This is a genomic window from Mesorhizobium sp. KR1-2, assembly GCF_040045035.1.
GTDB lineage: Bacteria > Pseudomonadota > Alphaproteobacteria > Rhizobiales > Rhizobiaceae > Pseudaminobacter.
This window is the reverse complement of the sequence record NZ_JBDZDS010000002.1, coordinates 1-227,163: the sequence shown is the minus strand read 5'-3', so window position 1 is coordinate 227,163 and position 227,163 is coordinate 1. Positions and strand designations below refer to the sequence as shown.

The following is a 227,163-nucleotide window of genomic DNA, read 5'->3' as shown; positions in this document are numbered from 1 at the left end:
CCTCGGCAAAGAAGCTCGGCATTGCCGAGGAGAAGGCGGTGGTGACCGTCAACCTCCATGGCAATACCTCCGCCGCCTCCGTGCCGCTGGCGCTTTCGGCCGCGGTTGCCGATGGTCGTATCAAGAAGGGCGATCTGGTCCTGCTCGAGGCGATGGGCGGCGGCTTCACTTGGGGCGCTGTGCTTCTGCGCTGGTAATTGTTTCTGGCCACGGCCGGCCGGCGACATGCGCGCGCGGCCGGCTACTCCTTCCTGCCCGGTTTCGCAGCGGCCGGCCGCACAGGCAGCCGCGAAAACGATTCAAAATCAATTGGAAAGAGCTAAAGTTGGGTCCTTGACCTCGTCGGGCCAATTTTCTAACGTCTCGGCAATTGTCACCTTTTCCGATGTTCCGAGGATGGTTGCTGCTCGCATGGCAGGAAAGACACTTACACGCGCCGACCTAGCCGAAGCCGTGTACCGGAAGGTCGGCCTGTCCCGCACCGAATCCGCCCAGCTTGTCGAGGCTGTCCTCGACGAGATCTGTGAGGCGATCGTGCGCGGCGAGACGGTCAAGCTATCGTCCTTCGCCACGTTCCACGTCCGCGACAAGAACGAGCGCATCGGCCGCAATCCCAAGACGGGCGAGGAAGTGCCGATCCTGCCGCGCCGCGTCATGACCTTCAAGGCGTCCAACGTGCTCAAGAGCCGCATTCTGCACACCCACCAGAGCGGCAAGCAAAAGGCCGGCGACAAATAGCCATCCGCCCTGCGCGAAACCGCCCATGTGGTTGATAAGGGTGCCGGCGACTCCTGCCGGGCTTGAATGTTGGCCCACAAATCGCTGATATAAAGTACGAATCGGTTTTCGGGCGCGATCTCGACCTGCCGGGCTGGTTTGCCGTGGATCGCGTGTTCGACCGCGATCCGGAAGCCGCAAGCCGGGTTTTGAAAAGATCGTGGCCGAACAACAGGATAGGTCCGTTCCGCGAGCGGGGCGGGTCCTTTGAGGCGAAGCCGCGTCGCGAAACGATCAGCGGCTTGCGAACGAGGGTTGCGCCATGGAAAAGAGTCCCGACGCCTTCCGCACCATCAGCGAAGTCGCTGAAGACCTCGATCTGCCGCAGCACGTGCTGCGTTTCTGGGAAACGCGCTTCACCCAGATCAAGCCGATGAAGCGTGGTGGCGGTCGCCGCTACTACCGCCCGCAGGATGTCGAGCTGATCAAGGGCATCCGCCACATGCTCTACGACCAGGGCTACACCATCAAGGGCGTGCAGAAGCTGCTGCGCGAGAACGGCAACCAGTTCCTGGTCGCGGTCGGCAATGGCGACGTGGCGGCGGTGGAGGCCATCGCCCAGCGCAAGCAGGCCGAGGCCGCGCCGATGACATCGGCCGCGCAGCCGCGCCTGGACGAGGAGATGCTGGTCGGCGAGCCGCGCGCAAAACCCAGCCGGCGCTTTTTCGGCCTCGGCAAGGCCGATGACGAGGGGCCGGTGCAGTCGGGCAGCGGCAAGCTCTCGCGCGACAACCGCGCTCTGCTGCAGGAAGCGCTGTTCGATCTTCTCGAGTGCAAGCGCCTGCTCGATCAGGTGCGCTGACCGACGCGCCTTCCGGGCCGATAACCGGGATGCAGGGGCTGAAGCTCTCCGGCGTGCATCCAGCGGGCGAAGGGCGCTGCGCGCGCCCCCCGGGCGGCACTACTTGCCGCTCTCTTCTTCTTCGCTTTCCACTTCGGCTTCCGGCCGGTCGCTGCCCATGGCGACCTCCTCGTGCCATTCGCCCTCGGCGTCCTGGTAGGAGATGCCTTCGGTCTTGCCCGCAAGCCGCTGTTCGGAAGCCGCCGCCTGGGCGGCATTGAGCGCCGCCTCGTGGCTGGGAAACGTCTCGGAAAAGACGTCGCCGAGCTTGTAGGCCCAGCCGCCGTCGTGTTCCACGATCTGGTAGGTCACCTTGGTCATAGTCATGCTCCGTATTTCACGCCGGCATGCATGACAGAGGCGGGCTGACGCTACTTCTGGAGCCGCGCCATCAGCGAGCACGTATCCCAGCGGCCGCCGCCCATGCCCTGCACATCCTTGTAGAACTGGTCGATCAGCGCGGTGACGGGCAATGCCGCCCCGTTGCGGTCGGCCTCCTCGAGACAGATCTTGAGGTCCTTGCGCATCCAGTCGACGGCAAAGCCGAACTCGTATTTGCCGTCGCGCATCGCCTTGTGGCGGTTTTCCATCTGCCACGACCCGGCAGCGCCCTTGGAGATCACCTCGACCACCTTGTCGACGTCGAGCCCGGCGCGCTTGCCGAAGTTGATGCCTTCGGCCAGGCCCTGCACCAGGCCGGCGATGCAGATCTGGTTGATCATCTTGGTGAGCTGCCCGGCGCCCGACGGGCCCATCAGGCCCACCATGCGCGCATAGGCATCGATCACCGGCCGCGCCTTGTCGAACACGGCCTGCTCGCCGCCCACCATCACGGTCAGCACGCCATTCTCCGCGCCCGCCTGGCCGCCCGAGACCGGCGAGTCGAGGAAGGAGAAGCCGCACTTTTCCGCCGCTTCGGCCAGTTCGCGCGCCACCTCGGCCGAGGCCGTGGTGTTGTCGATGAAGACGGCGCCCTTCTTCATCGACTGGAAGGCGCCGTCCGGCCCCGTCGTCACGCTGCGCAGGTCTTCGTCATTGCCGACGCAGCAGAAGACGAAATCCTTGCCTTCGGCGGCCTCGCGCGGCGTCGGCGCATGGCTGCCGCCGTGTTCCGCCACCCATTTCTGCGCCTTGGCGGCGGTGCGGTTGTAGACGGTGACGTCGTGGCCGCCCCTGTTTTTCAGATGGGCAGCCATCGGATAGCCCATCACGCCAAGTCCCAGAAACGCCACCGATGCCATTCTCGATCCTCTCGTCAGGTCAGGTCTTGAGCATTTTGTAGCCAAGCGGAATCGCTTGGCGTCGCACAAATGCGTATAAAAAAATGAGATAGAGCGGAATAAGAGCATCCGTCAGGATGACCGCCGCTCTATCGTGTTTTCAGGTCTATGGCATGGGGCGGATTCGTCAAGGGAGCGTCTGTTGGCACAGGCGCCCAGCCGATGCCCCAATTTCGTTCGCGGTTTATGGATGCCGCTGATTGGCGCTCTCGCAGGTCGAGGTACTTTGCCCGACCTGCAAGTTTCGCTGCCTTCGGCAGAGGCTACGCTGCTAGCGTTTCAGATGCCGGGTGATCCGCCGTTCGATCCATTCCACGCCGTTGCGCAGGGTCTCCACCATCGACAGGTAGATCAGCGCCGCCCACAGATAGGTCTGGAAGTCGAAGGTGCGCGAATAGGCCCGGCGCGTCTCGCCCATCAGGTCGTAGACGGTGATGATCGCCACGATGGCCGAGCCCTTGATCATGAGGATGACCTCGTTGCCATAGGGGCGCAGCGCCACGATCAGTGCCTGCGGCAGGATGACCTTGCGCATGGTCTGGAACTTCGACAGGCCGAGCGCTGCTGCCGCTTCCCACTGGCCCTTCGACACGCTCTCGATCGCGCCGCGCAGGATCTCGGCCTGATAGGCGGCGGTGTTGAGCGAGAAGGCGAGCACGCCGCAGTACCAGGCCTCGCGGAAGAAGCTCCAAAGGCCTATCGCTTCCAGCTGCGGCCGGAAGGAGCCCAGGCCGTAATAGATCAGGAAGGTCTGCGCCAGGAGCGGCGTGCCGCGGAAGAAATAGACGTAGCCGTAGGAGAGCGCATTGAGGACACGGTTCTTCGACATTCGCGCGTAGGCGATCGGCAACGACAGCACCGAGCCGATCACCATCGACAGCGCCACCAGCGTCAACGTGACGCCGACGCCTTTCAGGTAGAGCGGCGCGTATTTCTCGAACAGCGCCGGGTTCCATGCGTTGAACAGGTAGAGCGCCAGGCCGATGCCGAGCAGAGCCCAGAGCGCGACCAGCGCCGTTCCGACCACGCGCTCACGCGGCCAGCCGCGCGCCGGCGGGGGCGGGCGGAGGACGGTTTCGGAGGCTTGCACGGTGGCGCTCATCGGTTCATCTCCTTCTTGCCGACGGCGCGTTCGATAGCACCGATGCCGAAGGAGGAGATGATGGCCAGCACCAGATAGATGAGGCAGGCGACGCCGAAGAACAGGAAGGCCTCCTTGGTGACGCGCGCGGCGATCTGCGATTGGCGCAGAATGTCCGACAGGCCGATAACCGACACAAGGGCGGTGTCCTTGAGCAGGGCCAGCCAGAGATTGGCAAGGCCCGGAAGCGCGATACGAATCAGCTGCGGTAGGATCACCAGACGCATGGTCTGGCCTTTGTTGAGGCCGATCGAGTAACCGCCCTCGTACTGGCCCACGGGGATGCCGCGGAAAGCGGAGAGGAACACCTCGCTCGCATAGGACGAAAACACCACGCCCAGTGCCACCATGCCGGCGACGAAGCTGTTGATCTCGACGGCAGTGCCGGGGCTGAACAGCTGTACCACCTGCTGGATGCCGAACTGGGCGCCGTAGAAGACGAGGAACAGCGTCAGCAGCTCGGGCAGGCCGCGAAAGATCGTGGTGTAGATGTTGCCGGCCAGCCGCAGCGACGGTTCCGTCGACTGCTTGGCCAGCGCCACGAGGAAGCCGATCAGCAGCCCGAGGGGCAGTGTGGCCAGCGCCAGCGACACGGTAACGAAGACACCGTAGGCGATGCTACGGCTCCAGCCGTCAGGCCCCCAGCTGAGAAGCGTCCAGAACGCGCTCTCCATGCGTGCTTTCTTTCGTCGAAAGTTCTGTTGGTTTGAGCTTCAATTGCGCAAACGGCGGGATTTTGTCCCGCCGTTCGGAATTCAGAGCGACAATGTCCTGGCGGGTTCAGCCGCCATATACGTCGAACTTGAAGTACTTGTCATTGATTTCCTTGTACTTGCCGTTGGCGCGGATCGCCGTGATCGCTGCGTTCAGCTTCTCGCGCAGTCCGTCCTCGCCCTTGCGCACCGCGATACCGGCGCCGTAGCCGTGGATCTCTTCCACCGGCGTGATCGTGCCGACCAGCTTGCAGCACTCGCCTTCCGGCGAATCCAGCCACTGCTGGACGACGACGATGTCGTCGTTCGCCGCGTCGAGGCGGCCGTTGGCGAGATCCAGTTGGTATTCCTGCGCCGTCGGATAGGGCTTTACGGTGCTGTCGGTGTAGGTCTGTTCCGAATAGTTGAAATGGATGGTCGAGCCCTGGACGCCGATGGTCTTGCCGGCGAGGTCTTCCTTGGTCACGCCCTTGATGTCGGTGTCCTTGGGCGCAACGATGGCCGGCGGCGTGTTGTAGTACTTGTTGGTGAAGTCGACCTTTTTCTTACGCTCATCGGTAATCGACATGGAGGCGATGATGGCGTCGAACTTGCCGGCCTGCAGGGCAGGGATGATGCCGTCCCAGTCCTGGGTCACGAATTCGCACTGCACCTTCATCTCGTCGCACAGCGCGCGGGCGATGTCGATGTCGAAGCCTTCGAGCTTGCCGTCGGCGGTCAGGTTGTTGAAGGGCGGGTAGGCGCCTTCGGTGCCGATCTTGAGCACCTTGTCTTCCGCTCGGGCCGCGCCGATCGCGAGTGCGATGGCCGAAGCCGCGAAGGCGATACGCATTGCTATACGCATAATGTTCCTCTCTGTTGTCTTCCGCTGCTTGCCGCAGCGTTGTCGGAGACCAGGTTAGCACTCCACTGGCGCGGATACTCCCACTCTTTTCGGCAAAAAAGCAACTGCAAAACCGCGGCGGAAACGCGACTTAGCGCAAACATATCCACATCTTGGCGGATGTTTTGGGATCACGCGCTCTTGTTTTTCGGAGCTGACGTTGGGTCAGCTTTTGACCAGGCCGGTGGTTTTTTCGATGAAATCGGCGATGGCTGGAATGTCGTCCAGGTCGAAGACGGGAATCGTTTCGCCGCTTATCGGGTGGTCGGCCGCTATGGCGACGATGTGCGGATCGTCGGCGGACAGCGGCGCGCCGTTCTTGGCTTCGCGGCGCCGCGCCTCGATCTTGAGGTGGTGCTCGCGCTTGTAGCCTTCCACCAGCACGAGGTCGCAGGGCGACAGGCGGGCCAGGATGGTTTCCAGCTTGGGTTCTTCCTCGTCGCGCAACTCGTGCATCAGCGCCCAGCGTGTGCCCGAGACGATCGCGACCTCGCCCGCGCCGGCCTGGCGGTGGCGAAAACTGTCGGTGCCTTCCTTGTCGATGTCGAAGGCGTGGTGCGCGTGCTTGACGGTGGAGACGCGCCAGCCGCGCGCGGTCAGCGTGGCCACGAGCCTCTCGGTCAGCGTGGTCTTGCCCGAGTTCTTCCAGCCGGTGATTCCGAATACGCGCTTTGTCACGTCGTCATGCCTGTCTGATCTTCGGCCCCGCGTCCGAAGCCGCGTGCCTGCTCCGTTACCAAGGGATGGGCGGTTTTTCGCCTTCCGTCCAGAGGCGTCGAATGCGCGCGGCGAAATTTCCCTCTGGCTGCTTGCCTGCGCTCACCACGCCTCGGCGGCGCGCGGCGCCGCGCGCATCACGTAGAGGGTGCAAAGCATGCCGGCCACCGACGACAACAGCATCAGCCAGAGCAACGGGTAGGGGCCGGTTTCGGGCGACAGCATCGCGCCGGACAGCACAGCCAGCGCCGCGCCGCCGCCAATCGTCAGCGCGCCGCCGAGCCCGGAAGCCGAGCCGGCGAGATGGGCGCTGACGCCGACGATGCCGGCATTGGCGTTCGGCAGCGTGACGCCGTTGCCGATGCCGATGAACAGCGTCGGCCCGAACAGCGATAGCGGGTGGTTGTAGCCGAGCAGGAACAGCAGGATCGACAGCACCATGCCGCCGATAATCACGACATTGCCGGAGAGCATCATCCGGTTGATGCCGACCATGGGCGAGAAACGCCCCGACAGGAAATTGCCGAGCATGTAGCCGACCGACACGATGGCGAAATAGACGCCGTATTGCGACGCCGTCAGGTGCAGCATCTCGGAAGCGATATAGGGGCCGCCGCCGAGGAAGGCGTAGAAGCCTCCCGAGGTGAAGACGGCTGTCAGCGTATAGCCCCAGAAGCGCTGCGAGCCGAGCAGCTCCGGATAGGCGCGGAACTGCGCAAGCAGGTTGGGCGAGCGCCCCCGGTTGGTCTCACCGAGGTCGAGCCAGACGATGGCGAAGGCGAACACGCCCACGGCGAGCATCAGCAGGAAGGTCGACTGCCAGCCATATAGCTCCTCGAGGAAGCCGCCGACGATCGGCCCGATCATCGGCGCCAGGCTCATGCCCATGGTGATGTAGCCGATCTTGCTGGCCGCCTGCGCCGCCTCGACCGTGTCGCGGACCACGGCACGGGCAAGCACCGCGCCGGCGGCCGAAAATGCCTGCAGCAGCCGGCAGCCGAGCAGGAATTCTATCGTCGGAGCATAGAGTGCGGCGACGGTGCCGGCGATGAAGATCGCAAAGCAGGCGAGCATCACCGGCCGGCGGCCGAAGCGGTCGGAGGCGGGCCCGATGAAGACCTGCAGCACCGCGGTCGCCGCCAGGTAGAGCGACACCACCAGCTGCACCACGGCGTAGTCGGCCTCGAAATGCCGCGCCATGCCCGGCAGCGAAGGCACGAAGATGTTCATGCACAGCGAGCTGGCCGCCGCCGCCGTCACCAGCGTCAGGATATGCGGCGCCGTTGCCCTGCTCAGAAATTTGCTTGCCATGCTTACATGCCGTCCGACGCCAGCGCCGGCTCGGCGCCTTGCGGAGCGCCGCGCCTGCCGGCCACGCGCTCGCGATAGAGCGTGTAGAGCCCGGAGCCGACGATGACCACGGCGCCGGTGATCATGGCCATGTCCGGCACGTCGCCGAACAGCAGATAACCGAGCACGATCGCCCAGATCAGCGAGGTGTAGCGGAACGGCGCGATGAAGGAGATCTCGCCGCTGCGCATCGACATGATCACGAAGTGATAGCCGAACAGCAGCAGCACGGCCGCCGCGCCGAGCAGCCCGAAACCTTCGGCCGTCATCGGCGTCCAGCCGCCGAGCGGCACCAGCAGGATCGCGCCGGTCAGCGTCACCACCGTCGAGGTGGCGACCGACACCAGCAGCGAAGGCACGTGCTGCGGCAGGTGCCTCGTGATCAGGTCGCGCATGGCCGAGAACGAAACGCTGAGCAGGGCCAGCAGCGCATAGGCGTTGAAACCCTCGAAGCCGGGACGCACGATGATGAGGACGCCGGTGAAGCCCACCGCGATCGCCGCCCAGCGGCGCCAGCCCACGCCTTCGCCGAAGAACAGCGCGGCGCCCATGGTCACGGCCAGCGGCAGGGCTTGGAGCACGGCCGAGACATTGGCGATCGGCATGTGCTGCAGCGCCATCAGGAAGAAGATCGTGGCGAGGAGTTCGCCCATCGCGCGCAGGGCCACCATCGGGTGAAATGCCAGGCGCAAGGAGCGCAGCGCGCCGTGGCGCCAGGCTAGTGTGACGATCAGGGCCGTGGCTATGGCGCCGCGCACCAGCATCACCTGACCCAGGTTCATTTCCGTGGAGGCGAGCTTGACGAGGGCGTCGTTGACGGTGAAGCCGGCCATCGACACCATCATGAACAACGCGCCGCGCAGATTTTCCGAAAGTGCCAAGGCTTTACCGATTCTTTTGCTGGCCCCTCAATGCATTAAGCGGGGCCGGGAAAGCAACGGCAAAGCACTGGGCCAGGGAAAGCCTGCCGCACGGCCGGCAGCCTCCCCCTGCTTTGCCGGTACAGGCGTCGACGTTCCAACCTCAGGCGAGGTTCTGCCGCGGTAACATGTGGAAATAGGGCTCCGCCTCCCTCAGCGCGCGGGCATAGGAGGGGCGCTGCTTGAGGCGCGAGAAATAGGCGGCGACGTTTTTGTGCGTGTCGCCGAAGGGCAGCACCTCGTTGGCGTAGAACAGCGACGGCGAGGCGGCGCAGTCGGCCATCGTGTAGGTCTCGCCCGTCGCCCATGTCCGCGAAGCCATGTCGGCCTCGATTATGTCATACGCCTTCCTCAGCGCGGCGCGCATCTGCTCCACGCCAAAGGGGTCATGCTGGCCGGCCGGACGCAACCGGTCGGCGACGATCCTTCCCATCGGCTCGTGCACATACTGGTCGTAAAAGCGGTCGGCGAGGCGCACCCGCAACGCAAGTTCGGGGTCTGTCGGCAAAAGCTCGACCGGGCCGGGATAATGGCGCGCCAGATATTCGATGATGATGGTCGATTCCGGCACGGTCCGGCCCCTGGCGTCGTCGCGCAGCACTGGCATCTTGCCGAGCGACCACAGCTTCCTGAATGCTGTTCGCGACGCCTCGTTGCCGAGGTCGACGATATTTGCCGTGAACGGAACGTCGTTCTCATAGAACGCGATCAGGGTCTTGTGGCAGTAGGATGATAGGGGGTGGAGATGAAGAGTGAGAGACATGCAAGCTCGCTTTGTTCCATCGCTTGTTGCGGATGCGGCGTATGATTGCACTTTGAAACTGGTTGCAGACTATGATCGCCGGTGCAATAATGCAATCGGTTTTTCGGAGACTTTTGATGAACGACATTCATCGCTCGGGATGCCCGATCAATCTGTCGCTGGAAGTGTTCGGCGACAAATGGAGCCTGCTGATCCTGCGTGACATGATCTTCGGCGGCCGGCGGCATTTTCGCGCGCTGCTGCTGCGCTCGGAGGAGGGCATTTCGTCCAACATCCTGGCCGACCGGCTGAAGATGCTGGTGGAGGAGGGCATGATCACCAAGGTCGACGACCCGTCGCACAAGCAGAAGGCGATCTACAGCCTCACCGAGAAGGCCATCGAGCTGCTGCCCATCATGGCGCATCTGGCCGCCTGGGGGCGCAAATGGCTGCCGGTCAGCGAGGAGCTTAGCATCCGCGCGCGCCTGCTGGAGGAGGGCGGACCGCAAATGTGGGAAAAATTCATGGCCGAGCTGCGGGTCGAGCAGCTCGGCGCGCCAGCGCAAGGTCCGGCCGGGCCGTCGGTGCGCGAGACGCTTCAGGCGGCTTATGAGGAGGTCGTGGCGCGGCTGGGGAGGGAGCAGGCAGGCGTCGCGGGGTGAAGTCTTTTTTGCCCCACCTCGTCATCCTCGGGCCGAAGCATGAGCGGTAGCGGCGTGCGAAGGTCCCGGGGGTCGATTCGCGCAACTCGCTGCTCTCCCTCCGCCGGGAGGACACTTGAAAAAAAGCCGCGGATCAAAGCTGTGCCGACTTCCTCGGGACAGTTTGCTGACGCCGAACCTGCCCCGGACTGCCGGCTGCGAGTCCGAGGCATGGGTCCCCGGAACCTCCGCATTTCGGTGCGCTCGTGCTCCGGCCCGAGGACGACGGGATGAAAGGCTGCGGCATCCCTTCAAAGGCATCTTCAGCAACCTTGAACAAGTTGAGATCAAGGTGCCCGCTAAGCCCTCACCGCCGGCGATTGGCCCCCACCTCGTCATCCTCGGTCCGAGGCACGAGCGCAGCGACGTGCGGACGTTCCGGGTTCCGCGGCGCTGGCGATTGGTACCGGCCGCCCCACCGCCGTCATCCTCGGGCCGGAGCACGAGCGAAAGCGAAGTGCGGAGGTTCCGGGGACCCATGCCGGTTGGCCAAAACTGCCGCTGCGGTGCAGAAAGAGCCTGTCGCATCATTCTGCGTGGATGAATTCGGCGGCCGCTTCGCGCCAACTCATTGAAAGCAAACCCCCGAAAGAAAATCGTCGGCTCGTTTATCCCCACGCTCCCCCGCTTCCCGCATAATCCTCGACATCGGCCTCACGGGAACACGGGTCATGAACCGGATGCACCGAACGCCCGGAGCCCTAACGGAGGGCCGGAGCGGACAAGAGCATCGAACGGGCGGTCGAAGGGCCGCAGACAAAACTTAGATGAGCGCGTCCGACGACCGCCCGTCTTCCCGTCCTCTCGAAAGGGAGCGTTCTTTGAAATGGCCAGACGGTGAGAAACCGGGCGTGGCGAGGATGAAACTTATCCGCCCGTCACGCTCATGTGGCGCGAGACGGCGGGCCGCTTGGTGCGGCGGTCGATGACGAAGTCGTGGCCCTTCGGCTTGCGGCCGATGGCCTCGTCGATGGCGTTGGAGACGAGCTCGTTGCCTTCCGAGGCGCGCAGCGGCGCGCGCAGGTCGGCGGCGTCCTCCTGGCCCAGGCACATATAGAGCGTGCCGGTACAGGTCAGCCTCACCCGGTTGCAGCTTTCGCAGAAATTGTGCGTCATCGGCGTGATGAAGCCCAGCCGGCCGCCGGTTTCGGCGACCTCGACATAGCGGGCCGGACCGCCGGTCTTGTAGGGGATGTCGGTGAGGGTGAACTGGCGCTCGAGGTCGGCCCGCAGCAGCGACAGCGGCAGATACTGGTCGGTACGATCCTCGTCGATCTCGCCCATCGGCATGGTCTCGATAACGGTCAGGTCCATGCCCCTGCCATGCGCCCAGCGCAGCATGTCAGGCAACTCGGCGTCGTTGAAGCCTTTCAGCGCCACGGCGTTGATCTTGACCTTCAGCCCGGCGGCCTGGGCGGCATCGATGCCCGCGAGAACCTTGTCGATATGACCCCAACGGGTGACGGCGTGGAATTTTTGCGCGTCGAGAGTGTCGAGCGAGACGTTGATGCGCTTCACGCCGCAATCGGCGAGCTCGGAGGCGAAGCGGGCCAGCTGCGAGCCGTTGGTGGTCAGCGTGATCTCGTCGAGCGCGCCGCTGTCGAGATGGCGCGAAAGCTGGCGCACCAGATGCATGATGTTCTTGCGCACCAGGGGCTCGCCGCCGGTGAGGCGCAGCTTCCTGACGCCCTTCTCGATGAAGACGGTGCACAGCCGGTCGAGTTCCTCCAAGGTTAGGAGGTCCTTCTTGGGCAGGAAGGTCATGTCCTCGGCCATGCAATAGGTGCAGCGGAAATCGCAGCGATCAGTGACCGAGACGCGCAGATAGGTGATCGTGCGGCCGAAGGGATCGATCATGTTCATGCGCCTGCGTTTCCTCCAACGAATGCCGGGCCGACGAATTGAATGTCGTATAGTCGGCGTCGTCATTCAAGATAGGCTATAACGCTCGCCCCTAACATTCCCAAGCCTATGGCTGCAATGCAGCTTTGGTGGAAGGCCGATTTGCCGCTTTGCGGATCGCCTGAAGGCGCGTAGGGAAGGGACAGGCATTCAAGAGGGTGGGACGATGACTGCGCCGAAGGAACTCAGGGTATCGAAGGATCGCAGGACGCTGACGGTCACGTTCCCCAATCATGCGCCGTTCGAGCTGTCGGCGGAACTGCTGAGAGTGCTGTCGCCCTCGGCCGAGGTCCAGGGTCATTCGCCCGAGCAGCGCGTGACAGTGCCCGGCAAGCGCAACGTGGCGATCCTGAAGATCGAGCCGATCGGCAACTATGCGGTGCGCATCACCTTTGACGACACGCACGACACCGGCATCTTCACCTGGGATTATTTGCACACGCTCGGCCACGAGAAGGATGAGCGTTGGAACGCCTATCTGGCCGAGCTGGAGGCCAAGGGCCTGTCGCGCGGTTGACGGGCCGGCGTCACCGGGGTGTCATGGAAATGAAATAGGCGCGGGGAGAAAAAGCGGAGGTTCGGGACATGTCCATCATCGCCACCGTCGAGGAGCTTGAAGCCCTCTATGGCATCCCCGGCGAGACGTCGCTGGTCAAGGAACTCGACCGCATCATTCCCGAATACGCTGCCTTCATCGAAGCCTCGCCCTTCGTGGCGCTCGCCACCAGCGGCCCGGAAGGGCTGGATTGCTCGCCGCGCGGCGATCTCGCCGGCTTCGTGCGTATCCATGATGAGCGCACCCTGATGATGCCCGACCGGCGCGGCAACAACCGCGCCGATTCGCTGAAGAACATAATCCGCGACGGGCGGGTAGGGCTCCTGTTCCTCGTGCCCGGCTCCGGCACCACTCTGCGGGTCAACGGCCGCGCGCACATCACGACCGATGCCGAGCTCTGCGCGTCCTTCACCGTCGAGGGCAAGCCGGCGCGCTCTGTGACGGTGGTTGCGGTCGAGGCGGTCTATTTCCAGTGCGCGCGAGCGATACACCGCTCCGAGTTGTGGAACCCGGAAAGGCATGTCGACCCCAAGACGCTGCCGACGCCGGGGCAGATCCTGGCTGTCACCAGCAAGGCGCGTGTCGATGGTGACGCCTATGACCGCGAATGGCCCGAGCGTGCCAAGGCAAGCATGTGGTGAGGCCGGCTATTCCGGCTTGAGCGCTTCGGCTACGCGGCGCATGTGGTCGCCGATCAGGTCGCACTCGGCGGGGGTGGACTGTGCCATCGCCTTCTCGATCAGTGCCATATGGACCTTCAGCGCTTCCATCAGCAGCGCTTCGCCCGTGGGCGTCAGCGACAGCCGCAGGATGCGCTTGTCCTTGCCATCACCTTCGCGGCGCAGCAGGTCCCGGTTCTCCAACTGCGGCAGGAGCATGGTGATGTTGGAACGGCCCACCAGCAGCTTGCGGGCAAGATCGTGCTGCGACATGCCGGGGTGGCGATAGAGGTTCATCAGGACGTCGAGCTGTGCGGGCTTCAGGTCCAGCGGCGCCAGCGCGGCGGCCAGGGAGCGCTCCACCGAATGGCAGGCGCGCGCCACCGCCACCCAGTTGCGGAAGCGCGGGTTGTCCCAGGGGAGCTCTTGTTTATTGTTCATGTTTGAACTATTGTGTTCATGATTGAACCGTTGTTCGGACCGCTAATATGGCACCAATTACGTTGAAGGTCATCCGGGGCATTTTTGGCGCGGCGGAGCTCGTTGCGCCGCGGCTCGGGGGGCGGGTCGGTTTCGAACTGTTCTGCCGAACGCCGAACCCGAAGGCGCTGAGCGAAGGCGAGCGCAAGGCGGTAGAGCGTGCCGCCGACCTGATGGCCGAAGCTCGGCACCACCGGCTGAAAGCGGGCGCGAACTGCGTGGCGGTTCATGAATTTCGCCCAGAGGGAGGGCGTCCGGCGGCCGGTACAGTACTGGTGGTCCACGGTTGGCGTTCGCGTACCGAATATATGCGCGCCCTGATCGAAGGTTGCCGTGCAGCCGGCTTCCGGGTCATTTCGCTCGACCTGCCTGGACATGGCGCCTCGTCCGGGCGGCGACTGAACCTGGTGAGCGCTGTGGCGGCTGTCCGGGCCGCCGGCGAGTGGTTCGGTCCCTTCGAGGCGGTCATCGGCCATTCCTTCGGCGGTGCAATTGCGGCCAACGCCGTGGCTGGCGCGGTGGATGGCATCGCGCCCCTTGAAACGCAGCGGCTGGTCATGATCGCGGCGCCGAACGCGCTTTCGGAGTGGTTCGAGAGCTTTCGGCGGCAGGTGAACCTCGGCAGGCGCTCAGCCACGGCGATTGACGATCGCATCAGGCGCTTGTCGGGCCATGGGCTAGCGCATTTCACCGGCGCCCAGCAGCTCACCCGGCTGCGGACGCCGACGCTGGTCGTGCACGCGCCGGACGATGCCGAGGTTTCGGCCGAGGATGCTCGCAAATTGGACGCTGCCGGCGATCATGTGCGCCTGGTCTGGGCCGATGGTCTCGGCCATCGGCGCATCCTGTCCGATCCAGGTGTCGTTCAGCAGGTGGTCGGCTTTGTCGCAAGGGTGCAGGAGCCGGCGCCGTTGCATTGAGGCGCGCGTTCAGCCCTTCTTTTTGGACATGACGACAGGCAGCCCGGCCTGCTTCCATGCCGTGAAACCGCCGAGGATATGTCTGACCGGCTTCAGCCCCATGTCCTGGGCCGTCTTGGTGGCGAGCGCGGACCGCCAGCCGCCGGCGCAAAAGAAGATGAAGCTCCTGCCGGACGAAAAGACCGGCTTGTGGTAGGGGCTGTCCGGATCGATCCAGAATTCGAGCATGCCGCGCGGGCAATGCTCCGCGCCCGGAATCTGGCCTTCTCGCTCCAGCTCGCGCGGATCGCGCAGATCGACGAAGACGGTGCCCGGATCGTCGAGAAGAGGGGCAGCCTGTTCAGGCGAGACGACTTCGATCTCGGCATTGGCTTCGTCGAGCAAGTCCTTGTAACCCTTTTTCATAATTGCCTCCGCCGCCGTCGTTGCCCTGATCCGGCGTATTCATTGCACGCCGATCGTCTCGCCGCCATCGAGATCGGCAGAGTGCCGCAGCTCGGTATCGCCACTCACGGTGATGTGAAGCCAGCCGGCAACAGTGGCCTCGAAATTCACCGCCTATTAACCAAATCGGTGTGAATCGACACGGTGGCGTCTTAGATCGGCCACAAGCGAACCGGTTTCCTTCTGCTGCGTTAAATCAGGGGACCGGACCGGATTTCCGACTGGAACGGGTGATCGATGACCTTATTCTCAAAACGGACTGCTCTTCTTCCCGCGACCCTTGCACTGGCGCTGGCGGCCCCGGCAGAGCAGGCTGCGGCACAGAGCTTGTTCGACGTGCTGTTTGGCGGCGCTCGCCCCCAGCGTATGATGCTGGAGGAATTTCCTCCGCCTCCGGGCTATGAAAGGGGCGGGCGCCCGATGCGCCGGTCCGGGCAGAGACCGGTCGAAGGCATGATCGAGAATCCCGTCGAAAAGCCGATCGAGAAGATTACCGGGCCGACCTATTACAATTACAAGGCCGATCCGCTCGTGCGGGTGGATTTCAGCTCCCTTCTTGCCGGCGTGCAGTCGGCCTCGTTGGACCCTTCGCTCGGCGGAGCCGGTTTCCGTGAAGGGATCGCGGGTTTGGACGGCTTCGATCTCTACGCGGAAAAGGACGTCGCCAAGGCGCTGGCCGACTACTACGCCTCCAATCCGGATTTTATCTGGGTTTCCGGTGCCGATGTGAACGCCCGGGCGAAGGAAGCGATGCGCGTGTTGGGCGAGGCCGACGGCTACGGGCTGGACGCCGGGGACTATGCCGTCAGCCTGCCGCCTATGGCCCTATCGCTGGACGACAGGCCTGCACGTGAACGCGAGCTGATGCGTTTCGAGATGACGCTCTCGGCCCGCGTGCTACGCTATATCCGTGACGCGCAAAACGGCCGGGTCGATCCGAACCGGATCTCCGGCTATCACGATTTCCCGGCGAAGCCCCTCAACATGGTCGGGGCACTTAGAATTCTGGGCCAGACAGGCGACGCGCGAGCCTACCTCCAATCGCGCCACCCCCAGAACCCCGAATTCCAGGCCCTGCGTGCCGAGCTTGAGACCCTGAAGGACAGCGCCGAGAACGCGATCGTCGTCGATCCCAAGCTTGTGCTGAAGCCGGGCCAGACCAGCGTCGAGCTGCCGAATCTTCTGCGGCTGATCGAGCGCGACCATGCCGAGTTGCTCGACGGGGAAAACGGCGAAGTGCTGAAGCGCTACAGCGACAGCGAGGTCTATGACGAAGAACTCGTACCGGTCTTCAAGGCTGTGCAGAAGAAGATCGGCTTGACGCCGGACGGCGTCGTTGGGCCCCACACCGTAGCCAAGCTTGCCGGGACGCCGAAGACCGACCGCCTGGAGAAGGTGGTGCTGGCGCTCGAACAGATGCGGTGGCTGCCCTCCGATCTCGGCAGTCCGCGTGTCTTCGTCAACCAGCCGGCCTTCACTGCGAGCTATATCGACGGGAACGAGGAAAAGCTGAAGATGCGCGTCATCATCGGCCGGCCCACGAACCAGACGAGCTTCTTCTACGACGAGATCGAACAGGTCGATTACAACCCCTATTGGGGTGTCCCGCAATCGATCATCGTCAATGAGATGCTTCCGCGCCTGCGAAGCGACCCAGGCTATCTCGACCGCTCCGGCTACGAGGTCACCGATGCCAAGGGGAACCGGATTCCGTCCGCGGCGATCGACTGGGGGCAGTACGGCGGGAAGGTTCCGTTCAACGTCCGCCAGTCACCGAGCGAAGCCAATGCACTGGGCGAATTGAAGATCCTCTTCCCCAACAAGCATGCGATCTACATGCACGACACGCCGCAGAAGAGCCTGTTCAGCCGCGATTCGCGCGCGTTCAGCCATGGCTGCATACGCCTCAACGATCCGCGCGGCATGGCGGCGGCGGTGCTTGGAACCAACGTCGAGCATGTTGCCAAGAAGCTGAAGCAGGGGCATTCGAGCGAGAAGGTGACGCGCAAGATCCCTGTCTACGTCGCCTATTTCACAGCCTGGCCTGAGTTGGACGGGAAGGTCGAGTATTTCAATGACGTCTACGATCGCGATTCGCATCTGAAGCTGGCGCTCGACAAGGTCGAGGCCCAGCGTACGCCGAGCATGTGAATTGGCGCCCCCGGCCGGCCTCCAAAGTCCGGCCGGAGCCAATGCCTTTGGAGACGCTGACTAGGGCCTGGGATGCCTGACGCGCCGAAATAGGCGGCCTAGCTCACATTGACATGATGCGGGAGGCGCGTCGATTTCTGATGCGGCTGCGGGGCGTCGTGATGATGAATGGTCCGCCCATCGTTGGGCGACCAGGCACGCAGTTTCGGTGCCACGAGAGTGACCGCTGCTGCGGCAAGCATGCAGATGACTATGACGCTGATTAGGACCCAATGATCGGGGACGTCGTTACGATCTTCACCCAACTCCGCCTGCTCCAAAGCGCTCCAGTATATCATCGAAATACTGAGGGTGAACGACAATAGCTTGCCTGCTGGCAACCAGCAATCGGCCTGTGGATGTTTGGGTTAGCATTTTATAGGCGGCCTAATGGCACGCCCTGGTGCCCTGCAGGCGAGATAGTCTAAAAACGTCTTGAGCGCCGTCGGAAATTGCGACGTAACTCTTCATCGGTGCTTCAGCAGTCGAAGACTTTTGTCGGTCTTCTGTCCGAAATGAGAACTTGGCGCGAGGAAAACCAAAGGGGGATGGTGGGCGATATTGGGATTGAACCAATGACCCCACCCGTGTGAAGGGTGTGCTCTCCCGCTGAGCTAATCGCCCGCTCTTTGCCCGAAGGCGAAGCGTGCCGCGATATAGGAGACGAGCACGCCCGAAGTCAAGCCACTGATTACGCTCTTGTTGCAGCTATGAGGCCTTCGGCTAGGGAAACCGTCAATTCGTCATAATGGGAAATGACGCGCGAGGGCTCGAATTCGCGCACATGCCGGTCGGTATAGCCGAAATCGACGGCCACGACCGGGATTCCGGCGGCCTTGGCGGTGTCGATGTCGGTTTGCGAATCGCCCACCATCACGGCCCTGTCGGGATCGCCGCCGGCCTGTGCGATGGTTTCCGTGAGATGGCGCGGGTCCGGCTTGCGGAAAGCGAAGGTGTCCGGGCCGGTTATGGCGGCGAAACGGCGGCTGATGTCGAGCGCATCGAGCAGTCGGTGCGCAAAATATTCGGTCTTGTTGGTGCAGACCGCCAGAAGGAAACCGGCGGCGGCGAAGCGGTCGAGCGCGGCGATCACGCCCGGATAGGGGCGGGAGCGGCCGGGCATGTTCTCACCGTAGTGGTCTAGGAAGAGCGTGTAGAGACGGTCGTGCTCCTCGACGGGCAGGGACTTTTGCCGCGCCGCATAGGCCCGCTCGATCATGACCCGGCCGCCATGACCGACGAAGCTGCGAAAACCTGTCGCGTCAGTGTGCGAAACGCCGCCGGCCGCGAGGCTGTGGTTCAGGCTGTCGAGCAGGTCCGGTGCCGTGTCGATCAAGGTTCCATCCAGGTCGAATACGATGATCGGGCGGCTCATGGCGTGTCCTCGCTTCCGTTTAAATATGGCGACTGAAGGCGATAGCCCGCGCGCTTCCGCAGCGCAAGCAAAGGTCATTGGGCCTGCGAGGCAGAAAACCTTTGCCGCAAGGCGCAAAAATGATAGGAGCGCCCGACGAAGCGAGACAGGCTGGGGCGACGATTGCGATGGATGCAAGAGCTTTGAAGATCGAGGCCGCCCGCGTGGCGCTCGGCCATGTCGAGGACGGCGCGCGGCTGGGAATCGGCACTGGATCGACGGCCGAGGAGTTCGTGCGTCTGCTGGCCGAGAAGGTCGCCGCCGGAATGAAGATCATCGGCGTGCCTACGTCGGAGCGGACGGCCGCACTGTGCCGCGAGCTTGGCGTGCCGCTGTCGACGCTTGACGAGACGCCGGAACTCGACCTGACCATCGATGGCGCCGACGAGATCGACCCGCAGCTTACATTGATCAAAGGCGGTGGCGGGGCGCTTCTGCGCGAGAAGATCGTCGCGGCGGCCTCCAAGCGGATGATCGTGATCGCCGACGATTCCAAGATGGTGGAGACGCTTGGCAGGTTTCCGCTGCCGATCGAGGTCAACAAGTTCGGCCTCAAGGCGACCGAGCTGGCAATCGCCGCCGTCGCCGAAGAACTTGGCCTTGCCGGCCCGCTGACATTGCGGATGACGAACGGCGCGCCGTTTGTTACAGACGGTGGACATTTCATTCTCGATGCATCTTTTGGCCGTATTCCAGATCCAAGAGCGCTATCCAATGGTCTTTTCGCCGTTCCGGGGGTTGTCGAACACGGTCTGTTCCTTGGTTTGGCGCAAGCTGCCGTCATTGCCGGCGCCGACGGTGTCAGAACGGTCCACGCGACCCGATAAAAAGGAGTTTTATCCCATCATGATTCTGGTCAACCGCGTTCGCCGTTTCTCCGCCGTGGTGGCGGCATCGGCCGTTCTTGCAGTCGCAGCCCCGGCATTCGCGCAGGATATCTCCGACGCGCATCTGAAGGCCGCGCGCGAGGCGGTTGCCGCAATCAGGGCCACCGACATGTACGACGGTATCCTGCCGCAGGCGGCGGCGGTGCTGAAGGCCGAGATGATCCAGAAGAACCCGGACCTTCAGGATGTCATCACCCAGACCGTCGACGACACGACGCTGAAACTGGCCGGACGCCGCGCGGACCTGGAAAAGGAATCAGCGCTCGCCTATGCGCGGGTGTTCTCCGTCGAGGATCTCAACGCGATCGCCGCGTTCTACAACTCCGCCGCCGGCAAGAAGCTGCTGCAGGACGGCGTGATCGTGACGCGCGAGGTTGGCAAGGCGGCCGACATCTGGCAGCGCGGCGTTGCGCGCGACCTTGCGGAGCAGGCGGCGACCACGCTCGAGGAACTGATCAAGGCCAAGGGACTGGTTCCGCCGCCGGCGCCGGAAACTGCCACGGACGGCGACGCCCCGAGCGCGAACTGAGCACGCCGAGCCTGCGTGATCTGCGTCGAACAGCCCGGCACTGCCGGGCTTTTCTTTTGGCGATTTGCCTCCTAACTGTGGCCTGCCCGCCAACGGAGATGGAATCATGACTGCATACGACTACGATCTTTTCGTCATCGGTGGCGGCTCCGGTGGTGTGCGTGCAGCGCGTGTGGCCGCTTCGCTGGGCAAGCGGGTGGCGATCGCCGAGGAATTCCGGTTCGGCGGCACCTGCGTGATCCGCGGCTGCGTGCCCAAGAAGCTCTATGTCTACGCCTCGCAGTTTCCCGAGCAGTTCGAGGATGCGGCCGGCTATGGCTGGACTGTGCCGGAAGCAAGCTTCGACTGGCGCAAGCTGGTCGAAAACAAGGAGCGCGAGATTTCGCGACTGGAAGGTCTCTACCAGAAGGGTGTCGCCGGCAATGGCGGCGAGATTTTCCACACCCGGGCAACGCTGGTCGACAGGCACACGATCCGGCTCGAGGGCGAGAACCGCACGGTAACCGCTGACCAGATCATGATCGCCACCGGCGGGCGGCCGAACCCGCACACGGCACTGCCGGGGCATGAATATTGCATTTTCTCCGACCAGGCCTTCGACCTGCCGGAACTGCCGAAATCCATCGTGATTGCGGGCGGCGGCTATATCGCGGTCGAGTTCGCCAACATTTTCCACGGCCTCGGCGTCGAGACGACCTTGATCTACCGCGGCAAGGAGATTCTGAGCCGCTTCGACATGGATTTGCGGCACATGCTGCATGAGACCATGGAGAAGAAGGGCATCCGGATCATGCTGCACACGGTCTTCGAAAAGGTCGAGAAGCGCGCCGACGGGCGCTTGGATACGCATGTCACCGGTGGCGAGGTGCTGACGGCCGATCAGATGATGCTCGCCATCGGTCGCATCCCGAATACCGAAAATCTCGGCCTGGAGAAGGTCGGCGTCGAGATGGGCAAGATGGGCGAGATCATCGTCGATGACTATTCGCGCACGAACATCGACAACATCTGGGCGATCGGCGATGTCACCAACCGCGTCCAGTTGACGCCCGTGGCCATCCACGAGGCGATGTGCTTCATCGAGACGGCGTTCAAGAACAATCCGACCAAGCCGGATCATGATTGCATAGCGACGGCGGTGTTCTCGCAGCCGGAAATCGGTACCGTGGGCCTGTCGGAAGACGAGGCGTCCAAGCGTTTTGCATATCTCGAAGTCTACCGAGCAACCTTCCGCCCGATGCGCCATACGCTCTCTGGGCGGCAGGAGAAGATGCTGATGAAGCTGGTCGTCGACGCCGATACCCGACGGGTGCTCGGCGCGCATGTGCTGGGCCCTGACGCCGGCGAAATGGCACAGCTGCTCGGCATTCCGCTGAAGGCGGGGCTGACCAAGGACGACTTCGATCGCACAATGGCAGTGCATCCGACTGCGGCGGAAGAGCTGGTCACGATGTACAAGCCTACCTATCTGATCAAGAACGGCCTTCGGGTCGAGTAGGCGCGCAACCCCGTTCGCTTCGGTCCAATTCCGGGGTAGAATAGAAATTGAGCTTCCGCTATAGGGGCCTGTTCCCGAAATGCGGGAGTTTTTCCGGGCGGTTTTCTGCCGCGAATATAGTATTGGGTGCAACGATGACGAATTGGTCTCCAAAGTCCTGGCGTAACAAGCCGATCCAGCAGGTTCCCGCCTATCCGGATCAGGCTGCGCTGTTTGATACCGAGGCCCGTCTTGCCACCTTTCCGCCGCTCGTTTTTGCAGGTGAAGCGCGCAAGCTGAAGAAGCAACTCGCCGCTGTCGCAAATGGCGAGGCGTTCCTGCTCCAGGGCGGCGACTGCGCAGAAAGCTTCGCCGAGCACGGCGCCGACAATATCCGCGACTTCTTCCGCGTCTTCCTGCAGATGTCGGTCGTGCTGACCTTTGCCGGCGCGCAGCCCGTGGTGAAGGTCGGTCGCATCGCCGGCCAGTTCGCCAAGCCGCGCTCCTCCGACAACGAGACCCGCGACGGCGTGACGCTTCCGAGCTATCGCGGCGACATCATCAACGGCATCGACTTCGACGAGAAGTCGCGCGTGCCGGATCCGGCGCGCCAGGAGATGGCCTACCGCCAGTCGGCTGCCACGCTCAACCTGCTGCGCGCTTTCGCCCAGGGCGGCTATGCCAGCTTGGAGAACGTCCACCGCTGGATGCTCGGCTTCGTCTCCGATAGCCCGCAGGGCGAGCGCTACGAGGCGCTTGCCAACCGCATCACCGAAACCATGAATTTCATGAGCGCGGTCGGCATCACTTCGGAAAATAATTTCGCGCTGCGCGAGACCGATTTCTACACCAGCCACGAGGCGCTGCTGCTCGGCTACGAAGAGGCGCTGACCCGCGTCGACTCCACTTCGGGCGACTGGTACGCCACCTCCGGCCATATGATCTGGATTGGCGACCGTACGCGTCAGCCCGACCATGCGCATATCGAATACTGCCGCGGCATCAAGAACCCGCTCGGCCTGAAGTGCGGTCCGTCGCTGACCCCGGATGGCCTGCTGGAACTGATCGATCTGCTGAACCCGGAGAACGAGCCGGGCCGTCTCACGCTCATCGCGCGCTTCGGTGCCGACAAGGTGGGCGAGCACCTGCCCAAGCTGGTACGTGCGGTGCAGAAGGAAGGCCGCAAGGTCGTCTGGTCCTGCGATCCGATGCACGGCAACACGGTTACCGCGGCCGGCTACAAGACGCGTCCGTTCGACCGCATCCTGCGCGAAGTGCAGGCCTTCTTCGATGTCCACGCGGCGGAAGGCACGCATGCAGGCGGCATCCATGTCGAAATGACCGGCAAGAACGTGACCGAGTGCACGGGCGGCGCACGCGCCATCCGCGACGAGGAACTGCAGGACCGCTATCACACCCATTGCGACCCGCGTCTCAACGCCGACCAGGCGATCGAGCTGGCTTTCCTGGTTTCGGAACTGCTCAAGAAGGGCACCGGCCGCGGTGAGAAAAAGGCCGTCAACGGCTGAACGGCCGACGGTCGTGATGAACTTGAAGAAGGGCGCCTTTGAGGCGCCCTTTTTGTTCATGGTGCTTTCCAGACGATGCTGCGCCTTGGCCTGCATGCGGCAGGCGCAGTCGGGTCACTCCTTGCGGTACAGCATCCAGTTCTTGCCTGCTCGTCCGGCAAGTTCCGAATATCTGGTGACGCGATTTCGGCCATCGACCTTCGAGCGATAGAGCGCACGGTCGGCTTTCGAATAGAGGTCGTCCGCGCACTCGGCTTCCGAGGCCATGCAGATGCCCATGGATAGCGTGATCGGTCCGTAGTCGACGCTCGGCTGTCCGCCGCAAAACGGCGTCTGCTCAATCAGGAGTCGGAGGCGATCGGCGATCTCGAACGTGGTCTGTTCGCTTGCGCCGCCGACGACCAGGGCGAACTCCTCGCCGCCGGTCCTGGCTACGAACATCCCCTTGCTGGCACTGCTCTGCAAAATATCGGCGATGATTTTCAGAATCTTGTCGCCGACCGGATGGCCGTGCCGATCATTGACCTCCTTGAAGCGGTCGATGTCAGCAAGAATGAGCGCCTTGAACAGAATGCCCTTATTGCCGTTGTAGATCGCTGCGATCTCCTTGTCGAAGGCGCGGCGATTCCAGATGTGGGTGAGGGGGTCGGTGTCAGCGAGCCGCTTGTATTCTTCGAGCTTGGACTTCACGCTCTCCAGCTCGGCAGATTTTTCGCTGAGCGTGTTTGCGATCTCCTTGCCATGGTCGATCGTGGAATTCGTGGCTACGGACATCGCGCCGGCGATCTTTTCCAGCAGTTCCTTGCTGACGAGTTCGCGGTTGCGGAGCCCGCTCGATGTCTGGTCGAGAATCTGTCCGTACTTTTCGATATGGCTTTGCTCCCGGCGAAGGATGCGGGCGATATCTTCGAGCTCCTGGGCGACGATCTCGCGTGCCTGTTCAACGATGCTCTGATCGTGGTTCTGCGCGAAGTACTTGCGACCGAGCTGGTCGAGCCGATCCTGGGTGGGGTAGCTGCCGAGTTCGATCAACTCGAGGCTCAGTCTGGGGTTGGACCCGGAAAGTGCTTCATAGAAAATCTCGTAATTGCGTGGCAGCGCCGTCACGTGCATCTGGCGCATTGTCGTGAGGACATCAGTCGCTAGATCGTTGCTAGGTTCGCCCGAGGCGACGACTGGCTGCATGCTTGCTCCACTTCCGCATTGGAGCCGAAGACGGCTCCTCTCCAATGTCAGGGGTCCTGACGATCAGAATCGATCAGGGGCGTGGATTTCCGCGAGTACACAAGAGAGCCCCCTCCGCAATTCTGCGATCTCTGTGCACGGTGAAGCTACAAGCATTCGAATAAAATTCTCTTAATTTCATCGACGATTGGGTTTTTCTTTATCGAAAATCGTCAATACTTTTTCTGCCCAAGGAACTCGCAAACAGAATGTAGAACGACGCAAAAGCGAAAGCTTTCGGCCCATCTTTGTGTCCACCTGCTCAGTTAGGAGTACACTCGGGAGAATTGGATGAGCGAACTCAAGGTGGGATCGTGTGGTTGCGGCGCGGTGCGTTTCAAGACGTCAGCTGCGCTGCGGGAGGTGATCTATTGCCATTGTTCGCAATGCCGCAAGCAGAGCGGACATTTCTATGCGGCCACGAATGTGAGCGAAGCGGAATTGGAGCTTGAGGGGACGGACTCGATCACCTGGTACCGGAGTTCGGACGTGGCGCGGCGTGGCTTTTGCCGCGTCTGTGGATCGGCCTTGTTCTGGAAGCACGACGGGCTCGATACGATTTCCGTGATGGCCGGCGCCTTCGACATGCCCTCCGGCCTGGCCGGCGGCAGCCATATCTTCGTGTCCGACAAGGGCGACTACTACAGCATCGACGATGGCTTGCCGCAGTTTCCCAGGTCGACACCGACGGTGGCGGTGGCCGACAGCTGAACAAGGCGGCACCGTCGCTGTTTTCTGAACGGTTCGTCGCGGGTCGGCTGGCTGCCGGGAAAGGGCGTTCCAACGTATATTGATGGGCAAGGAGAACGCTTATGGCCACCATGCCCACCTTGTTCGTTTCACACGGCGGTCCGGACATCGTCATCAAGGACACGCCTGCGCGGCACTATCTCGAGACGGTTTCGAACCTCGTCCCGCGACCCAAGGCGATCATGGTCATGTCGGCTCATTTCGAGACGCATGGGGTTACTGTCGTCACCGACCCAAAGCCGGAAATGATTTACGATTTCAGGGGCTTTCCGGCGGAACTCTATGAAATGGTCTATCCCGCACCCGGAGCACCCGCGCTGGCTGAAAGGGTGCTCTCGCTTCTGGAGGATGCGGGGCTTTCGCCGGCACGGATCGGAAAGCGCGGCTACGACCACGGCACCTGGACGCCTATGAAGCTGGCTTTTCCGGACGCCGACATACCTATCGTGCAAGTCTCGATTGACCCCAATCGCGACGCTGCCTGGCACTATGCCGTGGGAAATGCTCTCTCGCCGCTCCGCGAGGAGGGGGTGCTGCTGGTCGGTTCCGGCCACATCACCCACAATCTGCGCGCCTTCTTCTCGACGATGCGTCAGGGGATGGCGGTCGATCCCGAACTCCCGGGCAAGGTGAGGGCGTTTACGCAATGGTTCGCACAAAAGCTCGCTGCCAACGACACGCAGGCGCTGCTCGATTGGAAGAGGCAAGCCCCATTTCCGGCCGACAACCACCCGACCGACGAGCATCTGATGCCGATCTTTTTCGCTTATGGAGCCGCGGGCGCCAGCCCCAGAGCGGAACGGGTGCACGATTCGGTCGATCACGGCTTTTTCGCCAATGATTCGTATCTGTTCCACTAGGGATGTCTTGGGCTACATGATCCTTTTGCGACGAATCGCCGAGGGATCCGTGGAATGGAACGACTGATCAATGCCTTCCGCAATTCGGTGAGGGCGTTCGACCGCCTGATCCGGAACGAGACGGCCTTCCAGCAGGAGGTGATCCTTCTCATCGTCGCCATCCCCCTGGCGTTGTTCGTGGCCACGAGTTGGAGCGGCTATGCGCTGCTCATCGGGGCTATGCTGTTCCTGATCTTGGTCGAAGTGCTGAACACCGGTATCGAGGCGGCCTGCGATGCAGTATCGCGCGACTTCCACGTCGACATCCAGCTTGCCAAGGATTGCGGGTCGCTTGCGGTGCTGATCTCGATCATCATCGTTGCCGGCATATGGGGGCTCGCTCTGATCGAGCGGCTGACCGGCCTTCCGCTCTAGGTCAGCGGGGGGCGCGCGCGGCTCTCCTTAAGCTGATACCGTGCACGACATTGCCAGGGAGGTCGCCATGCTCGATTTTGCAAAGATCCGCGCCCGTGCGGCAAGCCGCAAGGGCGGCGAAGCCGTTCTTGCCTCGCTGTTGGGGCCGATGCCGGACAACGCCGCGCTGGCGAGCGTTCCCGACGACCGGATCCTGTCGACCATGGCCGAGCGGATATTCGCGGCCGGCTTCGTCTGGCGCGTGATCGAGCAGAAGTGGCCTGATTTCGAGGAGGCGTTCCTTGGCTTCGAGCCGAAGCGGCTGTTGTTCCAGCCCGACGATTTCTGGCATGACCTGACCTCCGACAAGCGCATCGTGCGCAATCCGCAGAAGATCAAGTCAGTGCGAGACAACGCTGCCTTCGTCGAGCGCGTGTCCCAAGACCATGGCGGATTCGGCAAGTTCCTGGCCGAATGGCCCGCTGACGACCAGGTCGGCCTGATGGCCTATCTGGGCAAGCACGGCAGCCGGCTTGGCGGCAACACCGGGCAGTATTTCCTTCGCTGGCTGGGATGGGACACTTTTATCCTGTCGCAGGACATGGTCCTGGCCCTGCGCGATGCCGGCCTGGAGATCGGCGACAATCCGACCTCCAAACGCGATCTGGCGCGCATCCAGGAGCAGGTCAACGCTTGGGCCGAGCAGACCAAGCTGCCCCGCAGTCACATCTCGCGCATTCTTGCCGTGTCGATCGGCGAAAACTACGACACGGAGATGCTCAAGGCCCGTGTCGGCGGCGACGAAGGCTGAGAAAAGCTGGGGTAGATGTTGCGCCCTGCATTTCCGCCTCGCCGCCAGATTTGCGTTGCGGCGTGGATAGCCTACGGCTAGACCTCAATGCCGACCAACAGCCGACCCGCCATGCTTCCTGAAACGCTCCGCATTGCCGTTGCCCAACTCAATCCGATCGTCGGCGACATAGCCGGCAATCTCGCCAAGGCCCGCGAGGCGAGGGCGGATGCCGCGCGGCAGGGCGCCGACCTTGTCCTTTTCACCGAGCTCTTCATCGCCGGCTACCCGCCCGAGGACCTGGTTCTGAAGCCAGCCTTCCTGGCTGCTTGCGAACGCGCGGTGGAGGAGTTCGCGGCCGAGACAGCCGACGGTGGTCCGGGCGTCATCATCGGCACGCCGCTGAAGCGCAAGAGCGGCATCCACAATTCCATCATCGTCGCCGACGGCGGCAAGATCCTTGCCGAGCGCTACAAGATCGATCTGCCGAACTATGGCGAGTTCGATGAGAAGCGCGTGTTTCAGGCGGGCCCGGATCTGCCTGGCCCAATCAATTTCCGCGGCGTCAGGCTGGGTATCCCGATCTGCGAGGACATCTGGGGCGATCTCGGCGTGTGCGAGACTCTGGCCGAGTCCGGAGCCGAGATCCTTCTGGTGCCCAACGGCTCGCCCTACTATCGCGGCAAGGTCGATGTGCGCCAGCAGGTCGTCATCAAGCAGGTGATCGAGACCGGCTTGCCGATGCTCTACGCCAACCAGCTTGGGGGGCAGGACGAGTTGGTCTTCGACGGCGCTTCCTTTGCGATCTCGGCTCAAAAGACGCTGGCCTTCCAGATGAGCCAGTTCGAGGAAGCCGTCGCTGTCACCCACTGGAGGCGCAACGGCGACGGCTGGGAGTGCGTCGACGGCCCGATGTCGAAGATCCCGGAGCGGGAAGAGGCGGACTACCGCGCCTGCATGCTGGGCCTGCGCGACTACGTCAACAAGAACGGTTTCAAGGATGTCGTGCTCGGCATGTCGGGCGGCATCGATTCGGCCATCTGCGCGGCCCTTGCAGTGGATGCGCTGGGCGAGGAGCGGCTGCGCGCGGTGATGTTGCCCTATCGCTACACTTCCAGAGAGTCGCTGAAGGATGCCGAGGATTGCGCCCGCGCCCTTGGTTGCCGCTACGACATCGTGCCGATCGCCGAGCCTGTCGAGGGCTTTTCGCATGCGTTGACGCAGATATTTGAAGGCACGCGCGAAGGTATCACCGAGGAGAACCTGCAGAGCCGCGCACGCGGAACGATCCTGATGGCGATCTCCAACAAGTTCGGCTCCATGGTTGTGACGACCGGCAACAAGTCGGAGATGTCGGTGGGGTATGCCACGCTTTATGGCGACATGAACGGCGGCTTCAACCCGATCAAGGACCTCTACAAGATGCAGGTCTACGCCTTGGCGCGCTGGCGCAACGGCACGGTTCCGCCGGGCGGGCTGGGACCGTCGGGGGAGGTGATCCCGGCGAACATCATCGACAAGGCGCCGTCGGCCGAATTGCGCGAGAACCAGACCGATCAGGATTCGCTGCCGCCTTATCCGGTGCTCGACGACATTCTGGAGTGCCTGGTCGAGAACGAGATGGGCGTGGACGAGATCGTCGCGCGCGGACACGATCGCGACCTGGTGCATCGTATCGAGCATCTGCTCTATGTCGCCGAATACAAGCGCAGGCAGGCTGCCCCGGGCGTTAAGATCACCAAGAAGAACTTTGGCCGCGATCGCCGCTATCCGATCACGAATCGATTCAGGGATCGCGGATAAGGCTTTGTTTTTCTGCGCCTTCGGTGTTGGAGTGAGCCATGGCGGCGTATGAGATCAGCTTCGACCCGGCGCGGATCGATCTTCGCGCCACCGGCGATATCCTGAAGTCGAGCTATTGGGGCAAAGGCCGCAGTGATGCGGGCTATGAGCGAGCCTTTGCCAATTCGCTTTGCGCCGGCGCCTATCTCGACGGCCGGCAGGTGGCCTTTGCGAGAGCGATCACCGACCGGACCTATTTCGGCTATCTGTGCGACATCATCGTCTCGCCCGAACATCGCGGGCAGGGGCTGGGGCAAAGGCTTGTCCAAGCCTTCATCGACCATCCCGAACTCGGCGGCGTCCTGCACTGGAGCCTGTCCACATCGGACGCGCACGGGGTCTACGAGAAGCTAGGTTTCGTAAAATCCTCCGACGGGCAGTATATGCGGCTGACTCGCGCACCATCGACCTCGTTTTGAAGTAGTCGTTGTGCATATGTTGCAGTTTTGCCGCATCGGTTGAGCCAGTCGGGCTTTTCCATTGCTGGCGGGTTGGCGAGCGCGATTGTCGCTTCTATAAACGGACTTCCGCGATTCCCTCTGGGAGGTCCGAATGACAGGATTTGACATCGTTATGCGAGGTTGCGAAGCCTGAGCTGACGACCGCCGAATGGATGCGCTTCCATTCGGGCATGCGTGGCTCTCGTCTTTCCAGCCTCGGTGCCGCCCGGATTATGCCGGCCGGCTGCCAAATTCGTCTCGTACCCCGCATTTGCCAGGCGGTTTTCCGTCTCGTCGCGGTTTTCAATATCTGACCTTTTTGGGATCGGGCCGCCTGTCGCGCCCGAATGAATCATGGCTCGTTTTCATATCGATTGGCGTGGCGGCGCTTTCCGCAGCGTTCTCGGTTTCACTTTTCGACATTGGCAGCGCCAGCCGATCCGGCTGACGGTCATTTCAGTTGCGTTCCTGATTTCGACCGTGGCGGACGTTCTGACCCCGCTCTATTCGGGCAGGCTGGTCGACGCGGTGGCTTCCGGCGCGGCCAGTGACGTCGTTTCGTGGAATGCCGCGCTTGCCGCATTCTTCATGCTGCTGGCACTGGCGCTCGGCGCGATCATCACGCGCTACATCGCCTTCATGGGGATCATCGACCTGACCCTCAACATGATGTCCGACATCGCCGCCGACGCGTTTCATCGCATCCAGCGCTTCTCCACCGATTGGCACGCAAACGCCTTCGCCGGCTCGACCGTGCGCAAAGTGACGCGCGGCATGTGGGCGCTCGACTTGCTGAACGACACGCTGTTGATCGCGCTGCTACCCTCGCTGATCATGCTGCTGGGTTCGACGCTGCTGCTCGGCTGGTACTGGCCGATGATGGGCGTGATAGTGGCGGTCGGTTCGATCTTCTACGTCGCGCTCACGGTGCTCTTGTCGCTGGGTTACGTCGCGCCGGCTGCCAGCCTTGCCAATCGCTGGGATACCCGGCTCGGTGGCGCGCTGGCCGATGCGGTGAGCTGCAACCCGGTGGTGAAGGCGTTCGGCGCCGAGGCGCGCGAGGATGCTCGCCTGTCCAAGGTCACGGCCAAATGGCACCACAGGACGGCGCGCACCTGGGCGCGCGGCACAATCAACGGAACGACGCAGGGCACCACGCTTCTGGTGCTGCGAGCGGCCGTGATTGGTTTCGCGCTGTTGCTGTGGTCGCACGGCAAGGCGAGCGCGGGCGACATTGCCTTCGTGCTGACTTCGTTCTTCGTGCTGCAGGGCTATCTGCGCGATGTGGGCGTGCACGTGCGCAACCTGCAGCGCTCGGTCAACGACATGGAGGAACTGGTCGCCATCCACGACCAGCCGCTGGGCATCGAGGACAAGCCTCACGCGAAGCCGATTTCGATCGGCGAGGGCCGCATTGATTTCGAGCGGGTCACCTTCCACTACGGCAGTCATCATACGCCGCTCTACAGTGATTTCTCCCTGTCTATCGCGGCGGGTGAACGGGTCGGGCTGGTCGGGCATTCCGGATCGGGCAAGACGACCTTCGTAAAACTCGTCCAGCGGCTCTACGACGTGAGCGGCGGGCGCATCCTGATCGACGGGCAGGACATCTCGCAGGTCCAGCAGGATTCCCTGCGCGCGCAGATCGCCATCGTGCAGCAGGAGCCCATCCTGTTCCATCGCTCGCTGGCCGAGAACATCGCCTATGCGCGCCCCGGCGCCACGCAGGCCGAGATCGAGGAGGCGGCAAGGCTTGCCAGCGCCCACGACTTCATCATGCGCCTGCCGAAAGGCTACGGCACCCTGGTGGGCGAGCGCGGCGTGAAGCTATCGGGCGGCGAACGCCAGCGCGTGGCGATTGCCCGTGCCTTCCTGGCGGATGCACCGATCCTGATCCTGGACGAGGCGACGTCGAGCCTGGATTCGGAATCCGAGGTGCTGATCCAGCAGGCCATGGAGCGGCTTATGGTGGGGCGCACCACGCTCGTCATTGCCCACCGGCTTTCGACGGTGCGCGCTCTGGACCGGCTTCTGGTGTTCGACCGCGGCCGGATCGCGGAAGAGGGCGACCACGACGCGCTGATCCGCCTGGAGGGCGGCATCTACCGCCGGCTGTTCGAGCGTCAGGCGCTGGAACTGACCAAGGGGCTGGTCTGATCAACATCAGGACCGTGCCGACGCGCGGTCCTGGCCTTGGCAGTGCTTCGCCAGCCTTGCCAAGGCCATATGCATCCGTTAACCGGTGCAAATGACCGTAACCGTTCGCTTCGCCCCGTCGCCGACGGGCCTCATCCATATCGGCAATGCGCGCACCGCGCTGTTCAACTGGCTGTTCGCCATGAAGAATGGCGGGCGCTTCATCCAGCGTTTCGACGATACCGACGTCGCGCGTTCCAAGCAGGAATATGCCGACGCCATTCTCTATGACCTGCACTGGTTGGGCATCTTCCCGGATGCCACCGAATACCAGTCGCGCCGTTTCGACCGCTACGATGCGGCGGTCGAGACGTTGAAGGCCGCAGGCCTGCTCTATCCCTGCTACGAAACCCAGGAAGAGCTGGAGCTGCGCCGCAAGATCCGCCTGTCGCGCAAGCTGCCGCCTGTCTATGGCCGCGAGGCGCTCAAGTTGACCGACGAGGAGCGCGAAGCGCTGGAGGCGGAGGGGCGCAAGCCGCACTGGCGCTTCCTGCTGCCCAACTTCACGACCGATCCGTTCGAGACCGAACGCACGGAAGTCCAATGGGGCGACCTCGTGCGCGGCGAGGAGACCGTAGATCTCGCTTCTCTGTCGGACCCGGTGCTGGTGCGCGAGGAGGGCACCTATCTCTACACGCTGCCCTCCGTGGTGGACGACATCGAGATGGGCGTCACGCACATCATCCGTGGCGACGACCATGTGACCAACACCGGCGTGCAGATCGCCCTGTTCAAGGCGCTAGGGGCCCAGCCGCCCGTGTTCGGCCACCACAACATGCTGACCACCAGCGATGGCGAGGGCCTGTCGAAGCGCACCGGCGCCCTGTCTATCTCGGGCCTGCGTGAATCGGGCATCGAGCCGATGGCCGTGGCTTCGCTGGCGGTGCTGATCGGCACATCGGAAAGCGTCGCCGCAGTGCCGACCATGGCGGAGCTGGCGTCCCGTTTCGACCCTGCCTCGACCTCGAAATCCGCCTCGAAATTCGACCCAGAAGAGCTCATCGTGCTCAACCGCGCGCTGCTTCACAACATGCCGTTTGCCCAGGCGCAGGACCGGTTGTCGGCGCTCGGCATATCGGGAGAGCAGGCTGAGGCGTTCTGGGTCGCGGTACGGGGCAATCTCGACCGGCTCGCGGATGCCGCCGGCTGGTGGCGCATCCTGCGGCAAGGGCCGGAACAGCCGGCCGAGCTGGCAGATGGCGATGCCGCCTTCGTGTCGCAGGCGCTCGATCTCCTGCCGGAAGAGCCTTGGGACCGCACGACCTGGAAGAGCTGGACGGACGCGGTGAAGGAAGCGACCGGCCGCAAGGGCAAGTCGCTGTTCATGCCGCTGCGGTTGGCTCTTACCGGACGTGCCGCCGGGCCGGAGCTCGCAGATTTATTGCCTCTTCTGGGGCGGGAAGGAACGTTGGCCCGACGACCCTGACCCTGCGGTCGGGGTCCGCGTCTTGGACGGGCGAGGGCGCATCGGCCGTGGCCGTCCTGGTCTCCGGCTGCTTGGTCTCTTCCACGCTCGCCGAAGGCTGGGATGCAGCCGGCGGCTCGGGCTTGACGATGGACGATGAGAACGTCGGGTCAGCCTCAGTGGAGACCGTCGCGGACGCTGCTTCGGCCGTTTCTTTCTGTGGCCTGTTTCCGGCGATGACCTCGAAATTCTTAGGGGCGTTGCAGCTGCAGCCTTCGGCGGCAGGCGCACTGGCGCTCCTGTAGCGGTACGCGGCCGGCAGCCCGGCATAGGGGGAGCCAGTCCTGGCCGAGATCATTTTGGCCGCCGCGCCGCTATCTTCGTCCTGGTAGAAGACCTGCATCTCGGCGTCCGGGCATGCTGCCTGGCAGTTCTTCTGGTCGCGGGCGAACTCGCGACGCGATGAGGCGGGCGACATCGGGAAATAATAGCCGTCGCAGGTCCTCACGCAGAAGGTGCGGTAGGTGCCGGCGAGGCGAGCAACGCCTTCGCCCGGATTGAGCACTCGTCGAATATTGCGCTCGCCCTCGGCATTGTCGTTGCTTGGCTCGTTCGCGTTCGCCTGGCTTAGAATTTGTTCGATCGTGCGGATCCGCTGATCGGCCGCCTCCACGGCCTGCGGCATTCGCCTGTCTTCGCGGCAGCCATTGGCGTCGAGCGCGTCGAGGATCTGTGCCGTAGACTTGGCGGGGCGCATGCTGGCCCGCTTCAGCAGCAGCGAGTCGAGATTGCTTTCCATCCTGGCCAGATTGCCGTTCAGCTTGCCGCAGTCCTCGGCGGTGCGACCCAGGATGGAAAAGCCGCAGCCGGCCGCGCTCAACCTGTTGCGGACGCGCACGATCTGTTCGCGCTGCCTGGCAATCGCTGTGTCGTATTTTTCGGTTCGGGCCACAGCCGCTCCGCCGGCGAGTTCAGCCTCAAGCTGACGACACAGGCGGGTGTCCGAAAGCGCTTGCGGTACCGTGGCGAGGAGCCCTGCAGACATGACGGAAAGAACCGCGATTGCATGCACGAACCCGTTAGACCCGCTCGTCATCTGTACCCCAAGAGCTTGCAAGGGCCGGCTGCCTGGACAGCCGGCCGAAATCCCTTTCGGACCTAGCGGCGGCAGGTTAACTGCGCATTTAGGATCTGCTTTTGCCTGTGGATAAGGACGCTGTCAGCCGTTGGCCGCCAGCGTCGCCTGGGCCTTGTGCCCAGCCTCCGCGACGGCGAGGGCGGTCATGTTGACCACGCCGCGCGACGTCACCGAGGGTGTCAGGATGTGGGCTGGCTGCGCCGTACCGAGCAGGATCGGGCCGACGTGGAGCGCGTCCATCATCTGCTTGACGGTGTTCAGGGTGATGTTCGCTGCGTCGAGGTTGGGGAACACGAGCAGGTTGGCTTCGCCCTTCAGCGTCGAATGCGGATAGACCCTTTGCCGCAACTGCTCGGAAAGAGCCGAATCGGCGTGCATCTCACCGTCGCATTGCAGGTCGGGGGCCAGCCGCTTCAGGATCTCGGCCGCCTCGCGCATCTTCAGCGCGCTCGGCGCGTCGCGCGAGCCGAAATTCGACAAGGACAGCAACGCCGCCTTTGGCTCGATGCCGAAGCGTCGGACTTCCTCCGCGGCAAGGATCGTCATTTCGGCGATCTGTTCCGCGGTCGGGTCGATGGTAACGTAGGTGTCGGTGAAGAAGGTGACGCCGCGGCTCGAGATGAGCATGGAAAGCGCTGAGAAATCATGGTCTCGGATGCCCTCCCGTGCACCGATAATGAGCCTCACGTGGCGCAGGTGACGGGCAAAACGTCCTTCGAGCCCGCAGATCATGGCGTCGGCTTCGCCGCGGCGCACCGCCAGGCCGGCAATCACGGTGCTTTCGGTGCGAACCATGGTGCGCGCCGCCTCCTGCGTGATGCCGCGCCGACCGCCGAGTTCGATCAGGAGTTCGACGTATTCGCGATAACGCGGGTCGTCCTCGGGATTGATCAGCTCGAAGTCGGTGCCGGGTCGAATCCTCAGGCCGTAACGGCGCAGGCGAACGTCCACGACATTGGGGCGGCCGATCAGGATCGGCTGGGCGATGCCTTCCTCCAGCACCACCTGTGCTGCGCGCAGCACACGCTCGTCTTCGCCATCGGCATAGATGACGCGCTTTGCACTGGAGGTCTTGGCTGAGGAAAATACCGGCTTCATGACGAGGCCGGAGCGGAAGACGAAGCGGTTCAGGCGGTCGATATAGGCCGGAAAATCGGCGATCGGGCGGGTGGCTACACCGCTTTCGCAGGCCGCCTTGGCCACGGCCGGGGCAATCCGCAGGATAAGACGCGGATCGAAGGGCGAGGGGATCAGGAAGTCCGGCCCGAAGGTCGGGGTTTCGCCCGAATAAGCCTTTGCGGCGACATCCGAGGGCTCTTCACGGGCCAGCGAGGCGATTGCGCGCACTGCCGCCAGCTTCATCTCCTCGTTGATGGCGCTCGCCCCGCAATCCAGCGCGCCTCGGAAGATGTAGGGGAAGCAGAGAACATTGTTGACCTGGTTCGGATAGTCCGAACGGCCGGTGCAGATCATGGCATCCGGGCGCGCGGCGCGTGCCGCTTCCGGCATGATTTCCGGCACCGGGTTTGCCAGCGCCAGAATCAGCGGCTTGTCGGCCATGTGCTGGAGCAGTTCCGGCCGCAGCACGCCCGCGGCCGAGAGGCCGAGGAAGACGTCGGTGCCGCCGATCACGTCGTCCAGCGTGCGGGCGTTGGTGTCCTTGACGTAAGGGTCCTTCCAGCGGTCCATCTCTTCGACGCGCCCCTTGTAGGCGACGCCGTAGCGGTCGGTGACCCAGATGTTCTCGACCTTGGCGCCGAGCGAGACCAGCAGGTTGAGGCAGGCCAGCGCTGCGGCACCCGCGCCGGAGGTGACGATCTTGACGTCCTCGATCTTCTTTCCGGCGAGCTCCAGCCCGTTGAGTACGGCAGCCGCAACGATGATGGCGGTGCCGTGCTGGTCGTCATGGAAGACGGGAATCTGCATCCGCGCCTTAAGGCGTTCCTCCACCTCGAAGCACTCGGGCGCCTTGATGTCTTCCAGATTGATGCCGCCGAAGGTCGGCTCAAGCGCCGAGATGGTCTCGACCATACGCTCGATTTCCGGCGCGTCGATTTCGATGTCGAAAACGTCGATGCCGGCGAACTTCTTGAACAGGACCGCCTTGCCTTCCATCACCGGCTTGGAAGCCAGCGGACCGATATTGCCGAGACCCAGAACCGCCGTTCCGTTCGAAATCACGGCGACCAGGTTCGCACGCGCCGTATAGTCGGCCGCAGTGGCAGGCTCGTCGCGGATCGCCAGGCAAGGAGCGGCCACGCCAGGTGAATAGGCAAGCGCCAGGTCGCGCTGGTTGCCGAGCGGCTTGGTCGCCTGGATCTCAAGCTTTCCAGCCACCGGATATTTGTGGAAGAACAGCGCCGCCTCATCGAGGTCGGAGCGTTTGGTGTTGCCTTTTTCCGTGTCCATTTCAGCCGCTTGCCTAGTCTTCGGTCGCTTCGACCGCTGTTTTACCACGCGATCCGGTCTTTTCGACATCATTGAGCGGTCAAAAAGGTTCGGGGATCGATAAATTTCCATGATTCCAATTGCTTGGAACCACTATTTCGTCAAATGAGTCCGATCTGTGGTCGTCGCCTCAGAAGGCGCTGACATAAAGGCCGCCGTCCACCGGAATGTTCTGGCCCGTGACGTAGCCCGCATGCACCGAGCACAGGAAGGCGCAGATCTGGCCGAACTCTTCGGGCGTGCCCAGGCGCTTGGCGGGAATGTCAGCGCTCAGGCGCTCCTTGCGTGCGCGTGCCGCTTCCGGCGTCTCGACCTCGCCGCTGCCGTGCGTGGTGCGCAGGCGATCGGTGTCGAGCTTGCCGGGCAACAGGTTGTTGATGGTAACGTTGCGGTTCGCGACCGTGCGCGCCACCCCGGCGAGGAAGGAAGTGAGCCCGGCGCGCGCGCCCGACGACACGTCCAGCCCTGGTATCGGCACATAAACCGACAGGGATGTGATGTTCACGATGCGACCGTAGCCGCGATCGGCCATACCTTCGATCACGGCCTGCACGAGTTCGATCGGGGTGATCATGTTGTTGGTCACGCCGTCGAGTATCTTCTGGCGGTCGAGTTCACGCAGCGGGCGCGGCGGCGGCCCGCCATTGTTGTTGACGAGGATGTCCGGTGCCGGCGCGGCCGCCAGCAGCGCCTTCTGCACGGCAGGATCGGCGACATCGCCAGCCACCTCGATGACGTCTACGCCGAAGCGGTCACGAATCTCACGTGCGGTGGCCGCGAGGGCTGTGCTGTCGCGACCGTTGACAACGAGGTTACAGCCGGCCTCCGCCAGCGCCATGGCGCAACCGCGCCCCAGCCCGCGACTCGATGCGCAGACGATGGCCCTCTTTCCCCGAATGCCGAGATCCATGATTTGCTTCTCCAGTTTGCAGGCCGCGACCCTAGCCTCCTTGGCGGAAACCGCAACCGTCATACGCCTGTTGCATGAAATCGTCATAGGCAACGCGACAGCAACGGAACAGAAGCTCATGCCCGGCGAAGCGCCACGCACATTCCGCACCCTGTTCATTTCCGACGTCCATCTCGGCTCCAAGCCTGCCAAGGCCGAGTTCTTGATCGACTTCCTGCGGCACCATGAGGCCGAGACGATCTACCTCGTCGGCGACATTGTCGACGGCTGGCGGCTGCGGCGATCCTGGCACTGGCCGCAGACCCACAACGACGTCGTCCAGACGCTGCTTCGCCAGGCGCGCAAGGGCACCAGGATCATCTACATTGCCGGAAACCATGACGAGTTTCTGCGCATGTTCCAGGGCGTCCATTTCGGCGGGATTGTCGTTGCCGACCGGGCGATCCACGAGGGTGCCGACGGCAAGCGTTATCTGGTCATCCATGGCGACCAGTTCGACATGGTCGTGCACAATGCGCGCTGGCTCGCCTATCTGGGCGACAAGGCCTACGATCTGGCGATCGTTGTCAACCGGGTCGTGTCGCGGCTGCGCCACTGGTTCGGCATGCCCTACTGGTCGTTCTCGTCTTGGGCCAAGGTCAAGGTCAAGAAGGCGGTCAATTTCATCGGCGCCTTCCAGGATGTGCTGGTCGAGGAGGCGCGCCGCTCCGACGTCAATGGCGTGATCTGCGGGCACATCCACCACGCGGTGATCGAGGATTTCGGCGACGTGCACTACATCAACACCGGCGACTGGGTGGAAAGCTGCACGGCGGTGGTCGAGCACTTCGACGGCGCGATGGAGATCATCTGCTGGCCGCACGTCCAGGCCAAGACCAATCAGCTCGAGAAGACATTCGTGCCGTCGGTCATCGAAGGCGGCGTCGTCGAGGCGGCCTGACAAACATCTATCAAGCCTGGAAAGCACATGAACCGGGGCGGCCTATAAGCCGATCGCGCGCACCCGCACGCGCGCCTAGTGCAACCGGTGGTGCGGTATGCACGAACGCTGGGCATCCTGGTTGCGCATGAGGGGCGGTGCCCCCCTTCGCCGTCGGCAGCAGGCCATGGACCAAGAACTTCCGAGCCATGCGCCGCTGACCCGGCGGTCGTGCCATGTTTGCCCGAGGCTGCCCCCATGGTATGGCTGCGGGCGGCGCGCTCCGCATCTTGGGCTGAGTCGCGCATTCCGGATCGCGCTTCCCATGCCATCATTGCCGCCGCTTTCACCCGACCAGCTCGTCAAGCCGCGCCATTTCGAACTGCGCATATCGCTGATCTTCCTGACGGTGTTCATTCCGCTCGGCGTGCACCTGCCGTATTTTCCGCTGTGGCTCGAGGCCAAGGGGTTCGCAGCCGAGCAGATCGCGATCATCCTTTCGGCGCCGATGTTCCTGCGCGTGGTCACCACGCCCTTCATCACGGCGATGGCCGACAAGGCGAAGGACCGCGCAAATGTGCTGATCTTTATGGTCGCGGCCGCGCTGCTGCTTTCGGCCGGCTACTATCTCGAGCCGAGCTATTCGATCGTGCTTGGCGTTTCTCTGGTGCTTGCGGTGTTCTGGACCCCGCAGACGCCCCTGACCGACTCGCTGGCGCTTTCGGGCGTGCGGCGCTTCGGTTCGGTCTATGCGCGGATGCGCATCTGGGGGTCGATTGCCTTCCTCGCCGCCAATCTTGCGGGCGGCGCGGTGCTTGGGATCTACGGCGCGGACGCCGTTCCGGTGATGATCTCGGCCGGTCTTGCCGCCACGCTGGCCATGTCGGTCCTGGCTCCGCGCCTGGGGCGGCCGCGGCGTGCCTCACCGCTGTCGGCTACGGAGTTGCAGGAGGAAGCGCCAAAGCTCCTCAACGCCTATTTCCTGTTTTTCGTGATCGGGGCCGGCATCATCATCGCCAGCCACGGCTTTCTCTACGGCTTTGTTTCCATCTACTGGAAGTCGATCGGAGTCAGCGACACGTTGGTCGGCCTGCTCTGGGCTTGGGCAGTGGTGGCGGAAGTCGCCATGTTCATGATCTTTACGCGCGTCTTCGGCGAAGTGCGCGCGCCCACCCTGATGGTCATGGCCGGGGTGGCTGCGATGCTCCGTTGGGGGGCCTATCCATTGATCTGGCCTTTGGGGGCAGGCGTTGCCGGTTTCTTCGTGGCGCAGACGCTGCACGCGTTCTCCACCGGCCTCATCCTGATCGGTGTGCAGAAGATGATCGCCGAAACCGTGGCCGAGGAGCGCATGGGCGCCGCGCAGGGCATTGCCTTCTTCGCCAACGGCTTCTCCATGGCGACCGTGACGCTATTTTCCGGCGCACTCTACGATCGGCTCGGCGTCGGCGGCTTCTTCGTCATGGTCGGGGTAGCGGCGCTTGGCCTTGTGTTCATCGGCCTTGCCGCCCGTTCAGCCTCGAGGCAGCGCACTCAGCCCCAAAGCGCCGCCTGAGGCGGTGACACCAGCGACCCTTCGTAGACGAGGCCGGGAGAGCGGTCGCGAGCGAGAAGCAGCGGCCCGTCGAGGTCGACGAAATCGGCGCCCTGCGCCAGTAGGATCGCAGGCGCCATCGCCAGGGACGTGCCGACCATGCAACCGACCATGATGGAAAAGCCGAGCTCGCGTGCGCGGTCGCGCAGGAGAAGGGCGGCGGTGAGCCCGCCGGTCTTGTCGAGCTTGATGTTGATGGCGTCGTAGAGGCCGACCAGCGTTTCCAGGTCTTCGACGCCATGCCCGCTCTCGTCGGCGCAGATCGGCACTGGATGCGGAATGTCGCGCAGGATGCCGTCCTTGCCAGCGGGGAGCGGCTGCTCGATCAGCGCGACGCCGAGGTCGACCGCCAGCGCCATGTTCTGCCGGACGTTCTCGTCGGTCCAACCTTCGTTAGCGTCGAGGATGATCCGGCTGTCCGGCGCTGCCTTTCGAACGGCCCGGATGCGCGCGATGTCGTCGTCGCTGCCGATCTTGACCTTCAGCAGCGGGCGCCAGGCATTTTCTGCGGCCTGTGCGGCCATGGCCTCCGGACTTGCCAGCGACAGCGTGAAGGCCGTCTCCAGCGGCCCGGGGCTCGCATCGGAGATGGCTCGCCATGCCGGCGTTCCTGAGAGCTTGGCTTCGAGGTCCCAAAGAGCGCAATCGACGGCGTTGCGTGCGGCCCCGGCCGTCATGGCATCCATCAACGACCGGCGGTCCATGCCGGCACTGATTCGGGGGGCGATTGCTTCGATCGCTTCACGAACGCCCTCCATCGTCTCGCCGTAGCGCTTGTAGGGCACGCATTCGCCGCGCCCGACGGCCGTTCCGTCGGAGATTTCGCAGACGATGACCTCCGCTTCGGTCTTCGATCCGCGTGAAATGGTGAAAGTGCCTGCGATTGGAAAGCGTTCGGCATTGACCGAAAGGACACGCGGCATATTTTTTCTCCGACTCCTTCGAAGCAACCGGGCCGACAAAGTGACAGACCCCTGATAACGGGATATGACAGGCTGTCATGTCGATCAATGCCGTCCAGAATGCGAACATCGCAGAGGAACGCCCCTTCATAGCAGAGGCGGAGCATGACGGCGCGCGCGTTTACGCGCTGTCGGGCATATGGACGACGCGTACTGTCGCCCAGGTCGACGCCGAAATGCGCGAGATCGAAACGCGTGGAGTGCGGGAACCTCTGATCCTCGACGTCGCCGGGATCGAAAAGATCGACACCGCCGGCGCCTGGCTTCTCGAGCGACTGATCACTGCTCTCCAGGCCCGCAACGCGGAGGTCAGGCTCGAAGGAGAAGGCGAGGAGATCAACATCCTGCTTGGCGCCGTGCGCGAAGCGTCGCGGCGGGGCGAAGAGGTGTCGCGTCCCAAGCCGCCCGGCTTCGTAATAGCAGCGCTCGAGGGGGTCGGGCGCACGGTCTATACGATTCGTGACGACTTTCTCGCTTCCATGAACATTCTGGGCTCCACCATACGTGGTGCGCAGATGAAGCTGGGTCGCGGCCACGCCGTCAACCTGGCCGCGATCTTCCATCAGATCGACCGAATGGGCGTCGGCGCTGTTCCGGTGGTGGTGCTGATGTCGGCCATCGTGGGCGGCATCGTGGCGCAACAGGGCGCCTACCAGCTTCGCTATTTCGGTGCCGACATTTTCGTGGTCGATCTGGTCGGCATCCTGATCCTGCGCGAACTCGGCGTGCTGATGACCGCGATCATGCTGGCAGGCCGTTCCGGCAGCGCCATCACGGCCGAGATCGGGTCGATGAAGATGCGCGAGGAGGTCGACGCGCTCAAGGTTATCGGTCTCAACCCTGTGGGGGTTCTGGTCTTTCCGCGACTTGTGGCGCTGGTAATCGCGCTTCCATGCCTGACGATCATCGCCAATTTTGCCGCTCTCGGCGGCGCCATCGTGATCTCGTGGTTTTATTCGAACATCACGCCCGCCGCCTTTCTCGACCGGTTGCGCGTCGGCATAAGCCTCAGCACGATCTTTTCCGGCCTGATCAAGGCGCCATTCATGGCCATGGTCATTGGCATTCTGGCTTCTGTCGAAGGGCTGAAAGTGGGCGGTAGCGCCGAGTCTCTCGGACGTCACGTGACGGCCTCGGTGGTGAAGGCAATCTTCGTCGTCATCATCATGGACGGCGCGTTTGCGATCTTCTTCGCCTCGATCGACTTCTGAGGCGGGCTATGGTTGGCGGAACCTCGATAGCTCAGATCAACGGCGATGCCCGCCAGCACGACGAAATCGTCCTGGAGGCGCACGGCGTCACAGTCGCTTTCGGCGACAACATCGTGCTCGAAAACCTGTCTCTGGATATTCAGCGCGGCGAGATTCTCGGTTTCGTCGGGGCGTCCGGCGCCGGCAAGTCGGTTCTGCTGCGGACCGTTCTCGGTCTGACCAAGAAACGCTCCGGCACGATCAGGCTGTTCGGCATCGATGTCGACAAGGCCAGCGAGGCCGAGCGTATGCGCCTGGACATGCGGCTCGGGGTTCTTTTCCAGCACGGCGCCTTGTTTTCCTCCTTGACTGTGCTGGAGAACGTTCAGGTTCCGATGCGCGAATATCTCGACCTGCCGAAAAGGTTGATGGACGAGCTTGCGCTGCTGAAGGTGGAGTTGGTCGGTCTTCCGCGCGATGCGGCCCAAAAGTTCCCATCGGAGCTCTCGGGCGGCATGATCAAGCGCGCCGCGCTGGCGCGTGCACTAGCGCTCGACCCGGATCTCGTCTTTCTCGACGAGCCGACTTCGGGGCTCGACCCGATAGGCGCCGCCGAGTTCGATGAGCTTGTGTCGAAGCTGCGGGACACGATGGGGTTGACTGTCTACATGGTGACGCACGATCTCGACAGTCTGTTTACTGTGTGTGACCGAATTGCCGTTCTCGGCAAGAAAAGAGTGCTTATCGAAGGCACGATCGAAAACATGCTTGCCAGCGAAGAGCCTTGGGTAAAGTCTTACTTCCGCGGCAAGCGTGCACGGCAGATAGATTTATCTGCCAGGGGATAGAATAAAAGTCGCGAATGGAAACCAGGGCCAACTACGTAATCGTCGGAATTTTCACGCTCCTTGCGATCCTTTCCGCTTTTGCCTTCGTCTACTGGACGGCGGCGATCGGCGAGAGGGGCGAGACGGCACTGCTGCGCGTGCGCATTCCGGGGTCGGCTTCCGGCCTTGGGCGCGGTAGTGCGGTGTTGTTCAACGGCGTCAAGGTCGGCGACGTGCGGCGCGTCTTCATCGATGTCCAGAACCCGAGCGTGGCGATCGCCGACACCGAGATCGACCGGTTGACGCCTATCACCAAGTCGACCCAGGCCGACATTGGCCTGACCGGCCTGACCGGCCAGGCCAATATCGAGCTCAAGGGCGGCAATCCCAACGAGGTGAACCTGTTCGACGAGGCCGAAGCGCAGGGCAAGGTCGCGGAGATAACGGCGAGTCCCTCCGCCGTATCCAACTTGCTGCAGAGCGCGCAGGATATTTTCAAACGCGCCGACGCCGTGCTGAGCCAACTTGAGGGGTTCATGCACGACGTTCGTGTCCCGCTCACCAACACCGTGTCCAATGTCGAGAAATTCTCCGATGCGCTCGGGCGCAATGCGGAAGGCGTCGACAAGTTCCTGGAAAACGTAGGCAAGCTTTCGGATGAACTGGGCAAGGTTTCCGGCAGGCTTGACAGCACTCTGGCGTCTGCCGAGGAGCTGCTGAAGTCCGTCGATAAGGAAAAAGTCGGGGAGATAGTCACCAACGTCCAGAAGTTCACACGGGACCTGAGCGAGAACAGCAAGGAATTCGACAAGATCATCGCCGGCGTCCAGAAGGCCGTCGGTTCCGTCAACGGTTTCGCCCAGCAGGGCAGCACTACGCTGACCAAGGTCGACGGCATCCTGGACAGCATCAATCCCGAGTCTGTGCGCACTTCGCTAGGCAATTTCGAGGCCGCCAGCCGCGATGCAAAGAGTGCGGCCAGCGATGTGGCCAAGGTCACGGAGAAGTTCAGGGACCGCTCCGGCGACATCGACCGCATGATCGGCGATGCAACCGAGTTTGCCCATCGCCTGAACTCGGCCTCGACTCGCATCGAGGGCATTCTGCTCAAGGTTGACCAGTTGCTTGGTTCGAACCAAACGGTTGGCTTGATGGCAGAAGCCAGCGAGACGTTGAAGGCGTTCCATCAGGTCGCCGACACGCTCAATGCCCGCCTAGGCACGATCCTGAACGGGGTGCAGCAGTTTACGGGACCTGGCCTGAAAGACGTGGAATCCTTTGTGCGTGACGGTCGCCGTGCGATAACGCGCATCGAGCAGGCGATCACCGATCTGGAGCGTAATCCGCAGCGCATCCTTACCGGTGGAGAGGGAACCGTTCGCGAATATGACGGACGGGCGCGGCGTTGACATTGGCGGACGCCCATTCGAAGAAGGCGTTCGTGGAGAGGGAAGACCGCCAGCTTTGCTGGAAGTTGGGATCTTGGGGACGGGATTTACGGTGAAGACGCTTCAATTGATGTCGGGGATTGCCGTTGTCGCGCTGTCACTGTCTGGCTGCGCCCTGTTTGGCAAATCGGAGCCTCTTGATACCTACGAATTGTCGGCGCCTTCGCCTGAGGCGAAGCCGACGAAGAGACGCATGCAGATCCTGATCGCCGAGCCTTCCGCGCTGAAGATCCTCGATGGCCAGAGCATCGTCATCAAGCGCACATCGGGCGTCATCGAATATCTGAAGGGGGCGCAGTGGGCGGATCGGCTGCCGCGCGTCGTGCAGGCGCGACTGGCCGAGACGTTCCAGCACTCGGGCGCCTTCTCCGGCGTCGGCTTGCCTGGCGAGGGGCTGGCGATCGACTACCAGGTCATCGCCGAGGTTCGCGCCTTCGAGGTTTATGTCGACGGCAGCCGCAGCGCCCAGGTCGAGCTTTTCGTGCGCCTGCTCAACGATCGCAATGGCGAGGTGAAGGCGTCGCGCAGCTTCCGGGCCAGTTCGCCGGTTTCCGGCAGCGGCAACGATGTCTACACGCGGGCGCTGGACCGGGCCTTCGGGCTTGCCGCGCTCGAAATCGTCAAGTGGACCGAAACGACGATCTGACCCGAGAGTTCGATGGGGAAGTTCCTGCGGAGGCGGGGCTTCGCTTGCGCAGCGCATCCGCTCGTCAGAGCGCTTTGCGGCCAATTCGAAGCTCTCTGATCGCCATACAGAAAAATTGCCGGGCAAAGAAAAAGGCGGGAAATTCCCGCCTTTTTTGTTTCCGGATGGTGGCCTGCCTTACCGCAGGCGCCCGCTGGCATGGGCCAACATCGTGTAGACCTTGCCCGTGTCGGAGGACAGGTAGGTCTGCGACATGACGTTGTCGTGGTCGTTGCGCGAGACGTCCTTCAGCAGCTTCTCGAAGTCGTCGCAGTAGCGGTCCACGGCGGCACGGAACTCGCCGTCGGCCTGGAACTTGCGACGGATCTCGTCGAAGGTCTGCTGGCCCTTGAGCGTGTAGAGGCGGCGCGTGAAGACGTCGCGTTCTCCGCGGCGATAGCGGTTCCACAGCTCGATCGAGGCGTCGTGGTCGATCGCGCGGGCGATGTCGACCGAAAGCGAGTTCAGCGATTCGACGACATGGGCCGGGGAGCGCGCGGGGGCGGCGGGGCGCGGCGCTTCCGCGGCCGGTCCCTTGCGCGCATTGTCCTCGCGGGACGCGCCGGTGAGCAGGTCGCGCACCCACCCGCCAGGCTGAGCACGGGTTGCGCCTTCGCGCGGCCGTGCATCGACATCGAGCGTACCGCGCAGCGCGAGATCGCCGGCCTGCGGCAGCTGAGGCGCCGGCTGCGGCGCGGCGCGGCGCGGCTCGGCGGCGCGGGGCTGGGGCGCGCGCTCCGCCACGTCCACGGTACGACCGGACTTGGCGACGATCTCGGACAGTTCCTTGAGAGCGTTGATCTGCTCGGTCACGGCACGGCGCATCGCGGTTGTCGACTGCTTTGCCTCTTCGGGCATGTCGAGCACGCCCTTCTTGAGTTCGGCGCGGGTCGCGTCGAGGTCGTTCTTGATGGAGCTTGCCGTGCGCCGCATGTCCTCGGTGGCGTCGGCGAAGCGCTTGGTGGCCGATTCAACGACCTCGGTGATCGCGTTGCGGATCTTGTCGGTGGAGGCGATGGTGCGGCCTTCGGCCTTTTCGAGCGCCTTGCCGACGAGATCCTCGAACGAGCGCATGATACGCTCCAGGTCTTCCGACTTCTTGACCAGACCGACCGCCAGATCGTCGAGCGAGGACTGACGCTCGAGCGTGTGCTCCAGATTGCTCTGGGCAGAGCCGAGCAGTTCCGACGCGCTCGTCAGAAGACGGCTGTGCTCGTCGAAGCGGGTGGCGATGGACGCCACTTCCTTCAGCGTGTTGGAGGACAGCTCGGTGAGGCGGGTCGTGTTCGAATCCACCAGGCGAGCCGAGCTTGCGAAGGTCTGCGCCGCCTTCTCGGTGGTCGCGGCGAAGCTTTGCGTGCTGCCGGCGAGACGCTCGTCGACATTGGCCAGGTTCGACGCCGCCTTTTCGATCAGGTCGTTGAGCTGCGAGCTGGAGGTCGAAAGCCGGCCGATCAGGTCGCTGACGCCCTCGGCGAGGGAGCTGCGCGCGCCTTCGACCGCAGACAGTGTCTCTGCAGTGCGGGTGGCCAGTGCATTGACCAGGGCCGCGTTTTCCGTACGCAGCCGCTCGGTCGCACGCTGCGTGGCCTGCTCAAGACCGCGCTGCAGCTCGTCGCCGCTTTCAGCGAAGCGGTCGACCAGCGGGCGGGCATTCTCGTCGAGGATCTTGGTGATCTCGGCGGAACGCTCGGCCAGCATAGCGTTCAGTTCGCGGGTGTTGGCGCCGATGGTGCGGGCTGCTTCGTTGGTGCTCTGGCCGATATGCTGGCTGACGGCGGTGAAGGTTTCCGCAATCGTGTTGGCGCGGGCGACAAGCTGGGTCTCGGCCTGCGAAACCTGCTCGCTGAGCTTTTGGCCGACGTTTTCGGCGCTGGAAGCAAGGCGGCCTTCCGCCCGCGCGACATGCTCGTCGACGCGAGCCGCAGCGGCGTCGATACCGGCGGCGAAGCGCTGGTCCGCGCCCGCGAGCGTGTCCTCGATCGCCTTGGCGCGCGCATCCAGTTCCGCCGAAGTCTGCTGGGCACGGGCAACCACACGCTGCTCGGTCTCGGATAGCGTGCTGGCAATGCCGGATACCTGCGAGCCGATGACCGACGCGCTGTCGGCAACACGGGCGGCGATGCGCTGATCGGCATTCTCGAAGACCTGGCCAATCTCGGCTGCACGTCCGGCAAGCGCCTCGGCGCTTTCGCTGACGCGTGCTGCGATGCGCTGATCGGCATTCTCGAAGACCTGACCGATCTCGGCTGCACGTCCGGCAAGCGCGTCGGCCGTTTCATTGGCGCGGGCCGCGAGCCGCTCGTCGGCCGCCTCGAAGTTGCGGACGATCTCGACGGCGCGTGCGCCCAGCGTGGTGGCGCCGTCGGCAATGCGCGAGACGAACTGCTGGTCGGCGGCATCGAAGATGCGGCCAAGCTCGGCGGCGCGGGCGGCAAGCGCCTCGGCCGATTCGCCGATGCGCTGGCTCAGGCGCTGATCGGCGCTCTCGAAGTTGCGCAGGATGTCGCCGGCGCGAACGGCCAGCGAGTTCGCGGTCTCGACCGCGCGGGCAACAAGCTTCTGGTCGGCGTCGTCAAAGGTGCGGACAAGGTCGCCGGCGCGTGCTGCGATCGCCTCTGCGGTCTGCTCGGCGTGCGCGATGAGCGTTCCGGAGGTTTCCTGGGCGCGGGCGGCCAGACGGCTGTCGGCCTGCTCGAAGGCGCGGGTGATGTCGTCGGCCCGAGCCAGCAGGGCGGCCGAGGTCTGTTCGGCGCGCTCCGCGATCTGGCGGTCGGCGTCGGTGAAGGCCCGGCCGGCTTCTTCGTTGAGCGCGGCGGTAACCTCCAGGACCTTCTCGCGCAGCGAGCCGGCCACGACGACGGCGCTGTTTTCGAGCACTGTCCGCACATTGTCGACGCCCAGCGTCAGCGCGCGCTCCATGGTGCTCGTGCGCTCTTCGATGACGCCCGTCTGGCGGCGGAAGGCGTCCTCGATCTTCTCGACGTCAGAGGCGAGGGCCTCGGAGATGTCGATGCGCTTGTCGGCGATGATCTGGATGTGCGTCGAGACGGCATCGTCGATGTCCCGGCGGGTCTCGGCGAGGCGCACCAGGTCGTCGTCAAGGGCGCGGGTAAGCATGTCGCGGCCCTCGGCGAGCTTGCCGATGTGGGCAGCAATGATGTCGTCGACGCCAGTGCGGCTCTCGGCGATCTTCTGCAGGTCGGCCTCGAGTGCCTGGGTGAGAGCGTTGCGGCCTTCGACCATCTTGGCGACCTGGCCGGCGACCAGTCCATCGACCTGCGAACGCGAGTCGGCCAGCTTCTGGAGATCGGCCTCCAGCGCGCGCCTCAGAATGTCGCGGCCCTCGGCCAGCTTCTCGACCTGGCCGGCGACCAGTCCGTCGATGCCGGAGCGGCTTTCGGCCAGCTTCTGCAGGTCTTCTTCCAGCGTGCGGGCCAGCATGGCGCGGCCTTCTTCCAGGCGCCGGTTCTGGCTGGCGATGAGGCCTTCGATGTTGGCGATGTCGGCTTCGAGTGCGCGGGTGAGCACGCTGCGGCTTTCGCCGACCTTCTCGGCCTGGCCGGCGACGAGACCGTCGATGCTGGCGACATCCGCCTCCAGCGCCCGCGACAGGATCTTGCGACCTTCGACAAGCTTGTCTGCCTGAGCGGCGATGAGGCCTTCGATGCTGGCGATGTCGGCTTCGAGCGCGCGGGTGAGTATGTCACGGCCGTGGGCGAGGCGCTCAACCTGGCCGGTGACGACGCCGTCGAGCGTGGTGTGGCTCTCGGCCAGCTTGTTGAGGTCCTCCTCGAGCGAGAGCGTCAGCATGCGCCGGCTCTCGTTGAACTTCTCCGCGTGGCTGTTGACCATGGCGTCGATGCTGGCCAGATCCTGCTCCAGCGCGCGCCGCAAGATGTTGCGGCCTTCAGCGAGCTTCTCGACCTGTCCGGCGACGAGTCCGTCTATGCTTGAGCGGCTTTCGGCCAGCTTGTTCAGGTCGTCCTCAAGCGCACGCGTCAGACGCTCGCGACCCTCGGTGAACCTTTCCACCTGGCTGGTGACCATGCCGTCGATCTCGGCGCGGCTCTGAGCCAGCTTATCGAGATCGGTTTCAAGGGCGCGCTTGAGGATGTCGCGGCCCTCGGCGAGCTTCTCGACCTGGCCGGCGACCAGCCCGTCGATGCTCGACCGGCTCTCGGCGAGCTTGTTGAGATCGGCCTCGAGGGCACGCGTGAGGATGTCACGGCCCTCGGCCAGCTTCTCGACCTGGCCCGCGACCAGCCCGTCGATGTCGGCGCGGCTATGGGCCAGCTTGTTGAGATCGGCCTCGAGGGCACGCTTGAGGATGTCACGGCCCTCGGCCAGCTTTTCGACCTGGCCGGCGACCAGCCCGTCGATGCTCGACCGGCTCTCGGCGAGCTTGTTCAGGTCGTCCTCGAGCGCGCGGGTCAGGCGCTCGCGGCCCTGCTCGAGCTTCTCGATCTGCCCGTCGACCAGATGGTCGATGGTGGAACGGCTGTCCGCGATCTTTTCGAGATCGGCTTCGAGAGCGCGCGAAAGGACGCCGCGGCCTTCGGCGATCTTCTCGACCTGGCTGGCCACGAGATTGTCGATCTCTGCCCGGCTGTCGGCGAGCTTGCCGAGGTCGGCTTCGAGGGCGCGCGAGAGGATGTTGCGACCTTCGCTGAGCTTGCCGACGTGGTTGGTGACCATGTCGTCGATGCCCGCGCGTGCCTGCGTGAGCTTGTCCGAATCTTCCGTCAGGGCGCGGGCGAGGTTGGCGCGGCTCTCGGCCAGCCGTTCCAGATGATCGCCGAGCGAGGCGTCGATGGTGGCGCGCGATTCGTTGATCTTGCGCAGATCCTCGTCGAGTGCCCGCGAGATCAGAGTGCGACCCTCGGCCAGCTTCAGCACCTGCAAGCTGACAGCCTCGTCGATGCCGGCGCGGCTTTCCTCGAACTTGGCGAGGTCCGCCTGCAGCGAGGAGGCGATGCGGTCGCTGGTTTCGGCGAACCGGCTGGCATGCACGTCGACGGCTTCGTCGATGCTCTGCCGCGCCTCGGCAAGCTTCTGCAGGTCGGCGTCGAAGGCGTTGGAGACGATGTGACGCGTCGATTCGAGACGGCCGGCGAAATCGCTGGCGCGGGCCTCCAGCATGGAGGAGGTCGACATGACCATGTCGGCCATTTCGGCACCGATCTTGGCGCGGCCCTGTTCGATCATGGCCGAGAGGTTCTGGTTGCCCTCGGTGAAGGTCGTGGCGATCTCGCGGGCGCGGTCGACAAGGGTCTCGTTGATCTGGCGCGCACGCGCCTCGAGCGCGGCGTTGAGCTTCTGGGTTCCGGTGTCGAGCGCTTCGGCGCGGGTCTGGAATTCGCTGATCAGCTCTTGGCCGCGTTCGGCCAAGGTGCGTTCAATGCCCTTCAGGCTCGTTTCGAAATCGGCATTGAGCGTGCGGGCGGCGCTGCCCAGCAGCGAGACCATGCCGGCGGTGCGGTCGTCCAGCAGCTCCGACAGCGAACGCGTCATGTCGTCCGTGCTCTGCGTGAGCTTGGCGATTCGGGTGTCGAGCAGGCTGGCGAAAGCTTCGCCCGATGTCGTGATGCGGTCGCCGATGGTGTCGAGGCGCTGGTCGATCGAATCGAAGATCGACGAGCCGCTCTCGTGAATCCGGTCGATCAGAGAGTCGCCGGAATTGGTGATCGTCATCGACAGCTTGGTCGAGGCATTGAGGATGTTCTGGCGGATGATGTCGCCAGCCGAATCGAGTTCGTCGCGCAGCGTTTCATGCGCGCCGCTGATCGAGGCACGCACGCGCTCGGCATGGGTGATGACTGCTTCGCGCTCGTTGCCGAGCCCGTCGACGAGCGAGCGGATGCGGGATTCATTCTCCGAATAGGAGCGCTCGATCTGGCTCACCTCGGTGTGGACCAGGGTTTCCAGCTCGACGGCGCGGGCGAGGGTGCGCTCGATGCCTTCGCCCATGGCCGCGACCTCACGCCGAACGGCCTGGCCAACCGTCATGACGCGATCCTGGGCCAGATTTTCCGGCTCGGCGAGGCGGAAGGCCACCTCGGTCATCGACTGCGCGGCCAGCCGCATGTCCTGCGCGCGCCGAATCATCAAGGCAAAGGCCCAGAAAAGGATGATCGGCATGAGCGTGGCCGCGCCGAGCAGGATCAGGTAGGGCTGCGCCAGGACCTGATCGATGGAACGGATTTCCAGGAGCCCAGGGTTGAAGAGCTTGTTGGCCAGCAGCACGCCGCCGCCGACCCACAGCAGCGAGAGGACCGCGACCACCCAGTAGACGCTGGAGGACGAGCGGCGGTTGATGCCATTCAGAAGCGTGCGATAGTCCCTCTGCTGGTCGTCATTGGCTGCGGCAAAGCTGGCAGGGCGTGCTGACTCGACCGGGCGCAGGTCGGCGGCAGGCTGCTGATTGGCGGGTTTGGGGGCTGCTTTCTGAGCGATCGCCGGCTGGGCGGCCGCCTTCTCGGCGCGGCTCTCGCGTGCCAGCTCGTCGGCGGCTTTGGAAATCTGCGCTTCCAGGTCTTCCATTGACGAGGCGATGTCGAGCTCGTCTGCGCCCGCGGCTAGGTCGAAGTCGAGCGCTTCCTCAAGTTCCTTGGCAACGTCGAGGTCGAAGTTTTTTGTTGTGGAGCTTTTTTTCGCCATGTCGCCGTTACCCTATACTCAATGCCGCGAGTTCGCCTAAGTGGGGGCTCATAGATGCTCGCTTGTGAGGCCTTTTATGGACTTTACGTATCGTACTGGCACAGTCGGGTAAAGGAAACTTGAATCGGGGTCGATACGTAAAACTTTAAACATAAGGTTAACGAAGCCAAGAATTTGGCGGTTTTGCGAGCTGATTCCAGGATTTGCGCATTACTTCGTTATCCACATGATTGAATGGTTTTGGCCGATCGCGCCGCTGCTCGGAGAAGGGTGAAATGGCACCGCAAAAAGACGATGCTGTGGCATTTTCGATGCCGGGCGGAGAGAGTTCGGGACCGATGTCGGCGCGTCCGGTCGATCTCATCCATCTCGGCCGGCAGACGATGGGCGACAGGGCCCTCGAGCAGGAGGTGTTGGACCTGTTCGTGCACCAGGCGTTGCAGGTGCGCGACCGCATCGGTGGGGCCGGCACACAGGAGCGTCTTGAGCTTGCGCATGCGCTCAAGGGCGCGGCTCGCGGCGTCGGCGCCTTTGCCATCGCCGATTGCGCGGTCGAGATCGAGAATCGGCCGCAGGACCAGCACGTGCTGGAGCGCCTGGCGACGCTGATCGACGAACTCAGGGATTTCGTCGCCGCCATCAGTCGCTAGTGGTTTTTACCACACCCATGCCAACTGCGTCATTTTGGGGCGTTTTTGCGCGGCAGTTGACTTGCGCGCCGGAGTGATTATCTCGGCGGTGTATTCGTTTCAGGGGCTGTAATGACCAAGCTTTCCTTCGTAGCCTTCGACGGCACTCGTTTCGACGTGGAGGCCGAGAACGGCTCGACCGTCATGGAGAACGCAATCCGCAATGCCGTACCAGGCATCGAGGCGGAGTGCGGCGGTGCCTGCGCCTGCGCCACTTGCCATGTCTATGTCGACGAGGAATGGACCAACGCCGTGGGCGAGCCGGAGGCCATGGAAGAGGACATGCTGGACTTCGCCTACGACGTGCGGCCAAATTCGCGGCTGTCGTGCCAGATCAAGGTCCGCGACGAACTCGACGGTCTTGTCGTGCGGGTTCCTGAACGGCAGGGATAACCGCTCGTCGCCCACGGCGCCGTTCGGCGATCTCTGTCGCGACGAGGGTGCGAACGGCGCATCGGGGGCAGGCCTATGCAAAGCAGCAAGACGGACGTTCTGATCATCGGCGCGGGGCCGGTTGCGCTCTTTGCTGTGTTCGAACTCGGACTGTTCGACATGAAATGCCGGCTCGTCGACATTCTCGACCGGCCGGGCGGGCAATGCGCCGAACTCTATCCAGAAAAGCCGATCTACGACATTCCGGCCTGGCCTTCGATCTCGGCGCAGCAGTTGGTCGATCAGCTGATGAAGCAGATCGAGCCCTTCAAGCCCGAATTCACCTTCAACTGTATGGTTTCGGGACTCGAGAATCTCGAGGATGGCAGTTTTCGGGCCATGACCGACACCGGCGAGGTCATCGAGGCGAAGGTCGTGGTGATCGCGGCCGGCGGCGGCGCCTTCCAGCCCAAGCGGCCGCCAATTCCGGGCATCGAGGCCTATGAGGGGACCAGCGTCTTCTATTCCGTGCGGCGGATGGAGGATTTTCGCGGGCACGATGTCGTCATCGTCGGCGGCGGCGACTCGGCTCTCGACTGGACATTGAACCTGCAGCCCGTCGCCAGGCGCATCACGCTCGTGCATCGTCGGCCGGAGTTTCGCGCCGCTCCCGACAGCGTCAACAAGATGCTGGCGATGAAGGAGCGGGGCGATCTGGATTTCCAGGTGGGGCAGATCACTGGATTGTCGGGCGAGGGCGGCCAGCTTTCGGGAGCGACGGTGAAAGGCCCGGAAGGGGAAGTCGAGATTGCATGCACGCGCATGCTGCCGTTCTTCGGCCTGACCATGAAGCTCGGTCCGATAGCCGAGTGGGGCCTAAATCTCCATGAGAATCAGATCCCGGTCGATACGGAGAAGTTTGAAACTTCGGTGCCGGGCATTTTCGCCATCGGCGACATCAACTGGTACCCGGGCAAGCTGAAGTTGATCCTGTCGGGTTTCCACGAGGCGGCGCTGATGACCCAGGCCGCAAAGAAGATCGTCAGCCCGAGCGAGCGCGTGGTGTTCCAGTACACCACCTCGTCTTCCAGCATCCACAAGAAGCTCGGGGTGCCGGACTAGGCCAGGATGCTCGGGGCCGGGCCCCGCCGGGGGCCGGTCAGCCGGGTATGCGTCCGGCCTGGATCCGCTGGAGCCTGTATTTCAGCAGCCTTGTCAGGCGGCTCTCGAAATTCTTGCCCTCGATCCTGTCGAACTCCGCCTGCGCTTCCTTGTGTCGGGTGAGCACCTTCTCCGTGACCGCCTTTGCCGTCTCGGCCGCAACCTCGCAGTTCTTCTGCCGGCCCATCGCCATCAATGCCTGCTCAAGCTCGCGCGCGTAATTCTTGGCGATCACCAGATGGCTTTCCTCATGGCGCTTGATATCGGCCGCGAGGGTGTCCCACACCAGCCTGACGTCTTTGTCCGCCTTGGCAGGGCGGCTCCATCTCGGAAGGATGACCTTGGCCGTCAGTGTGGTCTTGGCGTCGGCGACCTCACAAAAGCCCTTGCCCTGCGCGTATGCGATCTTGGTGGTGAATTGCATTTGCGTGGCGCCCGGGTGGCGGCTGTTCGAACGGCTCACATGCGGCCCGCGCCGCGAAAGCTCCGCTTCGATCTGCTCCAACGTGGTGCCGCCGATCGGGAAATAGCTGTATGTCTTCGAAACGCTGGCTGCCCCGGCGGGCATTGCCATGCAGGTGAACGTTGCGGCGGTCAGCAGGGCGCGTTTCATCATATATTGCCTCTTGAGATACCTTGCGTTACGGGCGTCTGACGCGCAACGGAAAATCGTCGCCCCGCAGCTAAGGTACAGATGCGGCGATTTCTTGTTGCTTCCGCATCATCGGCAATGAGCAACCGACAATGACCAGACAATGGCGATTGGCGCATGGGCGCTTTCTGGATATCGGCACCAAGGCGCTGGTGATGGGGATTCTCAACATCACGCCGGACAGTTTTTCCGATGGCGGACAGTTCGTCGACCCCAACCGCGCCATCGAGCAGGCGCGGCGGATGATCGCCGAAGGCGCCTCGATCATCGACGTCGGCGGCGAATCCACCCGGCCGGGCGCAACCCCGGTGACGCCCGAGGAAGAGCAGGCGCGCATCCTGCCGATCATCGCCGCGCTTGCCAGGTTCGGCGACACGCTGATTTCCGTCGACACCTACCGCGAGGAGACGGCCCGGTTGGCGGTCGCCGCCGGCGCGCATATCGTCAACGATGTCTGGGGGCTACAGCGCGAATCTAGCATCGCCCGCCTGGCGGCGGAGACGGGGGCAGGGCTAGTGGTCATGCACACGGGCCGCGAGCGCGAGAAAAACCCGGACGTCATCGCGGACCAGTTCGAGTTCCTGGAAAAGTCGCTGCGGATCGCACGAGAATCCGGCGTGGCTGACGAGCAGATATTGCTCGATCCCGGCTTCGGCTTTGCAAAGGATGCAGAGGAAAATCTGCAACTGATGACCCGGTTTTCCGAGCTTCATGCGCTCGGCTTCCCATGGCTCGTCGGCACGTCGCGCAAGCGCTTCGTGGGACACGTCTCCGGCAGAACTTCCGAGGCGCGCGATGCCGCCACGGCGGCGACCAGCGTGATCCTCAGGCTCAAGGGGGCATCCGTGTTTCGGGTTCACAATGTCGCAATCAATGCCGACGCGCTGGCGGTCGCGGATGCTATCCTCGCACGCGAGACATCCAAGCCGGGCTCGTGATCGTTGGGCCGGCCACTTACCATTTTCCAGCTATCGAGGTGACGCTTGTCCAACCCTAGCAGAGAGCGGGTCTATCTGAGCCTCGGGGGCAATCTCGACGATCCGGCAAAGACGATGGCGGCGGCGTTGCGCATGGTGGACGCCGATCCCCAGACGGAGGTCGTTTCCGTCTCGTCGCTCTACCGCACTCCGCCGTGGGGCAAGCTGGACCAGCCCGATTTTCTCAATTGCGCCGTGGAAATCTCCACCAGCCGTTCACCGCGCGAACTCCTCGAACTTTGCCTGGAAGCCGAACGCAAGCTCAAGCGTGTCCGCCAGGAGCGTTGGGGGCCGCGCCTCGTGGACATCGACATATTGGCCTTCGGGGAACGTGTGATCCACGAAACGGGCCTCGAAGTGCCGCATCCGCGGCTTTTCGAGCGCGCTTTCGTACTCGTGCCGCTGACCGAAATCGCCCCGGACTTCGCAATTGGGGGCGAAAGCGCTTCGGAACGCCTGCCGCTCGTCGACCGCGCCGGCATCGAAAAGCTGCCTTCGGGCCGGGAGTGGTGGAAGGCCTGACGCACTCAGCCGCGGGCAGTGTTGAGGCCGCCGCGGGCGTCCTCAGCCCGAAAAGCCGCCCGAATCGAGGTAGGCCTGCTCTTCAGGCGTCGTCTCCCGGCCCAGCATCGAATTGCGGTGCGGGAAGCGGCCGAAGCGCTGGATTATGTCACGGTGCTCTAGCGCGTACTGCATGTAGGACTCGTCGATCAGCCGCCGCGTGAGTTCCACCGAGAGGTACTGGTCCGACAGGTTTTCGGAATGCTCGAACGGCAGGTAAATGAAGGCTCGCAAGTCCGGGTCCACCTGCTCGTCATGCCCGGCTTCGATGGCTTTCGTCGCGAAATGCCGGGCAAGCTGATCGGTGGCATACATGTGTGCGGTCCCGCGAAAACAGTTTCGGGGGAACTGGTCGAGCAGGATCAGCAGGGCAAGCGAGCCTTCGGCATGCTCGGCCCAATGGTCGAGCTCGCGTCGTGCTGCGGCAAAATGCAGATGGCGGAAGCGGTCGTGAAATGCGGCGTCGAAGGCGTGATCCTTCTCGAACCAGCGGTCCGGCCCGGCGTCGAGCCAGAAGTCGACCACTTCGGCGGGACCGAGTTCAGTTGTCGTCATCCGTCCTCTCCTTCTTTCCTCACGGCTGATTTGCCAAGCACCTGTTCCGTTTCCTTGTCCATCGCGCGGCCAGGGCGCCGAGGCTGGGTCAGCGGGGCCGGCACCGGCATATTGCCCTTGAAAAAGCCTCGCCCGGCTTGCAGGCCGCCCACAAGCTGCGCATCGAGGCGTGCCGCATCGCGCTCACGCACATCCGCGATTGTGTCCGCGGCTTCTTCGCGGTCTACACCCAACTGCTCCAGCGTGGCTTGGCCGAATGCGAGCGCCGACTCAAAGGTCTCGCGCATCTGGTAGTCGACGCCAATCTGGATCAGGTCCATTGCGGTGCCGCGGTCGAAGGCGCGGGCCAACACCGTGACCAGCGGAAACTCGGCCTGCATCTGCTCGGCGATCTTGACTGCGGTCTGGCCCTTGTCGACGCAAATCAGCACGGCGCGCGCACGGCCCGCGCCGGCCGTTTGCAGGATGTCGAGCCGGGTACCGTCTCCGTAGTAGACCTTGAAGCCGAAGGTGGCGGCCGCCTTGATCATCTCGACGTCGTTGTCGATGATGGTGACGTCCACGCCCCGAAGCAGCAGCGGCTGGCTGGCGATCTGGCCAAAACGTCCGAAACCGATGACCAGGACCGAGCCGCTCAGATCTTCCGCGACATCGACGCCGTCGAGGCTCTGCTCGACTTCCGGGGTGAGATAGCGCAGGCCGACGAGGGCGAGCGGGGTGAGAACCATCGAGAGGATGACGATCGCGGTGAGGATAGCGTTCGCTTCGCCGTCGATGATGCCCACGGCCATTGCCGACGAATAGAGCACGAAGGCGAACTCGCCGCCCTGTGCCATGATCACCGCACGTTCCACCGCGATCTGCTGGCTAGCCCCGGTGATGCGCGCGACGAGATAGACGCCGGTCGCTTTGGCCATCATGTAAGCGAGCACATAGAAGGCGACCATCTGCCAGTTGTCGGCGACGATGCGAAGGTTGAGCGACATGCCCACGGCGAGGAAGAACAGTCCGAGCAGTATGCCGCGGAACGGCTCGATATCCGCCTCGAGCTGGTGTCGGAAGGTCGATTCGGACAGTAGCACGCCGGCCAGGAAAGCTCCCATGGCCATGGAGAGGCCGCTTAATTGCATGGCCAGCGCGGAGCCGAGCACGACCAGCAGCGCTGCCGCGGTCATGACTTCGCGGGCTTGCGAGTCAGCAAGGATGCGAAACAGCGGATTGAGCAGATAGCGCCCGGCGATGACGAGGCCAAGGATGGAGCCGATGCCGATGCCGATCTCCGTCAGCCTCGTCACCCAGCCCGTTTCCGCCTGCCCGGGTGCGACCGGCGCGAGGAACGCGACCAGTGCCAGCAGCGGCACGATCGTCAGATCCTCCATCAGCAGGATGGAGACGATGCGCTGGCCGCCGGGGGAGGAAATCTCTCCACGGTCTTCAAGGACCTGCATGACAACGGCCGTAGAGGTGAGCACGAAGCCCGCACCCGCCACGAAAGACTGCGCGACGGGAAATCCGGTCAGGAAGCCGACGCTGGTCAGCAGCAATGCGCATACGCTGACCTGGAGCACGCCGAGCCCGAAGATCTGCCTACGCATGCTCCAGAGCCGCGAGGGCTGCATCTCCAGGCCTATGATGAAAAGGAACATCACCACGCCCAATTGGGCGACTTTGAATATGGCAGCCGAGTCGTAGAAGATGCCCAGGCCGAAGGGGCCGATGGCCACGCCTGCAGCGAGGTAGCCGAGGATCGAACCCAGGCCGAGGCGCCTGAATATCGGGACGGCCGCCACACCGGCGGCAAGCAGCGCCACAACCTGAGGGAGTTCGCTGGAAGCCGCTGCGGCCATGCGTGATGTCCCGAATTTTCGAGCGCGACATGCGCTGGGCAATGAATGAGACAGGCAAGATAGGAGTTTGCGGCCCGCGCGAAAAGCCCGGATTAGCGGCAGATGCACCGCGGCGACCGGCGAAGGGGGTGTTGCCGGTGGTTTGTACATGCTGCCGTTGCAAAGCGGCATGGAGGCGGGCTAAGCCCAGCAGCGGCCGGCGGGCGCTTGAAACAAGCGGCGGATACGTTCCAGCCATTTTTCGAGGAGAGGTGAAGACGTGAAGAAATTTTCGCTGGTCGCGGCGCTTGCCGTGGCCCTGGCCGGATCCGCTTGTTCGAAGGCCCCGGAGTGCACCACCGAGACGCTGGCCAAGAAGGCGCAGGAGATGACGACCGCGCTTCAGGAGGTCGTAGCCAAGGACCCCGCCAAGGCCATGGGGCTGGTCGGCAAGGTGCAGCAGATCACCCAGAAATATCAGGATGCCAAGACCTCGTTGGACGCCTGCAGGGCCTATGACGAGCTGATTGCCGCGATCAAGGGCTGACGTCCCTCGCGCACGGTGGAAATGAAAAGGCCGGGCGCTGGGCCCGGCCGCTTCCCGCCGCGTGCCAAAGCTACTTGCGGGCGATGGCGCCAACGGCGCTATTGTCGACGCGCTTCAGGCTCATGCCGATTACCGGAACCAGTTCCTCGTCGACGCGCACCGAAACGGTCACGTTCATGGTGTTATCGTCGGGAATGCGCGCCTGCATCACGCCCTTGAGCTGGTTGCGGTTGAGCGCGAAAATGACCTTGTGCGCGTCAACGACGTTGCCCGAGACAATGTCCAGGCCCTTGCCGGCGGCGCCGTCCAGGAAGGTGCCCTTATACCCCTTGCTGCCACTGTGCTGCACTGTCGCCGACATCTTCTGGCTGAACACGCCGACCCGGCAGTCGCCATCCAGCGTCATGCCGACCTTGCCGTCGGGCGTCGAGCCGGTGAAGCTGCAGCTGAATTTGGTGCCCTTGTACTTGCCGGCAACGATTTCGCCCGGACCCACCCACTCGCCTTCGACACTCTCGAAGAACTTCTTGTCCCGCTCCGCGCCGCGAACGGCATCGGCCATGCTGGCGCTGGTGGTGGCGAGGGCCATTGCAGGCAGCAGGGGGAACAGGAACGCGCGTTTCATCAAGGGGTACCCAGCGACAAAGAAAGCATATTTACTATGTCCCCGGACCATGGACAAGATTGGTTAATGCTTCGTCACTCCGGGGGGCGTGAAACGCCCTGGGCTTAGGCTTCAGGCGCCGCTCGCTCAGGCTGCTTCCTTGTCGCGAACGAGGTCAGCGCCGACAGGAAATCACCCATCCCCGGACGGTTTACGGCGGTGAAGGGCAGGGGGCGAACCGTTTCCATGGCGGCGATGCCGATCCGGGCCGTCATCATGCCATTGACCACGCCCTCGCCAAGCTTGGCCGAAAGCCGCGCCGCTAGCCCATGGCCGACGATCTGCTGCACGAAACTGTCGCCCACCGCGATCGAACCGGTGACTGCCAGATGCGCCAGAACGCTGTTGGCCAGCCGGAAGAACCCGAGCGTGCCGGGGCGCCCGCCATAGAGCTCGGACAGGCGACGGACCAGGCGGCCGGCCTCGAAGACGACATAGGCGACATCGACCAGTGCGCGCGGGCTGATGGCCGTCACCAGCGAAACGCGCTTGGCCGCGTCGAGGATCAGGGTTTTGGCGCGTGCGTCGAGCGGGCTCAGAATCTCGGTTTCTGCCAGCCTGATCAGGTCGCGTCCATCGATGATGTCGTCGCGCAACTCGGCCAGCATGCGACGTCCGCCGGCGGTGTCCGGCTTGCCAGCGACAAAGGCGGCGAGCTCATCAACCACCGCGCGAGCGGCTTTCGGGTCGTCCCGGGCGATAGCGTCGACTGCACGGCGGCGCAGCTTCATCACCGAGGCCAGGCGAACCAGCGCCAGAAGCTCGCGCAGCAGGATCGCTGCCAGCGCGACGGCGCCGATCACCGCCACCCCGGCCGCCAGCCAGCCCAGCCATTCTGCGCGCTGGAAGAGGTCGCGAATGAGGCGGTCGGTCCACAGTCCGAGCGCAAGCGATACCAGCACGCCCAGCGCGCTCAGGAACACCGCGCCGAGCTTTGAATGACGCGGTGGTGCGGGCGCAGGCGGCGGCTCGCTGGCACTGATGTCTGGCTCGTCGAATATATCGACTTCGGCCGGTGTGACGATCGCAACCTCCGCCTTCATCGCGCGTGGCTTGCGCGGCGTTTCTTCGTGCGATCGCTTCGATGCCGACGGAGCGCTTTCCCTGGCCGGTTCTGGTGGCTCGATGCGGAAGGCTGCCGGTTTGCGCGGGGAAGTCATGCGAGGCGATCTCCGATCAGGAACTGCAGCGCGCGGTCGAGCCGGATATGCGGCAGCGACAGGGTAACGCCTTCGGCAGTTCGCTCGAGACGTGGCGGACGGAAACGCACGAAGCGAATGGAAGGATCCGCTTCGTCCTGGCGGTGATTGCTGTTTCCGATCTTGAATACAGATTCCGCTTTTGCCGGTAAGTCACCGGGAAATATGGCGGTTTCGGTTTTGCCGTCGAAAGTCTCTCCGGCGATCGTCTCCCCCTCGAGCGGAGTGCCGATGATGACCGGAAGCACTTCGCGGCCCTGCTTCACGGTACCCTCGCGGGTTGCCCGCACCGCCGCCATCGCCAGCACGTCGACGTCTGCGCCGGAGAGGTTGGCTCGCGCGGCCGCGCGCTCGGTCAACCGTCGCACGATTGCCTGCAGGCGGTCGTGGCTCTCGTGGTGAAGCTGGTCGGCCTTGGTGGCCGCCACCAGGATGCGGTCTATGCGCCGCGAAAAGAGATCGGTCAGGAGGTTGCCGCGCCCAGGCCGGAAACAGGCGAGAATCTCGGTGACGGCGCGCTCAAGATCGGCCATGGCGCCGGGGCCGGAATTCAGCGCCTGCATGGCGTCGATCAGCACGATCTGGCGATCGAGCTTGGCGATGTGCTCGCGGAAGAACGGCTTGATCACGTGGGTCTTGTAGGCCTCGTAGCGCCGTTCCATCATCGCATGGAGGGAGCCAGGGCGAGGGCGAGCCTCGCTTAGCCCAGGCAAAGGGGCGAAAGTCAGGGCCGGCGATCCATCCAGGTCTCCCGGCATCAGGAAACGTCCGGGTGGCAGCGTGGAGAGAGCCCGGTCGTCGAGCTTGCAGGCCTTGAGATAAGCCGCAAAGCTCTCGAACAACCCACGCGCCACCATCTCGTCGGCATCCGCATCAGGATCCACCGCTTGCGACGCCTTGCGCCAGGCTTCGGAGAGATCCGCGCGCACGGGCAAAGCAGCCATCTCGAACACGTCGTGCGAGAACTCGCGATAGGAGTTGCCCAGAAGAGGGAGGTCCAGCAGCCATTCGCCGGGATAGTCGACGATGTCGACGGAAAGTCTTCCGCTCGAAAACATGCGGTTCCAGCCGGATGCGGATTCATATTCGATTGTCAGCCGCAGTTCGGAGATGGCGCGGGTGGAGTCGGGCCAGACCCGGGCATTGATCAGCGCATCGACATGGTCCTCGTACTGGAAGCGTGGAACGGCGTCGTCGGGTTGTTCTTCCAGGAAGGCCTTGGAAATGCGCCCCGATTTCTGCGCCTCGAAGAGCGGCAGCCGTCCGCCATGGATGAGATTGTGCACGAAGGCGGAGATGAAGACGGTCTTGCCGGCGCGCGAGAGGCCGGTAACGCCAACGCGCAGTGATGGGGAGAATAGGTCGGTGGCCCGGCTGGTGAGTGTATCAAGCGCGATCCGCGCCTCGTCGGTGAAATTGGTCAGAGACGCCAATGGCTGCACCCCGCTCCGTGGATGCTTCCCGATATAGGCAATGAAATGCCGATTTGAAATGGTCGACGCCGCCGACTGGTCGCGCCGGAATACCCCGTCCCGTCGTCAGCTTTCCGGCGGGGTCAGTACGGCTTCGAGGTAGCCCTTGCCGGGGCTGGCCTCCGACAGGGCGCCCTGGAAGCGGATAACGGCGAGGCCAGACGTCGGAAATCCCGCATGAAGGGTTGCGCGTGCGAATTCTTCTCCCCTCGGTGCGAGCGCGACGGCGAGATCCTCCATCATGGGGTTGTGACCGATGACGAGCAGGGTCTCCACACTACCCACCCTTCGGATGATCGAGAGGTAGGTGGCGGCGTCGTTGCTGTACAGGTCGTCGTAAAAGAGGACGCGGCCGGTGTCCGCATTGCCGGCGATGCCTTCCAGCGTCTGGCGGGCGCGCACTGCGTTGGAACAAAGCGTGAGGTCGGGTACGTAGCCCTGGTCGCGCATGACGATCCCGGTCGCTTCGGCATCGACCACACCCGTCTCGTCGAGGGGGCGGTCAAAGTCGCGCATACCGGGCAGTGCCCAGCCTGCTTTGGCATGCCTGAGAAGAAAAAGCCTGCTCACAGCGCCCCCCCTCGTCTGGAATGGCTGCTTCCGCAAGCCGCACTGAGAGAGGGTTTAGTGGCGCGGACGCGATCGCGCAACATGGCCCAGGAAGTTAGACGACCCGTTGCGCCGGTGCAGTTCTAAATTTCTGTCATATTGCCGCGATATGAGCCCGCGCAGATTGCTCGGGCTGCAACTAACAATAGCGCGAGCATTGAGTCGATTGCGCTTGTGCGGTCATCGAACGGTGAATATATAGGCGCAAAAACCGGATAACGGAAAATCGGGTAATGGGGTGAGTCGAATGAACGATCTCGTTGATGCCGCTTACGTTCCCTCGGAAGACGAACCGTTTATGAATGAGCGGCAAAAGGCCTACTTCCGCCAAAAGCTCACCACCTGGAAGAGCGACATTCTCCGCGAAGCTCGCGAAACACTAGAAATACTTCAGCAGGAAAACGCCAACCATCCCGATCTCGCGGACCGGGCGTCCTCTGAAACGGATCGCGCCATCGAACTCCGGGCACGCGACAGGCAGCGCAAGCTGATCTCCAAGATCGACTCCGCACTCCAGCGCATCGACGAAGGCACCTACGGGTTCTGCGAGGAAACCGGAGAGCCCATCTCGCTCAAGCGGCTGGACGCGCGCCCGATTGCGACCCTGTCGATCGAGGCGCAGGAGCGCCACGAGCGCCGCGAGAAGGTCTACCGGGACGATTGAGGGCAGCGAAGCCCGACATCAAACCAGATATGAAAAAGGCGGCTTCGGCCGCCTTTTTCATATCTGAAATCCGTCTTGTGCGTGAAGCCCCGTCATGCCGAGAGCGCGTCCGCTGGCACGCGCGGCACCAAAGCACAACTGACGGATGAGGAGGCGTTAGGCGTCGAGGGTTACCGCTTCTGGCTCGAAAGCTCGCCAAGGAGTTTGGCCATCTCGTCGTCCAGGGATACCTCGGGTGCCTTGTCGTCCTGATCGCTGTCGCCGAACGCGACATCGAGCTCCTTGAGGAGCGATTCATCGATCTCGTCATGCTGCGGAGATGGCAGCGCAGGTTCCGGTGCGGGTGACGGCGCTTGCGGGGCCGGAGCCGAAACAATCGGCTCCGGCCGGACAGGTGCGGGAATCGGGGCGCTCAGGGGCAGGCGAGGTTCCGGCCTCGGGGCGGGAGCCGGGGCCGGGGCCGGTCGCGGCGGCATCGGCTGAGCGACGACGGGCGGTATCGGCGAATGGGTGGCGGCAGGCGCCGGCTGCGGCGCATAGGCCTGCATCGCGGGCTGCACGGGTGGCTGCGGTGCCGCAGTGGGCCTCTGCATCGGAGCGGGCTCCGGCGCGCGGGGCTGTGGCGCAGGCCGAGGCGTGGGCTGCTGATCGAGCGCGCGCGGACGGGGCGCCTGCTCATGGTTGCCCTCGCCGGCAAGCGAAGGACGGCGCTGCTGGGTCAGCCTGATGTCGCGTTCGATCACCAGGTCGGTCGGGCCGCCGATCAGGAGCAGGTGCTCGATGTCGTCGCGGCGTACCAGGATAAGGCGCCTGTGGCTGTCGACGGCGGTGGCGTCCATGACCGCCAGTCTCGTCTTGCGGTTGCGTCCGCCCGCGACGAAGGTTCCGAAGGTCAGGCTTCTGACCAGCTTGATGATGACCAGGACGATCACAAGCAGAATGAGCGCGGCGAACGTCCAGAGGAGCGCCGAAGTGTATCCAGGCCCAGCCACGTTATCCAACCATTCCATCGTATGAGTCCCCAGCCTCGTTATGTCGCCATGCGCGACAGTAGACCGCCGGACGTGATATTCGCAAGTTTCCCGTGGCGCTCATAGGCGCTGAAATGTGTCGCGCATGGCAGAGCCCGGTTTTTATCCGAGCTTTTTCAGGCTAGGCCCTATGCGCATTTGACAGAATGTGATTCAACGCTTCGGTGCATTGATACCGCAGAGCCGGGGAAAATTAGGCAAGAGACGCATGGCCAAGGAAACGCGCGGCGATTTTTATCCGGTCCCGATCGTCGACCAGAACACGCGTCCCGGCGCGATAGTGCGCCTTGTCATATTCATCGTGGTGCTCACGGTCGCCGCGATCGTGTTCGGCATTTTCCGCGAGCGCCTGGGGGATCCCTTCCTGCTCGGCATGCTCGGTGTGCTGGCGATGATCGGTGTGGCCTTCCTTTTTGCTTCCGCGATCGGCTTCGTTCAAATCGCGCCGCGCTCGACTACCGACGAATTGTCCAAGGCGTTCGTGGATTCGATGTCGCAGGGCCTTATCGTCACCGACACCAGGGGCAGGGTGGTCTACGCCAACCGCGCCTATGCCGAGATGACGGGAGCAACCACGGCCGCGGACGTGAAGACCGTGGAAGCGCTTCTGTCGGACATTCCCGAGGCGTCGCCCACCATCTATCGCGTCGCGTCGGGTTTGCGCGACGGGCAGGCCGGGGACGGCGAATTCCGCCTTCCGCAGGCCGTTCGGCCCGGCGCCGAGCCGGGCGCGCGCTGGTACCGGGTGCGGGGGCGCGCCTTCAACGTGCCGGGGCAACGGCAGCCGCTGCTGGCCTGGCAGCTGGCGGACATCTCCAAGGAGCGGGCGGAGCAGGAACGCTTCTTCCTGGACCTGCAGAAGGCCATCGATCATCTTGACCACGCACCCGCGGGTTTCTTCTCCGCCGACCAGGAAGGGCGTGTAACCTATATCAACGCGACGCTGGCCGAGTGGCTGGGTGTCGATCTCGCCAGCTTCACGCCGGGCGCGATAACCCTGCGCGAGATCATCGCCGGCGACGGCATGGCGCTGGTGCGCTCGGTCAAGGCGGATCCGGGCACGACCCGCAATGCCGTGATCGATCTCGATCTGGCAACGGCGACGGGCGAAGCGCTGCCCGTGCGCTTCATGCACCGCGTTTCGGCAAGCCGGGAAGGCGTGAGCGGTCCCAGCCGCACCATCGTGCTCAACCGGACGCAGGGCGAGGACGCGTCCGCCGAGCTGCGCGCGTCGGAAGTGCGCTTCACGCGCTTCTTCAACTCGACCCCGATGGCCATTGCCGGCGTCGACAAGGATGGCCGCATCCTGCGCACCAATGCGCCGTTTCTGTCCTTGTTCTCGACGGTGGTCGATCGTGACGCGGTCGATCGCCGCGTGCGACTGGACTCCGTCGTGCATGAACGGGACCGGCCGGCACTGGCCACGGCGCTGGAAAAGGCGCGGCAGCGGCAGGCGGACATCGCACCGATCGAGACGGTTCTGCCGAACAACGAGGAGCGCCATATCCGCGTCTACGTCAATGCAATCGCGGACGGAGCAGGCGAAGAGGGTGCCGAGGAAGCGGCGATCGTCTATGCGGTCGAGACCACCGAGCAGAAGGCGCTCGAAGGCCAGATGGCCCAGAGCCAGAAGATGCAGGCGGTGGGGCAGCTGGCGGGCGGCATCGCGCACGACTTCAACAACGTGCTGACGGCCATCATCATGTCCTCGGACCTGCTGCTGACCAATCACCGGCCGTCGGACCCCTCCTTCCCCGACATCATGAACATCAAGCAGAACGCCAATCGCGCCGCCTCGCTGGTGCGCCAGCTGTTGGCCTTCTCGCGCAAGCAGACGCTGCGGCCGGAGGTTCTCAATCTCACAGACGTGCTGGCCGATCTGCGCATGCTGCTGGCGCGCCTTGTGGGCAATTCGGTCTCGCTCAAGGTGGATCACGGCCGTGATCTGTGGCCGGTGAAGGCCGATGTCGGTCAATTCGAGCAGGTGATCGTCAATCTGACCGTCAACGCACGCGACGCCATGCCTAACGGCGGTGATCTGACCATCCGTACCAAGAGTGTCACGGCAGAGGAGTGCAAGGCCTTCGGCTATCGCGAACTCGTGCCGGCCGACTACGTGGTGGTCGAGGTGGAAGACAGCGGCACCGGCATCCCGCCGGACGTGCTGAAGAAGGTGTTCGAGCCGTTCTTCACCACCAAGGAGGTGGGCAAGGGCACTGGCCTCGGCCTCTCAATGGTGTACGGCATCGTCAAGCAGACAGGCGGCTTCATCTACTGCGATTCCGAAGTCGGCAAGGGCACTGTCTTCCGCATCTTCCTGCCGCGCCATATTGCCAGTGTCAGGCCTTTGCCGGAGGCCGCGGGCGTGCAGTCTGCGGCGGCAGAGGTCAACGGCGCAGTCGCGGCTCCCGCCGTCAAGGCCCCCGACGCTGCGCGCGACCTTTCCGGCTCGGCAACGGTTCTGCTCGTCGAGGACGAGGACGCGGTGCGCATGGGTGGCATGCGAGCGCTGACCTCGCGCGGCTATACGGTTCACGAGGCCTCGTCGGGCGTCGAGGCGCTCGAAGTCTATCGTGAGCTGGACGGCAAGGTGGACATCGTGGTGTCCGACGTGGTCATGCCGGAGATGGACGGGCCGACTTTGCTGGGCGAACTGCGCAAGCTGCAGCCGGACATCAAGTTCATCTTCGTGTCGGGCTATGCCGAGGATGCGTTTGCGCGCAACCTGCCTGCCGATGCGCAATTCGGCTTCCTGCCGAAGCCGTTCTCGCTGAAGCAGCTGGCGACCGTGGTCAAGGAAGTGCTCGAAAAATAGCACCGGCGGGTGCCGCGCCGATGCGGCGCGGCGATCCGAGGTCGGCCTTGCACAATGGCAGGGCGGCATCCTATTTATCGGGAAACGTTCAATCGCTGATTCTGCCGGCTGGCGCCGGAATCCCATCCTGACAAAGGGACTGTTTATGAAGAACCCCGTGGAAACCGCAATGAACCTCGTGCCGATGGTCGTCGAGCAGACCAATCGCGGCGAGCGCGCCTACGACATTTTCTCGCGGCTTCTCAAGGAGCGCATCATCTTCATCACCGGCCCGGTCGAGGATGGCATGGCGACGCTGGTTTGCGCGCAGCTACTCTTCCTCGAGGCGGAAAACCCGAAGAAGGAAATTTCGCTCTACATCAACTCGCCGGGTGGCGTTGTCACCAGCGGCATGGCGATCTACGACACCATGCAGTTCATCAAGCCGGCGGTTTCCACGCTGTGCATCGGCCAGGCGGCCTCCATGGGCTCGCTGCTGCTCTGCGCGGGCCACAAGGACATGCGCTTTGCCACGCCGAACGCCCGCATCATGGTGCACCAGCCTTCGGGCGGCTTCCAGGGGCAGGCTTCCGACATCGAGCGCCATGCCCAGGACATCATCAAGTTGAAGCGCCGGCTGAACGAGGTCTATGTCAAGCACACCGGCAAGGACTATGACACCATCGAGCGCACGCTCGATCGCGACCACTTCATGTCCGCTGATGAAGCAAAGGCCTTCGGTTTGATCGACAAGGTCATCACCTCCCGCGAGGCGATCGAAGCGCCCGAGGCAGTCCCGTCGAAGTGATGGATGGTGGCCAAAGCCGGGTATGACGCAGTTTTGACTCGGCTTGCGGCATTTCTGTCACAATTTACTGTTCCCTCGACGGGGGCTCCGGCCTACGTTAAAGCTATATTGAGTTTCGGCGGCTTAGCTTCCCGCAAAGGCGCCGTGATTTGGCTGTATCGCTTTTGCGGCCTGTTGGGCACGTGGAGGAGCGGTACGGATGCCAAGGCGTCGGCAGCGGGCGGATTTCCGCCACGAATTGTGTATGAGTTCAGCCAGAATACCGGCCGGGCAGCACTGAAAGGACTTGGAAAAGATGAGCAAGGTCAGCAACGGCGGCGACTCCAAGAACACGCTCTATTGCTCGTTCTGCGGCAAAAGCCAGCACGAGGTGCGCAAGCTGATCGCCGGTCCGACGGTGTTCATCTGCGACGAATGCGTCGAGCTCTGCATGGACATCATCCGCGAGGAGAACAAAACCTCGATGGTGAAGTCGCGCGAGGGTGTGCCCACGCCGCAGGAAATCCTCAAGGTGCTGGATGACTATGTTATCGGCCAGCCCTACGCGAAGCGCGTTCTGTCGGTTGCCGTGCACAACCACTACAAGCGCCTCGCGCATGCCTCCAAGAGCAACGACGTCGAACTGGCGAAGTCGAACATCCTGCTGATCGGCCCGACCGGCTGCGGCAAGACGCTGCTTGCGCAGACCCTTGCCCGTATCATCGACGTGCCCTTCACCATGGCCGATGCGACGACGCTGACCGAGGCGGGCTATGTCGGCGAGGATGTCGAGAACATCATTCTGAAGCTGCTGCAGTCGGCCGACTACAATGTCGAGCGTGCCCAGCGCGGCATCGTCTACATCGACGAGATCGACAAGATTTCGCGCAAGTCCGACAATCCGTCGATCACGCGTGACGTGTCGGGCGAGGGCGTGCAGCAGGCACTGCTGAAGATCATGGAAGGCACGGTCGCCTCTGTGCCACCTCAGGGTGGCAGGAAGCACCCGCAGCAGGAGTTCCTGCAGGTGGATACGGCCAACATCCTGTTCATCTGCGGTGGCGCCTTTGCGGGCCTCGACAAGATCATTTCCGACCGCGGTCGCAAGACCTCCATCGGCTTCGCTGCCACGGTGGCTTCGCCGGAGGATCGCCGCACCGGCGAGTTGTTCCGTCAGGTCGAGCCGGAGGATTTGCTGAAGTTCGGCCTGATCCCCGAGTTCGTCGGCCGTCTCCCGGTTCTGGCGACGCTGGAGGATCTCGACGAGCCTGCGCTGATCCAGATCCTGACCGAGCCTAAGAATGCTCTGGTCAAGCAGTATCAGCGCCTGTTCGAGATGGAGAATGTGGAGCTGACCTTCCACGAGAACGCTTTGTCGGCGATCGCCAAGCGTGCCATCGAGCGCAAGACCGGTGCTCGCGGCCTGCGCTCCATCATGGAAGCGATCTTGCTCGACACCATGTTCGAGCTCCCCGCCCTCGAGGGCGTGCAGGAAGTGGTGATCTCCGAGGAAGTGGTGACCGGCAGCGCCCGGCCGCTCTACATCTATTCGGAGCAAAAGGAAAAGAAGGGCAACGTCAGCGCGTGATTGCGCTCCCCGCCCAGACAACACAACGGCGCCGCGAGGCGCCGTTTCCTGTTGGAGCTGCCGCTCCGAAAGACGAATGCCTGTCCGCAGTCAATGAATGAGCACGGTTTCGTGCTTTACCCTTGATCTTTGTTTGCCGTGCATCCAACTAACGAACTGAAGGCCGTGGACTTATTCCGTGCTGAAGCCACTATGCAAACGGTGGTAGGCGGAACGGTACGCGGCCGTTAATATGAGATTCGCGGTTGGCCAAGGTGCGGCCGCGACATGAAAGGTTAGACAATGGCCAAAACAACCAGGTCTTCCGGCGACGGCGTCTACGCGGTTCTTCCACTGCGCGACATCGTTGTATTTCCGCACATGATCGTGCCGCTCTTCGTCGGGCGTGAAAAGTCGATCAAGGCGCTGGAAGAGGTCATGGGCGCAGAGAAGCAGATTTTGCTCGCGACCCAGATGAATGCAGCGGATGACGATCCCGAGCCGGATGCGATCTATACGGTCGGAACGCTCGCCAACGTATTGCAGCTTCTGAAGCTTCCGGACGGCACTGTGAAGGTGCTGGTCGAAGGCGCTTCGCGTGCGCAGATCACCGGCTTTACCGATCGCGCCGACTTCCACGAAGCCACGGCTACCGCGCTCTCCGAACCCGAAGAGGAGGAGATCGAGATCGAGGCGCTGGCGCGTTCGGTCATCGCGGACTTCGAGAACTATGTGAAGCTGAACAAGAAGATTTCGCCCGAGGTTGTCGGTGCGGCCAGCCAGATCGACGACTATTCCAAGCTCGCCGACACGGTCGCCTCGCATCTTGCGATCAAGATCCCTGAGAAGCAGGAGATGCTCGGCACGCTTTCCGTGCGCGAGCGGCTTGAAAAGGCCATGGGCTTCATGGAAGCCGAGATTTCCGTGCTGCAGGTGGAAAAGCGCATCCGCTCGCGCGTCAAGCGCCAGATGGAGAAGACGCAGCGCGAGTACTACCTCAACGAGCAGATGAAGGCGATCCAGAAGGAGCTCGGCGAGGGCGAGGACGGCCGCGACGAGGCCGCCGAGATCGAAGAGCGCATCAAGAAGACCAAGCTTTCCAAGGAGGCCCGCGAGAAGGCGGAGGCCGAGTTGAAGAAGCTGCGGTCGATGTCGCCGATGTCGGCCGAATCCACGGTCGTGCGCAACTATCTCGACTGGCTGCTGTCGATCCCTTGGGGCAAGAACTCCAAGGTCAAGCATGACCTGAAGCTCGCCCAGGAAGTGCTGGACCACGACCACTACGGTCTCGACAAGGTCAAGGACCGCATCGTCGAATATCTGGCCGTCCAGAGCCGGCAGAAGAAGTTGAAGGGGCCGATCCTGTGCCTCGTCGGCCCTCCCGGCGTGGGCAAGACCTCACTCGGCAAGTCGATCGCCAAGGCGACCGGGCGCGAGTTTGTGCGCATGGCGCTTGGCGGCGTGCGTGACGAGGCCGAGATCCGCGGTCACCGCAGGACCTATATCGGCTCGATGCCCGGCAAGGTCATCCAGTCGATGAAGAAGGCCAAGAAGTCCAACCCGCTCTTCTTGCTCGACGAGATCGACAAGATGGGCCAGGACTTCCGTGGCGATCCGTCTTCGGCGCTGCTTGAGGTTCTCGACCCGGAACAGAACTCCTCCTTCATGGATCACTACCTGGAGGTCGAGTACGATCTGTCGAGCGTCATGTTCGTGACGACCGCCAATACGCTGAACATCCCTGCGCCCCTGATGGACCGCATGGAGATCATCCGTATCGCCGGTTACACGGAAGACGAGAAGGTCGAGATCGCCAAGCGGCATCTGCTGTCCAAGGTGGTTCGCGATCATGCGCTGCAGCCGAAGGAGTTTTCGGTCAGCGAGGACGCCATTCGCGGGATCATCCAGACTTACACGCGAGAAGCCGGCGTTCGCAGCCTGGAGCGCGAGCTGATGAAGCTCGGGCGCAAGGCCGTGACCGAGATCATCCGGACCAAGAAGAAGTCGATCAAGGTCACGCCCGATAACCTCTCGGACTATCTCGGCGTGCCGCGCTTCCGCTTCGGCCAGGTCGAGGCGGACGATCAGGTCGGTGTCGTCACCGGTCTGGCGTGGACCGAGGTCGGCGGCGAGTTGCTGACGATCGAAGGCGTCATGATGCCCGGCAAGGGCAGGATGACCGTCACCGGCAATCTGCGCGACGTGATGAAGGAGTCGATTTCGGCTGCGGCATCTTATGTCCGCAGCAGGGCTATCGACTTCGGCATCGAGCCGCCGCTGTTCGACAAGCGTGACATTCACGTACACGTTCCGGAAGGCGCCACGCCCAAGGACGGCCCGTCGGCAGGCGTGGCCATGGCCACGGCAATCGTCTCGGTCCTGACCGGCATTCCGGTTCGGGCAGATGTGGCGATGACCGGCGAGATCACGCTGCGGGGCAGGGTCCTGCCCATCGGCGGCCTGAAGGAAAAGCTGCTCGCGGCTCTCCGCGGCGGCATCAAGAAGGTGCTGATCCCGGAAGAGAACGCCAAGGACTTGGCGGAGATTCCGGACAACGTGAAGAGCGGAATGGAGATCGTTCCGGTCAGCCGCGTCGGCGAGGTTCTGCGCCACGCCCTAGTGCGGATGCCCGAGCCGATCGAGTGGGTCGAGCCCGTGGAGGCCCCGGCTTCCAAGGCGGAAGCGGTGGACGAGGCAGGCAAGACGCTCGCTCATTGAGGCGCCCTTGGGGCAATTTTGACAAAGACAGGGAAAGCCGGGCCTTGCGCCCGGCTTTTTCGTTGAAAAACCGCAGAATTCCAAGGGATTTCGGACTTTCCGACTTGGTTGCGGCTGATGTTCTTCCTAAAGTTCCATCCTTGCCGGTTGAGTCTCATGTCCCGGTTTTCTCATGGAAGGAAATTTTTATGAACAAGAACGAATTGGTGTCTGCCGTCGCCGAAGCTGCGAAGCTCTCCAAGGGTGATGCGCAGTCCGCCGTCGAGGCGGTGTTTTCCGTCATCACCGGCGAATTGAAGAAGGGTGGCGACGTTCGTCTCGTCGGCTTCGGAAATTTCACCGTATCAAAGCGGGCCGCCTCGACCGGCCGCAACCCGCAGACCGGCGCGGAAGTTCAGATCCCCGCCCGCACCGTGCCCAAGTTCACGGCTGGCAAGGGTCTGAAGGACGCTGTGAACTAAGCTATCGGTCACGCCGAGTACCGAAAAGCCGGGCCGCAAGCCCGGCTTTTCAATTTTGCGGCCTTTGGCGTCGGCCCCCGAATTGCAGGTCGGGCCGTAGCGATTTTTGTCTCGGTTACCAGTAGCCGCTCGGGCAGGGGGCAACGTATCGGTAGCCGCGACTGTTGCGATAGAAGCACCGTCCGCGTTCGCTCGCTCTGCCGATGAGCGCTCCGGTCGTTGCGCCAATGGCGCCGCCAACGAGCGCGCCGCCGACATCATTCGACACCGCGCCGCCGATTACCGCGCCGCTGACGCCGCCGACGAACGCGCCTCTCTCGGTCTGGGTGCAGCCCGCGAGCGCTGCCATCGTAATCATCGCAATGACGGTGTTGCGCATTTTCATGCTCCCTCAAAAGTGATCAATGGACATCAACACCCCGGGAAGCCGATTTGTTCCGAGGATAGCTCCGCTTGGCCGGCTCAGTGCGGGGCTTGGTAAAGCTCGGCCGCAACCTTCTTCAACGCGCTTCGGCTATCGGGTCTGAAATACATCATGTGTCCCCCTTGCAGCACGTCCACGCGGATGGGCTTTGCGCCGCGAAGCGAAGGGAGTTGGCCCGCGAGATAGGCCGAGATCAAATAGGGGGTCACGAGGTCGGTGTAGCCGTTGACAATCAGCACGCTCATTGCCGGATTTAGCGAGCGTGCCTGCTGAAGGTCGTCCATCACGCCGGCGTAGCCTTGGCGGGTCGGGTTGATCCCAAAATCCCATTTGCTGCTGATTTCGCGGTTGAGAACGCGATAAGTCAGATCCGTGCGGAAGTTCAATTCGTCACGCACGTATCTGACGAAGGCAGATCCGAGTACCGGCACGCTGCGGTCAAGTACCGGGTCGGGGCCGACAAGTCCGGCACTGTTCGGAACGATATCTGCCGTTTCAATCGTGCCGTCATAGGGGCTGAGAACTTCGTCGTATTTGCGCGCGAACTCCTTGGCGAACAGCGCGGTCGGAATGCGCGCAAAATTTCGTTGGACGAGTTCGAGGGGCAGGCCGGTGATTTCAGCGACGCGCATGCTGGCCAGACGCCCGCCTTGCTCAAGTCCGCGGGAGAGCGCGACGAGATAGTCGCCGAGCGCGTAGCGCTCGACCTCGGCCAACTGTACCATGAAGGCGGAGCCGGTTATGCCTTCGCTGCGCAAGCGCACGGCCGCCAGCGAGGGAAGCTCAAGCGCCCAGTGAAGCGGTTGGAATTCGTCGGGACGAAGGAATGCGAACTCAAGCGCCGGCGAGATGAGCACGATCCCGCTCGGGCTGATGCCGACATCTTCCTGAAGCGTGTTGGCAAGTAGCGCGACGCGAAACCCGCCGTAGCTTTCGCCTGCAAGGAAGACCGGTGATCCGGTGCGGCCTTCCTGTGCAAGATAAAGCCGGATGAAGGCGCCCATCGCCGAGGCGTCCTGTTTGACGCCCCAAAAACTGTTCGCCTCCTGGCCAGGCGCTTCGCGGCTGTAGCCGGTTCCGACAGGGTCCACAAAAACAAGATCGGTCATGTCGAGCCAGGTGCTCGGATTGTCCAGCAATCTTTGCGGCGGGGGCAGGAAGCCGCCATCATCGGCCGTCGCCACGACGCGCGGACCGAGCGCGCCGAGATGGAGATATACGGAGGCCGCTCCCGGGCCGCCATTGAACACGAAGGTGATGGGGCGCTGGGTATCCGGTTCCCGGTTTGCCTCGGGGTGAAGTGCGTAAGCGACATAGAATATTTGAGCGGTGACCTCGCCCTTGCCGGACAGCAACGGCAGGGTGCCGGCCTTGGCCTGATAGTAAAGCGTGCGCCCTGCAGCCTTGATCAGGTGCTCGGAGGTCTGCGGGGGCGGGAGGAGCGACAAGATCCCTCCCGAGGGAGCCGGCCGCTCGGGCGCCGGCCGCTCGGCTGTCTCCGCCAGGGCCGATTGAATGCCGCCGATCAGCAGCAACAGAACAAGGGCGATCTCGTGCAGCCTGATGCGCATGTTCCCTCCAGAGCGGACGGCTTGCTCAAACAGCTACAATACCGATCGCTCGGCAAAGGTTGCAGGACCGTGGAGGCGGAACGAACTGCCTACCTGAAAGAACCCCAATTGAGGCTGGTGGCATCTCGGCCGCATCACCTCCGAGGATCAGCTTCTCAAGCCGGGCGCTTCTTGTCCTGTTCGCTCCACATACTCCGTGTAGCCGCCGCCGTAGGCGTGAATGCCCTCGGGCGTCAATTCCAGCACGCGGTTCGAGAGCGCTGCCAGGAAGTGTCGGTCGTGCGAGACGAACAGCATGGTGCCCTCATACTGCGACAGGGCAGTGATGAGCATCTCCTTGGTCGCCATGTCCAGGTGGTTGGTGGGCTCGTCCAGCACGAGCAGGTTCGGCGGATCGAACAGCATCTTCGCCATGACAAGCCGCGCCTTCTCGCCCCCTGACAGGACCCGGCACTTCTTTTCGATCTCGTCGCCGGAGAACCCGAAGCAGCCGGCAAGGGCGCGCAGCGGCGCCTGTCCTGCCTGCGGGAAGGAGTCTTCCAACGTCTGGAACACGGTGCGGTCGCCGTCCAGCAGATCCATGGCGTGCTGGGCGAAGTAGCCCATCTTCACGCTGGGACCGCGAGCGACCGTGCCAGTGTCCGGTTCGGCGGCGCCGGCTGCCAGCTTCAGCAGCGTCGACTTGCCCGCGCCGTTGACGCCCATGATGCACCAGCGCTCCTTGCGGCGGACCTGGAAATCCAGGCCCTCGTAGATGATCCGGCTGCCATAGCGCTTGTGCACGTTCTTCAGCGTGACCACGTCCTCGCCCGAACGGGGCGCCGGTTGAAACTCGAAGGTAATCGTCTGGCGGCGCTTGGGCGGCTCGACCTTGTCGATCTTCTCAAGCTTCTTCACGCGGCTTTGCACCTGCGCGGCGTGCGAGGCACGGGCCTTGAAACGCTCGATGAAGCTGATTTCCTTGGCCAGCATTGCCTGCTGGCGTTCGAACTGGGCCTGCTGCTGCTTGTCGGCGAGCGCCCGCTGCTGCTGGTAGAACTCGAAGTTGCCCGAATAGGCCGTCAGACTGCCGCCGTCGATTTCCACCACCTTGTTGACGATGCGGTTCATGAACTCGCGGTCGTGAGAAGTCATCAGCAGGGCACCTTCATAGCCCTTGAGGAACTCCTCCAGCCAGATCAGGCTCTCCAGATCGAGGTGGTTGCTCGGTTCGTCGAGCAGCAGGACGTCTGGGCGCATGAGCAGGATCCTGGCGAGCGCAACGCGCATCTTCCAGCCACCCGACAGGGCACCGACGTCACCGTCCATCATCTCCTGGCTGAAACCGAGACCGTCAAGCACTTCGCGGGCCCGCCCGTCCAGGGAATAGCCGTCCAGTTCCTCGAAGCGTGCCTGCACCTCGCCGTAGCGGGTGATGATGTCGTCCATCTCGTCGGCCCGCTCGGGATCGCCCATTGCGGTCTCCAGCTCGCTCATCTCGGCTATCAAGGCGCTGACGGGGCCGGCACCGTCCATGACCTCGGACACGACGCTGCGGCCGGACATTTCACCGACGTCCTGGCTGAAATAGCCGATGGTCACGCCGCGATCGACGGCCACCTGGCCCTCGTCGGGCTGCTCCTGACCGGTGATCATTCGAAAGAGCGTTGTCTTGCCGGCGCCGTTGGGACCGACGAGACCGACCTTCTCGCCCTTCTGCAGTGCTGCGGAGGCCTCGATAAACACGATCTGCTTACCGTTCTGCTTGCCGATGTTTTCGAGACGAATCATGCTTTTACGGGACCCAAGGGGATTTGTGGGGGCACTACGTCATAGGTTGCGCCCGCAGGGGAGTTCGCCCGTAAATCATTTGCCGCCGGACTACGCAAGCCCTGCCAGTGTCACAGGGCACATGCGTTGCGTAGCCGATTTGGGCGCGGCGCGCGTGGCCCGCGCCCTGAAAGTCTACTCAACCGAGCAATCTACCGGCGCCGCTTCTTTGCGCGCGGCACAGGTTCACCTGTGGGCGGGCTGGTCAGCTCTGCCTTTCGGGAATGCGCACGACGAGGCCGTCCAACTCGTCGCTTACCTTGAGCTGGCACGACAGGCGCGAATTTGGACCGGGCTCCCAGGCGAAGTCGAGCATGTCGGCTTCCATCGGCCCGGCCTCGCCGACAGCCTCCGCAAAGGCGGGATCGACATGGACGTGGCAGGTGGCGCAGGCGCAGGCGCCGCCGCATTCGGCTTCGATGCCAGGCACGGCGGCCTTTATCGCTGTCTCCATGACGGTCGCGCCGTTGGTGGCTTCGACCTCGAAGCGCTGCTCGTCATGGGTGATGTAGATGATGCGCGGCATTGATGGGCCTTTCGAATTCGATTTTGTGAGGTCGCGGCGGCAAGGCCGCGCGTGGGGTGGGGAGCCGGGCACGGAAGACGGCGCCAAGCTATGGTTGGGATAACAACGGTTTACTGAAGGCCGCAGGCGCGCAGGAAGAGGGCGGTCACCTCGTCCTCGGCGCGGACCATGTCGAGCTCCTCGTTGTCGCTCAGCTGCATGAAGCTGCGGATCTGGACCTCGAAGTCGGCATAGTGCTGCGTCACGGCCCAGATGTGCATCTGGAACAGCAGCGGATCGACGGGCCGAATGAGCCCCTGGTCGACCCAGGACTGGATCAGCTTCACCGCCTGCTGGGTTGAGGCCTGGTACTGCGCCCAGTGCCGGCTGAGGAACGGCGCGCCGTTGGCGATTTCCGTGGTGAACAGACGCGACGCCTTGGGATTCTTCTGCCCGTATTCCAGTTTCTTATGGATGTAGGCGCGGATGATCTGAGCGGGATCGTCGCTGGTCGAGGCACTGATGAACATCTCTTTCCATTCATCGAGAATGTAGACGAGAATGTCCTCGTAGAGCTTTTCCTTGCTGGAGATGTAATAGTGCAACTGCGGCTTGGTCAGGCCGGCGCGCTGGGCGATGGCCTGAGTGGAGGCGCCGACCAGGCCCTTGCTCGCAAACTCGTCGATCGCAGCATCCCTGATGGCCGCCAGAATGCGCCGGCGGCGATCGAGAACCTTCTCGCGCGCGCTCAGTTCGCCGTTTTCCGAAGTCTCAGCGTTATCGTGACTCATCGTCAGATCGTTTCCAGCGAGGGGCTGGTGAGCCCCTCGCTTTCTTGTTGTGATTACGGATTCAACTGCTTCTTGACGTCGAGGCCCACGCCCTTGTTGACGAAAGCGTCGGTTGCGACCTTGGAAATCTCGATCTTGTCGCCGGTCACGATGCCAGCCTTGACCGCCAGCTCGTAGAACTCCTTGACCCGATCCATGGAAATGGCGCCAATGCCCTTTTCCAGCGTGTCGCCGCTGTCGATCAGCTCCAGCTTCTTGAGCATCGCCAGCTCGCTGTCGAGCGTCTCTGCGCTCATGTCCGGGTTGTCCTTGAGGATCAGCTCATAGGCCTTGCTGTGATCGCCATAGAGGAAGTTGTTCCAGCCCACGATCGTCGCGTCGACAAAGCGCTGGACCATGTCCGGGTTGTTGTCGACCAGTTCCTGGCGCGTTTCGATCGTGTTGGCGTAGGTGCTGTAGCCGTGGTCGGCGAGGAGATAGGTCGTCACCTTGGCCCCCTCCTTTTCGGCATAGAGAGGCTCGGCGAAGGCGTAACCCTGCTGCACGGCCTTCTCGTCGCTGAGGAACTGGGCAAGGCTGTACCCGTAGGGGCGGACCTGCTCGTCCTTGAATCCGAACTCTTTCACTAGCCACAGCCAGAAGCTGTACTGGCTGTCCTTGGCCAGAAGGACTGTCGGCGCGTTGGTCAGGTCGTTGAAGTCCTTGTAGGCACCTTCATGCGCCATCAGCACCTGCGGGTCCTTCTGATAGAAGGCTGCAACCACCGTGGTCGGGATGTCGTTGGCGACGTTGTGGAAGGACAGCAGCAGGTTGCCGGTCAGCAGGAAGTCGAGCCGCCCGGCCGCCAGCATCGGCCGGTTGTTGACCTGCGGACCGCCCATCTCGATGGTGACGTCGAGGCCGTACTTCTCATAGGTGCCGTCGGCCAGAGCCTGATAGAAGCCGCCATGGCCGGCCTGCGCGAGCCAGTTGGTTCCCACAGTCACCTTGTCGCCAGCGTTCGCGAGCTGCGCCGACATGGCCAGCGAAAGAGCGGTGATCGCCGCTCCGAGCAAGTTCTTCATCTGAAATTTTCTCCCATTTGATTTCAGGTTCAGCCTTTGGCGACCATCTCGGCCGTCCAGCCTCGCGTCTTCCCCGGATTGAGGAGGCCGAAAGGATCTGCTTGTTTCTTGAAGTCGATCTGAACTGTGTCGATCTGCTTCATGCCGCCGTCCTCGATGGTGTAGGCGTGCGGATCGTAGATGTCGCAGCCGTCCAACTGCTCCAATTCGCGGATGACCCGGTAGGTGTCTTCGCGGCTGTGATAGCGAACCAGCGGCAGGCCGAAGATCTGCACCTCGCCTTCCAGCCTTGCCATCTCGTGGTGCATGTATTGCTCGTCGCCGTAGCGTTCCATCTGGCGCTTCACGACTTCGGGGTCGAAGGGGCGCGGATAGGCCACCTGCAGGTATGTCCAGCCGGGCTCTGCCTTCAGCGCCTGCAGCGTGGTGTGGTTCCAGCCGCATTCGTAAGCCGGCTGCAGACCCTTGGCGTGCAGCTCCTCCTTGGTCATGGCGAAGGAAACGCGGCCGCCGAATTCGGCAACCAGCGCTTCGAACTTGACCATGTCGTCCGGCGCGATCATCGCAAAAACCGCGTCGCGGTCCGATGGGAAGAGCTCGCCAAACTTGGTGTAGAAGCGGGCGAAGCGGCGGTCGACCGTCGTCAGCAGGTAGCAGTCGAGGCTGTCTTCCAGTGCCTTGAGGCCGAAGCGCAGCGTGGCGTCGTAGCTCTCGAACAGCGCTGCTGTGTGGACCCAGTCGGTCGACTTGGTGAGCCCGATTTCGAGCTCCATCACGATGCCGTTGGTGCCATAGGCATGCTGGACCTTCTGGATGTCGCGGCCGTGCAGCTCGATGATCTGTGGCTCTTCCTCCACTGTCATGACCTTGACCGAATAGATGTTGCCGTCGTCGCGCAGCATGCCGTGGCGCAGCGAGCCGATGCCGCCCGAGCCGCCGGTGAAGAAGCCGCCGATGGTGGCGATGCGGCGCGTGGAGGGATACATGAGAAGTTCCTGTCCGGTCTCACGCACTGCGTCGTCGAGGCGCGCGATGCGGGCGCCGGCTTCTACGCGCACCCTGCCGGGCTCGATGGAAAGCACCCTGTCGATCTTGGTCATGTCGAGGATGATGCCGCCTTCCAGCGGCACGCACTGGCCGTAATTGCCCGTCCCGCCGCCGCGCACGGTGATGGGGATGCGGAGCCGTGCGGCCGCGGCGGCTACGCGACGGACTTCGTCCTGATCCTTGGGGATCACCACCAGATCGCCGACGAAGTGGCCGATATCCTCGCTCAGGATAGGGCTGTACCAGAAATAGTCACGCGAGCGCAGTTCCACATGCTGGGGGTCGTCATAGACGCGGATGCCGTCGATTTCGGCGCGGAAGGCCGCCCAGTCATAGGCGCGCGTTGGCTTGGTCGCCACGTTCATGCGTTTCTCCAGTCTTGATTGCTTGCTGGCAGCGGCTCGCCGCCCCGGTAGACGATGCGCTGTGCCTGAGGCCGGCTGATCAGGTCGCCGAGGTCGTTCGCGGCGTGCCAGACGAAGTTGGCCGGCATGCCCTTCGCCACGGGCGTTGCGATGCTGCTTTCGCACCAGCGCGCCGGCAGAGTGGTGATGCTGTCGAGCCAGCCTTCCGGCTCGAGATGGCAGGCGGGAGCCGCCAGCCGCAGGACCGAAAGCGGGTCGTAGTCGCCATAGGGGTAGAAGCCGTCGCGCACGTTGTCGGAGCCGAGCATGACCGTCATGCCGGCCTTCCGCGCCTCCTTCAGCGGGGCGATGCCGCGCATGCGCGGAGAGCGCCCGGTCGCGCGGTCCTGCAGATATAGATTGGTCGTCGGCAGCGAAACCAGCGCCACGCCGGCCTTAGCACCCGCCGCAAGAATGCGCTCCAGCTCGTCGGCAGAGCGCAAAGTCAGTGAGCAGGCGTGGCCGCACAGCACCCGACCCGACATGCGATGGCGGTTGGTTGCCTCGATGATCAGCGAGAGGCCGTCGGCTTCCGGGTCGAGCCCTTCGTCGACATGGAAATCGAGGTCGAGATCATGGGCGCACGCGAGCGCGAACATCGTCTCGACTTTGGCCGCGAGGTCCGCGTTGCGATAGAAGAAGGCGCCGAAAACGGCCTTGTCCCGTTTCACGCGCGCGGCGATTGCTGCGCCAGCTTCCGGCACCATGTCGCCATGGATAAGCGCCGCCGGCTGGAGATCGATGCGGCCCTTCCACTCCTCCCGAAGCTCGACGAGCACGGGCCAGGCTTCGGGCACTTTGGGTGTTACCCAGTCGATATGCGTGCGCATCGCGCCGACGCCCTGGCGATAGGCGGCTTCCAGCGCAAGGCTTGCGCGCGCGCGGATATCGGCTGCCGTCCAGTTCGGCCGGTCCTGCTCCATCAGCGCGATGGCATCGAACAGGCACTCGACCCGGGCGTTCGCCTCCGCGCCGATGCGGGAGATAGTGTAGGTCTTGTCAAGGTGCACATGCACGTCGGCAAAGAGCGGCGTGACGACGCCGCCCATGGCATCGCGGGAGGGAACGAGCTCAGCGATCCGGTCGCCTGCGACGACAAGATCATAGCGACCCGGCTGGCCGGGTAGGCTCACACCGGACAGTCGCAAGGGCTGTCCCGGCGCAGTCGCGTGGTCGCGGATCATCTCGTTCCCCCCGGTCACGATCAGGACTCCCTACGGATTTCGCTTTCGTGCCAGCGGCCGAGAACGGCGCGCGACAGCCAGCTGGTCGCCAAGAAGATGAGGATGCCTAGCACCGACACCAGGAACAGCGCGGCGAACATGCGCGGGATCTCGTTGCGGAAGCTCGATTCCAGGATGCGCGAGGCAAGCCCAGTGCTCTGGCCGGCAGTGCCGGCGACGAATTCGGCAACGACCGCGCCGATCAGCGACAGACCGCCGGCGATCTTCAGCGCTGCCATGAAGTAGGGCAGGGCGCTGGGTGCCAGCAGATAGCGCAGGCGCTGCAGCGGCGTTGCCTGATAGAGCTTGAACAGATCGCGCAGATTATGGTCGGCGCTGCGCAGGCCGATCACCGTGTTCGACAGGATCGGGAAGAAGGCGACGATCCAGGCGCAGATCAGGAGCGCGGTGAAGGTGTCGCGCACATAGATGAGGATCAGCGGCGCGATCGCCACCACCGGCGTCACCTGCAGGATGACCGCGAAGGGAAAGAAGCTCATCTCGACCGTGCGCGACAGCGCAAAGATCATGCCCAGGATCACGCCGCCGGCAATGGCGCACATGAGCGACAGCATGGTCAACTTGATAGTGAATAGCATGGAGCTCATCAGCGACGGGCCGTCCTTGACGAGCGTTTCGGCGACCAGCGAGGGCGCAGGGATCAGGTAGTGCGGAACCTCGTAGTAGCGGACCAGGCCTTCCCAGACGAGAAGCGCGATGACGATCGCCAGGGTCGGCATGATGACGGCCTTGCGCCGCTCGATGCGGGCGCGGCGGTTCTGCTCTGAATTGAGGATGGGGGTCTCGGTGCTCATGGCCAAGCCTTCAATGATCGATGTCGTCGGTGCCGAGCGTCTCGTTCAGCGCGTCGGACACGATTTGGCAGCTGTCGGTGTATTCCTTGGTGGTGCGGAAGTTTTCCGCGCGCGGATAGGCGCCGGGGATGGTGATGTCGGCCACGACCCTGCCTGGCCGGGCAGCCATGACCACCACGCGGTTAGACAGGTAGACGGACTCGTAGACGCTGTGGGTGACGAAGATCACGGTCAGCCCATGATCCTGCCACAGCCGCAGCACGTCATTGTTGAGCTTGAAGCGCGTCATCTCGTCGAGCGCGGCAAACGGCTCATCCATCAGGAGCAGGCGCGGGCGGGTCGCCAGCGCGCGGGCGATGGAGACGCGCATCTTCATGCCGCCCGACAGTTCGCGCGGATAGGCCTTGGCGAACTTGCTCAAGCCCACCTGCGCCAGCACCTCCTCGATGCGCGGCGCGGCGTCCTTGCGCGACATGCCGCTCAGGCGCAGCGGCAGATAGACGTTTTCGAACACGGTCGCCCAGGGCATCAGCGTCGGCTCCTGGAAGACGAAGCCGATGTCGTGCGGGCCGCTGCCATTGCCGGGCGCGTGGCCGTTGACGCGGATCTTGCCTGCGGAGGTCTCGGACAGGCCGGCAATCATGCGCAGCGCCGTGCTCTTGCCGCAGCCCGAGGGGCCCAGGAAGCTGACGAATTGACCCTGCTCGATGGTCAGCGACATGTCGCTGATCGCGACAACGCCGGTGGCATACTGCTTGTAGACGCTTTCGATCTCGATCAGCGGTTGCGACGACACGGAGGTGTTGGCGGCCATGTTCATTCTCTCACCTCACCAGGCGGGGCTGTTGTCGAGCCAGGAGAGCGGCGCCCGTTCGACCTCGGCCAGGAGTTCGACAAGGCGGTCGGCGGCGTAATCGATGGTCTTGCACCCCTTCTCGGCGGTGGCCGCCAGGGCGTTGCCGGCCGCGCCGTACGGGTTCATGTCCTGCACCTGCCAGCCGGGCTTGGCGCCGCCGGCAAGAGAGATGTGCTTGAAGTCCCGGGCGAAGGTTTCGGTGAGGGTGGCGAAATTCTGCGCCTTGCTCATGTTGACCAGCTCGGGGTGCAATTCGAGCATCACCGAGGTTTCCATGTCGCCGGCGTGAATGCCGTGGCGCAGTTCATGCTCGCTGTAGACGCCTTCCGGCATGCCCTGGCCGAACCAGTTGACCGAGAACACCATCATGCCGTGCTTGATGCGCAGCTCGCGCGCGACGATGTCCATGGTGCTGATCTGGCCGCCATGGCTGTTGAGAAGAACGAGCTTTTTCACCCCGCTGGCGGCCACGCAGTCGCCGATTTCGCACCACATGGCGATCAGGGTCTGGGCCGAGAAGGTCAGCGTGCCGGGAAAGCGGCCGTGCTCGTTGCTCTTGCCGATCGGCAGCGCGGGCAGAAACAGCGCCTTGCTCGTTTCCGGCAGCCGCTCGATGGTTGCGGTGACGATGCCGCTGGCGATTGCCGCGTCGACCGAAAGCGGCAGGTGAGGGCCATGTTGCTCGGTCGCGCCAACCGGCAGAACCGCCACGATCTGCTCGCGGTCGAGCCGGGAAAACTCCTCGCTCGTATAGTCGGACCAATATCTCTTCAAGATTCCAATTCCTTCCTCTCGAACGGAGGCGCGCCGCGACGCCAGGTCCGCAAAGGCTGCTTCCGGAAGGAACTGAGCAAACCATCCGAAAGCGTTGCTGGTTCACCCTCAGGCGAGGGCGGCGAAATTTCTGGAAGGCGGGAATTACCCGGCAAAGGGCGAACTCGGCCAGCGTGCCGTGACGCGGTTTTCTGCTCGTGCCATCGCTTATCCCCCGATTTCGCCCGTTCCGAACGGCGATATGGGCAATACTACTAACCGATCTGACCGATCGGTCAAACTAATTGTTTAAATCCCATGGGAGATATGCAACAAAATTACCGGACCGTTCGAGTCGGGCAGCTTGGCGCGCAAGCGGCATTTTCATGTCACGTTCGATTCTGCAAGAGAGCCATTGCGGGCCGGTCGAGCATGTTTGTGGAGAGGGCATGGGCGAGAGGTGCATCATTGTCGGCGCGGGACACGCCGGCTCGCAGGCCGCGGTCAGCTTTCGTCAGGAAGGCTATGCGGGCAGGATCGTCCTGATCAACGACGAGACGGACCTTCCCTATCACAAGCCGCCGCTCTCCAAATCCTATCTCAAATCCCCAGCCTCGGGCGGCCTCGTGCTGCGTCCCGAAGCCGTCTATCGCGACAACTCCATCGAGCTGATGCTCGGCGCCCGCGTCGAGAAGATTCGCCTCGACGACCACAGGCTCGCGCTTGCCGACGGGAGGGAACTCGACTGGACACATCTCATTTTGGCTACAGGCGCACGCGCGCGGATTCCGGATCTGCCGGGCGTCGACCTCGACGGCGTCGTCACGCTGCGCAACATGGAGGATGCGCGCCGCATCCGCGAAATGATGCCCGAGGTCCAAAGGGTCGTCATCGTCGGCGGCGGCTTCATCGGCATGGAGATGGCGCATAGCTGCCTGGCGCTTGGCAAGGCGACGACACTGATCGAGGCCACCCCGCGCGTGTTGGCGCGATCGGTGGCGCCAATGGTTTCCGCCCATGTCGAGAAGCGGAGCCGGGCTGCCGGTATCGACATCTTCACCGGCGTCCAGCTTGCCGGCATCGAAGGCGAGGGTGGGCGCGTCGCGGCAGTGCGCACGGCCGATGGTCGCAAGTTCGAGGCCGACATGGTGGTTTTGGGCATCGGCGCGGTGCCCAATGTCGAACTCGCCGCGGAAGCCGGCCTGGTGGTCGATAACGGCATCGTAGTCGATGGCCACATGCGGACCTCGGCGCCGCATGTCTATGCCGTTGGTGATTGCGTAAGCTACGACCATCAACAGGTAGGCCGGCGCGTGCGGCTGGAATCGGTCCAGAACGCGACCGACCAGGCCAAGCATGTCGCGCGCTCCATCCTTGGACGGCCCGACGCTTACGCCGAAGTCGCATGGTTCTGGTCCGATCAGGGCGACATGAAGCTGCAGACAGCAGGCCTCTCGCTCGACGCCAACCACTGCGTGGTCTCCGGCAATCCGGACGAGAACGCCTTCTCGGTCTATCATTTTCAGGGCGCGCGCCTCGTGGCCGTGGACTCCATCAACCGCCCGGCCGATCACATGATCGCGCGCCGGCTGCTGGCGGCCGGGCTGAGCCCGAGCGAAGCCGACATTTTAGCCGGGCCGCAGCATCTGAAGCAGCTGGCGAGCGGGAAGGGGATGGTGCCGGCCTGAGGCCGGGCTTTTCATCCAATATCATTTTCGGGCGAGGCCGGGTTTTTGCGAAAGGCAGCCCGTCTTCGACCCAAGCGTAAAACTCTGGTTCGGGGATCAGGACAAGATGGTTCACTGTCTCATCATCGGCGCGGCCGGCATGCTCGGCGCGGGGCTGGCCAAGCGCCTCATCGAGGACGGCGCGATTGCCGGCAAGGCCGTATCGCGGCTGACGCTTTTCGACATCGCGGTGCCGAGCACGTTGCCCGAGGGCGGCAAGGTCGTGGTCGAATTCGAAACTGGCGACATCTCTTCGCCCGAGACGGCCGAGCGCCTTGTTGCGACGCGGCCGGACGTGATCTTCCACCTTGCGGCCATCGTGTCGGGCGAAGCGGAACGCGATTTCGACAAGGGCTACCGCATCAATCTCGACGGTACCCGGCATCTGTTCGACGCGGTCCGCAAGGGGCATGAGAAGGACGGCTACTATCCGCGTGTCGTCTTCACCTCGTCGCTGGCCGTATTCGGCTCGCCGCTGCCCGACGTGATCGACGACGACTACATCATCACGCCGCGCTCGAGCTACGGCACGCAGAAGGCCATCGGCGAACTGCTTCTGGCCGACTACAGCCGCCGCGGCTTCTTCGACGGCATCGGCATCCGCCTGCCCACCATCTGCATCCGCCCCGGCAAGCCCAATGCGGCAGCCTCGGGCTTCTTTTCCAACATCCTGCGCGAGCCGCTGGCTGGCCTGCCGGCCACGCTGCCGGTGGAGCCGTCCGTGCGGCACTGGTTCGCCAGCCCGCGCGCGGCAATCGGCTTCATTGCGCACGCTGCGGCGGTGGATGCCGCGCTGCTCAAGGAGCGTCGCAACATGACCATGCCGGGCGTTTCGGCGACCGTGGCCGACGAGATCGAGGCGTTGCGCGCCATCGCGGGCGACGATGCGGTCAAGCTCATCCGTCACGAAATCGACCCGGCAATCGTTGCGATCATCTCGACCTGGCCGAAGGCCTTTGAGGCAAGCCAGGCCGAAAAGCTCGGCTTCAAGGCTGATCAGTCCTTCCAAGCGATCATTCAGGCCTATCTCGAGGACTATGCGCCGAAGACGGAGAAGCAGGCATGAGCGCCGAAGCCTCTGTCTTGCCTGGCCGGCATTTCCTGCTCATGGGCCTCGGAGCCATGGGCTATGGCATGGGCCAGTCGCTGCTCCGTGGTGGTCTCGCCGTCGACGGCTTCGACCTCAACGCTGACGCCCAGAAGCGTTTCCGGGCCGAGGCCGGCCTTGACCGCGACCTCGACCAGGCGAGTGCCGAAGCCGATGGCGCCATTCTGGTCGTCGTCAACGCGACCCAGACGGAAGATGCGCTGTTCGGCGCGCGCGGCCTGGCCGAGAGGCTGAGGCCGGGCGCGGTCGTCATCAGCTGCGCGACCATCGACGCGCAGAAGGCGGTCGAGTTCGAGGCACGCCTGGCCGAGAAGGGCATACTCTATCTGGACGCGCCGATTTCCGGCGGTTCTGCACGCGCCGCCAAGGGCCAGCTCAGCATCATGGCGTCCGGCACGCCCGATGCCTTCGCGCGTTCCCAGCCTGCGCTCGATGCCATGGCCCAGACCGTGTTCCGGCTGGGCGACCGCGCTGGGCCGGGCTCGGCGATGAAGAGCGTCAACCAGCTGCTCGCCGGCATTCACATCGCCGCCGCCGCCGAAGCTTTTGCCTTCGGTCTCGCGCAAGGCGTGGACGCCGACCAGATCATGCAGGTGATCCCGTATTGCGCCGGCTCCTCCTGGATGTTCGAAAATCGCGGCCCCTACATCGCCGATGGCGACTACCGGCCGCATTCGGCCGTCGACATTTTCGTCAAGGATTTGGGCATCGTCACCGGCGCGGCGAAAGAAACCTCGCTTGAGCTGCCGGTCGCGCAGGCCGCGCTTGCCCGTTTCAGGGCCGCATCCGAGTCTGGCCTTGGCCGCGAGGGCGACGTGGCGGTGGTCAAGCTCTATGCGGAGGAAAGCGGCATCAGCCTTCCCGCGAAACGCTACAAGGAGAGCTGACCATGCTGCTCGGCTGCATTGGTGACGACTTCACCGGCTCGTCGGACCTTGCCAACACGCTGGTCAAGGGCGGCATGGCGACGACTCAATATTGCGGCATTCCGCAGGGCAAGGCCGACGCCGATGTCGAAGCGGGCGTCGTTGCGCTGAAGACGCGCAGCGTGCCGGTCGAGGAAGCCGTCGCTCAATCGCTGCAGGCGCTGGAATGGCTCAAGGAACAGGGCTGCCGCCAGTTCTTCTTCAAATATTGCTCGACTTTCGATTCCACCAAAACCGGCAATATCGGCCCGGTGGCCGAGGCGCTCAGCAAGGCGCTGGGGGCTAGCCAGGTCATCGTTTGCCCGGCGTTTCCGGGTGCGGGTCGCACCATCTATCAGGGCCATCTCTTCGTCGGCGACCGGCTGCTGAACGAGTCGGGCATGGAAGCCCATCCGCTGACGCCGATGACCGACCCCGATATTCGCCGCTGGCTGCAATACCAGACCGCGCTTTCCGTGGGGCTGGTCGCGTTTTCCGACGTGCGACGCGGCGCCGAGGCAATCGTCGAGGCGATGCGGCGGCAGGACCAGGCGGGCCGCCAGCTTCTGGTGGTCGACGCGCTGCAGAACGAAGACCTGTTCGCCATCGGCGAGGCGGCCGCCGACCTGCCGCTGATCACCGGCGGTTCCGGCGTCGCGCTCGGCCTGCCGGAAAACTTCCGTCGCAAGGGGCTGATCGGCAATCGCCAGGTGGCCTGGCAGGGCATCGACGGACCGGGCGCCGTGCTCTCGGGCTCCTGCTCGCGCGCCACGCGCGGCCAGGTGGCGCACTATCGCGCCAATCATCCGGCCCTCGAGATCGAGGCCGACGCGCTGATGGCCGGCGACATGACGCTGGCGAAGGCATCTGCCTGGCTGGCAGAAAATCTGGCCGCAGAGCCGCTGGTGTTTTCCTCTGCCGAGCCGGAAGTGGTCGGCAAGGCGCAGCAGAAATACGGGCTTGGCGAACTCGCCCACCGGATCGAAACCTTCTTTGCCGAGCTTGCCGCCGAAGCGCGGCGTCATGGCGTCAGGCGCCTGGTGTCGGCCGGCGGCGAGACCTCGGGCGCTGTGGTGCAGGGGCTTGCCTGCGAGGCGTTGCAGGTCGGTCCCGAGATCGATCCGGGGGTTCCCATGTTGCGCGTCGGCGGGCAGGATTTCGGCCTGGCGCTCAAATCGGGTAATTTCGGCGCCGAAGACTTTTTTGCCAAGGCGCTGAGCATGCTCAAGGGAGCGACAGGGTGAGCGAAGAAGCGAAGCTGCGCGAGACGATCTGCCGGATGGCCCGCTCGATCTTCGAGCGCGGCCTGACCGGCGGTGCGTCCGGCAACATTTCTGCTCGCCTCTCCGACGGGCGGCTTCTGGTGACGCCCACCGGCTCTTCCTTCGGCGATCTCGATCCGGCGCGGCTGTCGTTGATCAACGAGACCGGCAGACTGGTCGGCGGCGATGCGCCGACCAAGGAAATGCCGCTGCATTCCGCCTTCTACGACACGCGCGGGGCGAAATCCGGCGCCATCGTCCATCTCCACTCCACCCATTCGGTGGCGCTGTCCATGCTGCCAGAAACCGACCCGGACAATGTGCTGCCGCCGCTCACACCCTATTCCATCATGCGGCTCGGCAAGGTGAAGCTGCTGCCATATTTCCGGCCGGGCGATGCGGCAATCGGCGACGCGATCCGCGGCCTTGCCGGAAAGCGTAGCGCCGTTTTGCTGGCCAATCACGGACCGGTGGTCGCGGCCAAGGATCTGGAAGCCGCGGTCTATGCCATGGAAGAGCTGGAAGAGACGGCGCGGCTTGCGCTGCTCACGCGCGGCATGAAGCCAAAAATGCTGACGCCCGAACAGGTTCGCGATGTCGTGGACCATTTCAACATCGAGTGGGATTGAACATCATGGCCCTTCCGTATTCAGCCAATCTCGGCTTCCTTTGGACCGAGCTTGCGCTTCCCGACGCCGTGCGCGCGGCAGCCAAAGCCGGCTTCGACGCGGTCGAGCTGCATTGGCCTTATGCCATTGAGCCGTCGCTGCTGAAGCAGGCGCTGGCGGAGAGCGGCCTGCCGGTTCTGGGGCTGAACACCTCGAAGGGCAATGTCGAGGCCGGCGAGTTCGGGCTTTCCGCCCTGCCGGGACGCGAGGAGGACGCACGCGCCGCCATCGATCAGGCACTTGCCTATGCGACCGCGATCGGCGCCACTGCTATCCACGTCATGGCCGGCAAGACGAGCGCGCCGGAAGCGCGAGAAACTTTCGTCGCCAATCTGCGCTACGCAGCCGACCAAGCCGCTCCGGCGGGTGTCACCATCCTGCTCGAGCCGCTCAACCTCCACGACGTGCCGGGCTACTTCCTGCACGACAACGCCACGGCGTCGTCGATCATCGAAGAGGCCGGCCGCGGCAACATCCGCATCATGTTCGACTGCTACCATGTCGGCCGCTCCGGAAAATCCATCCTGGAGGAGTTCGATGCGCATCGTGAGCGGATCGGCCATGTCCAGTTCGCTGCCGTACCGGATCGCGGTGAGCCCGATGCGGGCGAAGTGGATTTTGCCACCGTGCTGCCCGAGCTGGCCGCGCGCGGCTATGCCGGGCACTTCGGCGCCGAATACAAGCCGCGCCGCTCGACCGAGGAAGGGCTGGGCTGGCTCGCCGCCTGGCGCTGAATTAAATCCTATTCTCCGGAGGCATGCCATGACCGATCGCGCTTCGAACCTCGACCATCTCGTGCCGGATACCATGCCGGCGCCCTTTGCCGCCTACAGCCACGGCGTGGTGGTTCGGAACGGATCGGACATGGTCTTCTGTTCCGGCCAGCTCGGCATCGGCCCGAATGCGCATGTGCCCGAGGACGCCGCGGCCCAGGCCGAGCTTTGCTTCGAGAATGCGCGCTCGATCCTCGCCGCCTGCGGCATGAGCTTTGCCGACGTGGTGCGCATCAACGCCTTCGTCACCGACCGGGCCTATATGCGACCTTACATGGACGTCCGCGACCGGCTGTTCCCACAGCCGGCGCCGGCCTCGACGCTGATGATCGTGTCGGGCTTCACGCGCGAGGAATTTAAGGTCGAGGTGGAAGTCATCGCGGCACGAGCAGGATCTCGATAAGGGCAAGCGCTCGCGGTCTCCGCGAAACCGGCATCGGCGGCGGGAGAAGGCCTGCTGGCCCTCTCCGCGCCATCGAGACCGTAGTTCCCGAACGTCAGTGCGGGGACGCTACCGCATGGACAAGTTCGCCGCAGAGCTCGGGGCTGGCGTGATGCGAAATATCGCCGAGCGCAAGCATGCCGACCATACGCTTCTTTTCGTTGATGACCGGCAACCGCCTGATCTTCTTCTCTTCCATGAGGTGGACTGCATCCTCCAGGGATTGGTCTGTCCGGCAGTAGACGATGCCTTTGGACATGACGTCTCGGGCGGTTAGGCGGCTGGGGTCTTTGCCGCTGCCCAGGGCACGAATGGCAAGGTCGCGGTCGGTTACCATGCCTATCAGACGATCGTTTTCGCCTACAGGCAAAGCCCCTATGTCGCGTTCATTCATGATGGCAGCGATTTTGGAAACCGTCATTCCCGGATCGATCCATTCGGTGCCTTTGTGCATTACAGTGGAGATATTCATGGTGCTCTCCTTGTGTTTGGGGATAGCCGTGCAAGCAAACGGTAAGCTGGAAGCCGTCGTGGCTCGCGCAGCAGCTGTTACGGTTCTATGAACCTTTGACGGTGATCTTCTTCTCGGCCTTCTTGGCTTCCATCGTCTTGGGCAGCTTCACGGTCAGCACGCCCTTGGTAAAGGTCGCGTCGATCTTGTCGGTGTCGACTCCTTCGGGAACCTGGAACGAACGCTGGAAATAACCAAAGCGGCGCTCGGACAGGTGGAAGTCCTTTTCCTTTTCTTCCTTCTCTTCCCTCTTTTCGCCCTTGATGGTCAGTGTGTCGTTGGCGAGTTTGACCTCGATGTTCTTTTCGTCGAGCCCAGGCAGCTCAGCCGTGATTTCGTACTCGCCTTCCTTTTCGACCACGTCGATCGCCGGAAGAACCTGCCACTCTGCGGCACGCGTGCGGCGGGTTTCGGGGGCGAATATCGACCGCCAAGTCGGACGCCACAAAGGGTGAAAATCTTCAAACAGGCGATCGATTTCCCGATGCAAGCTTTCGAACGGCATCCACTCTCCGGCTGTCCTGGGCGCGGAGGTCTTTTCGGTCTTTATAGGCAGTTTGGTTGTCGGTTCAGCCATGTTCGGTCTCCCGTTGTATCGGGGTGAGCAGTCGAGCTTTTCAGGCCGCGTTCGGGGAGCGTGCTGCGTGGCACCTCCGCAAGACATAACCAAAATCCTTTCCGGCACCGGCTTCATTGACGAGGATCAAAATCGCGGCAAGTTCGCGCCTCATGCCTTGGACAGGGCGGGGGCTGATCAGGTTCATTGAACCTAAGGCGCACTTCGCAAAAGCGCTGGAAATGCGATGTCTTCAAGGAGTGGAGTGGTGGGCGATGACGGGCTCGAACCGCCGACATCTTCGGTGTAAACGAAGCGCTCTACCAACTGAGCTAATCGCCCGACTCGGGCGGACGTTTAAGCGGTTCGCTTTCGATCCGCAAGAAAAAATCGTCGTTTCACAACGACAATGCGGATTTGATAGCCATTCGCCGGCTATCCCCAAAAACCCTTCGCGGAAAAGTGAGAATGGTGCACGGCGCCGCTTGACACTCACCGCCGAACACCGTAATTCCCCCTCCAACGACGCGGGCCGAACTGGTCCACGTCAGAAGCGCGGGTGTAGCTCAGTCGGTTAGAGTGCCGGCCTGTCACGCCGGAGGTCGCGGGTTCGAGCCCCGTCACTCGCGCCATTTTCTCAATAGCTTACATAAAGCTGTTTCCTCCTCAATTTAAATGTTCCGCAGATCAAAGGCTGTTGCCTTAAGTCTTGTTCGAACTGTTTTTGACGTGTTGACACGCGCCGCCGAACACCGTAATCCCCCTCCAACGACGCGGACCGAACTGGTCCACGTCAGAAGCGCGGGTGTAGCTCAGTCGGTTAGAGTGCCGGCCTGTCACGCCGGAGGTCGCGGGTTCGAGCCCCGTCACTCGCGCCATTCTTTCCAAAGGCTTAGGGCCGCAAACTTCAACAAAAAATTATTTTGCGCCCTGCCTTTTGGCTAGTGTCTGGCGAGGTTTTTGCCTTTCGTCGGCTAGGTCATTTTCCAACATTCTTTCTTCTTTCGGGTTTGGCTCCAAAGGGTCGCCTGGTTGTTCGTGGCCGTGCGCCGTAGGAGTGCATTTGCTTGCTCGGTATCCGGCACTTCACGATTCGTGTCTGCTGTGTCGGTTGGCGCGAGAATCGCGCGTTCAAGTGGATGATGTCCCAAGGAGTGGTGTAGCTTCGGCGCTGGCCGTGCTTTCCGACTTGGGCCGGGAACGGATCAGCTTGCCGCAGCGGGCAGGCTGATGAGCGGTTCATCGCTCATTGCGGCGATGGTCTCAAGGGACAAGTATCCGGATCGCTGAACGGCCCACTCGTCATTCTGCTCGAGCAGCAACGCACCGACGAGGCGCACGATGGCATCGTCGTTGGGAAAGATGTCGATGACCTCGGTTCGCCGCTTGATCTCGCCGTTCAGTCGCTCGATGGGGTTGGTGCTGTGCGGCTGCGTCCCAGGCTGCCTGGGAAAGGTCATGTTGGCCAGCACGTCCTCCTCGGCGCTGTCCATGAGCGTGGCGAGCTGGGCACCTTCGGCCTGATCTGGTCGGCGACGTTGCGCCATTGCTGGCTGGCGGCCTCCGGCGTGTCCTGGGCGACGGCTGTTGCGATGAAGGCCGAGACGACGCGCCGTCGGCTCTTGCCGGCATGGGCCAGGGCATTGCGCATGAAGTGGACCCGGCACCTCTGCCAAGTGGCCGATAGAACCTTGGAAACGGCGGCCTTGATGCCTTCGTGGGCATCGGAGGCGACGAGCTTGACGCCGCGCAGACCGCGTCTTGTCGGCTTTCGAAGGAACTCAAGTCCAGATCGGCTCGGCCTCAGATGTGCCGCTCTCCATGCCCAACACCTCGCACCGTCCGTCGGCATTGACGCCGACGGCGATGACCACGGCGACAGGGACGATGCGCCTGCCACGCCGGACTTTCAGGTCGGTGGCGTCAATCCAGAGCTAGGGCCACTCGCCCTCAATGGGCCTGTCGAGGAGAGCCTTCACGGAAACTCAGGAAATAGCTGCCAGTCCGGAGCTTCGGAATACGCAACTCAACCGTCCCGGCCCGTGTTTCCCAGTCCCGGTCGCGATAGCCGTTGCGCCGGGCAAGTCGGAAGGCATTCTTCTCGCCGTAGCCCGCGCCCGTCTTCGTGCCGACCTCCAGCGCCATCAACTTCTCGGCGGCGAAGCCAATCATCGCGCGCAGCAAATCAGCGTCAGCGCTCTTCTCAACTGGTGACCAACCAGCCAGCTACACCACTCCTTGGGACATCATCTTCAAGTGGTCCGACTCGCGCTTCCGAACCGCAAGATTGCACGGCTGCAGGGCGATTCCCGACGAACAGAGCGATTCCATCGAGCCATCCATTGGAATACGTTGCCGTTCCCGACGACGGAAAATGAGAGATTCGATGGAACGCACCGTCTATGTGAACGGCAATTATGTCCCTGAAAGCGAAGCCAGGATTTCGGTTTTCGACCGCGGTTTCCTGTTCGCCGACGGCGTCTATGAGGTGACGTCGGTCCTGAATGGCAAGCTGGTGGATTTTGCCGGTCATCTGCGCCGCCTGCACCGTTCGCTGGGCGAGCTCAAGATGGCCATGCCCTGTTCGGACGACGAACTGCTGAAAATCCATCGCGCGCTCGTCGAAAAGAACGCCGTGAGCGAAGGTCTCGTCTATCTCCAGATCACGCGCGGTGCAGCCGATCGCGACTTTCTCTTTCCGGCACAGGCGACCCCGACGCTGATGCTGTTCACGCAGGCTCGTTCGGTCATCGACAGCCCGCTGGCGAAGCGCGGTGCACGAGTCATTACGGTGGAAGACCTGCGGTGGGGCAGGCGGGACATCAAGACAGTTCAGCTGCTCTATCCCTCGATGGCGAAGATGATCGCACACGAGAGAGGCGTCGACGACGCCTGGCTGGTGAAGGACGGAGCGGTGACCGAAGGCACCTCCAACAACGCCTATATCGTCACACAGGATGGCACGATCGTTACGCGCGACCTGTCGAGCGACATTCTGGCGGGAATCACCCGCGCAGCCGTGCTGAAATGCGCGCGTGAGCTGCAGATGAAGGTGGAGGAACGCCCGTTCACCGTGGAGGAAGCCCTAAGGGCGCGGGAAGCCTTTTCCAGTTCGGCTACGGGGTTCGTCTGTCCGGTGGTCGAGATCGACGGTACTGCCGTGGGAGATGGCCAGCCGGGCCCCGTGGCGATGCGGCTTCGCCAGGCCTATATCGAAGAAAGCCTCAAGGCGGCCATTTGATGCGGTGCTTATAAGGCCAAGCAGGTCACAGATAACGGCCGACTTCCTTGCCGAGCTTGAGAAATCGCAGGGGATTGACCGCTTCGCCGTTGCGGCGGACTTCGTAATGGAGGTGCGGCCCGGTCGAGCGGCCGCTGCTTCCAACCTCGCCGACAACTTGGCCGATGGCGACTCGCTCGCCTTCTTTGACGTCGATCCTGCTCAGATGGGCGTAGCGCGTGGAGAAGCCTTCGCCGTGGTCGATCTCGACCATGCGGCCATAGCCGCTGTTCCAGCCCGCCTTGGTCACTATTCCCGCAGCTGTGGCGCGAGCACCCAAACCCTGTGGGGCGCGAAAGTCCATGCCGGAATGCAGGGCGGGAGTGCCGAGGAGCGGATCGACGCGAACGCCGAACGTGCTCGATACTGAACGGCCGGGCGCGGGATTGGCGATGGGCAGGCGCCGCACCTTGTCCTTCATCTCCTCGAGCTTATCCAGCGTTTCGTCGAGTTCCCTGACCTTGGTCTCGAACATGCTGGGATTGTCGAGCGCGATCAGTGGGCCGCCCACGCCGTCGTGACCGAAATCTTTGTCCACGGGTAAACCGGCCGCCTCCAGGGCCTCGGAGATCGCATCGGCGGTCTGGTAGGCGTTCTCGGTCAGTGTGTCCACGCGTGCAATCTGCTCGTTTTCGATGGTGCGCAGCGACTGGTTTATGGAAGCGAAGAGCTTGTCCGCCTGATCTGCAGACGACTCGCTTTCCTGCGGCTGCGTGCGCAGCGGCCAGAATGAGTGGTTGGTGGTTGCTGTTGCGGCCGGGCCGGCGAGGGCGAGCGCCTGGACGGGGGCGCCGTCACTGAGACTGGCGCGAATTTCGGGCTTCAGATTCGGTGTTGCCTGGGCGGCCGCATCGGCGTGCCCTGCCTCACCGATACGGTCGAGAAGCGGGGCGAGCCGCCCGTGGCGCTTGCTGAGCTGCGCCTGCCGCGCCAGCAGCTCCGTCACCTTGGTTTCCACGAGCTGCTGGTCCAGCAGCTGGCGGCTGGTGATGCGGTCGACCTGTGCGCGCAATGCCGAGATGCGGTCCTCATAGGCTTGTTGCAGGCGTGCCTGTCGCGCCGTGGTGGCGCCGATCAGATCGTCGCGCAGAACCAGATAGGAGGTGGCGAGCAGATAGCCGACGGCCACCGCCGCCACGGTCGAGCCAAGAAGGGCGGCTATCCATGGCCGGACGGTGAAGTGCCTGATCTCGTCTCCACGCGCTATGATGACCGTATGCGGCTCTGTACGCCTGCCGAAAACCGTCGTCTGACCAGATTGATTCACGGGACCGACTTCCACATTCAGCGAACAACGATTGTGTCGATTACACATCGTTAGGGTTAACAAAGCTTTGCTCGGCATTGTCCCGGCTTAACCTGAAGCGGTGTTGCCCCTGCAGGGCATGAAAAAACCCGCCGGAGGGCGGGCTTCTAAATCGTTCGTGTCGAGATACCGGAGCAGGCGGGACTCAAAGTTCGCGCGCGGCGGCCAGCACTTCCTTCGCGTGGCCGGGCACCTTCACCTTGCGCCAGATTCTGGCGATCTTGCCGTCGGGATCTATGAGGAAGGTGGAACGTTCGACGCCCATATATTTGCGGCCGTACATGCTTTTCTCGACCCAGACGCCATAGGCTTCGAGCGTCTTGCGTTCCTCGTCCGACACGAGTTCGACGGACAGGTCGTGCTTGGACTTGAACTTGTCATGGCTTTTGACGCTGTCGGGCGACATGCCGATCACCATCGTCCCGGCACTCTCGAAATCCGGCTTCAGTCCCGAAAAGTCGATTGCTTCGGCGGTGCAGCCGCTGGTGTCGTCCTTGGGGTAGAAATAGAGCACGATCTTCTTTCCCTTGAGCTCCGAAAGCGACAGCACCCCGCCGCCGTCACGCGGCAGATCGAAGTTCGGTGCTTCCTGCCCGGTTGATAGTTCGGCCATATCAATGCCCTTGTTTAAGGTTACGCGCGAAGCGCCAGAGATATAATGTCGTTCGAGGATTCGTCCACGATTGATATGTTGCGACGGGATATCGTGTGGAGCACGACGTACCAAAACACGAAAAGATACGATTCCGACGTGACGAGATCGCGGACCTTGGTGCCCTTCCTTCGGCGCTGAGAGAAGATTTCAATCGCAAAGGCTATCGCTTCGGCAAGAAGGCCGGAAAGATACTTGCCGGATCGGCGGTCGCCGCGGCGCTGTTGATCGGTCTGGTCGTGGCGCTGCTCTATGTTATCGGCCTGACCGGTATCGGCGTGGGGCCGCTGCGCGCCGAGGCGGAGAAGGCGATCGAGGCCTTGGCCGGCGTTCCAGTCGATGCATCGCTTGGGCCCGCCAGCCTCTCAATCGACGGCTCGGCCCTGCTCGCGCTCGAGGTTCACGACGTGGGCATCAAGACGTCCACCGGTATCCCGCTCGTGGAAGCGGGCAGCGTGCGGTTCGGCGTTCGTTTCCTGCCTCTCTTCGGCGGCAATGTCCGGCTTGGAAGCGTCACGATCTCCGACGCCCGTTTCGCCGCGGCCGCTCTGCCGATGACCGACCAGGGCGACTGGACCGGGATCCTCAAGAACGACCGGGGTTTGATCGACCCGGACAAGGTGGCACGGGCGATCTTTGCGGAAGTGCATCGCGGTTTCGATTCGCTGGGGGCTGGCACCACCAACCAGATCGTGCTGGAGAACGTGGAATTCGTCCTTCCCGAGGGCCAGCAGGTGCGGGTTCTGCGCATAGACTACGCCCAGCTCAAAGCGGTCGGGCAGGGCGAACTGTTTTTCTCGGCCGATCTCGACCTTGACGGGCGAAAGGTGAAGCTTGCTGCCTCTTCGGCGCGGAATAACGCGTCGCGGCGCATCACTGCACTCGAAATTTCTGCAAAATCCGCCAGCAAGCCGGGTTGGGCGAAACCGACGGCGACAGAAAACACAAGTGAGCTGGGCAACCTCGACCTCACCCTGTCCGGCCAGGAAGGAAGCGGGACGGATCCCGACCGGATGACGGCTTCACTGACCCTTGCAGACTCCGTGCTGGATCTCGGGAAATCCGATGTCTTCAAGGGCGAGGTCGATCTGCAGGCAACGCTCGCCAGCGGCTCCGACAAGCTTGAAATCGACAGGCTCCGGGTGACCACCGGACGGAGCGATATCGAGTTCAACGGAGCGATCGGTCCGCGCCCGCCAAGCGGCGCGGCGGACGACAAGCCGCTTTACCGCTTCGAGTTCGTCAGCACCGCCACGAAACTGGCGCCGCTCGATTCGCCCGAACCTGCACTCGATTTCCTGGCGCGCATCGCTGGCACCTTCGATGCCGAGAAGACAGTCTTGGCCGCCGACCAGATCGCCATACGAAGCGGCTCCGGAGAGGTATTGGGATCGGCATCGATCGAACTGGCGGGCCATGCCGCACCCGGCATCGCGCTGGATCTCCAGGTGCATGACATGCAGGTTTCGCACGCCAAGCAGTTGTGGCCCTGGTTCGCCGCCAAGGGCGCCCGCCGCTGGGCAATGGACCATTTGTTCGGCGGGCGTGTCGCGGATGCCAGGATCGAGTTCAAAGTTCCGCCAGCGCGACTCGGCAACGGCATTCCCCTGACGGCCGATGAGATGTCGGGGCGTTTCAAGGTCGAAGGCGCGCGCTTCGATACGACCGGCGTCATTCCGCCGGTGCGCGACGCGATCGGTGAGGTCGAATTCAACGGCAACGACGTGGATATCTCATTGGCGTCGGGAACCGTCTTCCTGCCCAGCGGGCGCAGCGTCGACGCCAGCAATGGCAAGCTGCGGATCGAGAAGGCCAACCGGCCGCCGCTGATTGGCGCGCTCGACCTCGATGTTGCCGGCGATGCAGCGGCCGTCGCCGAGCTTGCTTCCTTCGAGCCGATCAACGCCATGCGTTTCGTCGGCATGGCTCCGGACGATTTTAGCGGGAAGGTCGCCGGCAATGTGAAGGCCGATATTCCGCTGCAGAAAGGCATTGCGTCCGAACGGCTCGACTGGCGCGTCGTGCTCGACTATGCCGGGCTGTCTCTGGCCAAACCCTTCAGTGACCAGAAGGTCAGCGATGCCAACGGAACCATCACCGTCGAGCCGAACAAGGCAGTCATCAGCGCCGGAGCCAAGCTCAACGGGGTCCCTGCCGAGATCTCGCTCGTCGAGCCTCTGGGCAAGGATGGTCCCGCACGCCAGCGCAAGGTACAGCTCGTGCTCGACGACAAGGCACGGGCGACACTCACGCCGGGGCTGTCGTCGCTGATCTCGGGGACGGTGAAGGTCAACCTCGACGCTGGTGCCGAAGGCAAGCAAAAGGTGAGTGCCGACCTGACCAACGTACAGCTCGACGTGCCATGGGCGGGCTGGACGAAGGGGCCGGGCATTCCGGCAAACCTCAGCTTCTCGCTGGAGAAATCGAAGGATGTCTCGACGCTTTCGGATTTCAAGCTAGAGGGCAAATCCTTCGCCATCGATGGCGCGGTCACGTTGGCCAACGGCAATCTCTCCTCTGCGCGCTTCGACACCGTCCAGCTCAACCGCGACGACGATGTAGTGCTCTCGATCAAACGGATGGGGAAGGGCTACCAGGTGGATATCACCGGCAATGCGCTCGATGCGCGTCCGCTGATCAAGCAGTTCACCTCAGGTGTCGGCGAGGGCGACAAGCCCAACAGCAGCAGTACCCCCGTCTCCGTCAATTTGGATGTCAAATCGCTCGTGGGATTCGGCGGCGAGCAGCTTTCCAACGTTCTGCTCAGCTACAGCGGCGCGAATTCCAAGATCGACGGGCTGCGTGTAACCGCAACCACGGGGGCGGGCGGTGCCGTGTCGGTGACCAATTTATCCGAAGGCGGTCAGCATAACCTGCAGATGCAGTCGTCCGACGCCGGCGCGCTGCTCCGCTTCCTCAACATCTACGATCATATGCAGGGAGGCGCCATCAAGCTGGCTCTGTCCGACAATGGCGGCGGTCCGATGCGTGGCCGCGTCGATGCCAGCGATTTCTGGGTCGTCAACGAGCCGAAACTCGCCTCGATCGTTTCCACGACCCCGCCCGGCGACAAGCGCAGCCTGAACCAGGCGGTCAAGAGCGATATAGACACGTCGCGGGTACAGTTCGAGCGCGGCTCGGTGCAGATCGAGAAGGGACCCGGCTATCTGAAGATCGGCAACGGCGTGCTCCGCGGCCCGCTGATCGGCACGACGTTCCAGGGCACGCTCTATGACGAGTACGGCAACATGTCGATGACGGGCACCTTCATGCCGGCCTATGGCCTGAACCGGATTTTTGGGGAAATTCCGATTGTCGGCGCCATTCTCGGCAATGGCCGCGATCGCGGGCTGATCGGCGTGACCTACAAGCTTAACGGCAATGCCAAGACGCCCAATTTGCAGATCAATCCGCTGTCGGTGATCGCGCCGGGCATTTTCCGCTCGATCTTCGAGTTCCAGTAATCAGCCAGCCGCTCGATCCGGCGGCGGCAAAACCCTCTGGACGCGAAAAGCCCGCCGACGCGATGCGCCGACGGGCTTTTCCATGACTTGCTATCCGGTTGGGCGTCAGGCCGGCCGGACCAGGATGTGCTTCTTCTTGCCGAGCGAGAGCTTGATCACGCCGTCGGCGGTCAGGTCGGCTGTTGTCACCAGTCGGCGCTCGTCAGACATCGGCTCGTCGTTGAGGCGGACGGCGCCGCCCTGCACGTGGCGGCGGGCTTCGCCGTTGGAAGCGGCAAGCCCGGCGCGGACGAGGAGCGACAGCAGGCCGATGCCGGCCTGGAGTTCGTCCTTACCGATCTCGACGGTCGGCAGCGTGTCGGCGAAGGCACCTTCCTCAAACGTCTTGCGCGCGGTTTCGGCGGCCTGCTCGGCGCCCTCGCGGCCATGCAGCATCGCCGTCACTTCGGTGGCCAGCACCTTCTTGGCGTCGTTGATCTCGGAGCCGCCGAGCTTGCCCAGCCGCGCGATCTCATCCATCGGCAAGATGGTGTAGAGCTTCAGGAAGCGCTCGACGTCGGCGTCCTCCGTGTTGCGCCAGTACTGCCAGAAATCATAGGCCGAGAGCATGTCGGCGTTCAGCCACACGGCGCCATTCAGCGACTTGCCCATCTTCGCGCCCGACGAGGTCGTCAGCAGCGGTGAAGTCAGCGCATAAAGCTGCGGCGTGCCCATACGGTGGCCGAGGTCGATGCCGTTGACGATGTTGCCCCACTGGTCCGAGCCGCCCATCTGGAGCCGCACGCCGTAGCGCTTGTTGAGCTCCACGAAGTCGTAGGCCTGCAAGATCATGTAGTTGAATTCGAGGAATGACAGCGAGTGCTCGCGGTCGAGGCGCAGCTTGACCGAATCGAAGCTCAGCATGCGGTTGACTGAGAAGTGCTGCCCGACATCGCGAAGGAATTCGAGGTAGTTCAGCGGGCGCAGCCAGTCGGCATTGTTGGCCATCAGCGCGTCGCGCGGGCCCTCGCCGAAGGTCAGGTAGTTGGAAAAGACCTTCTTGATGCTGTCGATGTTCGACTGGATCGTATCCACCGTCATCAGCTTGCGCGCCTCGTCCTTGAAGGACGGGTCGCCGACCATGCCGGTGCCGCCGCCCATCAGGGCGACCGGCCGGTGCCCGGTCTGCTGCATCCAATACAGCATCATGATCTGGATGAGGCCGCCCGCGTGCAGGCTCGGCGCCGTCGGGTCGAAGCCGATATAGGCCGACACTGCTTCCGTCGCGAAAAGCTTGTCGAGGCCGGCGTCATCAGAGGTCTGATGGACGAAACCGCGCTCGGAAAGGATGCGCAGGAAGTCGGATTTGAAGGCGGACATTTCTTTCTTTTCCCGAGAATGCCAGAAGGGCTTGCCGCGAACATGGCAAGTGTAGCTGTCGCCGTTTAGCATCCGGCGGCGGAGAATCACAAGGACAGGGGACAAAATGTCGGCAATCTGTGCGATTGGCCTGATGAGCGGCACGTCGATGGATGGCATCGATATTGCCATGCTCAGGACCGATGGCGTCAATTCCGTCGAATCCGGCCCTTCGTTTTTCGTTCCCTATGATGCCACTTTCCGACGTCGCCTCGAAGCATCTCTGGAAACCGCCAAGGGAATCGACCGGCGCGAGGAACGGCCAGGTGACCTTGCCGAGTTGGAGCGGGAGATCACGCTTCGGCATGTGCGCGCCGTGGAGGCCTTTCTTGGCTCGGATCCCGGAAGGTGGGGCAAGCCCGAGATCGTCGGTTTCCATGGCCAGACCGTTCTGCACCGGCCGCATCTTGGCCTGACCGTGCAGTTGGGTGACGGCGAACTGCTGGCAAAGGAGCTCGGCATTCCCGTGGTCTACGACATGCGCGCCAACGACATGTTGCATGGGGGGCAGGGCGCTCCGCTCGTGCCGGCCTATCATTCCGCGCTCGCGGGTTCCTTGCCCGAGCGTTTCTCAAGGCGCCACCCCATGGTCTTCGTCAATGTCGGCGGCATTTCGAACATCACTTATGTGCCGGCGAGCGGCGATCCCATCGCCTTCGATACCGGCCCGGGCAACACGCTGATCGACCAGTGGGTGTCGCGCGAAGGTGGTGTGCCTTACGATTCCGGCGGCACCATCGCCAGCGAGGGCGGCATTGTTGCAAAGGTTGTCGCCAGCTATATGGCGGCCCCGTTTTTCGCTCGTGGCGGGCCCAAATCATTGGACCGAAACGATTTCACGCTCGAACCGGCAGCAGGGCTGGAATTGTCCGACGGTGCTCGGACGTTGGCGGCCGTGTCGGCGGAAGCGATTCTGAAGGCGGTCGAGCATGTGCCCGAAGCGCCAAAACTCTGGATCGTCTGCGGAGGGGGACGCAAGAACCCCCACATCGTCGGAGACCTGCGAAATGGCGCCGAGAAGACGGGCGCCGAGGTGATCGTGGCGGAAGATGCCGGCCTGGACGGCGATGCGACCGAGGCCGAAGCCTGGGCCTTTCTGGCCGTGCGGTCGATGAAGGGTCTGCCGCTGACATTTCCGACGACGACAGGATGCCGGGAAGCGGTCAGCGGCGGAGTTCTGGTGAAGCCTTAAGACGAACTATTCGTTCAAGCCGCCGTATTGGCGAACAAGTCCGGCCATTTCAGCGGCCGAGGTTTCGTCCTCGGCTGCAAGCCCCTCTGCCACACCAAGGCGGTCGGCGACGGGGCGATTCTGGCTTACTTTCCACTTGCCGGATATTTCGGCGATCTCGATTTCGAGGCCGATGATGCCCTTGACCTGCGCCTGGACATAGCTCTCGGGCGCGTCGGTCACCGCCCATGGCGCTGGCCGTTCCGCTTCGTGGGTGGCGGTCAGTTCCGTCACTTGTCCGGCGATCCAAGAGGTATCGTCAATCACGCGCGCCCGGCCACGCACCTGCACCATGGCGTAGTTCCAGGTCGGCACAACCTTGCCGGTTTCGCGCTTGGTCTCGTACCAGGAGGGCGTGACATAGGTGTCGACGCCCTGAAAGACGACCAGAACCTGCGCATCAGGGCTTTCGGCCATCTGTCGCCATTGGCCGTTGGCCTTGGCCATGTGCGCCCGCAGCCTGCCGCTGGGCGCAAACTCCGAATCCAGCAAAAACGGCACGGGATTGGCTGTGATGCCGTTCTCCGTGCCGTTGGAAATGAGCAGGCCGAGCGGGTGTGCTCGTATGAGGGCGTGCAGCACGTCCAGCCTCGTCTCGATGAAATGAGGGGGCTGGTACATGGCTGCTGTTCCTTTTGAGCGTTACCGGAGACGCTTCGGGCGCGGGTCGGCCAGTTCGCCTGCCAGGCGACGGTCGAGATATTCGGCGCATTCTTCGATCAGCAGCTCGCTGTGATTGGCGAAGAAGTGGTTGGCGCCGGGCAGCGTCTTCTGCGTGATGGTGATGCCCTTCTGCGTGTGCAGCTTGTCGACCAGGCCCTGTACATCCTTCGGCGGAGCCACCTTGTCGGCATCGCCATGGATGATGAGGCCGGAAGACGGGCAGGGCGCCAGGAACGAGAAGTCGTATGTGTTGGGCTGCGGGGCGACCGAGATGAAGCCCTCGATCTCCGGACGGCGCATCAGAAGCTGCATGCCGATCCAGGCGCCAAAGGAATAACCGGCCACCCAGCAGGATTTCGAATCGGGGTGCAGCGCCTGAATCCAGTCGAGCGCGGCGGCGGCATCGGACAGCTCGCCCGTGCCGTGGTCGAACTCGCCCTGGCTGCGGCCGATGCCGCGGAAATTGAAGCGCAGGGTGGTGAAATCCCGCTTCTGGAACATATAGAAGAGGTCGTAGACGATCTTGTTGTTCATCGTGCCGCCGAACTGAGGGTGCGGATGCAGGATGATGGCGATCGGCGCGTTCTTCTCTTTCGACGGCTGGTAGCGGCCTTCCAGACGACCCGCCGGACCGGCGAAAATGACCTCAGGCATATATGACTCCACTTGACTCGCGCAAAACTTGACTGCCGATCGAAACAATTCCCTTCGCTGGCCTTGACGCGCTGTAAGCGCCTTCCTACAAGCTAGTTTAGAACTGTTCAAAACTGGTGGCGCGACCACCTGTTTGGCAAACCGGGTAAATAGGACGTCTGGCCTTGTAATTTCAAGGAAATAACGTTCGAAGCGCCCGAATGTTGGCTTTAAGGACCGATCGAGCGCAAATGGCTGCCCCCCGCGCCTATCTCGATTACAATGCAAGCGCTCCGCTGCTGCCTTCGGCGCAGGCGGCGATGCTTGCTGCCCTCGATGCGTCGGCCAATCCGTCCTCCGTGCACAGCGAGGGGCGGGCTGCCCGCCGGATCGTCGAGGATGCGCGTCGGGACGTCGCCGCTCTGGTCAACGGGAAGGCGGAGCATGTCGTCTTCACTTCGGGTGCGACGGAAGCGGCCACAACGCTGCTCACGCCAGACTGGCAGATGGGGCGCTCGGCCCTGCGCATGGGCCGGCTCTATGTCAGTGCCGCAGATCATCCCTGCGTTCTGAATGGAGGCCGCTTCGGTGCGGAGAACACGATGAATATCGGTGTGAACGCCGATGGCGTCGTCGATCTCGACGCGCTCGCTGGAGCCTTGGCTGCGCACGACAAGGGGGAAGGATTGCCTCTGGTGGCGATCCACGCCGCCAACAACGAGACTGGCGTCATTCAGCCGCTTGAAGAGATCGGCGGCATCGTGAAGGCGGCCGGCGGTGTTTTCGTGGCCGATGCCGTGCAGGCGGCAGGGCGCATTCCACTCGATGTTTCAGCCGGTTATGTCGATTATCTGATCCTTTCTTCGCACAAGATCGGCGGCCCGCAAGGCGCTGGCGCCTTCGTGGCTTGTTCGGACCTGATGATGCCCAAGCCCCTGATCGTCGGCGGTGGCCAGGAAAAGGGTTTTAGGGCCGGCACGGAAAACCTGGCTGCCATCGCTGGATTTGGCGCTGCAGCAAGACAGGCACAGGCGGCGCTCGGGCGCATGGACGAGGTCCGCGCGCTGCGTGACGAGATCGAGGCTTCGATCCTGTCGCTGGCTCCCGATGCGGAAATCTTTGGGCGAAGGGTCGAGCGCCTTGCCAATACGATTTTCTTCGCTATTCCCGGCATCAAGTCGGAAACGGCGCAGATTGGTTTCGATCTCGCGGGCGTTGCCCTTTCGGCAGGTTCGGCCTGTTCATCGGGCAAGGTCGGTCCCAGCCATGTGCTGAAGGCGATGGGGCATGACAGGCCGGAGGGGGCCTTGCGGGTTTCCATCGGTCCGGCCACCACGCGAGCCGAGATCGCGCAGTTTACAGCGGCGCTGTCGGGCTTTCTGGCCCGGCGTGCCGGAAAGCCGCAAGCCGCGTAAGCGCCTTGCAAACCGGTCCTTGGACCATGAAGTCGGTGTGTCTTGGGGGCGCCTGCGGCGCTTTCGGCGGGTGAATTCCCGGCCAAGGCACACTATATGGAACTTACGCCGCTCCTGCGGTGCCATAGTTTGAAAACTGCCGGGCCTTGACCCCGGCGTGGATGGAGAACGCTGATGCCTGCTGTGCAGGAGACGATCGAGCAGGTCCGCAAGATCGATGTGGACCAGTATAAGTACGGATTCGAGACCGAAATCGAGATGGACAAGGCCCCCAAAGGCCTGAACGAAGACATCATCCGCTTCATTTCCGCCAAGAAGGACGAACCGGAATGGATGCTCGAATGGCGTCTGGGCGCTTTCCGTCGCTGGCTGACGCTTGAGGAGCCCACCTGGGCGCGCGTCGAATATCCGAAGATCGACTTCCAGGACATCCACTACTACGCGGCGCCGAAGAACCAGTCGGGCCCGCGCTCGCTCGACGAGGTCGACCCTGAACTGCTGAAGGTTTACGAGAAGCTCGGCATCCCGCTGCGGGAGCAGGAAATCCTTGCCGGCGTCCAGAAGGAGCAGCCGGGCGAGTTCGAGGAAGCGGGCGACAACGTCTACAAGTCCGGCCGCGTCGCGGTCGACGCCGTTTTCGACTCCGTCTCGGTCGTCACCACCTTCAAGGAAGAACTGGCCAAGGCCGGCGTTATCTTCTGCTCGATCTCCGAAGCCATCCGCGAGCATCCGGAACTGGTGAAGAAGTATCTCGGCACCGTGGTTCCCACGACCGACAACTTCTACGCGACGCTGAATTCGGCGGTGTTCACCGACGGCTCCTTCGTGTTCGTGCCCAAGGGCGTTCGCTGCCCGATGGAGCTTTCGACCTATTTCCGCATCAACGAGAAGAACACCGGCCAGTTCGAGCGCACGCTGATCATCGCGGAGGAAGGCTCCTACGTCTCCTATCTGGAAGGCTGCACGGCCCCGCAGCGCGACGAGAACCAGCTTCACGCCGCCGTGGTCGAACTGATCGCGCTGGACGATGCGGAGATCAAGTATTCGACGGTGCAGAACTGGTACCCGGGCGACGCCCAGGGCAAGGGCGGCATCTACAACTTCGTCACCAAGCGCGGCGACTGCCGTGGCGCGCGTTCGAAAATCTCCTGGACGCAGGTGGAAACCGGGTCCGCCATCACCTGGAAGTATCCGAGCTGCATCCTGCGCGGCGACAACAGCCAGGGCAATTTCTATTCGATCGCTGTGTCGAACGGCTACCAGCAGGTCGACAGCGGCACCAAGATGATCCATCTCGGCAAGAACACCAGGAGCCGGATCATCTCCAAGGGCATCGCCGCCGGCTTCTCGCAGAACACCTATCGCGGGCAGGTTTCGGCGCACCGCAAGGCCACCAATGCGCGCAATTTCACCAACTGCGACTCGCTGTTGATCGGCGACCAGTGCGGCGCGCACACGGTGCCTTACATGGAAGCCAAGAACTCGACCGCCCAGTTCGAGCACGAGGCGACCACCTCGAAGATTTCGGACGACCAGAAGTTTTATGTCATGCAGCGCGGCATTCCCGAGGAAGAGGCGATCGCGCTGATCGTCAACGGCTTCGTCAAGGAAGTCATCCAGGAGCTGCCAATGGAGTTCGCCGTGGAGGCGCAGAAGCTCATCGGCATCAGCCTCGAGGGATCGGTCGGCTGACCGGAATTGCGAATTCAGGAAGAAGAAAAAGATGCTTGAAATCAAGAACCTGCATGCCCGCGTTGCCGAAACCGGCGTCGAGATCATCCGTGGGCTGAACCTCACCGTAAAGGACGGCGAGGTTGCCGCCATCATGGGCCCGAACGGTTCGGGCAAGTCGACCCTTTCCTATGTGCTCGCGGGCCGTGAGGACTATGAAGTTACCGAGGGCGAGATCATTTACAACGGCCAGTCGATCCTCGAGATGGATCCGGCCGAGCGCGCCGCTTCGGGCATCTTCCTGGCCTTCCAGTACCCGATGGAGATACCGGGCGTGGCGACCATGGAGTTCCTGAAGGTGGCGATGAACGCCCAGCGCAAGGCGCGTGGCGAGGATCCGCTGTCGATCCCCGATCTCATGAAGCGCGTGAAGCACGCTGCCGGCCAGCTCAGCATGGATCTCGGCATGCTGAAGCGTCCGCTCAATGTCGGCTTCTCCGGCGGCGAGAAGAAGCGCGCCGAAATCCTCCAGATGAAGCTTCTGGAGCCGAAACTCTGCGTGCTAGACGAGACCGATTCCGGTCTCGACATCGACGCGCTGAAGATCGTGGCCGATGGAGTGAACCAGCTCCGTTCGCCGGATCGCTCGATCGTGGTCATCACCCACTACCAGCGTCTGCTCGATTACATCGTGCCGGATTCGGTGCATGTGCTTTACAAGGGCCAGGTCATCAAGTCGGGCGACAAGTCGCTGGCCTATGAGCTGGAAGAAAACGGCTACGCCGGGATCATCGAAGAGGCCGCGTGAGGGGAGCCATGAACGTCCAGATACAACCTCCGCGGACACCGGCCGAGGCGGCGTTGATCGACGCCTTCGGCGAGCGTCTGTCGCTGCTGCCGGGCAACGGCGAGGTGACGCTGAAGCGTGACGCCGCCATCGAGGCCATCAAGTTCGGCCTGCCGACGCGCCGCATCGAATCCTGGCATTACACGGACCTGCGCCGTCTGCTCACCGCCGTTCCGGCTTTCGACGCTGCCGCGGCGGCCACGCCGGTGGCACCGCTCATCGAGGGATCTTCGGTATTGGCATTGCTTAACGGCACTGCCGGCAAGGCGGCCGGAATCGAGGGCGTTACGGTTTCGTCGGTCTCCGAAAAGCTCGGCGACGGCACCTACGCTCCGGCGCTCGGGCCCCAGGACGCAGACGACGCCATCGGTGCACTGAACAGCGCCTTTGTGGCCGACGGCTGGCTGCTGAACATCGCCGACGGGACGGTGCTGGAGAAGCCGATCGAGCTGCAGAACGTGCAGGCCGGCGGACAGGTCCATGCGCGGTTCGCCGTGAAGGTGGGCGCGGGCGTGACCGCCACCATCGTCGAACGCCAGACCGGCACGGGCTCCGCGCTCGTCTCGTCGGTCGACAATGTGGTGGTCGGCGAGGGCTCTAACATCACCTGGGTGATCGTGCAGGAGCAGCCGGACACGGCGACCCATCTCGGCCAGTTCAATGCCTGGATCGGCAAGGACGCCAAGCTGACGCTCTTCATCATGAATACCGGCGGCAAGCTGGTGCGGCAGGAAATCCGTGTCGTCACCAAGGGTCAGGGTTCGGACTTCCAGTTGCGCGGCGTCAACCTTCTGGCCGGCGATACGCACACGGATGTCACCATGGTGCTCGACCACGCCGTACCACACACCGGCTCGCGCGAGATCGTGCGCAACGTCGTCACCGACAAGGCGAACGGCGTGTTCCAGGGCCGCATCAACGTGCACCAGATCGCGCAGAAGACCGACGCGCGCATGGCCTGCAACACGCTGCTTCTGTCGGACGAGGGCGAGTTCTCGACCAAGCCCGAACTCGAAATCTTCGCCGACGACGTGCAGTGCGGCCATGGCGCCACCGTCACCGAGATCGACCGCAACCATCTGTTCTACCTGATGGCACGCGGCATTGACGAGAAGACGGCGCGGGGCCTGTTGGTCAGGGCGTTCGTTGCCGAGGTCATCGAGGAACTGGAAGACGAACCGTTGGTCGATGCGCTTGAGGCGCTGCTGGTCGACTGGTTCCAGACGCACGGGTGAACCATGAATGCACCGGCGAATATCGTTGGGGGCTTTGACGTCGAGGCCGTGCGCCGCGACTTCCCCATCCTGTCGCGCGAGGTCTACGGCAAGCCGCTCGTCTATCTGGACAGCGGCGCCTCGGCGCAGAAGCCGCAGGCGATGCTTGATGCGGTCAACCATGCCTACGCCAACGAATACGCCAATGTGCATCGAGGCTTGCATTTCCTCTCCAATGCCGCGACGGACGCCTATGAGAAGGCGCGCGAGACGGTTCGGCGCTTCCTGAATGCGGGTAGCGCCGAAGAGATCGTCTTCACTAAGTCGACCACGGAGGCGATCAACACGGTCGCCTACGGTTTCGGCATGCCGAATATCGGCGCGGGCGACGAGATCGTGCTGTCGATCATGGAGCACCACTCCAACATCGTGCCGTGGCATTTCATCCGCGAGCGGCAGGGCGCCAAGCTGGTCTGGGTGCCGGTGGACGACCAGGGTGCGTTCCACATCGAGGAGTTCGAAAAGCGCCTCACCGACCGCACCAAGCTGGTGGCGATCACCCATATGTCCAACGTGCTGGGCACCATCACGCCGATCAAGGAGATCGTGCGGATCGCTCATGAGCGGGGCATCCCGGTTCTCGTGGACGGCAGCCAGGCGGCGGTCCATCTGCCGGTCGACGTTCGCGATCTCGACGCCGACTTCTACGTCTTCACCGGCCACAAGGTCTACGGCCCGAGCGGCATCGGCGTGCTCTACGGCAAGCGCGAGTTTCTCGAGCGCATGCGCCCCTTCCAGGGCGGCGGCGAGATGATCCTCGAAGTGACCGAGGACAACATCACCTACAATGAGCCGCCGCACCGCTTCGAGGCGGGTACGCCGCCCATTGTCCAGGCGATCGGTCTCGGCGCGTCGCTCGACTACATGGAGAAAATCGGCCGCGAGGCGATCGCCGCGCACGAGGCCGACCTCAAGAAATACGCGCATGAACGCCTGCGCGCCATCAACTCGTTGCGCATCTTCGGCGATGCGCCGGGCAAGGGCGCCATCGTGTCGTTCGAGCTCCAGGGCATTCATGCCCATGACGTGTCGATGATCATCGACCGGCAGGGCGTTGCGGTGCGCGCTGGTACCCATTGCGCGCAGCCGCTGTTGAAACGGTTTGGCGTAACCTCCACATGCAGGGCATCTTTCGGCATGTACAACACCAGGGCCGAGATTGACGTTCTGGCCGAAGCGCTTGAAAAGGCGCGCAAATTCTTCGGATGACGACGATGGACGATATGAGCGCTGCAGTCGAGACTCCTGCCGAAGGGCAGGGCACCGGGTCGGTATCCGCCATTCCCGCCGAGGAACTGGCGCGCCTGACCGATGACATCATCGCGGCGTTGAAGACCGTCTACGACCCCGAGATCCCGGCCGATATCTACGAACTGGGCCTCGTCTACAAGATCGACATCGAGGACGACCGCACGGTTAAGATCGACATGACGCTGACCGCCCCCGGTTGCCCCGTGGCGGGCGAAATGCCCGGCTGGGTGCAGAATGCGGTGGGCGCCGTCGAAGGCGTTTCGGGCGTCGAGGTGAACATGACCTTCGATCCGCCATGGACGCCGGACCGCATGTCGGAAGAGGCTCAGGTGGCCGTCGGGTGGTATTGATCGCGGCTTGCATGAAGCCCGAATCTTCACCATCCTGATCGCATCAATATCCGGCAGGCCTTTAACCTGCCTGGCATGGAGACAGAAGAATGGGACGCTTTGCCGTCATCACCATGACCGAACGGGCTGCGGCCCGGGTCAACGAGATCGTGGCCACCCGCGAGAACGCCAATGGCATCCGCCTGGGCGTCAAGAAGGGCGGCTGCGCGGGCATGGAATATACGGTCGATCTGGTGACCGAGCCCAATCCCGCAGATGACCACATCGAACGCGACGGCGCCCATGTCTATGTCGCGCCGGAGGCGGCGCTGTTCCTGCTCGGCACGGAAATGGATTTCGAGGCGACGACGCTGCGCACCGGATTCACCTTCCGCAACCCCAACCAGAGTTCGGCCTGCGGCTGCGGCGAGTCCGTCGAGCTCAAGCCTGCCGACCTGAAGCAGCTTGCCGAGGCGCGCGCCGGCGGCGGCGCCTGACGCTGCATCATTCCACCCACAAGCCGTGGTGCTTGTGCCAGCCGGCGATGGAGTCCGGCGGGTAGAGGTCGAACGCGGTATCTCCCGGCCGGATGTCGGGCTCTACCCACGACGCCTTGTATTTCAGCATCAGATGCACGCGCTGCGGCGCCGTGGGCAACTCGCTGTCGATCGCCGAGGCGAAGGGATGCATCAGGTGCGGCCATGTCGGATCGTAGAGCCAGAGCGCCGAGCCGCACTGCTTGCAGAATCGGCGCTCGCCGGAGGAAACCTCCGGCCTCGGCGTCTCTTCATCGCAGATGGTCGCGCGATAAAGGCCGAGATGTTCCTCGCCCTCGACCTTCAGCGTATTGTAAATGCCCGCCAGGTTGATCGCATAGCCCCCGCCGCCTTGCTGTTTCCGGCATATCGAGCAATAGCAAAGCTGATATGGCACGGGCGTGTGGCTTTTCATCTCAAAACGAACGGCGCCGCAACTGCATGATCCCTTGAGCAACATCGGCATTGGTGCTTCCCTCTTCCGCTGGTTGGGCCTGTGCTGGAATGTAGGGGAAGGACGCCATGACGGAAGCCGATATTGTCGATCTCTTTGCAGGCCTTGGCCCTGTCAGCGTGCGCAGGATATTCGGCGGCAAGGGAATTTATTTCAACGGCGTCATCTTCGCCCTCGAGCTCCGCGGCGAGTTGATGCTCAAGGCCGATGCGGAGAGCGCCCCCGACTTCGAGGCGGCGGGATGCGTGCAATGGACCAATGTCGGCTCGCGGCACGGCAAGACAGTGGCCATGCCCTATTGGACAGTGCCCGAGAGTGCTGTCGACGATCCTGACGAGATGGCTAACTGGGCGCGTAAGGCCTATGAGGCCGGCCTGAGGGCGGGCAAATAGGCAAGCGTTTTTATCGGCGGCGGTAAAGACCGCCGCCAAGACCTGGAACGCTTACAGCGCGCGGGCGATCTTTGCGGCGAGGCGCGCGTTGTTTTCGACCAGCGCGATGTTGGTCTTCAGGCTGGCGCCATTGGTCAGTTCGAGAATACGGGAGAGCAGGAAGGGCGTGACCGCCTTGCCCGAAACGCCCTGTGCCTCGGCATCGCGCTGCGCGGCATCGATGTAGCCGGCCATGGTCTCGACGGGGATCTCGTCGGCAGCCGGCACCGGGTTGGCAACCAGCATGCCACCTTCGATGCCGAGCGCCTGGCGCGTGCGGAAGAAGCTGGCGATGTCGTCGGCCGCATCGAGGCGCAGCGGAGCGGCATAGGGCGAGACGCGCGACCAGAAGGCGGGCACGACGTCCGAGCCGAAGGCGACGACCGGCACACCGCGCGTTTCGAGCACTTCCAGCGTCTTTTCGATGTCGAGGATGGCCTTGGCGCCGGCCGAGACGACGACCACCGGCGTGCGCGCCAACTCGTCGAGGTCGGCGGAGATGTCAAAGCTCTTTTCCGCCCCCTTGTGCACGCCACCGATGCCGCCGGTGGCGAAGACGCGGATGCCGGCCAGATGCGCCGCGATCATGGTGCCAGCCACCGTGGTGCCGCCCGTGCGGCCCTGCGCCACTGCGAAGGCGAGATCGGCGCGCGAAAGCTTCATGGTGCCGGTGGTCTTGGCCAGCGCCTCGCGCTCGGCATCGGAGAGGCCGATCTTCAGGCGGCCGTCGATGACGGCGATGGTGGCCGGCACCGCGCCCTCGTCGCGGATGATCTTTTCGACATTGGCTGCCATCTCGCTGTTCTGCGGATAGGGCATACCGTGGGTGATGATGGTGCTTTCGAGCGCCACGACCGGCTTGCCCGAAGCGAGCGCCTCGGCGACCGGGGCGTGGATGTCAACGAAGGGGCGGGCGGTTTCTGGCGTCATGAGATGTCTCCGTTTGGGGCGCCTTCATGCAATTCCCTAGCCTTGGGTACAAGGGATAGCACTGCGGCAAATTCCTTCGGCGACAAATCAGGCACGGATTTGTCGCTCTCCACCGCCAGCACCGCGGCTGCGACACCTTCGCGCAGTGCCTCGCGCAGCGGCAGGCCGCGCAGCATGGCGACTGTGGTGGCGCCGGCCAGCGCATCGCCCGCGCCGGTCACGTCCACCACCTTGCGCGCGGCGGGCGGCGTGATGGAAAATAGCTGGTCGCCATCGAAGCCTATGACCGAGCTTTCGCCGGCGGTTACGACGCCTCGCGCAAGGCCGCGCTGCCGCAGCACACTGATCGCGGCCGCGATGTCGGTGTCATCGGTTTCGGCGAGCGCGCGGATTTCGCGACGATTCATGAACAGGCAGGCAAGGCCGGAAAGCAGGCCGGTCAGCCGCACCACCTTGGCCGGCGAGACGGCGATGACGAAGACCGGCTTGTCCCCGGCAACGCCCACCAGGCTGCGAAGAGCCTCGGCCGGCAGGTTGGCGTCGCACAATATGGCTTCTACGTCTGCGACCGCCTCGCGCATCTTCGAACGGCGCATCTGCTTGGGGAACGCCAGCTCGTAGAGCATCATGTCGGCGAAACCGGTGATGACGTCGCCGTCGCGGTCGAGGATTGCGGTGTAGCTAGGCGTCGTGCGGTCGAGGAACACGGCCGAGAGGTCCGAAATGCCTTCCTGAGCAATGGCGCGGGCCACCATCTCGCCGGCCGCGTCGCCGCCGCGCACCGACATCAGCGAGGCCTCGGCGCCGCGGCGCACAGCGTTGCGCAGCGCGTTGAAGACGCCGCCGCCGATATCCTCGTGCATGACGCCGGGATTGGAGGCGCCCGGAACATAGACGCCGCTGACCTGGCCGCGCCGGTCAACATGCGCGCCGCCGACCGCCAGAATGCTGGGAGATTTCATGCCTGTGTCCTGTCGAAACGAACCGGCGCGGACCTTATGACCTCACCGCGCGCCGGGCAATGCGCGGAAACGAATCGTCGCGGCGCAGAACACTCTAGCCGGAGGTACTGTGCGGGACGCACACACCAAACTGTGATAGCTGTGTACAAAAATAGAACAAATATGAAATTATAGCTATTTTCAATAGCTTAATGACTATTGCAAAAACGGAACAAAAAAGGTACAAATCTTTCAGCGAAGGGGAACTTCCGGCCTTCATTGACGTCCAAGGGGTAATGTATCATGGCTCAGAATTCGTTGCGGCTTGTTGAGGACAAATCGGTGGACAAATCAAAGGCTCTGGATGCAGCGCTGTCGCAGATTGAGCGCGCTTTCGGCAAGGGCTCGATCATGCGTCTCGGCGCGAATGAGAAGATCGTCGAGATCGAAACGGTTCCGACCGGCTCGCTCGGGCTCGACATTGCGCTTGGCGTCGGCGGTCTGCCGCGCGGCCGCATCATCGAGATTTACGGCCCGGAAAGCTCGGGCAAGACCACGCTGGCGCTGCACACGGTGGCCGAGGCGCAGAAGAAGGGCGGTATCTGCGCCTTCGTCGACGCCGAACACGCGCTTGATCCGGTCTATGCCCGCAAGCTGGGCGTCGACCTGGAGAACCTGCTGATCTCGCAGCCCGACACGGGCGAGCAGGCGCTGGAGATCTGCGATACGCTGGTGCGTTCGGGCGCCATCGACGTTCTGGTGGTCGACTCGGTTGCAGCGTTGACCCCTCGCGCCGAAATCGAGGGCGAGATGGGCGATGCGCTGCCGGGCCTGCAGGCCCGCCTGATGAGCCAGGCGCTGCGCAAGCTCACCGCGACCATCTCGCGCTCCAACACCATGGTCATCTTCATCAACCAGATCCGCATGAAGATCGGCGTGATGTTCGGCTCGCCCGAGACGACCACGGGCGGCAACGCGCTGAAGTTCTATGCCTCTGTGCGCCTCGACATCCGCCGCATCGGCTCGGTGAAGGACCGCGACGAGGTCGTCGGCAACCAGACCCGCGTGAAGGTGGTGAAGAACAAGCTGGCGCCGCCCTTCAAGCAGGTCGAGTTCGACATTATGTATGGCGAAGGCGTGTCCAAGACCGGCGAGCTGGTCGATCTCGGCGTCAAGGCCGGCGTGGTCGAGAAATCGGGCGCGTGGTTCTCCTACAATTCGCAGCGCCTCGGCCAGGGTCGCGAAAACGCGAAACAGTTCCTGCGCGACAATCCCGACACCGCGCGCGAGATCGAGATGGCGTTGCGCCAGAATGCCGGCCTGATCGCCGAGAAGATGCTCGATGAGGGTGGCGAGGACGGTTTCGACGAGGCCGGAGAGGCGTAAGTCTCGCCATCGTCAAGAAGTTTGGCAGGCCGCTAGCGTTCGCGTCGGCGGCCTTCTTGCATCCTGGGGGGCTCGGCCGCCCCCGCCTGGGTGCCGGGGGCTGCGTCTTGGTGAAATTGTCGGCTTTCGGCGTTCTGGACAGGGTAGAATGCGAAGGCTAAAAGGCCATGTTCATTTTCCGCCTCCGGCGTGGGCGGATTTTTCGTAACAAAAGGCAATGACATGAGCGGCGTAAACGAGATCCGGTCGACTTTCCTCGACTATTACCGGAAGAATGGCCATGAGGTGGTGCCCTCGAGCCCGCTCGTGCCGCGCAACGACCCGACCCTCATGTTCGTCAACGCCGGCATGGTGCAGTTCAAGAACGTGTTCACCGGGCTCGAGACGCGCAACTATTCGCGCGCCGCGACCGCGCAGAAATGCGTGCGCGCCGGCGGCAAGCACAACGACCTTGACAATGTCGGCTACACCGCGCGCCACCACACCTTCTTCGAGATGCTCGGCAACTTCTCCTTCGGCGACTATTTCAAGGAGAACGCCATCGAGTTTGCCTGGAACCTGATCACCAAGGAATACGGTCTCGACCGCGAGAAGCTCTTGGTCACGGTCTACCACACCGACGAAGAAGCGGCCGGCTTCTGGAAAAAGATCGCCGGCCTGCCGGACCGGAAGATCATCCGCATCGCAACCAGCGACAATTTCTGGGCGATGGGCGATACCGGCCCCTGCGGCCCGTGCTCGGAGATTTTCTACGACCACGGCGAAGGCATCCCCGGTGGCCCTCCCGGCAGCCCGGACGAGGACGGCGATCGCTTCATCGAGATCTGGAATCTCGTCTTCATGCAGTTCGAGCAGGTGACGAAGGAAGAGCGCATCGCGCTGCCGCGTCCGTCGATCGACACCGGCATGGGGCTGGAGCGCATCGCTGCCGTCCTGCAGGGCAAGCACGACAACTATGACATCGACCTGTTCCAGGCGCTGATCCGCGCCTCGGAAGAGGCGACCGGCGTCAAGGCCGAGGGCAAGAACCGCGCCAGCCACCGCGTGATTGCCGATCACCTGCGCGCCTCCAGTTTCCTGATCGCCGATGGCGTGCTGCCGTCGAACGAGGGCCGTGGCTATGTGCTCCGCCGCATCATGCGCCGCGCCATGCGTCACGCGCAGCTTCTTGGTGCCGCCGAGCCGCTGATGTGGCGCCTCGTGCCGGCGCTGGTGCGCGAGATGGGCCAGGCCTATCCCGAGCTGGTGCGCGGCCAGCCGCTCATCACGGAGACGCTGAAGCTTGAGGAGACGCGCTTCCGCAAGACGCTGGCGCGCGGCCTCAACCTGCTCTCCGACGCGACCGATACGATGGGCACCGGCGACCGCCTCGACGGCGAGACTGCCTTCAAGCTCTACGACACCTACGGCTTCCCGCTCGACCTCACGCAGGACGCGCTGCGCCAGCGCGGTATTTCCGTCGACACCGACGGCTTCAAGGCGGCGATGGAGCGCCAGAAGGCAGAGGCGCGCGCCAATTGGGCGGGCTCGGGTGAGGCTGCGACCGAGGCCGTGTGGTTCTCGGTAAAGGACAAGGTCGGCGCGACCGAATTTCTGGGCTACGACACCGAGCGGGCCGAGGGCGTGGTCGCTGCGCTGGTGAAGAACGGCGAGGAAGTCAGTTCCGTCCAGTCCGGTGATATGGTCGATATCGTGGTCAACCAGACGCCTTTCTACGGCGAATCCGGTGGTCAGGTCGGCGATACGGGCACCATGTCGGGCGAGGGCTTCGCCATCGAGATCACCGACACTCAGAAGAAGGGCGACGGCCTGTTCGTCCACTCCGGCAAGGTCACCAAGGGCAGCGTGCGCGTCGGCGCGGCGGTGGAGATGAAGGTCGACCGCGAGCGCCGCACCCGGCTACGCTCCAACCACTCGGCCACCCACCTCATCCACGAGGCGCTGCGCGAAGTGCTCGGCACCCATGTGGCACAGAAGGGCTCGCTGGTGGCGCCGGAGCGCCTGCGCTTCGACTTCTCGCACCCCAAGCCGATTTCGGCCGAGGAGTTGGAGCGGGTCGAGACCATGGCTAATGAGATCGTGACGCAGAACAGTCCGGTCGTAACGCGCTTGATGAGTGTCGACGACGCCATCGCCGAAGGCGCCATGGCGCTGTTCGGCGAAAAATATGGCGATGAGGTTCGCGTCGTGTCGATGGGCACAGGCCTGCATGGCGACAAGGCCGGCAAGTCTTATTCGACCGAGTTGTGCGGCGGCACCCATGTCGCCGCCACGGGCGATATCGGCCTCGTGCGCCTTGTAACGGAAGGCGCGGTGGCGTCGGGCGTGCGCCGCATCGAGGCGCTGACCGGCGAGGCTGCGCGCCGTCACCTCGACGAGCAGGACCGTCGCCTGAAGGCGATCGCGTCCGCGCTCAAGGTGTCTCCGGCCGACGCGCTGTCGCGCGTCGAGGCGCTTGTCGAAGAACGCCGCAAGCTCGAACGTGAGCTGACCGAGGCCCGCAAGAAGCTGGCGCTTGGCGGCGGCTCCGCTGGCAACGGCGCCGCTGCCGGGAACGAGACCGTTTCCGGTGTCGGCTTCATGGGCCGTGTGGTTTCCGGCGTTTCGCCCAAGGATCTCAAGCCGCTGGCCGACGAGGGCAAGAAGTCACTCGGCTCGGGCGTCGTGGTGTTCGTCGGCGCGGCCGATGACGGCAAGGCAAGCGTGGTCGTGGGCGTCACCGACGACCTCACCCAGCGCTTCAGCGCCGTCGATCTGGTGCGCGTCGCGTCCGCGGCGCTCGGCGGGCAGGGTGGCGGCGGCCGGCCGGACATGGCGCAGGCCGGCGGTCCCGACGCCGCCAAGGCCGAGGCTGCGATCGAGGCTGTGAAGACCGCGCTCCAGTAAGCGCGGCCTATCCTTCGGCTCCGGGGCAGAAATTCCGGAGCCTCTCAAAAGCGAATGCGCATACAAAAAAGCCCCGGATCGCTCCGGGGCTTTTTTCGTTCAGGCTGTCTGCCTCAGGCCGACATGGCGGCGCGCAGGTTCGCGTCGATCTTGTCGAGGAAGCCGGTGGTGGAGAGCCAGGGCTGGTCCGGGCCGATCAGCAGCGACAGGTCCTTGGTCATGAAGCCGGCTTCCACGGTCTGCACGCAAACGTGCTCCAGCGTGTCGGCGAACTTTTTCAGTTCGGCGTTGTTGTCGAGCTTGGCGCGATGGGCCAGGCCGCGCGTCCAGGCGAAGATCGAGGCGATCGAGTTGGTCGAGGTCTCCTCGCCCTTCTGGTGCTGGCGGTAGTGGCGCGTCACGGTGCCGTGCGCGGCCTCGGCCTCCACGGTCTTGCCATCCGGCGTCATCAGCACCGAGGTCATCAGGCCGAGCGAGCCAAAGCCCTGCGCGACCGTGTCGGACTGCACGTCGCCGTCGTAGTTCTTGCACGCCCAGACATAGCCGCCCGACCACTTCAGGCTCGAGGCAACCATGTCGTCGATCAGGCGGTGTTCGTACCAGATCTTCTTTTCCTTGAACTGCGCCTGGAACTCTGTCTCGTAGACTTCCTGGAACAGGTCCTTGAAGCGGCCGTCATAGGCCTTGAGGATGGTGTTCTTGGTCGACAGGTAGACAGGGTAGCCGCGCAGCAGGCCGTAGTTCAGCGAGGCGCGCGCGAATTCGCGGATCGACTCGTCGAGGTTGTACATGGCCATGGCGACGCCCGAGCCCGGCGCGTCGTAGACTTCATGCTCGATGACCTGGCCATCCTCGCCCACGAATTTGATCGACAGCTTGCCCTTGCCGGGGAACTTGAAGTCGGTGGCGCGGTACTGGTCGCCGAAGGCATGACGACCGACGATGATCGGCTGGGTCCAGCCCGGCACCAGGCGCGGCACGTTCTTGCAGATGATGGGTTCGCGGAAGATCACGCCGCCCAGGATGTTGCGGATGGTGCCGTTGGGCGACTTCCACATCTTCTTGAGGCCGAATTCCTCGACGCGCGCCTCGTCAGGCGTGATGGTGGCGCACTTGACGCCGACGCCGTACTGCTTGATCGCGTTCGCCGCATCGATCGTCACCTGGTCGTTGGTGGCGTCGCGGTGCTCGATGCCGAGGTCATAGTACTTCAGGTCGATGTCGAGGTAGGGGTGGATCAGCTTGTCCTTGATGAACTGCCAGATGATGCGGGTCATCTCGTCGCCGTCGAGTTCGACGACCGGATTGTCCACCTTGATTTTTGTCATTGAATTGCCTCGTTCTGGGAGCGGAACGCAATTGTTCCAACGGGTTTGCTAAGGGGTCCGGGCCCCTATAGCAAAGCGGGGGAGGGCGCGCAAACGCTACCGCCGGGGAAGGTGCCGGCGCGGCCAACAGGTTCCGTTTTGCACTGACTTGTGCAAGAGAGAGGGCCGACAAAAACAGGCTTCAGTTGAGAACAATGGCAGGTACCGATCGCGACAAACCCCTGATCACCGGCGGCCCGGCGATCATCCTGGTCGAGCCGCAGCTCGGCGAGAACATCGGCATGGTGGCGCGCGCCATGGCCAATTTCGGTCTTTCGGAATTGCGCCTGGTCAATCCGCGCGACGGCTGGCCGAGCGAGAAGGCGCGCGCGGCCGCCAGCAAGGCCGACCACGTCATCGACGCCGTGGTGGTGTTCGACACGTTGGAGCAGGCCGTGGCCGACCTCAATTTCGTCTACGCCACGACGGCGCGCGAACGCGATGGTTTCAAGCCCGTGCGGGGACCCGAGGAAGCGAACCGCACGCTGCGCACCCGCACCGATGCGGGCGAGCGCACCGGCATCCTGTTCGGGCGCGAGCGCTTCGGCCTGTCGAACGAGGAAGTCGCCATGGCCGATGAGATCGTGACTTTTCCCGTCAATCCGGCCTTTGCTTCGCTCAACATCGCCCAAGCGGTCCTGCTCATGTCCTATGAATGGATGAAGTCCGGCTTCGAGACCGGCGAGCAGACGCCGTTTTCCGGGCCGGAACTGGCGCCGGCCAGCAAGGAGCAACTCAACGGCATGATCGGCCATCTTGAGGCTGCGCTCGATGCGCGCGGCTATTTCCGTCCGGCAGCCAAGAAGCCGAAGATGCTGGACAATCTGCGGGCGGTGCTCACCCGCCCGGCCTTCACGGTGGAGGAGATCAAGCTCCTGCGTGGAATCATTTCCTCGCTCGACTATTTCTCTCCCAAGACACCGCGCGGCGCTGGCTATCCGGAAAGGAAAGCGAAAGCAGATCGTGATACGCATGGCGAAGCTGACGAGACCGTGAAGGACGAGGGACGCTGAGATCATGACCGATCGGCCGGTGCTGATGTTCGATTCCGGCATTGGCGGGCTCACCGTGCTGCGTGAGGCGCGGGTGCTCATGCCCGACCGTCGTTTCGTCTATGTGGCCGATGACGCCGGCTTTCCTTATGGCGACTGGGAAGAAGATGCGCTCAAGCGGCGCATCGTCGACCTGTTCGGCCAGCTGCTCGAAACCCACAGGCCGGAAATCGCAGTCATTCCCTGCAATACGGCCTCCACGCTGGTGCTGTCGGACCTGCGCGCGGCCTTTCCCGGCACGCCCTTCGTCGGCACCGTGCCGGCGATCAAGCCGGCGGCGGAGCGCACGCGCTCGGGTCTCGTTTCTGTGCTTGCCACGCCTGGCACGGTCAAGCGCGCCTATACGCGCGACCTGATCCAGTCCTTTGCCAATGAATGCCATGTGCGACTTGTCGGCAGCCAGAACCTTGCGCGTATGGCGGAGGCTTATATCCGTGGCACGTCGCTGGACGATGCGGTCGTGATGGCCGAGATTGCGCCCTGTTTCATCGAGCAGGACGGGCGGCGCACCGACATCGTGGTGCTGGCCTGCACGCATTATCCGTTCCTGGCCAATGTGTTCCGTCGGCTGGCGCCTTGGCCGGTGGACTGGCTGGACCCGGCCGAAGCGATCGCGCGCCGGGCGCTGTCGCTCCTCGCGCCATCCACGAACTCCGAGCCAGAGCACGAGCCGGACGTGGCGATTTTCACCTCCGGGAACCCGGACTTTCCAACCCGTCGACTGATGCAAGGGTTTGGGCTTTCCGTAGCCTGAGTGGCCTTTTGTCGGAACCTGATGCCGATCCACGGGTTTTCCCGATTGCACCGTGCGTCCGGTCGGATGCGCAGAGACAAAACGGCCTGTCCAGGTAGAATCTTCCCCAAAATCTTTGCGATGTTGAGGTGATGCGTGGACCGGTCATCGGGAGTCTGAACCATGCCTGCAACTTCGAAAGCCCAGCAGAAAGCCGCCGGCGCCGCGCTTGCGGCGAAGCGCGGCGAGATCAAGGTGAGCGCGCTCAGGGGAGCATCCAGGCAGATGTTCGAATCGATGAGCGAAAAGCAGCTCGAGGAATTCGCCGAAACCAAGAGCAAGGACCTGCCCGAGCACAAGACAAAGCACTGAGCCTGTGGCGTCCCTGGAATGCCGGATCGGCGCGCGCCGCTACTCTTGAATTGTAGAGCCGGTTAAATCCGTTGACTTTCGGCGCGTGCTCGCCTATCCACCCGCCAACCGCGCAGCGATGCGCGGCTTACGTGTCCCGTGGGTTTTTCCGCCAGCTTTGCGCGGAAGATCCTGTCAGGTCTCGAAAACGGAGGCCAGAGGAGGGCGCGTTTCCTTCGCTCGGAACACGAGGTTCCGGGCATATTTGTTTGAAAGGGAATGCGATGAGCAAGCGCGAATCCGCAAAATACAAGATTGACCGCCGTCTTGGCGAAAACATCTGGGGCCGTCCGAAGTCCCCGGTCAACAAGCGCGAATACGGCCCCGGCCAGCACGGCCAGCGCCGCAAGGGCAAGCTGTCGGACTTCGGTCTGCAGCTGCGCGCCAAGCAGAAGCTGAAGGGCCACTACGGCGACATTTCGGAAAAGCAGTTCCGCAAGACCTATGACGAGGCGAACCGCCGCAAGGGCGACACGCCGGAAAATCTGATCGGCCTGCTGGAGTCGCGCCTGGACGCGATCGTCTACCGCGCCAAGTTCGTTCCGACGATCTTCGCCGCCCGCCAGTTCGTCAACCACGGCCACATCAACGTCAACGGCCGCCGCGTCAACATCGGCTCGTATCGCTGCAAGGCCGGCGACGTGATCGAGGTTCGCGAGAAGTCGAAGCAGCTGGCGATCGTTCTGGAATCGGTCTCGCTCGCCGAGCGCGACGTGCCGGAATACATCGAAGCCGATCACAACAAGATGGTCGCCACCTTCCAGCGCGTTCCGGGCCTGTCGGACGTTCCGTTCGCCGTGCAGATGGAACCGAACCTGGTCGTCGAATTCTATTCGCGTTAATCCGGTCGCAAAGATCGAATTTCCTGGAAAGGCCGCCCTCGAGGCGGCCTTTTCTTTGCCCGTTGCCCTCGGCCCGGCGTTGTTTTATTCCGTGCGCATCAATCGAAGCAGGATGACACCGCCATGAACATGATGCCGGAACCGATCGCCGATCTGGAAGGCGATGCCTGCCACCCCATGTTCCGCGACACGCCGTCGGGCGTGGAGTTCAACAAGCTGCGCAAACGGCTGTTACGCCAGACGCGCCAGGCGTTGGAAGACTTTTCCATGGTCAAGCCCGGCGAACGCTGGCTTGTGGCGCTGTCCGGTGGCAAGGATTCCTATGGCCTGCTGGCGCTGCTGCTGGACCTGAAGTGGCGCGGCTTCCTGCCGGTGGAGCTTCTGGCCTGCAATCTCGACCAGGGCCAGCCGCACTTTCCAAAGCACATCCTGCCGGACTTCTTGAATAAGCACGGCATCGAGCACCGCATCGAGTACCAGGACACCTATTCGATCGTCACCGACAAGATCGACGAGGGCAAGACCTACTGCTCGCTCTGCTCGCGCCTCCGGCGCGGCCACCTCTATCGCATCGCCCGCGAGGAGGGGTGCTCGGCGCTGGTGCTGGGGCACCATCGCGAGGACATCCTCGAAACCTTCTTCATGAACCTGTTCCACGGCGGCCGGCTCGCCGCAATGCCGCCCAAGCTGCTCAACGACGAGGGCGACATGCTGGTGCTGCGCCCACTGAGCTATTGCGCGGAAGCGGACATGGAGAAGTTCGCCGAGGCGATGCAGTTTCCGATCATCCCCTGCGACCTCTGCGGCAGCCAGGAAGGCCTTCAGCGCAACGCCATGAAGGCCATGCTGGATGATATCGAACGGCGTATGCCCGGCCGCAAGGACACCATGATCCGCGCGCTGACCAATGTGCGGCCGAGCCATCTGCTCGACCGCAACCTGTTCGATTTCGCCGGCCTGATGAAGCCGGAAGGCGAGTAAAGCCGTCTAGACCGGCTTGTTGTGGGGCTGGAACAGCCGGCCCTTCTCCGCGATCAGCACGAAGATCAGCCCGATTATGGAGACGGCAAAGAACCCGGCGCCGAGCGGCGTTGTCGTGCCGTCGAAGGCCTGGCCGATCAGCGCACCGATGGCCCCGCCGCCGGCCGTGCCCATGAAGCCGAGCACTGACGACGCCGTGCCGGCCACATGCCCCAGTGGCTCCATGGCCAGCGCATTGAAGTTCGAGCCGATGAGGCCGAACTGGAACATGGCCAGCGCGAACAGCAGCAGGAAGAGCGGGAAGGGGATGACGCCGAAAAGCGACACCGCGAACCAGACGGCGCTGACCGCCATGAAGCCAAGCAGCGCGCCATGCGACAGCCTGCGCATGCCGAAGCGGACGACGAGGCGAGAGTTGAGGAACGACGACAGCGCCATGAACAGGGCCACGGCAGCAAAGGCCACCGGGAACATCGTGCCCAGATCATAGATGCCGACATAGATCTGCTGCGCTGAATTGATGAACCCGAACAGCGCGCCGAAAAGGAAGGCGCTGGCCAGCGTGTAGCAAAGGGCCACGCGGTTGCCGAGCACGATGCCGAAGCCGCGCAGGATCGAGCTCGGCGTGAATGGCCGCATGTCGGCCGGGTCGAGCGTCTCGGGAAGGCGCAGATAGAGCCAGCCGGTCACGATCAGCGCCATCGCGGCCATGAAGACGAAGATGTAGTGCCACTCGCCGAAGAGCATGATGATCTGGCCCGTGCCTGGTGCGACAACCGGCACGATCATGAACACCATCATCACCAGCGACATCACCTCGGCCATCTTGCGGCCGCCGAAGACATCGCGGATGATCGAAACGCTGATGACGCGGGTGGCGGCCGAGCCGATGCCGTGGATGACGCGCATCAGCAAAAGGGCGCTGAACGTCGGCACGAACACGGCCCCAATCGCCGCGGCGAAGTAGATGCCTAGTCCAACCAGCAGAGGCAGGCGTCGGCCGAAGCGGTCGGATAGCGGGCCGTAGGCGAGCTGCGCAAAGGCGAAACCGAGCACATAGGCCGAAATCACATATTGCCGGTGGTTTTCGCTTTCGACGCCGAGACTGGCGCCGATCTCCTGCAGGCCGGGCAACATGATGTCGATTGCCAGCGCGTTGAGCGCCATCAGCATCGCCATGAGGGCGATGAACTCGACCTTGCCCATGCCTTGCAGGCGCGGTTCTTGGATTGTCGTCGTTGCGTCCATTCTGTCATCCTGTCGAAACGCCAATAAGGCGCCGGAGCGACCGGCGCCTTTCCTGGAAGTCCCGACTGAATGCCGGAACGGCTGCCGTTGGTTGGGCCTTTATGCGGCCCTGGTGGCTACGCCCTTACCTTCAAAAAGAGTCTGCAATTCGCCAGCCTGGAACATTTCGCGCACGATGTCGCAACCGCCGACGAACTCGCCCTTGACGTAGAGCTGGGGGATCGTCGGCCAGTTGGAGTAGTCCTTGATGCCTTGGCGCAGTTCCATCGAGGTGAGCACGTCAATGCCCTTGTAGTCGACGCCGACATAGTCGAGAATCTGGACGACCTGGCCCGAAAAACCGCACTGCGGAAAGCCGGGCGTACCCTTCATGAACAGGACGACGTCGTTGTTCTTGACCTCGTTGTCGATGAAATCCTTGATAGCGCTCATAATGATTTGCCTTTCATCGCCCGCACGTGCAGGGCCGTGATATTCGTCCTTCAAATAACCCCATTGGCTAGGTGAGACAAGGTCGAGCCCTGACAATGGTGGCAACAGCGGCTTGTGCCAGCAACGCGAAAACCGACGAGAAGACCTTGCGCCGCACCACCTCACGCCTCACCAAGCGCTCGACGATCCTGGGGACCGCGCTGCTCGTTCTGGGATGCCTCGCGGTGGTCGCCTTCTGGCCAAAGCGCAAGCCCGTGCGCCCCGTCGTTGGACCCCAGGTTGCGGTGGCCCTTCCGGCGCCTTGTCGTGATTTGAGCTTCGAAGGCACGGACCATATCGTGTGCGAGATCGACCTGCGCAGTTACGACATCGGCCTGTTCCACAAGGGCGCCGAGGGCAAGCCTTACCGCTCCCTCAGAAACTTCGATGCGGCGATGAGCGGGCAGGGCAGGCAGCCGCTCCTGTCCATGAACGCGGGCATGTATCACGAAGATTTGTCCGCGGTCGGCCTGCTGGTCGAAGACGGGCGACAGACCAGCCCGATCGACCTGTCGAGCGGCATCGGCAATTTCTTCATGAAGCCGAATGGCGTCTTCAGCGTTCGCGCGGATGGTACCGCCGCTATCACCGAATCGGGCGCCTATGCCGCGGCCCCGCCTGCCGACGCCTTCGCCACGCAGTCGGGGCCGCTGCTTGTTATCGACGGCCAGTTGCACCCTCGCTTCGAGGAAAACGGCTCGTCGCGTTACATCCGCAACGGCGTGGGCGTGCGCGACCCGCAAACGGTGGTGCTGGCGATTTCCCGCCAGCCGGTAAGTTTCGGAAGCTTCGGCCGTCTGTTCCGCGATGCGCTTGCCTGCCCGAACGCCCTCTATTTCGACGGCGCGATCTCGGCGCTGTCGAATGGGAAGGACATGATCATTGGCGGCGCTTATCCGGTGGGGCCGATCCTGGCGGTCTTTGCCAAGCAGTAGAGCTTATTCAGGTGCGCTGGTCTGCAGGGCCAGCGCGTGCAGCACGCCACCCATGTTGCCTTTCAGGGCCTCATAGACCATCTGGTGCTGCTGGACGCGGCTCTTGCCGCGGAAGCTCTCGGCCACGACCTCGGCAGCATAATGGTCGCCATCGCCGGCAAGGTCGCGGATCGTGACCTTGGCATCGGGGATGCCGTCCTTGATCAGCTTTTCGATGTCGTGTGCGTCCATTGCCATGAAGGAGTCTCCAATCTCACTCCTTCAGATATGGCCGTTGCAGGGAACAAGGTCAATCGTCGCGCGATGCTCTACCGGACAGAACATCGCGCGTTGACGATCAGGCGTCCATGAATTGCGGGAACCACGATTCGTGGGCCTCGCGCATCGCCGAGACGGCAATTGCGCGAGCATCGCCCAGCTTCAATTCGGTACCACCCGTGGTGCCGATCCACTCAGCGGAAACGCCCGTATCCTTGAGGCGCTCCGCGAAGAACCAGTCGACGCGCTCACGCGGGATCGTCAGCAAATAGCGGCCCTGATCTTCGCCAAAGAAGACGGGAATCGGCGACAAGTCATTCAATTTGTTGACTGTTGCACCAATACTGGACGCCATGGCCATTTCCGCCAAACCAACCGCAAGGCCGCCGTCGGAGAGGTCGTGCACGGCAGCCGCGATGCCGTCGGCGATCAGCGCGCGGACGAAATCGCCAACCTTCTTCTCGTGCTCCAGGTCGACCGCCGGCGGCGGGCCGTCGGTGCGGCCGTGGATGTCTCGCATATAGACCGACTGCGCAAGATGCGTACCCCAGGAGGCCGGCGCGCCGACGAGCAGGATGGCTTCGCCTTCGGCGGCAAAGCCAATGCGTGCCATCTTCGACCAGTCGCGGATCAGGCCGACGCCGCCGATGGTGGGCGTGGGCAGGATGCCCTGGCCGTTGGTCTCGTTGTAGAGCGAGACGTTGCCCGAAACGATCGGGAAGCCGAGCGCGCGGCAGGCGTCGCCGATGCCGGTGACGGCCTTGGCGAACTGGCCCATGATCTCGGGGCGCTCGGGATTGCCGAAATTGAGGTTGTCGGTGGCGGCCAGCGGCTCGGCGCCGGTGGCGGTCAGGTTGCGCCAGCATTCGGCCACGGCCTGCTTGCCGCCCTCATAGGGATCGGCCTCGCAATAGCGCGGCGTTACGTCCGACGAGAAGGCGAGCGCCTTGGTCGCGTGGCCTTCCACGCGCACCACGCCGGCATCGCCGCCGGGAAGCTGCAGAGAGTTGCCCTGGATCAGGGTGTCATACTGTTCCCACACCCAGCGGCGGCTCGACATGTTTGCGCTGCCCAGCAGCTTGAGCAGCGCATCGGCCACGTCGGCCTGCGGAACGTCGTCCTTGGCCAGCGGCTCGTGCTTCTTGGGCTCGACCCAGGGGCGGTCATATTCGGGCGCCTCGTCGCCGAGTTCCTTGATCGGCAGGTTGGCGACTTCCTCGCCCTGATGCAGCACGCGGAAGCGGAGGTCGTCGGTGGTTTTGCCGACAATGGCGAAGTCGAGCCCCCATTTGCGGAAGATACCCTCGGCCTCTTCCTCCTTTTCGGGGCGCAGCACCATCAGCATGCGCTCCTGGCTTTCGGAGAGCATCATCTCGTAGGCGGTCATGCGCTCTTCGCGCACCGGCACCATGTCGAGGTCGAGCTCGATGCCGAGATCGCCCTTGGCGCCCATCTCGACGGCCGAGCAGGTGAGACCGGCGGCACCCATGTCCTGGATCGCGATAACCGCGCCCGAGGCCATGAGTTCGAGGCAGGCTTCCAGCAGACACTTTTCGGTGAAGGGATCGCCCACCTGCACGGTCGGGCGCTTTTCCTCGATGTCGTCGCCGAATTCGGCAGACGCCATGGTCGCGCCGCCGACACCGTCGCGACCGGTCTTGGCGCCGAGATAGACAACCGGCAGGCCCACACCCTCGGCCTTGGAGAGGAAGATGCCGTCGGTCTTGGCGAGGCCGGCCGCAAAGGCATTGACCAGAATGTTGCCGTTGTAGCGCGGGTCGAAATTGACCTCGCCACCCACGGTCGGCACACCGAAGGCATTGCCGTAGCCGCCAACGCCTGCCACGACGCCCGCCACCAGATGCCTGGTCTTGGGATGGTCGGGCGCGCCGAAGCGCAGCGCGTTCATGGCCGCCACGGGGCGCGCGCCCATGGTGAAGACATCGCGCAGGATGCCGCCAACGCCGGTCGCCGCGCCCTGATAGGGCTCGATGTAGGAGGGGTGGTTGTGGCTCTCCATCTTGAAGACCACGCAGTCGCCGTCGCCGATATCGACCACGCCGGCATTCTCGCCCGGGCCCTGGATGACGACGTCGCCCTTGGTGGGCAGGGTGCGCAGCCATTTCTTCGAGGATTTATACGAGCAGTGCTCGTTCCACATGGCGGAGAAGATGCCGAGCTCTGTGAAGGTCGGCTCGCGCCCGACAAGCTCTAGGATGCGCTGGTATTCGTCGGGCTTTAGCCCGTGCGATGCGATCAGCTCGTCCGTGATTTTCACGGTGTTGGAAATGGTCATGGTCGGGGGGCCTTTTCCGGTCAGTTCGGCTTCGGCCCTTCCTAAACCCCGAAACGCCTCGATCTGCAAGGATCGCAATGACGCACAGCACAAGAAACAGCACGAAAAGCTGCATAGCGCCGCATTGGACCGTTGCAAAAAGCGATGTCGTCCGCTGGTTCACCCGGCGAGCCGCACTCTACTGGCGGACGACGTTGCGGCCGTTCACCCACACCGAAGTAATGTTTGCGCGCGTCGCATTCAACACGATCTTCTGGAAAGCGTCTTCCAGCGTGTCGTCCTCCGTGCGGATGCGGACATTGGAAGCCGCCACCTTTGTATCGATGAGCAGGGCATCGAACTCATGGCCCGCGCGGAATCTGCCGGTGGGTAGGTCCAGCGCTTCAGCACCGCCGGCGGTCGCAAGCCAGAACGCTTCGTGATGCGAGATCGGATCGCCTTGCGCGCCGCGCTCATGCGGGGGGAGGCTCGCATGAACCCCGCTTTGCAACGCCCGGGATGCCGAGAGCGCATGCCGGCACCCGTCGAAAAGCGAGGGGCTGTAGCCGCCGGAAACATCCGTGCCCAGACCGACATGCATGCCGCGGTCCAGCGCCGCCCGGAGGGGGAACACGGCGTTGGCGAAATAGAAGTTCGAAAGGGGGCAGTGGGCGACGCCCGCGCCCCTGTCCTGTATCAGGCCCATGTCCTCCGGCGTGATGAAGTTGGAGTGCGCCAGGATCGTATGCCGCGTGAGGAGACCGAAGCAGTCGAGGCTCGATGCATCCGTCTTGCCGTGGCGTGATCTTACATATTCGTTCGCCCAGTCGCTTTCCGAGCAATGCGTCTGCACGTGGCAGCCATATTCCTGCGCGAGTTCGCCCAGTCCCTGCAGCGCCGCATCCGTACAGCTGGGAATGAAACGGGGGGTGATGACCGGCTGAACCAGGGGCCTTTCGCCTTGGTCGATGGCCCTGACGGCCTCGATGAACTGCCTGGTGTCGGCCACGGCGCTCTCGGCATCGGCATCGCGGTAGAAGGGCGGGCATTGGTCCGGGTCGTCCATCACCACCTTGCCGACCAGCGCCCTCTGGCCCTTCTCGAGGCAGATCTCGGCCAGCGCTAGCGTGGCCGGCGTATGCACTGTCGCGAAGTAGAGCGCGGTAGTCGTTCCGTTGGCGAGTAGATTTTCGACCAGCTCGGCATAGACCTCGCGGGCGAAGTCTACGTCGGCAAAACGGGCTTCGAGCGGAAACGTGTATTTTTGTAGCCAGACCTCCAGCGGCACATCCAGCGCCTTGCCCATATGGGGCCATTGCGGGGCGTGGATGTGGAGGTCGATCAGGCCTGGCAGCAGATACTGCCCCTCCGCCAGTTCGACCAGCGTGCCAGCCTGTCGTGCGGCCTGCTTCCTGCCTTCGTGGTCCGGGTGGTCGGGGGCGAGCACCTCGGCGATCCGCCCTTGCGTGTCGATCAGGAAGAGGTGGTTATCGAGCACCTCCAGTTTGCCGCGCTCCGGCGTATGAAATGCGGTTCCCGCCAGGGCGAAGGGTTCACGTGTCATGCGCAATGGGCTCCTGCATCTGTAGCTTTTCGGTACGCATCCGGCGCCATTCGTTCCATGCATTTACCCCCCCTCTGGCAAGCTCCCGATAGCTGTTGTGCCTGGGAGAACCCATCAATGCGAAGGCCCGCCGTCAGGCGGGCCTTTTGCATATCACTATCAGGGAAAGGAAGGCTTCACGTCGACGGCGTCGAGCGTCCGCTTAGGCCGCGCTGCCGCAGTCGCTGCTGCCGCTCGACCAGCGGTGCAGGTCGGCATTGATGCGCGCGCCGAGCGGCTCTGACGTCAGCGGACCGAAATGCTCGACCCGGCCGGAATTGCCGCGCGCCTGCACGACCAGCAGGGGCAGTCCGCCGTAGTTGTTGGCCGGAACCAGCAGGAAGCGCGGCGTGCCGCCGAACGCGTTCAGCTCGTTGGCCATGCGATAGGGCTTGAATGCCGGGTCCTTACTGGCGAACCAGCATCTGTGCGCGGCGATCGCAACCTGCTCCATCGCCCGCAGCGAGGCGCTTTTGCCGGAGTTGCTGACCGGAGCCGACGACTTCGAGCCGGACTGGCAGGCACCCAAAGCAAGCAGCGAGGCAAGGGCGGCCGTAGCCATGCAGAGTTTCTTCATGCCGCGAGCACTCGCCTTTTCGAATCTTCGATTGTGGGGGGAGGATATAGGAAAAGGCGAAGCAAGCTTCGCCCTGACCTCAAGCGTCGGCCAGTTCGCGCTGGCGTGCGCCGCCAAGGACGCTTTCGAAAAGCCCGCGGCCGTCCGTGCCGCCATGGGCCGGTTCGATCAGGTTTTCGGGGTGCGGCATCAGGCCCAGCACATTGCCCTTGTCGTTGACGATGCCGGCGATGTCATTGATCGAGCCGTTGGGGTTGGTGCCCTCGGCATAGCGGAACACCACCTGGCCCTGGCCCTCGATGCGCGCCAGCGTCTCGGCGTCGGCGAAATAGTTGCCGTCGTGATGCGCGACCGGGCAGCGGATGATCTGGCCCGGCGTGTAGCGATGGGTGAAGGCCGTGTTGGCGTTGGCCACCTGCAGCTTCACCTCGCGGCAGACGAATTTCAGCGACGTGTTGCGCATCAGGGCGCCGGGCAGCAGGCCGGATTCGACCAGGATCTGGAAACCGTTGCAGACGCCGATGACTTGAACGCCCTTGGCGGCCTTTTCAGCCACGGCGCGCATGACCGGCATGCGGGCGGCGATGGCGCCGCAGCGCAGATAGTCGCCATAGGAGAAGCCGCCGGGGATGACGATCAGGTCGACATCGGGGATTTCGGTGTCGGTCTGCCAGATGGTGACGGGGGCGGTGCCCGAAATCTTGGTCAGCGCCGCGATCATGTCGCGGTCGCGATTGAGGCCGGGGAGGACGACGACGGCGGATTTCATTTCGGTTCGTAAGGCCTTTGCGTTTCGGCGAGTTCGCGCAGTTCGAGACGGCGTTCTATGCGATCGAGGCGATCGTCATGGCGGGCGAGAATGCCGTAGATATTGCTGATGTCGCTCTGCATCGAGATTATGTGGCCGCGGATGGAGATCAATTCTTGCTTGATCTCGCTTTGTCCATCCTTCAGCAGACGTACGTCGCCCTGAAGACTCTTCAGTATTTCCAGGATCAGATCATTCGTAGCTTCAGCCACTACACCCTCCGGCTTCAACCTCAGGTTATGGACACACTATAGTTCTCGATGACCGTGTTCGCCAGAAGCTTGTCGCACATGGCCTTGAGGTCGGCTTCGGCCTTGGCGGCGTCGGTGCCTTCGATCTCGATGTCGAACACCTTGCCCTGGCGAACCTGTCCGACGCCTTCGAAGCCGAGGCTGCCGAGCGCATGTTCGATCGCCTTGCCTTGCGGGTCGAGCACGCCGTTCTTGAGGGTGACGGTTACGCGGGCCTTGATCACGGGCATTTCACTCCGGGAAGTCGACTAAAAGTTGTTCGGGCGCGTTTTTGGACGCGCCCGAGGATTTGCTTCAGTGCTTTACGAGGACCGGGCCGGTGGGGCGCGGCGGCTCGTTTTCGTTCATGATGCCGAGCCGGCGGGCCACTTCCTGGTAGGCTTCGACGAGCCCGCCCATGTCGCGGCGGAAGCGGTCCTTGTCGAGCTTGTCCTGGGTGTTGACGTCCCACAGGCGGCAGCTGTCGGGCGAGATCTCGTCGGCGACGACGATGCGCATCATGTCGCCCTCGAACAGGCGGCCGCACTCGATCTTGAAGTCGACGAGCTGGATGCCGACGCCGAGGAACAGGCCGGAGAGGAAGTCGTTGACGCGGATGGCGAGGGCCATGATGTCGTCGATTTCCTGCGGGCTTGCCCAGCCGAAGGCGGTGATGTGCTCTTCCGACACCATCGGGTCGTCGAGTGCGTCGGCCTTGTAGTAGAACTCGATGATCGAGCGCGGCAGCACGGTGCCTTCCTCGATGCCGAGGCGCTTGGCCAGCGAGCCGGCGGCGATGTTGCGCACGACGATCTCGAGCGGGATGATCTCGACTTCCTTGATCAGCTGCTCACGCATGTTGAGGCGGCGGATGAAGTGGGTCGGGATGCCCATCCGGTTGAGATGGGTGAAGATGTGCTCGGAGATGCGGTTGTTCAGCACGCCCTTGCCATCGACAATGTCGTGCTTCTTTTTGTTGAAGGCGGTGGCGTCGTCCTTGAAGAACTGGATCAGCGTGCCCGGCTCGGGTCCTTCATAAAGGATCTTGGCCTTGCCTTCATAGATGCGGCGGCGATGTTTCATCTCGTTGTTCTCTGAATTCAAGGGCGTACGGCTCTTGCCGCTCCCTGCATCTCGCCGGCAATCGCGCGGCGGTTGGGGTTTCAAGGCGGTCTCTATCCCAAACGCGCCGTTTGCTCAATCAACAAATCTTCGCGATCAACCGCTTTCGCAAGCGAAATGCCGCAGTGCGGCATCCGGGTGTCCATATTGACCCGAAAACCGCTTTCGGTTTCTGTTGACCCAACCCATATAGTTTGTGGCGAATCGGCATTGACTCGGAGGAATTGCGCATGACCAGTATGAAGGACCGCGAAGAGGGCTTCGAAAAGAAGTTCGTCATGGATGAGGAGTTGCGGTTCAAGGCTACGGCGCGGCGCAACAAGATGCTCGGTCTCTGGGCTGCCGAAAAGCTCGGCAAGACGGGAGCCGAAGCCGAGGCCTACGCCAAGGAAGTGGTGGTGGCGGACATCGAGGAAGCGGGCGATCACGACGTGTTCCGCAAGATCCGCCGCGATTTCGATGCCGCTGGCGTGGAACAGTCTGACCATCAGATCCGTCGCACCATGGACGAAATGCTCGCGACTGCCGCGGCACAGATCAGGCAGAGCTGAGGTCATTCGGCACTGGACCAACGAACCGCCCGCAAGCCGGGCGGTTTTTCTTTGCCTTGCAGGCAGTTTCCGGATCAGATGGCGGCAGATTCAAGGAGTTGCCCATGACCCTCGCATCCCGCCTGAATGCCGGCGAAACGCTGCTTACTGCCTGGTCCGGTGTCCCGGACGCGCTGACGGTCGAGATAGTCGCCGCGCAGGGCTTCGATGCAGTCACGCTCGACATGCAGCACGGCGGCCACCACGAGGACAGCATCCTGCGCAGCATCGTCCCGGTGATGCGCGCCGACCGCCATCCGGTTGTGCGCATTCCGGTCGGGCGCTTCGAGATGGCCAGCCGCGCGCTGGACTTCGGCGCGGAAGCGGTGATTGCACCGATGGTCAATTCGGTGGACGAAGCCCGTCGCTTCGCGGCGGCAATGAAGTATCCGCCAGTCGGCGAACGCTCCTGGGGGCCGAGCTTCGCCGCACCTCGCGCCGGCAGCAAGGACCCGGTCGCGTGGCTGCGGGAAAGCAACGCAGCTACCGTTTCCTTCGCCATGATCGAGACGCGGGCGGCGCTGGATGCGCTGGACGGCATCCTTGAAACGCCCGGCATCGACGGCATCTTCGTCGGCCCCGCCGACTTCTCCATAGCCTGGACCGAAGGTGCCACGGTGGACGGCAAGCTGGAAGACATGATGGAAACCGTGGCCCGCATCGCCGGACGGGCCAAGGCAGCTGGCAAGCACGCGGGCATCTTTGTGGTGAATGCGGCCATGAGCGGCCGTTTCGTGGAGATGGGCTATCGCTTCCTCGCGCTCGGCACCGAGCACCGCTACATCGCGCTCGGCGCTGAACACCTGCTTGCCGCCGCACGCGGCAGCCTGAAGCAGTCGCAGCCGCCAAAGGCCTCCGGTTCGACCGGTTACTGAGGCAAGGCTTTCGGGGCCACGCCTCAGCCCGGCAGGCGGGTCAGGAAGTTTGCGAACGCCATGGAGCCTTCCGGCCATGGGCCGTATCCGGCATCGCTGTTGATGTGGCCGGCCTCGCCCGCGTGGATGAAGTGCGAGCCCCATGCAGAGGCGATGTCGGCCGCGATCTCCTGTGAACAGAACGGATCGTTGCTGCTCGATACGACGACCGATGGAAAGGGCAACGGGTCGCGCGGGTAGGGGCCAAAGGTCATCAGATGCTTCGGCCGGATCGCGGGATTGGCGACGTCCGGCGGCGCGACCAGAAAGGCACCGGCAACCGGCCTGTCGAACAGGGGGATAGCATGGACGACGGTCGGCACGCCGAGCGAATGGGCGACGATCACCACCGGCTTTTCAGCCTCGTTCACCGCCTTTGCGACGGCTTCGACCCAGTCCTCGCGCACGGGCTTGGACCATTCGGCTTGCTGCACGCGCCGCGCCGTTGAGAGTTTTGCCTCCCAGCGGCTCTGCCAGTGATCCGGCCCTGAATTGGTGTAGCCGGGAACGATCAGGATATCTGCGTCTTTGACCTTCATGACCGCGCATGTAGCGACGCGTTTGCCGCGGTGCAACCTCCAAGGCGCTCGAACGAACGGCGCCACTTGGTCGAGCCCTGGCCCTGCGTGCAAAAGCTCCTTCCCGTTACAACTCCATGTGCACGATTTCGATCGGGTCTCCGCCCACACCGTGGGAGAAAAAACCTCTTTTGAGCGTGCGGAAGCCATGCCGCTGGTAAAAGCCCTCGGCATTGATCGTGGACTCGACCCGGATCGGTCCGTCGTGCCCCAAGCGGGCATTCATTATGCCAATTTCGAGCAACCGCTTGCCGAGGCCAGAACCGGCTGCCTCCTCCAAAAGAAACAGCCGGGTGACCTCTCCAGGCTCGGAGTCAACAAAACCGACAATCCTGTCGTTTTGCTCGGCGACGACCATCTGCCCTTTCGCAATAAGCGCTTCGTAATAGTCCGGGGTGCGGTCGCCCATCCAGGCGGCGATCTGCCCGGGGGAATAGTGGTTCCTCGCAAGCGTGCGCACGGAAAGGCGCGTGACATCGAACACGGCGCGGCCATCGCCTTGACATGCCGGGCGCAGGGAGGGGGATTGCTCGGAGCTCATGAAGCGCACTCGAATACGATCTTTGTTGCCACAGCTATCAGATAGGCAGCCAATGCGTCGCCGCTTTTCGCCGGTTGGTACAATCGGTAATTGCGACAGCACCGTTAACTGTCGAATTGGTGAACGCGGTGTTCGCTGCTTGCCGTCTTGTGTGAACGATCATCCTCGCAGATTTATGAGATGACGAAACAGCCGTGTTGGCCGGAGAGTTGCTTTGGAACTGACACGACGCAAACTGGTCGGTAGCGCCGCCTTGATCGCCCTCGGGGCGACGGTGGGTGCCGGCCACACGGAGCCGAACATGAGCGAACTGCCATTTGCCGCCACCACGCCGATCAGCGTTTCCCGCGTCGGCCTCAAGGCGAAGGACGCCGACAAACTAGCGGCCTACTACCGCACGGTGCTCGGGCTTAATGAACTTTCGCGGGACGGCTCGGTCATCACGCTGGGCGCCGGAAACCGGCCGCTGCTCGACATCGAGGCCGATACGGCGGCAAGGCCGGACGATCCGCGCAGCGCCGGGCTGTTCCACACCGCCTTCCTGCTGCCCGAGCGCGCCGATCTCGGCCGCTGGGTCCGGTATGCCATAGACCAGCGCATTCCGGTCGACGGCGCATCGGACCATCTGGTCAGCGAGGCGCTGTATCTGACCGACCCCGAAGGCAACGGGATCGAGATCTACGCCGATCGTCCTCGCGAAAACTGGAACTGGACCGGCCCGCACGTCGAAATGGCGACCATCGGCCTGAATGTGCCAGACGTGCTCGCTTCGGTGCCGGCCGACAACGCCGAATGGAAGGGCGCGCCGGAAAACAGCGTGATCGGCCATGTGCATCTGCGCGTTGGTGATCCGAAGGAAGCCGAGGCCTGGTGGCACAAGGAATTCGGCTTCGACACGGTGGCGTTGTATGGCGGACAGGCAGTGTTCCTGTCATCAGGCGGCTATCACCACCACATCGGCGCCAATTCGTGGCAGAGCCCGCATGCGGGGAAGCGCGACGCCGGCCGCACCGGCTTGAGCTGGGTCGAGATGCGTTCGGCGAATGCCAAGGCGAGTGATACCCGGGAAGACCCGTGGGGCACAGTCATCAGGACGGTGCCTTCCGCGTAGGTGGTCGTTCAGGCAGCGTGGCGTTTCGCGCCGCGCCCGGCCAGGAGCCCCTCGACGGAAATGTCTTCGTCAATCTCAGGCCAGTGAATGCCTTCGCCGTGCCCGATCAGCCGCCAGTTCTGCTGCTCGCTCGCCGAAGCGTCGCGCAGGCGTGGAAACCATTCGAGCGGCACGGAAAGTTCACGCCCGTCTTCGAGGAATACACGGAGCATGTCGTCGGAGATCACGACATCCGAGGCGAGCGGATCATTGGCCAGCGTCAAAGTGCTCATTCCATGCCTCCAGAAATGTGCTCCGGTGTTCGGGAACGTAGCGCGCCGGAGGCCGGGTGAGGGGCGCCTAGTTTCCCCTCCCGAGCCGCCCTGGGTGCTTGCTTCAGCTTTCCCCGAACACCCGCTTGAAGATCGTGTCGACATGCTTGGTGTGGTAGCCGAGGTCGAACTTTTCGCGGATCGCCTCTTCCGAAAGCGCGGCCCGGACTTCCTGGTCGCCCAGAAGTTCCTCAAGGAAATCCTTGCCTTCTTCCCAAACCTTCATGGCGTTGCGCTGGACGAGCCGATAGGCGTCCTCGCGGGAGACGCCGGCCTGTGTGAGCGCCAGGAGCACGCGCTGCGAATGCACCAGACCCCGGAACTTGTTCAGGTTCTTCAGCATATTGTCCGGGTAGATCACCAGCTTCTCGATGACGCCGGCGAGCCGGTTCAGCGCGAAGTCGAGGGTGATGGTGGTGTCGGGGCCGATGGCGCGCTCGACGCTCGAATGGCTGATGTCGCGCTCGTGCCAGAGCGCCACGTTTTCCATCGCCGGGGTTACCGACATGCGCACGAGGCGGGCCAGGCCGGTGAGGTTTTCCGTCAGCACCGGATTGCGCTTGTGCGGCATGGCCGACGAGCCCTTCTGGCCGGGCGAGAAGAATTCTTCGGCCTCCAGCACCTCGGTGCGCTGCATGTGACGGATCTCGATGGCAACGTTTTCCATCGAGGAAGCGATGACGCCGAGCGTGGCGAAGAACATGGCGTGCCGGTCGCGCGGGATGACCTGCGTGGAAACAGGCTCGGGCGCGAGGCCGAGCTTGGCGCAGACATATTCCTCAACATAGGGGTCGATATTGGCGAAGGTGCCGACCGCGCCCGAAATCGCGCCGGTGGCGATTTCCGCGCGCGCCGCGACCAGGCGTGCCCGGTTGCGCGACATCTCGGCATAGAAGCGGGCAAAGGTCAGGCCCATCGTGGTCGGCTCGGCATGGATGCCGTGGCTGCGGCCGATGCGGATCGTGTCCTTGTGCTCGAAGGCGCGGGTCTTCAACGCGGCGAGCACGCGGTCCATGTCAGCCAGCAAGAGGTCGGCCGCGCGCACCAGCTGGATGTTGAGCGTGGTGTCGAGGACGTCCGACGAGGTCATGCCCTGGTGCACGAAGCGGGCGTCTGGGCCGATGAATTCCGCCAGATGCGTCAGGAAGGCGATCACGTCATGCTTGGTGACGGCTTCGATCTCGTCGATGCGCGCCACGTCGAACTTGGCCGCGCCACCCTTTTCCCAGATGGTCCTGGCCGCGTCCTTGGGGATGACGCCGATCTCGGCCAGCGCGTCGCAGGCATAGGCCTCAATCTCGAACCAGATGCGGAATTTGGTTTCCGGCGACCAGATGGCCACCATTTCCGGGCGCGAATAGCGAGGGATCATGTCGAGCTGTCCGTTAAGCGTTGAATGGGGGGCTCCTAACAGACCGAGCCCCATTGCTCAATGCGCAGAGCATACCAACAAACGCGAGCTGGCGGCAGATATGCATCCAAATCGGCCACGGGGCGTTATCCGGACAAGCCCGTCGAAGGGAGGAAACCGCCGTGACTACCGCCGACCAATTGCGCGAAGAAGCCATCAACCAGATACGCGAGCAGATGGAGGTCATCGGCGCCGATGGCGTGCATGTCGGCACCGTCGACGCAGTGGTTCGCCAGCGTATCAGGCTGTCAAAGCTAGATAGCGGGCAGGGTTCGCACCGCCATCACAACCACTATATTCCGCTGACGCTCGTGGCAGAGGTCGAGGGCGACAAGGTGCGCCTGTCGGCCAACTCAAATGTCGCCGTGACCTTCGAGGAGGAGGAGGACGGCCACCAGCCGCTCAGCTCGACAGTGAAGACCACACCGGCATGAGGTCGCCAGGCGCGGGCTTGGCCGCGTAGATCGCCCGCGCGATGGCGCGTGCCATCGTGGCGCTGGCGGCAGCGTAAAGGTCGGTCGTGTCGTCGGGGTCGGGCGCAATGCCGCTCTTTCCGGTAGCGAGACCAAAGATGAGGTCGCCATCCATTGGCGTATGGGCCGGCCAGATCGCACGGGCATAGCCATCATGCGCGGAGATTGCGAGTCGCTTGGCCGCCGCCTTGGTCAGCACCGCATCGGTGGCAATGACCCCGATGGTGGTGTTGGTGCCGGCTGTTGGCTTGTGGCGGAACTTCAGCTCAATATTGGTTGCCTCCTCGGGCAGGGGCGAGGGCAGGCCGAGCCCGCCGAATTCGTCGCCGATCTCGAAGGGGGCAGCCCAGAAATGCCGGCTGCGGCCGACCGTGACCGCGCCGACCGCGTTCACCGCCACGAGCGCGCCCACGGTGATACCGCTTTCCAGCACGGTCGAAGCCGAGCCGAGGCCGCCCTTCAGTCCGGCCACCAGTGTGCCCGTGCCGGCGCCGGCGGTACCGATCTCGAAATCGATCGCCGCGTTCTGGACCGCCTCGAAGCCAAGCTCGCGATAGGGCGGAAAGCGGCCCCAGTTCTTGTCGCCGCCATTGATCAGGTCGAACAGGATCGCGCCCGGCACGATGGGGATGCGCTGGTCGGCGACCGCAAAGCCCACGCCGCGCTCGCGCAGCGCCGCCTGCACGCCGGAGGCGGCGTCGAGCCCGAAAGCTGAACCGCCCGACAGCATCACGGCATTGATTGCCTCGACCGAATTGTGCGGCTCCAGAAGGTCGGTCTCGCGCGTGCCCGGTGCGCCGCCCAGCACCTGCACGCTGGCCACCGCAGGATCATCGCAGAGCACCACGGAGACGCCGGATTTCAGGCGCTCATCCGAAGCGTTGCCGATCCTCAGTCCGGCGACGTCGGTGATGAGGTTGCGCGGGCCGGCCTTGAAGCTCATTGTGCCTCCACTGGGATGAAGCGCGCTCCGTCGTAGCGGAACACGCGATAAGGATTTTGGCTCAGATCGCCCTTGCCATCGAACCTGATCTGGCCGATCGCGGTCTGGAAGTCGTGCTCGGTGAGCGCCTTGCTAAGGTCGCCGGACTCTGCATCGGCGACCGCGACACGCGCGACCTCGACCGCCGCATAAGCGGGCAGGACATAGCCTTCCGGAACGACGTCGGCGGCTTTGAACTTTGCAACCACGGCCGGGTCGGCGACTTCCTGCCATTCCGGCAGGGCGATCATCAGCGTCCCGGCCGCCAGCGAGACCTGGCCGGGAGCGGCACGAAGCGCTTCGCCGCCGGCAAACACCATGTTTGCACCGATCTTGCGCGCGTCGCGTGCCATGACGGCGATGTCGTCACGGTCGCCGCCGACGAATATGTGCGTGGCGTCAGCCTTGCGCAGTCGCCCGACGAGGCCGATCTGGTTGTCGAGTTGCGGCCGGAAGGTGTCGTTGAAGACTGGCTTAAGCCCCTGCTGCTGGGCAGCAGCGCGAAAGCTCTCGGCCAGCTCGCGGCCATAGATGGTGCCGTCGTCGACGACGGCAAAGAGCTCGTTGCGCCAGAGTCTCGTCAGCAACTGGCCGGCGGCTTCGTGCTCGCTGTCGGCGCGCGGGCCAAGACGAAATACCGGCCAGCCGGTCTTTTCGCGGCGGTCGGTCAGGCTGTCGGTGCGCACGCCCACCGTGATGACAGGAATGTCGGCGTCTTTCAGGATCGGCATGGCCGCGTCAATGGCTTCGCCGCAGAGAAAGCCGACCGCCACCTGCACCTTGGCATCGACAAATTGTTTCGCGGCCTTGGCACCGCCTTCTGCCGTGCAGGCGTCGTCGGCAACCTCGAGCGCAACCGATCCGTCTTCGCCGGCAGCGGCTTCGGCACCGCGGCGGACCTGCGCGCCGAGGATGGCCGAAGGGCCGCTGAGCGGGGCCGACACGCCAAGGCGCAGCTGTTCGGCATACGCCGACCCGGCCAGCAGAAGGCCGGCCAAAGCGCCTATGACGAAACCTACGATACGCATGCCTTTCCCCGCGGCCGGCAAGCAATAGCCGGCGTCATTCCGGGCAAGAGGTAGCGGCTGCCCCGCTTTTCCGCAACAAGCTAATTCCTTGAGTTTCATGGCTGGCCCAAGCTGCCTTGCTTGTGGGGCGTGCGTCAGGCTCATATATACCGGGCATCTGATAATTGCGGGGTTCTCTCTGGTGCTGAAGAAATACGATGTCGAGCCGCAAGCCTATCGCGACGCGATGGCCCACTTTGCCGGCGCCGTGCATGTCGTGACAACCGACGGCCCGGCAGGGCGCCGCGGCGCGACAGTGATCGCGGCCTGCTCGGTATCGGACAATCCGCCCATGATCCTCGTATGCCTGAACCGTGAGAATCCCAACAACGATCTCTTCGTAAAGAACGGCAATTTCGCGCTGAACACGCTGGCTGCTCATCATCAGGAACTGGCGGCGGCCTTCTCGGGCATCACCCGCCTGCCGACCGCTGAGCGCTTTGCACTGGGCGAGTGGGAAATCATCGCCAGCGGCGCGCCGACGTTGATCGATGCGCTCACGGTGTTCGACTGCGAACTGATCGACACCAAGGATCTGGCCACCCATCGTGTGCTTTTTGGCAAGGTGACAGGCTTGCGCCTCAGCAATAACTTCAGGCCGCTCATCTACCACGATCGCGGCTATCACGTGCTTGGCCGATGAGGCCACTGGAGATGCAATGACCGAGGCAGCGCGACCGGTACCCCGCACGATCGACGAAACACTCGAGATGCTGGCTGGCGCCGACTACGTCGCCGACCGCGCGCTGGCCACTGTGCTGTTCCTGAGCCTGCGTATGCAGCGCCCGCTGTTCCTCGAAGGCGAGGCGGGCGTGGGCAAGACCGAGATCGCCAAGGTGCTCGCCAGCGGGCTCGGCCGCCGTCTCATCCGCCTGCAATGCTATGAAGGGCTCGACGTTTCCTCCGCGGTCTATGAGTGGAACTACGCCGCCCAGATGATCGAAATCCGGATGGAGGAGGCGACCGGCGACGTCGACCGGCGCGACATGGAGCGCAACGTCTTCTCCGAGAAATACCTGATCCGCCGACCGGTGCTGGACGCACTGACCGGCAAGGCGGGCGCTGCTCCGATCTTCCTGATCGATGAGCTTGACCGCACCGACGAGGCTTTTGAGGCCTTCCTGCTCGAAATCCTGTCCGATTTCCAGGTGACGGTGCCCGAGCTTGGCACGATCAAGGCCGAGGAGCCGCCGATCGTCATCATCACCTCTAACCGCACGCGCGAGATCCACGACGCGCTGAAGCGCCGCTGCCTTTATCACTGGGTCGATTATCCAGACGCCGCGCGCGAGCTGGAGATCGTGCGCCGCAAGGTGCCCGATGCCAACCGCCGCCTGTCGGCCGAGGTGGTGAATTTCATCCAGAAGCTGCGCGAGGTCGAGCTGTTCAAGGCGCCGGGCGTGGCAGAAACCATCGACTGGGCGAGCGCCCTGACCGAACTCGACAAGGTGGCGCTCGATCCCGAAACTGTGTCGGACACGATTGGCGTTCTCCTGAAATACCAGGACGACATCGCGCGCATCCAGCAAGGCGAAGGCCGCCGCATCCTCCAGGAAGTGAAGGCCGAGCTGTCGGCCGCGGAGTAGGGGCCATGGACAAGTTCCGCCCCGCCCCCAATGTCGCCGTACCCGACGGGCGCATTGCCGACAACATCGTCTATTTCGCCCGCACGCTGCGCAAGGCGGGCATGCGCGTCGGCCCGGCCTCGGTGAAGGACGCCATCGAGGCGGTGCTGGCGGCAGGCATCGGATCGCGCGAGGACTTTTACTGGACCTTGCATGCGGTGCTGGTCACTCGGCACGAGGATCACGTCATCTTCGACGAGGCCTTCCGCCTGTTCTGGAAGTCGCGTGAGCTGATCGAGAAGATGATCGCCATGTTCTCCCCCGTCGCACCTGATCATCGCGAGAAGCAGAAGCCGCGTGCTGCCGAAAGCCGCGTCGCCAAGGCGATGTTCGAGGGCCACGAGAAGAACCAGCCGCCGCGCGAAATGCCGGAATTCGAGATCGACGCGCGCTTCACCGTCTCGGGCAACGAGGTGCTGCGCGGTAAGGATTTCGCGCAGATGACGGCGGCCGAGATCAGCGACGCCAAGCGCGCCATTGCGGCGCTGCAATTACCGTTTGACACTGTGCGCACGCGCCGCTTCCAGCCCGATATGCGCGGCCGCGCCGATCCGCGCGCCATGATGCGCTCGGCCGCGCGCACCGGCGGCCAACTCATCCTGCCGAAATTCCGCTCACCGCGCGAAATCAACCCACCGATCGTGGTTCTGGCCGACATTTCCGGCTCCATGAGCCAGTACACGCGCATCTTCCTGCATTTCCTGCACGCCCTGACCGAGAAGCGGCGGCATGTGCACACCTTCGTCTTCGGCACGCGGCTGACCAACCTGACCCGCCAGATGCGCCATCGCGACCCCGACGCGGCGCTGGCCGATTGCTCGGCGGCCGTGCAGGATTGGTCGGGCGGCACGCGCATCGGCGACACGCTGCGCGAGTTCAATCGGCTGTGGTCGCGCCGGGTGCTGGGGCAGGGCGCTGTCGTGCTCTTGATCACCGACGGGCTGGAACGCGACGACGTGGCAGGGCTCTCGGAGGAGATGGCGCGGCTGCACCGCTCCTGCCGGCGGCTGATCTGGCTGAACCCGCTGCTGCGCTTCGACGGTTTTGAGGCGCGGGCGCGTGGGGTGCGGGCCATGCTGCCGCATGTGGACGAGTTCCGGCCGGTGCACAACCTTGACGCGTTGGCCGATCTCTGCGCTTCCTTGGATAGAAGGACGGATGCAGATGTCGACCCGCGCCGCTGGCTGAGGATTGGCAGACCCCGGGCGGCGTGACCATATTCTATGCGGAGGAGCCGTCATGGAAAACACAGCACATCTGGATGAAAGCCGTGATCCGCTGATCATCGCGGAAGGCTGGATGAAGGACGGCAGGGAAGTTGCCGTCGCGACCGTGGTGGAGACCTGGGGCTCGGCGCCGCGCCCGGTGGGCAGCCATCTGGTCATCGATTCCGAGGGCAATTTCCAGGGATCGGTTTCGGGCGGATGTGTCGAAGGGGCGGTGATCGCCGAGGCCGCCGACGTGATCGAGACCGGCAAGCCAAGGATGCTCGAATTCGGTGTGGCAGACGAGACCGCCTGGCGCGTAGGGCTTTCCTGCGGCGGGCGCATCCGCGTCTATGTCGAGCGGCTGGGCTGAGCCATGGACCCGCTGCATCTCAAGAAGCTGAACGCCGAACGCCGCGCCCGCCGGGCTGCGATGCTGGTGACCGATCTGGGCGATGGCCGCGACCGTCTCGTGCGGGAAGGCGATGTGGTTGCGGGCGAACTCGGCACCGCCGTTGCCGAGGCTTTCCGCATCGGCACTTCGCGCGTGATCGAGGCGGAAGGGCGTAGTTTTTTCCTCAACGTGCATCTGCCGCAGCCGCGTCTGGTGGTGATCGGCGCGGTTCACATCAGCCAGGCGCTGGCGCCCATGGCGGAGGTGGCCGGCTTTCCGCTGGAGATCATCGACCCGCGCACAGCGTTTGCAACGCCGGAGCGTTTTCCGGATGCCCCCCTGTTCGCCGAATGGCCGGAAGATGTGCTGAAGACGCGCCCGCTCGACAGCTACACGGCGCTGGCCGCGCTGACGCATGACCCCAAGATTGACGATTTCGCGCTGAAGGCGGCGCTCGAGGCCGGCTGCTTCTATGTCGGCGCACTGGGCAGCCGCAAGACCCATGCCAGGCGGGTCGAGCGCCTGATGGCCGCAGGGGCTTCCGCCGAGGAGATAGGCAGGATCCATGCGCCCATCGGTCTCGATATCGGCGCGGCCAGTCCCGCAGAGATCGCGGTTGCCGTCCTTGCACAGGTCATCCGCGCCTTCCGCTCGCGCGGAGAGGCGAGGCAGCCGAAGGGGGAGGCGGCGTGAGATTTGGAGCCGTTCCCATTGATCAGGCAGAAGGGGCAGTGCTGGCGCATTCGCTGACTGCCGGCGGTCGGCGGTTTCGCAAGGCGCATTTGCTGGGGGCCGACGACATCGCCTTCCTGAAGGCCGATGGGATTCGCGAACTCGTCGTCGCCACGCTCGATCCGGGCGATCTGGGCGAGGATCGCGCTGCCGCGCGCATTGCCCGGGCGCTTTCCATTCGCAACATCGAGGTCAAGCCGGCGGCGACCGGCCGTGTCAATCTCCACGCGGAAGCGGCAGGCGTCTTCACGGTCGACAAGGCGCTCGTCGATGCGGTCAACGCCGTCGATCCGGCGATAACGCTGGCCACTGTGCCTGATTATGCCGAGATGCAGGCCGGGCAGATGGTCGCCACCGTGAAGATCATCCCCTTCGCCGTCGCCGGCGAACTGGTGGAGCAGGTGGTGGCGCTGTGCACGGGGCGCGAGGCCTTTGCCATAAAACCGTTCCGCGCGCTGCGCGTGGGCATGATCCAGACAGTTCTGCCTGGAATCAAGGACAGCGTGCTCGACAAGACCTCCGCGATCACGGTCGAGCGTCTGGCGCGCTCGCGAAGCGAGATCACGGAGGAGCGGCGCACGCCGCACGAGACTGCGCCGGTGGCCGAGGCGGTTGAGGCGCTGGTGCGCGACAACGACATGGTCCTGGTGTTCGGCGCCTCGGCCATGTGCGATTTCGAGGACGTCATCCCGGCCGCGATCGCCAAGGCCGGCGGACAGGTCATTCGCGCCGGCATGCCGGTCGATCCGGGCAACCTCCTGGTGATCGGCGAGATCGACGGCAAGCCTGTCATCGGCGCGCCGGGTTGTGCCCGCAGCCCCAAGGAAAACGGTTTCGACTGGGTTCTGGACCGCGTCATCGCAGGCCTCCCCGTCTCAGCCATGGACATCGCCGGCATGGGGGTGGGCGGCCTTCTGATGGAAATCCCGACGCGACCGCAGCCGCGCGAGGCGCGCGAAAAGCCGGCGCCTGTGCGGGTTGGCGTGGTGGTGCTTGCCGCCGGCCGCTCCAGTCGCATGGGCGGCCCCAACAAGCTCATGGCGCTGTTCGGCGACCGGCCGCTGATCCGTCGCACCGCCGAGCGCGCGGTGGCGAGCCACGCGGCGGTTACCGTCGTCGTGACCGGCCATGAACGCGAGCGTGTCGAGGCGGTCCTTGCCGGGCTCGACGTGAAATTCGTCCACAATCCGGACTATGCGACCGGCCTATCGTCGTCGCTCAAGGCGGGGATTGCAGCGCTGCCGGCCGATATTGCGGGCGCCTTGATCGTGCTCGCAGACATGCCGGGCATCACCACCGACGACCTCGACCGCATGGTCGACGCGTTCAAGGCAGCCGGCGGCCGCCCGATCTTGCGCGCCACTCACGAAGGCCGGCGCGGCAATCCGGTGCTGCTGCCCCGTTCGCTGTTTCCTGCGGTTGCAGGCTTGCAGGGCGACACCGGCGCAAGGCATATCGTTGAGGCCGAGGGGGCCAACGTCATCGATGTCGAGATCGGGCCAGGGGCCGTTCTCGACGTCGATACGCGCGACGCGATGGAAAACGCCGGCGGCGCGCTTCAGGACACGTAAGCGGGGACGCAACACGCATGACATTTCCGGTCCGATGGCGCAGGGCCCTGCTGGCAGGGCTGATGACGCTTGCAATGCCTTCGCTGTCGCTGGCGCAGGGACCTGCGCTTGCGCCCTTCAAGGACGACCTTTTTGCCTATCCGGGCATCCTTTCCACAGGCGATGGCGGCGCCTACACGGTGGTCGACTATCGCGAAATGCGCGACATCAACGGGCGCGACCAGATTCCCGAGAGGCGTGTTCAGGGCAAATATGTCTCGACCGGCGTGCGCGGTGTGCAGCAGGACCTTGTGCTCAAGACTGATGCCGGCGACGTCCGCCACTTCGCGGTGGGCACGCAGAAGGGCGCGAAACTGATCGTCATCTACCTGCACGGGCAGGGTGGCAGCCGTAAGCAGGGCGTCGACGACTTCACCTTCGGCGGCAATTTCAACCGGGTGAAGAACCTGATGGCCGAAAATGGCGGCCTTTATCTCTCGCCGGATTTTCCCGATTTCGGCGACAAGGGCACGTCGCAGATCGCCGCGCTCATCGCCCATTACGCTGAAGCGTCGCCGGGCGCGCCTGTCTTCGTCGCCTGCGGCTCGATGGGTGGGGCGCTGTGCTGGAAGCTCGCCGGCGACAAGACGGTGGCGCCGAGGCTTTCTGGCCTGCTGTTGCTCGGCTCGCTGTGGGACGAGAGCTTTTTCACCAGCGCGGCCTTCAAGCGCAAGGTACCGGTGTTCTTTGGGCAGGGCAGCCACGATACGGTGTTCCCGGTCGAGAACCAGGAGGCATTCTTCCGCTCGATCTCGGCCAAATCGCCCGGCTATCCGACACGTTTCGTGCGTTTCGAGACCGGCACGCACGGCACCCCGATCCGGATGACCGACTGGCGCGGCGTTCTGAACTGGATGCTGTCGCTCAAGCAGTGATTTTCTCGCTGCGGACTTCCGAGGATCAGGGCGCCGAGTTGTAGTCCAGAATGGTCTGGGGATCGACGATGCCGTCATAGGTGGCGTCGACGTCGTATTGCACTAGGCTGAAATCGCCGTTGCGGAAAAGCCAGGTGCCGTTCGACGAGGCGTCGCCCTTGGCGCGCCACTTGCCGTTGGAGGTGATGGTGTGGGCCTGCTCGTCATAGGACGAGTTGATCAGAGCGTTCTCGGCGCGGAAGCCGATGATGTTGATGGCCTCGACCGCTCCCTCAGGATTGTTGTTCTCGTAGTGGATGTCGAGTTCGGGCGTGGCGAAGTGGAGTTCGCGCACGCCCCGTGCATCGTCGGCCAGATAGTAGACGTGGATCTGGTTGTAGGCGCCCGCCGTGCAGAAGAAGCGAAACAACCGCGCCTTGCGCTCGGGGCCGGCCGCACCTTCCTGGCTGTCATGATAGGTGATCGTGTAGTCTTCCGGCTTGATGGCGTCTTCCGGCTGTCCCGGCGCCAGCGAATTGCATTGTTCGACATGCGTAGCGGCAAAGGCGGCCTTGGCCTGTTCGAGTACCGTGTCCTTCGGGGCAGGTGCCGGTACGTCACCGCAGCTTGCGGGCAGGGATTCCTCCAGCGGCTTGTCGCTCGCCTTCAGATCGCCCTTCTCGATGTGAAGTCCCACGAAGGGCGGCTCGGCCTGGAGTTGCGGATTGGCGAGCCGCGCCGTGTAGCAGCCTGCAAAGACTTTCTCGCCACCTTCCTTCGCGCGAGCGAGGACGGCGACGGGGACGTAGTAATACACGCTTCCGGCGGCGCCCTCGGAACCAGCCTCGCCAACGACGACGCGCACTTCCTCCGTATCCTTGAGGCCATCGACAAAATCCTGGAAGTCCTGGGTGGGCTTTGCCTCGCCGAAATAGCTCCAGGCGCGCGCATATTCGTGCCGGCTCACCGCGTTGTAGAACGAGCGCACCAGCGAGGTGGCGTCCGAACGGTTGTCCAGATAAGCCGGCTCGGCGGCCAGTGCGGCGCTGCAGGCCATGGTCGAGGCCGTAACGGCTGGCAGAAGTCGTTTCATTGCGCGAAGCCCTTCGATTCGATTGATCAGTACTTCCGGCGGAATACGGCAGGGTCGTGACGTTCAAGTCCTTACGGACGGTTCGGTGGACGAATGATCTGACCCTAAATTTCTTCTCGCGGCGCCAAGTCATTTTTAACGAGCGCTGGATAGTGTCGGGGCGCATGCCGGTCGTTCAGTGACGGCGCAAGGGGGCTGTCTTGGGGACCAACACCGATCGCGATTTCGCTTCGCTGCTAGACGACCTCTTCGTCGCCCATGCGCGGTCTGAGGAAATCTCGCCCAAGCCATCGATTCCGTTCGACTATCTGTCTGTAGCCGACGAGCTCTATTCAGGCCGGATCAAGGTCACCAGCGATGCAGGTGCAGCCGAATATCGCGAGGCGAGCGAGAACTTCGAGGCCGGCTTTGCGGCCCTGCTTGCCAGTCTCGACGCTCTTGCCGCAGAACGTGCGGAGGCCGCCGAACGGGTCGAAGCGGAGGAGGAGCTTCCTTCGGTCGACCCCGAGGCGATCGCCCGCGAATTGGATCTGGCCACGGCCAAGGCAAGCGCCGATTTCAGCAGGCTGCGGCGAATCTTCGCCTTCCACAATCATCCCGACCGCGTCGCGCCGCATCTGCGCCAGCGCGCCATGGTGCGCATGCAGGTCGCCAACATGCTGATCGACGACGCCAAGCGGCGCGCTGCCAAGGCGCCCAAGCGCTAAGCGATCCTCGCACTGGAGTGCCCGCCGATCATCGGTTATGCAGCGACTCGTTTCCTGCGCGGCCGCGCGCCGTTTCCAGTTCGGAGATTTTCCATGCAGCAGCGCCGCATTGGCCGCACCGATCTTTCCGTCTCGAAGATCTGCCTCGGCACCATGACCTGGGGCCAGCAGAACACGGAGGCCGAAGGCCACGCACAGATGGACCTTGCCTTGTCGCGTGGGGTCAATTTCCTCGATACCGCCGAGATGTACCCGATCCCGCCGAAGGCGGAGACGCAAGGCCGCACCGAGGCCTATATCGGCAACTGGATGAAGGCGCGCGGCAACCGCGACCGCGTGGTTCTGGCCTCCAAGGTTGTCGGCCGCACCGACAGTGACTGGTATCGCGACGGTCGCCCGTCGAAGCTGGTGCGCGCCGACATTGTCGACGCCATCGACAAGTCGCTTCGCAGGCTCCAGACCGACTATATCGATCTCTACCAGATCCATTTCCCCGAACGGCCTATCGCCTGGGGTGCCAACCCGACGCGCGTGGGCACGGCGCCGGCCGAACGCCTGGCCGACGAAACGTCCATCGCCGAGACGCTCGCCGTCTTTGGCGAGCTGGTGAAGGCCGGCAAGATCCGGCATTTCGGTGTTTCCAACGAGAGTTCCTGGGGCATCATGCGCTTCATCGCTGAAAGCGAACGGGGCGCAGGGCCGCGCGTCGCTTCGGTCCAGAACGCCTACAATCTCGTCAATCGCACATTCGAGGTGAATCTCGCCGAGGTGTGCGACCGCGAGGAGATCGGCCTGCTTGCCTATTCGCCGCTGGCGCAGGGCTACCTGACCGGCAAGTACGACCACGGCGTCCGGCCGGAAGGCGCACGCTCCACGCTGTTCGATCGCGGCCAGCGCTACCAGAAGCCCCAGGCAGCGGAAGCCCTCCTTGCCTACAACGAGCTCGCGCGCAGCTTCGGCATGGAGCCGGCGCTCTTCGCCAATGCCTATGTCACCAGCCGCTGGTTCGTCACCTCCAACATCATCGGCGCGACCTCTTTGTCGCAGCTGGAAGTTGCGCTCAATTCGGCCGAGGTGGCGTGGACCGAAGAGATGCAGACGGCGGTCGATGACATCCACCAGCGTGTCGGCAATCCCTGTCCGTAATCGCCACGACAGGTCGCTTTGATAACTGGACCCTGCAGGTGGACCTCGCTAAGGTCCGCGCGGAAGTGAGGAAAGGATTGAGCATGACTGATATTTGGTTTCGCACGGGCGAGGCGACGGTGCTGGCAGCGGAAGGGCAGGCGACGGACGCCATGCCCGAGGTTCTGATCGGCTCCGTCAGGGGACCCGTGGGGCAGGCATTCGCCTCGATGATGGGGCAGGTGAAGGGCCACACGCGCATGTTCGTGGTGCGCGACCTCAACCAGCTCGTGCGCCCGGCCACGATGATGACCACCAAGGTCACCATCAAGAACATGGCCTATGCGGAACTGCTCGGCGGCGTCGTGCAGGCGGCTACCGGCGATGCCATCGTCGACTGCCTTGCCGAGGGCATCCTGCCCAAGGACGAGGCCGACGAGCTGTGCATGATCATCATGATCTGGCTAGATCCGCGCTGCGCCGAGGACGAGAACCTCGACAAGAAGGATCTCTATCGCACCAACTACGAGGCGACGAAGCTTGCCATCTCGCGCGCGATGACTGGCAAGCCGACGGTCGACGAGTTGATCGCCAACCGCAAGACGGTCAAGCACTACGCGCTCGAGGACGTGATCGACTACTGAGCCGAAAGGCTGTAAGTCCTCGCGAATGAGTAGGCATGGATTTGCGAAGGCGCCGCATGAGCGGCGTCTTCTTTCTTTTGGACGATGCCGCCTCTCGGCTCTGGCCCTCCGCTTTGGCGGGCTTGGCCGAGCCTCCCTCGGCGAGACCGCGCTAGTTGGTGGCCGGTCATCATCGGCCGGCACCTAATTCGACGAGTTTTGTTCCCATGAGCGCAGTCACCGCAACAAGCGCCAAGCCCGCTTCCCAACGCCTGGCGCTGGCAGCCCTCGTGCTCGGTGGCTTCACCATCGGTTGTTCGCCGATATTCGTGCGCGTTTCGGAGGTCGGGCCGCTGGCGACCGGATTCTGGCGCGTGGCGCTGGCACTCCTGCCGCTGATGGCCTGGTCGGGGGCGACATCGTCTTCCCGCGCGCAGGCGATGCGGCCGGCCAGCCTGTCGGAATGCCTGGCGCTGATTGTCCCCGGCGTGATGCTGGCAGGCGACCTGGTGGCGTGGCACCTCTCGCTGCACATGACGTCGGTGGCCAACGCCACGCTGTTCACCAACATGGCTCCGATCTTCGTGACCCTTGGAAGCTGGCTGCTTTTCCGCACGCCCATCAGCCGCGTCTTCCTGACCGGCCTGGCGCTGTCGATGGTCGGGGTCGTGGTCCTCAAGGGGGGCGACGGGCCGTCGGCCGACGGCAATCTCGCCGGCGATGCAACGGCGCTCGTGGCGTCCATTTTCTATGCCGGCTACCTGTTGTCACTGGCACGGCTGCGCAGCCGCTTCTCGACGCTGACCGCCATGCTGTGGACGACGGTATCGGCCGGAATCTGCCTGCTGCCCATCGCGCTTTTCATGGAAAGCAGTTTTATCCCGCTCACCTTCTACGGTTGGGCCATCCTGTTGGGGCTTGGCTGGTTTACCCATGCCAGCGGGCAGGGGCTGATCATTTATGCGCTGGCCTGGCTGCCGCCGGCATTCTCATCGCTGACCCTGCTGATCCAACCGGTCGTGGCCGCGGTCCTGGCGTGGATTCTTCTGAGTGAGCCGCTCGGCGCGGCGCAGGTGCTGGGTGGCATCGTCGTTCTTGCCGGCATCTTCGTCGCGCGGCGCGGATAGCGCCGGCACTTTGTCGTCCGGTGACGGATGCCATCCGGAATGCTATTGCGTTGCCGGCAGGACAGGCGACAGAATGGCGCTCCGCGTTTGAACCGGACGCAAGGCCCAATGATGAACCATCACGTCCTGGTCGGCTGCTACCCGATACCGTGTTTCGGCGGCATACCGAACCACAATTTTCTGGTCTGGACCGACGCGAGCGGCACGCCGCTGTTCGAGATCAACGGCGGGGCGGTCAATCCGGACGGCAGCTTCAACTATCGCGCAATCGTCGGCCGGCTGACGGCCGTGGAGACGGATTATGCCCGCCACGATCCTGTTCGTTATCCCGAATTCTATCTGCGCCCGACATCCCGCTCGTTGCTGCTGCTCGAGGCAAGTCCGGACGAGATTGCATGACGCTGGGAGGCAGGCCTGGAAGCCGTGAGGCGCATTGCAGGCCAGGGTCTGCGCTATTCGCTCCTGACCCAGAACAGCAATTCTGTTGCCACCGCCGTCGCCGGCAGCATGGAGCTTCCCCTGCCGCCATCCGCCCTCGGCATGCTTCGTGCGCCGGGCGGCCGCAGGCGGCTGGCTCACGCCTCAGCAGGTGAACAGTCGCCGAAGCGCGGCAGCATGTCAGGGATGTCTCATGCGCCTTCGACGACCGAAAAACCTTCGAACTGAGGGGAGCCTATATAGAGCGGCTTGTTTGAGCCGGCGTTCTTGTGCGCGGCGCGGAAATTCTCCGATTTCGTCCAGGCGAGGAAGTCTTCCTGACTCTCCCAGACCGCGTGCGATGCGAACAACGTATAGCCTTCCGCTTCGTTGATCGGCCCGCGCAGAAGGTGGAACTCGCGAAAACCCTTCATCTCCGAGAGCGCGGAATCGCGGTTTCTCCAGACGCTCTCGAAGGCTTCCTCCGAACCCTTCTGCACCTTGAAGCGGTTCATGGCGATATACATGTCGTTTTCCTTTCACATGGGCGGGTCAGGTTCTTGTTTCGGCTCAGCGGGTGAAAGGCGAGCAGCATGGTGGCGGTTCAGAACTCGCATTCGCCCTCAAATCAAAAAGGCCGCGCCCAGAAGGTCGCGGCCTTTGCTTTTCCAGCGATCGGTTGGCTTACGCAGCCGGTGCGCGGCGGTCGGCAAGCTCATCAATACCGAGCAGCGCGCGGACATTGGGTCGCGCCTTCACCAGATCGTCGATCGTATGCTTGGCGAGCACCGCGAAGAAGGCGTTCAGCGCTTCGCGCAGGGCCGAGTTCAGGCCGCAGCTGTCGATGAGCGGGCATTCTGCCGCATCGTTTTCGAAGCATTCGGCCATGGCGAAATTCTCTTCCGTCACGCGCACGACGTCGAACAGGGTGATCTTGTCGGCCGGGCGGCCGAGCCGCACGCCGCCGTGGCGCCCGCGAACGGTCTCCACCAGGCCGTGTTCGACCAGGGGCTGCAAGATCTTGAACAGGAACAGCTCCGACACCGAATATGCCTGCGCAATCTCGGGGATCCGGCTGAGCCGGTCGTTGTTGGCGGCGCAATACATCAGGATGCGTATCGCGTAATTGGTCTGGCGGGTGAGCCGCATGGTGGTTCCTTCGCGAATGCTGGCCGGGGCATGGACGCAGAACGCGACCGTAGAAGGGTCCAGCACTATATCGACTCGATCCGGAGGATCGCTTCGTTCACCCCGAATATGGCGTGCGGTTTGGATTAATTCCAGATTGGTAACGACGATACTTTCCGTGGCTTGTCAAGTTATGGTGCCGTTGCCGCCACGGCGACCACAAAAGGCCGTGGTCGGGGCGTGCTCTCGGCGACAGAGATCCATGCAATTGACTTTTACGTAAGAAAAGCTTGCATTTCGTGTTGCAGTGCACAATATACGCGGCGTCAAGAGTCGTAGACTCGCGGGAGGAGCCCACGAGGAACACGACATGCAGAAATCTGCATCCAACGCCGTCCCGCTCACGGGCATCATACGGCAACTCAGGCCTTCGGACCTGCCACGCTTTCGCGATCACCTGCTGCGTCTCGACACGGCAAGCCGGCGCGACCGCTTCAACGGCTTTGCGGACGATAATTTTGTCTCAACCTATGCCGACCGCTGCTTTGCCAAGGGCACCACTGTCATCGGCTATGTCGAGGACGATCAGGTTCTGGGCGCAGCCGAATTGCATGAGCGACCGGAAATCGACGAGCCGACGGGCGAGATCGCGTTCAGCGTCGAGCGGCCGCTTCAGCACCGCGGCATCGGCGGCCGCCTGTTCGAGCGGCTGATCGGGAATGCGCGCTGGCTGGGCTACACGAGGCTCCTGGTCACCACCCATCCGCAGAACGAGGCGATGAAGGCGCTGGCGCGAAGGTTCCATGCGTCGCTCTCTTTTGATGCCGGCGAGACGGTCGGCGTCATAGAACTCGAACCGCCGGCACCTGCATTTACCAAGGCAGCTTCCGACCCTTTCGGGACGGCTAGGCGGGCTGGCGTCCCGGTGATGCCGCCCGCCGTGGTCCTTATGCATTCCTGAGCCTGGGGCCCAGGATGGCCTGAGCGCTGCTACCAGGGCAGGTGGCACAGCCTGAAGCGAATGCTAGTCTAGCTTTCATTCGCCACCGGGACCGCCCATGCCATCCGAGAATACCATCGCTACCGGCTTTCGCGACGATGCGGCCAAGCTCGCAGCACTCCGGCGCACCAAGCTCATCGCCACCGGCGCGCTGTGCCTGTGCGTGATCGTGTTTGCGGTCGCGAAGCTGTTCCAGCCGCGCTATCCGTGGCTGGGCTTCGTTGCGGCATTCGCCGAGGCCGCCACGATCGGCGGCCTGGCCGACTGGTACGCGGTGGTGGCGCTGTTCAAGCGGCCGCTCGGCCTGCCCATCCCCCACACCGCCATCATTCCCGCCAACCAGAACCGCATCGCCGATAATCTCGGCCGCTTCATCGAGGTCAACTTCCTGGCGCCCGGCCCGGTGCGTGAGAAGCTGAACGAGGTGGATTTCGCCGCGCTCGTGGCCGACTGGCTGTCCGACCTGCAACGCGCTGAGGCGCTGTCGCGCTTCGTAGCGCGGCTCGTGCCGCAGACGCTTGCGGCGATCGACCGTTCCGGCCTTCGGAACCTCGTGGCTGAACGCATGGTGGCCGAACTCGACAAGGTGCGGGTTGCGCCCCTTGCGGCCGAACTGTTGTCAGCCTTCACGGAGGATCGCCGGCATCAGAAGCTGTTCGACCAGTTCACCAGGATAGTCGGCCGCTTCCTGTCCGACGAGGAAGCGCTGACGGCCATGCGCGAAAAGATCCGCAAGGAGCTGCCCTCGCTGTTCAATTTGTTCCGCGCCGACGCTTATCTCCTGAAGAAGATCGTCGCTTCCGCCGGCTCTCTCTTGGAGGAGGTGCGCCATGATCCCGACCATCCGATGCGGCATGAATTCGACCGCTTCGTACACAAATTCATAGGCGACCTGCGCACTTCCAGAGCCTATGCCCGCCGCGCCGAGGCGATGAAGCGAGACTTCCTCGCGCGGCCCGAACTCAGGGCGATCGCCGGCGACGTGTGGGAAAGCCTGCGCAGCCTGATCGAGCAGGACGCGGCAGCAGAAGACTCGAAGATCCGCGCCCATCTAGCCGGCATGTTCGTCGAAGTCGGCCGCAATCTCGCTCATGACGAGGCGATCCGCGCCGACATGAACCAGGGTTTCGTCGTGGCGCTGGCCGCTTTCGTCGAAAGCCAGAAGAGCGGCGTCTCCGGCTTCATCGCCGACCAGGTCAAGCGCTGGGATCTGGCGCAGTTGACTCGTTTGATGGAAATGAACATCGGCCGTGACCTGCAATATATCCGCTTCAACGGCATGCTGATCGGCGGCATGGCCGGGTTGGCTCTCTACGTGGGCGAACTACTCCTCCTGGCGAATTGACCTTCGTCCTCGGGCCTCTATTCTGACTGACAGCTCCGCCGGAGCACAGAGGAGGACAGGAATGGCCAAGAAACCCGAGTCCGACAATTTCACCGACATGTTCAGCCAGCTTGGCGATGCATTGAAGATGCCGCGCGTCGATGTCGACGCCATCCTCGATCACAACCGCCGCAACCTCGAGGCTCTGCAGAAGGCAGCCAGCGCCTCGGCAACTGGCGCGGCAGAACTGATGAGCAAGCAGCGTGAGATTTTCCAGGAGACGCTGCGGGAGATTACCGACATGGGCCAAAGCTTCCGCGCAGGAAATCCGCAGGAAATGATGACCAAGCAGGCGGAGCTTGCCCGCCACTCCTTCGAGGCCGCCGTAAAGAATGCCGGCGAAGCCGCTGATATCGTCAGGAAGTCCGGCACCGAATCTTTCGACATACTGCGTCAGCGCATCCACGATGCGATGGAGGAAATCCGTCGCGGCTACGAAAAGAAATAGCGTTGGCCTGAGGGGGGAACGATGGACAACCAACCGGCCGGCATGCTGCCGGCTGCTGCGCCAGGTCGACTGCGCCAGACCGAGATTTACGTTACGGGCGTCGGTGGCGCACGGCCGTGCATACCCGTTGCGCCGGACGAACTGGAACGGCGCGCGATGCGGTCGATTAGAGTCCAGACTGCCGCCTATGTGGTCGGCGGGGCGGGGATGGAGGCGACCATGCGCGCGAACCGCGCCGCCTTCGAGCGCCGTTCATTCGTGCCGCGCGTGCTGCGCGACGTTTCCCGCCGTGATCTCTCCGTGACGCTGTTCGGGCGCAGCCACCGCGCGCCGATCCTGCTTGCTCCGGTCGGCGTTCTCGAGATGGCGCACCCGCAGGCCGACCTTGCCGTGGCGCGCGCCGCGGCGGCGGAGGGGATCGGATACATCTTTTCCAATCAGGCCTCGGTGCCGATGGAGACCTGCGCGGCCGCGATGGGCGAGGCGCCGCGCTGGTTCCAGCTTTACTGGTCGAGCGACGATGAATTCGTGCGTTCGCTCGTGACACGCGCCGAGAAATGCGGCTGCGAGGCCATTGTCGTGACGCTCGACACCACCTTGCTCGGGTGGCGGCCGCGCGACCTCGATCTTGCCTATCTGCCATTCCTGCGCGGGCTGGGGCTGGCGCAGTATCTGAGCGATCCGGTGTTTCGCCGGCAGATCCCGGCCAGCCCACCCGAAACCGGCTTCCGGCCACGTGGGCTCGGCATCATCGGGGCGGCCCTCAGCATGCGCCGGAAGGGCAAGGAATTCGACCTGCCCATGGGCAGGATGCGCGCGGCCGTCGCGCATTTCACGCAGACCTATTCGCGGCCCGATCTCTGCTGGAGCGACATCGCCCGCCTGCGCGAAATGACCAGACTGCCGATCCTGCTCAAGGGCGTGCGCCATGCGGACGACGCGAAAGCGGCGCGCGAACACGGCGTCGACGGCATCGTCGTTTCCAATCACGGCGGCCGCCAGGTCGACGGCGAGACGGCGACCCTCGACGCGCTGTCGGCGGTGGTGGTGGCCGCGGGCGACATGCCGGTGCTGTTCGATTCCGGCATCCGCTCGGGCGCCGACGTTGCCAAGGCTCTGGCATTGGGTGCGCGCGCCGTGCTGGTCGGACGGCCGTATGTCTATGGCCTTGCGCTGGCCGGGGAGGCGGGGGTGCGCGAGGTCATCCGCAACGTCGTGGGGGAATTCGACCTGACGCTTGCACTCTGTGGCCTGACGCGGGCTGGCGACCTCGATGCGGCGTGCCTGGCTCGCTGATGCGCTGCGGCTCGTGTCGCCGGCATGACGCAGCGTCAAAAAGAAGCGAGCGCGGAGACTTGAACCTTTTGTCGCGCGAGCGAAGCTGCTAGCAGAAGATTAAAGCAGCCCGCGATTGCCGGGCCGGAAGCCTCGTATGGCTGACGCCTGCGGGCGTTGATTTGCGGAGAGGAAGATGTCGAAGCCGGCCCTGACATTTGCCATGCTCAAGGAGATGGCAGGCCAGGAACTCGGCGTGTCGGACTGGGTCACCGTCGACCAGAGCCGGATCGACCAGTTCGCCGAGTGCACCGGCGATCGTCAGTGGATCCACGTCGATGTGGAGCGCGCCCGACGGCGCAGTCCCTTTCGCAGTACCATCGCGCACGGCTATCTGACGCTGTCGATCATCGGCGCCCTGGGACAGGAGATCGGCGCGGTTCCCGAAAACACGCAGGCCGCCTTCAATTACGGGCTCGACCGGGTGCGGTTCATCGCGCCGGTCCGCGCCGGATCGCGCATTCGCCTGCGTTCGACCCTGCTGTCGGTCGAAGACTGCGGACCCGGCCAGTATCTGATGAAGGCCCACAACGAGGTCGAGATCGAGGGCGAAGAGCGCCCGGCGCTGATCGCCGAGACGCTGGTCATGCTCTACGAGCGCCGCAAGAAGTCGGCGCAGGCTTGATGGACCCTACTCGGCGTCGGGCTGGTTCTGTGGCGCGGCCTTGATGAAAGCCGGCAACTCCATGCAGTTGGCCACGACCTGCGAGATGGCCGGGTAGGGCAGCATGTCGACGTCGAAGCGGGCGTTGTTGGCGACCTGCGCTGCGAGGCAAATGTCGGCGAGACCGGGCGTGTCGCCATGGCAGAAGCGGCCGGTCTCCGGGCTCTCGTCCAACATCTTCTCGAGCGGTCGGAAGGTCTCGTTGACCCAGTGCCGGAACCAGTTGGCGACATCGTCGTCGCTGGCGCCGAACCGCATGCGCAATTCGGTGAGGATGCGCAGATTGTTCACAGGGTGGATGTCGCATGCGATCATCTGGGCGAGCATGCGCACCCGCGCCCGCCCGAGCGGATCCGGCGGCAGCAGCGGCGGCTCTGGCACCATTTCGTCGAGAAACTCGATGATCGCCAGCGATTGGGTCAGCACGTGGCCGTCGCTCCAGACGAGCGCTGGCACGAGCCCTTGCGGGTTGATGGCGAGGTAGGCCGGATCGCGATGCTCGCCATGGCGCAGGTGATGGGCGACGTAGGTGTATCTCAGACCCTTCATCTCCAGCGCAATGCGCACCCGGTAGGACGTCGAGGAACGGAAATAGTTGTGCAGGACGATTTCGTCCATCAGCCAGGCCTCCCTGATGCCGCCGTTCGCCGCGCGACGGGGAGTGCGGGCAGGGCGGTCCGATATACTATTTGCCAATAATCGCTTGTGCCGCCCTCGGCTACTCTCGAAACAGGACATGAATCGAGGACATGGAAAAGATAATCTTTCCGGCCGGCGCCCCCGGCGCGCGAGCTGCCTTGATTCCTGCATTGGCATGACGGAGTGTTGGCCATGAGCGCTGCCAACGACAAAGCCCGGTTCCTTATCATCGATGATCACCCGCTATTCCGCGAGGCGCTGCACAGCGCAGTGCGCATGGCCTATCCGGACGTGGATACGGTCGAGGCGCGATCCATAGCAGAGGCGTTGGACCTATTGGCCGGCCCCAAGCCGTTCGACCTCGCGCTGCTCGACCTGAGCATGCCCGACGTCCATGGCTTCGAAGGGCTTTTGCAGCTTCGCACCCACCATCCGCGTCTGCCGGTGGTGGTGGTCTCCGGCCACGAGGAGCCGAAGATCATCTCGGAGGCGCTGTCTTACGGGGCGGCCGGCTTCATCCCGAAATCCGTGCGCAAGAGCGACCTTGCCGCCGCCATCCGCTCGGTCATGGAAGGCGCGGTGCATGTGCCGGAGAACTACAAGCCCGAGGCGCTCGACCCCGAAAGCGCCGACCGTGCCGAGATGGTGCGGCGGCTCGCCAAGCTGACGCCGCAGCAATTGCGCGTGCTGCAGATGCTGCGCCAGGGCCTACTCAACAAGCAGATCGCCTTCGAACTCCAGGTGGGCGAGACCACGGTGAAGGCGCATGTCTCGGAGATATTGCGCAAGCTCAACGTCTACAGCCGCACCCAGGCGGTGATCGAGGTGTCGAAGCTCGACAATGTGGACCTTTTCCGCGAGCAATCGGGGTTTTAAGGCCTTGTTCCCATTCGGGAGATGGGCGATTACGCCAGCAGATGCGCCAGCAGCGCCCTCAGTTGCGCAGGTTTCAGTGGCTTGCGCATCAGTTCCACCCCAGCCGTGCGCGCTGTGAGCGTCACGTCTTCCGAGGCGTCACCGGTGATGATCAAGGCGGGCACGTCGCGGTTCAGATACTGCCGAACCGAGGAAACGGTGACGCTGCCCAGGTCGCCGCCCTCCAGATGCTGGTCGGCGATGACGATGTCGGGAATCCAGGCTGTATCGCCCAGCGCTCGCAGCGTCTCGGCAGTGGAAGCCGCAGTGCGGACCGTGCACTGCCAGCGTTCCAGCAGCGCCGTCATCGCATCGAGGACATCCGGATCGTCCTCGACCAGAAGCACCTTGGTGCCGAACAGGCCGTAACCGCGTGGCCGCTCCGGTTCGGTTGAGGCGGTGTCGGCGAAGGTAAATACGGTCTCGGCCACCGGTATGTCGAGATGGAACACCGTGCCGCGCCCGACCACGGAGGAGAGGGTGATCGGATGGTTCAGGGCGGTGGTCATGCGGCGCACGATCGACAGGCCGAGCCCCAGGCCGCCGCCCGAAATGTCGGCGTCGGCCGAACCGGCACAGCGATGAAACTCCTCGAAGATTGCCTCTCGCTGGTCTTCGGGAATTCCGCAGCCGGTATCCGCCACTTCGATCCTGATCATCTCGCCGCGACGGCGTGCGCCAACCAGAACGCCACCATTGCGCGTGTACCGGATCGCGTTCGACACGATGTTCTGCACGATGCGGCGCAGCAGCGTCCGGTCCGAGCGCACCACGGCGTTGGTTGAGAGGAACTTGAGCTTCAGCCCCTTCTGGGTCGCCAGCGGCTGGAAGTCGGACTTGAGCGACGAGAACAGCGGTTCCAGCGGAACGTCGTTGATGCTCGTCTCCACCACGCCCGCGTCCAGCTTGGAGATGTCGAGCAGCGTGTGGAGAAGATCCTCCATCGTATTCAGTGAACGCTCCACCTGCCGCACCAGCTTGCGGCCTTCCTCGGTGGTCTGGATCTCGGCCAGCGCCGATACTGAAAGATGGGCGGCATTGAGTGGCTGCAGGATGTCGTGGCTGGCGGCGGCGAGGAACCGTGTCTTCGAGACATTGGCGCGTTCGGCGCTCTCCTTGGCAACAGCGAGGTCGATGTTAGAGACCTCGAGCCGGCGCAGCGTGGCACGCAGTTCCTCCGTGCGGCTGCGCACCTGGTTTTCCAGGTTGATGGCAGTCTGGAACAGGGAGAAGGCGTTGCCCTGCTGGTCCATCGAACGCTCGACTCGCGAGATCAGCGCCTGGTTGATCTTCCTGAGTCTCTCGGCGTCGCGTATGTCGCGGATGGGCATTTTTGACTGCCTGCTATTCGGCCGCCTGTCGTTGACCGAAGGCGATGCCGGTGAACGTCTGGTTGAGATGCATGGAACGATATTGCTCGCCATAGGTTCCAAAACCGATGACCCGGTTGGCGCGGTAGAGTTCCGAAATGTCGCGGAACACCTGCCGATTGCGGGCATCGAGCCGTCGCAGCACGCAGTCGAAGCCGAGGATCATGTCGATCCCGCCCAGGCTCTCGCTGACATTCTCCAAGGCCTTGCGGGTCGATTCCACCATTCCCGTCGGTTCGGCGATCGACAGCACGATGCCGTCGTCTATGGCGCAGTAGAAGGACAGTGAGCCGTCTGGATTTACCTTCTGGATGGAACGGCAGTAATACTCTCCGCCGACCTTCACCACCACCGGATGCGAGGCGAAGCTCAGCGGCGTCAAAGCGTCGTGCATGATGCCGACCGCGGCTGCGAACTCCACTGCCGCCACGCCCGCGTTGAATTCATGGACGATGCGCCGTTCCGGGTCCGAGGCGGTCACCACCAGCTTGTCGCCGGTGGGAACGAAGTTTTCCGTCTTGAAGACACGGAAGGGAATGTCGGTGGCGATGAGGATGACGATGGCGCAGTCGCTGCCAACATGGCCGTCCGAGATCAGCGTGGTGGTCTCGAATTTCAGGTCGTCGCCGGCCGAGCCGCCGATCAGCGGGATGTCGTCGAGGCCCCAGTGCAACGCCGAGGTCACCGCCTCTTCTGCGAAGGAAAGGCCATCGATGAGGCAAAGCGCGAACAAGTTGCTGGCGCGAGAGCCTGCATGGCCGTACAGCCTGCGGCGCAGGCCCTCGACCTCGCCGGCCACGTAGTCCATGCCGGACGAGGAGAGGTCACGCACCACGGTGCTGACTGCGGTGAAGGAGCTCTCAGGAAACAGAATGGCCACGACATGGCCGTTCTCGAGCCCGTCGGGCGTGATCTCGCCGGCAGTCGAGCAGCCGGCATAGGCGAGCCCTGGCGCATGGTGTTTCAGCGCCGTCGCGAGTGAACTCGCATCCATCAGCGATTGCGAGAAGAACAGTAGCGCGAAACCGGCATTGATGGCGGACGATTCCGCGGCCACCGCGCGCGCGAATTCACCCGCATCGGCATCGTCGGAGGCCAGGGCCGACAGCCCGCAAGTATAGCTTGTTCGTGAACAGACCAGCGCAGTTCCTCCCCCAAGCTGGCCTAGGACGTGCCTCCCCGCACGTCGTTGGCGCACACGGCGCGCATTGTTGACGCATGCGGCAGCTTTGGCAATGCCTGCGCGCGCGGGCCGTATCCGAAAGTACAATATACGGGCTCTTGTGCGGCCTGCATTCTCGATTTGTGGGCAATACGAATTGTACTTATGCTGCATCTTGCAGGGTTCGAACAAACGCTGTCCTCGGTCCCGCCGGGCCGCGGCAGCCAGGGCACCTAGGGAGGATACATGTCGGAAATATCGTTGGTTGTGAACGGCCGGCGCGTGAGCGGCGTGGTGGAGGACCGCACGCTGCTGGTTCAGTTTCTGCGCGAGCATCTCGGGCTCACCGGAACGCATGTCGGCTGCGACACATCGCAGTGCGGCGCCTGCGTCGTCCATGTCGACGGCATGGCGGTCAAGTCCTGCACAATGCTCGCCGCACAGGCCTCGGGCTCCACGGTCGTCACTATCGAAGGGCTGGCCGACGGCACTGACCTGCATCCCGTGCAGGCCGCGTTCCGGGAAAATCATGGGCTGCAATGCGGCTTCTGCACGCCCGGCATGATCATGGCGTCCGTGGATATCATCAACCGCCATCCTGAAGGCCTCGACGAGGCGACTGTCCGGGCCGAGCTGGAAGGCAATATCTGCCGCTGCACCGGCTACCACAACATCGTTAAGGCCGTGCTGGCGGCCTCCAAGGCGATGGCCAAGGGCAAGAGCAAGGCCCCGGGCAGGGCGAAGGCGGCTGCGTGAATGGAACTGGCGAAAAGGGCATAGCGAATTAAAGGGGCTCCTGGCGTTCCCGCCGAAATGGTCCGGATTCCGGCCCGTCCCGCCTCATTCGTTATTCACATTTCGCGTTTCGCTTCTTGAAGGTTCCGGAGGAGAACTTTGATGGGCATTGAAGGTATCGGCGCACGCGTTGCGCGCAAGGAAGACAAGAGATTCATCACCGGCGCCGGGCGCTATGTCGACGACATGGTGGTTCCCGGAATGAAGCATGCGGTCTTCGTGCGCAGCCCGCACGCCCATGCGCAGATCCGCAAGATCGACGTCAAGGCGGCCCAGGCCATGCCGGGCGTGATCGGCGTGCTGACCGGCAAGGAGCTCAAGGCCGACGGCATCGGCAACCTGATCTGCGGCTGGATGATCCATTCCAAGGACGGCTCGCCGATGAAGATGGGCGCCTGGTCGCCGCTGGCGGTGGACAAGGTGCGTTATGTCGGCGACGCGGTGGTGGTCGTCGTGGCCGAAACCAAGGCCCAGGCCCGCGACGCGGCCGAGGCCGTGGAGGTCACCTACAAGGAGCTGAAATCGGTCGCCGACGTGACCGAGGCCGTCCGGAAGGGCGCACCGCAGATCCACCCCGAAGCCGAAGGCAATCTGATCTTCGATTGGGAGATCGGCAACGTTCAGGAAACCGAGGCAGCCTTCAAGAAGGCGGCGCACGTGGTCAAGATGGACGTCATCAACAACCGCCTGGTGCCCAATGCCATGGAGCCACGCGCGGCGCTCGGTCATTACGACAAGGCCGAAGACCACTACACCTGCTGGACGACGTCGCAGAACCCGCATGTCGCGCGCCTGGTGATGAGCGCCTTCTACAACGTCGCGCCGGAAAACAAGCTGCGCGTCATCGCTCCCGATGTCGGCGGTGGCTTCGGCTCCAAGATTTACATCTATCCGGAGGAGATCGTCTGCCTGTGGGCTTCCAAGAAGACCGGCGTGCCGGTCAAATGGGTGGCGGATCGTAGCGAGAGTTTCCTGTGCGACGCCCATGGCCGGGACCATGTGACCCATGCCGAGATGGCGTTCGACGAGAACCACAAGATCCTCGGTTTCAAGGTCGAAACCATGGCCAATCTCGGCGCCTACATGTCGCTGTTCTCGTCCGCAACGCCGACCTACCTCTACGCGACGCTGCTCTCGGGCCAGTATGACATTCCGGCCATCCATGGGAATGTGAAGGCGATCTACACCAACACCGCCCCCGTCGATGCCTATCGCGGGGCAGGGCGCCCTGAAGCTGCCTTCCTCGTGGAACGCATGATGGAAGTGTCGGCGCGTCAGTTCGGCATTTCGCCAGCGGAACTCAGGCGCAAGAACTTCATCACCTCCTTCCCGCACCAGACGCCGGTGATCATGAACTATGACGCGGGCGACTTCGCAGCCTCGCTCGATGCGGCCATGAAAGAGGCCGACTATGCCGGTTTTGCCAAACGCAAGGCCGAGGCCGCGAAACGCGGCAAGCTGCGCGGCATCGGCATGAGCTGCTACATCGAGGCCTGCGGCATCGCACCCTCGGCAGCGGTGGGCTCGCTCGGGGCGGGCGTCGGCCTTTGGGAATCGGCAGAGGTGCGCGTCAACGCGGTGGGCACCATCGAGGTGCTGACCGGCTCGCACAGCCACGGACAGGGGCATGAAACCACCTTCGCCCAGCTGGTGGCCGAGCGCCTCTCGGTGCCACTCGATTCCATCTCCATCGTCCATGGCGACACCGACAAGGTGCAGATGGGCATGGGCACATACGGTTCGCGCTCCGGCGCAGTCGGCATGAGCGCGATCGTGAAGGCGCTCGACAAGGTCGAGGCAAAGGCAAAGAAGATCGCCGCCCATCTGATGGAGGCCGACGAAGGCGACATCGTCATCGAGAACGGAGCACTCAAGGTGGCCGGTACCGACAAGAGCGTGCCGTGGTTCCAGGTGGCGCTCGCCGCCTACACCGCGCACAACCTGCCGGGCGGCATGGAGCCGGGCCTGAAGGAAACGGCCTTCTACGATCCGGCCAACTTCACCTTCCCGGCTGGCTGCTACATCTGCGAGGTCGAGGTCGATCCCGACACTGGCGTGACCGAGATCGTACAGTTCGTGGCAGCGGACGATTTCGGCAACATCATCAATCCGATGATCGTCGAGGGCCAGGTGCATGGCGGCATTGCGCAGGGCATTGGCCAGGCCTTGCTGGAGGGCGCGTATTATGACCCCGACAACGGCCAGCTGCTGACGGCGAGCTACATGGACTACACCATGCCGCGTGCCGCCGACCTGCCTTCGTTCAAGGTTTCGACCTCGAACACGCCATCGCCGTCCAATCCGCTCGGCATGAAGGGCTGCGGCGAGGCGGGCGCAATCGGTTCGCCGCCTGCCGTCATCAACGCCATCACGGACGCCATAGGCACGGAAGACCTGACCATGCCGGCCACCCCGCAGAAAGTGTGGGCGGCGATCCGCTCGGCCACGAAGCACTGAGGAGGAACGACCATGTATTCCGTCAACTATCACCGCGCTTCCTCGGTCGCCGACGCCGCGAAGCTCATCAAGAAGGGCGACGCCAAGTTCCTGGCGGGGGGCATGACGCTGATCCCGGCCATGAAGACGAGACTCGCGGCGCCGTCCGACCTCGTCGACCTTGGCCACATTCCCGAGCTGAAAGGCATCAAGGTCTCGGGCAAGACCGTCACGATCGGGGCAGGGACCACGCACTATCAGGTTGCCAATGACGAGAAGCTGAAGAAGGTTTGCCCGGCGATTGCCGAGCTTGCCGGCCTGATCGGCGACGTTGCCGTGCGCTATCGCGGCACGATAGGCGGCTCAATCGCCAACAACGACCCGGCTGCCGACTATCCGGCCGCCATGCTTGCGCTTGGTGCGACCATCGTCACCAACAAGCGCGAGATTCCGGCCGACAAGTTCTTCAAGGGCCTGTTCGAGACGGCGCTGAAGGAGGACGAGATCATCACTGCGGTGACCTTCACCGCGCCCGCGAAGGCTGCCTACCAGAAGTTCCCCAATCCTGCCTCGCGCTACGCCATTGCCGGCGTGTTCGTGGCCAAGGATAAGGACGGCGTGCGCGTGGCGGTCACGGGCGCTGGAGACGACGGCGTGTTCCGCTCGAAACAGATCGAGGCGGCACTGGCCAAGAAGTTCGACGCCTCGGCCCTGGAAGGCGTGTCCGTGCCGTCGGACAGCCTGATGGGCGACATTCACGCATCGCCCGAATACCGCGCCAACCTTGTGCTGGTCATGGCCAAGCGTGCGGTGGCGGCAGCCAACGCCTGAGGCTGGACGAGCCGACCTGAAAGGGGCCGCAAGCGGCCCCTTTTTCATTGCTGATGCAGCGGGAATGGCAGCCCGGCGCGGGTGTGCCAGGCGGCAATGATAGCCGAGGCTTTTGACTCGGTTGCAGGTGAAGGCTAGACCATATGCCGACGGGGCAAGGAAACACGGGCGGGGGTCGTTTGAAAAAAATCGTGAGGATCGCCGCCGGCGTTCTGGCCCTGCTCCTGCTGGGCGCGGTCATTCTTTGGTACCGCACCACATCTATCGGCCACGACGCCCTGCTCGACATCGCCACCGAGGCGGATTTGTGCAAGACCGCCGGCTGTTCCGAAGGCATCGACGAGGCTGCTTCGTATCTCGCCGAGGAATTCGGCCTGTCGCCGCGGCTGGTCGAATGGTGCGTCGGCGTCGACACGTTGTCGGAGCGCATGGGCAGCAAGGGGCTGGTCAATCGCTCCTGGTGGGTCAACCTGCTCTACCAGCCCTGCGGCGAGCCGATGGTCGATTGATGAGAGTGTTTGTGCCTCCGGCACGAGCGCCAAGGGCGTAAGCTATCCCCAATGCAGAAAACCTTGCGAAATCGCGTCTTGTTGCAGTTGCCCTTCATCGAATCGATCGGTTGACCCAAGATAACAATCTGCGGTTACATCCCCCTGTGTCCTGGAGATCGGGACGGTGGGTATATCCACGCTTTTCAGGGCATTAGGGACTGGTGAAGCGGCCCGCGTTTGCAGCCCTGGAACTACTGCTTTGAGCGCCGAGACCGGCATGTGAGGCAACTGCGAAGTGTTTTTGAAAAAGGATGATATTGATGTCCGAGCTTCAAATTCAAAAAATCGAGGAAACACTTCGCCGTTCCGTGGCGGCGCTCGACACAAAGAGCCTCGAGGAGCGGGAGGCAGGCTATATAAGGCTTCGCCTTGCGGTTGATTCACTTCTGAAGAAACCGGAACTGTCGCTGGGGCCGGAAGTTGGCTCCATGCTGCGGGATTCGCTTGAAGAGATGATCCAGACGCGTCGTTCCGGGGAAGAAGCTCAGAACGGGGAGGTGCTCGGCGTCGGTCTTGTCACGCCAGCCTATCCAGCGAGCGACGGAGCGCAGGCCGCCCGGCCGGGGCGGCATGGTTTCACGCTCGGGACGCTGGTCGGCCTCGTGTTTGCGGGGGCGCTCGGCGCGGGGCTTGCCTGGAGTGGCGCGCTGTCGGCCTTCGACAAGGTTCCCGGCAGCAGTGCTGTAGCGGCTGCCTACGAGGAAAACGTCCCGCTGATTGAGATAGCGGAGGCATTCCTCGAGCGGGTTCGCGAGGAGGTTATCGGGCGGCAGGCGAAGGACCCCGACGGGCTGACCCAGGTGGCCGGAGAAAAATTCGTGCCATTGAAGACGATGGCGCCCGAACTGGCCGGCGAGCTTCCCAAGCCGCTGCGAAACGGGTCGAACGTGATCGTTCGCGCGGACGCAACGGGCTACAAGATATTGTTCAACTGGCCGCTTTGCGCGACCGTGCAGTTTGCCAAGCCGCAGCTTCTGGACCCTGTGAGAAAGAACGGCGTGCTCGGCTGTATCCATTTCGGCGTGTGGAACGAAACTGGCGCAGAGTGGTAGTCCAACCCGCCGGCGCTCCGCCTTGGCCCGCAGGGCCCGGACCAGCGCCAGCGTTGGCGGTGCACATACTCTCCAACAGAGTGCCGGCTGAGTACGCGAAGTTGGTTTGGCTGGACGCGGGGTGTTGTGTCCCTTCGCAATCTGCGTGAATATCCTCGGAGCCACTCATGAGGCTTTGCAGCGGAGGCTCCAATGGACATCGCTCAGTTCCTCTACCTTCCGCTCGCGCCCATTTTCTTCTTCGTTCTCGTTGCGCTTTGCTTGCTGGTGTTGGTTTTCAGCCTGATAAGGCGCGCGTATCAGCAACTGGGCCTGACACACGCCCAAGCCGTGGTTGTGCTGCTTGGATCCCTGATCGGAAGTTTCATCAACATCCCCCTCGCGCTGATTCCGTCAGAGACCGTGGCGGCGGGGCAAATGGTTGATTTCTTCGGCATGCGCTATCAGATCCCGCCGCCGACCGATTGGGGAGGGACCGTGCTTGCCGTAAACGTGGGGGGAGCGGTCATTCCGGTGATTATGTCCGCATATCTTCTCTTTCGATGGCAGCTCTGGGCGGCGGGACTGTTGGCCACAGTTGTCGTGGGTGCGATTTGTTACTGGTTTTCTTCACCCGTGCCGGGGATGGGGATTGCCGTGCCGGTATTCATCCCGGCGATTGCAGCGACCATCATTGCGCTGCTGCTGTCACGCCAGAGCGCCGCATCGCTTGCCTATGTCGCTGGGTCGCTTGGCACATTAATCGGGGGCGATCTGCTGAATTTTGGCTCGTTTGCCGAACTGGGTGCCCCCATCCTATCGATTGGCGGGGCGGGAACTTTCGACGGCATTTTCCTGACTGGCATCATTGCGGTGCTGATTACTGGCATTTCAGCGCGGCGCCGGGATTCGAGACCAACAGCCTCCTGAGCTTGATCTGCCCCTGTCGCCCCAGCATGCGCCGTCGAGATCCTGATTTCCGCGCCTTGTCCGGTTCTGGTTGCTACCTGCGGTCGAACTTGTGCCGGGGGGACCTGGTCAAGCTCTCACTCGGTGGCGGCGGGCGTGCGACTTGTCAGTGGCAATGTACTGCTCGACCAGTCCATGCCAACCGGCGAGTCGATGCCCGGCGAAGCGGCTGCTTTGAAGGAAACCTTTGCAGGCGCCCTAGTGCGGCGCGGCGAAGCGGAGGCCGAGGTGACCGCGACAGCGCTGCTACCCCCGGCTACTACGATCCGGAGATACCGAATGACGGATGAGGTCGGCCGCCTTCTGCGGTTCAGACCATTTTGCCGCCAAGCAAGAACCCGCCGTTTCAACTAGGCGGCGGGCCAACCGACTGCCGATTTCCCTGACATGAATGCGAAACATGAATTTGCTAAATTGCAGCCTGAGATAGCATTTCATCGTCGCCAAGGTCCTCCCGCCCCGGTTCGCCGGGGCGGGTCTTTCGTTTGTTTGCTCCTAGTTCCGCAAGAAGGCCTCGATTTCTTCAAGCGCGCTCTTGCCATTGTTCTTTGTATCGATTGCGTCGAAAATGCACCTGGTGACAGCCGGCACCTCATCGAAAGAGATCGACCCGTCCCGGCGAAAGGGGACGGCGGTTTCATCGTGCGGCAATAAGGTGCGGCGCCCGCTGTAAAAACAGGGCGTTCCCAAGGGTTTTGCATGCACGCGATGAGGTTGGCGAAAAGCCGCCAAGGATTCGCCACGCCGCCCGCAACGAAAAGGCCCGACACTTGGCCGGGCCTGGACATCAAACGAGATATCGTCTTATCTGGCTGCGGCAGTCGAAGGCCTTCCGTTGGCAACATCTGCGTTCCGCTCTCGCCGAACCACGATCCAACCGAAAAGCACCATTCCAGCAAGGACAATCAAGGAGCCGATGCCAGCAATGGGATCGCCCGCCGGAGTTCCTGAGTGAACGAGGCCGACACCGATCGTAAGCACGACGGTTCCAGCTATCCAGAGAGCGACCTGAATGAGCGCGGTGCGGCCTCGGTCTATGGCTGGATGGAGGTGATAGAATACCCCGAAGAGAAATAGAGAGACCCAACCCAGCAAATTAAGATGTGCATGCGCCGGCATAGTAGAGTGGTCCTGTGAGATCGCCATGGATATCCCCCAGATCATGCCGACCAAGGACAGCAACACCGCTACTGAAAAAGCGATAGATGAAGCTTTCATATTACCCTCCCTTTTCTTTCGACTATTAGCATGTGGCAAATGAAATGGCGAGGGCGTTGATGCTTGCGGAATTACACATCAGGACGGACCCGGCCCGTCAGCCGATTGGCCAAACACGGTGCATCGTCCGTCCGCGATGGCTGGAGAGCTCACCCTGCGATGGCCTATCTGACTGGGGCAGGAACTATGGGAAACGAGATGTTTTGAGTCGCTGACGTGAGTTCATGAACCGGCGCTACAAAGAGCCGTGCCGCCCCTATCTCTGCATCTGCATCAGCTGCTCCATGGGCATCATATTGTTGCTTAGGTTGCCCATGATCCAGATCGATCCGATGACGATCAGGAAGACAACCAGGGTGCCGAAGGCAAGAGCCAATACGTTGTTCGTGTTGTCCGGGCCCGTCGTGATGTGGAGGAAGAACACAAGGTGTACGCCTATCTGGGCGATGGCGAGCACGATCAGAGCGACCGGAATGGCCGGCGCGTAGATGGCATTCGAACCCGCCAGAAGGAAAGACGCGACCGTGAGCACGATAGAGAACCCGAGGCCAATATTTGCGTTTCGCACCCAGTGGCCGGCGCTCTCCTCCGGCGCGTCGCCAGGGGCGTGATCTTCCCGGTCGTCCAGGACACCCGTGTAGAGATGAGGGTCGGATTCAAAATGGCTCATGCACCGCTCCCAATCAGGTAGACGATGGTGAAGATGCCGATCCAGACAATGTCGAGAGCATGCCAGAAGAGATTGAAGCAGATCAGCCGGTGAACGATTTCTGGCCGGAAGCCCTTGACTTGCACCTGTGCCAGCATGGTGGCGAGCCACAGTCCGCCAAGAGTGACATGCAGCCCATGCAGACCCACTAAGCCAAAGAAGGACGTGAGCATCCCGCTGAGCTGAGGCGTGATCCCTCGAGCAGCCAGTTCAATGAACTCCTGCAGCTCAAGAAGAACGAACACCAGGCCGAGGAAGCCGGTGATCAGCAGGAAAATCTGGGTCCACAGGCGACTCCGCGCGTTCATTGCCGCGTAGGAGAGCATGCAGGTGTAGCTGGACAGCAACAGCGCCGTCGTCTCGAACGCCACTCGGGGGAGGTCAACGATTTGGGATATCGTCGGGCCGCCGGCCGTCGCTTCCCGCAGCACGGCGAAGGCCGCGAAAAAGCAGGAAAACAAGACGATGTCGCTGAGCAGATAAATCCAGAAACCATAGCCCACGATGATACGCTTCCGGGCCGGGCCTGTCTCGCCATGGCCAGCCCCCGGAACGGGTTCTGCCGCCCCGTGGGCGCGATGGCCGAGCCGGTGAGGGTCTTCGCGGACGCGGCGGATAGTCTCTATACTGGCGGGTAGCCCGGTATAGGTCATGGTAGGACTTCCTGTGTGCCGAGCCTGTCGAGCAAGGCTGCGCGGGCCGCACGACGGGCCCGGTCCACGCTGGCCACCTGCTCGACCGGCACCTCGAATTCGTGGACGTCACGCCAGGCGAAAACGACGAATCCCGCAAAGGCCGCCACCAGCGCGAGGATCGCGAGCCACCAGATGTACCAGACCATCGCAAAGCCGAAGACTGAGGTGAAAAAGGCCGTGTAGAAGCCAACCGGGCTGTTCACGGGCATGTGGATAGGCTCGTACGTTGGCTCGGGTGACAGCTGCTGGGTCTCCACCGCGCGCAGCTTGATGCCCCAATACGCCTCTTCTCCCTCGACGTCCGGCATTACGGCGAAGTTGAAGAAGGGCGGGGGCGAGGGCGTGGCCCATTCGAGGGAGCGGCCGTCCCATGGATCGCCCGTCACGTCGCGGAGATTCTGGCGGTCGCGGATGCTGACCACAAGCTGCGTCGCTTGCGAGATCACCCCCAGAATGAGGATTCCGACGCCGATCACCGAGATGTACAACCAGGGCCGCCACTCCTCGAAGTTGATATGCTGCAGGCGCCGTGTCATGCCGAGCAGGCCCAGAACGTAGAGCGGCGTGAAGGTCACCCAGAAGCCGATGAAGGCAAACCAGAAGGCAGCCTTGCCCCAGCCTTCATGCAGCCGGAATCCGAACGCCTTGGGAAACCAGAACTCCAGGCCTGCAAAGACCGCGAACACCACCCCGCCTATGATGACATTGTGGAAATGCGCCACCAGGAACATGGAGTTGTGGGTCACGAAATCCGCCGGCGGGATGGCCAGCAGCACGCCGGTCAGGCCGCCGATGATGAAGGTGAAGATGAAGCCCATGGACCACAGCATGGGAACTTCGAAGCGCACCCGACCGCCATACATGGTGAAGATCCAGTTGTAGATCTTCACCCCGGTACCGACCGCGATGATGCTCGAGGAGATGCCGAAGAACGTGTTGACCGCCGGGCCCGCGCCCATGGTGAAGAAGTGGTGCAGCCAGACCATCATCGACACGATGCAGATGAACAGGGTGGCGGCGACCATGGATCGGTATCCAAACAGCGGCTTGCCTGAGAAGGTCGAGAAGACCTCGGAGAAGATGCCGAAGGCCGGAAGGACCAGGATGTAGACCTCCGGATGTCCCCAGGCCCACACCAGGTTGACGAACATCATCGGGTTTCCGCCAGCGGTGTTCGTGAAGTAATGCCAGCCGAGATAGCGATCCAGCGTCAGCATAGCCAGGGTAGCGGTCAGAACCGGGAAAGTGGCGACGATCAGCAGGCAGGAGGCTAGCGCGGTCCAGCAGAACACCGGCATGCGCAGGTAACTCATGCCGGGACAACGCATCTTCAGCACCGTGGTGACGATGTTGATCCCTGTGATCAGGGTGCCTACCCCGGAAATCTGCACGGCCCAGAGGTAATAGTCGACGCCGACGCCCGGTGTGTAAGCCGTCTCGCTGAGTGGCGGGTAAGGCAGCCAACCGGTGCGGGCGAACTCGCCGACAAACAGAGACACGTTGATGAGCAGGGCGCCGCTTGCGGTCAGCCAAAAGCCGACTGAATTGAAGGTCGGGAACGCCACGTCCCGCACGCCGAGCTGCAGTGGCACCAGGAAGTTCATGAACCCCAGCACCAGCGGCATCGCTCCGAACAATATCATGATCGTGCCGTGCGCCGTGAATATCTGGTCGTAATGCTCCGGCGACAGATAGCCGGGCGCGTTGATGGCCACCGCTTGTTGGGTGCGCATCATGATGGCGTCGGCGAACCCGCGGATCAGCATCACGACACCGAGCAGGCAGTACATGACGCCGATCCGCTTGTGGTCGACACTGGTTATCCATTCGTGCCACAGATACGGCCACCAGCCTTTCACGGTGATCAGGATCAGAACGCCAACGGCGATGAGGATAACGACCACCGAGGTAATCAGCGCGATCGGTTCGGAAAACGGGATCGCTGAAAGGTCAAGTTTGCCGAACATCGTCAGTCCTTTCCGCCGGTCGATACTTCGCGCCCGGCGTGCGACGGCCCTTCGGGCTCCGGACCGGGGCCTGGAGCGATCTCCTGGGTGGCCACGGCATGGAAGAGCTGGGGATCGATCCCGCCGTAGGTCGAGGGAGGCACACGCTGGGCCTGATGCGTGAGCTCGGCGTAGGCCGCGCGGTCGAGGACCGGACCGGCGCCCCGGACGCTGCCCACCCACGCCGCGAAGTCGGCGTCGGTCACGCTCTTCACCTGGAACTGCATGTCGGAGAAGCCGTCGCCGGAAAAATGTGCGGACGTGCCCCAGAGCTGCCCCGGGTCATCGGCCTGCAGGTGCAACTGCGAGACCATGCCTGGCATGGCGTAAATCATCGAGCCCAGCTGAGGCACGAAGAAAGCATTGAAGACGCTGGCCGAGGTGATCGAGAAATGGACCGGCGTCGCCGCCGGAATCACCAGCTGGTTAAGGGACGCAATCCCCTGCTGGGGGTAGATGAACAGCCATTTCCAGTCGAGCGAAACGACCTGCACCTCGAGAGGCGGGACTTTGGAGGGCAACGGCCTGAACGGGTCGACCTTGTAGGAGCCGATCCAGATCAGGCCGCTAAGAAACATGACGGTCAGGGTCGGGATCGACCAGACGACTGCTTCGATCCGTCCCGAATAGGACCAGTAGGGCAGGTATTCCCCGCGGGGATTCGACGCGCGGTACTGCCAGGCTACCCACAAGGCCAGCAATATCGTCGGAACGACGATGGCCAGCATGATCACAGTGGCGTTGATCAGGATCGTGGCGTTGTCCGCGCCGACGGGGCCGCGCGGGTCCAGCACACCTCCAGAACAGGAGGCAAGCCCGACGCTGAGCAGGCAAGGTACTCCGCCGCGGCGAACGCCGCGCAAAGCACCTTGGGGGTTCTGCGACAAACTCATTCGGGAGCGTCCCTCCTATCGCGGACCAAACACCCCCAAAACCCCACAATGCTCCGCCGCCTGGCTTGGCGGCTCTGTTATCGTTAGTAAATTGCCAGACCCAACTGATCCAAATAAGCCCAACTGCCGCTCGGCGTTGAGCGCGTGGCTGGCAGGCATTGAATAAGCACTGTAACACAGTCGGCGCCAGCCATACCAGCCATGCCAGCCACATCAAGGAACTGAGCATGTGGTCGATGAGCTTTTCGGCAGTGGCGAGATCGGCAATGGCTTCCGTTTCGCGGCTTGGGCGGCCTGCTGGCGAGCTTGCTCCATCATTGCCCGCCGGCTCCTCGCTCGAGCAGCGGGCGCTTTTGCTCCCGGCAGTAGTCACGGGACAATGTTCGCCGCAAAGGCCAAAGGTTCGAGTTGCGGAACATTCCTGCGAAAAGACGGTTAGGTGTCGTTTTCGGCGAGACTAGGCGGCGAGGCAGGGATAGTGCCGCAGCGAGCCGCATATATTGGGGGGCATGGGTGTGGCGATCGGTGCGGCACTCGGAGCCCTCATGTGCGAACTCATCGGGCGTCTGTCCTCCGAGCTGTGAGTGCCGGCGCGAGCCGTGGTAGGCCGTCCGCCAGATGTTCAAGCCCCGCGCGCCTGAGCCAGCGAGGAGTACGGCGTCTCGTTGAGCAACGCATCGCGCAGGCGTCCGTTGAAGCTCTTGATGAAGCCGTTTTGCATGACTTGTCCGGCGAGATGTAATGCCATTTGACACGCGCCTGATCGACCCAGGCCAGGATGGCATTGCTGGTGAACTCGCTGCCGTTGTCGCTGACGATCATCTTCGGCCGGCCGCGGTCGATGATCAGTCGGTCCAGTTCCCGTACCACACGTACGCTCGAGAGCGAAGCGTCGGCCACGAGCGCCGAGCTTTCGCGCGTGCAGTCGTCGATCACGGTCGGGATGCGGAAGCGCCGACCGTCGGACTCGGATGCAAGTTGACATTTCCCACCGCACAGAACCATTCTGAGTATCATCAGTGCAAGTTGGCAGCCACAGTTGCTGCCGGCCAGCATCGGCAAGCTGAAGCGATATTAAGGGCGGCCTTTTCAGGCCGCCCCTTGCGTTTCAGGAGAGTGTTTTTAGCTGGTTAGCTTGCCGCTAGCGCCTTCACGCCATCGGCGACGAACTGCACGGCAAGTGCCGCCAGGATGACGCCCAGCAGTCGCGTCAGGATGGAGCGCCCGGTCTGGCCGAGCAGGCCGTCGATGCGCTCGGCTAGCACGAAGACGAGATAGGTCAGGATCAGGCAGGCGAGGATGATGCCGACGAGGGCTGCCTGCGCCAGCCAGCCCTGGAAAGAACCGGACAGCAACACCGTCGCCGAGATCGCGCCGGGACCCGCGATCAGTGGGATCGCCAGCGGGAAGGCGGCGAGGTTGTGGATGTGGTCCCGCGTGATGGCGACGTCCGAGATCTTTTCCTTCCGGTCCTGGCGTTTCTCGAACACCATCTCGAAGGCGATGAAAAAGAGCAGGAAGCCGCCAGCCACCCGGAAGGCCGGCAGCGTGATGCCGAACACTGAAAGGATCGCGGCGCCGGCGATAGCGAACAGCGCCAGAACCCCAAACCCTATCACGCTGGCGCGGATCGAGACCTGTTGGCGCTCGTGTCGCGTCATGCCGCGGGTCACCGCCAGGAAGAGCGGCGCCAGTCCAGGTGGATCAATGGTGACGAGGATCGTTACGAAGGCATTGAAAATACTGTCGAAATTCGGCATCGATCGCCCTCCTGCATGCAGGCTAGCCTGCCGTCGCGATCTGCGCCAGCCCTGTTTTGGAGCCCGCGCACGCCATTTCGGGTGAAATCCGCACGGTTTTGCCGTCATGGTGTCGCACGCTTCGCAATTTCTTGTATCTTCTTGAAATCACGATGTAAAACAGTTCGGGAAAAGCCGGGCGCGCGTTGGAGAATTCCAATCTGTTCCTATATAAGGGGGAAGTGATTCCCAACGACTCAGTGATCTGATTTGACCGAACAGAAAATACCGGGTGGACCCGGCGGCCCCTCCGACATCGAGCCTGTCTCGATCATCGAGGAGATGCAGCGTTCCTATCTCGACTATGCGATGAGCGTCATCGTCAGTCGTGCGCTTCCGGACGTTCGCGATGGTTTGAAGCCGGTTCACCGTCGCATCCTCTACGCCTCCCATGAGAGCGGCTATCACTGGAACCGCAAATATGTGAAGTCGGCGCGCCCCGTGGCTGACGTCATGGGTAAATATCACCCGCACGGCGACGCCTCGATCTACGACGCCTTGGTCCGCATGGCACAGGACTGGTCGTTGCGCGTGCCGATGATCGATGGGCAGGGCAATTTCGGCTCGATCGACGGCGACCCGCCGGCGGCGATGCGTTACACCGAGTCGCGCCTCACCAAGGTCGCGCACGAGCTTCTCGAAGATATCGACAAGGAAACCGTCGATTTCCAGGAAACCTACGACGCCTCAGGCAAGGAGCCGCGGGTCCTGCCGGCGCGCTTCCCGAACCTGTTGGTCAACGGTTCCGGCGGCATCGCCGTCGGCATGGCGACCAACATCCCGCCGCACAACCTGATCGAGGTCTGCAACGGCGCCATTGCCATCATCGACAATCCGGCGATCGATCTGCCGTCGCTGATGGAAATCGTGCCCGGCCCGGACTTCCCCACCGGCGGCATCGTGCTTGGCCGGTCCGGCATCTACAGCGCCTATTCCAGCGGCCGCGGCTCGATCATCATGCGCGGACGCGTCGAGATCGAGCAGATCCGCAATGACCGCGAAGCCATCATCATCACCGAGGTTCCCTATCAGGTGAACAAGGCGACGATGATCGAGAAGATGGCCGAACTGGTGCGCGACAAGCGCATCGAGGGCATCTCCGATATTCGCGACGAATCCGATCGCCAAGGCTACCGCGTCGTCATCGAGCTCAAGCGCGATGCCAACGCCGAGGTCATCCTCAACCAGCTCTATCGCTTCACTCCGCTGCAGACCTCCTTCGGCGCCAACATGGTTGCGCTGAACGGCGGCAAGCCGGAAGTGATGACGCTGGTCGACATGCTGAAGGCCTTCGCCAGCTTCCGCGAGGAGGTGATCAGCCGTCGCACCAAATACCTGCTGCGCAAGGCGCGCGACCGCGCCCATGTCTTGGTGGGCCTGGCCATCGCCGTCGCCAATATCGACGAGGTCATCAAGCTGATCCGCACCGCGCCGGATCCGCAGTCGGCTCGCGACCAGTTGATGGAGCGCCGTTGGCCCGCCAGCGACGTGGAGTCGCTGATCCTGCTCATCGACGATCCGCGCCATCGCATCAACGAGGACGGCACCTACAATCTGTCGGAAGAGCAGGCGCGCGCCATCCTGGAACTGCGCCTGCAGCGCCTTACCGCGCTGGGTCGCGACGAAATCGCCGACGAATTGAACACGATCGGGACCGAGATCACCGACTATCTCGACATCCTGTCGTCGCGTGCGCGCATCCAGCAGATCGTCAAGGACGAGCTTGCGCTGGTGCGCGATGAATTCGGCACGCCGCGCCGCACGGAGCTGTCGGAAGGCGGCGCCGACATGGAGGACGAGGACCTCATCCAGCGCGAGGACATGGTCGTCACCGTCAGCCATTCCGGCTACATCAAGCGCGTGCCGCTGTCGCTCTATCGGGCGCAACGTCGCGGCGGCAAGGGCCGCTCGGGCATGTCGACCAAGGACGAGGATTTCGTCACGCGGCTGTTCGTGGCCAATACGCATACGCCGGTGCTGTTCTTCTCCTCGCGCGGCATCGTCTACAAGGAAAAGGTCTGGCGCCTGCCCATCGGCAATCCGCAATCGCGCGGCAAGGCCTTGATCAACATGCTGCCATTGGAGCAGGGCGAGCGCATCACCACCATCATGCCCTTGCCGGAGGACGAGGCAAGCTGGGGCGAGCTCGACGTGATGTTCGCCACCACGCGCGGCACGGTGCGGCGCAACAAGCTGTCCGACTTCGTTGATGTGAAGCGCAACGGCAAGATCGCCATGAAGCTCGAGGAGGAGGGCGACGAGATTCTCGGCGTCGAGACCTGCACCGAGTTCGACGACGTGCTGCTGACGGCGGCTTCGGGCCAGTGCATCCGCTTCCCGGTGACCGATGTGCGCGTCTTCGCAGGCCGCAATTCGGTCGGTGTCCGCGGCATTTCGATGCCCGACAGCGATCGCGCCATCTCCATGACCATCCTGCATCATGTCGACGCCACCCCGGCGGAGCGCGCGGCCTATCTCAAGCAGTCGGTTGCCGAGCGCAAGCTGGCGACGGGCGAGGACGAGGAGATCGCGCTCACCAACGAGGATGTCGGCGAGGAGACCAGCCTTTCGACCGAGCGGTATGAAGAGCTGAAAGCGCGCGAGGAATTCGTGCTGACCGTCACCAAATACGGCTACGGCAAGCGCTCGTCGTCTTACGACTTCCGCCTGACCGGCCGCGGCGGCAAGGGCATCCGCGCCACCGATGTGTCCAAGGCCACCGAGATCGGCCAGCTGGTTGCCGCCTTCCCGGTGGGCAACGAGGACCAGATCATGCTGGTGTCGGATGGCGGCCAGGTCATTCGCGTGCCGGTCGACGGCATCCGCATCGCCAGCCGCGCGACCAAGGGCGTCACGATTTTCAATACCGCCGAAGGTGAGAAGGTAGTCTCCGTCGAACGTATTTCCGAGCCTCAGGGCGAGGATGAAGAAGGTTCGTTGGAAACGGCTGAGGAAGGTGGAGAGACGAATTAAGCTTGCCGGAAGTATCGATATTTTCGGCAACTATACCGCCTCGTCGGGGCGACGAGGCGGGATGGAGGTCAATGCGGCCCGAAGTGCTTGGAGCGCACTTTCTGCTCCCGGTGGCGCAGACGCTGCGTCTCCTGATGCAGGCCGACGGCAGTCGCAATCAGCATTGCGACGGTCATTGCGGTAGCAAGCATATAGATCATCATCGTCGTGGTCTCCTGACCTTCCAATGCTGATGTGGCCATTTGGTTGCACCCTTTCCAGATGACCATATTTGCCAAGACTTGAACTTCTTGTGATCGATCCATTCATCTGTGGTTTATCGTCTTGTCCCGGCAATTGCCTTTGATCGGTACCCCCGCTAGAAAACTGCCATGACAGACCGCATCGCCATTTACGCCGGGTCGTTCGACCCTCTCACCAACGGCCATCTCGAGGTGCTGAGGGCTTCCTTGGCGGTAGCCGACACGGTCTACGCCGCCATCGGCATCCACCCGGCCAAGAAGCCGCTGTTCTCCTTCGACGAACGGGTGGAACTGATCGAGACAGCCGCCTTCGCGGCATTCGGCCAGGAGGCGCGGCGCATCACAGTCGTATCCTTCAGCGGCCTTGTCATCGACGCGGCCAGGAAGCATAACGCTTCAATCATGATCCGCGGGCTGCGAGACGGCACCGATCTCGACTATGAGATGCAGATGGCCGGCATGAACGAGACCATGGCGCCCGAACTGCACACGGTGTTCCTGCCGGCGAGCCCTTCGGTGCGTACCATTACCGCCACACTGGTCCGCCAGATAGCCTCGATGGGTGGCGACATCCGCCCATTCGTACCTGAAGTCGTCGCCGGCGCGCTGGTCGCCAAATTCGCAAGATAGGGAGAGCACGCAAATGCGGTTCAAAAGTCTCGCTTCTTCATTCATCGTCATGGCCGGCCTTGCCGGTGCGTCGCATCCCGCCTGGGCCGCAGACCCGGACAACACCATGATCATCACGCTGAAGGACGGTGACGTCACCATCGCTCTACGGCCCGACCTGGCGCCCAAGCACGTCGCCCAGATCAAGCAACTGGTGCGCGACGGCGCCTATGACAACGTCGCCTTCCACCGCGTCATCGACGGCTTCATGGCCCAGACCGGAGACGTGAAGTTCGGCAACATGGCCAAGGGCTTCAACCCGGATCGGGCGGGCACCGGCGGCTCGGACTTGCCCAACTTGCCGGCGGAATTTTCTGCCGAGCATTTCGTGCGCGGCACGGTTGGCATGGCGCGGGCGCAGAACCCGAATTCCGCCAACTCCCAGTTCTTCATCATGTACGCTCCCAACCCGGGCCTTGACGGCAACTACACCATCGTAGGCAAAGTCGAGAGCGGCATGGAGTTCGTCGACAAGATAAAAAAGGGTGATCCCGCCGCCAACGGGGTTGTCAGCGAGCCCGATCGCATGATCAAGGTGCGCATCGCCGGCGACGGCAAGTAAATGGCATCCGAGAAGGAAATCTGACATGGCCGAAATCAAGGATCGCGAAAACGCGCTCATCATGGAGACCACGAAGGGCAGGGTCGTCATTGAACTCTTCCCGGATCTCGCTCCCGGCCATGTCGGCCGCATCAAGGAACTGGCGCGCGAAGGCGCCTATGACGGCGTCGTGTTCCACCGCGTCATCGACGGCTTCATGGCCCAGACCGGCGACGTCAAGTTCGGCAAGTCGGACGGCCCGAACTTCAATCCGGCACGCGCCGGCATGGGCGGCTCCGACAAGCCGGACCTGAAGGCCGAGTTCTCCAACATGAACCACGGCCGCGGCACCTGCTCGATGGCGCGCGCGCAGAACCCGAACTCCGCGAACTCGCAGTTCTTCATCTGCTTCGAGGATGCCGGCTTCCTCAACCGCCAGTACTCGGTCTGGGGCCAGGTCATCGAAGGCATGGAGAATGTCGACAAGATCAAGCGCGGCGAGCCTGTCCAGGATCCGGACAAGATCGTGTCGATGAAGGTCGCAGCCGACGTGAAAGAATAACGAGGCCTGCGGATGGGCGCTTTCTGGCCATTCCTCGGCGTGCTGTCGGGCGCGCTCCTCGCACTCCAGGCGCCCATCAACGCTGAACTTGCCCGCGGTCTCGGCCTCCCGGTCGCGGCCGCGGCGATATCGTTTCTGAGCGGTGCGGTCGTGCTCGGCTTCGTATCCTATTTCATGGTGCGAACCGGAGGCATTTCTCTGGGATGGAGAGAGCCTGCACCGTGGCTGTTCGTGGCCGGAGGCGTCATGGGCGCGTTCTATGTGACCAGCGCGACGATTCTTGCACCGAAGATCGGCGCGGCGGCGCTTATGGCGTTTTTGGTGACCGGCCAACTGCTTGCTGGCCTTGTCGTCGACAAGATTGGCTTCATGGGCCTTGCCGTTCGTGAAATTTCGCTTGGGCGTGTCGCTGGTGCGCTACTGCTCGTTGCCGGGGCGTTGATGATCCGCCTGCTCTGATGCGTGTAGACCTTTTCGATTTCGACCTTCCGGAAGAGCGTATTGCCCTTCGCCCGGCCGAGCCGCGCGACACTGCCCGGCTGTTGTTGGTACGCCCGAGCGAGCCGCTCGAGGACAAGCGTGTCGGCGATCTGCCGTCGCTGCTTGAACCAGGTGATGTGCTCGTCTTCAACGACACCAAAGTCATTCCCGCGCAGTTGAAAGGCATTCGCCGGCGTGGCGATGCCGTGGCTCATGTCGACGCCACCTTGCACATGCGCGTGCGTCCCGACCGCTGGAAGGCCTTTGTGCGGCCCGGCAAGCGGGTTGCCGAGGGTGACCGCATTCAGTTTGGGCACAGCGCCGAGGCCTGCATGCTGGGCGCGCTCGACGCCACCGTTGTCGAGAAGGGCGAGGCGGGCGAGGTTCTGCTTGCCTTCGATCTGTCTGGTCCGCTGCTCGACGAGGCGCTGCACGCCGTCGGCCATATTCCGCTGCCGCCCTACATCGCCTCCAAGCGGCCTGATGACGAGCGTGACCGCAAGGACTATCAAACCGTTTACGCACGGGAGGAGGGCGCAGTTGCTGCTCCCACCGCCGGCCTTCATTTCACGCCCGAACTGTTCGCCGCGCTGGATGCGCGTGGCATCGAGCGCCAGTTCGTGACGCTGCATGTCGGCGCCGGCACCTTTTTGCCGGTGAAGGCCGACGACACAGCCGACCACAAGATGCATGCCGAGATTGGCTATGTCTCGGAAGAGACGGCAGCAGCCATCAATGCCGCGCGCGCCGAGGGCCGTCGCGTCGTGGCGGTCGGCACCACCTCGCTGCGCCTTCTGGAAAGCGCTGCCGAGCCCGATGGCTCGTTGACTGTCTGGTCCGGTGCGACCGACATCTTCATCACCCCCGGCTACCGCTTCAAGGCGGTCGATGTGCTGATGACCAATTTCCACCTGCCGCGTTCGACGTTATTCATGCTGGTTTCCGCATTCAGCGGGCTGGAAACCATGCGCGCCGCCTACGACCATGCTATCGCCAGCGGCTATCGTTTCTATTCCTATGGCGACGCCAGCCTGCTGTTCAGGGCCGACGAATGAGTACAGAGTTTTCCTTCAAGATCCTTGCAACCGACGGCAAGGCCCGGCGCGGCGAGATCACCATGCCCCGCGGCACGATCCGCACGCCCGCCTTCATGCCGGTCGGCACCGGTGGAACGGTCAAGACCATGTATATGGGGCAGGTGCGGGATCTTGGCGCCGACATCATCCTCGGCAACACTTACCACCTGATGCTGAGGCCGGGCGCCGAACGCGTCGCAAAGCTAGGCGGCCTGCATGAATTCGCCCGATGGCCGCACCCGATCCTGACCGATTCCGGCGGCTTCCAGGTCATGTCGCTGTCGAAGCTGCGCAAGATCACCGAGCAGGGCGTCACCTTCCGCTCGCACATCGACGGCGCGCCATATGAGATGTCGCCCGAACGCTCGATCGAGATTCAGGGCCTGCTCGATTCCGACATCCAGATGCAACTCGACGAATGCACCGCGCTGCCGGCCAAGGAGCGCGAGATCGAGCGCGCGATGGAGCTTTCGCTGCGCTGGGCCGAACGCTGTAAGACCGCCTTCGGCGATCAGCCAGGCAAGGCTATGTTCGGCATTGTCCAGGGCGGCGACATACCGCATCTGCGCGTGCGCTCTGCCCGCGCACTGTCCGACCTCGGGCTGAAAGGCTATGCCGTCGGTGGCCTCGCGGTCGGCGAGCCGCAGGTGGTCATGCTCGACATGCTCGACCTGACCTGCCCTGAGCTGCCGGTCGAAAAGCCGCGCTACCTGATGGGGGTCGGCACGCCGGACGACATCGTCAAGTCCGTCGCGCGCGGCATTGATATGTTCGACTGCGTGATGCCGACACGTGCGGGCCGCCACGGCCTTGCCTATACGCGGCGCGGCAAGATCAACCTGCGCAACGCTCGCCATGCCGACGATCACCGTCCGCTTGACGAGGAAAGCGACTGCCCGGCGGCGCGCGACTATTCGCGGGCCTATCTGCATCATCTGGTGCGTTCGCAGGAAGCGCTCGGCGCCATGCTGCTGACCTGGAACAATCTTTCCTACTATCAGAGCCTGATGCAGGGCCTTCGCGACGCAATAGAACAAGGCCGTTTTGCCGACCATGTGGCGGAAGTTTCGGAAGGTTGGGCGCGGGGAGATATTCCCGCTCTGTAGAGTTGGCCTGAAATGTGATCTGGCCGGGGGAGGGTGAGTTGAAGGGCGAAGAATTTCGGCACTGGTCGCGCAAGGCGGCCGACTGGGGTGCGGACTACCGCGAGACGTTGCGTGAACGACCCGTGCGCGCGCAAACGCAGCCAGGCGAGATTGCCATGCAGATCGCCGATATCCCTCCCGAAGTCGCCGAGCCGATGGAGCAGATTTTTGCCGATTTCGAGCAAAAAATCCTGCCGGGCATGACGCATTGGCAGCATCCGCGCTTCTTCGCCTACTTCCCGGCCAATGCGGCGCCGGTGTCGGTCGTGGCCGAATATCTGGTCACGGTCATGGCCGCGCAATGCATGCTCTGGCAGACGTCGCCGGCGGCGACCGAACTCGAAACCCGCGTCATTGACTGGCTGCGCCAGGCGCTGGGCCTGCCGGAGGGGTTTTCCGGCGTGATCCAGGACAGCGCTTCCTCCGCCACGCTCGCGGCTGTGCTGACCATGCGCGAGCGCGCCTTGGAATGGCAGGGCAACAAGGAGGGCCTGTCCGGCCAGAGCCGGCTGCGCATCTATTCGTCGGATCAGGTCCACACCTCGATCGACCGGGCCATCTGGGTTGCCGGCATCGGCGAGGACAATCTCGTCCGCATTCCGGCTGGCGGAAGGTTCCGCGCGATGGATGCGGCAGCGCTCGAGACCGCAATCCTCGCTGACAAGGAGCGTGGCTTCCTGCCGGCGGGCATCATTGCCTGCGTCGGTGGCACTAGCGTCGGCGGCACCGACGACATCGCCGCCGTAGCCGCGATCGCGCAAAAATACGGACTCTATCTGCATGTCGACGCTGCCTGGGCCGGCTCCGCAATGATCTGCCCGGAATTCCGGCACTTCTGGGCTGGCATCGAAGGGGCAGATTCGATCGTCTTCAACCCGCACAAATGGCTCGGTGCGCAGTTCGACTGCTCGGTGCAGTTCATTCGCGATCCCGATTCCCTTGTCCGCACGCTGGCGATCAAGCCGGAATATCTGAAGACCCATGGCAAGGACGGCATCATCAACTATTCGGAATGGTCGGTGCCGCTTGGCCGCCGCTTCCGGGCGCTGAAGCTGTGGTTCCTGCTGCGCGCACATGGCCTTGAAGGCCTGCGCACCATGATCCGCAACCACGTCGCATGGGCAGAGGCTCTGGCGACGCGGATCGCGGCCGAACCGGGTTTCGAACTCGTGAGCGAACCCATGCTGTCGCTGTTCTCCTTCCGCCATGCACCGGAAGGCGTTGTCGACCTCGACGCGCACAACCAGCAACTGGTCAACGCCATCAACGATGACGGCCGCATCTATCTCACGCAGACACGCGTCGACGGCCGCTTTGCCATCCGTTTCCAGGTCGGCCAGTTCGAGGCCGAGGAGCAGGATGTGGCAGACGCTTTCAAGGTTATTGCCGAGGTCGCCGCGTCGTTGGAGCATGAAGGGAATGTGAAAACAGTCGAGCCGGCCTAACTTCCGCCTTCTTTCGTTTGGCAATAAAATAGACTGAAACGAAGGCTGGAGTTGTCTCGTGTTCCTGTCTGCCCGGCATGCAGAAATCCTCCAGATGGCCAAGGATTCCGGCCGCGTTCTGGTGGACGATCTGGCCGCCCATTTTGGCGTCACGCCGCAAACCATCCGCAAGGATCTCAACGATCTGTGCGAACAGCGGTTGCTGAGCCGCATCCACGGCGGCGCGCTGCTGCCTTCCGGCATCGAGAACGTGGAATATGAGGCGCGCCGCAAGATCGCTGCGGAAGAGAAGGACGCGATCGGCCGCGCCGCTGCCCGGCTGATCCCCGACAAGGCATCGCTGTTCATAAACATCGGCACCACGACGGAGGCTGTCAGCAAGGCTTTGCTCGACCATACGGGGCTGATGGTCATTACCAACAACATCAATGTTGCCAACAGGCTGCGTGTATATCCTGAGATCGAGGTTGTGATCGCCGGCGGCGTTGTGCGCGGCGCGGACGGCGGGATCGTCGGCGAGGCCGCGGTCGATTTCATCAGGCAGTTCAAGGTTGATTATGCCGTAATCGGCGCGTCGGCGATCGATGTGGATGGTGCCTTGCTCGATTTCGACTTTCGCGAGGTGAAGGTCGCGCAGGCCATCATCGCCAATGCGCGCCATGTCATCCTCGTGGCCGACGCGACCAAGTTCGAGCGCATGGCGCCGGTGCGGATCGGGCATCTGTCGCAGGTCGATACTTTCATTACCGACCGCTGCGACGTGGAAGCGATCCGCAATGTCTGCCAGGAGGCCGAGGTCCAGCTCATCGAAACCGGCCGCTGAACGCGCCGGGCGTGAGTAGATTTCGTTTGACATTCGTTTTTATCGCCAAACTATTCGATGCGGGTTCGATTTGGCGAGGTCGCGCCTCTGCTGATGCGGTAACGGGATTAGGGAGCGAAGATGAGCGGGCTGGTACTGGCGATCGATCAGGGCACGACTTCAAGCCGCGCGATCGTTTTCGACGCGAACAGGCGCATTGTCGGTTTCAGCCAACAAGAATTTTCCCAGCATTTTCCATCATCCGGCTGGGTCGAGCATGATCCGGAAGAAATCTGGCAAAGCGTCGTGGCCACCTGCCGGGCAGCGTTGGGACAGGCGAAATGCCAGGCGCGCGATATCGCTGCAATTGGCATCACCAACCAGCGCGAGACGGTGGTGATCTGGGACAGGATCACGGGAAAACCGATCCACAACGCCATCGTCTGGCAAGACCGACGCACGACTGCGCTTTGCCAGAGGCTGAAGAAGCAAGGGCTTGAACCGGTTTTCTCGCGCAAAACCGGGCTGCTGCTCGATCCCTATTTCTCCGGAACGAAGCTTGCCTGGCTGCTGGACCGGGTGCACGGGGCGCGCCGACGGGCAGAGCGCGGCGAGCTTCTGGCCGGAACCATTGACAGTTTCCTCATATGGCGACTGACAGGCGGCAAGGTGCACGCCACTGAGGCGACCAATGCCTCGCGCACTCTGGTCTACAACATCCGCAACAATGCCTGGGACCCGGAGCTCCTGGACATTCTGCGCATCCCCGTGTCGCTGCTGCCGGAGGTGAAGGACTGCGCCGACGATTTCGGCGTGACTGCCAAGGACCTGTTTGGCGCTGAAATCCCCATCATGGGCGTGGCAGGCGACCAGCAGGCGGCCACGATCGGCCAGGCCTGCTTCGAGCCCGGCATGATGAAATCGACCTATGGCACCGGCTGCTTCGCGCTCCTGAATACGGGTGCTGACCTAGTACGCTCGAAGAACCGGCTGCTGAGCACAATCGCCTACCGGCTGGACGGCAATACCACCTATGCGCTTGAAGGCTCCATCTTCGTGGCGGGGGCCGCCGTGCAGTGGCTGCGCGATGGCATCAAGGTGATCGGCAAGTCCGAGCACAGCGGCGAACTGGCCGCGCATGCCGACGAAACGCAGAACCTCTACATGGTGCCGGCCTTTGTCGGGCTCGGCGCACCGCACTGGGATGCCGAGGCGCGCGGGGCGATCTTCGGCCTGACGCGCAACTCAGGCCCCGCCGAGTTCGCGCGCGCGGCGCTCGAATCGGTGGCATTCCAGACGCGCGACCTGCTGGACGCGATGAAGAAGGACTGGAAGAGCAATTCGGGTCGCACGGTGCTGCGGGTCGACGGCGGCATGGTCGCATCCGACTGGACCATGCAGCGACTGGCCGACATTCTCGATGCCCCGGTCGACCGACCGACGATCCTGGAGACCACGGCGCTGGGCGCGGCATGGCTTGCCGGATCGCGGGCAGGGGCGTGGCCGCAGGCGGAGGCCTTTGCCAACTCGTGGTCGCTGGACCGACGCTTCGAACCCGTCATGGAAGAGGGCATCAGGGCGGCCAAGCTGAAAGGCTGGCGCGATGCCGTGCGGCGCACGCTCACTAACTAGGTTCAAAAAACCCGCGCCTTGCGACGCGGGTTTCTATCAGTGCTGCTTGGTGCAATGTATTGCTGGCGTGGGCTTTTATTACCAGCCCCAGCCCCAGCCGTTGCCGCAGCTGCAGCTAGGTGCCGTCGCTACGGGTGCGTTAATGCCATACGTGCCGCCCGCGACATAACCGCTGCCCGGGACCCACGCAGCGCTAGGGGCTGGCTGAACCGCACCTATTCCATACCAGCCACCCCAAGGGCGGGCTGCGCCGAATCCGAACCAGCCACTACCCCAGGCCGGGCGAGCTGCACCGAATCCGTACCAGCCAGTACCCCATGCGGGGCGAGCTGCGCCGAATCCGTACCAGCCAGTACGCCATCCGGGACGAACCGCGCGGATTCCGTACCAGCCGCCCCAGGGGCGAACCGCACGGATTCCGTACCAGCCGCGCCAGGCAGGGCGAACCCCACGGATTCCATACCAGCCACCCCGGTAGACGGGGCGGATTCCATGCCAGCCGCCGACCCCGAATGCGGCCCTAGGATACCACAAGCCGTGATATTGGCGGAATCCCGGCCGGTAGTAGCCAAAACCGCGGTAGCCGTGCCAGTAAGCTGGCCGAACTGCACGCACTCCGTACACGCCTCGACGCACGACAGCGCCGCGATGCACCGCTACTCCGCGATGTACGCCGCGTCGCACATAGTAGGCGGCCTGTATTGCCTTAGATTCGGGTTGCGCAGTCGCTGGCTTGGGAATGTTGATTTCTCCGGCGCTGGCCGGCATCGTGGGTGCAAGTGCAAACGATAGCGCAAGTGCTGAGGCGCACAGGCCCGAAAGAAGATTGTTCATGATAATCTCCTACTCTTTGGGTATGCAGCATCCCTCGTTTGCATGAACGCTCTACTCCAAGCGTTGGTTCCAGCAAAATCCGACGGGTCGAAGCCCGGTAACAGCCAGGTTGCGGAAGAAAGGAGAGCGGTACGCGCTCATCCGAAAGTGGTCAGCGTTTGGTCCGCGAGCCACAGGGTTTCGGGTACTCGGAAATCGCTAAGGCGGACTTCCAGAGACGGGATCAGGCAGAAAAGCGATATATCAGCAGACAGTGTTTGTGTTGGTGGGCTGGATGGGACTCGAACCCATGACCCCAGAATTAAAAGTTCCGTGCTCTACCATCTGAGCTACCAGCCCTTCACAAACCACCCGTCGTCCGCCGAGGACAAAATACCCTGAAATCCGCGCACCGGAAATGCAGACGAGGTCTGAAGCATCCGTTTCGGGAGCGTAGGCCGAAGCCTGGGCGGGTGCTTTCGGGTGTTGCGCTGGGCACCCCGAAATTGCGGCGGAACATAGGGAGAGTGCTTCGACGGGTCAACCGGAAAAACAATGTTTTCCGGGAGATGTTCAACGGCGCCTGTGGGGAGCCGAAAAACCGTTAAATTAGAGGGGCCTGACCTAGTCGATCGACAGTGACCGGAACCACTTCGGCAGCGATCGGATGGCATCGGTAGCGATTCTCGCCGGGCGCACCTGGCCCTTTGCCGGCCCGGCGACGTTCTGCCACGCAGTCGTGATTGGTGCCGCCGCCGCCGCTTAGCTATAAGCTGCGCGAACCGAAGCGGGGCGAGCAGGCATGGCGTTGGACGTTGGGTATCTCAGTGCGGTCGGGGCAGGGGCACTGTCGTTCCTGTCGCCATGCGTCCTGCCTCTGGTGCCACCTTATCTCTGCTACATGGCTGGCGTCACAGTAGAGGACTTTCGTTCAGATACCGGCCGAGCCGCCAGCACAGGCACGCGCGGAGTGCTGCTGCTGACCTCGCTGGCCTTCGTTCTTGGCTTCTCCACCGTCTTCGTGGCGCTTGGCGCCGGCGCTTCGACCATAGGTCGCCTGCTGCGGGTCTGGCAGGAACCGCTGGCCATGGCAGCCGGTGTCGTGATCATCCTCATGGGGCTCAACTTCCTTGGCGTGCTTAAGATCCCGCTGCTGTCGCGCGAAGCGCGTTTCCAGGCGGAAGGGAAGCCGGCGAGCGTCGTCGCGGCCTATATTATGGGTCTGGCCTTCGCTTTCGGCTGGACGCCTTGCATCGGGCCAGTGCTGGGTCCGATCCTCACGCTTGCTGGTGGCCGCGAAACCATGGGCGAGGGAGCACTGCTGCTGGCCGCCTATTCGCTCGGCCTCGGCATCCCATTCCTACTGGCAGCGTTGTTTTCAGGCGCATTCATGCGCTTCCTCGGCCGCTTCCGCGTCCATCTGGGGCGGGTCGAGAAAGTCATCGGCGCGCTGCTTGTGGTCGCGGGCGTGCTTTTCCTGACCGGCGGCGTCCAGAACGCTTCCTACTGGCTGTTGGAGACGTTCCCGGTTCTCGGCCGGCTCGGCTGACTTCCGCCATCTTCTGGAGTGCGTTTTTGCGGCTGAGATGCGCGCTCTTGGCCGTCACAATCCGTTGCAGAGCGTTACCTGTCAGAGCAGTAAATATCTTTCGTATTGTTAAACTTCGTGCTCTAGAACTGTGCCGAGTTTTTCCTTTCGCTTCCGGAATACGCCATGACCGCACGTTCCTGCCTGTCGATTATCCTCGCTGCCGGCGAAGGCACGCGCATGAAGAGCGCGCTGCCCAAGGTGCTCCATAAAATTGCCGGCCTGCCCATGGTCGCCCATGTCGCTAAAGCCGCAACCGAGGCGGGCGGCGGCGATCTAGCCCTTGTTATTGGCTATGGCGCCGAACAGATGCGCGAGTCGGCGACGACCTTCGCGCCCGGCGCCGAAACATTCGTCCAGGGAGAGCGGCTGGGCACCGCCCACGCCGTGCTATCGGCCCGGCCGGCGCTCACGCGCGGCTATGACGATATCCTCGTCATGTTCGGCGACACGCCGCTGATCGATCCCGAAGCGCTCCTGCAGGCCCGTGAAAGGTTGGCTGAAGGCGCTGCCGTCGTCGTGCTCGGCTTTCGGACCGACAAGCCCACCGGCTATGGCCGCCTGATCGAGCGGAGTGGCGCCCTGCAGGCGATCCGCGAGGAAAAGGATTGCACCGACGAAGAACGCAAGATCACCTTCTGCAACAGTGGCCTGATGGCCATTTCCGGCAGGCATGCGCTGGCGCTGCTCGACGCCGTTCGCAACGACAACGCCAAGGGCGAGTACTATCTCACCGACATCGTCGAGATTGGCCGCGAGGCGGGGCTGCAGATCGTTGCCACTGAGGCCAGCTTCGAGAATGCGCTCGGTATCAACAACCGCGCCGAACTCGCCCAGGCCGAGACGATCTGGCAGGACCGCAAGCGTCGCGAAGTCATGCTCTCCGGCGTCACCATGCTCGCGCCCGAAACGGTATTCTTCTCGCACGACACGCTGATTGAGCCCGACGTGCTCATCGAACCGAATGTCTATTTCGGCACGGGCGTAACGGTCGCGAGCGGCGCCATCATCCATGCCTTCTCGCATATTGAGGGCGCCAGCATCGGGCCGCGCGCCGAAATCGGCCCCTTCGCGCGCCTGCGGCCGGGCACCGACCTCAGGGAAAAGGCCAAGGTCGGCAACTTCTGCGAGATCAAGAAGGCCACCGTCGAGGTGGGCGCCAAGGTCAATCATCTGACCTATATCGGCGACGCACGCGTCGGCGCAGGCGCGAATATCGGCGCCGGTACGATCACATGCAACTATGACGGCTATTCGAAGTTCTTTACTGATATCGGTGCCGGCGCCTTCATTGGCTCCAACTCGTCGCTGGTGGCTCCGATCTCCATCGGCGAGCGGGCCTATGTCGCCTCTGGCAGCGTCGTCACCGAAAGCGTGCCCGACGATGCTCTCGCCTTCGGCAGGGCCCGGCAGAAGATACTGCCGGACAAGGCGCGGGAACTGCGCGAAAGGCGGGCGAGCGCAGCAAAGAAGTAACGGCTTTGGACTTATCATCCTACAGCCGGTGCAGGCTGCATGGGTCTGTTTTTGCAGCCTTTTCGGCTGTCATGAAATGAAATGCAATGTGACTTCCGCCCTTTGGCCGCAACCAATAGATAGCCAGAGGGCAATTTCACGGGAATCGGGGGCCGAACGAAGATGTGCGGAATCGTTGCTATTGTCGGCCAGACGGCCGTGGCGCCACTAATCGTTGATGCCCTGAAGCGGCTCGAATATCGCGGCTATGATTCGGCCGGCGTTGCCACCATCGAACGCGGCCGGCTCGCGCGCCGACGCGCCGAGGGCAAGCTGATCAATCTCGAGAAACGCCTGAAGGCCGAGCCGCTCGACGGCAATATCGGCATCGGCCATACGCGCTGGGCGACCCACGGCGTTCCCAATGAAACCAACGCCCATCCGCATTTCTCCAACGACGTTGCGGTGGTTCACAACGGAATCATCGAGAACTTTGCCGAACTGCGAGCGGAACTTACTGCGGACGGCTACGAATTTACATCGCAGACCGACACCGAGGTGGTTGCCCACCTCGTCTCGCGCGAACTCAAGCACGGCGCCGATCCGGTTGCGGCCGCACATGCGGCGCTGAAGCGCCTTGAGGGCGCATTCGCGCTCGCAATCATGTTCCGCGGCGATGAAAACCTCATCGTCGGCGCCCGCAACGGCCCGCCGCTGGCCGTCGGCCATGGCGAGGGCGAGATGTTCCTCGGCTCCGACGCCATTGCGCTGGCGCCCTTCACCAATTCCATCACCTATCTGGAAGATGGCGATTGGGCGGTGGTGCGCCGGGATTCGTTCAACATCTTCGACATCGAAGGCCAGCCCGTCGAGCGCAAGCGGCAGCAGTCGCTCAGCACCAGCTTCATGGTCGACAAGGGCAACCGCCGCCATTTCATGGAAAAGGAAATCCACGAGCAGCCGGAGGTCATCTCCCACACGCTCGCCAACTATGTGGATTTCACCGCCGGCATCTCCAAGCCGCTCGACCTGCCGTTCGACTTCGCCAAGATCGACCGGCTGGCGCTGTCGGCTTGCGGCACCGCCTATCTCAGCGGCCTCATCGGCAAATACTGGTTCGAGCGCATCGCGCGGCTGCCGGTGGACATCGATATCGCCTCCGAGTTCCGCTACCGCGAAATGCCGATCTCGAAGAACAGCGCCGCGCTGTTCATCTCGCAATCGGGGGAAACCGCCGACACGCTGGCCTCGTTGCGTTACTGCCGCAAGGCAGGCGTGCCGATCGGCGCCATCGTCAATGTCCGCGAATCGACCATTGCACGCGAATCCGACGTCGTGCTGCCGACGCTTGCCGGCCCCGAGATCGGCGTTGCCTCGACCAAGGCCTTCACCTGCCAGCTTTCGGTGCTCGCCTCGCTTGCCGTGCGCGCAGGCGTGGCGCGCGGCACCATCTCGACCGAGACGGAAAAGGTTCTTATCCGCGCGCTCTCCGAAGCGCCGCGTTACGCTAACCAGGTCCTGAAGCTCGACGAGCAGATCGAGAAGGTCGCGCGCGAGCTCTCGCACTATCGCCATGTGCTCTATCTCGGCCGCGACACCAACTTCCCGCTCGCCATGGAAGGCGCGCTAAAACTCAAGGAAATTTCCTACATTCATGCCGAAGGCTATGCCGCGGGCGAACTGAAGCATGGGCCGATTGCGCTGATTGACGAGAACATGCCGGTTATCGTCATCGCCCCGCACGACCGCATCTTCGAAAAGACCGTTTCGAACATGCAGGAAGTGGCCGCGCGCGGCGGCAAGATCATCCTGATCACCGACCGCAAGGGTGCCGAGCAGGCCTCGGTAAACACGATGGAGACGATCGTGCTGCCGGATGTGCCGGAGATCATCACGCCCATCGTCTATGCGCTGCCGATCCAGATGCTGGCCTATTTCACCGCCGTGTTCATGGGCACCGATGTCGACCAGCCGCGCAACCTCGCCAAGTCCGTGACGGTCGAATAAGCGGCCGCTCGGCCAATTTCGCTGTTCCAAAGGACGGTGTGCTTCACTAATGTTGCGCTGCAAACAGCGCGGCGGGTGAAGCATGTCTGATACGCACAAGTCCTCGGCGATGACCCGGTTGAGGAATTATTTCCTGACCGGCTTCGTTGTCTGCGCGCCGCTGGCGATTACCGCCTATATCGCCTGGTCGTTCATCGGCTGGGTCGATTCCTGGGTAAAACCCTACATTCCGGCCGACTACAACCCCGACACCTATCTCTCGGTCAGGGTACCCGGGTTTGGCCTCATCGTGGCGCTGGTGCTGATCACGCTGATCGGCTTCCTCACCGCCAACATCATCGGCCGCACGGTGATATCGCTGGGCGAGCGCATTCTCGACCGCATGCCGCTGGTGCGCAGCATCTACAAGGCGCTCAAGCAGATTTTCGAGACGGCCCTGTCGAACAAGAACGAGATGTTCCGCACCGTCGGGTTGGTCGAATACCCGCGCAAGGGCGTCTGGTCGCTCGTCTTCGTGGCCGGCGACAAGCGCACGGAAATCAACGAAAAACTCGATGGCGACGCGGAGGACCCGCTGATTGGTGTGTTCATGCCCTGCACGCCCAACCCCACCACCGGCTTCTTGATGTATGTGCGCAGGTCCGAGATCGTCCTGCTCGACATGAGCATAGAGGACGGCGCCAAGCTCATCGTCTCGGCCGGCCTCGTCGCGCCCGAGGCGAAGAAGAAGATCGCCAAGGGAAGGGCTGCGCCGGCCCTGGAGCAACTCGGCAATCCGACACAGCTCGAGGCCGCTCAGCCGGCACGCAGGAGCCGCACCGCCTCGTCGCGGCCGAACAAATAGAGCAGCGTCCGCACCGCTTTCCCGCGCTCGGTCTTCAGCTCCGGGTCTCGCGTCAGCAGCAGGCGTGCATCGTCGCGCGCGATCTCGAGCAGGTCAGCATGGGCCTCGATGCGTGCGACCTGGAACCCAGGCGTGCCTGACTGGCGAGTGCCCAAAAGTTCGCCTTCGCCGCGCAGCTTCAGGTCTTCCTCGGCGATGCGGAAACCGTCTTCGGTCTCGCGCATGACGGAAAGCCGGCGCTTTGCGGTTTCCCCCAGCGGGTCCTTGTAGAGCAGCACGCAGGTCGAGGCCTTGGAGCCGCGCCCGACACGTCCGCGCAGCTGGTGAAGCTGCGCAAGCCCAAAACGCTCGGCATGTTCGATGACTATGATCGTGGCGTCGGGCACATCGACGCCCACCTCGATGACAGTTGTGGCGATCAGGATGCGCGTTTCGCCTTCCTTGAAGGCGCGCATGGCCTCGTCCTTCTCCGCGCCCTTCATGCGCCCGTGGACGAGGCCGATCCTGTCGCCGAAAACTGGTTTTAGCGAAGCAAAGCGCTCTTCGGCCGACATCAGCTCGACTTCTTCGGACTCCTCCACGAGCGGACAGATCCAATAGACTTTCTGGCCCTCCGCTACGGCGTCGCGCATGCGCCCGACCAGTTCGTTGAGGCGATCGAATGGCAAGGTGACGGTGCGGATCGGCTGGCGGCCCGCCGGCTTTTCGGTCAGTCGCGACACGTCCATGTCGCCGAAGGCCGTCAGCACCAGCGTGCGCGGGATGGGCGTTGCCGTCATCACCAACATGTCCGGTGCGTCGCCCTTGGCAGTCATCGCAAGCCGCTGGTGCACGCCGAAGCGATGCTGCTCGTCGATTACGGCAAGCGCCAGGTCGCGAAACTGCACCGTCTCCTGGAACAGCGCATGCGTGCCGACGACGATATTGATCTCGCCATTCTCAAGCCCGGCCAGGATATCGGCGCGCTCGCGGCCCTTTTCGCGGCCGGTGAGGACCCCAATCCGCAAGCCGACCCTTTCCGCGAGCGGCGCAATGGACGAAAAATGCTGGCGGGCGAGGATTTCGGTAGGTGCCATCAGCGCCGCCTGTCCGCCAGCTTCCACAGCGCGAGCCATGGAAAGCAGCGCCACGACCGTTTTGCCCGAGCCGACATCGCCTTGCAGCAGGCGCAGCATGCGCTCCGGCTTTTGAAGGTCTGCGTCGATCTCGGCCAGCGCCAGCGTCTGCGAGCGCGTCAGCTCATAGGGCAGGGCTTTTCTCAGCGCCGCGATCAGCCTGCCGTCGCCGGTGAGCGGCCGGCCAGAAAGCTTGCGCACGGTGGCCCGCACCAGCGCCAGCGAAATCTGCCCGGCCAGAAACTCGTCATAGGCGAGCCGGCGCCACGCCGCGCTGTCGGGCGAAACGTCGAGCGGGTCCGCCGGGTTGTGAATGCGCTGCAGCGCGTCGCGCATCGCCGGAAACGTCTGCCGGCGCATCACGTCGGCGTCCTGCCATTCCGGCAGTTCCGGCGCCCGCTCCAGAGCCTGGCCGATGGCGCGACGCAGCACCTTTGGCGACAGGCCTGCGGTGAGAGGATAGACCGGCTCGACCAGCGGCAGGCTGCCGGCTTCCGCCTTTCGCGCGATATGATCGGGATGCACCATGCTCGGGCGGCCGTTGAACCACTCCATTCGGCCGCTCACGATCACTTCCTCGCCCACCGGTAGCGCACGCTCCAGCCACGAGGCGTTGGCGTGGAAAAAGGTCAGCGCGATTTCGCCCGTGTCGTCGAAGGCATAGACCCGGTAGGGCACCGACTTGTTGCCGCGCGGCGGCGGCATGTGCCGGTCCACCGTCACCTCCAGCGTCACGATGGCGCCGGATGGCGCGAGCGCGATGCCCGGCCGGTTGCGCCGGTCGATCACCGAATTGGGCAGCGTAAAGACGAGATCGGCCGCGCGCGCCGGCCGGTCGCTCAGGTCGGCGGGCACGACCTTGGCGATCAGGTCGGCTATTTTCGGTCCCACGCCGGCAAGCGAGGTGATCGGCACGAACAACGGGTCGAGGAGGGAAGGGCGCATGTTTGGCAGCTTATGCGCCGCGCGACCATGTGCAAGGCTGACAGGCCGCGTCATCCACGCTATATGCGCCGCTCGGCAATCAGGATGTGGAAGATGACAGGCACGACGCGATCAAGTGAGGGACTCGACACGCGCCGCCGCAAGCTGCTGTTCCGATCCTGGCACCGCGGCATGCGCGAGATGGATCTGATTCTCGGCACTTTCGCCGACACCACCATCCACGAGCTGTCCGACGCCGAACTCGACGAATACGAAAAGCTGCTGGAACTGCAGGACGCAGACCTGCTTTCGTGGTTCACCGGCGAGAGCGCCATTCCGGCAGCGCAAGACACTGCAATCTACCGCAAGATACTGGCCCAGCGCCTGTCCATGAGTTTCTAGGATGAGCCTGATCAAGAAAATCGGCCTGCCGAAGAGCGGCACCGGCCAGTTCATCGTCGATGGCGTGGCCGACGGCTACGAGGCCTTCGCGCTCGTCACCGCTGCGCTCGAGGCCGCGCCCGACGGCCCCGTGATCTTCGTCGCCCGCGACGGTCAGCGCCTGCCAGCGATAACCGATGCGCTGGCCTTTGCCGCGCCGGAGCTGCCGGTGCTGGATTTCCCGGCCTGGGACTGCCTGCCCTACGATCGCGTCTCGCCGGGTGCCGACGCTGCAGCCCGCCGTCTCGACGCGATGGCCGCCATGGCTTCGCTGGCCAAGAAGCCGCACCGCGCCGTCATCCTCACCACGGCCAACGCGCTCCTGCAGCGCGTGCCGCCGGCCTCCGCCATCGAGGCCCAGACCTTCCATGCGCGGCCCGGCAACCAGGTCGACATGAACGTGCTGATCGCGCGGCTGGAGAATTCCGGCTTCGACCGCGTCGCAACCGTGCGCGAGGTCGGCGAATTCGCCGTGCGCGGCGGCATTCTGGACCTGTTCGCCCCGGGCGCCGATGAGGCGCTGCGGCTCGACTTCTTCGGCGACACGCTGGAATCGATCCGCGCCTTCGACGTCGCCACCCAGCGCACCACCGGCCAGCGCAATGCGCTGACCATGCAGGCGATGAGCGAAGTGGCGCTGACACCCGAAGCCATCAGCCGCTTCCGCCGCCAATATATCGAAGCCTTTGGCGCGCCTTCGCGCGACGACGGGCTCTATGCGGCGGTCAGCGAGGGACGCCGCTTTGCCGGCATGGAACACTGGCTGCCCTTCTACTACGAGCGGCTGGAAACCATCTTCGATTACCTGCCTGACGCGCCGGTCGTGTTCGACCATCTGGCGCGCGAGGCGTTGGGCGAACGCCACACGCTGATCCTCGATTATTACGAGTCGCGCCGCCATCCGGCGACGACGGGTGTGTTGAAAGAGGCGGTGCCCTACAAGCCGGTTCCCCCGGCCGAGATGTATCTGTCGCCCGACGACGTGGCGGCAGCCGTTGCCGACCGCATGGCGGTGGAATTCACGCCCTTCGACACGCCCGAAACCGGCGGCCGCAAGCTCTTGCATGCCGGCTCCAAGCCCGCACGCGGCTTCGAGCTCGAACGCGCCGATCCGAACGTCAATGTCTTCGAGCGGGTCGTGAATTATGTCGGCGACCTGCGCGCGGCCAAGCGGCGCGTGCTCATCGCCGGCTGGACGGAAGGCTCGCTCGATCGCCTGACGCAGATCCTGACCGAGCACCAACTCGGCAATCTCAAACCCGTCGCGACACTCGCCGATGTCGAAAAGCTGAGCGCGGGACAAGCCGGTCTTTCCGTGCTGCCGCTCGAAGCCGGCTTCGAGACCGACGAACTCGTCGTCGTCGCCGAGCAGGACATTTTGGGCGACCGCCTCGTGCGCCGCTCCAAGAAGCGCAAGCGTGCCTCCGATTTCATCGCGGAAGCCGCGGCGCTGTCGGCTGGCGACATCGTCGTCCATGCCGACCACGGCATCGGCCGCTTCGTCGGCCTGCGCACCATCGAGGCCGCCGGCGCGCCACACGACTGTCTCGAAATCCACTATGCCGGCGATGACCGCCTGTTCCTGCCGGTCGAAAACATCGAGCTTCTGTCGCGCTACGGCTCGGATTCGGCCGAAGCCACGCTGGACAAGCTAGGCGGCGGTGCCTGGCAGGCGCGCAAGGCCAAGCTCAAGCGTCGCCTGCTCGACATGGCCGGCCAGCTGATAAAGCTCGCCGCGGAGCGCCAGATGCGCTCGGCCCCCGTCATCAGCCCGCCGGATGGTGTCTATGGCGAGTTCTCCGCCCGCTTCCCTTATGAGGAGACGGACGACCAGCAGCGCGCCATTGATTCGGTCATGGACGATCTCTCGGCCGGCAAGCCTATGGACCGCCTGGTCTGCGGCGATGTCGGCTTCGGCAAGACGGAAGTGGCGCTGCGCGCGGCGTTTCTCGCCGCCATGGAAGGCTTCCAGGTCGCGGTCGTGGTGCCCACCACGCTGCTCGCCCGCCAGCATTTCAAAACCTTTTCGCAGCGCTTCGCCGGGCTTCCGGTGGTGGTACGCCAGGCCTCGCGCATGGTCGGCTCCAAGGAGCTCGCCGAGACTAAGAAAGCGATCGCGGAAGGCACGGTCGACATCGTTGTCGGCACACACGCGCTTCTCGGCAACACGATCACCTTCAAGAACCTCGGCCTGCTCATCATCGACGAGGAGCAGCACTTTGGCGTCAAGCACAAGGAGCGGCTGAAGGAACTCAAGAGCGACGTGCACGTGCTGACGCTCTCGGCAACGCCGATCCCGCGCACGCTGCAGCTGGCGCTCACCGGCGTGCGCGAGCTTTCGCTCATTGCCACGCCGCCGGTCGACCGCATGGCGGTGCGCACCTTCATATCGCCCTTCGACCCGCTCGTGGTGCGCGAGACGCTGCTGCGCGAGCGCTATCGCGGCGGCCAGAGCTTTTATGTCGTGCCGCGCATCACCGACCTTTCGGAGATCCGCGACTTCCTGCATGGCTCGGTGCCCGAACTGAAGATTGCGACCGCCCACGGCCAGATGCCGGCCGGCGAGCTCGACGACATCATGAATGCCTTCTACGACGGCCAGTACGACGTGCTCCTGTCGACCACGATCGTCGAATCCGGCCTCGACATCCCGACCGCCAACACGATGATCGTGCACCGGGCGGACATGTTCGGCCTCGCCCAGCTTTACCAGCTGCGCGGCCGCGTCGGCCGTTCCAAGCTGCGCGCCTATGCGCTGATGACCTTGCCGGCCAACAAGAAGCTGACCGACACCGCCGACCGGCGCCTCAAGGTGATGCAGTCGCTCGATACGCTGGGCGCTGGCTTCCAGCTCGCCAGCCACGACCTCGACATCCGCGGCGCCGGCAACCTGCTCGGCGAGGAACAGTCGGGCCACATCAAGGAAGTCGGCTTCGAGCTCTATCAGCAGATGCTGGAAGAGGCGGTGGCCGAGATCAAGGGCGATGGCGAAGCGCTGGACGGCGGCTGGTCGCCGCAGATCACCGTCGGCACGGCCGTCATGATCCCCGAAGGCTATGTGCCCGACCTGCAGCTCAGGCTGGCGCTCTATCGGCGCCTGGCCGATCTCGACTCACCGGAAGAGATCGATGCTTTCGCCGCCGAGATGATCGACCGCTTCGGCCCGTTGCCGGAAGAGGTCCAGCATCTGTTGAAGATCGTCTTCATCAAGGCGCTCTGCCGCAAGGCCAATGTCGAGAAGTTGGATGCCGGACCCAAGGGCATCGTCATCCACTTCCGCAAGCGCGAGTTCTCCAATCCGGCGGGCCTGGTCAAATTCATCGGCGAGCAGGGATCGCTGGCCAAAATCCGGCCGGACCAGAGCGTGGTCTTCATCCGCGACTGGCCGAGCGCCGAAAAGCGCCTCGCCGGTTCGGCTGTGGTCATGACGCAGTTGGCGCGGCTGGTCGAAAAGGCCGCCTGAACGCACAAAACGGCGCTTGCCATGTTGGATGGCAGGCGCTTTCCCCGAATCCGTTGATTTGCCGGTTCGCTAAAGGCGGCTGCTTGCATCGATCTCAGCATGATGTGAACATGCCGCCGGTCGCGTAGTCAAACGGTCAACGACCCGCGCTATATCACCAGGATCATTCGGGGAGACAGATCATGAGGAAATTCGCTGCCGCAGCAGCCTTGTCCGCATCGGCATTTGCCATGTCGACCGGCGTTTCTTTTGCCGACTACACCTTGCATATCCTGCATATCAACGACTGGCACAGCCGCATCGAATCCAACAACAAATACGAATCGACCTGCTCAGCGGAAGAAGAGACCAAGGGCGAGTGCATCGGCGGCGCGGCCCGTCTGGTGACGGCCATCGCCGAGCGCCGCAAGGCGTTGGAGGGGCAAAACGTGCTCCTGCTCAACGGCGGCGACAATTTCCAGGGCTCGCTGTTCTACGCCACCTACAAGGGCGCGGTGGAAGCCGAATTCCTGAACCAGATGAAGTTCGACGCCATGACCGTGGGCAACCATGAGTTCGACGATGGCGAGGGTGCGCTGGTGCCATTCCTGGAGAAGGTGCAGTTTCCGGTCGTGAGCGCCAATGTCCATCCCGACGCTCAATCGAAGGTTGGCGACCGCATCAAGCCCTCGATCGTGCTCGAAGTCGGCGGCGAGAAGATCGGCATCGTCGGCGCGGTGACCACCGACACGCCCGAAATCGCCGCTCCTGGCCCGAACATCGCCATTGAGGACGATATCAAGACCATCACTGCCGAGGTCGAGAAGCTAAAGGCCCAAGGCGTCAACAAGATCATCGCGCTGACGCATGTCGGTTATCCGCGGGACAAGGAGATGATCGCCAAGATCCCGGGGGTCGACGTGGTCGTGGGCGGACACTCGCATTCGCTGCTGTCCAACACCGATGCGAAGGCCGAGGGGCCGTATCCGACGATGATCGACAACCCCGAGGGCTACAAGGTGCCGGTCACGCAGGCGGCGTCCTATTCGAAGTATCTCGGCGAGTTCACGGTGGTGTTCGACGACAACGGCGTCGTCAAGGAAGCCCGCGGCGACCCGCTCTATCTCGACAACAGCATCAAGCCCGACGAGGCAGTTCTGGCACGCATCAAGGAACTCGGCGCCCCGATCGAGGAACTGAAGGCCAAGGAAGTTTCCGAGACCACAGCGGCCATCGATGGCAGCCGCGAGAGCTGCCGCGCTCGGGAGTGCGAAATGGGAAACCTGATCTCTGACGCCATTCTCGATCGTGTAAAGGGGCAGGGTGTCCAGATCGTGTTCCAAAACGGCGGCGGCATCCGCGCCTCTATTGGCAAGGGCCGCGTGACTATGGGGGACGTGCTGACCGTTCTGCCCTTCCAGAACACGCTCGCGACTTTCCAGCTCTCGGGCAAGGACATCGCCGATTCCATCGAGGCGGGCCTCAGCGAGATCGAGGAAGGCAAGGGCAAGTTCCCGCAGGTCGCGGGCCTCAGATACAGCTTCGACAAGTCGGTCGCGGCCAACCAGGGCAGGCTGAAGTCGGTGGAGGTCAAGGAGGGCGACGCCTGGCAGCCGCTCGATCCGGCCAAGATCTACGGCGTGGCCACCAACGATTTCGTTCGCGCCGGCGGCGACGGCTACAAGATCTTCGCTCAGAATGCCCAGAATGCATACGATTTCGGGCCAAGCCTGGAACAGGTGGTCGCCGACTACCTAGCCGCGCACCGACCCTATACGCCCAAGCTCGAGGGCCGCATCACCGAGATCGCTCAGGCAGGTTCTGCGGAGGAAGCCAAGCCGGCCGAGGCCAGCCCCGCGCCTGCACCGGCAGAGACGGCCAAGCCTGCTGAGGAAGCCAAGCCTGCGGAGGCCAAGGGAGCCGACAGCCACGTGGTCGTGGCCGGCGACACCTATTGGGACATCGCCAAGAAGGCCTACGGCAGCGGTGCCAAGTGGCGAACCATTGCCAAGGCCAATTCCAAATATGCCGCACGGCATTTGCCGGTCGGCGCGACGCTGAAGATTCCGGCTTCGCATTGAGCCGGGACTGGCTCGGAAGAAAGTCCGTCGGGAAACCGGCGGACTTTTTTGCCGGGACACTGAGCCGTCGACAAATATGGCTAGGGCAGGGGCTCGGGTCGCGGTAGAGGCGCCTGCGGCCAGACGCGGCATTGGAATCCGCGCGTCGGACCACTAGGTTCTGGCCTGTGCGCGGGAGACTTAATCGAGATGAACATGACAATCGACAACACCAAGGCCGAAACGATTGCGGGCCCGGCCCTGTCGGGCATTCAAGCCGCACCGCGGAGCGGCAAGGTCGGGGTCATGCTGCTCAATCTCGGCACGCCGGACGGAACCGATTTTGCGCCCATGTGGCGCTATCTGCGGGAATTTCTGTCGGACCCGCGCGTCATCGAGTTGTCGCGCGTCATCTGGTATCCGATCCTCTATGGGCTGGTGCTGACGACGCGGCCGAAGAAGTCCGGCGCCAACTACAAGTCCATCTGGAACGAGGAACGCAACGAATCACCACTGCGCACCTACACGCGCGCGCAGGCGGAAAAGCTCGCCACACTTCTGACCGACACGCCGAATGTGGTGGTCGACTGGGGCATGCGCTACGGCAGTCCCTCTACCGCGAGTGCGGTGCAGCGCCTCATGGAGCAAGGCTGCGACCGCATCGTGATGTTCCCGCTCTATCCCCAGTTCTCCGCCACAACCACGGCGACCGCGAGCGACCAGCTGTTCCGCGCCTTGATGAAGATCAGGGCCATGCCGGCGGTTCGTACGGTGCCGGCCTATTATGACGAGCCGGTCTATATCGAGGCATTGGCAAACTCGATCACCAGCCACCTCGCCACGCTCGACTTCGAGCCGGAAGTTGTGATCGCCTCTTATCACGGTATTCCCAAGCCCTATTCGGATCGAGGTGATCCCTACCAGGCCCATTGCCTGGAAACGACCCGCCTGCTGCGTGAGAGGCTGGGCTGGAACGACAAGAAGCTGATCACCTGCTTCCAGTCGCGATTCGGCGCGCAGGAGTGGCTGCAGCCCTACACCGACAAGACGGTGGAAAAGCTTGCCCGCGAAGGCGTTAAGTCGATCGCCGTGGTCAATCCCGGCTTCTCGGCGGATTGCATCGAAACGCTCGAGGAAATCGCGGGCGAGGCCGCCGAGATATTCCACCATGCTGGCGGCAAGAACTTCGCGCATATCCCTTGTCTCAATGACAGTGCGGACGGCATGGCCGTCATCGAGGCACTGGTGCGCCGCGAATTGTCGGGCTGGGCTTAAGTCAGCCGAGACTTAGACAGACCGCGCGGTCTCGTTCGTACTTGCGGACGAGGTTTTCGGGCACACCTCCCGCGCGATTGTAACCGTCATGAATCGACTTTAAGTGTTGTGCGGCGAAAGCGCCGCACATGAGAGGGAGAGCCGCATGCCGTTCACGGGTTCCGACATCTTGATCCCGATACTTGTCGTCCTTGTCCTGCTTTTCCTGTTTGCGGGCATCAAGACGGTGCCGCAAGGCTACAACCACACCGTAGAGCGTTTCGGCCGCTACACGCGGACGCTGGCTCCGGGCCTGAACCTCATAGTTCCCTTCATCGACCGCATTGGTGCCAAGATGAATATGATGGAGCAGGTGCTTGATGTGCCGACGCAGGAGGTGATCACCCGCGACAACGCGATCGTCGGTGTCGACGGGATTGCGTTCTATCAGGTGCTCAATGCGGCGCAGGCGGCTTATCAGGTGTCGGGGCTGCAGAACGCCATCCTCAACCTGACCATGACCAACATCCGAACGGTCATGGGGTCGATGGACCTGGACGAGTTGTTATCCAATCGCGATGCGATCAACGAACGGCTGCTACGTGTCGTCGACCAGGCGGCGCATCCCTGGGGCATCAAGATCACGCGCGTCGAGATCAAGGATATCAACCCGCCGGCCAACCTGGTCGATTCGATGGCGCGCCAGATGATGGCCGAGCGCAACAAGCGTGCGCAGATTCTCGAGGCCGAGGGTTTGAAGCAGGCGCAGGTTCTGCAGGCGGAAGGCCGCAAGGAGGCCGCGTTCCGCGACGCCGAGGCGCGCGAGCGTTCGGCCGAGGCGGAGGCCCGTGCCACCCAGGTGGTGTCGGAAGCGATCGCCCAGGGCGACGTGCAGGCCATCAACTATTTCGTTGCTCAGAAATACACTGAAGCACTGGCCAAGATCGGTTCGTCCAGCAACAACAAGATCGTCCTGATGCCTTTCGAGGCGTCGTCGCTCATAGGCTCCCTGGGTGGCGTCGGCGCCATCGCCAGGGAGGTGTTTGGGAGCGAGGGCAATGTGCCTGCGCCGCGCCAGTCGGCGCGCACGCCCGTCGTGCGGGCCCCCGACAAAGAATGACCTTCGGCGCTATCGGGCGGAAGCCACATGATTGAGCACATCGTTATCGAACTCGGCCCCTGGAACTGGATGGTGCTCGGCTTCGTGCTGTTGGTGTTGGAGCTTCTGCTGCCGGGGGTGTTCCTGCTCTGGATCGGCATCGCCGCGCTGATCACCGGCGCCCTTTCGCTTGCGATTTGGGACGTCGGGCTCTGGGTATGGCAGGTGCAGGTGCTGGTCTTTCTGGTCCTGTCGCTAATCAGTCCCTATGCCGGCCGCAAGATCATGAACGAAGCCGGCGAGACGAGCGATCAGCCGCTTCTCAACCGACGCGGCGAGCAACTGATAGGGCGCACCGCGACCCTGACCGAGCCGATCCGCGAAGGGCGCGGTCGCATCAAGCTCGGCGACACGATGTGGAATGTCTCGGGGCCCGACCTTCCTGTTGGCGCGCGCGTACGCGTGACCGGCGTGGCGGATCTGGATCTGCTAGTCGAAGCGGTCTGACGACGGCACCTACTCGGCCGAGAGTGTGCGGCCGAAATTGCAAAGACAAAGAAAGAGGGCCTAACGCGCAGAATCCAGCTCGCCGCGGGCCTTTGCCGCCGCAATCTGGCGGATGGCATCGGCCAGCGTGTCGGTGTCCTGGGCGCCCATCACCGCATACTTGCCCTCGAACAGGAAGCAGGGAACGCCCGAAATGCCCATGCGAGATGCGGTTGCCGCCTCGTTCGCAACGGCATCGCGATCGGCGTCGGTGGCAAGCATGGCTTCCACCACCGGCGCATCCATCCCTGCTTCGCGCGCGGCCTCGACCAGCACGGCGTGGTCGCCGAGGTTCCTGCCTTCCTCGAAATAGAGTTTAAACAGCTTACGAGCGAGCCTACCTTGCACCTCGGAGCCGTTGGCTGCAGCCCAGCGCAGCACCCGGTGCGCGTCGAGCGTGTTGGGCGAGACGGTGATGGCAGCAAAATCGAAGTCGATGCCTTCGGCCAGGCCCAATTGTTCTATCTTGGCGTGAATCTCGCGCAGGCGCTCCTCGCTGCCGAACTTCGCTAGCATGTACTGCTTGCGGTCCCTGCCTTCAGGCGGAATGGTCGGATCGAGTTGGAACGGGCGCCAGTGGATCTCGACATCGACCTCAGGCACCGCGGCAACCGCCTTGTCGAGGCGCTTCTGGCCGATGAAGCACCAGGGGCAGACAACGTCCGACACCACGTCGATGGTCAGCGATTGCTGAGAGGTGCTCATGGGCTGATCCTTTCTGCCGGTCAGTCCGGCTTGTGCCACCATGTCGGAAGTTGATAGCCGAACACCGGCGTTTTGGCTGGGTGCGCCAGGTAATTCCAGGAGGAAACGTACTGCCGGTTGTCGAAATGCATGGGCACCATATAGGCGCTCGAAATCAGCAGCCGGTCGAGCGCACGGACCGCGGCCACGTAAGCGTCCTTGTCGCGTGCGTTGAGCATCGCATCGATCATCGCATCGATCGCCGGATCGGCAGCACCTGCGAGGTTGAACGAGCCTTCGGCATTCGCCGATTCCGATCCCCAACGGCCGATCAGCTCGGTGCCGGGCGACAACGTGCCGAGGAAGCCGGTGGAGCCTATCAGCACGTCGAAGTCGAAGCGCTGCTTGCGCATCTGGATCTGGTCGGCTTCCAGCGCCCGGATGGTGACGGTGATGCCGATCTTCGCCAGCGTTCGCTGGTAGAGGGCCGCGAGCCTTTCCTCGCTCTGCGAAGCGGTCAGAATCTCGAAGCTGAAAGGTTCGCCTTGCGGATTGACGAGCTGGCCGTCCTCGATTCGGTAGCCTGCGCTTTTCAGGAGATCGAGCGCTGCCTTGAGCTCGGTGCGGTCGTTACCGGAGCCGTCGGTTTCGGGCGGACGGTAGGTGCCGTCCATCACCGACGGCAGCACCTTGTCGGGGAAGGGGGCAAGCAAGGCGCGTTCAGCCGCGCTGGCTGGCCGACCGAGAGCGGACAGTTCCGAGTTCTGCCAGTAGCTTGCCGTGTGCTTGAACTGCCCGTTGAACAGGTTCTTGTTGGCCCATTCGAAGTCATAAAGCAGGGCGAGCGCCCGCCGCACGCGCACGTCTGCGAATTTCGGCAGGCGCGAATTGAAGAGGAAGCCGGTGACGACAGGCGGAAGGCCGTTCTCGAACACCTCGGTCACGACTTTGCCGTCGCGTGCGGCGGGAAAGTCGAGGTTGCGCTCTCGCTTCACCGGGTCGGTTTCCTCATAGACCGCGCAGAGCCCTTTCTTGAAGGCCTCGAATTGGGAATTGGCGTTGAGGAAATACTCGATGGTGACGCGGTCGAAATTGTCGAAACCGCGCTTGGTGGGCAGGTCCTTCGCCCAGTAGTCGGGATTGCGTTCGAATACGATCCGTTGTCCCGGCACAACCTTGGCTATCCGGTAGGGTCCGCTGCCGATAAGCGGCTTCAGCGTGGTCTGGTCGAAGGTCGTCTTGTCGAAGGCATGCTTCGGGATGATCGGGGTCATCGCGATGATCAGCGGAAATTCACGGTCTGCCAGCTCGTTGAAGGTGAAGCGGACACTTCGCTCGCCGGTCTTCTCGATCTTGGCGATCTTCTTCATGCGGTCGCTGTAGGGTGGGCGGCCCTTCTCTGTGTAGACCTCATAGGTGAACAGCACGTCGTCGGCGGTCACCGGCGCGCCGTCCGACCATTTCGCGTTCGGATTGAGATTGAACTCCACGCTCTTGCGATCGGGTGTGATGTCGAGCGATTCTGCAAGCAAGCCGTAAAGCGAGAAAGGCTCGTCGGCGCTGCGCTGCATGAGCGGTTCGAACACCAGATTGCCGTACATGGTGTCGATAATGCCGCGCGCGGTGGTGCGCAGGCTCTTGAGGATGAACGGGTTGAGGTTGTCGAAGCTGCCGACCACGCAATAGGTGACGCTGCCGCCCTTCGGCGCATCGGGGTTCACATAGGGGAAGTTGCGAAGGCCGTCTTTCAACGCCGGTTCGCCCTGCATGGCGATCGAATGCACAGGCTCTGCGCGAGCCGCGGCACCGGCCGACAGGATAGCTCCGACGGTGCAGAGAGAAAGAAATATACGACGCATAAACGGCGTGCCCTTGGCGAAAATATTCCGATGATTCGGGTTTGAACCTATCATGGCGGCACTATTGTGGGTTTAGTTGGGACTCACGTACATTATCGCAGCAAACGGGGCTGGATTCGCAACGCGGCGCGGTGTAACAGCCGTCAAAAGTCATGCTGTCGCCTCAATTGCGCAACAGGTAGCGTTGGTGACGGTACTGCCAGCCGGTCCCGGGGATCATTTGAGAGGATTGAGATAGATGACGAGCCTGAAAACCGACACTGCCCGTCTTTCGGTCATGGCCGCAGGCGTGGTCGGCATGCTCGCCGCTGGTCTTGCGCCGGCTGCAGCGCAGCAAATTCCGCAAGGCTGGTTCAAGGCCTGCTCGAAGCAGGAAGATGTCGACATCTGCAACGTGCAGAACATCTCGACGGCTGCATCCGGCCAGCTGGTTACGGGCATCAGCCTGATCGAGCTCAAGGGCAAGGTCAACCGCAAGGTCTTCCAGGTCACGGTTCCCACCGGTCGCCTCGTTCCTCCCGGCATCGGCCTGCAGATCGATGGCGGCAAGGCGCAGAAGCTGGACTATGTGATCTGCTTCCCGGATCGCTGTGTCGCAGAAGCACCGATGACCGATCAGCTCATCGCCTCGTTCAAGAAGGGCTCGGAGCTCACGCTGACCTCCGTGAACTTCCAGAACCAGCAGAACCCGGTCAAGGTTTCGCTGCAGGGCTTCACCGGCGTGTTCGACGGCCCGGCCATGCAGCAGTCGGACCTCGAGGAGCGGCAGAAGAAGCTGCAGGAGTTCGTCAGCAAGAACAACGAGGACTTCGCCAAGAAGCTCAAGGAAGAGCAGGACAAGGCGAAGACGGCCAACTGACCGTCGGATCGATCCAAACAAAGAAAGCGGGGTTTTGGCCCCGCTTTTCTTTTGCGCCCTGGAAGCGTCCGGAGGTTCAGTGCCGCGCCTGGCGCTTCAGCGCATAGTGGCCGTCGGGAGTCAGAGTGAACAGTTCGCTCAACTGCGGATGCCGCATCGGCTCCCCGGACTGATCGGCAAGCAGGTTCTGCTCCGACACATAGGCGATGTATTCCGTCTCGTCGTTTTCCGCCAGCAAGTGGTAGAAGGGCTGGTCCTTGCTCGGCCGAACCTCTGCGGGAATAGCCTCGTACCACTCCTCGGTGTTGCTGAATTGCGGATCGACGTCGAAGACAACACCCCGAAACGGAAACAGGCGGTGCCTTACAACTTGGCCGATCGCAAATTTTGCCGTTTTCATATCAATCACGTCAAATCCGGTTTCTCCTGCTTCCAGTGAAGGAGGAGCTGCTTCTTATTGATTGATCAAGCCTTTTCACGGCTGCGATCAGCCTTCGATATTGGCGTACGCTTGCGCACAATTCAATGCCGCCTTGCCCCGCGCGCCCGGAAACAATGCGTGAACGAGACCATTCCGGGTAAATTCGGCGCGATTCCGGTGTGGTTGCCGACCGGATCTTCCGTATCCTTCGCTCAGCTGGCGCCGGTACGCGGGGGAAGACCGGCCGTGAACAGGTTGCCGAACGCTGAAAAGCCGCTGCCGGGCTTCAGGCCCTCGCGCATGAAGAAGGCGCGAAGCGGCGCAAAGCCTCCAAGCATGCTCAGGCCGAGGCTACGTAGCATTTGAGCAGGGAGCAGGTTGGACAGGAGCGACTGGTTCAGCAACCCGACCGCGCCGCTGCGTGCCAGAATGTCCGGCCGGCGCTGCCGGTCATAGGCCGACAGGGCCGAGGGCGCACCTGGGTCTGTACGGTTGGCAATCGCAACGTCAACCAGTTGCTGGACGTCCCTGATGCCAAGATTGAGACCCTGGGCGCCAATGGGCGGAAAGACATGGGCAGCCTCGCCCACGAGCGCGATACGGTTCTGCGCAAAGCTTCTCGGAAGTATCGCCGACAGCGGATAGATTTGCCTGCCCGGCTCCACCGTGACCCGGCCGAGCATGGACTGCATGCGCTCTTCGGCACGGATCGACAGCGTTTCATCATCCAGCGCGGCAAGTTCGTCGGCCGTCTCCGGCCTGACCACCCATACCAGGCTCGAGCGGTTTCCCGGCAGCGGCACCTGGGTAAAAGGCCCGGTTTCGGTGTGGAACTCGGTCGAAGTGAAGCCATGCTCGCGGCTATGGGCGAAATTGAGGACCAGAGCTGCTTGCGGATAGGGGTGCGTGGTGGTCGAAATCTCCGCCGCTTCGCGAGCCGGCGATGAGCGCCCGTCGGCGGCCACGGCAAGTGCGGCGACGATTTCGGTCCCGTCGGCCAGCAGCGCGTGGACGCGGCTTGGTTCCGGATGCCAGCGCTCGACGAGGGTCTGGTGCCAGACGATGGCGGGATGGGCAGAAACGGCGCTCTCGAGCGCTTCATTCAGGTAGCGATTGGGGATGTTCAGCCCGAAATAGGGCTCGCCGATTTCACCGGCATGGAAGGTGACGATCGGACTGCGGATCAGCCGGTTTGTCGCGTCGACGATGCGCATGGCGCGCAGCGGCGCGCCATCGGGCTCGAGCGCAGCCAGGACACCAAGCGAGTCCAGATACTTCAGGGCAGGGACCATGAGCGCCGTGGTGCGGCGATCATTGCCGTTTACCGCAGGCCCGACGAGGTCGACGGAAAAACCCGCTTTGGCCATCGCCAATGCGGCGATCAGTCCTGCGGGGCCAGTCCCCGCGACCAGGATTCCGGCTGTTCCATCGCGACCCAAGGCAAAACCTCATGCATTCCGAATACTGGATGCAAATCCAGCTGTGCTTCTCATATAGGATAGCCCTATCATATTGATCAACGTGGCGATTCAGCCCATCGGCGGTTCATGGCTATCAATCCGGAAGGCTTCGATCACCTCGACCCGACAGGTCGCGCGGCAGGGTACGTCGGACAGCATCCGCGCCCGATCGTCTACGCCGTTCTGGGCGCCGGCATCATGTTGTCGTGGGTGATGCTGGCCCTGATGGCTGCGCGCGGTGCCGATTTGCGCGGCCCCGGCGGAGATGCGCCGGGCGATGAACTCTTGCGAATGCTGCCGCAAGTGCCCATGCCGGTCTTTCTGGATCGGTTCTTTGCCCTCTGCCTGAGCCCCGCACCGCCCGGGAGCCTTGCATCAGGAGCCTTTGCTGCACTCACCCTGATGTGGTTCTTGATGTCGATCGCGATGATGTTGCCTTCGGCAGCGCCAATGATCCGGACATACTGCGAGATTGCCGATACGGCGTGCCGGAAGCGCGAGCCCGTCGTGCATCCGCTGGTTCTTGTGGCGGGGTATCTCACCACGTGGCTGGTCGCTTCGGCTCTCTTCGCCGCACTGACGCTGCTCATCCATCTGTTTGCCGCCGGCATCCAGACTGCGCCGGTCGAAGGACTTGCTGGCGCTCTCGCTCTCGGCTTGGCCGGCCTTTACCAGTTCAGCGGGCTGAAGGACGCCTGCCTGAACAACTGCCGCAACCCGTTCTCGATTCTGTTCGGGCGTTGGAGCCCGAAGCCATGGCGCATTTTTCGGCTGGGTATCGAGCAGGGGCTGTGGTGCCTTGGCTGCTGCTGGGCCCTGATGCTGGTGATGTTTGCCGTCGGCATCATGAATTTGTTCTGGATGGCGCTAATCGCGCTGTTTACGCTCGTCGAAAAACAAGGAACAAAGCGTTTCTCAACGCGGCTCGCGGGTGCGATACTGCTTGTGTGGGCTGTCGCGCTTCTAGTAAGTTCAGCCTGACCGGGAAGGGGGGCATTCCATGGCCGAACAGAGCTGGGCAATGAAGGGAGAGCTTGTGCTCTCCTGTAACTGCACGGTTTTTTGTCCGTGCGTTCTGTCGTTGGGGAACCATCCGCCGACTGAAGGCTACTGCCAGACCTGGGCCGGCTTCCGCGTCGATGCAGCACATTACGGCGATGTCGACCTGTCCGGCCTTAATCTCGGGTTGATCATGGAAATTCCCGGCTATATGAGCCGGGGCAATTGGACAGCAGGCTTGTTCATCGATGAGCGTGCGTCGATCTACGCGGCCAAGGCCTTCACCAAGATATTTACCGGCAAGGCGGGCGGCACCACGTCGCTGCTGTCGATCCTGGTAGGAAAGTTCCTCGGCGTGGAGCAGGTGCCTATCAGCTACGAGACGCATGACAGGACCCGCGTGTTCCAGATACCGAAGATCATTGACGGCGCGATCACGCCGATCCAAGGCAAGGACAGGTCGGGCGACACCGTCATCACCAATTCCGAATACTGGATCGCACCTGAGATCATCGTGGCCAAGTCCGACAAGAGCAGGATGCGCGCCTTCGGCCGGAACTGGAATTTCGCTGGCCGTTCGGCCGAAATCTGCAAACTGGACTGGCGCGGCCCGTGAAATCAAAAAAAGTAACCTGGCCGCAAGCGAAGGCCTTTTCCGTCCACCTACTCACGGCCTCAGGCTCGTTCCTCGCCTTCCTGTCGCTGGTGGCAGCAAGCGAACAGCGCTGGACGGCCATGTTCTGGTGGCTGGGTCTGGCGTTGTTCGTCGACGGCATCGACGGGCCGATTGCCCGCAAGCTGGAGGTCAAGGACATTCTGCCGACATGGTCGGGCGAGATGCTCGACAACATCATCGACTATGTCACCTATGTCCTCATCCCCGCCTTCGCGCTCTACCAGCGCGGCTTCATGGGCGATGGGCTGTCCTTCCTCTCGGCGGCGCTCATCGTGGTCTCGAGCGCGATCTACTATGCCGACACCGGTATGAAGACGAAGGAGAACTTCTTCAAGGGTTTCCCTGTGGTCTGGAACATGATCGTCTTCACGCTATTTGTCATCCAGCCGGGAGAACTGACATCGTTTGCGGTCATTGCGGTTGCAGCGATCATGACCTTCGTGCCGATGTATTTCCTGCATCCGGTGCGGGTGAAGCGGCTGCGTGAAATAAACCTCGCGGTCTTCCTCGCCTGGTGCGCCTTCGGTGCGATTGCGCTGTTGCAGGCCATGGACGCCAGCGAGATCGTGAAGATCGGCATTGCGGTCACCGGCATCTACCTATTCTTCATCGGCGGCGTCATGCAGTTTTTCCCCAAATTCGGCGACAGGAAACTCTGATCATGTCCAAAGCCGTTCGCATTCATGCCCATGGCGGCCCGGAGGTCCTGACCTACGAGGATGTGGACGTCGGTCGGCCAGGTCCCGGACAGGCGCTGGTCCGTCACACCGCGATCGGCCTGAACTTTCTCGACACATACTACCGCAGCGGGCTTTATCCTGCGCCGGCAGGCCTGCCCTTGATACCCGGCAGCGAGGCTGCAGGCGTTGTCGTCGAACTCGGAGAGGGCGTGGACTGGCTGAGCAAGGGCGACCGCGTTGCCTATGTGACGGCGCTTGGTGCCTATAGCGACGAACGCATCGTCCCGGCCGATCGCCTGGTGAAGATACCGCAAGGTATCAGCGACGAGCAGGCGGCGGCCATGATGCTGAAAGGCATGACCGCCGAATACCTCCTGCGCCGCACCTACAGGGTGCAGCCGGGCGACACGATTCTTTGCCACGCCGCAGCTGGCGGAGTGGGCCTTATTCTCGGTCAATGGGCCAAGCATCTCGGGGCCACGGTCATCGGGACGGCCAGCTCCGCCGAAAAGGTGGCGCTGGCAAAGGCTCACGGCTACGACCATGTCATCGACTACCGCGAACAGGATTTCGTCGCGCAGGTGAAGGAGTTGACCGGCGGCAGGCTCTGCGAGGTGGTTTACGATTCCGTCGGCAAGGACACCTTCCCCGGATCGCTCGACTGCCTGCGCCCCCGCGGGATGTTCGTCAGCTTCGGCCAGTCGTCGGGGCCCATCCCGCCGTTCAACATGGCGCTTCTGTCGCAAAAGGGCTCGCTCTATGCCACGCGCCCCACGCTGTTCACCTACACCGCGACCCGCGAAGACCTCGAAGCCTCCGCCTCGGCTTTGTTCGATGTGGTTGCCAAGGGCGCCGTCGACATCAAGATCAACCAGCGTTACGCGCTGAAGGACGTCGCCGACGCCCATCGGGATCTCGAATCGCGGCGAACGACAGGCGCAACCATTCTTGTTCCCTGAAAATCTTGAAGGTCTTTCAAATCCCCCAACGGTTTGCGTTGTGAACCGGTCGCACATAGGCTAATCGGGGGAACATATAAAAATCGATGGGGACCTAGTGACGACCATCCTCAATACGGCCGCCGCGAACCTTCTTGAGGTGCGCGGCTTGACGAAGGTTTTCGGTACGCTGAAAGCCTGCGACAGCATCGATCTTGTCATCGGCAAGGGAGAGATCCACGCCCTGCTGGGCGAAAACGGTGCCGGCAAGTCCACCCTCGTCAAGATGTTGTTCGGCACGCTGGAGCCGAATGCCGGCGAAATCCGCTGGAACGGCCAGCCGGTGCGCATTGCCAATCCGCACGCCGCGCGCAAGCTCGGCATCGGCATGGTTTTTCAGCATTTTTCGTTATTCGATGCGCTAACAGCGGCCGAGAACATCGCCCTGTCGCTCGACGACGAAGCTCCGATTTCGACCATCGCAGCCAAGGCCAAGGCTCTTGCCTATAGCTATGGCCTGCCGCTCGATCCCTACGCCCTGGTCGGCGACCTCTCGGTCGGCGAGCGCCAGCGCATCGAGATCATCCGCTGTCTGCTCCAGACCCCCGACCTGATCATTCTCGACGAGCCAACCGCGGTGTTGACGCCGCAGGAGGCTGACAAGCTGTTCGAGACGCTCGAGCGCCTGCGCTCCGAGGGCAAGTCGATCCTCTACATTTCGCACCGGCTGGAGGAGGTCAAACGCATGTGCGACCGCGCCACCGTGCTGCGTCACGGCAAGGTGGTCGGCCATTGCGATCCGCGCAAGGAGACGGCGGCGTCGCTTGCCCGCATGATGGTGGGCAGCGAGGTGCAGGCCGTGGTTCGCCCCCCCGCCGAGGGCATCGACAAGTCTGCTGCCCTTCTGGAAGTTCGCAACCTGTCGCGCAAACCTGCGACACCGTTCTCGATCCCGCTGCGTAACATCAACCTCACGGTCAGGGCCGGGGAGGTCATCGGCGTCGCCGGTGTCGCCGGCAACGGGCAGGGCGAGTTCTTCGAGGCAGTCTCCGGCGAGGTTTTGCAGCCGGAAGCCGGTGCCGTGCACATCCGTGGCCAGAAAGCCGGAAGCCTCTCAATTACCGGACGCCGGCTGTTGGGAGCCGCCTTCGTGCCTGAGGAGCGCCTGGGCCATGGAGCCGCCCCGCGCATGAAGCTGTCGGAAAACCTGCTGCTGTCGCGACACGCGACCGACAAAAGGGCTTTTCTCGGCAAGGCGGGCCTGGTTCGCAACACAGCTATTTACGCGGCCGCGCAGCGCATCATCGCGGCCATGGATGTGCGCAAGAGCGCGGCTGATCCGGAGGCCGCCTCGCTTTCGGGCGGCAACCTGCAGAAATTCATCATCGGCCGCGAGCTCGACCGCCAACCGGCCGTTCTGGTGGTCAACCAGCCGACATGGGGCGTGGATGCGGGCGCGGCCGCGCGCATCCGCCAGGCGCTGATCGAACTCGCCCGCAACGGGTCGGCCGTTCTCGTCATCAGCCAGGACCTCGATGAGCTGTTCGAGATTTCCGATGCCATCGCGGTCATGCACAACGGTGAACTTTCGAAGCCGCTGCCAATTGCCGAAGCGACGCTGGAGAAGATCGGCCTGCTGATGGGCGGTGCCGAGCCCGGTCACGCCGAACATGCCGTGGAGGTCGCTTGATGCGTATCGAACTCGTCAAACGTCCTCAGCGCTCGGCGCTGTTCGGCGTTCTTTCGCCATTCATCGCGCTCGCGCTGACGCTGATTGCCGGAGCAATCATGTTCTCGCTGCTCGGCAAGAACCCGGTCGATGCGCTTTACTACTATTTTGTCGATCCGCTGCGTGAGGTCTGGTCGCTGCATGAGCTGGCCGTCAAAGCAGCGCCGCTGATCCTGATAGCGGTGGGCTTGTCGGTCTGCTTCCTGTCCAACAACTGGAACATCGGCGCCGAAGGGCAGTTCATCATGGGTGCCGTTGCCGGTTCGATCCTGCCGGTCATGTTACCGGATTTCCAGTCGTGGATCGTTCTGCCGCTGATGCTCATCATGGGTATGGTGGGAGGTGCTGCCTATGCCTCTGTCCCGGCCTTCCTGAAGACCCGCTTCAACACCAACGAGATCCTGACCAGCCTGATGCTGGTCTATGTCGCGCAGCTGTTCCTCGACTGGATGGTCCGGGGACCCTGGCGGAACCCGCAAGGCATGAATTTCCCGGAAACCCGGAATTTCCATGACTATGCGATCCTGCCGGAGATCTGGTCGGCATCGGGCAGGGCGCACTGGGGCTTCATCTTCGCGCTGGTCGCGGCGGTCGTGGTCTGGTTCATGCTGACGCGCACGCTGCGCGGCTTCGAGGTGCAGGTCCTGGGGCAGAGCCCGCGGGCAGGGCGCTTCGCCGGCTTCTCGTCATCGAAGATGGTGTTTTTCGCTTTCATCGTGTCCGGCGCACTGGCCGGGCTTGCCGGCATCTCGGAAGTTTCCGGTGCGATCGGCCAGCTACGCCCCACGATCTCGCCCGGCTACGGCTTCACCGCGATCATCGTGGCGTTTCTGGGCCGGCTCAACCCGCTCGGCATCGTCGCGGCAGGGCTTATCCTGGCCCTTTCCTATCTCGGCGGCGAAGCCGCACAGATCTCCATCGGCGTGTCGGACAAAGTCGTACGCGCTTTCCAGGGCTTGCTGCTGTTCTTCGTGCTCGGTGCCGATACCCTAATCCACTACCGCATCCGCTTCGTCGGTGTGGCGCCGCGCAAGGCGGAGGTTGCCCATGGGAATGCTTGAAGCAATCCTCATCACCATCGCGACGGCCGCGACGCCGCTGCTGATCGCCTCGATCGGCGAGTTGGTGGTGGAACGCTCCGGCGTGCTCAATCTCGGCGTGGAAGGAATGATGGTGATGGGTGCCGTCACCGGCTTCGGCGTGGCGCTGACTACCGGCTCGCCGTGGCTAGGTTTCCTGGCCGCAATCGTGATCGGCGCGCTGTTCTCGCTGCTCTTCGCCTTCCTGACGCTGACGCTCGTCACCAACCAGGTGGCCACCGGACTTGCGCTGACGCTTCTTGGCCTCGGCCTGTCGGGCATGCTCGGCGAGAGCTTCGTCGGCCTTCCCGGCGTCAAGCTCGGCAACATCTACATCCCGGTCCTGACCGACCTGCCGCTGGTCGGAAAATTCCTGTTCGGCCAGGACCCGGTGTTCTACCTTTCGCTGCTTCTCACGGCCGGCGTGGCCTATTTCCTGTTCCGCACGCGGGCCGGCCTAACGCTGCGCTCCGTCGGCGACAACCACGCCTCGGCGCATGCGCTCGGCATCAACGTCATCTTGATCCGCTATCTGGCGGTGATGTTCGGCGGCGCCTGCGCCGGCCTGGCCGGAGGCTATCTTTCCATCGTCTATACTCCGCAATGGGTGGAGAATATGACCGCCGGGCGCGGCTGGATCGCTCTGGCGCTGGTGGTGTTCGCCTCGTGGCGGCCGTGGCGGGTGCTGGCCGGCGCCTATCTGTTCGGCGCCGTCACCATCGGCCAACTCCACGCGCAGGCGCTGGGGATAGGCGTCCCCTCGCAATTGCTTTCTTCGCTTCCCTATCTGGCAACCATCGTCGTACTTGTTCTAATCTCGCGTAATAGGCGACTGACTATGGTGAACACACCGGCTTCACTGGGGCGGCCGTTTGTGCCAGATCGCTGAACGACAACAAAATGGGATCACCTGCCCCCGGGCAAACCTGAAAAGAGGATGAACTCTATGAAGAAAACCATTCTATCGCTTGCGACGGCAGCGGCGGTTCTGTCGTTCGGAACGATGGCGGCCGAGGCCAAGGTCAAGGCGTGCTGGATCTATGTCGGCCCGATCGGTGACTTCGGCTATTCCTACCAGCACCATCAGGGTCTGCTGCAGGTCGAGAAGGAACTGGGCGACCAGGTTGAGACCGCCTATCTGGAAAGCGTGCCGGAAGGTGCGGACGCCGAGCGCGCTCTGGAGCGCTTCGCTCGGTCGGGTTGCAACATCATTTTCGCGACTTCCTTCGGCTTCATGGATGCGACCAACAAGGTTGCCGGCAAGTTCCCGGACGTGAAGTTCGAGCACGCCACCGGCTACAAGCGCGAGCACCCGAACGTTGCGACCTATAACTCGAAGTTCCATGAAGGCCGCTACGTCCAGGGCATCATCGCCGCCAAGATGTCGAAGACCGGCGTTGCCGGCTACATCGCATCCTTCCCGATCCCGGAAGTCGTGCTCGGCATCAATGCCTTCATGCTGGGAGCGCAGTCGGTCAATCCGGACTTCAAGGTCAAGGTCGTGTGGGCCAACACCTGGTATGACGCCGGCAAGGAAGCCGATGCGGCCAAGGCGCTGATCGACCAGGGCGTCGACATTATCACCCAGCACACCGACTCGACCGCGCCGATGCAGGTTGCCACCGAGCGCGGCATCAAGGCCTTCGGCCAGGCCACTGACATGATCAAGTTCGGTCCGGAAACCCAGCTCACTGCGATCGTCGACGATTGGGGCCCGTACTACGTCAAGCGCGTCAAGGCCGTGATCGATGGGACCTGGCAGCAGCACGACGTGTGGGACGGCATGAAGGAAGGCAACGTCGTCATGGCGCCCTTCACCAACATGCCCGACGACGTGAAGCAGGCGGCCGAGGAAGCCACCGCCAAGATCAAGTCCGGCGAGTTCAACCCCTACACCGGCCCGATCACCAAGCAGGACGGCACCGAGTGGCTCAAGGCTGGCGAAGTGGCCGACAACGGCACGCTGCTGGGCCTGAACTTCTACGTCAAGGGCGTGGACGATCAGCTGCCGCAGTAAGACGCTGCATATACGAGAAACGAAAAGGGCGCCCATGGGCGCCCTTTTTGTTGTTTGTGGTTTGGTCGTGTCGCGGAGCTTTGGCGCTCAGCAAAGCCCGTCGGGCGGCGCCAGCCGGCAGTTCAGACAGCGGTGCCGTAGAGATCGTAGGCGTCGGCCTGGTCGATCTTGACGGTCACGATGTCGCCCGCGCGCAAGGGGCGGCGCGACTGGATATGGACCGAACCGTCGATCTCCGGCGCGTCGTATTTCGTGCGGCCCTTCGCCGAAAGGCCGTTGCTCTCGTCGATGATGACCGGCAGGCGCTTGCCGACCTTCTTTTTCAACTGCGCGGCCGAAATCTTCTGCTGCCGCTGCATGAAGCGGTGCCAGCGTGCTTCCTTCACCTCTTCCGGCACCTGCTCGAGGCCGAGATCGTTGGAACGTGCGCCGCCTACCGGCTCGTATTTGAAGCAGCCGGCACGGTCGATCTTGGCTTCGTCCAGCCAGTCGAGCAGCATCTCGAAATCCTCCTCGGTTTCTCCCGGGAAGCCGACGATGAAGGTCGAGCGGATGGCAAGGTCCGGGCAGACATCGCGCCAGCCACGAATCCGCTCCAGCGTCTTTTCGCCATGGGCGGGCCGGCGCATGTTTTTCAGCACCTGGGGAGAGGCGTGCTGGAAGGGGATGTCGAGATAGGGAAGGATCTTGCCCTCGGCCATCAGCGGGATCACGTCGGCGACATGAGGGTAGGGGTAGACATAGTGCATGCGCACCCACACGCCCATCTCGCCGAGTTCCTTCGACAGGTCGAGGAATTTCGCCCGCACCTCCCGCTCCTGGAAGATGCTGGTTTCGTACTTGATGTCGATGCCGTAGGCGCTGGTGTCCTGCGAGATGACGAGGATTTCCTTCACGCCTGCCTTGGCGAGCTTTTCGGCTTCGCGAAGCACGTCGGCGGCCGGGCGCGAGACGAGATCGCCGCGCAGGGCAGGGATGATGCAGAAGGTGCAGCGGTTGTTGCAGCCCTCAGAAATCTTCAGATAGGCGTAGTGACGGGGCGTGAGCTTGACGCCTTGCGGCGGCAGCAGGTCGACGAAGGGGTCGTGTACCGGAGGTGCAGCCTCATGAACCGCCGCCATGACGCTCTCATAGGCCTGCGGGCCGGTGATGGCGAGCACGTTGGGATGCTTTTCCCGGATCAGTTCCGGCGTTGCGCCCATACAGCCGGTAACGATGACCTTGCCGTTTTCCTTGAGGGCGGTGCCGATGGCCTCGAGAGATTCGTCGCGGGCGGAATCGAGGAAGCCGCAGGTGTTGACCACGACGAGGTCGGCGCCATCATGCTTGCGCGAGATCTCATAGCCTTCGGCGCGAAGCCTGGTGATGATGCGCTCGGAGTCCACAAGGGCTTTGGGGCATCCGAGGCTGACGAAACTGACGCAAGGCGAGGACATGTGGCAGACTTCCGGATTCTGGAGCACGTATCCCGGCAGCCGAAACTGTCGTCGAAGAAGCGCGCTGAGAGACATGAAGGAGCCCGCCCAGGCCCATTCATGGACAATGCGGACTCGCAAGTTGGCGGCGCAATATCACAGTTTCTTCCGCAATGGAATCGGTTCCGCAATACCGATTCCGTCGCAAATCCCGGCTCAGAGCGGGTCTGGCAGAAACGGCGACAGGTCCATGTAGCCGCGATAGATCATGTCCAGTGCCACGTAGAAGATGATCAGCAGGCCGATATAGGCGATCCACGGGTAGCGGTTGAGCAGCTTGGCGATGAAGTTTGCCGCCAGGCCCATCAATGCAACCGAAAGGATGAGGCCAATGACGAGGACGGTGAAATGGTCGCGAGCCGCCCCGGCAACGGCAAGCACGTTGTCCAGCGACATCGAAACGTCGGCAACGACGATCTGGATAGCGGCCTGGGCCAAGGTCTTGCGTGGTCGTCCGTTGGTCGCAACATCAGCTAAGCCCTCGACTTCTTCGAGCGCGGCGGCCTGTTCGGCATGCGAGACGCGCAATTCCCGCCACATCTTCCAGCAGACCCACAAGAGAAGGATGCCGCCCATCAGCAGCAGGCCCAGGATCTCCAGAAGCTGGATGGTAAGGGCAGCAAAGATGATGCGCAGGATGGTTGCGGCCGCGACGCCGATCAGGATGGCCTTCTTGCGCTGATCGGCGGGCAGGCCCGCCGCGGCGAGGCCGATGACGATGGCATTGTCGCCGGCAAGCACCAGATCGATGGCAATGACCTGCAGCAACGCCGTGAAGCCCGCGGCCGTGAAAACTTCCATCCGTCGGCACCCTTCGCGTTGTCAGCTTCCCCGCCGAGACGCACGCCGTAGCGTGCAAAGTCGACGCCCGTCAAGTAACCGTTGCGGACGCAGTGTACGAGTTCCAGCGCCGCAACTTGCAAATACCTTGCATCTCCGCCGCCGAACCGGCGGCACCTCCGCCGAGGTCGAGCCCTTATGCAATTCCGCATGAAAGTGCCGGGCGGACTATCTCGTTTCCCTATGATCGGTTGCCCTCCTTGACTCAATTGGACGCCGCGCTGCTCCTGTTGGAAACGGCGCTGCCGGCGTGGAAGCTTCATCGCCTTGAAAAGGACGGCGAAGGCATTCTTCTCGCCGTAGCCCGCGTCCGTCTTCGTGCCGACCTCCAGCGCCATCAACTTCTCGGCGGCGAAGCCAATCATCGCGCGCAGCAAATCAGCGTCGGCGCTCTTCTCAACGAGCGAGCGCAGGTTCTTCATGTCGTCGGTCATCGCTGGTCTTTCCATCAGGTTGGTCTTCAATGACGTTGCCCCCAGGTTTTATCCAGTTTTGAGTTCGTTTCCGGCGTTGGTTTTGCCCTGATGGGCGGGTGAAGCGGCGGGCGTTGGCGCGGAGCTTTTCGCATTGCGCAGCGCCAAGGCCCGAGGCGTGTGGAAGGTCAGTGCGAACTCGTCGGGCGTCTGCCAGCCGAGCTGTGAGTGCGGGCGCGCGGCGTTGTAGTCCGTCCGCCAGATGTTCAGCGCCGCGCGGGCCTGAGCCAGCGAGGAGAACAGCGTCTCGTTGAGCAACTCATCGCGCAGGCGGCCGTTGAAGCTCTCGATGAAGCCGTTTTGCATCGGCTTGCCCGGCGCGATGTAGTGCCACTCGAGACGCGCCTGATCGGCCCAGGCCAGGATGGCATTGCTGGTGAACTCGCTGCCGTTGTCGCTGACGATCATCTTCGGCTTGCCGCGTTCGGCGATGAGGCGGTTCAACTCGCGCGCCACCCGCAGGCCCGACAGCGATGTGTCGGCAACCAGCGCCAGGCTCTCGCGCGTGCAGTCGTCGACCACGGCCAGGATGCGGAAGCGCCGGCCGTCGGTGAGCTGATCGGACACGAAGTCCAGCGACCAGCGCTCGTTCGGCTGCAAGGGCACCAGCATGGGGGCCCTGGTCCCGATCGCCCGCTTGCGCCCGCCACGACGACGCACCGCCAGCTTCTCTTCGCGGTAAAGCCGGAACAGCTTCTTGTGGTTCACAACATGGCCCTCGCGCTTGCGCAGGACGTGCAGACGTCGATAGCCGAAGCGCCGGCGCTCGCGCGCGATCTCCCGCATCCGCTCCCGAAGCGCGCGATCATCGGGCCGCGTGGTCTCGTAGCGCACCGTCATGCGGCAACAGCCGATGGCTTTACACGCCCGCCGTTCGCTCATCCCGAAGGCAGCCTTCAGATGCGCGACAGCGTTCCGCCTGGCTGCGGGCGTCACCACTTCTTTCCCAACAGATCTTTCAGGGCCGCAGTGTCGAGCATGGCATCGGCGAGAAGCCGCTTCAGGCGTGTGTTCTCATCCTCCAGGCGCTTCAGACGCTTCGCCTCGGACACGTCCATGCCACCGAATTTGGCCTTCCATTTGTAGATCGAGGCATCGCTCACGCCATGCTTGCGGCACAAATCCGCGACCGAGACCCCGGCCTCGTGTTCCTTCAAAATCCCGATGATCTGCTCATCCGAGAAGCGGCTGCGTTTCATGTTCTGGTCCTCTCTTTGGGCCCGAACGAACTTCAATCCGGATCAAGTCAAAGGGGCAACGTCATCAACAACCCGACCCTACCGGAAAAACACCGGTGACCAACCAGCCAGCTACACCACTCCTTGGGAGATCATCCCGTGCTGCTGCGGTCCTAGAAGCCCATGCCGCAGTCGTCCCGATCCGGCAGGCATATCACGCCAACCAGAACGCTTGCGTCAGCCGGGGACGCCGTGTGCCGCGACGATTTCAGCTAGCTTTCGTTGTTATATGCAAACAATTCCAGCCGCGGCGGTGACGCACATTGACGAAGCGTTCCGCGGGACTATAAAAGCCCAAACTGGTTGTACGCCCCGAGTGGTTGCGGCGAAAGGTAGAATTCGCGGACGAGAGAGTTGTGCGCAACCAGACGACCGGAGGGATGGCCGAGCGGTTTAAGGCACCGGTCTTGAAAACCGGCGTGGCAGTGATGTCACCGTGGGTTCGAATCCCACTCCCTCCGCCATATGTCTTTGATTTTATTGACATTTTTTAGGAAATCACCCAAAAACATAAGGCTAAACATAAACCTCGCACGCGTGTAACCGACATTGCGGCATCAGGTAGCATAGGCCACCAGATCTCCTAAGGGAGCTAGTCTATCCTGTCCCAAGCGAAAGGGAGCAGGCTGGAAATGGGTGTTGCGCAGGAATCGAAGCTGTAGGGCGCCGAGTTGACCGAATGGCTTGAGGAACTGTCGAGATCGCAGGCGGAAATTCGCGACCAGAGCAACCCCGTCGACAAGGTCATCGCCGATTATGAGCCTGGTTATCGGTCTACGTCATTGAAGGTACGTGGTCGGAGCCAAACGTTAAGGATCTCCGATGAGGTCAAAGCGTCGATGGGTGGCGTGAACCGGCGTCAGGGCAGCACCCGGGCGGTCTTGTACTGCACGTTGATCTCCCCGGGAGAGCTGGGGGGCGGCCTTGGCCTTGGGCGAGGCTGCGCGAGCGCATTTCGGCGGCGCACCAGACATTCTAATCGTGGCACTGGACGCAAGTTACAGCTTCCACGAGGCCTTCCGCGATCACTTCGGCCTCACGCCCGAGCAAGTGCCCGCCCAAGGTTATTTCGAAAACCTAGAACTTTTGGAGCCGATCAGGGTGGATCACAACCTTCTCGTTGAGCCAGAAGGCCCTCGCAATCCCTGCTAATTGCTCGCATTGGCGACCGCTACACCTTCGAGACCAACGAGGGTATTCCGGCGCAGTGGCGGCGTTTCGATTCTGAGAGCGGTTTCGGTCAGGTCGAATTCTGGATTCCGATCAACTAAATCGATGGAGCGGACACAGTCGGCGGCGGCATCTTCGCTGTCGACACCGCGAGGACCACTCTCCACCCTTATGAGACGTTGAAATAGACATTGGCAATCAATGCGCTAACGCCGCATACCTGCTCGTAATACATCCTTCCCCACAGTTCCATGTCGAGGTTAGGCGGTGGGCAGACCTAGCCTCTTGACGTGGCGGTTCCTTTCGCTGGGGGTTCGTTAGGTTCGGCCCGTGGACACCAGATGTTTACAGGACCTGCATAGCGAGAGACGGTTTGGATGAATGGGCGCCGGTAGGATGCAAAACGGCTCCGCAAAGGAGCTCACAGCAGGCGCTCCTGCTTCTCGCGTAATCTGGTGATTGGAGATCATGGGTCACCAGCTCCGCATGACGTTCTAATGGAGCCGATTGATGGAAACAGAAGCTTAAACGGGGCGCGCAGCTGCTGTAGCGGCCGAAACCAGGATATTTTTATGGTGATTTAGCCAAAGTGCTCTCGCCCTGCTTACACAACTACTTCACACTTCAAAAAGAGTCGTTCACAGTCGTCGCGATTTTTTGAAGGAAATTGAGTGGCCAAGTCTACATTTCCGCGACCTTCAGACCGAATGCAGAATCCGCAGGTTGTCTACTCCCGGATCGGCGAAGTCAAATGCTCCGAGACACGCAATGCGCTCCGTGGGATCGTGTCACGCCGAAAGCAGAAACTCGATGCTAGCGAGATTAACCTAATTCGCGCTCAAGCGTCGACCGGCGATCTGGCTTTGGCCATTGAGATCCTCCTTGGGAAACGAGGATCGATGCCCTTTAGCAATCTCAACGGGAAATATCGAAACTTGCTCGCGAGGCATGGTCTAGATCCAATCTCGCCACCGAGGGAGGTTCAATTCGCTATCGGACGCATCAATGGCTGGCCGGCAAACGCCATTGAGGTCATTGGTTCGATCATGTCCCTAGCGCCGCTCCCTCAAGCAGACGTCAACGATGCGCTCAATGCGCTGCAGGTGTTTGCTGACCGCTGGGGCGCATCAAATTATCTCGCACGCAAACTTGCCTATGTGATTTCACGGGAAGATGAACAGATCGAATCCCATCCCGCCTTCGAAGCTATTAGTCAAATCGTCGAACATCAAAAATTCTCGCTCCCCTACTTTACCGCGCTCGAATCAATTGATCCACGTTTTCCATATTTCACCGGCATGAACACCCGCCTCTTGCTGCTGAAGAAATATGTGGCAGACGATGATGATTTTCGCCAGTGGCTACCATTGCACAACATTGCGCCCTGCCCGATGTCGGAAAATGACATCGGAGCCTTTATTAGAAAAGCGCATTCGATGTCGTTTGTTGATGAGGTAATCGCGCTACTGCAGGTATACTACCTCAGGGACCACTGGGAAGTTCTTGGCGATGCGATACAGCGAGCGTTGCGGCCAGAGATACTTGCAGCATTTTCTAAGATCGAATCTTTGGAGTTCGATTGTCGCTTGCTATTTGCCCGAGCCGAGCCTGACAGTTCTGATTTCACCTATTATCGAAATGCGCTTGCCTTCTTGGAGTTCGTAGAGCCCACGCGGTGTTGATTTCCGCCAGGAACTGACCCGGGATTAGCGAATATTTCCATCGAGAAGTGACCCATGTTTGAACCTTGCCCCGCGTGTTTTCAGCGGGGGCTATGGAGTGATCGACATGGCGTTATT

The 227,163-nt window shown here is 63.0% G+C and carries 212 protein-coding genes, 6 tRNA genes and 3 pseudogenes (1 of these 221 only partly in view); 127 read left to right on the top strand and 94 right to left on the bottom strand.

The window, feature by feature from the left end:
• The 3 genes from ABLE85_RS05305 to ABLE85_RS05295 all read left to right on the top strand — a co-directional run.
• A protein-coding gene (locus tag ABLE85_RS05305; protein ID WP_348791661.1) for a beta-ketoacyl-ACP synthase III crosses the window boundary here: on the top strand, positions 1-197 show its end. The gene continues 775 nt to the left of window position 1, outside the view; 197 of the gene's 972 nt are visible here — the last part of the coding sequence; its start codon lies off the left edge, out of view; its stop codon occupies positions 195-197.
• Positions 198-411: 214 nt separating this feature from the next.
• The gene (locus ABLE85_RS05300; protein WP_348791660.1) at positions 412-738 is read left to right on the top strand and encodes an integration host factor subunit alpha; all 327 of its coding nucleotides are present in this window, start codon (positions 412-414) and stop codon (positions 736-738) included.
• Between the two features lie 301 nt (positions 739-1,039).
• Positions 1,040-1,579, top strand: coding sequence for a MerR family transcriptional regulator (locus ABLE85_RS05295; protein ID WP_348791659.1), 540 nt, complete (start codon positions 1,040-1,042; stop codon positions 1,577-1,579).
• A 99-nt stretch (positions 1,580-1,678) separates the two neighbouring features.
• On the opposite strand, the gene ABLE85_RS05290 is transcribed toward ABLE85_RS05295, so the two are convergent.
• The 9 genes from ABLE85_RS05290 to ABLE85_RS05250 all read right to left on the bottom strand — a co-directional run bounded on the left by ABLE85_RS05290 (position 1,679) and on the right by ABLE85_RS05250 (position 9,385).
• On the bottom strand, positions 1,679-1,939 hold the full coding sequence (locus tag ABLE85_RS05290) for a DUF2188 domain-containing protein (protein WP_348792110.1): 261 nt from the start codon (positions 1,937-1,939) through the stop codon (positions 1,679-1,681).
• A gap of 50 nt (positions 1,940-1,989) precedes the next feature.
• Complete coding sequence (locus ABLE85_RS05285; protein WP_348791658.1) at positions 1,990-2,859, bottom strand: NAD(P)-dependent oxidoreductase; 870 nt, start codon at positions 2,857-2,859, stop codon at positions 1,990-1,992.
• 310 nt (positions 2,860-3,169) lie between these two features.
• A complete protein-coding gene (locus tag ABLE85_RS05280; protein ID WP_348791657.1) occupies positions 3,170-4,000 on the bottom strand; it encodes an ABC transporter permease in 831 nt (276 codons plus the stop codon).
• Positions 3,997-4,713, bottom strand: coding sequence for an ABC transporter permease (locus ABLE85_RS05275; protein WP_348791656.1), 717 nt, complete (start codon positions 4,711-4,713; stop codon positions 3,997-3,999). The genes ABLE85_RS05280 and ABLE85_RS05275 overlap by 4 nt, the downstream gene beginning before the upstream one ends.
• Before the next feature lie 106 nt (positions 4,714-4,819).
• Positions 4,820-5,596 carry an ABC transporter substrate-binding protein gene (locus ABLE85_RS05270; protein ID WP_348791655.1) on the bottom strand — a complete coding sequence of 259 codons (777 nt, stop codon included), beginning with the start codon at positions 5,594-5,596 and terminating at the stop codon, positions 4,820-4,822.
• Positions 5,597-5,800: 204 nt separating this feature from the next.
• Positions 5,801-6,313, bottom strand: a complete 513-nt coding sequence (mobB, locus tag ABLE85_RS05265; RefSeq protein WP_348791654.1) for a molybdopterin-guanine dinucleotide biosynthesis protein B — start codon at positions 6,311-6,313, stop codon at positions 5,801-5,803.
• Between the two features lie 141 nt (positions 6,314-6,454).
• Positions 6,455-7,663 carry a multidrug effflux MFS transporter gene (locus ABLE85_RS05260; protein WP_348791653.1) on the bottom strand — a complete coding sequence of 403 codons (1,209 nt, stop codon included), beginning with the start codon at positions 7,661-7,663 and terminating at the stop codon, positions 6,455-6,457.
• A gap of 2 nt (positions 7,664-7,665) precedes the next feature.
• Positions 7,666-8,583, bottom strand: coding sequence for a DMT family transporter (locus ABLE85_RS05255; protein ID WP_348791652.1), 918 nt, complete (start codon positions 8,581-8,583; stop codon positions 7,666-7,668).
• 142 nt (positions 8,584-8,725) lie between these two features.
• Positions 8,726-9,385, bottom strand: a complete 660-nt coding sequence (locus tag ABLE85_RS05250; protein ID WP_348791651.1) for a glutathione S-transferase family protein — start codon at positions 9,383-9,385, stop codon at positions 8,726-8,728.
• Between the two features lie 116 nt (positions 9,386-9,501).
• On the opposite strand from ABLE85_RS05250, the gene ABLE85_RS05245 reads away from it, so the two are divergent.
• Entirely contained in the window at positions 9,502-10,026 is a 525-nt protein-coding gene (locus tag ABLE85_RS05245; protein WP_348791650.1) for a helix-turn-helix domain-containing protein, read from the top strand.
• Between the two features lie 906 nt (positions 10,027-10,932).
• Here ABLE85_RS05245 and moaA read toward each other — a convergent pair.
• Complete coding sequence (gene moaA, locus ABLE85_RS05240) at positions 10,933-11,928, bottom strand: GTP 3',8-cyclase MoaA (protein WP_348791649.1); 996 nt, start codon at positions 11,926-11,928, stop codon at positions 10,933-10,935.
• A gap of 205 nt (positions 11,929-12,133) precedes the next feature.
• On the opposite strand from moaA, the gene ABLE85_RS05235 reads away from it, so the two are divergent.
• Entirely contained in the window at positions 12,134-12,484 is a 351-nt protein-coding gene (locus ABLE85_RS05235; protein ID WP_348791648.1) for a DUF971 domain-containing protein, read from the top strand.
• Positions 12,485-12,552: 68 nt separating this feature from the next.
• On the top strand, positions 12,553-13,164 hold the full coding sequence (locus tag ABLE85_RS05230; protein WP_348791647.1) for a pyridoxamine 5'-phosphate oxidase family protein: 612 nt from the start codon (positions 12,553-12,555) through the stop codon (positions 13,162-13,164).
• A 6-nt stretch (positions 13,165-13,170) separates the two neighbouring features.
• Here ABLE85_RS05230 and ABLE85_RS05225 read toward each other — a convergent pair whose 3' ends face one another.
• Complete coding sequence (locus ABLE85_RS05225; protein WP_348791646.1) at positions 13,171-13,623, bottom strand: MarR family transcriptional regulator; 453 nt, start codon at positions 13,621-13,623, stop codon at positions 13,171-13,173.
• Between the two features lie 47 nt (positions 13,624-13,670).
• On the opposite strand from ABLE85_RS05225, the gene ABLE85_RS05220 reads away from it, so the two are divergent.
• Positions 13,671-14,582, top strand: coding sequence for an alpha/beta fold hydrolase (locus ABLE85_RS05220; RefSeq protein ID WP_348791645.1), 912 nt, complete (start codon positions 13,671-13,673; stop codon positions 14,580-14,582).
• 9 nt (positions 14,583-14,591) lie between these two features.
• Here the strand turns inward: ABLE85_RS05220 and ABLE85_RS05215 are convergent, their stop codons facing one another.
• The gene (locus ABLE85_RS05215; protein WP_348791644.1) at positions 14,592-14,987 is read right to left on the bottom strand and encodes a rhodanese-like domain-containing protein; all 396 of its coding nucleotides are present in this window, start codon (positions 14,985-14,987) and stop codon (positions 14,592-14,594) included.
• 276 nt (positions 14,988-15,263) lie between these two features.
• Here ABLE85_RS05215 and ABLE85_RS05210 point away from each other — a divergent pair, with 276 nt between their 5' ends.
• Positions 15,264-17,177 carry a murein L,D-transpeptidase gene (locus ABLE85_RS05210; RefSeq protein ID WP_348791643.1) on the top strand — a complete coding sequence of 638 codons (1,914 nt, stop codon included), beginning with the start codon at positions 15,264-15,266 and terminating at the stop codon, positions 17,175-17,177.
• Positions 17,178-17,765: 588 nt separating this feature from the next.
• Here ABLE85_RS05210 and ABLE85_RS05205 read toward each other — a convergent pair.
• Together ABLE85_RS05205 and ABLE85_RS05200 are read right to left on the bottom strand one after the other, a co-directional pair.
• A tRNA-Val gene (locus tag ABLE85_RS05205) sits at positions 17,766-17,840 on the bottom strand.
• A 67-nt stretch (positions 17,841-17,907) separates the two neighbouring features.
• The gene (locus tag ABLE85_RS05200; RefSeq protein WP_348791642.1) at positions 17,908-18,591 is read right to left on the bottom strand and encodes an HAD family hydrolase; all 684 of its coding nucleotides are present in this window, start codon (positions 18,589-18,591) and stop codon (positions 17,908-17,910) included.
• A gap of 167 nt (positions 18,592-18,758) precedes the next feature.
• Between ABLE85_RS05200 and rpiA the strand changes: the two genes are divergently transcribed.
• The 4 genes from rpiA to ABLE85_RS05180 all read left to right on the top strand — a co-directional run bounded on the left by rpiA (position 18,759) and on the right by ABLE85_RS05180 (position 23,052).
• The gene (rpiA, locus tag ABLE85_RS05195; protein WP_348791641.1) at positions 18,759-19,457 is read left to right on the top strand and encodes a ribose-5-phosphate isomerase RpiA; all 699 of its coding nucleotides are present in this window, start codon (positions 18,759-18,761) and stop codon (positions 19,455-19,457) included.
• Between the two features lie 19 nt (positions 19,458-19,476).
• Positions 19,477-20,046, top strand: coding sequence for a DUF2059 domain-containing protein (locus ABLE85_RS05190; RefSeq protein ID WP_348791640.1), 570 nt, complete (start codon positions 19,477-19,479; stop codon positions 20,044-20,046).
• A 106-nt stretch (positions 20,047-20,152) separates the two neighbouring features.
• On the top strand, positions 20,153-21,544 hold the full coding sequence (gene gor / locus ABLE85_RS05185) for a glutathione-disulfide reductase (RefSeq protein WP_348791639.1): 1,392 nt from the start codon (positions 20,153-20,155) through the stop codon (positions 21,542-21,544).
• A gap of 134 nt (positions 21,545-21,678) precedes the next feature.
• Positions 21,679-23,052, top strand: a complete 1,374-nt coding sequence (locus ABLE85_RS05180) for a 3-deoxy-7-phosphoheptulonate synthase class II (protein WP_348791638.1) — start codon at positions 21,679-21,681, stop codon at positions 23,050-23,052.
• 114 nt (positions 23,053-23,166) lie between these two features.
• Here the strand turns inward: ABLE85_RS05180 and ABLE85_RS05175 are convergent, their stop codons facing one another.
• Positions 23,167-24,237, bottom strand: coding sequence for a GGDEF domain-containing protein (locus ABLE85_RS05175; RefSeq protein ID WP_348791637.1), 1,071 nt, complete (start codon positions 24,235-24,237; stop codon positions 23,167-23,169).
• A 330-nt stretch (positions 24,238-24,567) separates the two neighbouring features.
• Between ABLE85_RS05175 and ABLE85_RS05170 the strand changes: the two genes are divergently transcribed.
• The 6 genes from ABLE85_RS05170 (at position 24,568) to ABLE85_RS05145 (ending at position 29,330) form a co-directional block, all read left to right on the top strand.
• Entirely contained in the window at positions 24,568-24,987 is a 420-nt protein-coding gene (locus ABLE85_RS05170; protein WP_348791636.1) for a GFA family protein, read from the top strand.
• 101 nt (positions 24,988-25,088) lie between these two features.
• On the top strand, positions 25,089-25,886 hold the full coding sequence (locus ABLE85_RS05165) for a class III extradiol ring-cleavage dioxygenase (RefSeq protein WP_348791635.1): 798 nt from the start codon (positions 25,089-25,091) through the stop codon (positions 25,884-25,886).
• Between the two features lie 54 nt (positions 25,887-25,940).
• Positions 25,941-26,300, top strand: coding sequence for a diacylglycerol kinase (locus ABLE85_RS05160; protein WP_348791634.1), 360 nt, complete (start codon positions 25,941-25,943; stop codon positions 26,298-26,300).
• Between the two features lie 67 nt (positions 26,301-26,367).
• On the top strand, positions 26,368-27,090 hold the full coding sequence (locus ABLE85_RS05155; RefSeq protein ID WP_348791633.1) for a DNA-3-methyladenine glycosylase I: 723 nt from the start codon (positions 26,368-26,370) through the stop codon (positions 27,088-27,090).
• Between the two features lie 111 nt (positions 27,091-27,201).
• Positions 27,202-28,872: an NAD+ synthase gene (locus ABLE85_RS05150; protein WP_348791632.1), complete on the top strand. Its 1,671-nt coding sequence runs from the start codon at positions 27,202-27,204 to the stop codon at positions 28,870-28,872.
• A gap of 38 nt (positions 28,873-28,910) precedes the next feature.
• Entirely contained in the window at positions 28,911-29,330 is a 420-nt protein-coding gene (locus tag ABLE85_RS05145; RefSeq protein WP_348791631.1) for a GNAT family N-acetyltransferase, read from the top strand.
• Between the two features lie 152 nt (positions 29,331-29,482).
• Here ABLE85_RS05145 and ABLE85_RS05140 read toward each other — a convergent pair whose 3' ends face one another.
• A complete protein-coding gene (locus ABLE85_RS05140) occupies positions 29,483-29,707 on the bottom strand; it encodes a hypothetical protein (protein WP_348791630.1) in 225 nt (74 codons plus the stop codon).
• Between ABLE85_RS05140 and ABLE85_RS05135 the strand changes: the two genes are divergently transcribed.
• Both ABLE85_RS05135 and gltX read left to right on the top strand, forming a co-directional pair.
• Positions 29,706-31,508, top strand: coding sequence for an ABC transporter ATP-binding protein (locus ABLE85_RS05135; RefSeq protein ID WP_348791629.1), 1,803 nt, complete (start codon positions 29,706-29,708; stop codon positions 31,506-31,508). The genes ABLE85_RS05140 and ABLE85_RS05135 overlap by 2 nt on opposite strands.
• A gap of 91 nt (positions 31,509-31,599) precedes the next feature.
• Complete coding sequence (gene gltX, locus ABLE85_RS05130; protein WP_348791628.1) at positions 31,600-32,973, top strand: glutamate--tRNA ligase; 1,374 nt, start codon at positions 31,600-31,602, stop codon at positions 32,971-32,973.
• Here the strand turns inward: gltX and ABLE85_RS05125 are convergent.
• The 3 genes from ABLE85_RS05125 to ABLE85_RS05115 form a co-directional block, all read right to left on the bottom strand.
• Positions 32,891-33,850, bottom strand: a complete 960-nt coding sequence (locus ABLE85_RS05125; RefSeq protein WP_348791627.1) for a DUF2865 domain-containing protein — start codon at positions 33,848-33,850, stop codon at positions 32,891-32,893. The two genes, gltX and ABLE85_RS05125, sit on opposite strands and share 83 nt — an antisense overlap.
• A 321-nt stretch (positions 33,851-34,171) precedes the next feature.
• Positions 34,172-36,499, bottom strand: coding sequence for an NADP-dependent malic enzyme (locus tag ABLE85_RS05120; RefSeq protein ID WP_348791626.1), 2,328 nt, complete (start codon positions 36,497-36,499; stop codon positions 34,172-34,174).
• 169 nt (positions 36,500-36,668) lie between these two features.
• Positions 36,669-37,448, bottom strand: coding sequence for an SDR family oxidoreductase (locus ABLE85_RS05115; protein ID WP_348791625.1), 780 nt, complete (start codon positions 37,446-37,448; stop codon positions 36,669-36,671).
• A gap of 118 nt (positions 37,449-37,566) precedes the next feature.
• On the opposite strand from ABLE85_RS05115, the gene ABLE85_RS05110 reads away from it, so the two are divergent.
• Together ABLE85_RS05110 and ABLE85_RS05105 are read left to right on the top strand one after the other, a co-directional pair.
• The gene (locus ABLE85_RS05110) at positions 37,567-38,388 is read left to right on the top strand and encodes a UDP-2,3-diacylglucosamine diphosphatase (RefSeq protein WP_348791624.1); all 822 of its coding nucleotides are present in this window, start codon (positions 37,567-37,569) and stop codon (positions 38,386-38,388) included.
• A 304-nt stretch (positions 38,389-38,692) separates the two neighbouring features.
• Complete coding sequence (locus ABLE85_RS05105) at positions 38,693-39,922, top strand: MFS transporter (RefSeq protein WP_348791623.1); 1,230 nt, start codon at positions 38,693-38,695, stop codon at positions 39,920-39,922.
• On the opposite strand, the gene dgcA is transcribed toward ABLE85_RS05105, so the two are convergent.
• Complete coding sequence (dgcA, locus tag ABLE85_RS05100) at positions 39,901-40,884, bottom strand: N-acetyl-D-Glu racemase DgcA (protein WP_348791622.1); 984 nt, start codon at positions 40,882-40,884, stop codon at positions 39,901-39,903. The two genes, ABLE85_RS05105 and dgcA, sit on opposite strands and share 22 nt — an antisense overlap.
• Before the next feature lie 77 nt (positions 40,885-40,961).
• Between dgcA and ABLE85_RS05095 the strand changes: the two genes are divergently transcribed.
• The 4 genes from ABLE85_RS05095 (at position 40,962) to ABLE85_RS05080 (ending at position 45,034) form a co-directional block, all read left to right on the top strand.
• Positions 40,962-42,134 (top strand): ABC transporter permease, encoded by a 1,173-nt coding sequence (locus tag ABLE85_RS05095; RefSeq protein ID WP_348791621.1) that lies wholly within the window; start codon positions 40,962-40,964, stop codon positions 42,132-42,134.
• 8 nt (positions 42,135-42,142) lie between these two features.
• On the top strand, positions 42,143-42,961 hold the full coding sequence (locus ABLE85_RS05090; RefSeq protein ID WP_348791620.1) for an ABC transporter ATP-binding protein: 819 nt from the start codon (positions 42,143-42,145) through the stop codon (positions 42,959-42,961).
• A 14-nt stretch (positions 42,962-42,975) separates the two neighbouring features.
• Positions 42,976-44,349 carry an MlaD family protein gene (locus ABLE85_RS05085; RefSeq protein ID WP_348791619.1) on the top strand — a complete coding sequence of 458 codons (1,374 nt, stop codon included), beginning with the start codon at positions 42,976-42,978 and terminating at the stop codon, positions 44,347-44,349.
• 109 nt (positions 44,350-44,458) lie between these two features.
• Entirely contained in the window at positions 44,459-45,034 is a 576-nt protein-coding gene (locus tag ABLE85_RS05080) for an ABC-type transport auxiliary lipoprotein family protein (protein WP_348792109.1), read from the top strand.
• A gap of 177 nt (positions 45,035-45,211) precedes the next feature.
• Here the strand turns inward: ABLE85_RS05080 and ABLE85_RS05075 are convergent, their stop codons facing one another.
• Positions 45,212-51,733, bottom strand: coding sequence for a kinesin (locus tag ABLE85_RS05075; RefSeq protein ID WP_348791618.1), 6,522 nt, complete (start codon positions 51,731-51,733; stop codon positions 45,212-45,214).
• 275 nt (positions 51,734-52,008) lie between these two features.
• Between ABLE85_RS05075 and ABLE85_RS05070 the strand changes: the two genes are divergently transcribed.
• The 3 genes from ABLE85_RS05070 to ABLE85_RS05060 all read left to right on the top strand — a co-directional run bounded on the left by ABLE85_RS05070 (position 52,009) and on the right by ABLE85_RS05060 (position 53,916).
• The gene (locus ABLE85_RS05070) at positions 52,009-52,383 is read left to right on the top strand and encodes an Hpt domain-containing protein (protein ID WP_348791617.1); all 375 of its coding nucleotides are present in this window, start codon (positions 52,009-52,011) and stop codon (positions 52,381-52,383) included.
• 111 nt (positions 52,384-52,494) lie between these two features.
• Positions 52,495-52,815, top strand: coding sequence for a 2Fe-2S iron-sulfur cluster-binding protein (locus ABLE85_RS05065; protein WP_348791616.1), 321 nt, complete (start codon positions 52,495-52,497; stop codon positions 52,813-52,815).
• Positions 52,816-52,890: 75 nt separating this feature from the next.
• Entirely contained in the window at positions 52,891-53,916 is a 1,026-nt protein-coding gene (locus ABLE85_RS05060; protein WP_348791615.1) for an NAD(P)/FAD-dependent oxidoreductase, read from the top strand.
• Between the two features lie 37 nt (positions 53,917-53,953).
• Here the strand turns inward: ABLE85_RS05060 and ABLE85_RS05055 are convergent, their stop codons facing one another.
• Positions 53,954-54,571 (bottom strand): DUF922 domain-containing protein, encoded by a 618-nt coding sequence (locus ABLE85_RS05055; protein ID WP_348791614.1) that lies wholly within the window; start codon positions 54,569-54,571, stop codon positions 53,954-53,956.
• Positions 54,572-54,699: 128 nt separating this feature from the next.
• On the opposite strand from ABLE85_RS05055, the gene folP reads away from it, so the two are divergent.
• Positions 54,700-55,545, top strand: a complete 846-nt coding sequence (folP, locus tag ABLE85_RS05050) for a dihydropteroate synthase (RefSeq protein ID WP_348791613.1) — start codon at positions 54,700-54,702, stop codon at positions 55,543-55,545.
• Positions 55,546-55,590: 45 nt separating this feature from the next.
• A complete protein-coding gene (gene folK / locus ABLE85_RS05045) occupies positions 55,591-56,106 on the top strand; it encodes a 2-amino-4-hydroxy-6-hydroxymethyldihydropteridine diphosphokinase (RefSeq protein WP_348791612.1) in 516 nt (171 codons plus the stop codon).
• A 42-nt stretch (positions 56,107-56,148) separates the two neighbouring features.
• On the opposite strand, the gene ABLE85_RS05040 is transcribed toward folK, so the two are convergent.
• Positions 56,149-56,700, bottom strand: a complete 552-nt coding sequence (locus tag ABLE85_RS05040; protein ID WP_348791611.1) for a DUF924 family protein — start codon at positions 56,698-56,700, stop codon at positions 56,149-56,151.
• On the bottom strand, positions 56,697-58,547 hold the full coding sequence (locus ABLE85_RS05035; RefSeq protein WP_348791610.1) for a monovalent cation:proton antiporter-2 (CPA2) family protein: 1,851 nt from the start codon (positions 58,545-58,547) through the stop codon (positions 56,697-56,699). Before ABLE85_RS05035 ends, ABLE85_RS05040 begins: the two co-directional genes overlap by 4 nt.
• Positions 58,548-58,806: 259 nt before the next feature.
• Here ABLE85_RS05035 and ABLE85_RS05030 point away from each other — a divergent pair, with 259 nt between their 5' ends.
• Complete coding sequence (locus ABLE85_RS05030) at positions 58,807-59,073, top strand: hypothetical protein (RefSeq protein ID WP_348791609.1); 267 nt, start codon at positions 58,807-58,809, stop codon at positions 59,071-59,073.
• Between the two features lie 70 nt (positions 59,074-59,143).
• Here ABLE85_RS05030 and ABLE85_RS05025 read toward each other — a convergent pair whose 3' ends face one another.
• The 4 genes from ABLE85_RS05025 to ABLE85_RS05010 all read right to left on the bottom strand — a co-directional run bounded on the left by ABLE85_RS05025 (position 59,144) and on the right by ABLE85_RS05010 (position 62,978).
• On the bottom strand, positions 59,144-59,662 hold the full coding sequence (locus tag ABLE85_RS05025) for a hypothetical protein (RefSeq protein ID WP_348792108.1): 519 nt from the start codon (positions 59,660-59,662) through the stop codon (positions 59,144-59,146).
• 140 nt (positions 59,663-59,802) lie between these two features.
• Complete coding sequence (locus ABLE85_RS05020; RefSeq protein WP_348791608.1) at positions 59,803-60,897, bottom strand: TIGR01620 family protein; 1,095 nt, start codon at positions 60,895-60,897, stop codon at positions 59,803-59,805.
• Positions 60,894-62,369, bottom strand: a complete 1,476-nt coding sequence (locus ABLE85_RS05015; RefSeq protein ID WP_348791607.1) for a YcjX family protein — start codon at positions 62,367-62,369, stop codon at positions 60,894-60,896. Before ABLE85_RS05015 ends, ABLE85_RS05020 begins: the two co-directional genes overlap by 4 nt.
• Positions 62,370-62,474: 105 nt before the next feature.
• Complete coding sequence (locus tag ABLE85_RS05010; protein WP_348791606.1) at positions 62,475-62,978, bottom strand: histidine phosphatase family protein; 504 nt, start codon at positions 62,976-62,978, stop codon at positions 62,475-62,477.
• Positions 62,979-63,264: 286 nt separating this feature from the next.
• On the opposite strand from ABLE85_RS05010, the gene dksA reads away from it, so the two are divergent.
• Positions 63,265-63,681 carry an RNA polymerase-binding protein DksA gene (dksA, locus tag ABLE85_RS05005; RefSeq protein ID WP_348791605.1) on the top strand — a complete coding sequence of 139 codons (417 nt, stop codon included), beginning with the start codon at positions 63,265-63,267 and terminating at the stop codon, positions 63,679-63,681.
• Positions 63,682-63,851: 170 nt separating this feature from the next.
• On the opposite strand, the gene ABLE85_RS05000 is transcribed toward dksA, so the two are convergent.
• Positions 63,852-64,691 (bottom strand): hypothetical protein, encoded by an 840-nt coding sequence (locus ABLE85_RS05000; protein ID WP_348791604.1) that lies wholly within the window; start codon positions 64,689-64,691, stop codon positions 63,852-63,854.
• A 229-nt stretch (positions 64,692-64,920) separates the two neighbouring features.
• Between ABLE85_RS05000 and ABLE85_RS04995 the strand changes: the two genes are divergently transcribed.
• From ABLE85_RS04995 to ABLE85_RS04975, 5 genes are all read left to right on the top strand, one after another.
• Positions 64,921-67,527, top strand: coding sequence for an ATP-binding protein (locus ABLE85_RS04995; protein WP_348791603.1), 2,607 nt, complete (start codon positions 64,921-64,923; stop codon positions 67,525-67,527).
• A 145-nt stretch (positions 67,528-67,672) separates the two neighbouring features.
• Entirely contained in the window at positions 67,673-68,314 is a 642-nt protein-coding gene (locus tag ABLE85_RS04990) for an ATP-dependent Clp protease proteolytic subunit (protein ID WP_348791602.1), read from the top strand.
• Positions 68,315-68,609: 295 nt separating this feature from the next.
• Positions 68,610-69,881, top strand: a complete 1,272-nt coding sequence (gene clpX / locus ABLE85_RS04985) for an ATP-dependent Clp protease ATP-binding subunit ClpX (protein ID WP_209708478.1) — start codon at positions 68,610-68,612, stop codon at positions 69,879-69,881.
• A gap of 282 nt (positions 69,882-70,163) precedes the next feature.
• Entirely contained in the window at positions 70,164-72,578 is a 2,415-nt protein-coding gene (lon, locus tag ABLE85_RS04980) for an endopeptidase La (protein ID WP_348791601.1), read from the top strand.
• Positions 72,579-72,766: 188 nt separating this feature from the next.
• On the top strand, positions 72,767-73,039 hold the full coding sequence (locus ABLE85_RS04975; protein ID WP_348791600.1) for an HU family DNA-binding protein: 273 nt from the start codon (positions 72,767-72,769) through the stop codon (positions 73,037-73,039).
• A gap of 115 nt (positions 73,040-73,154) precedes the next feature.
• Here the strand turns inward: ABLE85_RS04975 and ABLE85_RS04970 are convergent, their stop codons facing one another.
• The 11 genes from ABLE85_RS04970 to ABLE85_RS04920 form a co-directional block, all read right to left on the bottom strand.
• Complete coding sequence (locus ABLE85_RS04970) at positions 73,155-73,418, bottom strand: glycine zipper domain-containing protein (RefSeq protein ID WP_348791599.1); 264 nt, start codon at positions 73,416-73,418, stop codon at positions 73,155-73,157.
• Between the two features lie 83 nt (positions 73,419-73,501).
• Entirely contained in the window at positions 73,502-75,034 is a 1,533-nt protein-coding gene (locus ABLE85_RS04965; RefSeq protein WP_348791598.1) for a peptidase S10, read from the bottom strand.
• Positions 75,035-75,181: 147 nt separating this feature from the next.
• The gene (locus ABLE85_RS04960; protein ID WP_348791597.1) at positions 75,182-76,804 is read right to left on the bottom strand and encodes an ABC-F family ATP-binding cassette domain-containing protein; all 1,623 of its coding nucleotides are present in this window, start codon (positions 76,802-76,804) and stop codon (positions 75,182-75,184) included.
• A 244-nt stretch (positions 76,805-77,048) separates the two neighbouring features.
• A complete protein-coding gene (locus ABLE85_RS04955) occupies positions 77,049-77,369 on the bottom strand; it encodes a 2Fe-2S iron-sulfur cluster-binding protein (RefSeq protein ID WP_348791596.1) in 321 nt (106 codons plus the stop codon).
• A gap of 110 nt (positions 77,370-77,479) precedes the next feature.
• Entirely contained in the window at positions 77,480-78,139 is a 660-nt protein-coding gene (locus ABLE85_RS04950; RefSeq protein WP_348791595.1) for a TetR family transcriptional regulator C-terminal domain-containing protein, read from the bottom strand.
• 53 nt (positions 78,140-78,192) lie between these two features.
• Positions 78,193-79,203, bottom strand: coding sequence for an ABC transporter substrate-binding protein (locus ABLE85_RS04945; protein WP_348791594.1), 1,011 nt, complete (start codon positions 79,201-79,203; stop codon positions 78,193-78,195).
• A gap of 29 nt (positions 79,204-79,232) precedes the next feature.
• Complete coding sequence (locus ABLE85_RS04940; RefSeq protein WP_348791593.1) at positions 79,233-80,615, bottom strand: FAD-binding oxidoreductase; 1,383 nt, start codon at positions 80,613-80,615, stop codon at positions 79,233-79,235.
• Positions 80,612-81,856 (bottom strand): amidohydrolase family protein, encoded by a 1,245-nt coding sequence (locus ABLE85_RS04935; protein ID WP_348791592.1) that lies wholly within the window; start codon positions 81,854-81,856, stop codon positions 80,612-80,614. Before ABLE85_RS04935 ends, ABLE85_RS04940 begins: the two co-directional genes overlap by 4 nt.
• Before the next feature lie 2 nt (positions 81,857-81,858).
• Positions 81,859-82,692 (bottom strand): ABC transporter permease, encoded by an 834-nt coding sequence (locus ABLE85_RS04930; protein ID WP_348791591.1) that lies wholly within the window; start codon positions 82,690-82,692, stop codon positions 81,859-81,861.
• A gap of 10 nt (positions 82,693-82,702) precedes the next feature.
• Positions 82,703-83,512, bottom strand: coding sequence for an ABC transporter ATP-binding protein (locus ABLE85_RS04925; protein ID WP_348791590.1), 810 nt, complete (start codon positions 83,510-83,512; stop codon positions 82,703-82,705).
• A gap of 9 nt (positions 83,513-83,521) precedes the next feature.
• Positions 83,522-84,322 carry a creatininase family protein gene (locus ABLE85_RS04920; RefSeq protein ID WP_348791589.1) on the bottom strand — a complete coding sequence of 267 codons (801 nt, stop codon included), beginning with the start codon at positions 84,320-84,322 and terminating at the stop codon, positions 83,522-83,524.
• Positions 84,323-84,750: 428 nt separating this feature from the next.
• Between ABLE85_RS04920 and ABLE85_RS04915 the strand changes: the two genes are divergently transcribed.
• The 7 genes from ABLE85_RS04915 (at position 84,751) to ABLE85_RS04885 (ending at position 91,147) form a co-directional block, all read left to right on the top strand.
• Complete coding sequence (locus tag ABLE85_RS04915; RefSeq protein ID WP_348791588.1) at positions 84,751-85,989, top strand: FAD-dependent oxidoreductase; 1,239 nt, start codon at positions 84,751-84,753, stop codon at positions 85,987-85,989.
• 106 nt (positions 85,990-86,095) lie between these two features.
• Positions 86,096-87,094, top strand: a complete 999-nt coding sequence (gene denD, locus ABLE85_RS04910; RefSeq protein WP_348791587.1) for a D-erythronate dehydrogenase — start codon at positions 86,096-86,098, stop codon at positions 87,092-87,094.
• Positions 87,091-88,023 (top strand): L-threonate dehydrogenase, encoded by a 933-nt coding sequence (gene ltnD, locus ABLE85_RS04905; protein WP_348791586.1) that lies wholly within the window; start codon positions 87,091-87,093, stop codon positions 88,021-88,023. Before denD ends, ltnD begins: the two co-directional genes overlap by 4 nt.
• A 2-nt stretch (positions 88,024-88,025) precedes the next feature.
• Positions 88,026-89,285 (top strand): 3-oxo-tetronate kinase, encoded by a 1,260-nt coding sequence (otnK, locus tag ABLE85_RS04900; RefSeq protein WP_348791585.1) that lies wholly within the window; start codon positions 88,026-88,028, stop codon positions 89,283-89,285.
• Positions 89,282-89,932 carry a 3-oxo-tetronate 4-phosphate decarboxylase gene (otnC, locus tag ABLE85_RS04895; RefSeq protein ID WP_348791584.1) on the top strand — a complete coding sequence of 217 codons (651 nt, stop codon included), beginning with the start codon at positions 89,282-89,284 and terminating at the stop codon, positions 89,930-89,932. The genes otnK and otnC overlap by 4 nt, the downstream gene beginning before the upstream one ends.
• A 5-nt stretch (positions 89,933-89,937) precedes the next feature.
• Positions 89,938-90,705, top strand: a complete 768-nt coding sequence (locus ABLE85_RS04890) for a TIM barrel protein (RefSeq protein ID WP_348791583.1) — start codon at positions 89,938-89,940, stop codon at positions 90,703-90,705.
• Positions 90,706-90,733: 28 nt separating this feature from the next.
• Positions 90,734-91,147, top strand: coding sequence for a RidA family protein (locus ABLE85_RS04885; RefSeq protein WP_348791582.1), 414 nt, complete (start codon positions 90,734-90,736; stop codon positions 91,145-91,147).
• A 94-nt stretch (positions 91,148-91,241) separates the two neighbouring features.
• Here ABLE85_RS04885 and ABLE85_RS04880 read toward each other — a convergent pair whose 3' ends face one another.
• From ABLE85_RS04880 to ABLE85_RS04870, 3 genes are all read right to left on the bottom strand, one after another.
• Positions 91,242-91,658 (bottom strand): CBS domain-containing protein, encoded by a 417-nt coding sequence (locus ABLE85_RS04880; protein WP_348791581.1) that lies wholly within the window; start codon positions 91,656-91,658, stop codon positions 91,242-91,244.
• A gap of 85 nt (positions 91,659-91,743) precedes the next feature.
• Complete coding sequence (locus ABLE85_RS04875) at positions 91,744-92,274, bottom strand: Hsp20/alpha crystallin family protein (protein ID WP_348792107.1); 531 nt, start codon at positions 92,272-92,274, stop codon at positions 91,744-91,746.
• Positions 92,275-92,519: 245 nt separating this feature from the next.
• Positions 92,520-92,595, bottom strand: a tRNA-Val gene (locus ABLE85_RS04870).
• Positions 92,596-92,808: 213 nt separating this feature from the next.
• Here ABLE85_RS04870 and ABLE85_RS04865 point away from each other — a divergent pair.
• Together ABLE85_RS04865 and ABLE85_RS04860 are read left to right on the top strand one after the other, a co-directional pair.
• Positions 92,809-92,885, top strand: a tRNA-Asp gene (locus ABLE85_RS04865).
• Between the two features lie 169 nt (positions 92,886-93,054).
• Positions 93,055-93,131: transfer RNA gene (locus tag ABLE85_RS04860), tRNA-Asp, on the top strand.
• Positions 93,132-93,458: 327 nt separating this feature from the next.
• Here the strand turns inward: ABLE85_RS04860 and ABLE85_RS04855 are convergent.
• Positions 93,459-94,479 (bottom strand): annotated as a pseudogene (locus ABLE85_RS04855) (IS256 family transposase).
• A gap of 160 nt (positions 94,480-94,639) precedes the next feature.
• Between ABLE85_RS04855 and ABLE85_RS04850 the strand changes: the two are divergent.
• Positions 94,640-95,494, top strand: a complete 855-nt coding sequence (locus ABLE85_RS04850) for a D-amino-acid transaminase (RefSeq protein WP_348791580.1) — start codon at positions 94,640-94,642, stop codon at positions 95,492-95,494.
• A gap of 25 nt (positions 95,495-95,519) precedes the next feature.
• Here the strand turns inward: ABLE85_RS04850 and ABLE85_RS04845 are convergent, their stop codons facing one another.
• The gene (locus ABLE85_RS04845; RefSeq protein ID WP_348792106.1) at positions 95,520-96,800 is read right to left on the bottom strand and encodes a M23 family metallopeptidase; all 1,281 of its coding nucleotides are present in this window, start codon (positions 96,798-96,800) and stop codon (positions 95,520-95,522) included.
• A gap of 184 nt (positions 96,801-96,984) precedes the next feature.
• Positions 96,985-97,452 carry a peroxiredoxin gene (locus ABLE85_RS04840; protein WP_348791579.1) on the bottom strand — a complete coding sequence of 156 codons (468 nt, stop codon included), beginning with the start codon at positions 97,450-97,452 and terminating at the stop codon, positions 96,985-96,987.
• A 95-nt stretch (positions 97,453-97,547) separates the two neighbouring features.
• On the opposite strand from ABLE85_RS04840, the gene ABLE85_RS04835 reads away from it, so the two are divergent.
• Positions 97,548-100,955 carry a DUF3971 domain-containing protein gene (locus tag ABLE85_RS04835; protein WP_348791578.1) on the top strand — a complete coding sequence of 1,136 codons (3,408 nt, stop codon included), beginning with the start codon at positions 97,548-97,550 and terminating at the stop codon, positions 100,953-100,955.
• A gap of 105 nt (positions 100,956-101,060) precedes the next feature.
• On the opposite strand, the gene tyrS is transcribed toward ABLE85_RS04835, so the two are convergent.
• Positions 101,061-102,314, bottom strand: a complete 1,254-nt coding sequence (gene tyrS, locus ABLE85_RS04830; protein WP_348791577.1) for a tyrosine--tRNA ligase — start codon at positions 102,312-102,314, stop codon at positions 101,061-101,063.
• A 106-nt stretch (positions 102,315-102,420) separates the two neighbouring features.
• On the opposite strand from tyrS, the gene ABLE85_RS04825 reads away from it, so the two are divergent.
• Positions 102,421-103,545 (top strand): anhydro-N-acetylmuramic acid kinase, encoded by a 1,125-nt coding sequence (locus ABLE85_RS04825; protein ID WP_348791576.1) that lies wholly within the window; start codon positions 102,421-102,423, stop codon positions 103,543-103,545.
• Between the two features lie 6 nt (positions 103,546-103,551).
• Here the strand turns inward: ABLE85_RS04825 and ABLE85_RS04820 are convergent, their stop codons facing one another.
• Positions 103,552-104,205, bottom strand: a complete 654-nt coding sequence (locus ABLE85_RS04820) for an FMN-binding negative transcriptional regulator (protein ID WP_348791575.1) — start codon at positions 104,203-104,205, stop codon at positions 103,552-103,554.
• Positions 104,206-104,226: 21 nt separating this feature from the next.
• On the bottom strand, positions 104,227-104,901 hold the full coding sequence (locus ABLE85_RS04815) for an alpha/beta hydrolase (RefSeq protein WP_348791574.1): 675 nt from the start codon (positions 104,899-104,901) through the stop codon (positions 104,227-104,229).
• Between the two features lie 230 nt (positions 104,902-105,131).
• Between ABLE85_RS04815 and ABLE85_RS04810 the strand changes: the two genes are divergently transcribed.
• The 7 genes from ABLE85_RS04810 to sufA all read left to right on the top strand — a co-directional run bounded on the left by ABLE85_RS04810 (position 105,132) and on the right by sufA (position 112,164).
• Entirely contained in the window at positions 105,132-106,295 is a 1,164-nt protein-coding gene (locus tag ABLE85_RS04810; protein ID WP_348791573.1) for a cysteine desulfurase family protein, read from the top strand.
• A gap of 174 nt (positions 106,296-106,469) precedes the next feature.
• A complete protein-coding gene (gene sufB, locus ABLE85_RS04805; protein ID WP_348791572.1) occupies positions 106,470-107,987 on the top strand; it encodes a Fe-S cluster assembly protein SufB in 1,518 nt (505 codons plus the stop codon).
• A 31-nt stretch (positions 107,988-108,018) separates the two neighbouring features.
• Positions 108,019-108,774, top strand: a complete 756-nt coding sequence (gene sufC, locus ABLE85_RS04800; protein WP_348791571.1) for a Fe-S cluster assembly ATPase SufC — start codon at positions 108,019-108,021, stop codon at positions 108,772-108,774.
• A gap of 8 nt (positions 108,775-108,782) precedes the next feature.
• Positions 108,783-110,048 carry a Fe-S cluster assembly protein SufD gene (gene sufD, locus ABLE85_RS04795; RefSeq protein ID WP_348791570.1) on the top strand — a complete coding sequence of 422 codons (1,266 nt, stop codon included), beginning with the start codon at positions 108,783-108,785 and terminating at the stop codon, positions 110,046-110,048.
• Positions 110,049-110,051: 3 nt separating this feature from the next.
• Entirely contained in the window at positions 110,052-111,296 is a 1,245-nt protein-coding gene (locus tag ABLE85_RS04790) for a cysteine desulfurase (protein ID WP_348791569.1), read from the top strand.
• 5 nt (positions 111,297-111,301) lie between these two features.
• Positions 111,302-111,688 carry an SUF system Fe-S cluster assembly protein gene (locus tag ABLE85_RS04785; protein WP_348791568.1) on the top strand — a complete coding sequence of 129 codons (387 nt, stop codon included), beginning with the start codon at positions 111,302-111,304 and terminating at the stop codon, positions 111,686-111,688.
• Between the two features lie 89 nt (positions 111,689-111,777).
• Complete coding sequence (gene sufA / locus ABLE85_RS04780) at positions 111,778-112,164, top strand: Fe-S cluster assembly scaffold SufA (protein WP_348791567.1); 387 nt, start codon at positions 111,778-111,780, stop codon at positions 112,162-112,164.
• Between the two features lie 7 nt (positions 112,165-112,171).
• Here the strand turns inward: sufA and ABLE85_RS04775 are convergent, their stop codons facing one another.
• Entirely contained in the window at positions 112,172-112,669 is a 498-nt protein-coding gene (locus tag ABLE85_RS04775; RefSeq protein WP_348791566.1) for a GFA family protein, read from the bottom strand.
• Between the two features lie 56 nt (positions 112,670-112,725).
• Here ABLE85_RS04775 and ABLE85_RS04770 point away from each other — a divergent pair, with 56 nt between their 5' ends.
• Entirely contained in the window at positions 112,726-113,049 is a 324-nt protein-coding gene (locus ABLE85_RS04770) for a TfoX/Sxy family protein (RefSeq protein WP_348791565.1), read from the top strand.
• Between the two features lie 51 nt (positions 113,050-113,100).
• Here ABLE85_RS04770 and ABLE85_RS04765 read toward each other — a convergent pair whose 3' ends face one another.
• Together ABLE85_RS04765 and ABLE85_RS04760 are read right to left on the bottom strand one after the other, a co-directional pair.
• Positions 113,101-114,018 (bottom strand): pseudouridine-5'-phosphate glycosidase, encoded by a 918-nt coding sequence (locus ABLE85_RS04765; RefSeq protein ID WP_348791564.1) that lies wholly within the window; start codon positions 114,016-114,018, stop codon positions 113,101-113,103.
• A complete protein-coding gene (locus ABLE85_RS04760; protein WP_348791563.1) occupies positions 114,015-114,980 on the bottom strand; it encodes a carbohydrate kinase family protein in 966 nt (321 codons plus the stop codon). Before ABLE85_RS04760 ends, ABLE85_RS04765 begins: the two co-directional genes overlap by 4 nt.
• 282 nt (positions 114,981-115,262) lie before the next feature.
• On the opposite strand from ABLE85_RS04760, the gene recA reads away from it, so the two are divergent.
• Complete coding sequence (recA, locus tag ABLE85_RS04755) at positions 115,263-116,345, top strand: recombinase RecA (protein ID WP_348791562.1); 1,083 nt, start codon at positions 115,263-115,265, stop codon at positions 116,343-116,345.
• Positions 116,346-116,567: 222 nt separating this feature from the next.
• Positions 116,568-119,231, top strand: coding sequence for an alanine--tRNA ligase (gene alaS, locus ABLE85_RS04750; RefSeq protein WP_348791561.1), 2,664 nt, complete (start codon positions 116,568-116,570; stop codon positions 119,229-119,231).
• A gap of 113 nt (positions 119,232-119,344) precedes the next feature.
• Here the strand turns inward: alaS and ABLE85_RS04745 are convergent, their stop codons facing one another.
• Complete coding sequence (locus ABLE85_RS04745) at positions 119,345-120,559, bottom strand: NADP-dependent isocitrate dehydrogenase (RefSeq protein ID WP_348791560.1); 1,215 nt, start codon at positions 120,557-120,559, stop codon at positions 119,345-119,347.
• 194 nt (positions 120,560-120,753) lie between these two features.
• On the opposite strand from ABLE85_RS04745, the gene ABLE85_RS04740 reads away from it, so the two are divergent.
• The 5 genes from ABLE85_RS04740 to ttcA all read left to right on the top strand — a co-directional run bounded on the left by ABLE85_RS04740 (position 120,754) and on the right by ttcA (position 124,617).
• A complete protein-coding gene (locus ABLE85_RS04740; protein WP_348791559.1) occupies positions 120,754-121,611 on the top strand; it encodes an RNA methyltransferase in 858 nt (285 codons plus the stop codon).
• A gap of 4 nt (positions 121,612-121,615) precedes the next feature.
• Positions 121,616-122,404, top strand: coding sequence for a glutamate racemase (gene murI, locus ABLE85_RS04735; RefSeq protein WP_348791558.1), 789 nt, complete (start codon positions 121,616-121,618; stop codon positions 122,402-122,404).
• A gap of 162 nt (positions 122,405-122,566) precedes the next feature.
• Positions 122,567-122,755: a DUF3008 family protein gene (locus tag ABLE85_RS04730; RefSeq protein ID WP_348791557.1), complete on the top strand. Its 189-nt coding sequence runs from the start codon at positions 122,567-122,569 to the stop codon at positions 122,753-122,755.
• 263 nt (positions 122,756-123,018) lie between these two features.
• A complete protein-coding gene (gene rpsD, locus ABLE85_RS04725) occupies positions 123,019-123,636 on the top strand; it encodes a 30S ribosomal protein S4 (protein ID WP_348791556.1) in 618 nt (205 codons plus the stop codon).
• A gap of 123 nt (positions 123,637-123,759) precedes the next feature.
• A complete protein-coding gene (gene ttcA / locus ABLE85_RS04720; protein ID WP_348791555.1) occupies positions 123,760-124,617 on the top strand; it encodes a tRNA 2-thiocytidine(32) synthetase TtcA in 858 nt (285 codons plus the stop codon).
• Between the two features lie 6 nt (positions 124,618-124,623).
• On the opposite strand, the gene ABLE85_RS04715 is transcribed toward ttcA, so the two are convergent.
• Together ABLE85_RS04715 and grxD are read right to left on the bottom strand one after the other, a co-directional pair.
• The gene (locus ABLE85_RS04715; protein WP_348792105.1) at positions 124,624-125,823 is read right to left on the bottom strand and encodes a multidrug effflux MFS transporter; all 1,200 of its coding nucleotides are present in this window, start codon (positions 125,821-125,823) and stop codon (positions 124,624-124,626) included.
• Between the two features lie 141 nt (positions 125,824-125,964).
• On the bottom strand, positions 125,965-126,297 hold the full coding sequence (gene grxD / locus ABLE85_RS04710; protein ID WP_348791554.1) for a Grx4 family monothiol glutaredoxin: 333 nt from the start codon (positions 126,295-126,297) through the stop codon (positions 125,965-125,967).
• 95 nt (positions 126,298-126,392) lie between these two features.
• Here grxD and ABLE85_RS04705 point away from each other — a divergent pair, with 95 nt between their 5' ends.
• Complete coding sequence (locus tag ABLE85_RS04705) at positions 126,393-127,271, top strand: phosphodiester glycosidase family protein (protein WP_348791553.1); 879 nt, start codon at positions 126,393-126,395, stop codon at positions 127,269-127,271.
• Positions 127,272-127,274: 3 nt separating this feature from the next.
• Here the strand turns inward: ABLE85_RS04705 and ABLE85_RS04700 are convergent, their stop codons facing one another.
• The 8 genes from ABLE85_RS04700 to purC all read right to left on the bottom strand — a co-directional run bounded on the left by ABLE85_RS04700 (position 127,275) and on the right by purC (position 134,105).
• Positions 127,275-127,508 carry a BolA family transcriptional regulator gene (locus ABLE85_RS04700; RefSeq protein WP_348791552.1) on the bottom strand — a complete coding sequence of 78 codons (234 nt, stop codon included), beginning with the start codon at positions 127,506-127,508 and terminating at the stop codon, positions 127,275-127,277.
• 100 nt (positions 127,509-127,608) lie between these two features.
• Entirely contained in the window at positions 127,609-129,825 is a 2,217-nt protein-coding gene (purL, locus tag ABLE85_RS04695; protein WP_348791551.1) for a phosphoribosylformylglycinamidine synthase subunit PurL, read from the bottom strand.
• Positions 129,826-130,003: 178 nt separating this feature from the next.
• Positions 130,004-131,368: a guanine deaminase gene (gene guaD, locus ABLE85_RS04690; RefSeq protein WP_348791550.1), complete on the bottom strand. Its 1,365-nt coding sequence runs from the start codon at positions 131,366-131,368 to the stop codon at positions 130,004-130,006.
• Between the two features lie 202 nt (positions 131,369-131,570).
• The gene (locus tag ABLE85_RS04685; RefSeq protein WP_348791549.1) at positions 131,571-131,984 is read right to left on the bottom strand and encodes a hypothetical protein; all 414 of its coding nucleotides are present in this window, start codon (positions 131,982-131,984) and stop codon (positions 131,571-131,573) included.
• Between the two features lie 79 nt (positions 131,985-132,063).
• Positions 132,064-132,753, bottom strand: coding sequence for a phosphoribosylformylglycinamidine synthase subunit PurQ (gene purQ, locus ABLE85_RS04680; protein WP_348791548.1), 690 nt, complete (start codon positions 132,751-132,753; stop codon positions 132,064-132,066).
• Positions 132,750-133,004, bottom strand: a complete 255-nt coding sequence (locus ABLE85_RS04675; RefSeq protein ID WP_348791547.1) for a hypothetical protein — start codon at positions 133,002-133,004, stop codon at positions 132,750-132,752. Before ABLE85_RS04675 ends, purQ begins: the two co-directional genes overlap by 4 nt.
• A gap of 20 nt (positions 133,005-133,024) precedes the next feature.
• Positions 133,025-133,267, bottom strand: a complete 243-nt coding sequence (gene purS, locus ABLE85_RS04670) for a phosphoribosylformylglycinamidine synthase subunit PurS (protein WP_348792104.1) — start codon at positions 133,265-133,267, stop codon at positions 133,025-133,027.
• A gap of 70 nt (positions 133,268-133,337) precedes the next feature.
• The gene (gene purC / locus ABLE85_RS04665) at positions 133,338-134,105 is read right to left on the bottom strand and encodes a phosphoribosylaminoimidazolesuccinocarboxamide synthase (RefSeq protein WP_348791546.1); all 768 of its coding nucleotides are present in this window, start codon (positions 134,103-134,105) and stop codon (positions 133,338-133,340) included.
• A gap of 269 nt (positions 134,106-134,374) precedes the next feature.
• Here purC and ABLE85_RS04660 point away from each other — a divergent pair, with 269 nt between their 5' ends.
• Together ABLE85_RS04660 and ABLE85_RS04655 are read left to right on the top strand one after the other, a co-directional pair.
• The gene (locus ABLE85_RS04660) at positions 134,375-134,695 is read left to right on the top strand and encodes a DUF1476 domain-containing protein (protein WP_348791545.1); all 321 of its coding nucleotides are present in this window, start codon (positions 134,375-134,377) and stop codon (positions 134,693-134,695) included.
• 104 nt (positions 134,696-134,799) lie between these two features.
• Positions 134,800-135,609, top strand: coding sequence for an HpcH/HpaI aldolase/citrate lyase family protein (locus ABLE85_RS04655; RefSeq protein WP_348791544.1), 810 nt, complete (start codon positions 134,800-134,802; stop codon positions 135,607-135,609).
• Positions 135,610-135,632: 23 nt separating this feature from the next.
• Here the strand turns inward: ABLE85_RS04655 and ABLE85_RS04650 are convergent, their stop codons facing one another.
• Both ABLE85_RS04650 and ABLE85_RS04645 read right to left on the bottom strand, forming a co-directional pair.
• Positions 135,633-136,187 carry an alpha/beta hydrolase gene (locus ABLE85_RS04650; RefSeq protein ID WP_348791543.1) on the bottom strand — a complete coding sequence of 185 codons (555 nt, stop codon included), beginning with the start codon at positions 136,185-136,187 and terminating at the stop codon, positions 135,633-135,635.
• Between the two features lie 106 nt (positions 136,188-136,293).
• A complete protein-coding gene (locus ABLE85_RS04645; RefSeq protein WP_348791542.1) occupies positions 136,294-136,767 on the bottom strand; it encodes a GNAT family N-acetyltransferase in 474 nt (157 codons plus the stop codon).
• A 301-nt stretch (positions 136,768-137,068) separates the two neighbouring features.
• Between ABLE85_RS04645 and ABLE85_RS04640 the strand changes: the two genes are divergently transcribed.
• The gene (locus ABLE85_RS04640; RefSeq protein WP_348791541.1) at positions 137,069-137,878 is read left to right on the top strand and encodes a VOC family protein; all 810 of its coding nucleotides are present in this window, start codon (positions 137,069-137,071) and stop codon (positions 137,876-137,878) included.
• 8 nt (positions 137,879-137,886) lie between these two features.
• On the opposite strand, the gene ABLE85_RS04635 is transcribed toward ABLE85_RS04640, so the two are convergent.
• Positions 137,887-138,150: a DUF2442 domain-containing protein gene (locus ABLE85_RS04635; RefSeq protein ID WP_348791540.1), complete on the bottom strand. Its 264-nt coding sequence runs from the start codon at positions 138,148-138,150 to the stop codon at positions 137,887-137,889.
• A gap of 103 nt (positions 138,151-138,253) precedes the next feature.
• Positions 138,254-139,561, bottom strand: a complete 1,308-nt coding sequence (gene purB / locus ABLE85_RS04630; RefSeq protein WP_348791539.1) for an adenylosuccinate lyase — start codon at positions 139,559-139,561, stop codon at positions 138,254-138,256.
• A 215-nt stretch (positions 139,562-139,776) separates the two neighbouring features.
• On the opposite strand from purB, the gene ABLE85_RS04625 reads away from it, so the two are divergent.
• Entirely contained in the window at positions 139,777-140,034 is a 258-nt protein-coding gene (locus tag ABLE85_RS04625) for a DUF2171 domain-containing protein (RefSeq protein WP_348792103.1), read from the top strand.
• Here the strand turns inward: ABLE85_RS04625 and ABLE85_RS04620 are convergent.
• Complete coding sequence (locus ABLE85_RS04620) at positions 140,003-141,016, bottom strand: P1 family peptidase (protein WP_348791538.1); 1,014 nt, start codon at positions 141,014-141,016, stop codon at positions 140,003-140,005. The two genes, ABLE85_RS04625 and ABLE85_RS04620, sit on opposite strands and share 32 nt — an antisense overlap.
• Positions 141,013-142,083 carry a branched-chain amino acid ABC transporter substrate-binding protein gene (locus ABLE85_RS04615; protein WP_348791537.1) on the bottom strand — a complete coding sequence of 357 codons (1,071 nt, stop codon included), beginning with the start codon at positions 142,081-142,083 and terminating at the stop codon, positions 141,013-141,015. Before ABLE85_RS04615 ends, ABLE85_RS04620 begins: the two co-directional genes overlap by 4 nt.
• A gap of 181 nt (positions 142,084-142,264) precedes the next feature.
• Here ABLE85_RS04615 and ABLE85_RS04610 point away from each other — a divergent pair, with 181 nt between their 5' ends.
• From ABLE85_RS04610 to ABLE85_RS04580, 7 genes are all read left to right on the top strand, one after another.
• On the top strand, positions 142,265-142,765 hold the full coding sequence (locus ABLE85_RS04610) for a flavin reductase (protein ID WP_348791536.1): 501 nt from the start codon (positions 142,265-142,267) through the stop codon (positions 142,763-142,765).
• Positions 142,766-142,781: 16 nt separating this feature from the next.
• Positions 142,782-143,708 (top strand): MoxR family ATPase, encoded by a 927-nt coding sequence (locus ABLE85_RS04605; RefSeq protein WP_348791535.1) that lies wholly within the window; start codon positions 142,782-142,784, stop codon positions 143,706-143,708.
• 5 nt (positions 143,709-143,713) lie between these two features.
• Positions 143,714-144,961 (top strand): VWA domain-containing protein, encoded by a 1,248-nt coding sequence (locus tag ABLE85_RS04600; RefSeq protein ID WP_348791534.1) that lies wholly within the window; start codon positions 143,714-143,716, stop codon positions 144,959-144,961.
• 25 nt (positions 144,962-144,986) lie between these two features.
• The gene (locus ABLE85_RS04595; RefSeq protein ID WP_348791533.1) at positions 144,987-145,325 is read left to right on the top strand and encodes an XdhC family protein; all 339 of its coding nucleotides are present in this window, start codon (positions 144,987-144,989) and stop codon (positions 145,323-145,325) included.
• A gap of 3 nt (positions 145,326-145,328) precedes the next feature.
• Entirely contained in the window at positions 145,329-146,039 is a 711-nt protein-coding gene (locus ABLE85_RS04590; RefSeq protein ID WP_348791532.1) for an XdhC family protein, read from the top strand.
• Positions 146,036-147,649, top strand: coding sequence for a molybdopterin-binding/glycosyltransferase family 2 protein (locus ABLE85_RS04585; protein ID WP_348791531.1), 1,614 nt, complete (start codon positions 146,036-146,038; stop codon positions 147,647-147,649). The genes ABLE85_RS04590 and ABLE85_RS04585 overlap by 4 nt, the downstream gene beginning before the upstream one ends.
• 62 nt (positions 147,650-147,711) lie before the next feature.
• Positions 147,712-148,563, top strand: a complete 852-nt coding sequence (locus tag ABLE85_RS04580; RefSeq protein ID WP_348792102.1) for an alpha/beta fold hydrolase — start codon at positions 147,712-147,714, stop codon at positions 148,561-148,563.
• Positions 148,564-148,588: 25 nt separating this feature from the next.
• On the opposite strand, the gene ABLE85_RS04575 is transcribed toward ABLE85_RS04580, so the two are convergent.
• Positions 148,589-149,635, bottom strand: a complete 1,047-nt coding sequence (locus ABLE85_RS04575) for a DUF1176 domain-containing protein (protein WP_348791530.1) — start codon at positions 149,633-149,635, stop codon at positions 148,589-148,591.
• Positions 149,636-149,835: 200 nt separating this feature from the next.
• On the opposite strand from ABLE85_RS04575, the gene ABLE85_RS04570 reads away from it, so the two are divergent.
• From ABLE85_RS04570 to ABLE85_RS04550, 5 genes are all read left to right on the top strand, one after another.
• A complete protein-coding gene (locus ABLE85_RS04570; protein ID WP_348791529.1) occupies positions 149,836-150,342 on the top strand; it encodes a hypothetical protein in 507 nt (168 codons plus the stop codon).
• A gap of 93 nt (positions 150,343-150,435) precedes the next feature.
• On the top strand, positions 150,436-151,488 hold the full coding sequence (locus tag ABLE85_RS04565; protein WP_348791528.1) for an aldo/keto reductase: 1,053 nt from the start codon (positions 150,436-150,438) through the stop codon (positions 151,486-151,488).
• A gap of 83 nt (positions 151,489-151,571) precedes the next feature.
• Complete coding sequence (fae, locus tag ABLE85_RS04560; RefSeq protein WP_348791527.1) at positions 151,572-152,111, top strand: formaldehyde-activating enzyme; 540 nt, start codon at positions 151,572-151,574, stop codon at positions 152,109-152,111.
• A 206-nt stretch (positions 152,112-152,317) separates the two neighbouring features.
• A complete protein-coding gene (locus ABLE85_RS04555) occupies positions 152,318-153,217 on the top strand; it encodes a DMT family transporter (RefSeq protein WP_348791526.1) in 900 nt (299 codons plus the stop codon).
• Between the two features lie 108 nt (positions 153,218-153,325).
• Positions 153,326-153,616 (top strand): hypothetical protein, encoded by a 291-nt coding sequence (locus ABLE85_RS04550; protein WP_348791525.1) that lies wholly within the window; start codon positions 153,326-153,328, stop codon positions 153,614-153,616.
• 230 nt (positions 153,617-153,846) lie between these two features.
• Here ABLE85_RS04550 and ABLE85_RS04545 read toward each other — a convergent pair whose 3' ends face one another.
• Positions 153,847-154,161, bottom strand: a complete 315-nt coding sequence (locus tag ABLE85_RS04545; RefSeq protein WP_348791524.1) for an antibiotic biosynthesis monooxygenase — start codon at positions 154,159-154,161, stop codon at positions 153,847-153,849.
• A 157-nt stretch (positions 154,162-154,318) separates the two neighbouring features.
• Positions 154,319-154,783 (bottom strand): iron-responsive transcriptional regulator RirA, encoded by a 465-nt coding sequence (gene rirA, locus ABLE85_RS04540; protein WP_348791523.1) that lies wholly within the window; start codon positions 154,781-154,783, stop codon positions 154,319-154,321.
• A gap of 349 nt (positions 154,784-155,132) precedes the next feature.
• Between rirA and ABLE85_RS04535 the strand changes: the two genes are divergently transcribed.
• From ABLE85_RS04535 to ABLE85_RS04515, 5 genes are all read left to right on the top strand, one after another.
• Positions 155,133-155,723 (top strand): GNAT family N-acetyltransferase, encoded by a 591-nt coding sequence (locus ABLE85_RS04535; protein WP_348791522.1) that lies wholly within the window; start codon positions 155,133-155,135, stop codon positions 155,721-155,723.
• Between the two features lie 97 nt (positions 155,724-155,820).
• Positions 155,821-157,107: a DUF445 domain-containing protein gene (locus ABLE85_RS04530; protein WP_348791521.1), complete on the top strand. Its 1,287-nt coding sequence runs from the start codon at positions 155,821-155,823 to the stop codon at positions 157,105-157,107.
• Between the two features lie 61 nt (positions 157,108-157,168).
• Positions 157,169-157,594, top strand: a complete 426-nt coding sequence (phaP, locus tag ABLE85_RS04525) for a TIGR01841 family phasin (protein ID WP_348791520.1) — start codon at positions 157,169-157,171, stop codon at positions 157,592-157,594.
• A 21-nt stretch (positions 157,595-157,615) separates the two neighbouring features.
• On the top strand, positions 157,616-158,890 hold the full coding sequence (locus ABLE85_RS04520; protein ID WP_348791519.1) for an alpha-hydroxy-acid oxidizing protein: 1,275 nt from the start codon (positions 157,616-157,618) through the stop codon (positions 158,888-158,890).
• Between the two features lie 175 nt (positions 158,891-159,065).
• Positions 159,066-159,554, top strand: coding sequence for a MaoC family dehydratase (locus ABLE85_RS04515; protein ID WP_348791518.1), 489 nt, complete (start codon positions 159,066-159,068; stop codon positions 159,552-159,554).
• A 6-nt stretch (positions 159,555-159,560) separates the two neighbouring features.
• Here the strand turns inward: ABLE85_RS04515 and maiA are convergent, their stop codons facing one another.
• Positions 159,561-160,211 (bottom strand): maleylacetoacetate isomerase, encoded by a 651-nt coding sequence (gene maiA, locus ABLE85_RS04510; RefSeq protein WP_348791517.1) that lies wholly within the window; start codon positions 160,209-160,211, stop codon positions 159,561-159,563.
• 213 nt (positions 160,212-160,424) lie between these two features.
• Between maiA and ABLE85_RS04505 the strand changes: the two genes are divergently transcribed.
• Positions 160,425-161,108 (top strand): response regulator transcription factor, encoded by a 684-nt coding sequence (locus ABLE85_RS04505; RefSeq protein ID WP_348791516.1) that lies wholly within the window; start codon positions 160,425-160,427, stop codon positions 161,106-161,108.
• Positions 161,109-161,137: 29 nt separating this feature from the next.
• Here the strand turns inward: ABLE85_RS04505 and ABLE85_RS04500 are convergent, their stop codons facing one another.
• Together ABLE85_RS04500 and ABLE85_RS04495 are read right to left on the bottom strand one after the other, a co-directional pair.
• The gene (locus tag ABLE85_RS04500) at positions 161,138-162,478 is read right to left on the bottom strand and encodes a hybrid sensor histidine kinase/response regulator (protein WP_348791515.1); all 1,341 of its coding nucleotides are present in this window, start codon (positions 162,476-162,478) and stop codon (positions 161,138-161,140) included.
• Between the two features lie 13 nt (positions 162,479-162,491).
• Positions 162,492-163,658 carry an FIST N-terminal domain-containing protein gene (locus ABLE85_RS04495; RefSeq protein ID WP_348792101.1) on the bottom strand — a complete coding sequence of 389 codons (1,167 nt, stop codon included), beginning with the start codon at positions 163,656-163,658 and terminating at the stop codon, positions 162,492-162,494.
• Between the two features lie 267 nt (positions 163,659-163,925).
• Here ABLE85_RS04495 and ABLE85_RS04490 point away from each other — a divergent pair, with 267 nt between their 5' ends.
• From ABLE85_RS04490 to ABLE85_RS04455, 8 genes are all read left to right on the top strand, one after another.
• Entirely contained in the window at positions 163,926-164,435 is a 510-nt protein-coding gene (locus tag ABLE85_RS04490; protein WP_348791514.1) for a (2Fe-2S)-binding protein, read from the top strand.
• 141 nt (positions 164,436-164,576) lie between these two features.
• Entirely contained in the window at positions 164,577-166,931 is a 2,355-nt protein-coding gene (locus tag ABLE85_RS04485) for a xanthine dehydrogenase family protein molybdopterin-binding subunit (RefSeq protein ID WP_348791513.1), read from the top strand.
• A gap of 12 nt (positions 166,932-166,943) precedes the next feature.
• The gene (locus ABLE85_RS04480; RefSeq protein ID WP_348791512.1) at positions 166,944-167,741 is read left to right on the top strand and encodes a xanthine dehydrogenase family protein subunit M; all 798 of its coding nucleotides are present in this window, start codon (positions 166,944-166,946) and stop codon (positions 167,739-167,741) included.
• Positions 167,742-167,932: 191 nt separating this feature from the next.
• Positions 167,933-168,250, top strand: coding sequence for a hypothetical protein (locus tag ABLE85_RS04475; protein ID WP_348791511.1), 318 nt, complete (start codon positions 167,933-167,935; stop codon positions 168,248-168,250).
• 299 nt (positions 168,251-168,549) lie between these two features.
• Positions 168,550-169,344 (top strand): hypothetical protein, encoded by a 795-nt coding sequence (locus tag ABLE85_RS04470; RefSeq protein WP_348791510.1) that lies wholly within the window; start codon positions 168,550-168,552, stop codon positions 169,342-169,344.
• Between the two features lie 192 nt (positions 169,345-169,536).
• Positions 169,537-170,253: a DUF1614 domain-containing protein gene (locus ABLE85_RS04465; protein ID WP_348791509.1), complete on the top strand. Its 717-nt coding sequence runs from the start codon at positions 169,537-169,539 to the stop codon at positions 170,251-170,253.
• Between the two features lie 174 nt (positions 170,254-170,427).
• On the top strand, positions 170,428-170,646 hold the full coding sequence (locus ABLE85_RS04460) for a hypothetical protein (RefSeq protein ID WP_348792100.1): 219 nt from the start codon (positions 170,428-170,430) through the stop codon (positions 170,644-170,646).
• A gap of 597 nt (positions 170,647-171,243) precedes the next feature.
• Positions 171,244-171,369 carry a hypothetical protein gene (locus ABLE85_RS04455; RefSeq protein ID WP_348791508.1) on the top strand — a complete coding sequence of 42 codons (126 nt, stop codon included), beginning with the start codon at positions 171,244-171,246 and terminating at the stop codon, positions 171,367-171,369.
• Between the two features lie 397 nt (positions 171,370-171,766).
• Here the strand turns inward: ABLE85_RS04455 and cyoD are convergent, their stop codons facing one another.
• From cyoD to ABLE85_RS04420, 7 genes and pseudogenes are all read right to left on the bottom strand, one after another.
• The gene (gene cyoD / locus ABLE85_RS04450) at positions 171,767-172,180 is read right to left on the bottom strand and encodes a cytochrome o ubiquinol oxidase subunit IV (protein WP_348791507.1); all 414 of its coding nucleotides are present in this window, start codon (positions 172,178-172,180) and stop codon (positions 171,767-171,769) included.
• On the bottom strand, positions 172,177-172,872 hold the full coding sequence (locus ABLE85_RS04445) for a cytochrome c oxidase subunit 3 (protein WP_348791506.1): 696 nt from the start codon (positions 172,870-172,872) through the stop codon (positions 172,177-172,179). The genes cyoD and ABLE85_RS04445 overlap by 4 nt, the downstream gene beginning before the upstream one ends.
• On the bottom strand, positions 172,869-174,881 hold the full coding sequence (locus ABLE85_RS04440) for a cbb3-type cytochrome c oxidase subunit I (protein ID WP_348791505.1): 2,013 nt from the start codon (positions 174,879-174,881) through the stop codon (positions 172,869-172,871). Before ABLE85_RS04440 ends, ABLE85_RS04445 begins: the two co-directional genes overlap by 4 nt.
• 2 nt (positions 174,882-174,883) lie before the next feature.
• A complete protein-coding gene (gene cyoA, locus ABLE85_RS04435) occupies positions 174,884-175,813 on the bottom strand; it encodes a ubiquinol oxidase subunit II (RefSeq protein ID WP_348791504.1) in 930 nt (309 codons plus the stop codon).
• 548 nt (positions 175,814-176,361) lie between these two features.
• A pseudogene (locus ABLE85_RS04430) lies at positions 176,362-176,779 on the bottom strand (integrase core domain-containing protein); the annotation flags it as partial.
• Between the two features lie 164 nt (positions 176,780-176,943).
• Positions 176,944-177,573, bottom strand: a complete 630-nt coding sequence (locus ABLE85_RS04425) for a MarC family protein (RefSeq protein WP_348791503.1) — start codon at positions 177,571-177,573, stop codon at positions 176,944-176,946.
• A 22-nt stretch (positions 177,574-177,595) separates the two neighbouring features.
• A complete protein-coding gene (locus tag ABLE85_RS04420; protein ID WP_348791502.1) occupies positions 177,596-177,772 on the bottom strand; it encodes a hypothetical protein in 177 nt (58 codons plus the stop codon).
• Between the two features lie 50 nt (positions 177,773-177,822).
• Between ABLE85_RS04420 and gyrA the strand changes: the two genes are divergently transcribed.
• Positions 177,823-180,585: a DNA gyrase subunit A gene (gyrA, locus tag ABLE85_RS04415; protein ID WP_348791501.1), complete on the top strand. Its 2,763-nt coding sequence runs from the start codon at positions 177,823-177,825 to the stop codon at positions 180,583-180,585.
• Between the two features lie 68 nt (positions 180,586-180,653).
• On the opposite strand, the gene ABLE85_RS04410 is transcribed toward gyrA, so the two are convergent.
• Positions 180,654-180,788: a hypothetical protein gene (locus tag ABLE85_RS04410; RefSeq protein WP_348791500.1), complete on the bottom strand. Its 135-nt coding sequence runs from the start codon at positions 180,786-180,788 to the stop codon at positions 180,654-180,656.
• Between the two features lie 168 nt (positions 180,789-180,956).
• Here ABLE85_RS04410 and coaD point away from each other — a divergent pair, with 168 nt between their 5' ends.
• The 9 genes from coaD (at position 180,957) to glpK (ending at position 189,179) form a co-directional block, all read left to right on the top strand.
• Positions 180,957-181,457, top strand: coding sequence for a pantetheine-phosphate adenylyltransferase (coaD, locus tag ABLE85_RS04405; protein ID WP_348791499.1), 501 nt, complete (start codon positions 180,957-180,959; stop codon positions 181,455-181,457).
• Positions 181,458-181,470: 13 nt separating this feature from the next.
• A complete protein-coding gene (locus tag ABLE85_RS04400) occupies positions 181,471-182,058 on the top strand; it encodes a peptidylprolyl isomerase (RefSeq protein WP_348791498.1) in 588 nt (195 codons plus the stop codon).
• Between the two features lie 25 nt (positions 182,059-182,083).
• Complete coding sequence (locus tag ABLE85_RS04395; RefSeq protein ID WP_348791497.1) at positions 182,084-182,599, top strand: peptidylprolyl isomerase; 516 nt, start codon at positions 182,084-182,086, stop codon at positions 182,597-182,599.
• A gap of 12 nt (positions 182,600-182,611) precedes the next feature.
• The gene (locus tag ABLE85_RS04390; protein WP_348791496.1) at positions 182,612-183,058 is read left to right on the top strand and encodes a DMT family transporter; all 447 of its coding nucleotides are present in this window, start codon (positions 182,612-182,614) and stop codon (positions 183,056-183,058) included.
• The gene (queA, locus tag ABLE85_RS04385) at positions 183,058-184,134 is read left to right on the top strand and encodes a tRNA preQ1(34) S-adenosylmethionine ribosyltransferase-isomerase QueA (RefSeq protein ID WP_348791495.1); all 1,077 of its coding nucleotides are present in this window, start codon (positions 183,058-183,060) and stop codon (positions 184,132-184,134) included. Before ABLE85_RS04390 ends, queA begins: the two co-directional genes overlap by 1 nt.
• On the top strand, positions 184,131-185,261 hold the full coding sequence (gene tgt / locus ABLE85_RS04380; RefSeq protein ID WP_348791494.1) for a tRNA guanosine(34) transglycosylase Tgt: 1,131 nt from the start codon (positions 184,131-184,133) through the stop codon (positions 185,259-185,261). The genes queA and tgt overlap by 4 nt, the downstream gene beginning before the upstream one ends.
• A 38-nt stretch (positions 185,262-185,299) precedes the next feature.
• Entirely contained in the window at positions 185,300-186,745 is a 1,446-nt protein-coding gene (locus ABLE85_RS04375) for a pyridoxal-dependent decarboxylase (protein WP_348791493.1), read from the top strand.
• Between the two features lie 58 nt (positions 186,746-186,803).
• Complete coding sequence (locus ABLE85_RS04370; protein ID WP_348791492.1) at positions 186,804-187,568, top strand: DeoR/GlpR family DNA-binding transcription regulator; 765 nt, start codon at positions 186,804-186,806, stop codon at positions 187,566-187,568.
• 120 nt (positions 187,569-187,688) lie between these two features.
• On the top strand, positions 187,689-189,179 hold the full coding sequence (gene glpK / locus ABLE85_RS04365) for a glycerol kinase GlpK (protein WP_348791491.1): 1,491 nt from the start codon (positions 187,689-187,691) through the stop codon (positions 189,177-189,179).
• A 1,097-nt stretch (positions 189,180-190,276) separates the two neighbouring features.
• On the opposite strand, the gene ABLE85_RS04360 is transcribed toward glpK, so the two are convergent.
• Positions 190,277-190,352, bottom strand: a tRNA-Lys gene (locus tag ABLE85_RS04360).
• 442 nt (positions 190,353-190,794) lie between these two features.
• On the opposite strand from ABLE85_RS04360, the gene ABLE85_RS04355 reads away from it, so the two are divergent.
• The 4 genes from ABLE85_RS04355 (at position 190,795) to ABLE85_RS04340 (ending at position 195,886) form a co-directional block, all read left to right on the top strand.
• Complete coding sequence (locus ABLE85_RS04355) at positions 190,795-191,541, top strand: cytochrome c biogenesis CcdA family protein (protein WP_348791490.1); 747 nt, start codon at positions 190,795-190,797, stop codon at positions 191,539-191,541.
• Between the two features lie 165 nt (positions 191,542-191,706).
• Entirely contained in the window at positions 191,707-193,056 is a 1,350-nt protein-coding gene (gene glmU, locus ABLE85_RS04350; protein ID WP_348791489.1) for a bifunctional UDP-N-acetylglucosamine diphosphorylase/glucosamine-1-phosphate N-acetyltransferase GlmU, read from the top strand.
• Between the two features lie 162 nt (positions 193,057-193,218).
• The gene (gene glmS / locus ABLE85_RS04345) at positions 193,219-195,042 is read left to right on the top strand and encodes a glutamine--fructose-6-phosphate transaminase (isomerizing) (protein ID WP_348791488.1); all 1,824 of its coding nucleotides are present in this window, start codon (positions 193,219-193,221) and stop codon (positions 195,040-195,042) included.
• Positions 195,043-195,124: 82 nt separating this feature from the next.
• The gene (locus tag ABLE85_RS04340) at positions 195,125-195,886 is read left to right on the top strand and encodes a DUF502 domain-containing protein (RefSeq protein ID WP_348791487.1); all 762 of its coding nucleotides are present in this window, start codon (positions 195,125-195,127) and stop codon (positions 195,884-195,886) included.
• Here ABLE85_RS04340 and recG read toward each other — a convergent pair.
• Positions 195,838-197,946, bottom strand: a complete 2,109-nt coding sequence (gene recG / locus ABLE85_RS04335) for an ATP-dependent DNA helicase RecG (protein ID WP_348791486.1) — start codon at positions 197,944-197,946, stop codon at positions 195,838-195,840. The two genes, ABLE85_RS04340 and recG, sit on opposite strands and share 49 nt — an antisense overlap.
• A gap of 93 nt (positions 197,947-198,039) precedes the next feature.
• Here recG and ABLE85_RS04330 point away from each other — a divergent pair, with 93 nt between their 5' ends.
• The 6 genes from ABLE85_RS04330 (at position 198,040) to ABLE85_RS04305 (ending at position 206,728) form a co-directional block, all read left to right on the top strand.
• The gene (locus ABLE85_RS04330; protein WP_348791485.1) at positions 198,040-198,327 is read left to right on the top strand and encodes a succinate dehydrogenase assembly factor 2; all 288 of its coding nucleotides are present in this window, start codon (positions 198,040-198,042) and stop codon (positions 198,325-198,327) included.
• Position 198,328: 1 nt separating this feature from the next.
• Entirely contained in the window at positions 198,329-201,829 is a 3,501-nt protein-coding gene (gene mfd, locus ABLE85_RS04325) for a transcription-repair coupling factor (RefSeq protein ID WP_348791484.1), read from the top strand.
• Positions 201,830-202,011: 182 nt separating this feature from the next.
• Complete coding sequence (locus ABLE85_RS04320; RefSeq protein WP_348791483.1) at positions 202,012-203,889, top strand: 5'-nucleotidase C-terminal domain-containing protein; 1,878 nt, start codon at positions 202,012-202,014, stop codon at positions 203,887-203,889.
• Between the two features lie 189 nt (positions 203,890-204,078).
• On the top strand, positions 204,079-205,143 hold the full coding sequence (gene hemH / locus ABLE85_RS04315) for a ferrochelatase (protein WP_348791482.1): 1,065 nt from the start codon (positions 204,079-204,081) through the stop codon (positions 205,141-205,143).
• 145 nt (positions 205,144-205,288) lie between these two features.
• Positions 205,289-206,242 (top strand): SPFH domain-containing protein, encoded by a 954-nt coding sequence (locus ABLE85_RS04310; protein ID WP_348791481.1) that lies wholly within the window; start codon positions 205,289-205,291, stop codon positions 206,240-206,242.
• Positions 206,243-206,269: 27 nt separating this feature from the next.
• Entirely contained in the window at positions 206,270-206,728 is a 459-nt protein-coding gene (locus ABLE85_RS04305; protein WP_348791480.1) for an NfeD family protein, read from the top strand.
• 60 nt (positions 206,729-206,788) lie between these two features.
• Here the strand turns inward: ABLE85_RS04305 and ABLE85_RS04300 are convergent, their stop codons facing one another.
• Complete coding sequence (locus tag ABLE85_RS04300) at positions 206,789-207,472, bottom strand: DsbA family protein (protein WP_348791479.1); 684 nt, start codon at positions 207,470-207,472, stop codon at positions 206,789-206,791.
• A gap of 20 nt (positions 207,473-207,492) precedes the next feature.
• A complete protein-coding gene (locus tag ABLE85_RS04295) occupies positions 207,493-209,310 on the bottom strand; it encodes an extracellular solute-binding protein (protein WP_348791478.1) in 1,818 nt (605 codons plus the stop codon).
• Between the two features lie 238 nt (positions 209,311-209,548).
• Between ABLE85_RS04295 and ABLE85_RS04290 the strand changes: the two genes are divergently transcribed.
• Positions 209,549-210,169, top strand: coding sequence for an invasion associated locus B family protein (locus tag ABLE85_RS04290; RefSeq protein WP_348791477.1), 621 nt, complete (start codon positions 209,549-209,551; stop codon positions 210,167-210,169).
• A 76-nt stretch (positions 210,170-210,245) separates the two neighbouring features.
• Here the strand turns inward: ABLE85_RS04290 and hspQ are convergent, their stop codons facing one another.
• The 3 genes from hspQ to ABLE85_RS04275 form a co-directional block, all read right to left on the bottom strand.
• Positions 210,246-210,569 (bottom strand): heat shock protein HspQ, encoded by a 324-nt coding sequence (hspQ, locus tag ABLE85_RS04285; RefSeq protein ID WP_348792099.1) that lies wholly within the window; start codon positions 210,567-210,569, stop codon positions 210,246-210,248.
• A 233-nt stretch (positions 210,570-210,802) separates the two neighbouring features.
• A complete protein-coding gene (locus ABLE85_RS04280) occupies positions 210,803-212,029 on the bottom strand; it encodes a UbiH/UbiF family hydroxylase (RefSeq protein ID WP_348791476.1) in 1,227 nt (408 codons plus the stop codon).
• Positions 212,030-212,119: 90 nt separating this feature from the next.
• A complete protein-coding gene (locus ABLE85_RS04275) occupies positions 212,120-212,353 on the bottom strand; it encodes a hypothetical protein (RefSeq protein ID WP_348791475.1) in 234 nt (77 codons plus the stop codon).
• A gap of 6 nt (positions 212,354-212,359) precedes the next feature.
• Here ABLE85_RS04275 and ABLE85_RS04270 point away from each other — a divergent pair, with 6 nt between their 5' ends.
• The 8 genes from ABLE85_RS04270 (at position 212,360) to ABLE85_RS04235 (ending at position 220,168) form a co-directional block, all read left to right on the top strand.
• The gene (locus ABLE85_RS04270; protein WP_348791474.1) at positions 212,360-213,031 is read left to right on the top strand and encodes a DUF2182 domain-containing protein; all 672 of its coding nucleotides are present in this window, start codon (positions 212,360-212,362) and stop codon (positions 213,029-213,031) included.
• A 19-nt stretch (positions 213,032-213,050) separates the two neighbouring features.
• Complete coding sequence (locus tag ABLE85_RS04265) at positions 213,051-213,665, top strand: DUF1326 domain-containing protein (RefSeq protein WP_348791473.1); 615 nt, start codon at positions 213,051-213,053, stop codon at positions 213,663-213,665.
• Positions 213,662-214,384, top strand: coding sequence for a phosphatidylcholine synthase (gene pcsA / locus ABLE85_RS04260; protein ID WP_348791472.1), 723 nt, complete (start codon positions 213,662-213,664; stop codon positions 214,382-214,384). The genes ABLE85_RS04265 and pcsA overlap by 4 nt, the downstream gene beginning before the upstream one ends.
• Positions 214,385-214,386: 2 nt before the next feature.
• Positions 214,387-215,364, top strand: coding sequence for a quinone oxidoreductase (locus tag ABLE85_RS04255; protein WP_348791471.1), 978 nt, complete (start codon positions 214,387-214,389; stop codon positions 215,362-215,364).
• Positions 215,365-215,461: 97 nt separating this feature from the next.
• Positions 215,462-217,033, top strand: a complete 1,572-nt coding sequence (locus ABLE85_RS04250; RefSeq protein ID WP_348791470.1) for an ABC transporter ATP-binding protein — start codon at positions 215,462-215,464, stop codon at positions 217,031-217,033.
• A complete protein-coding gene (locus ABLE85_RS04245; protein WP_348791469.1) occupies positions 217,033-218,133 on the top strand; it encodes an ABC transporter permease in 1,101 nt (366 codons plus the stop codon). Before ABLE85_RS04250 ends, ABLE85_RS04245 begins: the two co-directional genes overlap by 1 nt.
• Entirely contained in the window at positions 218,120-219,040 is a 921-nt protein-coding gene (locus tag ABLE85_RS04240) for an ABC transporter permease (protein WP_348791468.1), read from the top strand. Before ABLE85_RS04245 ends, ABLE85_RS04240 begins: the two co-directional genes overlap by 14 nt.
• Before the next feature lie 57 nt (positions 219,041-219,097).
• Positions 219,098-220,168 carry a BMP family ABC transporter substrate-binding protein gene (locus ABLE85_RS04235; RefSeq protein WP_348791467.1) on the top strand — a complete coding sequence of 357 codons (1,071 nt, stop codon included), beginning with the start codon at positions 219,098-219,100 and terminating at the stop codon, positions 220,166-220,168.
• Between the two features lie 122 nt (positions 220,169-220,290).
• Here the strand turns inward: ABLE85_RS04235 and rimO are convergent, their stop codons facing one another.
• The 4 genes and pseudogenes from rimO to ABLE85_RS04215 all read right to left on the bottom strand — a co-directional run bounded on the left by rimO (position 220,291) and on the right by ABLE85_RS04215 (position 224,155).
• Positions 220,291-221,604 (bottom strand): 30S ribosomal protein S12 methylthiotransferase RimO, encoded by a 1,314-nt coding sequence (gene rimO / locus ABLE85_RS04230; RefSeq protein WP_348791466.1) that lies wholly within the window; start codon positions 221,602-221,604, stop codon positions 220,291-220,293.
• A gap of 195 nt (positions 221,605-221,799) precedes the next feature.
• Positions 221,800-222,444: a TerC family protein gene (locus tag ABLE85_RS04225; RefSeq protein ID WP_348791465.1), complete on the bottom strand. Its 645-nt coding sequence runs from the start codon at positions 222,442-222,444 to the stop codon at positions 221,800-221,802.
• A 323-nt stretch (positions 222,445-222,767) separates the two neighbouring features.
• Positions 222,768-222,917: pseudogene (locus ABLE85_RS04220) on the bottom strand (IS256 family transposase); the annotation flags it as partial.
• Positions 222,918-222,965: 48 nt separating this feature from the next.
• Positions 222,966-224,155, bottom strand: a protein-coding gene (locus ABLE85_RS04215) for an IS3 family transposase (protein WP_348791464.1) whose coding sequence is annotated in 2 segments (ribosomal slippage) — positions 222,966-223,906 and positions 223,906-224,155 — 1,191 coding nt in all. Because the reading frame shifts where the segments join, the coding sequence is not laid out codon by codon here.
• A gap of 413 nt (positions 224,156-224,568) precedes the next feature.
• Between ABLE85_RS04215 and ABLE85_RS04210 the strand changes: the two genes are divergently transcribed.
• Both ABLE85_RS04210 and ABLE85_RS04205 read left to right on the top strand, forming a co-directional pair.
• Positions 224,569-224,658, top strand: a tRNA-Ser gene (locus ABLE85_RS04210).
• A gap of 1,377 nt (positions 224,659-226,035) precedes the next feature.
• Positions 226,036-227,046 (top strand): hypothetical protein, encoded by a 1,011-nt coding sequence (locus ABLE85_RS04205; RefSeq protein ID WP_348791463.1) that lies wholly within the window; start codon positions 226,036-226,038, stop codon positions 227,044-227,046.
• Positions 227,047-227,163: the final 117 nt, after the last annotated feature.

Coding starts and splice junctions, on each gene's coding strand:
- ABLE85_RS05300 (WP_348791660.1), top strand. CDS start 412: ATGGCAGGAAAGACACTTACACGCGCCGACCTAGCCGAAGCCGTGTAC.
- ABLE85_RS05295 (WP_348791659.1), top strand. CDS start 1,040: ATGGAAAAGAGTCCCGACGCCTTCCGCACCATCAGCGAAGTCGCTGAA.
- ABLE85_RS05290 (WP_348792110.1), bottom strand. CDS start 1,939: ATGACCAAGGTGACCTACCAGATCGTGGAACACGACGGCGGCTGGGCC.
- ABLE85_RS05285 (WP_348791658.1), bottom strand. CDS start 2,859: ATGGCATCGGTGGCGTTTCTGGGACTTGGCGTGATGGGCTATCCGATG.
- ABLE85_RS05280 (WP_348791657.1), bottom strand. CDS start 4,000: ATGAGCGCCACCGTGCAAGCCTCCGAAACCGTCCTCCGCCCGCCCCCG.
- ABLE85_RS05275 (WP_348791656.1), bottom strand. CDS start 4,713: ATGGAGAGCGCGTTCTGGACGCTTCTCAGCTGGGGGCCTGACGGCTGG.
- ABLE85_RS05270 (WP_348791655.1), bottom strand. CDS start 5,596: ATGCGTATAGCAATGCGTATCGCCTTCGCGGCTTCGGCCATCGCACTC.
- ABLE85_RS05260 (WP_348791653.1), bottom strand. CDS start 7,663: ATGGCAAGCAAATTTCTGAGCAGGGCAACGGCGCCGCATATCCTGACG.
- ABLE85_RS05250 (WP_348791651.1), bottom strand. CDS start 9,385: ATGTCTCTCACTCTTCATCTCCACCCCCTATCATCCTACTGCCACAAG.
- ABLE85_RS05245 (WP_348791650.1), top strand. CDS start 9,502: ATGAACGACATTCATCGCTCGGGATGCCCGATCAATCTGTCGCTGGAA.
- moaA (WP_348791649.1), bottom strand. CDS start 11,928: ATGAACATGATCGATCCCTTCGGCCGCACGATCACCTATCTGCGCGTC.
- ABLE85_RS05235 (WP_348791648.1), top strand. CDS start 12,134: ATGACTGCGCCGAAGGAACTCAGGGTATCGAAGGATCGCAGGACGCTG.
- ABLE85_RS05230 (WP_348791647.1), top strand. CDS start 12,553: ATGTCCATCATCGCCACCGTCGAGGAGCTTGAAGCCCTCTATGGCATC.
- ABLE85_RS05225 (WP_348791646.1), bottom strand. CDS start 13,623: ATGAACAATAAACAAGAGCTCCCCTGGGACAACCCGCGCTTCCGCAAC.
- ABLE85_RS05220 (WP_348791645.1), top strand. CDS start 13,671: ATGGCACCAATTACGTTGAAGGTCATCCGGGGCATTTTTGGCGCGGCG.
- ABLE85_RS05215 (WP_348791644.1), bottom strand. CDS start 14,987: ATGAAAAAGGGTTACAAGGACTTGCTCGACGAAGCCAATGCCGAGATC.
- ABLE85_RS05210 (WP_348791643.1), top strand. CDS start 15,264: ATGACCTTATTCTCAAAACGGACTGCTCTTCTTCCCGCGACCCTTGCA.
- ABLE85_RS05200 (WP_348791642.1), bottom strand. CDS start 18,591: ATGAGCCGCCCGATCATCGTATTCGACCTGGATGGAACCTTGATCGAC.
- rpiA (WP_348791641.1), top strand. CDS start 18,759: ATGGATGCAAGAGCTTTGAAGATCGAGGCCGCCCGCGTGGCGCTCGGC.
- ABLE85_RS05190 (WP_348791640.1), top strand. CDS start 19,477: ATGATTCTGGTCAACCGCGTTCGCCGTTTCTCCGCCGTGGTGGCGGCA.
- gor (WP_348791639.1), top strand. CDS start 20,153: ATGACTGCATACGACTACGATCTTTTCGTCATCGGTGGCGGCTCCGGT.
- ABLE85_RS05180 (WP_348791638.1), top strand. CDS start 21,679: ATGACGAATTGGTCTCCAAAGTCCTGGCGTAACAAGCCGATCCAGCAG.
- ABLE85_RS05175 (WP_348791637.1), bottom strand. CDS start 24,237: ATGCAGCCAGTCGTCGCCTCGGGCGAACCTAGCAACGATCTAGCGACT.
- ABLE85_RS05170 (WP_348791636.1), top strand. CDS start 24,568: ATGAGCGAACTCAAGGTGGGATCGTGTGGTTGCGGCGCGGTGCGTTTC.
- ABLE85_RS05165 (WP_348791635.1), top strand. CDS start 25,089: ATGGCCACCATGCCCACCTTGTTCGTTTCACACGGCGGTCCGGACATC.
- ABLE85_RS05160 (WP_348791634.1), top strand. CDS start 25,941: ATGGAACGACTGATCAATGCCTTCCGCAATTCGGTGAGGGCGTTCGAC.
- ABLE85_RS05155 (WP_348791633.1), top strand. CDS start 26,368: ATGCTCGATTTTGCAAAGATCCGCGCCCGTGCGGCAAGCCGCAAGGGC.
- ABLE85_RS05150 (WP_348791632.1), top strand. CDS start 27,202: ATGCTTCCTGAAACGCTCCGCATTGCCGTTGCCCAACTCAATCCGATC.
- ABLE85_RS05145 (WP_348791631.1), top strand. CDS start 28,911: ATGGCGGCGTATGAGATCAGCTTCGACCCGGCGCGGATCGATCTTCGC.
- ABLE85_RS05135 (WP_348791629.1), top strand. CDS start 29,706: ATGGCTCGTTTTCATATCGATTGGCGTGGCGGCGCTTTCCGCAGCGTT.
- ABLE85_RS05140 (WP_348791630.1), bottom strand. CDS start 29,707: ATGATTCATTCGGGCGCGACAGGCGGCCCGATCCCAAAAAGGTCAGAT.
- gltX (WP_348791628.1), top strand. CDS start 31,600: ATGACCGTAACCGTTCGCTTCGCCCCGTCGCCGACGGGCCTCATCCAT.
- ABLE85_RS05120 (WP_348791626.1), bottom strand. CDS start 36,499: ATGGACACGGAAAAAGGCAACACCAAACGCTCCGACCTCGATGAGGCG.
- ABLE85_RS05115 (WP_348791625.1), bottom strand. CDS start 37,448: ATGGATCTCGGCATTCGGGGAAAGAGGGCCATCGTCTGCGCATCGAGT.
- ABLE85_RS05110 (WP_348791624.1), top strand. CDS start 37,567: ATGCCCGGCGAAGCGCCACGCACATTCCGCACCCTGTTCATTTCCGAC.
- ABLE85_RS05105 (WP_348791623.1), top strand. CDS start 38,693: ATGCCATCATTGCCGCCGCTTTCACCCGACCAGCTCGTCAAGCCGCGC.
- dgcA (WP_348791622.1), bottom strand. CDS start 40,884: ATGCCGCGTGTCCTTTCGGTCAATGCCGAACGCTTTCCAATCGCAGGC.
- ABLE85_RS05095 (WP_348791621.1), top strand. CDS start 40,962: ATGTCGATCAATGCCGTCCAGAATGCGAACATCGCAGAGGAACGCCCC.
- ABLE85_RS05090 (WP_348791620.1), top strand. CDS start 42,143: ATGGTTGGCGGAACCTCGATAGCTCAGATCAACGGCGATGCCCGCCAG.
- ABLE85_RS05085 (WP_348791619.1), top strand. CDS start 42,976: ATGGAAACCAGGGCCAACTACGTAATCGTCGGAATTTTCACGCTCCTT.
- ABLE85_RS05080 (WP_348792109.1), top strand. CDS start 44,459: ATGTCGGGGATTGCCGTTGTCGCGCTGTCACTGTCTGGCTGCGCCCTG.
- ABLE85_RS05075 (WP_348791618.1), bottom strand. CDS start 51,733: ATGGCGAAAAAAAGCTCCACAACAAAAAACTTCGACCTCGACGTTGCC.
- ABLE85_RS05070 (WP_348791617.1), top strand. CDS start 52,009: ATGGCACCGCAAAAAGACGATGCTGTGGCATTTTCGATGCCGGGCGGA.
- ABLE85_RS05065 (WP_348791616.1), top strand. CDS start 52,495: ATGACCAAGCTTTCCTTCGTAGCCTTCGACGGCACTCGTTTCGACGTG.
- ABLE85_RS05060 (WP_348791615.1), top strand. CDS start 52,891: ATGCAAAGCAGCAAGACGGACGTTCTGATCATCGGCGCGGGGCCGGTT.
- ABLE85_RS05055 (WP_348791614.1), bottom strand. CDS start 54,571: ATGATGAAACGCGCCCTGCTGACCGCCGCAACGTTCACCTGCATGGCA.
- folP (WP_348791613.1), top strand. CDS start 54,700: ATGACCAGACAATGGCGATTGGCGCATGGGCGCTTTCTGGATATCGGC.
- ABLE85_RS05040 (WP_348791611.1), bottom strand. CDS start 56,700: ATGACGACAACTGAACTCGGTCCCGCCGAAGTGGTCGACTTCTGGCTC.
- ABLE85_RS05035 (WP_348791610.1), bottom strand. CDS start 58,547: ATGGCCGCAGCGGCTTCCAGCGAACTCCCTCAGGTTGTGGCGCTGCTT.
- ABLE85_RS05025 (WP_348792108.1), bottom strand. CDS start 59,662: ATGGCCCTCGCCACCACCAGCGCCAGCATGGCCGATGCCGTTCGCGGC.
- ABLE85_RS05020 (WP_348791608.1), bottom strand. CDS start 60,897: ATGACTTCCCCGCGCAAACCGGCAGCCTTCCGCATCGAGCCACCAGAA.
- dksA (WP_348791605.1), top strand. CDS start 63,265: ATGAACGATCTCGTTGATGCCGCTTACGTTCCCTCGGAAGACGAACCG.
- ABLE85_RS05000 (WP_348791604.1), bottom strand. CDS start 64,691: ATGGAATGGTTGGATAACGTGGCTGGGCCTGGATACACTTCGGCGCTC.
- ABLE85_RS04995 (WP_348791603.1), top strand. CDS start 64,921: ATGGCCAAGGAAACGCGCGGCGATTTTTATCCGGTCCCGATCGTCGAC.
- ABLE85_RS04990 (WP_348791602.1), top strand. CDS start 67,673: ATGAAGAACCCCGTGGAAACCGCAATGAACCTCGTGCCGATGGTCGTC.
- clpX (WP_209708478.1), top strand. CDS start 68,610: ATGAGCAAGGTCAGCAACGGCGGCGACTCCAAGAACACGCTCTATTGC.
- lon (WP_348791601.1), top strand. CDS start 70,164: ATGGCCAAAACAACCAGGTCTTCCGGCGACGGCGTCTACGCGGTTCTT.
- ABLE85_RS04975 (WP_348791600.1), top strand. CDS start 72,767: ATGAACAAGAACGAATTGGTGTCTGCCGTCGCCGAAGCTGCGAAGCTC.
- ABLE85_RS04970 (WP_348791599.1), bottom strand. CDS start 73,418: ATGCGCAACACCGTCATTGCGATGATTACGATGGCAGCGCTCGCGGGC.
- ABLE85_RS04965 (WP_348791598.1), bottom strand. CDS start 75,034: ATGCGCATCAGGCTGCACGAGATCGCCCTTGTTCTGTTGCTGCTGATC.
- ABLE85_RS04960 (WP_348791597.1), bottom strand. CDS start 76,804: ATGATTCGTCTCGAAAACATCGGCAAGCAGAACGGTAAGCAGATCGTG.
- ABLE85_RS04955 (WP_348791596.1), bottom strand. CDS start 77,369: ATGCCGCGCATCATCTACATCACCCATGACGAGCAGCGCTTCGAGGTC.
- ABLE85_RS04950 (WP_348791595.1), bottom strand. CDS start 78,139: ATGAGTCACGATAACGCTGAGACTTCGGAAAACGGCGAACTGAGCGCG.
- ABLE85_RS04945 (WP_348791594.1), bottom strand. CDS start 79,203: ATGAAGAACTTGCTCGGAGCGGCGATCACCGCTCTTTCGCTGGCCATG.
- ABLE85_RS04940 (WP_348791593.1), bottom strand. CDS start 80,615: ATGAACGTGGCGACCAAGCCAACGCGCGCCTATGACTGGGCGGCCTTC.
- ABLE85_RS04930 (WP_348791591.1), bottom strand. CDS start 82,692: ATGAGCACCGAGACCCCCATCCTCAATTCAGAGCAGAACCGCCGCGCC.
- ABLE85_RS04925 (WP_348791590.1), bottom strand. CDS start 83,512: ATGAACATGGCCGCCAACACCTCCGTGTCGTCGCAACCGCTGATCGAG.
- ABLE85_RS04915 (WP_348791588.1), top strand. CDS start 84,751: ATGGGCGAGAGGTGCATCATTGTCGGCGCGGGACACGCCGGCTCGCAG.
- denD (WP_348791587.1), top strand. CDS start 86,096: ATGGTTCACTGTCTCATCATCGGCGCGGCCGGCATGCTCGGCGCGGGG.
- ltnD (WP_348791586.1), top strand. CDS start 87,091: ATGAGCGCCGAAGCCTCTGTCTTGCCTGGCCGGCATTTCCTGCTCATG.
- otnK (WP_348791585.1), top strand. CDS start 88,026: ATGCTGCTCGGCTGCATTGGTGACGACTTCACCGGCTCGTCGGACCTT.
- ABLE85_RS04890 (WP_348791583.1), top strand. CDS start 89,938: ATGGCCCTTCCGTATTCAGCCAATCTCGGCTTCCTTTGGACCGAGCTT.
- ABLE85_RS04885 (WP_348791582.1), top strand. CDS start 90,734: ATGACCGATCGCGCTTCGAACCTCGACCATCTCGTGCCGGATACCATG.
- ABLE85_RS04880 (WP_348791581.1), bottom strand. CDS start 91,658: ATGAATATCTCCACTGTAATGCACAAAGGCACCGAATGGATCGATCCG.
- ABLE85_RS04875 (WP_348792107.1), bottom strand. CDS start 92,274: ATGGCTGAACCGACAACCAAACTGCCTATAAAGACCGAAAAGACCTCC.
- ABLE85_RS04850 (WP_348791580.1), top strand. CDS start 94,640: ATGGAACGCACCGTCTATGTGAACGGCAATTATGTCCCTGAAAGCGAA.
- ABLE85_RS04840 (WP_348791579.1), bottom strand. CDS start 97,452: ATGGCCGAACTATCAACCGGGCAGGAAGCACCGAACTTCGATCTGCCG.
- tyrS (WP_348791577.1), bottom strand. CDS start 102,314: ATGTCCGCCTTCAAATCCGACTTCCTGCGCATCCTTTCCGAGCGCGGT.
- ABLE85_RS04825 (WP_348791576.1), top strand. CDS start 102,421: ATGTCGGCAATCTGTGCGATTGGCCTGATGAGCGGCACGTCGATGGAT.
- ABLE85_RS04820 (WP_348791575.1), bottom strand. CDS start 104,205: ATGTACCAGCCCCCTCATTTCATCGAGACGAGGCTGGACGTGCTGCAC.
- ABLE85_RS04815 (WP_348791574.1), bottom strand. CDS start 104,901: ATGCCTGAGGTCATTTTCGCCGGTCCGGCGGGTCGTCTGGAAGGCCGC.
- ABLE85_RS04810 (WP_348791573.1), top strand. CDS start 105,132: ATGGCTGCCCCCCGCGCCTATCTCGATTACAATGCAAGCGCTCCGCTG.
- sufB (WP_348791572.1), top strand. CDS start 106,470: ATGCCTGCTGTGCAGGAGACGATCGAGCAGGTCCGCAAGATCGATGTG.
- sufC (WP_348791571.1), top strand. CDS start 108,019: ATGCTTGAAATCAAGAACCTGCATGCCCGCGTTGCCGAAACCGGCGTC.
- sufD (WP_348791570.1), top strand. CDS start 108,783: ATGAACGTCCAGATACAACCTCCGCGGACACCGGCCGAGGCGGCGTTG.
- ABLE85_RS04790 (WP_348791569.1), top strand. CDS start 110,052: ATGAATGCACCGGCGAATATCGTTGGGGGCTTTGACGTCGAGGCCGTG.
- ABLE85_RS04785 (WP_348791568.1), top strand. CDS start 111,302: ATGGACGATATGAGCGCTGCAGTCGAGACTCCTGCCGAAGGGCAGGGC.
- sufA (WP_348791567.1), top strand. CDS start 111,778: ATGGGACGCTTTGCCGTCATCACCATGACCGAACGGGCTGCGGCCCGG.
- ABLE85_RS04775 (WP_348791566.1), bottom strand. CDS start 112,669: ATGCCGATGTTGCTCAAGGGATCATGCAGTTGCGGCGCCGTTCGTTTT.
- ABLE85_RS04770 (WP_348791565.1), top strand. CDS start 112,726: ATGACGGAAGCCGATATTGTCGATCTCTTTGCAGGCCTTGGCCCTGTC.
- ABLE85_RS04765 (WP_348791564.1), bottom strand. CDS start 114,018: ATGACGCCAGAAACCGCCCGCCCCTTCGTTGACATCCACGCCCCGGTC.
- ABLE85_RS04760 (WP_348791563.1), bottom strand. CDS start 114,980: ATGAAATCTCCCAGCATTCTGGCGGTCGGCGGCGCGCATGTTGACCGG.
- recA (WP_348791562.1), top strand. CDS start 115,263: ATGGCTCAGAATTCGTTGCGGCTTGTTGAGGACAAATCGGTGGACAAA.
- alaS (WP_348791561.1), top strand. CDS start 116,568: ATGAGCGGCGTAAACGAGATCCGGTCGACTTTCCTCGACTATTACCGG.
- ABLE85_RS04745 (WP_348791560.1), bottom strand. CDS start 120,559: ATGACAAAAATCAAGGTGGACAATCCGGTCGTCGAACTCGACGGCGAC.
- ABLE85_RS04740 (WP_348791559.1), top strand. CDS start 120,754: ATGGCAGGTACCGATCGCGACAAACCCCTGATCACCGGCGGCCCGGCG.
- murI (WP_348791558.1), top strand. CDS start 121,616: ATGACCGATCGGCCGGTGCTGATGTTCGATTCCGGCATTGGCGGGCTC.
- ABLE85_RS04730 (WP_348791557.1), top strand. CDS start 122,567: ATGCCTGCAACTTCGAAAGCCCAGCAGAAAGCCGCCGGCGCCGCGCTT.
- rpsD (WP_348791556.1), top strand. CDS start 123,019: ATGAGCAAGCGCGAATCCGCAAAATACAAGATTGACCGCCGTCTTGGC.
- ttcA (WP_348791555.1), top strand. CDS start 123,760: ATGAACATGATGCCGGAACCGATCGCCGATCTGGAAGGCGATGCCTGC.
- ABLE85_RS04715 (WP_348792105.1), bottom strand. CDS start 125,823: ATGGGCAAGGTCGAGTTCATCGCCCTCATGGCGATGCTGATGGCGCTC.
- grxD (WP_348791554.1), bottom strand. CDS start 126,297: ATGAGCGCTATCAAGGATTTCATCGACAACGAGGTCAAGAACAACGAC.
- ABLE85_RS04705 (WP_348791553.1), top strand. CDS start 126,393: ATGGTGGCAACAGCGGCTTGTGCCAGCAACGCGAAAACCGACGAGAAG.
- ABLE85_RS04700 (WP_348791552.1), bottom strand. CDS start 127,508: ATGGCAATGGACGCACACGACATCGAAAAGCTGATCAAGGACGGCATC.
- purL (WP_348791551.1), bottom strand. CDS start 129,825: ATGACCATTTCCAACACCGTGAAAATCACGGACGAGCTGATCGCATCG.
- guaD (WP_348791550.1), bottom strand. CDS start 131,368: ATGACACGTGAACCCTTCGCCCTGGCGGGAACCGCATTTCATACGCCG.
- ABLE85_RS04685 (WP_348791549.1), bottom strand. CDS start 131,984: ATGAAGAAACTCTGCATGGCTACGGCCGCCCTTGCCTCGCTGCTTGCT.
- purQ (WP_348791548.1), bottom strand. CDS start 132,753: ATGAAATCCGCCGTCGTCGTCCTCCCCGGCCTCAATCGCGACCGCGAC.
- purC (WP_348791546.1), bottom strand. CDS start 134,105: ATGAAACATCGCCGCCGCATCTATGAAGGCAAGGCCAAGATCCTTTAT.
- ABLE85_RS04660 (WP_348791545.1), top strand. CDS start 134,375: ATGACCAGTATGAAGGACCGCGAAGAGGGCTTCGAAAAGAAGTTCGTC.
- ABLE85_RS04655 (WP_348791544.1), top strand. CDS start 134,800: ATGACCCTCGCATCCCGCCTGAATGCCGGCGAAACGCTGCTTACTGCC.
- ABLE85_RS04650 (WP_348791543.1), bottom strand. CDS start 136,187: ATGAAGGTCAAAGACGCAGATATCCTGATCGTTCCCGGCTACACCAAT.
- ABLE85_RS04645 (WP_348791542.1), bottom strand. CDS start 136,767: ATGAGCTCCGAGCAATCCCCCTCCCTGCGCCCGGCATGTCAAGGCGAT.
- ABLE85_RS04640 (WP_348791541.1), top strand. CDS start 137,069: ATGAGCGAACTGCCATTTGCCGCCACCACGCCGATCAGCGTTTCCCGC.
- ABLE85_RS04635 (WP_348791540.1), bottom strand. CDS start 138,150: ATGAGCACTTTGACGCTGGCCAATGATCCGCTCGCCTCGGATGTCGTG.
- purB (WP_348791539.1), bottom strand. CDS start 139,561: ATGATCCCTCGCTATTCGCGCCCGGAAATGGTGGCCATCTGGTCGCCG.
- ABLE85_RS04625 (WP_348792103.1), top strand. CDS start 139,777: ATGGAGGTCATCGGCGCCGATGGCGTGCATGTCGGCACCGTCGACGCA.
- ABLE85_RS04620 (WP_348791538.1), bottom strand. CDS start 141,016: ATGAGCTTCAAGGCCGGCCCGCGCAACCTCATCACCGACGTCGCCGGA.
- ABLE85_RS04615 (WP_348791537.1), bottom strand. CDS start 142,083: ATGCGTATCGTAGGTTTCGTCATAGGCGCTTTGGCCGGCCTTCTGCTG.
- ABLE85_RS04605 (WP_348791535.1), top strand. CDS start 142,782: ATGACCGAGGCAGCGCGACCGGTACCCCGCACGATCGACGAAACACTC.
- ABLE85_RS04600 (WP_348791534.1), top strand. CDS start 143,714: ATGGACAAGTTCCGCCCCGCCCCCAATGTCGCCGTACCCGACGGGCGC.
- ABLE85_RS04595 (WP_348791533.1), top strand. CDS start 144,987: ATGGAAAACACAGCACATCTGGATGAAAGCCGTGATCCGCTGATCATC.
- ABLE85_RS04590 (WP_348791532.1), top strand. CDS start 145,329: ATGGACCCGCTGCATCTCAAGAAGCTGAACGCCGAACGCCGCGCCCGC.
- ABLE85_RS04580 (WP_348792102.1), top strand. CDS start 147,712: ATGACGCTTGCAATGCCTTCGCTGTCGCTGGCGCAGGGACCTGCGCTT.
- ABLE85_RS04575 (WP_348791530.1), bottom strand. CDS start 149,635: ATGAAACGACTTCTGCCAGCCGTTACGGCCTCGACCATGGCCTGCAGC.
- ABLE85_RS04565 (WP_348791528.1), top strand. CDS start 150,436: ATGCAGCAGCGCCGCATTGGCCGCACCGATCTTTCCGTCTCGAAGATC.
- fae (WP_348791527.1), top strand. CDS start 151,572: ATGACTGATATTTGGTTTCGCACGGGCGAGGCGACGGTGCTGGCAGCG.
- ABLE85_RS04555 (WP_348791526.1), top strand. CDS start 152,318: ATGAGCGCAGTCACCGCAACAAGCGCCAAGCCCGCTTCCCAACGCCTG.
- ABLE85_RS04550 (WP_348791525.1), top strand. CDS start 153,326: ATGATGAACCATCACGTCCTGGTCGGCTGCTACCCGATACCGTGTTTC.
- ABLE85_RS04545 (WP_348791524.1), bottom strand. CDS start 154,161: ATGTATATCGCCATGAACCGCTTCAAGGTGCAGAAGGGTTCGGAGGAA.
- rirA (WP_348791523.1), bottom strand. CDS start 154,783: ATGCGGCTCACCCGCCAGACCAATTACGCGATACGCATCCTGATGTAT.
- ABLE85_RS04535 (WP_348791522.1), top strand. CDS start 155,133: ATGCAGAAATCTGCATCCAACGCCGTCCCGCTCACGGGCATCATACGG.
- ABLE85_RS04530 (WP_348791521.1), top strand. CDS start 155,821: ATGCCATCCGAGAATACCATCGCTACCGGCTTTCGCGACGATGCGGCC.
- phaP (WP_348791520.1), top strand. CDS start 157,169: ATGGCCAAGAAACCCGAGTCCGACAATTTCACCGACATGTTCAGCCAG.
- ABLE85_RS04520 (WP_348791519.1), top strand. CDS start 157,616: ATGGACAACCAACCGGCCGGCATGCTGCCGGCTGCTGCGCCAGGTCGA.
- ABLE85_RS04515 (WP_348791518.1), top strand. CDS start 159,066: ATGTCGAAGCCGGCCCTGACATTTGCCATGCTCAAGGAGATGGCAGGC.
- maiA (WP_348791517.1), bottom strand. CDS start 160,211: ATGGACGAAATCGTCCTGCACAACTATTTCCGTTCCTCGACGTCCTAC.
- ABLE85_RS04505 (WP_348791516.1), top strand. CDS start 160,425: ATGAGCGCTGCCAACGACAAAGCCCGGTTCCTTATCATCGATGATCAC.
- ABLE85_RS04500 (WP_348791515.1), bottom strand. CDS start 162,478: ATGCCCATCCGCGACATACGCGACGCCGAGAGACTCAGGAAGATCAAC.
- ABLE85_RS04490 (WP_348791514.1), top strand. CDS start 163,926: ATGTCGGAAATATCGTTGGTTGTGAACGGCCGGCGCGTGAGCGGCGTG.
- ABLE85_RS04485 (WP_348791513.1), top strand. CDS start 164,577: ATGGGCATTGAAGGTATCGGCGCACGCGTTGCGCGCAAGGAAGACAAG.
- ABLE85_RS04480 (WP_348791512.1), top strand. CDS start 166,944: ATGTATTCCGTCAACTATCACCGCGCTTCCTCGGTCGCCGACGCCGCG.
- ABLE85_RS04465 (WP_348791509.1), top strand. CDS start 169,537: ATGGACATCGCTCAGTTCCTCTACCTTCCGCTCGCGCCCATTTTCTTC.
- ABLE85_RS04460 (WP_348792100.1), top strand. CDS start 170,428: ATGCCAACCGGCGAGTCGATGCCCGGCGAAGCGGCTGCTTTGAAGGAA.
- cyoD (WP_348791507.1), bottom strand. CDS start 172,180: ATGAGCCATTTTGAATCCGACCCTCATCTCTACACGGGTGTCCTGGAC.
- ABLE85_RS04445 (WP_348791506.1), bottom strand. CDS start 172,872: ATGACCTATACCGGGCTACCCGCCAGTATAGAGACTATCCGCCGCGTC.
- ABLE85_RS04440 (WP_348791505.1), bottom strand. CDS start 174,881: ATGTTCGGCAAACTTGACCTTTCAGCGATCCCGTTTTCCGAACCGATC.
- cyoA (WP_348791504.1), bottom strand. CDS start 175,813: ATGAGTTTGTCGCAGAACCCCCAAGGTGCTTTGCGCGGCGTTCGCCGC.
- ABLE85_RS04425 (WP_348791503.1), bottom strand. CDS start 177,573: ATGCCGAATTTCGACAGTATTTTCAATGCCTTCGTAACGATCCTCGTC.
- ABLE85_RS04410 (WP_348791500.1), bottom strand. CDS start 180,788: ATGATGATCTATATGCTTGCTACCGCAATGACCGTCGCAATGCTGATT.
- coaD (WP_348791499.1), top strand. CDS start 180,957: ATGACAGACCGCATCGCCATTTACGCCGGGTCGTTCGACCCTCTCACC.
- ABLE85_RS04400 (WP_348791498.1), top strand. CDS start 181,471: ATGCGGTTCAAAAGTCTCGCTTCTTCATTCATCGTCATGGCCGGCCTT.
- ABLE85_RS04395 (WP_348791497.1), top strand. CDS start 182,084: ATGGCCGAAATCAAGGATCGCGAAAACGCGCTCATCATGGAGACCACG.
- ABLE85_RS04390 (WP_348791496.1), top strand. CDS start 182,612: ATGGGCGCTTTCTGGCCATTCCTCGGCGTGCTGTCGGGCGCGCTCCTC.
- queA (WP_348791495.1), top strand. CDS start 183,058: ATGCGTGTAGACCTTTTCGATTTCGACCTTCCGGAAGAGCGTATTGCC.
- tgt (WP_348791494.1), top strand. CDS start 184,131: ATGAGTACAGAGTTTTCCTTCAAGATCCTTGCAACCGACGGCAAGGCC.
- glpK (WP_348791491.1), top strand. CDS start 187,689: ATGAGCGGGCTGGTACTGGCGATCGATCAGGGCACGACTTCAAGCCGC.
- ABLE85_RS04355 (WP_348791490.1), top strand. CDS start 190,795: ATGGCGTTGGACGTTGGGTATCTCAGTGCGGTCGGGGCAGGGGCACTG.
- glmU (WP_348791489.1), top strand. CDS start 191,707: ATGACCGCACGTTCCTGCCTGTCGATTATCCTCGCTGCCGGCGAAGGC.
- glmS (WP_348791488.1), top strand. CDS start 193,219: ATGTGCGGAATCGTTGCTATTGTCGGCCAGACGGCCGTGGCGCCACTA.
- ABLE85_RS04340 (WP_348791487.1), top strand. CDS start 195,125: ATGTCTGATACGCACAAGTCCTCGGCGATGACCCGGTTGAGGAATTAT.
- recG (WP_348791486.1), bottom strand. CDS start 197,946: ATGCGCCCTTCCCTCCTCGACCCGTTGTTCGTGCCGATCACCTCGCTT.
- ABLE85_RS04330 (WP_348791485.1), top strand. CDS start 198,040: ATGACAGGCACGACGCGATCAAGTGAGGGACTCGACACGCGCCGCCGC.
- mfd (WP_348791484.1), top strand. CDS start 198,329: ATGAGCCTGATCAAGAAAATCGGCCTGCCGAAGAGCGGCACCGGCCAG.
- ABLE85_RS04320 (WP_348791483.1), top strand. CDS start 202,012: ATGAGGAAATTCGCTGCCGCAGCAGCCTTGTCCGCATCGGCATTTGCC.
- hemH (WP_348791482.1), top strand. CDS start 204,079: ATGAACATGACAATCGACAACACCAAGGCCGAAACGATTGCGGGCCCG.
- ABLE85_RS04310 (WP_348791481.1), top strand. CDS start 205,289: ATGCCGTTCACGGGTTCCGACATCTTGATCCCGATACTTGTCGTCCTT.
- ABLE85_RS04305 (WP_348791480.1), top strand. CDS start 206,270: ATGATTGAGCACATCGTTATCGAACTCGGCCCCTGGAACTGGATGGTG.
- ABLE85_RS04300 (WP_348791479.1), bottom strand. CDS start 207,472: ATGAGCACCTCTCAGCAATCGCTGACCATCGACGTGGTGTCGGACGTT.
- ABLE85_RS04295 (WP_348791478.1), bottom strand. CDS start 209,310: ATGCGTCGTATATTTCTTTCTCTCTGCACCGTCGGAGCTATCCTGTCG.
- ABLE85_RS04290 (WP_348791477.1), top strand. CDS start 209,549: ATGACGAGCCTGAAAACCGACACTGCCCGTCTTTCGGTCATGGCCGCA.
- hspQ (WP_348792099.1), bottom strand. CDS start 210,569: ATGAAAACGGCAAAATTTGCGATCGGCCAAGTTGTAAGGCACCGCCTG.
- ABLE85_RS04270 (WP_348791474.1), top strand. CDS start 212,360: ATGCCGGTCTTTCTGGATCGGTTCTTTGCCCTCTGCCTGAGCCCCGCA.
- ABLE85_RS04265 (WP_348791473.1), top strand. CDS start 213,051: ATGGCCGAACAGAGCTGGGCAATGAAGGGAGAGCTTGTGCTCTCCTGT.
- ABLE85_RS04255 (WP_348791471.1), top strand. CDS start 214,387: ATGTCCAAAGCCGTTCGCATTCATGCCCATGGCGGCCCGGAGGTCCTG.
- ABLE85_RS04245 (WP_348791469.1), top strand. CDS start 217,033: ATGCGTATCGAACTCGTCAAACGTCCTCAGCGCTCGGCGCTGTTCGGC.
- ABLE85_RS04240 (WP_348791468.1), top strand. CDS start 218,120: ATGGGAATGCTTGAAGCAATCCTCATCACCATCGCGACGGCCGCGACG.
- ABLE85_RS04235 (WP_348791467.1), top strand. CDS start 219,098: ATGAAGAAAACCATTCTATCGCTTGCGACGGCAGCGGCGGTTCTGTCG.
- rimO (WP_348791466.1), bottom strand. CDS start 221,604: ATGTCCTCGCCTTGCGTCAGTTTCGTCAGCCTCGGATGCCCCAAAGCC.
- ABLE85_RS04225 (WP_348791465.1), bottom strand. CDS start 222,444: ATGGAAGTTTTCACGGCCGCGGGCTTCACGGCGTTGCTGCAGGTCATT.